Origin of the sequence: Paenibacillus sp. FSL R5-0744 (genome assembly GCF_037972555.1) — a bacterium.
Classification (GTDB): Bacteria; Bacillota; Bacilli; order Paenibacillales; family Paenibacillaceae; genus Paenibacillus_AQ.
In genome coordinates this window covers 288357-519042 of sequence record NZ_CP150228.1, presented here as the reverse complement: position 1 = coordinate 519042, position 230686 = coordinate 288357, and the positions used below count along the sequence as shown (strand labels likewise).

Annotated in this window: 200 protein-coding genes, 2 pseudogenes and 2 riboswitches (2 of these 204 only partly in view); of the genes and pseudogenes, 63 read left to right on the top strand and 139 right to left on the bottom strand. The window is 44.8% G+C overall.

What is annotated here, in order from left to right; all coding sequences use genetic code 11:
• Positions 1-321, top strand: the end of a protein-coding gene (locus MKY19_RS02340) for a 5'-nucleotidase C-terminal domain-containing protein (protein ID WP_339800003.1). The gene continues 7473 nt to the left of window position 1, outside the view; the window shows 321 of its 7794 coding nt (coding positions 7474-7794); its start codon lies beyond the left edge, outside the window; it ends in the stop codon at positions 319-321.
• Positions 322-405: 84 nt separating this feature from the next.
• Here the strand turns inward: MKY19_RS02340 and MKY19_RS02335 are convergent, their stop codons facing one another.
• From MKY19_RS02335 to MKY19_RS02285, 11 genes are all read right to left on the bottom strand, one after another.
• Positions 406-1044 (bottom strand): histidine phosphatase family protein, encoded by a 639-nt coding sequence (locus MKY19_RS02335; RefSeq protein WP_149646192.1) that lies wholly within the window; start codon positions 1042-1044, stop codon positions 406-408.
• Between the two features lie 38 nt (positions 1045-1082).
• Positions 1083-1886, bottom strand: coding sequence for an AAC(3) family N-acetyltransferase (locus tag MKY19_RS02330; protein WP_042184458.1), 804 nt, complete (start codon positions 1884-1886; stop codon positions 1083-1085).
• A 148-nt stretch (positions 1887-2034) separates the two neighbouring features.
• Positions 2035-3597, bottom strand: a complete 1563-nt coding sequence (locus MKY19_RS02325; RefSeq protein ID WP_339800000.1) for a response regulator — start codon at positions 3595-3597, stop codon at positions 2035-2037.
• Positions 3594-5552, bottom strand: coding sequence for a histidine kinase (locus tag MKY19_RS02320; protein WP_339799998.1), 1959 nt, complete (start codon positions 5550-5552; stop codon positions 3594-3596). Before MKY19_RS02320 ends, MKY19_RS02325 begins: the two co-directional genes overlap by 4 nt.
• Before the next feature lie 74 nt (positions 5553-5626).
• A complete protein-coding gene (locus tag MKY19_RS02315; protein ID WP_339244505.1) occupies positions 5627-7303 on the bottom strand; it encodes an extracellular solute-binding protein in 1677 nt (558 codons plus the stop codon).
• A gap of 91 nt (positions 7304-7394) precedes the next feature.
• On the bottom strand, positions 7395-8285 hold the full coding sequence (locus MKY19_RS02310; protein WP_339244503.1) for a carbohydrate ABC transporter permease: 891 nt from the start codon (positions 8283-8285) through the stop codon (positions 7395-7397).
• Positions 8286-8303: 18 nt separating this feature from the next.
• Positions 8304-9293, bottom strand: coding sequence for an ABC transporter permease subunit (locus MKY19_RS02305; RefSeq protein WP_081389681.1), 990 nt, complete (start codon positions 9291-9293; stop codon positions 8304-8306).
• A gap of 219 nt (positions 9294-9512) precedes the next feature.
• Positions 9513-12740 (bottom strand): cellobiose phosphorylase, encoded by a 3228-nt coding sequence (locus tag MKY19_RS02300; protein WP_339799995.1) that lies wholly within the window; start codon positions 12738-12740, stop codon positions 9513-9515.
• Between the two features lie 28 nt (positions 12741-12768).
• On the bottom strand, positions 12769-14106 hold the full coding sequence (locus MKY19_RS02295; RefSeq protein WP_339799993.1) for a glycoside hydrolase family 30 protein: 1338 nt from the start codon (positions 14104-14106) through the stop codon (positions 12769-12771).
• Between the two features lie 305 nt (positions 14107-14411).
• The gene (locus MKY19_RS02290; RefSeq protein ID WP_339799991.1) at positions 14412-15431 is read right to left on the bottom strand and encodes a LacI family DNA-binding transcriptional regulator; all 1020 of its coding nucleotides are present in this window, start codon (positions 15429-15431) and stop codon (positions 14412-14414) included.
• A 52-nt stretch (positions 15432-15483) separates the two neighbouring features.
• Positions 15484-15966 (bottom strand): hypothetical protein, encoded by a 483-nt coding sequence (locus MKY19_RS02285; RefSeq protein WP_339268436.1) that lies wholly within the window; start codon positions 15964-15966, stop codon positions 15484-15486.
• 362 nt (positions 15967-16328) lie between these two features.
• On the opposite strand from MKY19_RS02285, the gene MKY19_RS02280 reads away from it, so the two are divergent.
• Positions 16329-17054 (top strand): HNH endonuclease signature motif containing protein, encoded by a 726-nt coding sequence (locus tag MKY19_RS02280; RefSeq protein WP_339799988.1) that lies wholly within the window; start codon positions 16329-16331, stop codon positions 17052-17054.
• A 102-nt stretch (positions 17055-17156) separates the two neighbouring features.
• Here the strand turns inward: MKY19_RS02280 and MKY19_RS02275 are convergent, their stop codons facing one another.
• Entirely contained in the window at positions 17157-17354 is a 198-nt protein-coding gene (locus MKY19_RS02275) for a YwbE family protein (RefSeq protein ID WP_042184438.1), read from the bottom strand.
• A 61-nt stretch (positions 17355-17415) separates the two neighbouring features.
• Here MKY19_RS02275 and MKY19_RS02270 point away from each other — a divergent pair, with 61 nt between their 5' ends.
• On the top strand, positions 17416-17718 hold the full coding sequence (locus tag MKY19_RS02270; protein ID WP_042184436.1) for a hypothetical protein: 303 nt from the start codon (positions 17416-17418) through the stop codon (positions 17716-17718).
• A gap of 28 nt (positions 17719-17746) precedes the next feature.
• Here MKY19_RS02270 and sdaAA read toward each other — a convergent pair whose 3' ends face one another.
• From sdaAA to MKY19_RS02255, 3 genes are all read right to left on the bottom strand, one after another.
• Positions 17747-18625 carry an L-serine ammonia-lyase, iron-sulfur-dependent, subunit alpha gene (sdaAA, locus tag MKY19_RS02265; protein WP_042184434.1) on the bottom strand — a complete coding sequence of 293 codons (879 nt, stop codon included), beginning with the start codon at positions 18623-18625 and terminating at the stop codon, positions 17747-17749.
• The gene (gene sdaAB, locus MKY19_RS02260) at positions 18622-19332 is read right to left on the bottom strand and encodes an L-serine ammonia-lyase, iron-sulfur-dependent subunit beta (protein ID WP_042184432.1); all 711 of its coding nucleotides are present in this window, start codon (positions 19330-19332) and stop codon (positions 18622-18624) included. Before sdaAB ends, sdaAA begins: the two co-directional genes overlap by 4 nt.
• Positions 19333-19632: 300 nt before the next feature.
• On the bottom strand, positions 19633-20214 hold the full coding sequence (locus tag MKY19_RS02255) for a DUF4269 domain-containing protein (RefSeq protein ID WP_339799985.1): 582 nt from the start codon (positions 20212-20214) through the stop codon (positions 19633-19635).
• A 129-nt stretch (positions 20215-20343) separates the two neighbouring features.
• Here MKY19_RS02255 and MKY19_RS02250 point away from each other — a divergent pair, with 129 nt between their 5' ends.
• Complete coding sequence (locus MKY19_RS02250; protein WP_339799983.1) at positions 20344-21243, top strand: SDR family oxidoreductase; 900 nt, start codon at positions 20344-20346, stop codon at positions 21241-21243.
• Positions 21244-21275: 32 nt separating this feature from the next.
• Positions 21276-21731: a hypothetical protein gene (locus MKY19_RS02245; RefSeq protein WP_094874201.1), complete on the top strand. Its 456-nt coding sequence runs from the start codon at positions 21276-21278 to the stop codon at positions 21729-21731.
• 7 nt (positions 21732-21738) lie between these two features.
• Here MKY19_RS02245 and MKY19_RS02240 read toward each other — a convergent pair whose 3' ends face one another.
• The 9 genes from MKY19_RS02240 to MKY19_RS02200 form a co-directional block, all read right to left on the bottom strand.
• Positions 21739-23361: an NAD(P)H-hydrate dehydratase gene (locus MKY19_RS02240; RefSeq protein WP_339799981.1), complete on the bottom strand. Its 1623-nt coding sequence runs from the start codon at positions 23359-23361 to the stop codon at positions 21739-21741.
• Positions 23362-23407: 46 nt separating this feature from the next.
• Positions 23408-24040 (bottom strand): NAD(P)H-binding protein, encoded by a 633-nt coding sequence (locus MKY19_RS02235; RefSeq protein ID WP_339268425.1) that lies wholly within the window; start codon positions 24038-24040, stop codon positions 23408-23410.
• A gap of 217 nt (positions 24041-24257) precedes the next feature.
• On the bottom strand, positions 24258-24671 hold the full coding sequence (locus tag MKY19_RS02230; protein ID WP_339268423.1) for a GNAT family N-acetyltransferase: 414 nt from the start codon (positions 24669-24671) through the stop codon (positions 24258-24260).
• 263 nt (positions 24672-24934) lie between these two features.
• The gene (locus MKY19_RS02225) at positions 24935-26008 is read right to left on the bottom strand and encodes a glycoside hydrolase family 88 protein (RefSeq protein ID WP_339804124.1); all 1074 of its coding nucleotides are present in this window, start codon (positions 26006-26008) and stop codon (positions 24935-24937) included.
• 109 nt (positions 26009-26117) lie between these two features.
• The gene (locus MKY19_RS02220; protein WP_339799978.1) at positions 26118-28073 is read right to left on the bottom strand and encodes an alginate lyase family protein; all 1956 of its coding nucleotides are present in this window, start codon (positions 28071-28073) and stop codon (positions 26118-26120) included.
• Positions 28074-28152: 79 nt separating this feature from the next.
• Positions 28153-29772, bottom strand: coding sequence for an extracellular solute-binding protein (locus tag MKY19_RS02215; protein WP_339799976.1), 1620 nt, complete (start codon positions 29770-29772; stop codon positions 28153-28155).
• Positions 29773-29830: 58 nt separating this feature from the next.
• Positions 29831-30691, bottom strand: coding sequence for a carbohydrate ABC transporter permease (locus tag MKY19_RS02210; protein WP_339244483.1), 861 nt, complete (start codon positions 30689-30691; stop codon positions 29831-29833).
• Positions 30692-30701: 10 nt separating this feature from the next.
• A complete protein-coding gene (locus MKY19_RS02205) occupies positions 30702-31622 on the bottom strand; it encodes an ABC transporter permease subunit (protein ID WP_231573375.1) in 921 nt (306 codons plus the stop codon).
• Between the two features lie 281 nt (positions 31623-31903).
• Entirely contained in the window at positions 31904-34168 is a 2265-nt protein-coding gene (locus MKY19_RS02200) for a helix-turn-helix domain-containing protein (protein WP_339799973.1), read from the bottom strand.
• A 254-nt stretch (positions 34169-34422) separates the two neighbouring features.
• On the opposite strand from MKY19_RS02200, the gene MKY19_RS02195 reads away from it, so the two are divergent.
• Positions 34423-34731, top strand: a complete 309-nt coding sequence (locus MKY19_RS02195) for a hypothetical protein (RefSeq protein ID WP_042184408.1) — start codon at positions 34423-34425, stop codon at positions 34729-34731.
• Between the two features lie 107 nt (positions 34732-34838).
• Here the strand turns inward: MKY19_RS02195 and MKY19_RS02190 are convergent, their stop codons facing one another.
• The 5 genes from MKY19_RS02190 to MKY19_RS02170 form a co-directional block, all read right to left on the bottom strand.
• Complete coding sequence (locus MKY19_RS02190) at positions 34839-35063, bottom strand: YezD family protein (RefSeq protein WP_042184406.1); 225 nt, start codon at positions 35061-35063, stop codon at positions 34839-34841.
• A gap of 111 nt (positions 35064-35174) precedes the next feature.
• On the bottom strand, positions 35175-36038 hold the full coding sequence (gene cysW, locus MKY19_RS02185) for a sulfate ABC transporter permease subunit CysW (RefSeq protein ID WP_042184404.1): 864 nt from the start codon (positions 36036-36038) through the stop codon (positions 35175-35177).
• A gap of 124 nt (positions 36039-36162) precedes the next feature.
• Positions 36163-36339, bottom strand: coding sequence for a hypothetical protein (locus tag MKY19_RS02180; protein WP_339799970.1), 177 nt, complete (start codon positions 36337-36339; stop codon positions 36163-36165).
• A gap of 218 nt (positions 36340-36557) precedes the next feature.
• Positions 36558-37412 (bottom strand): sulfate ABC transporter permease subunit CysT, encoded by an 855-nt coding sequence (gene cysT / locus MKY19_RS02175; protein ID WP_076285184.1) that lies wholly within the window; start codon positions 37410-37412, stop codon positions 36558-36560.
• Between the two features lie 100 nt (positions 37413-37512).
• Complete coding sequence (locus MKY19_RS02170; RefSeq protein WP_339268411.1) at positions 37513-38640, bottom strand: sulfate ABC transporter substrate-binding protein; 1128 nt, start codon at positions 38638-38640, stop codon at positions 37513-37515.
• A 388-nt stretch (positions 38641-39028) separates the two neighbouring features.
• Between MKY19_RS02170 and MKY19_RS02165 the strand changes: the two genes are divergently transcribed.
• Complete coding sequence (locus MKY19_RS02165; RefSeq protein ID WP_339799968.1) at positions 39029-41296, top strand: alpha/beta hydrolase; 2268 nt, start codon at positions 39029-39031, stop codon at positions 41294-41296.
• 128 nt (positions 41297-41424) lie between these two features.
• Here the strand turns inward: MKY19_RS02165 and MKY19_RS02160 are convergent, their stop codons facing one another.
• Positions 41425-42474 carry a lactonase family protein gene (locus tag MKY19_RS02160; protein ID WP_076300104.1) on the bottom strand — a complete coding sequence of 350 codons (1050 nt, stop codon included), beginning with the start codon at positions 42472-42474 and terminating at the stop codon, positions 41425-41427.
• 249 nt (positions 42475-42723) lie between these two features.
• Between MKY19_RS02160 and MKY19_RS02155 the strand changes: the two genes are divergently transcribed.
• The 3 genes from MKY19_RS02155 to MKY19_RS02145 all read left to right on the top strand — a co-directional run bounded on the left by MKY19_RS02155 (position 42724) and on the right by MKY19_RS02145 (position 44855).
• A complete protein-coding gene (locus MKY19_RS02155; RefSeq protein ID WP_042184394.1) occupies positions 42724-42984 on the top strand; it encodes a GlsB/YeaQ/YmgE family stress response membrane protein in 261 nt (86 codons plus the stop codon).
• A 235-nt stretch (positions 42985-43219) separates the two neighbouring features.
• Positions 43220-43720, top strand: a complete 501-nt coding sequence (locus tag MKY19_RS02150) for a cytochrome c biogenesis protein CcdC (protein ID WP_042184392.1) — start codon at positions 43220-43222, stop codon at positions 43718-43720.
• Between the two features lie 172 nt (positions 43721-43892).
• A complete protein-coding gene (locus MKY19_RS02145) occupies positions 43893-44855 on the top strand; it encodes an L-lactate dehydrogenase (RefSeq protein WP_042184390.1) in 963 nt (320 codons plus the stop codon).
• Positions 44856-44926: 71 nt separating this feature from the next.
• Here the strand turns inward: MKY19_RS02145 and MKY19_RS02140 are convergent, their stop codons facing one another.
• Positions 44927-47173, bottom strand: a complete 2247-nt coding sequence (locus tag MKY19_RS02140) for a heavy metal translocating P-type ATPase (RefSeq protein WP_339799964.1) — start codon at positions 47171-47173, stop codon at positions 44927-44929.
• Between the two features lie 232 nt (positions 47174-47405).
• On the opposite strand from MKY19_RS02140, the gene MKY19_RS02135 reads away from it, so the two are divergent.
• Positions 47406-48167 carry a CPBP family intramembrane glutamic endopeptidase gene (locus tag MKY19_RS02135; RefSeq protein ID WP_076300102.1) on the top strand — a complete coding sequence of 254 codons (762 nt, stop codon included), beginning with the start codon at positions 47406-47408 and terminating at the stop codon, positions 48165-48167.
• Between the two features lie 55 nt (positions 48168-48222).
• Here MKY19_RS02135 and MKY19_RS02130 read toward each other — a convergent pair whose 3' ends face one another.
• The 4 genes from MKY19_RS02130 to MKY19_RS02115 all read right to left on the bottom strand — a co-directional run bounded on the left by MKY19_RS02130 (position 48223) and on the right by MKY19_RS02115 (position 51059).
• Complete coding sequence (locus tag MKY19_RS02130) at positions 48223-48588, bottom strand: metalloregulator ArsR/SmtB family transcription factor (protein ID WP_042184384.1); 366 nt, start codon at positions 48586-48588, stop codon at positions 48223-48225.
• Positions 48589-48697: 109 nt separating this feature from the next.
• A complete protein-coding gene (locus MKY19_RS02125; RefSeq protein ID WP_339268404.1) occupies positions 48698-49432 on the bottom strand; it encodes an ABC transporter permease in 735 nt (244 codons plus the stop codon).
• Positions 49433-49434: 2 nt separating this feature from the next.
• Entirely contained in the window at positions 49435-50151 is a 717-nt protein-coding gene (locus MKY19_RS02120) for an ABC transporter permease (RefSeq protein WP_076285176.1), read from the bottom strand.
• On the bottom strand, positions 50148-51059 hold the full coding sequence (locus MKY19_RS02115; protein WP_339799961.1) for an ABC transporter ATP-binding protein: 912 nt from the start codon (positions 51057-51059) through the stop codon (positions 50148-50150). Before MKY19_RS02115 ends, MKY19_RS02120 begins: the two co-directional genes overlap by 4 nt.
• A 114-nt stretch (positions 51060-51173) precedes the next feature.
• Between MKY19_RS02115 and MKY19_RS02110 the strand changes: the two are divergent.
• Positions 51174-51667, top strand: a pseudogene (locus MKY19_RS02110) (NAD-dependent dehydratase); the annotation flags it as partial.
• A 218-nt stretch (positions 51668-51885) separates the two neighbouring features.
• Here the strand turns inward: MKY19_RS02110 and MKY19_RS02105 are convergent.
• The 7 genes and pseudogenes from MKY19_RS02105 to MKY19_RS02075 all read right to left on the bottom strand — a co-directional run bounded on the left by MKY19_RS02105 (position 51886) and on the right by MKY19_RS02075 (position 57117).
• Positions 51886-52011 (bottom strand): hypothetical protein, encoded by a 126-nt coding sequence (locus MKY19_RS02105; protein ID WP_339799959.1) that lies wholly within the window; start codon positions 52009-52011, stop codon positions 51886-51888.
• 30 nt (positions 52012-52041) lie between these two features.
• Complete coding sequence (locus MKY19_RS02100; RefSeq protein WP_339799957.1) at positions 52042-53097, bottom strand: hypothetical protein; 1056 nt, start codon at positions 53095-53097, stop codon at positions 52042-52044.
• Positions 53087-53662, bottom strand: coding sequence for a sigma-70 family RNA polymerase sigma factor (locus MKY19_RS02095; RefSeq protein WP_339799955.1), 576 nt, complete (start codon positions 53660-53662; stop codon positions 53087-53089). Before MKY19_RS02095 ends, MKY19_RS02100 begins: the two co-directional genes overlap by 11 nt.
• Positions 53663-53989: 327 nt before the next feature.
• Positions 53990-54243 (bottom strand): annotated as a pseudogene (locus MKY19_RS02090) (hypothetical protein).
• 220 nt (positions 54244-54463) lie between these two features.
• Complete coding sequence (locus MKY19_RS02085; protein ID WP_339799953.1) at positions 54464-55879, bottom strand: HAMP domain-containing sensor histidine kinase; 1416 nt, start codon at positions 55877-55879, stop codon at positions 54464-54466.
• Complete coding sequence (locus tag MKY19_RS02080) at positions 55876-56550, bottom strand: response regulator transcription factor (protein WP_076285173.1); 675 nt, start codon at positions 56548-56550, stop codon at positions 55876-55878. The genes MKY19_RS02085 and MKY19_RS02080 overlap by 4 nt, the downstream gene beginning before the upstream one ends.
• Positions 56551-56697: 147 nt before the next feature.
• A complete protein-coding gene (locus MKY19_RS02075) occupies positions 56698-57117 on the bottom strand; it encodes a pyridoxamine 5'-phosphate oxidase family protein (RefSeq protein ID WP_339799951.1) in 420 nt (139 codons plus the stop codon).
• 161 nt (positions 57118-57278) lie between these two features.
• On the opposite strand from MKY19_RS02075, the gene MKY19_RS02070 reads away from it, so the two are divergent.
• The 7 genes from MKY19_RS02070 to MKY19_RS02040 all read left to right on the top strand — a co-directional run bounded on the left by MKY19_RS02070 (position 57279) and on the right by MKY19_RS02040 (position 63672).
• Positions 57279-58493, top strand: a complete 1215-nt coding sequence (locus MKY19_RS02070; protein ID WP_339799949.1) for an MFS transporter — start codon at positions 57279-57281, stop codon at positions 58491-58493.
• An 80-nt stretch (positions 58494-58573) separates the two neighbouring features.
• On the top strand, positions 58574-60025 hold the full coding sequence (locus tag MKY19_RS02065; RefSeq protein ID WP_042184368.1) for a hypothetical protein: 1452 nt from the start codon (positions 58574-58576) through the stop codon (positions 60023-60025).
• Positions 60026-60174: 149 nt separating this feature from the next.
• A riboswitch (TPP riboswitch) is annotated at positions 60175-60285 on the top strand.
• 160 nt (positions 60286-60445) lie between these two features.
• Positions 60446-61495 carry an ABC transporter substrate-binding protein gene (locus tag MKY19_RS02060; protein WP_339799947.1) on the top strand — a complete coding sequence of 350 codons (1050 nt, stop codon included), beginning with the start codon at positions 60446-60448 and terminating at the stop codon, positions 61493-61495.
• 61 nt (positions 61496-61556) lie between these two features.
• Positions 61557-61697 (top strand): hypothetical protein, encoded by a 141-nt coding sequence (locus MKY19_RS02055; RefSeq protein ID WP_339268391.1) that lies wholly within the window; start codon positions 61557-61559, stop codon positions 61695-61697.
• 64 nt (positions 61698-61761) lie between these two features.
• Positions 61762-62055, top strand: coding sequence for an MTH1187 family thiamine-binding protein (locus MKY19_RS02050; RefSeq protein ID WP_036682688.1), 294 nt, complete (start codon positions 61762-61764; stop codon positions 62053-62055).
• Positions 62052-62813 (top strand): ABC transporter permease, encoded by a 762-nt coding sequence (locus MKY19_RS02045; protein WP_076300092.1) that lies wholly within the window; start codon positions 62052-62054, stop codon positions 62811-62813. Before MKY19_RS02050 ends, MKY19_RS02045 begins: the two co-directional genes overlap by 4 nt.
• Before the next feature lie 16 nt (positions 62814-62829).
• A complete protein-coding gene (locus MKY19_RS02040) occupies positions 62830-63672 on the top strand; it encodes an ABC transporter ATP-binding protein (RefSeq protein ID WP_339799944.1) in 843 nt (280 codons plus the stop codon).
• A 114-nt stretch (positions 63673-63786) separates the two neighbouring features.
• Here the strand turns inward: MKY19_RS02040 and MKY19_RS02035 are convergent, their stop codons facing one another.
• The 7 genes from MKY19_RS02035 to MKY19_RS02005 form a co-directional block, all read right to left on the bottom strand.
• Positions 63787-65337, bottom strand: coding sequence for a flavocytochrome c (locus MKY19_RS02035; RefSeq protein ID WP_076285167.1), 1551 nt, complete (start codon positions 65335-65337; stop codon positions 63787-63789).
• 293 nt (positions 65338-65630) lie between these two features.
• Positions 65631-66011, bottom strand: coding sequence for a RidA family protein (locus tag MKY19_RS02030; protein WP_339271469.1), 381 nt, complete (start codon positions 66009-66011; stop codon positions 65631-65633).
• Between the two features lie 23 nt (positions 66012-66034).
• Positions 66035-67522: a Na+/H+ antiporter NhaC gene (nhaC, locus tag MKY19_RS02025; protein ID WP_339799941.1), complete on the bottom strand. Its 1488-nt coding sequence runs from the start codon at positions 67520-67522 to the stop codon at positions 66035-66037.
• Between the two features lie 78 nt (positions 67523-67600).
• Positions 67601-68776 carry a MalY/PatB family protein gene (locus MKY19_RS02020; protein WP_339799939.1) on the bottom strand — a complete coding sequence of 392 codons (1176 nt, stop codon included), beginning with the start codon at positions 68774-68776 and terminating at the stop codon, positions 67601-67603.
• 36 nt (positions 68777-68812) lie between these two features.
• Positions 68813-69487 carry a PAS domain-containing protein gene (locus MKY19_RS02015; protein ID WP_339799937.1) on the bottom strand — a complete coding sequence of 225 codons (675 nt, stop codon included), beginning with the start codon at positions 69485-69487 and terminating at the stop codon, positions 68813-68815.
• A gap of 237 nt (positions 69488-69724) precedes the next feature.
• Positions 69725-70474: a WecB/TagA/CpsF family glycosyltransferase gene (locus tag MKY19_RS02010; protein WP_339799935.1), complete on the bottom strand. Its 750-nt coding sequence runs from the start codon at positions 70472-70474 to the stop codon at positions 69725-69727.
• A 78-nt stretch (positions 70475-70552) separates the two neighbouring features.
• Entirely contained in the window at positions 70553-71434 is an 882-nt protein-coding gene (locus MKY19_RS02005; RefSeq protein ID WP_339799933.1) for a nucleotidyltransferase domain-containing protein, read from the bottom strand.
• 185 nt (positions 71435-71619) lie between these two features.
• On the opposite strand from MKY19_RS02005, the gene MKY19_RS02000 reads away from it, so the two are divergent.
• Positions 71620-72663 (top strand): YncE family protein, encoded by a 1044-nt coding sequence (locus MKY19_RS02000; protein ID WP_339268378.1) that lies wholly within the window; start codon positions 71620-71622, stop codon positions 72661-72663.
• Positions 72664-72731: 68 nt separating this feature from the next.
• Here the strand turns inward: MKY19_RS02000 and MKY19_RS01995 are convergent, their stop codons facing one another.
• Positions 72732-74255, bottom strand: coding sequence for a DHA2 family efflux MFS transporter permease subunit (locus MKY19_RS01995; protein WP_076285163.1), 1524 nt, complete (start codon positions 74253-74255; stop codon positions 72732-72734).
• A gap of 192 nt (positions 74256-74447) precedes the next feature.
• Between MKY19_RS01995 and MKY19_RS01990 the strand changes: the two genes are divergently transcribed.
• The 5 genes from MKY19_RS01990 to MKY19_RS01970 all read left to right on the top strand — a co-directional run bounded on the left by MKY19_RS01990 (position 74448) and on the right by MKY19_RS01970 (position 79867).
• Positions 74448-75338 carry a TetR/AcrR family transcriptional regulator gene (locus MKY19_RS01990; protein ID WP_339799930.1) on the top strand — a complete coding sequence of 297 codons (891 nt, stop codon included), beginning with the start codon at positions 74448-74450 and terminating at the stop codon, positions 75336-75338.
• A 26-nt stretch (positions 75339-75364) separates the two neighbouring features.
• Positions 75365-76054, top strand: a complete 690-nt coding sequence (locus MKY19_RS01985) for a response regulator transcription factor (protein ID WP_339804120.1) — start codon at positions 75365-75367, stop codon at positions 76052-76054.
• Positions 76051-77055 carry a sensor histidine kinase gene (locus tag MKY19_RS01980; protein WP_042184346.1) on the top strand — a complete coding sequence of 335 codons (1005 nt, stop codon included), beginning with the start codon at positions 76051-76053 and terminating at the stop codon, positions 77053-77055. The genes MKY19_RS01985 and MKY19_RS01980 overlap by 4 nt, the downstream gene beginning before the upstream one ends.
• Before the next feature lie 114 nt (positions 77056-77169).
• On the top strand, positions 77170-77931 hold the full coding sequence (locus MKY19_RS01975; RefSeq protein ID WP_149646232.1) for an ABC transporter ATP-binding protein: 762 nt from the start codon (positions 77170-77172) through the stop codon (positions 77929-77931).
• Positions 77921-79867, top strand: a complete 1947-nt coding sequence (locus tag MKY19_RS01970) for an ABC transporter permease (RefSeq protein ID WP_339799927.1) — start codon at positions 77921-77923, stop codon at positions 79865-79867. The genes MKY19_RS01975 and MKY19_RS01970 overlap by 11 nt, the downstream gene beginning before the upstream one ends.
• A gap of 58 nt (positions 79868-79925) precedes the next feature.
• On the opposite strand, the gene MKY19_RS01965 is transcribed toward MKY19_RS01970, so the two are convergent.
• Complete coding sequence (locus MKY19_RS01965) at positions 79926-80471, bottom strand: GNAT family N-acetyltransferase (RefSeq protein ID WP_339244462.1); 546 nt, start codon at positions 80469-80471, stop codon at positions 79926-79928.
• Between the two features lie 69 nt (positions 80472-80540).
• On the bottom strand, positions 80541-81212 hold the full coding sequence (locus tag MKY19_RS01960; RefSeq protein WP_339268374.1) for an O-methyltransferase: 672 nt from the start codon (positions 81210-81212) through the stop codon (positions 80541-80543).
• A gap of 383 nt (positions 81213-81595) precedes the next feature.
• On the opposite strand from MKY19_RS01960, the gene MKY19_RS01955 reads away from it, so the two are divergent.
• The gene (locus MKY19_RS01955; protein WP_339799925.1) at positions 81596-82492 is read left to right on the top strand and encodes a LysR family transcriptional regulator; all 897 of its coding nucleotides are present in this window, start codon (positions 81596-81598) and stop codon (positions 82490-82492) included.
• 439 nt (positions 82493-82931) lie between these two features.
• Here MKY19_RS01955 and MKY19_RS01950 read toward each other — a convergent pair whose 3' ends face one another.
• Positions 82932-84182 carry an MFS transporter gene (locus MKY19_RS01950; RefSeq protein ID WP_339799923.1) on the bottom strand — a complete coding sequence of 417 codons (1251 nt, stop codon included), beginning with the start codon at positions 84180-84182 and terminating at the stop codon, positions 82932-82934.
• Between the two features lie 186 nt (positions 84183-84368).
• Here MKY19_RS01950 and MKY19_RS01945 point away from each other — a divergent pair, with 186 nt between their 5' ends.
• Positions 84369-84944 carry a TetR/AcrR family transcriptional regulator gene (locus MKY19_RS01945; RefSeq protein WP_339799921.1) on the top strand — a complete coding sequence of 192 codons (576 nt, stop codon included), beginning with the start codon at positions 84369-84371 and terminating at the stop codon, positions 84942-84944.
• 82 nt (positions 84945-85026) lie between these two features.
• Here the strand turns inward: MKY19_RS01945 and MKY19_RS01940 are convergent, their stop codons facing one another.
• The 3 genes from MKY19_RS01940 to MKY19_RS01930 all read right to left on the bottom strand — a co-directional run bounded on the left by MKY19_RS01940 (position 85027) and on the right by MKY19_RS01930 (position 89821).
• Positions 85027-85509: an NUDIX hydrolase gene (locus MKY19_RS01940; protein WP_339799919.1), complete on the bottom strand. Its 483-nt coding sequence runs from the start codon at positions 85507-85509 to the stop codon at positions 85027-85029.
• Between the two features lie 33 nt (positions 85510-85542).
• Positions 85543-87258 (bottom strand): ABC transporter ATP-binding protein, encoded by a 1716-nt coding sequence (locus MKY19_RS01935; RefSeq protein WP_339799917.1) that lies wholly within the window; start codon positions 87256-87258, stop codon positions 85543-85545.
• 310 nt (positions 87259-87568) lie between these two features.
• The gene (locus MKY19_RS01930) at positions 87569-89821 is read right to left on the bottom strand and encodes a beta-L-arabinofuranosidase domain-containing protein (protein WP_339799915.1); all 2253 of its coding nucleotides are present in this window, start codon (positions 89819-89821) and stop codon (positions 87569-87571) included.
• 145 nt (positions 89822-89966) lie between these two features.
• Between MKY19_RS01930 and MKY19_RS01925 the strand changes: the two genes are divergently transcribed.
• Positions 89967-90860 (top strand): helix-turn-helix transcriptional regulator, encoded by an 894-nt coding sequence (locus MKY19_RS01925; RefSeq protein WP_339799913.1) that lies wholly within the window; start codon positions 89967-89969, stop codon positions 90858-90860.
• Between the two features lie 327 nt (positions 90861-91187).
• Here the strand turns inward: MKY19_RS01925 and MKY19_RS01920 are convergent, their stop codons facing one another.
• From MKY19_RS01920 to MKY19_RS01905, 4 genes are all read right to left on the bottom strand, one after another.
• Positions 91188-92744, bottom strand: a complete 1557-nt coding sequence (locus tag MKY19_RS01920; protein ID WP_339799911.1) for a sigma-70 family RNA polymerase sigma factor — start codon at positions 92742-92744, stop codon at positions 91188-91190.
• Positions 92745-92829: 85 nt separating this feature from the next.
• Positions 92830-93078: a carboxymuconolactone decarboxylase family protein gene (locus MKY19_RS01915; protein WP_339799909.1), complete on the bottom strand. Its 249-nt coding sequence runs from the start codon at positions 93076-93078 to the stop codon at positions 92830-92832.
• A complete protein-coding gene (locus MKY19_RS01910) occupies positions 93021-93158 on the bottom strand; it encodes a hypothetical protein (RefSeq protein ID WP_339804586.1) in 138 nt (45 codons plus the stop codon). Before MKY19_RS01910 ends, MKY19_RS01915 begins: the two co-directional genes overlap by 58 nt.
• A 1-nt stretch (position 93159) precedes the next feature.
• Positions 93160-93564, bottom strand: a complete 405-nt coding sequence (locus MKY19_RS01905) for a tautomerase family protein (RefSeq protein ID WP_076300080.1) — start codon at positions 93562-93564, stop codon at positions 93160-93162.
• A gap of 110 nt (positions 93565-93674) precedes the next feature.
• Here MKY19_RS01905 and MKY19_RS01900 point away from each other — a divergent pair, with 110 nt between their 5' ends.
• Positions 93675-94580, top strand: coding sequence for a LysR family transcriptional regulator (locus MKY19_RS01900; protein ID WP_339799907.1), 906 nt, complete (start codon positions 93675-93677; stop codon positions 94578-94580).
• A 60-nt stretch (positions 94581-94640) separates the two neighbouring features.
• Positions 94641-95159: a translation initiation factor IF-3 gene (gene infC, locus MKY19_RS01895; RefSeq protein WP_339268355.1), complete on the top strand. Its 519-nt coding sequence runs from the start codon at positions 94641-94643 to the stop codon at positions 95157-95159.
• A gap of 108 nt (positions 95160-95267) precedes the next feature.
• Here infC and MKY19_RS01890 read toward each other — a convergent pair whose 3' ends face one another.
• The 9 genes from MKY19_RS01890 to MKY19_RS01850 form a co-directional block, all read right to left on the bottom strand.
• Complete coding sequence (locus tag MKY19_RS01890) at positions 95268-95969, bottom strand: histidine phosphatase family protein (RefSeq protein WP_042184312.1); 702 nt, start codon at positions 95967-95969, stop codon at positions 95268-95270.
• 18 nt (positions 95970-95987) lie between these two features.
• Complete coding sequence (locus tag MKY19_RS01885) at positions 95988-96590, bottom strand: response regulator transcription factor (protein WP_042184310.1); 603 nt, start codon at positions 96588-96590, stop codon at positions 95988-95990.
• Positions 96587-97741: a sensor histidine kinase gene (locus tag MKY19_RS01880; RefSeq protein WP_339799904.1), complete on the bottom strand. Its 1155-nt coding sequence runs from the start codon at positions 97739-97741 to the stop codon at positions 96587-96589. Before MKY19_RS01880 ends, MKY19_RS01885 begins: the two co-directional genes overlap by 4 nt.
• A 4-nt stretch (positions 97742-97745) precedes the next feature.
• Positions 97746-98480: an ABC transporter permease gene (locus MKY19_RS01875; protein ID WP_042184306.1), complete on the bottom strand. Its 735-nt coding sequence runs from the start codon at positions 98478-98480 to the stop codon at positions 97746-97748.
• A gap of 2 nt (positions 98481-98482) precedes the next feature.
• Positions 98483-99391 (bottom strand): ABC transporter ATP-binding protein, encoded by a 909-nt coding sequence (locus MKY19_RS01870; protein WP_042184304.1) that lies wholly within the window; start codon positions 99389-99391, stop codon positions 98483-98485.
• A gap of 194 nt (positions 99392-99585) precedes the next feature.
• Positions 99586-100338 (bottom strand): oxygen-insensitive NADPH nitroreductase, encoded by a 753-nt coding sequence (nfsA, locus tag MKY19_RS01865; RefSeq protein WP_339799902.1) that lies wholly within the window; start codon positions 100336-100338, stop codon positions 99586-99588.
• Positions 100339-100369: 31 nt separating this feature from the next.
• Positions 100370-102832: a heavy metal translocating P-type ATPase gene (locus tag MKY19_RS01860; RefSeq protein WP_339799899.1), complete on the bottom strand. Its 2463-nt coding sequence runs from the start codon at positions 102830-102832 to the stop codon at positions 100370-100372.
• A gap of 113 nt (positions 102833-102945) precedes the next feature.
• The gene (copZ, locus tag MKY19_RS01855) at positions 102946-103146 is read right to left on the bottom strand and encodes a copper chaperone CopZ (protein ID WP_339268345.1); all 201 of its coding nucleotides are present in this window, start codon (positions 103144-103146) and stop codon (positions 102946-102948) included.
• Between the two features lie 53 nt (positions 103147-103199).
• Positions 103200-103472, bottom strand: coding sequence for a metal-sensitive transcriptional regulator (locus tag MKY19_RS01850; RefSeq protein ID WP_231573462.1), 273 nt, complete (start codon positions 103470-103472; stop codon positions 103200-103202).
• A gap of 376 nt (positions 103473-103848) precedes the next feature.
• On the opposite strand from MKY19_RS01850, the gene MKY19_RS01845 reads away from it, so the two are divergent.
• The 7 genes from MKY19_RS01845 (at position 103849) to MKY19_RS01815 (ending at position 110397) form a co-directional block, all read left to right on the top strand.
• Entirely contained in the window at positions 103849-105369 is a 1521-nt protein-coding gene (locus MKY19_RS01845; protein WP_042184296.1) for an MDR family MFS transporter, read from the top strand.
• 5 nt (positions 105370-105374) lie between these two features.
• Positions 105375-105938, top strand: coding sequence for a PadR family transcriptional regulator (locus tag MKY19_RS01840; protein WP_042184294.1), 564 nt, complete (start codon positions 105375-105377; stop codon positions 105936-105938).
• 119 nt (positions 105939-106057) lie between these two features.
• On the top strand, positions 106058-107035 hold the full coding sequence (locus tag MKY19_RS01835; protein WP_339799896.1) for an aldo/keto reductase: 978 nt from the start codon (positions 106058-106060) through the stop codon (positions 107033-107035).
• A 219-nt stretch (positions 107036-107254) separates the two neighbouring features.
• Positions 107255-108607 (top strand): hypothetical protein, encoded by a 1353-nt coding sequence (locus MKY19_RS01830; protein ID WP_339799894.1) that lies wholly within the window; start codon positions 107255-107257, stop codon positions 108605-108607.
• Between the two features lies 1 nt (position 108608).
• Positions 108609-109196, top strand: a complete 588-nt coding sequence (locus MKY19_RS01825) for a signal peptidase I (RefSeq protein WP_339799892.1) — start codon at positions 108609-108611, stop codon at positions 109194-109196.
• Between the two features lie 91 nt (positions 109197-109287).
• Positions 109288-109908, top strand: a complete 621-nt coding sequence (locus MKY19_RS01820) for a TasA family protein (protein ID WP_076285138.1) — start codon at positions 109288-109290, stop codon at positions 109906-109908.
• Between the two features lie 159 nt (positions 109909-110067).
• Positions 110068-110397 (top strand): helix-turn-helix domain-containing protein, encoded by a 330-nt coding sequence (locus MKY19_RS01815; RefSeq protein ID WP_042131791.1) that lies wholly within the window; start codon positions 110068-110070, stop codon positions 110395-110397.
• Positions 110398-110598: 201 nt separating this feature from the next.
• On the opposite strand, the gene MKY19_RS01810 is transcribed toward MKY19_RS01815, so the two are convergent.
• The gene (locus tag MKY19_RS01810) at positions 110599-110754 is read right to left on the bottom strand and encodes an anti-repressor SinI family protein (RefSeq protein WP_231573373.1); all 156 of its coding nucleotides are present in this window, start codon (positions 110752-110754) and stop codon (positions 110599-110601) included.
• A 26-nt stretch (positions 110755-110780) separates the two neighbouring features.
• Positions 110781-110865: riboswitch (cyclic di-GMP riboswitch) on the bottom strand.
• Between the two features lie 471 nt (positions 110866-111336).
• Between MKY19_RS01810 and MKY19_RS01805 the strand changes: the two genes are divergently transcribed.
• The gene (locus MKY19_RS01805; protein ID WP_042184285.1) at positions 111337-114204 is read left to right on the top strand and encodes a 2-oxoglutarate dehydrogenase E1 component; all 2868 of its coding nucleotides are present in this window, start codon (positions 111337-111339) and stop codon (positions 114202-114204) included.
• Positions 114205-114256: 52 nt separating this feature from the next.
• The gene (gene odhB, locus MKY19_RS01800; RefSeq protein WP_339268340.1) at positions 114257-115531 is read left to right on the top strand and encodes a 2-oxoglutarate dehydrogenase complex dihydrolipoyllysine-residue succinyltransferase; all 1275 of its coding nucleotides are present in this window, start codon (positions 114257-114259) and stop codon (positions 115529-115531) included.
• A 273-nt stretch (positions 115532-115804) separates the two neighbouring features.
• On the opposite strand, the gene MKY19_RS01795 is transcribed toward odhB, so the two are convergent.
• The 5 genes from MKY19_RS01795 to MKY19_RS01775 form a co-directional block, all read right to left on the bottom strand.
• Positions 115805-116761 carry a hypothetical protein gene (locus tag MKY19_RS01795; protein WP_339799889.1) on the bottom strand — a complete coding sequence of 319 codons (957 nt, stop codon included), beginning with the start codon at positions 116759-116761 and terminating at the stop codon, positions 115805-115807.
• Positions 116722-117330 carry an RNA polymerase sigma factor gene (locus MKY19_RS01790; RefSeq protein ID WP_339799887.1) on the bottom strand — a complete coding sequence of 203 codons (609 nt, stop codon included), beginning with the start codon at positions 117328-117330 and terminating at the stop codon, positions 116722-116724. The genes MKY19_RS01795 and MKY19_RS01790 overlap by 40 nt, the downstream gene beginning before the upstream one ends.
• 334 nt (positions 117331-117664) lie before the next feature.
• Positions 117665-118903, bottom strand: a complete 1239-nt coding sequence (locus tag MKY19_RS01785) for an OFA family MFS transporter (RefSeq protein WP_339799885.1) — start codon at positions 118901-118903, stop codon at positions 117665-117667.
• A gap of 138 nt (positions 118904-119041) precedes the next feature.
• Positions 119042-119770 (bottom strand): LytTR family DNA-binding domain-containing protein, encoded by a 729-nt coding sequence (locus tag MKY19_RS01780; protein WP_339799883.1) that lies wholly within the window; start codon positions 119768-119770, stop codon positions 119042-119044.
• A complete protein-coding gene (locus tag MKY19_RS01775) occupies positions 119767-121371 on the bottom strand; it encodes a sensor histidine kinase (RefSeq protein WP_339804116.1) in 1605 nt (534 codons plus the stop codon). Before MKY19_RS01775 ends, MKY19_RS01780 begins: the two co-directional genes overlap by 4 nt.
• 262 nt (positions 121372-121633) lie before the next feature.
• Between MKY19_RS01775 and MKY19_RS01770 the strand changes: the two genes are divergently transcribed.
• Positions 121634-122149, top strand: a complete 516-nt coding sequence (locus tag MKY19_RS01770) for a nucleotidyltransferase family protein (RefSeq protein ID WP_339804113.1) — start codon at positions 121634-121636, stop codon at positions 122147-122149.
• A gap of 51 nt (positions 122150-122200) precedes the next feature.
• Here MKY19_RS01770 and MKY19_RS01765 read toward each other — a convergent pair whose 3' ends face one another.
• Positions 122201-123718, bottom strand: coding sequence for a methyl-accepting chemotaxis protein (locus tag MKY19_RS01765; protein ID WP_339799881.1), 1518 nt, complete (start codon positions 123716-123718; stop codon positions 122201-122203).
• A gap of 244 nt (positions 123719-123962) precedes the next feature.
• On the opposite strand from MKY19_RS01765, the gene MKY19_RS01760 reads away from it, so the two are divergent.
• Positions 123963-125057, top strand: coding sequence for a GGDEF domain-containing protein (locus MKY19_RS01760; RefSeq protein ID WP_339799879.1), 1095 nt, complete (start codon positions 123963-123965; stop codon positions 125055-125057).
• Between the two features lie 171 nt (positions 125058-125228).
• Here MKY19_RS01760 and MKY19_RS01755 read toward each other — a convergent pair whose 3' ends face one another.
• Complete coding sequence (locus MKY19_RS01755; protein WP_339799877.1) at positions 125229-128351, bottom strand: EAL domain-containing protein; 3123 nt, start codon at positions 128349-128351, stop codon at positions 125229-125231.
• Between the two features lie 291 nt (positions 128352-128642).
• Here MKY19_RS01755 and MKY19_RS01750 point away from each other — a divergent pair, with 291 nt between their 5' ends.
• The gene (locus tag MKY19_RS01750; RefSeq protein WP_167348483.1) at positions 128643-128786 is read left to right on the top strand and encodes a hypothetical protein; all 144 of its coding nucleotides are present in this window, start codon (positions 128643-128645) and stop codon (positions 128784-128786) included.
• A 171-nt stretch (positions 128787-128957) separates the two neighbouring features.
• Complete coding sequence (locus MKY19_RS01745; protein ID WP_339799874.1) at positions 128958-131285, top strand: septation ring formation regulator EzrA; 2328 nt, start codon at positions 128958-128960, stop codon at positions 131283-131285.
• A gap of 100 nt (positions 131286-131385) precedes the next feature.
• Here the strand turns inward: MKY19_RS01745 and MKY19_RS01740 are convergent, their stop codons facing one another.
• The 22 genes from MKY19_RS01740 to MKY19_RS01635 form a co-directional block, all read right to left on the bottom strand.
• Entirely contained in the window at positions 131386-133017 is a 1632-nt protein-coding gene (locus tag MKY19_RS01740; RefSeq protein ID WP_339799872.1) for an ATP-binding protein, read from the bottom strand.
• Between the two features lie 149 nt (positions 133018-133166).
• On the bottom strand, positions 133167-133955 hold the full coding sequence (locus MKY19_RS01735; protein WP_042184273.1) for a formate/nitrite transporter family protein: 789 nt from the start codon (positions 133953-133955) through the stop codon (positions 133167-133169).
• A gap of 361 nt (positions 133956-134316) precedes the next feature.
• A complete protein-coding gene (locus MKY19_RS01730; protein WP_042184271.1) occupies positions 134317-135417 on the bottom strand; it encodes a toxic anion resistance protein in 1101 nt (366 codons plus the stop codon).
• An 11-nt stretch (positions 135418-135428) separates the two neighbouring features.
• Positions 135429-136133, bottom strand: a complete 705-nt coding sequence (locus MKY19_RS01725) for a hypothetical protein (RefSeq protein ID WP_076285216.1) — start codon at positions 136131-136133, stop codon at positions 135429-135431.
• A 34-nt stretch (positions 136134-136167) separates the two neighbouring features.
• Complete coding sequence (locus MKY19_RS01720) at positions 136168-137223, bottom strand: ATP-grasp domain-containing protein (RefSeq protein WP_339268325.1); 1056 nt, start codon at positions 137221-137223, stop codon at positions 136168-136170.
• Entirely contained in the window at positions 137220-138053 is an 834-nt protein-coding gene (locus tag MKY19_RS01715; RefSeq protein WP_042184268.1) for an HAD family hydrolase, read from the bottom strand. The genes MKY19_RS01720 and MKY19_RS01715 overlap by 4 nt, the downstream gene beginning before the upstream one ends.
• Complete coding sequence (locus tag MKY19_RS01710) at positions 138050-139201, bottom strand: cysteine protease StiP family protein (RefSeq protein ID WP_339799869.1); 1152 nt, start codon at positions 139199-139201, stop codon at positions 138050-138052. The genes MKY19_RS01715 and MKY19_RS01710 overlap by 4 nt, the downstream gene beginning before the upstream one ends.
• Position 139202: 1 nt before the next feature.
• On the bottom strand, positions 139203-140495 hold the full coding sequence (locus MKY19_RS01705; protein WP_339804110.1) for a phosphoribosyltransferase family protein: 1293 nt from the start codon (positions 140493-140495) through the stop codon (positions 139203-139205).
• Between the two features lie 76 nt (positions 140496-140571).
• Complete coding sequence (locus MKY19_RS01700; RefSeq protein WP_256716336.1) at positions 140572-141783, bottom strand: HpcH/HpaI aldolase/citrate lyase family protein; 1212 nt, start codon at positions 141781-141783, stop codon at positions 140572-140574.
• 171 nt (positions 141784-141954) lie between these two features.
• A complete protein-coding gene (locus MKY19_RS01695) occupies positions 141955-142695 on the bottom strand; it encodes a DUF475 domain-containing protein (RefSeq protein ID WP_339799867.1) in 741 nt (246 codons plus the stop codon).
• A gap of 26 nt (positions 142696-142721) precedes the next feature.
• Positions 142722-144029: a TerD family protein gene (locus tag MKY19_RS01690; RefSeq protein WP_339804107.1), complete on the bottom strand. Its 1308-nt coding sequence runs from the start codon at positions 144027-144029 to the stop codon at positions 142722-142724.
• Between the two features lie 242 nt (positions 144030-144271).
• On the bottom strand, positions 144272-144853 hold the full coding sequence (locus tag MKY19_RS01685; protein ID WP_076299900.1) for a TerD family protein: 582 nt from the start codon (positions 144851-144853) through the stop codon (positions 144272-144274).
• Between the two features lie 51 nt (positions 144854-144904).
• Positions 144905-145480: a TerD family protein gene (locus MKY19_RS01680; RefSeq protein ID WP_042184261.1), complete on the bottom strand. Its 576-nt coding sequence runs from the start codon at positions 145478-145480 to the stop codon at positions 144905-144907.
• 29 nt (positions 145481-145509) lie between these two features.
• Positions 145510-146106 (bottom strand): TerD family protein, encoded by a 597-nt coding sequence (locus MKY19_RS01675; RefSeq protein WP_076285126.1) that lies wholly within the window; start codon positions 146104-146106, stop codon positions 145510-145512.
• A gap of 126 nt (positions 146107-146232) precedes the next feature.
• The gene (locus MKY19_RS01670) at positions 146233-146679 is read right to left on the bottom strand and encodes a tellurite resistance TerB family protein (RefSeq protein ID WP_042184258.1); all 447 of its coding nucleotides are present in this window, start codon (positions 146677-146679) and stop codon (positions 146233-146235) included.
• Between the two features lie 327 nt (positions 146680-147006).
• On the bottom strand, positions 147007-147882 hold the full coding sequence (aguB, locus tag MKY19_RS01665) for an N-carbamoylputrescine amidase (RefSeq protein WP_076285125.1): 876 nt from the start codon (positions 147880-147882) through the stop codon (positions 147007-147009).
• 53 nt (positions 147883-147935) lie between these two features.
• Positions 147936-148964, bottom strand: a complete 1029-nt coding sequence (locus MKY19_RS01660) for an agmatine deiminase family protein (RefSeq protein ID WP_339799864.1) — start codon at positions 148962-148964, stop codon at positions 147936-147938.
• Between the two features lie 145 nt (positions 148965-149109).
• Positions 149110-149658: a phosphodiesterase gene (gene yfcE, locus MKY19_RS01655; RefSeq protein ID WP_339271460.1), complete on the bottom strand. Its 549-nt coding sequence runs from the start codon at positions 149656-149658 to the stop codon at positions 149110-149112.
• A gap of 126 nt (positions 149659-149784) precedes the next feature.
• Positions 149785-151269, bottom strand: a complete 1485-nt coding sequence (locus tag MKY19_RS01650) for a glutamate synthase subunit beta (RefSeq protein ID WP_339799862.1) — start codon at positions 151267-151269, stop codon at positions 149785-149787.
• A gap of 295 nt (positions 151270-151564) precedes the next feature.
• Positions 151565-153520 (bottom strand): type I pullulanase, encoded by a 1956-nt coding sequence (gene pulA / locus MKY19_RS01645; RefSeq protein WP_339799860.1) that lies wholly within the window; start codon positions 153518-153520, stop codon positions 151565-151567.
• A gap of 121 nt (positions 153521-153641) precedes the next feature.
• Complete coding sequence (locus MKY19_RS01640; RefSeq protein ID WP_149646271.1) at positions 153642-154265, bottom strand: C39 family peptidase; 624 nt, start codon at positions 154263-154265, stop codon at positions 153642-153644.
• Positions 154265-156466 carry a PAS domain S-box protein gene (locus MKY19_RS01635; protein WP_339799858.1) on the bottom strand — a complete coding sequence of 734 codons (2202 nt, stop codon included), beginning with the start codon at positions 156464-156466 and terminating at the stop codon, positions 154265-154267. The genes MKY19_RS01640 and MKY19_RS01635 overlap by 1 nt, the downstream gene beginning before the upstream one ends.
• Before the next feature lie 279 nt (positions 156467-156745).
• Here MKY19_RS01635 and MKY19_RS01630 point away from each other — a divergent pair, with 279 nt between their 5' ends.
• Entirely contained in the window at positions 156746-157561 is an 816-nt protein-coding gene (locus tag MKY19_RS01630) for a hypothetical protein (RefSeq protein ID WP_339268311.1), read from the top strand.
• Here the strand turns inward: MKY19_RS01630 and MKY19_RS01625 are convergent.
• Positions 157554-158330, bottom strand: a complete 777-nt coding sequence (locus MKY19_RS01625) for a YheC/YheD family protein (RefSeq protein WP_256716337.1) — start codon at positions 158328-158330, stop codon at positions 157554-157556. The genes MKY19_RS01630 and MKY19_RS01625 overlap by 8 nt on opposite strands.
• Positions 158331-158511: 181 nt before the next feature.
• Between MKY19_RS01625 and MKY19_RS01620 the strand changes: the two genes are divergently transcribed.
• Positions 158512-159615: a glycosyltransferase family 4 protein gene (locus tag MKY19_RS01620; protein WP_339799856.1), complete on the top strand. Its 1104-nt coding sequence runs from the start codon at positions 158512-158514 to the stop codon at positions 159613-159615.
• Between the two features lie 58 nt (positions 159616-159673).
• Here the strand turns inward: MKY19_RS01620 and MKY19_RS01615 are convergent, their stop codons facing one another.
• Positions 159674-160915 (bottom strand): DUF445 domain-containing protein, encoded by a 1242-nt coding sequence (locus MKY19_RS01615; RefSeq protein WP_339799854.1) that lies wholly within the window; start codon positions 160913-160915, stop codon positions 159674-159676.
• Positions 160916-161188: 273 nt separating this feature from the next.
• Here MKY19_RS01615 and MKY19_RS01610 point away from each other — a divergent pair, with 273 nt between their 5' ends.
• Positions 161189-162052, top strand: a complete 864-nt coding sequence (locus MKY19_RS01610; protein WP_042184240.1) for a Cof-type HAD-IIB family hydrolase — start codon at positions 161189-161191, stop codon at positions 162050-162052.
• A 100-nt stretch (positions 162053-162152) separates the two neighbouring features.
• Here MKY19_RS01610 and MKY19_RS01605 read toward each other — a convergent pair whose 3' ends face one another.
• From MKY19_RS01605 to MKY19_RS01590, 4 genes are all read right to left on the bottom strand, one after another.
• Positions 162153-164381 carry an amylo-alpha-1,6-glucosidase gene (locus tag MKY19_RS01605; protein WP_339244402.1) on the bottom strand — a complete coding sequence of 743 codons (2229 nt, stop codon included), beginning with the start codon at positions 164379-164381 and terminating at the stop codon, positions 162153-162155.
• Between the two features lie 64 nt (positions 164382-164445).
• Positions 164446-165324 carry a carbohydrate ABC transporter permease gene (locus MKY19_RS01600; RefSeq protein WP_042184238.1) on the bottom strand — a complete coding sequence of 293 codons (879 nt, stop codon included), beginning with the start codon at positions 165322-165324 and terminating at the stop codon, positions 164446-164448.
• A gap of 18 nt (positions 165325-165342) precedes the next feature.
• The gene (locus MKY19_RS01595) at positions 165343-166233 is read right to left on the bottom strand and encodes an ABC transporter permease subunit (protein WP_042184236.1); all 891 of its coding nucleotides are present in this window, start codon (positions 166231-166233) and stop codon (positions 165343-165345) included.
• A gap of 22 nt (positions 166234-166255) precedes the next feature.
• Positions 166256-167968, bottom strand: coding sequence for an ABC transporter substrate-binding protein (locus MKY19_RS01590; protein ID WP_339799851.1), 1713 nt, complete (start codon positions 167966-167968; stop codon positions 166256-166258).
• 252 nt (positions 167969-168220) lie between these two features.
• Between MKY19_RS01590 and MKY19_RS01585 the strand changes: the two genes are divergently transcribed.
• Together MKY19_RS01585 and MKY19_RS01580 are read left to right on the top strand one after the other, a co-directional pair.
• Positions 168221-169789, top strand: coding sequence for a response regulator (locus tag MKY19_RS01585; protein WP_339799849.1), 1569 nt, complete (start codon positions 168221-168223; stop codon positions 169787-169789).
• Complete coding sequence (locus MKY19_RS01580) at positions 169767-171488, top strand: histidine kinase (RefSeq protein ID WP_339799847.1); 1722 nt, start codon at positions 169767-169769, stop codon at positions 171486-171488. Before MKY19_RS01585 ends, MKY19_RS01580 begins: the two co-directional genes overlap by 23 nt.
• A gap of 106 nt (positions 171489-171594) precedes the next feature.
• On the opposite strand, the gene MKY19_RS01575 is transcribed toward MKY19_RS01580, so the two are convergent.
• The 3 genes from MKY19_RS01575 to MKY19_RS01565 form a co-directional block, all read right to left on the bottom strand.
• Complete coding sequence (locus tag MKY19_RS01575; protein ID WP_339804103.1) at positions 171595-172953, bottom strand: sugar phosphate nucleotidyltransferase; 1359 nt, start codon at positions 172951-172953, stop codon at positions 171595-171597.
• Positions 172954-172964: 11 nt separating this feature from the next.
• Entirely contained in the window at positions 172965-173801 is an 837-nt protein-coding gene (locus tag MKY19_RS01570; protein ID WP_339799845.1) for a DUF6492 family protein, read from the bottom strand.
• A gap of 134 nt (positions 173802-173935) precedes the next feature.
• Positions 173936-174220 (bottom strand): hypothetical protein, encoded by a 285-nt coding sequence (locus MKY19_RS01565; protein WP_339799843.1) that lies wholly within the window; start codon positions 174218-174220, stop codon positions 173936-173938.
• 215 nt (positions 174221-174435) lie between these two features.
• Here MKY19_RS01565 and MKY19_RS01560 point away from each other — a divergent pair, with 215 nt between their 5' ends.
• Positions 174436-176739, top strand: coding sequence for a UvrD-helicase domain-containing protein (locus MKY19_RS01560; RefSeq protein WP_339799841.1), 2304 nt, complete (start codon positions 174436-174438; stop codon positions 176737-176739).
• A gap of 66 nt (positions 176740-176805) precedes the next feature.
• Here the strand turns inward: MKY19_RS01560 and MKY19_RS01555 are convergent, their stop codons facing one another.
• The 14 genes from MKY19_RS01555 to MKY19_RS01490 all read right to left on the bottom strand — a co-directional run bounded on the left by MKY19_RS01555 (position 176806) and on the right by MKY19_RS01490 (position 188333).
• Positions 176806-177387: a 50S ribosomal protein L25 gene (locus MKY19_RS01555; RefSeq protein WP_042184221.1), complete on the bottom strand. Its 582-nt coding sequence runs from the start codon at positions 177385-177387 to the stop codon at positions 176806-176808.
• 171 nt (positions 177388-177558) lie between these two features.
• Positions 177559-177831 (bottom strand): helix-turn-helix transcriptional regulator, encoded by a 273-nt coding sequence (locus MKY19_RS01550; protein WP_262495646.1) that lies wholly within the window; start codon positions 177829-177831, stop codon positions 177559-177561.
• 15 nt (positions 177832-177846) lie between these two features.
• The gene (locus MKY19_RS01545; protein WP_339799838.1) at positions 177847-178083 is read right to left on the bottom strand and encodes a hypothetical protein; all 237 of its coding nucleotides are present in this window, start codon (positions 178081-178083) and stop codon (positions 177847-177849) included.
• Between the two features lie 109 nt (positions 178084-178192).
• The gene (locus MKY19_RS01540; RefSeq protein ID WP_042184217.1) at positions 178193-178510 is read right to left on the bottom strand and encodes a hypothetical protein; all 318 of its coding nucleotides are present in this window, start codon (positions 178508-178510) and stop codon (positions 178193-178195) included.
• Between the two features lie 93 nt (positions 178511-178603).
• Positions 178604-179479, bottom strand: coding sequence for an alkaline phosphatase family protein (locus tag MKY19_RS01535; RefSeq protein ID WP_339799836.1), 876 nt, complete (start codon positions 179477-179479; stop codon positions 178604-178606).
• Positions 179480-179484: 5 nt separating this feature from the next.
• Entirely contained in the window at positions 179485-180528 is a 1044-nt protein-coding gene (locus tag MKY19_RS01530) for an ABC transporter ATP-binding protein (protein WP_042184215.1), read from the bottom strand.
• Positions 180525-181328: an ABC transporter permease subunit gene (locus MKY19_RS01525; RefSeq protein WP_042184213.1), complete on the bottom strand. Its 804-nt coding sequence runs from the start codon at positions 181326-181328 to the stop codon at positions 180525-180527. Before MKY19_RS01525 ends, MKY19_RS01530 begins: the two co-directional genes overlap by 4 nt.
• Positions 181325-182248: an ABC transporter permease subunit gene (locus MKY19_RS01520; protein ID WP_042184211.1), complete on the bottom strand. Its 924-nt coding sequence runs from the start codon at positions 182246-182248 to the stop codon at positions 181325-181327. The genes MKY19_RS01525 and MKY19_RS01520 overlap by 4 nt, the downstream gene beginning before the upstream one ends.
• Before the next feature lie 92 nt (positions 182249-182340).
• Positions 182341-183453, bottom strand: a complete 1113-nt coding sequence (locus MKY19_RS01515) for an extracellular solute-binding protein (RefSeq protein WP_076285102.1) — start codon at positions 183451-183453, stop codon at positions 182341-182343.
• A 193-nt stretch (positions 183454-183646) separates the two neighbouring features.
• A complete protein-coding gene (locus MKY19_RS01510) occupies positions 183647-184426 on the bottom strand; it encodes an ABC transporter permease (protein WP_339799832.1) in 780 nt (259 codons plus the stop codon).
• Between the two features lie 15 nt (positions 184427-184441).
• Positions 184442-185218: an ABC transporter ATP-binding protein gene (locus tag MKY19_RS01505; protein WP_339799830.1), complete on the bottom strand. Its 777-nt coding sequence runs from the start codon at positions 185216-185218 to the stop codon at positions 184442-184444.
• Between the two features lie 11 nt (positions 185219-185229).
• Positions 185230-186261, bottom strand: a complete 1032-nt coding sequence (locus tag MKY19_RS01500) for an ABC transporter substrate-binding protein (RefSeq protein WP_339799828.1) — start codon at positions 186259-186261, stop codon at positions 185230-185232.
• A gap of 22 nt (positions 186262-186283) precedes the next feature.
• Complete coding sequence (locus MKY19_RS01495; RefSeq protein WP_339244383.1) at positions 186284-187738, bottom strand: aryl-sulfate sulfotransferase; 1455 nt, start codon at positions 187736-187738, stop codon at positions 186284-186286.
• A gap of 28 nt (positions 187739-187766) precedes the next feature.
• A complete protein-coding gene (locus MKY19_RS01490) occupies positions 187767-188333 on the bottom strand; it encodes a MarR family transcriptional regulator (RefSeq protein ID WP_231573460.1) in 567 nt (188 codons plus the stop codon).
• Between the two features lie 382 nt (positions 188334-188715).
• Here MKY19_RS01490 and MKY19_RS01485 point away from each other — a divergent pair, with 382 nt between their 5' ends.
• The 3 genes from MKY19_RS01485 to MKY19_RS01475 are packed head-to-tail and all read left to right on the top strand — an operon-like array spanning position 188716 to position 191214.
• Complete coding sequence (locus tag MKY19_RS01485) at positions 188716-189462, top strand: metal ABC transporter ATP-binding protein (RefSeq protein WP_042184202.1); 747 nt, start codon at positions 188716-188718, stop codon at positions 189460-189462.
• On the top strand, positions 189455-190297 hold the full coding sequence (locus tag MKY19_RS01480; protein ID WP_339799826.1) for a metal ABC transporter permease: 843 nt from the start codon (positions 189455-189457) through the stop codon (positions 190295-190297). Before MKY19_RS01485 ends, MKY19_RS01480 begins: the two co-directional genes overlap by 8 nt.
• Entirely contained in the window at positions 190294-191214 is a 921-nt protein-coding gene (locus MKY19_RS01475) for a metal ABC transporter substrate-binding protein (RefSeq protein ID WP_339799824.1), read from the top strand. Before MKY19_RS01480 ends, MKY19_RS01475 begins: the two co-directional genes overlap by 4 nt.
• Positions 191215-191268: 54 nt before the next feature.
• On the opposite strand, the gene MKY19_RS01470 is transcribed toward MKY19_RS01475, so the two are convergent.
• The 4 genes from MKY19_RS01470 to MKY19_RS01455 all read right to left on the bottom strand — a co-directional run bounded on the left by MKY19_RS01470 (position 191269) and on the right by MKY19_RS01455 (position 202545).
• A complete protein-coding gene (locus MKY19_RS01470; RefSeq protein ID WP_339799822.1) occupies positions 191269-192738 on the bottom strand; it encodes a stalk domain-containing protein in 1470 nt (489 codons plus the stop codon).
• Positions 192739-192772: 34 nt separating this feature from the next.
• Positions 192773-194500: a FecR domain-containing protein gene (locus MKY19_RS01465; RefSeq protein ID WP_339799820.1), complete on the bottom strand. Its 1728-nt coding sequence runs from the start codon at positions 194498-194500 to the stop codon at positions 192773-192775.
• Complete coding sequence (locus MKY19_RS01460) at positions 194497-196257, bottom strand: adenylate/guanylate cyclase domain-containing protein (RefSeq protein ID WP_339799818.1); 1761 nt, start codon at positions 196255-196257, stop codon at positions 194497-194499. Before MKY19_RS01460 ends, MKY19_RS01465 begins: the two co-directional genes overlap by 4 nt.
• A gap of 414 nt (positions 196258-196671) precedes the next feature.
• Entirely contained in the window at positions 196672-202545 is a 5874-nt protein-coding gene (locus tag MKY19_RS01455; RefSeq protein ID WP_339799816.1) for an S-layer homology domain-containing protein, read from the bottom strand.
• Positions 202546-202800: 255 nt separating this feature from the next.
• Here MKY19_RS01455 and MKY19_RS01450 point away from each other — a divergent pair, with 255 nt between their 5' ends.
• Entirely contained in the window at positions 202801-203190 is a 390-nt protein-coding gene (locus MKY19_RS01450) for a hypothetical protein (protein ID WP_339799814.1), read from the top strand.
• 219 nt (positions 203191-203409) lie between these two features.
• Here the strand turns inward: MKY19_RS01450 and MKY19_RS01445 are convergent, their stop codons facing one another.
• The 3 genes from MKY19_RS01445 to MKY19_RS01435 form a co-directional block, all read right to left on the bottom strand.
• Positions 203410-204426 carry an AI-2E family transporter gene (locus MKY19_RS01445; RefSeq protein ID WP_042184192.1) on the bottom strand — a complete coding sequence of 339 codons (1017 nt, stop codon included), beginning with the start codon at positions 204424-204426 and terminating at the stop codon, positions 203410-203412.
• Between the two features lie 168 nt (positions 204427-204594).
• A complete protein-coding gene (locus tag MKY19_RS01440; RefSeq protein ID WP_339799812.1) occupies positions 204595-205779 on the bottom strand; it encodes a polysaccharide deacetylase family protein in 1185 nt (394 codons plus the stop codon).
• 211 nt (positions 205780-205990) lie between these two features.
• Positions 205991-206548, bottom strand: a complete 558-nt coding sequence (locus tag MKY19_RS01435; protein ID WP_339799810.1) for a transcriptional regulator — start codon at positions 206546-206548, stop codon at positions 205991-205993.
• Between the two features lie 218 nt (positions 206549-206766).
• On the opposite strand from MKY19_RS01435, the gene MKY19_RS01430 reads away from it, so the two are divergent.
• The 6 genes from MKY19_RS01430 to MKY19_RS01405 are packed head-to-tail and all read left to right on the top strand — an operon-like array spanning position 206767 to position 211960.
• Positions 206767-207648, top strand: coding sequence for a sugar ABC transporter permease (locus MKY19_RS01430; protein ID WP_339799808.1), 882 nt, complete (start codon positions 206767-206769; stop codon positions 207646-207648).
• Between the two features lie 25 nt (positions 207649-207673).
• Entirely contained in the window at positions 207674-208519 is an 846-nt protein-coding gene (locus MKY19_RS01425) for a carbohydrate ABC transporter permease (RefSeq protein WP_149646299.1), read from the top strand.
• A 34-nt stretch (positions 208520-208553) separates the two neighbouring features.
• A complete protein-coding gene (locus tag MKY19_RS01420; RefSeq protein ID WP_339804100.1) occupies positions 208554-209900 on the top strand; it encodes an ABC transporter substrate-binding protein in 1347 nt (448 codons plus the stop codon).
• Positions 209901-209914: 14 nt separating this feature from the next.
• Positions 209915-210703 (top strand): HAD family hydrolase, encoded by a 789-nt coding sequence (locus tag MKY19_RS01415; RefSeq protein WP_339799806.1) that lies wholly within the window; start codon positions 209915-209917, stop codon positions 210701-210703.
• 23 nt (positions 210704-210726) lie between these two features.
• Positions 210727-211041: a multidrug efflux SMR transporter gene (locus MKY19_RS01410; RefSeq protein WP_339799804.1), complete on the top strand. Its 315-nt coding sequence runs from the start codon at positions 210727-210729 to the stop codon at positions 211039-211041.
• 52 nt (positions 211042-211093) lie between these two features.
• A complete protein-coding gene (locus MKY19_RS01405) occupies positions 211094-211960 on the top strand; it encodes a metallophosphoesterase (RefSeq protein WP_339799802.1) in 867 nt (288 codons plus the stop codon).
• Positions 211961-212042: 82 nt separating this feature from the next.
• On the opposite strand, the gene MKY19_RS01400 is transcribed toward MKY19_RS01405, so the two are convergent.
• Positions 212043-212639 carry a TetR/AcrR family transcriptional regulator gene (locus MKY19_RS01400; protein WP_076285089.1) on the bottom strand — a complete coding sequence of 199 codons (597 nt, stop codon included), beginning with the start codon at positions 212637-212639 and terminating at the stop codon, positions 212043-212045.
• A gap of 225 nt (positions 212640-212864) precedes the next feature.
• Here MKY19_RS01400 and MKY19_RS01395 point away from each other — a divergent pair, with 225 nt between their 5' ends.
• Positions 212865-213698, top strand: a complete 834-nt coding sequence (locus tag MKY19_RS01395; protein ID WP_042184178.1) for a hypothetical protein — start codon at positions 212865-212867, stop codon at positions 213696-213698.
• A gap of 75 nt (positions 213699-213773) precedes the next feature.
• On the opposite strand, the gene MKY19_RS01390 is transcribed toward MKY19_RS01395, so the two are convergent.
• The 6 genes from MKY19_RS01390 to MKY19_RS01365 all read right to left on the bottom strand — a co-directional run bounded on the left by MKY19_RS01390 (position 213774) and on the right by MKY19_RS01365 (position 219695).
• Positions 213774-214229: a hypothetical protein gene (locus MKY19_RS01390; RefSeq protein WP_076285088.1), complete on the bottom strand. Its 456-nt coding sequence runs from the start codon at positions 214227-214229 to the stop codon at positions 213774-213776.
• 34 nt (positions 214230-214263) lie between these two features.
• The gene (locus MKY19_RS01385; RefSeq protein ID WP_143759515.1) at positions 214264-215184 is read right to left on the bottom strand and encodes an ATP-binding cassette domain-containing protein; all 921 of its coding nucleotides are present in this window, start codon (positions 215182-215184) and stop codon (positions 214264-214266) included.
• Positions 215174-216193, bottom strand: a complete 1020-nt coding sequence (locus MKY19_RS01380) for an ABC transporter ATP-binding protein (protein WP_042184174.1) — start codon at positions 216191-216193, stop codon at positions 215174-215176. The genes MKY19_RS01385 and MKY19_RS01380 overlap by 11 nt, the downstream gene beginning before the upstream one ends.
• Positions 216194-216208: 15 nt before the next feature.
• Positions 216209-217054: an ABC transporter permease gene (locus MKY19_RS01375; RefSeq protein WP_042184173.1), complete on the bottom strand. Its 846-nt coding sequence runs from the start codon at positions 217052-217054 to the stop codon at positions 216209-216211.
• Positions 217055-217058: 4 nt separating this feature from the next.
• Positions 217059-218009 carry an ABC transporter permease gene (locus MKY19_RS01370; RefSeq protein ID WP_042123467.1) on the bottom strand — a complete coding sequence of 317 codons (951 nt, stop codon included), beginning with the start codon at positions 218007-218009 and terminating at the stop codon, positions 217059-217061.
• 69 nt (positions 218010-218078) lie between these two features.
• Positions 218079-219695 carry an ABC transporter substrate-binding protein gene (locus MKY19_RS01365; protein ID WP_076299927.1) on the bottom strand — a complete coding sequence of 539 codons (1617 nt, stop codon included), beginning with the start codon at positions 219693-219695 and terminating at the stop codon, positions 218079-218081.
• A 328-nt stretch (positions 219696-220023) separates the two neighbouring features.
• Between MKY19_RS01365 and MKY19_RS01360 the strand changes: the two genes are divergently transcribed.
• Positions 220024-221664 (top strand): glycosyltransferase, encoded by a 1641-nt coding sequence (locus tag MKY19_RS01360; RefSeq protein ID WP_339799797.1) that lies wholly within the window; start codon positions 220024-220026, stop codon positions 221662-221664.
• A 92-nt stretch (positions 221665-221756) separates the two neighbouring features.
• On the opposite strand, the gene clpB is transcribed toward MKY19_RS01360, so the two are convergent.
• The 3 genes from clpB to MKY19_RS01345 form a co-directional block, all read right to left on the bottom strand.
• Complete coding sequence (gene clpB / locus MKY19_RS01355; protein WP_339799795.1) at positions 221757-224399, bottom strand: ATP-dependent chaperone ClpB; 2643 nt, start codon at positions 224397-224399, stop codon at positions 221757-221759.
• Positions 224400-225378: 979 nt separating this feature from the next.
• Entirely contained in the window at positions 225379-226386 is a 1008-nt protein-coding gene (locus tag MKY19_RS01350) for a DnaJ C-terminal domain-containing protein (RefSeq protein WP_339799793.1), read from the bottom strand.
• Positions 226387-226561: 175 nt separating this feature from the next.
• Positions 226562-227029 carry an Hsp20/alpha crystallin family protein gene (locus tag MKY19_RS01345; protein WP_339799791.1) on the bottom strand — a complete coding sequence of 156 codons (468 nt, stop codon included), beginning with the start codon at positions 227027-227029 and terminating at the stop codon, positions 226562-226564.
• Between the two features lie 342 nt (positions 227030-227371).
• Here MKY19_RS01345 and MKY19_RS01340 point away from each other — a divergent pair, with 342 nt between their 5' ends.
• Positions 227372-229015: an SWIM zinc finger family protein gene (locus MKY19_RS01340; protein ID WP_339799789.1), complete on the top strand. Its 1644-nt coding sequence runs from the start codon at positions 227372-227374 to the stop codon at positions 229013-229015.
• Positions 229012-230686, top strand: partial view of a DEAD/DEAH box helicase gene (locus tag MKY19_RS01335; RefSeq protein WP_339799787.1) — the 5' portion only. The gene runs 1346 nt beyond the window's last position; 1675 of the gene's 3021 nt are visible here — the first part of the coding sequence; its start codon is at positions 229012-229014; its stop codon lies off the right edge, out of view. The genes MKY19_RS01340 and MKY19_RS01335 overlap by 4 nt, the downstream gene beginning before the upstream one ends.

Below are 230686 nucleotides of genomic sequence, written 5' to 3'. Positions count from 1 at the left end.
GAAGCCGAATTGATTTCTGGTTATACCGATGGCAGCTTTAAGCCAGGTAGCCCGATCACTCGGCAAGAAATGGCCTCTGTATTAGCTAAAGCCATCAAGTACACGGGCAAAACCTTAAATGCCGATCCTGCAGCACTAGCTAAATTCAGTGACGCAGCAAGCATTCCTGCTTGGTCCCAAGCAGCAGTAGCAGAAATCGCTGCTGAGGGCATCATTCAAGGAGCGAAAGACGGTTCCTTTGCTCCACAAAAGCTGGCAACTCGTGCTGAAGCCGTTACGATGCTGGAGAAGACCTTGAAATCTCTTCAGTTCATCAATTAATAAAGGCTCACAGCTCTGAGGACAAAAAGGCGGTTCCTAGGGTGCATAATGCACTCGAGGAACCGCCTCTTTTTCATATAACCTCTAGGATTCCATCCCAGCCTCATTCTCTTCATAATGACTTGTATCCCCGTGCAGCAGGATCTCCGGCACGCCATCCGTAAAATCAATCCTGGATAAGCAGGTTGGATATATGTAAGGCAGATCCCATAGCTTAGGCAACTCTCTGCCCTCAAAATAAGCCATCAAGAGCTTGATCACTACCGTATGCGTTACGATAAGAATCGTCTCACCCTGATGGGCAGTGAGAATTTCCTGAAGCTTCTCCAGTGCTCTTGTCTGCACCTCTGCGAAGGTCTCGCTGCCCTCCACTTTAAACCGGTCGGGTTCCTTCCAGAAATAACGATGCTGGTCTGAATACTGGGCTGCCAGTTCAGCAGAATCTCTACCTTCCCATACGCCCATGCCAATTTCTTTAAATGCATCGGAAATCTTCAGCGGAACATCCCGCTCTCCGCGTATAATTTCAGCTGTACGCAGCGCCCTTGGGCTAGAGCTTGCATAAATGACATCCAGATTTGTAGCCTGCATTCCCCGACTCAACCATTCCGCCTGTTGTACGCCAAGCGTCGTCAGCGCAGAATCCATATGACCTTGCATACGATTCTGCACATTCCATTCTGTCTGTCCATGACGCGTTAGATATATCGTTGTAGTACTCATCCGTTGCTTCTCCTCCTAATCCCAAATTCAGAGATAGTCTACTTCCTGTTTTGCTCCATCCAGTTCACCGCATAGTCTACAATTTCACGCTGTGGAATCAATTGAGCTGCAGCTGAGGCGATATGACCATTTGTAATGAGCCCTGTCTCTTGCCCGAATTGCTCAGCAAGATCAACGAAATCGTCAGAGTTCCAATCTAGCTCCTTGAATTCCACCCACTGTCTATGACCATCCACTAGTATAGGTGCTCCGCCAATGGCTTCCTTCTTTCCTTCATAGAAGGCCCGGCATTCAGCAAGATGTAATGAAGTATTATTCAGATTTCCAACGCCTAGCAGCAGCACACTTCCCCCCAGATCATAAATACGAGCTAATGGAGAGTCATCCCCCAAACCGTATTCAAGGGAGTGACCATATATAATCTCATCCCTATGCTTGCCCCAAGCCGCAAATGAATGAATGGGGTGATCGCTGCGCTTTACCTCTTTTTGTCTACGGAAGCAATCCGGAATAACCCCCATTCCTCTCAGTGGGGTCAGGTCTGGATCATAAGCCGGCATCTGCTCACGGATACTCTGCCACCAAGATTCGGGCACCGGTGGGTTACTCCAGCCAGCAGGGTCCGTCAGATCACTAGAATGCGTGGGCATCACAAGTGTACCTGACTCTCCAAGGACCTCCTCAAGCGCCAAAATAACGGCAACCGGGCCACCTGCCACCCATTGGCCTAGCGATTTGAAGGACGAATGCAGTATAATCGTCATCCCCGCCTGTACACCCAGTCTCCGAAAATCCTCTGCCAGCGTCTGAACTGTAATCAAATTGCCTTGAATTTCTTCCACCCTTCATTCCTCCAAACTCTCTTGCTGCTAATCCTAGCAAAGCTTCTCACTGCCATTATATAGGAGGATCACTTCTAACGACACCCTTAACGCCCATCAAGGTACAGTTCAGCAATGATATTTATACTAAAGCTACTTATCCTGCCTTTTACGACAGATCTTCAGACAGCATTTTGGCTCTATAATCCCCTGGAGAGATCCCTTCCAACTCTTTGAATACACGGGCAAATTGCTTACTGTTCTCAAAACCTACTTTCTCCGAAACCTCAGCAAGCTTGCCACAGTCTTTCGCTAGCAGTTCTTTAGCATGACGGATGCGTACCTTTTTTAAATAAATGACAAAATTCTCACCAGTATATGCTTTGAAGGCTTCGCTAAAATAAGAATAATTCAAAGAAACATGGTTACTAACCATAGCCATATTTAGTGGACGAGCATAGTTCGTTTCAATATAGTTCAACGCTTCCTCCATATCAGCATGTTCCGTATGAGCAGAGCGCACCCCTACAATGTAATCACTCACACTCAGGAGCAAATTCTCAAGCGCACGATAATAATCATGGAAATGGCGATAGTTATACATATTACCAACCGTACGATATAGCTTTAACACCTCAACCGAGGCTTCCCCATACAGCCGAAATACTTCATCCAGCACCTGCTCATTGATACTCTGCCCGACACTCTCGAGATAAGACAAGTCCAGTTCCTTCAAATGCTCTGTTTGAAAAATAACAGCCAGCAGGCATTTTATTTCCTTCTCACGTTCTGTCCCAAGCATATTGAGCAGTTTACGAAGCGCCTCCTTCGGCAAAGGAAAGTTACGACGCTCTTGACTGACATCCTCGTAATCCAAAAATCCTTCTTGCGGAAACAAAAAAGTATATTGTAGTGCCCGACAAGCTTCCTTGTAACAGGAACGAAGTTCTTCGAGACCTTTTCCCTCACGGCTGATTCCGATCGATAAACTAGTTATTTCTCTAGCTTCAGCTTGACGGGATAGTTCCATAAAGCTCTGTCTACTAGTCCCGATTAATACTAACTTACCGTCCCAGTCCGTTATAATTTCTGAAAAACACTTTTCGATTGGCCCCATCAAACGTCCGACCAGCCCTTGAACTTCTGTCGCCTTCATCCGAGTCCCATCATTAAAATAGTAATTCAGCACGCCAACTGTAAAAGGAACCTCCAAACCATTTAGCTCCTCTTGCTGCTCGGGCTCCAACTGAACCTCCTGCTGCTGCAGCAGTCCCCGTAAACGGCTGGAGCGTAGCTCTTTGCGAAACTGTTCTGCTTCCCGCTCTATTTTCTTGACGCTGAACTCCTGTTCTTCCTGTTCCTTATGGATATGCAGCAAGATTTCGAACAGCTCATCTCGGCGAATCGGCTTAAGTAGATAATCCTTCACACGATAACGTATGGCACATTTAGCATATTCGAAATCATCGTACCCACTTAGGATCACCACTGCTGGTTTTTTCTCGCCTCTTACCTCCACAGATAGCTGCTCCAAAAGCGTAATTCCATCCATTACCGGCATACGAATATCCGTAATAATAATATCTGCACCATCTGTCTTAAAGACCTCGAGCGCCTCTGCACCATTGCTCGCCATTATGATCGAATATGCGGACGGAAATTCCCTTTCAATCATGATCTTCAGACCTACACGAATATTTTTCTCATCATCAACGATCAGTAATTTCTTCATGGTTGTTTTTCTCCCGTCAAAAGAACTTTCGGCAAGCTTAGACGTACCATCGTCCAACTCCCTGCCTCGCTCTGTACTACAAGCCCGTATTCTTCGCCATAAAAGATTTGCAGACGCTGGTGTACATTTCGCAGTCCTATGCCCCCTGCTCTCTGGCTTACTTCCCGCTGTTCACAGGAGCTATCACTATCACAACATTCATCCTTGGCATATATCGCCTCGTTTAAAGCAACTAGACGTTCTGGGGTAAGACCGATACCATTATCACGAAGCTCTATGGAAATATCACCTTCCGTTTCCGAAATATGAATATGAATGTTCGGGTTCTCTAAATTCTCTTTTTCACCGTTCCAAGCATGCTTAACACTGTTCTCTACAATAGGCTGCAGTGACATTTTCAGCACCTCCAGCTCCAAATATCGAGGTTCAATATGAAGTACAAGCTTAACCGGGTACTCAAAACGAATATTCATTACTTCAATGTAATTCTCAATATGGCGGACTTCATCACGAAGCTTCACATACTCCCCAGACCATTTGAAATTATAACGCATCATTCCACCGAGCGAAGTTAGTGCGTCTGATATCGTTCGTTGATTTTCAATTTCAGCAAGCATTTTAATATTTTCAAGTGTGTTATATAAAAAATGTGCATCTATTTGATTATGCAACGTGCGCAGCTCAGCCTCTTTGGACAATGCCTGCTTACTCACAGCCTGAGCCACCAACTTATTAATTGTATTCATTAGCTTAGAGAAATGATGGGCAAGCTCACCGACTTCTCCTCCACCCCGAATCGTAATGCCACTATATGCTTCACCTCTGCGCACGCTTTTCATAGTTTCGGTCAATCTGCGCAGATTTTTTAGAATAAAGGTATTCATCACATAAGCGATCAACGTGAGTAAAATAATAAATCCAATGTTAGCTCCAATAATAAAGTTGCGTGTACGGGAGATATCCTTCAAAACACCCTCCGTTGAGACCACATTTAACAGATAAGCATCAATACGTTCCAGCGGTGTGTTAATAAGTAAATAAGATTTACCGTTGGCTGTATAACTACTATCCCATTCACCTGTAGCCTTGAAGGTCTTGTATCGTTCAGTAATAACACTAGCCATCTCCTCGTTATCCTGTAGAAAAGACTGATCAGGACGAGTAAATAGCTGCAGCTCACCATCTACAAGGAACATTTGTGTCTGGTTATCCCGTACATCGGTATATGTCTTTGGTGTAAAGCGGTTCAACATCATATCTACTTGAACCATCCCAATATGGTTGCCAGCAGGACGACTCATCTCACGTAGTAAAGAAACCTTCGGCAAACTCTCAGTCGGTGCACCCAAGTATCTCTGCATCAGATCCGGATCACTCCTTTGAAAAGACCAGTACTCCTGTTCCTCCAACTGCAGTGCTTTCTGGTACCAGGGCTCGGAAGAGACTCGTTCTTCGCGAAATAAAATCGGCCAAATTTCATGCATCGTTTTACTTTTGGAATACAGCCGTAAATGCTCGATATTCGGATTATTAAATTGAATACGTGTCATATTCACATAAACATTTGTATTAAAATCAACCAAATCTTCAAGCATCGGCTCAGTCTCATTCGCAAGAAAGTCTTTAACATCCGAGTCAGAATACGCCATCTGTGCTGCCCGCTCCATCGCTTCAATTTGATTGTGGATATGCAATTTTTCCATTTGCAGCAAATACTCATTTTTCTCAACAGCATCTCGGAAATAGGTACTATTGATAGACTCATAAAAATAGACGGACACCAGCAAGCACGGACCTATAATAATAAAAACATAGGCAGCAATCAAACGACTCTGCAGCGACCTTCGTCCCCACCAATATAAGAAGGAATTCCAAATTTCTTTGCTGCGCTCACGCATATTCTCCCTCTTCACTTCTTCAACGTTCACCTCGCTAATATCGTGAATACTTAACATACTTAACAACTATACCTTATTATTGTTTCAAAATAACCCAAAAACCCGCAATCAGCGGGCTTCTGGGTTATATTTTATTGGGCGAGCTTCACTTTGTTCTCTTCATACTTTTTCTGTTGATAGGCTTGGAATTTATCTACACCTATATCCTTTTGTTTCGCTAAATACTCACTCCATATTTTATCGAACTCAGCATCCGAAGAAGCCATAAGCAGCTTAGGAATCGTCTTCCCGCGCAGTTCTTTCAGCTTTGTAGCAATGATGCCTTCAGGGGAGTTGCCTGTAGGATCAATCTGTTGGAACGTTGAAGTACTAGTCGCTTTTCCTCTCGTCCAATCTTCCAATTGTTTAAAAGGTTCTACTGATTTAGGTGCCCATTGATCCGTGATATTCGTGTTCTGCATCATCCAGTAGGTGAACGAAGATCCGTATTGCTTATCAAACGCCGAACGATCCTTATTCATTAGATCAAACACTTCAGGCTTAAATTGGTCTTTGCCATCAATCGTTTCGTAGCTGACACCCTTTTCACCGAGGAACAAGTCTTTATTACCTTCTTCACTGTTCAAGTAGCTTAGGAAGCGGATAGCGCGAGCTTTATCCTTTACATCTTTGGAGATCAGCGTTACTGTCCAGCCTGCGATCGCAGGTCCATCTAGGGTCGGTTGATCCAAGTTCGTATTCGAAGGACCATCAATAGCAATATAAGTTTTGCTAGGATCTTGTTGGTAGATCGTACCCAGTTGCGCTGCAAAGTCTGTACGTTGGTAGAGCATCGCGAAATAACGACCTTGAGCGATCTTCTCTTCCATTTGTGGACGTTTATCAATAAAGATATCTTTAGCAAGCAGTCCATCCTGATTCGCTTGGCGAAGTGTCTTCATCCAGCGGATATATTCAGGATCAGTCTCACGGGCATATACCTGACCATCTTTTTCTCTAGGAATTGCCAGGAAGTTCTGAAGATAACCTTCCAGAGAATCATTGCCGTTTACACCAAATTCATGCAGACCAAGCGGGATTAGCGGCTGTCCATTTACGTCAGGGAATTTCTCTTTCGCTAACTTAAGCGCATTCAAGAAACCTTCTGGTGTGCGCATATCAGGACTGCCAATCGCTTCATACATATCCTTACGGACCGCGAATACTTGGTTGGATACGTAGTTCTCTCCATATTTCTCATAGTCAGCAGGAGAGGAAGAAGAGTTAGGATAGCCATACACATTGCCATCTTCCTGAGTGTACCAATTCAGCTTATCTTTATCAGAAACTTTGTAGAAATAAGGATCATATTCATCAGCAAGCTTGTTCAGAGGTAGCGCAAGATCACCTTCGATTATTTTCTTAATTGCATCTTCATAGAAGCCCAATGTGATAAAATCAGGCAATTTACCAGAAGCAATGAGTGTGTTCAGTTTCTCATTCTCGTTACCAGCCGGAACGATGAAATTAATATCAACGCCGGTCTTCTTAGTTACATATTGAGAAGTTGGGTCCACGCCCCATTTGTTAGGGAACCAAGAGAAGTTCAGGTACCAGTCAAACGTAATCGGTGAAGTGTCAATCTTCCAACCTGGTTCATCAGCAGACAATGTAGCAGCAGGTGCATCTGTCGCCCCCGTGTTCGTTTCTTTAGTGCCATCCGAATTTCCTTTAGCGTTATTTCCACTGGAACAGCCTGCGGCTGACAAGGCCATAACCGCTGCCAGAAGTAGAGCCATCGCTGTTCTCGGTTTGCGTTTCATACCCATATTCTTTACCCCTTTTCTATGATTGTTAATTATAAGCTCAACCCCAGAGCTCATAGAGATGAGCTGCTGGAGGAGTTACCTTTACTAAGGATCAGCCCTTAATCGAGCCGATCATCATGCCTTTAACAAAGTAGCGTTGTAAGAAAGGATATACGAACACGATAGGAAGTGTGGTGACCACCATCGTCGCCAGCTTAATAGACTGTGACGTTACGCTTCTTGTCATGCCGCTACCTTGTGCAGCAACCATCATTTGAGTCGAGCTAGATTGTGCTACAACGCGGAACAGGTACGTCTGAATCGGCTGTAGCTCTGTATTATTGATATAGATCATACCTGTAAAATAATCATTCCATTGGAACACGCCGTGGAACAGCGCAATGGTCGCAATAACAGGCATAGACACTGGAAGCACAATTCGTAGGAAGATGGACCAATCATTAGCCCCATCAATCCGGGCCGCTTCCTCCAATCCTTCAGGAATCTCTCGGAAGAAGGTCATGAAGATAATAAGATCGAAGAAGCTAAACATCGCAGGAATGATATACACTAAGAAATTATCTAGTAACTGAAGATCTTTGATAAGCAAGAAGCTCGGGATCAACCCTCCAGCGAAGAAGAGCGTAACTGTACCCATAAACATGTAAAACTTTCCACCGATCAAGCCCTTACGAGAAAAGGCATAGGCTACCATTGCTGTGAAAAATACATGCAGGACTGTGCCGATTGCTGTTTTGGCAACGGTGATCCACATCGCCTGCATAATACCAGGGCTGTCGAACACCGCCTTGAAGTTTCCTAGACTGAACACCCGCGGCCACCAGTATATACCACCTCGCATAGCATCCGTACCTTCATTAAAGGCATTAACGAGTACGTACCAGATCGGATAAAGCGTTATGAAGCAAATACACAGCATGATGATGTTGTTGATGATATCGAATAGGGCCTCGCCCTTCGTTTTGCGCTTGAGAGCAAACATGTGTAGGTCCTCCTTATCCTAGAACAATGATGTATCGTTGATTTTTTTAGACACTTGGTTAGCTATCAGCAGCAAGATTAGAGCAATAATCGATTTTAAGAGTCCAACTGCAGCCGAATATGAGAAGCGGCCTGAGAGAATCCCTGTGTAGTACACATAATAATCGATTACATTACTTGCACTATCATTCAACGAGTTACGTAGCACCAAGATCTGATCGAAGTTGGAGCTTAGTACACCACTGACTGCAAGAATGAAGAGAATACTGATCGTCGATTTGATGGCCGGCAGCGTAACGAACCACATTTTCTGGAATCTTCCAGCACCATCAATCGTAGCAGCCTCATACATTTCAGGAGATACACCAGAGATTGCTGCTAGATATATAATCGCTGACCATCCAAGTTCCTTCCAAATATCAGATGAAATAACAATCGTCCAGAAATAGCTAGGTTCGGCCAGATAGGTAATCGGCTGATCAATGATATTTAGCGCTAACAAGATGTTATTGATAATCCCTATATCCGCAAGCCAGGTCGCTAGAATCCCGCCGAGTACAACCCATGAGAGAAAGTGAGGCAAATACGAAATCGTCTGAATCCACTTTTTGAATCTCACCGAACGGACCTCGTTTAGGAATAGTGCAAATATAATCGGCAGCGGAAAACCGATGAAGAGCTTGATCAAGCTAATGCCTAACGTATTCCTAATAACGTCAACCAAGCTTTCATCTTGTAGGAATTCTTTGAAATGAGCTAGTCCTACCCATGGAGCTTCGGAAATTGATTTGACGATGTTGAACTCTTTGAAGGCAATAATAACTCCATACATTGGAATGTAGTTAAAGATGATCATCCAGGCTACGCCTAGTAGGGCCATGGTCTGTAAATGACGCTGGGCTACAAATCTCCTCCACAGCGAGTTTCTATTTACTTTACCGGTTTCGAAATTGCCAGGAATTAACGGATTCATCGCTGGGCTTACTTCCACGCTTTTTTTGTTCTCCATCCTTTGGACCTCCAGGCTATGTATCTTTTTCTTTTTCTGAAGCGCTTACAATATCTATGTATTTATTGTATTTGCTTTTGCCTGTCTCCGTAAGGCTTTGAATTTCGGGTTATAGGTTCCATTTTTCGGGTTCAAGCTAAAACGCCTTCGGTGTCCTTTAAGGACTTTCTTATATTTGGAGAAAAAAATAAAAGGAGGGCCTAGGCCCTCCCTTATTTTCTATGCCATTATTGCTCGAATTTGCTTGATCTCTCCACGCCGCAGAGCCTCTGCCTCATCGCCACGAACGAGTGCTCCTGAAATTTCGGTCACTGTTCCATCGTGATAGACGAGCGTCATGCTCTGAATAACAACCTTCTTCTCCCCAAACGTATTCTCACATTGTGGGTTCGAATAAGTTACTTCCGTGCCACCTAGAAATGTGAAAGAGAGATTGCCTTGTTCATCAAATAGCCAGCCTGGTAGAACCGGATCCAAAGATAACGTAAGCTGTCCATCTTCTACTCTGAAAACATGGCTTCCGGCCATCATCGTTCTCCACATACTCAGGAATTCAGCAGTCGATCCACTTAGTCTTGCTACGAACCCTCTACCGTGATTATTAGGATCAGGATTGCCTCCAGTCGCAATAAAGGATGAATTTTCAAGCGTGCTGCGTCCATAGACAGCCGGATCTAGGAACGGAACTAGCGAGGTCTTCAGTTCTCCGTAGAACTCCTCATAAAGCCCGCCCTTCAACAGCTCAAGCAAATATTTGTAGGACATATGCAGGAAGTTGGACTCCCGCTCTAGCCAGCCTGGCGTAAAGGCTCTCATTCGTCCGATCTCATGAGACTCACCCTCTAGACTAACCGAAGTTTGATACATAGACGTAGTCGGATCATATAGCTCTGTTTGCTTAATCAGATTATAGATTTCTTTGGCTCGCACCGGATCTTTCAGCGTCTTCAACAGGCGAGTAGGCCCCTCAAGGAAGTATGGCAATGCATAGACCTCAAACTCCTCTACCACAGCTTTTGGCAGGCCGTATCCGCTAAGTACTGGTTGACCTTCAGCATCTGTTACCTGCTGGAATTTCTTCGCCTCAAAGCGGAAATAGGTTGGGGTAAGTCCGTTACCAAGTTCTACTGCCTTGTTGATTCCCTCGTCGATTTTGACCAAGAACTTGGAGAGGGCCTCACGAATGTATTCTAAGGTTACTTCAGACTCAGTTCCAGTAATACCGAAACGGATACGTGCTCTATAAGCCTCACGCGCCGAAGCTACAGTATCCCAATAATTAAATTGTTCCAAGTCTCCCGACAGAACCGCCGTGACCGCATGATATACCTCTTCAAGCAACTGGGCAATTTCTTCTGGCAGGTCTACAGCTCCTTGGACGTTCTCTTTGCTGTTCAGAGCATCTAACAAAAAGACTACAGTACGTTTCAGCTCAAAAGTCTCACTCATTCCGGAGCCGAACAATCCAGGCAGTCCATTCATAGCATCGTTCCAGCCCGGCTTATTGCCTTCCATTTCTACACCCATACCATAAGGATCAAGCGTAGCAAATTTATTCAAGGCAAGAGACAACATCTTCACGAACAGATTGGTGTGGTAAATGGCGCCGAGACCGCCTTCAGTACGCAGCCAATGGGTATCTCCAGCTTTCCATTTCAGCTTGTGCAGCTTCTCCTCATCCTCAAGGAGTGCACCATATTGCCGGGCCTTTCCGTCACTGATTACATATTTCTCACTGCGTGGCAGCACATACGCTGGGCTGTCATAGAACGCATAGGTGTTATCCCCAAATAGAAGCTCCTGCTTTTTGTCAGGGAAGATATCCAAGTAACCTACTACCAGATCCATATTATATGTCCAGTGATCCGACCAGAAGCCTTCGCCAAAAGCTGCCTCAATGTTTTGCTGTGACAGGGCAAGTAATCCCGACAAAAATTGTTGTTCGCTTACCTTCAAGGCAACGTTATGATCCGCAATATAGTTCACTAAGCTACCTGGTGTGAACCGAGTGCTACACAGCTTTACAAGCTCAGCTTGATGATCTGCCGCAGCTTTTCCAATCCACTCCGCAGCTTGTGCCTTACTATCCGGTTTCACTTCAAAGGTTGTTCCTTGCACGCTCAGTGGATTGTAACCATCCGCCTGAATCAAGCTATAGAACATTTTGATGTTAAAGCTACCCACCTTCGGATTAAAAAACACATCATTCCGACGATTCTGATTCATATCACGGAAGTTTCCGTTCCCCTGTGAATAATATTCTGGGGCGAGTGAGAAGAAATTGTAGTCACGCTCCAAGTCACCGTGCTTACGCGAGTATAAGTGAACTACAAAGCCATCACCACCATTGTCAAAGACAAAAGGATAGCCTCCACGCAGGAAGTTATCGAGATAGGATTGACGGCAATACGCATCAAACACAGCCGATGAAGTGTGAGTAGCAATGTCTTCCGTTAATTCCTCCGTCAGACCTGCGGCCTCTTGAGATTTAGACAGGATATATTCATCGCGGCATAACTGCTCCGCCTTCTTATTGATTTTGTCGATGTCATTTACATGTCCAACCAGAGTGTTCAGGATCAGATTGCTACCTGGCGCTAAACGTCTTGCCACTCCGCTAAAACCGCACGGAACCTTGTTGACCGGGTATTGCGGAAGCTCGCCCAGTTCGGCAAGGGTTAATCCCGCAAAGCGGTCTGGATACGTAAGCGAGGTATTGCCACCAAAGACTAGCTCGAAATCGACGATTGGCGAGACTTTTTCTCCTTCTCCAGTGAACGACAGGTAGAAATGGCCATTGGTAATTTCGCTAACCTGTGCATCATCATTGGTGCTGGAACGCAGCTTGTAGAAAGGAATACCATTCTCTAAGTTGTATACGTCCATCCAGCTGCGCAGCAGATTCCCTATTTCCTTGTATCCACTGTTCTCTACGCCGTAAGGCAATATTTCAGGCAAACCGTCCATCAGCTCTAGCTCGATCTCTTTACCGCCGATGTTCTCAATCTCTACCCGACGTACCAATGCTGCATAATCGTCATTAGGCAAATTAAAATAGTGTACGGTCGTCTTCAGACCATGTGCGGCATGGCTTTCTTCAATAGTAAGCCCATTAGGCAAAATGGTCATGAGGCGCTTTGCAGCAGGATCTGGACGTGCAGATTGAAACGGTTCATAAATCTCTTGTTCGCCTTTAATTTTGATAAAGGTTCTGAAACCGGTCGTCCCTACGTTCTTATAAGAGATATTTGCAGGAGAGAATTCCATGATCGGCGAATTCTTATCGCGTACCCCGAAGCTGCAAATGGCCTGACCCCGGTTCACATAAAAAGTCCACATCGGAATTCCCTTCAGTCCGGCAAGACCCGGTAAGAAACTGGAAAAAGGCTTTCCTTCATCAAATTGCTCCATTACAAATGTACCTGATTCGAAATAATAATTGCTCATATTTATGTCCTCCTAGGTTGTAGATTATTTATGAAATCAAATGCGTTACGATGGAATGAGGCGATAGCTCGCAGCTTGCAACCTCTTCGCCTAGACCTAGCGTTACACTGTGCACTTCTTCACTTTCATTCATCAGTACGACAGCAATACTACCGTCAGGATTACGGAATGCTGTGGTTAAGATACCTTCCGCTTCAGATGTAAATCCGATCCGTACCGCACCTGGCGCAATGAATTTACTGAAATGCCCAATGTAATAATAGGAGCTGTTATAATGCACTTCATCTGTTGTCGTATCTGCAATAATCGGCGCATCGCAGAGATTGCCTACATGGTTAGGACCTCCAGTCTCATCCAGTACCAGGTTCCAATCCAGGTATCCTTCTGTCCACGCATTGAGATCTCCAATCATGTTTCTGCCGTAACGTTCGCCAGTAAACCATTCCCCCAGCTTAACGCCGCCCTCTTGGCAGCCCTCTGTGAACAACAGATGCTTGTCAGGAAATAAATCATGTACCTTTTCTACTTTGTCGAACTCCTCGCCTCCGTACCAGTGAATACCTGTACCCCACACATACTTCGCAGCCTCAGGATCAGATAATACTGCCGAAGCACGCTCGACCATAATATCGCGGTTATGATCCCAGATTACAATGTTCACATCTGAATGGCCGGTCTGATGCATCATCGGTCCAAGATGATTTTTAACAAAATCCCGTTCCTCTTCCGCACTATAAATACATGAATCCCAGACCTGAACGGCAGCCGGCTCATTTTGCACGGAAACTGCCCAAATCGGTACTCCCTCTTTTCCATAAGCTTCAATGAATTTCGTATAGTAGCGTGCCCAAACTTCTGCGTATTCCGGCTTCAGTGATCCACCGTTATTCATTTCTCCATTTGTTTTCATCCATGCCGGAGGGCTCCAAGGAGAAGCCAGCATCGTGAATGCACCGCCTCTTACTTCCATGGCGTCTTTTATCAGCGGAAGTACCCACTTATGGTCATGTGAGATATCAAAAGTAGCTAGCTCTGTGTCATGATCAGCAACATAAGTATAATTGCCGAGGGCAAAATCACAGCTGTGAATATGAACACGCCCCATGCTATAGCCTAATCCCTCTACTGGATGGAAGTACCGATGAATAACCTCTGCTCGTTTCTTGGAGCTCAGGCGTGACAACGTATAAGCAGCAGCTTCAGTGAAAGCGCCGCCAAATCCAATCATCTTTTGAAACTCCTGCTCTGGCTTAATCTCCACATCGGCAGACCCAGATCCTACTCTTGCGCTAAAAACAATTGCATCTTTTGGAGTTAAGCGTTCCCCTGTATCTTTTGCAGTTACCACAGTTTGAACTTTTGCCATTTCATCCAGCTCCTTTGAATTGTTTTCTTACCAAAGCACTAGTCTTTACTGGATCATCTTCCGATGTTATAGATTCGGAGCAATGAGCCATCAAATCGAAACAATCGAAACCGGTTTCGATTGTTTCGAAAAAAAATGATCTTCCAAATCAATTGAAAGAGCATTTATAACAATAGGTCTATTATAGCTCCATCTCACTACATAAGATGTGCCAAATACCACTATCTCATCTCATAAGAACAATTGAAAGCTATACTGTCTTTTACTTTAGCAGGACTCTTTTCAGTTCGTCAAGATTTATCAGACTACTTTCCGCTAATCGGAGGTGCACAGGATTCCCGTTCAACCACTTCCACCGGAACTAAAATCGCTTCCTTATCTAATACTTTACCTTCAATTGAGGTTAAAAGAATGTCCGCCGCTTGGCTTCCAAGAAGCTCCGTATCCTGACGCACCGTTGTCAATGCAGGTGTAACGTACTCGGCAAGATCGATGTCATCGTAACCCATAACTGAAATATCCATCGGTACGGAAAGTCCACTATCTTTAGCGGCCATAATAGCCCCTAAGGCTAGTAAGTCACCGGAAGCAAAGACGGCGGTTGGACGTTCAGGGAGCTTAAGAAGCTCCAGCATCGCGTTATAGCCGCTTTCTCGAGAATAAAAGGCTCCGTTTACAACATAGGACTTAGGTACTTTAAACCCTCGCTGCTTCATAGCGGTCTTGTAACCCAACTCCCGCATTTTACCTGGAAATGTATTCATGCCTCCGGAAATATGGGCAATCTTGCGATGCCCCAAAGAGGCTAGATACTCCACTGCCAGCTGGGCTCCAGAAGTATTATCTGAGCATACCGTATGCGTCTCAGAAGTCTCGAAATCCATAATAACGGTAGGAATATCACTCTCAAGCAGTTCACGGAAATACGGATCCTCATAATCGGACAAGAAGACAACAACGCCGTCTACGCCACGAATCCTGCAATTCTCTAAATAACCGCTTTGCTTACCACCGACATCTTTAGAGATAAACATAAGGGCATAACCCTTTTCAACAGCAACCTTCTTAAAGCTTTCGATCACAGCGCTGAAAAAAGGATGGCGAATACCAAATCCCGTATTCTCTACGAACAGCACGCCGATGGTCCACGATTTCTTAGTGGTCAATGTACGGGCATGTGAATTTGGAAAATACCCCATTTCTTGGGCAACCCGGAATATTTCCTGACGAGTTTTCTCACGTACATCGGAATAATTATTAAACGCCTTAGAAACCGTTGTTGGAGAGTAACCGGTTCTTTTGGCAATATCGTATATCGTTGTCAAATCGGCTCGCTCCTTGCCCTGACAAATGAAATGCCTTTTGTTCACTGCAATTTTAACGTCTTTCCGTACCGCCGTCCAGCGAAAAGTAACTTTGTACAGAGGGGAGTAGTGTAACGGTCTGAATCAACAGCCCTAGACTCATATAGATCAGATGTATCATTGCAACACTATTCAGCATGTACGTCTGCACCGTTATCCAAATGATTTGCCCAAACCCGATATACAGAGACAAAGCCCAGAAGCTATATAATTGCTTGAACGGATTTAATCGTTCCACCAAGTGCCACTGAGGTCTCTTGACCAGACCATAAACAACGAGGAGGGGCAGTAATCCAAATACGATAAATAGCAGAATACCCGGGAATAAAAAATCAGAGAATGGCGATCTTTCCAGCATAGAAGTCGGCATTTTCATTAGATCCCCGCTTGGATCTATTACAAGAGCACCGCCCCCTCCTAACGCTCCAACCCCCAAAAAAATAAGAAGAATATACAGCCATGTTACTGTACCCGGCCTTCCCTTCGTTAATTCCATTTCACTTCCCCATTTCCAAATAAGAATTAGAGCAACCCTATCTAGATAACGAATCTGCCCTTTTTTCTATTTTACAAGTTTCCCCTGTTTATCACCGAGATGCATATCACAAATTTGGCTGTGTTTATGGTTTTTTTACGTACGATGTGAACAGCAGCGCTTTACGTTATACTAAGTTTAGAAGCTAACATTTCAATTAACGGAACTCATAAATGAACATCATTGAATCCAAAGCATAAACAATTTCTACGTCCTTATAAGCGAGAAACCCAAGACATAAAGTATGGTGTGGAACTTATAGTTTATATTTCAAAAACAAGGAGACAGGACATGCGTACACATGCGCTGCACCTAACATACCTATGAATGATACCGACCTTCTATCTACCAAGCAGTGTGCTTATTGCCACAAGCTAAAGCCGCTCACGGAATTTCGCAGACGTACAGGAAAACGTTCCAAGGGGCAGTCACGCCGTGGTGCCTGCCGTGAATGTCGCAAACAACGGGAAACACTAAATATAAAACTCACAGCAAACCCCTTACTGGTGAAGCTTGATACGATTCAAACCCATCAGCACACTCTATTGGAGCGTCCCAAAGAGGGAAAGCCGTCTTCCGCTGCTGCTTCTTCAGGACAATCTAATCCGAACCGACGCGTACGAGGTTTGGAACAGCGAAGAAAAAGGCCGCATGCTCAAGGCACAAAGCTAAATCCCGAAGATCCAACCCAATTGATTCCTTCTACCAAAGGGATGATTCTAATGCGCGGTCATAGCGACAAGGGACGGCGTTGGCACCAGGAGATTGATCTAGCGCTTGCAATTACCCTGGTCAGGGAACATGCCGCTATCGTTGTAAACCGTCGAACGATTCGACGATTGTATAGTAATAAGGATTTTCGCGCTTATATACTAGCCAGAGACAATTACACCTGCTACTTCTGCGGCGCTTATGGGGACACCATTGATCATTTACTACCTCGTGCTAAAGGTGGTCATACAACCCCAGATAATTGCGTCTGCGCTTGCACGTTATGTAATCAGACTAAAGCTGATAAATCTGTTGAGGATTTTATGGGCCGAATATAACAACTTAAACCAAAAAGCCCTAATTCGTAGGTTGTTCTGTTTCCGTGAACAGAACAGCCTACGAGATTAGGGTGCTTTTTAATATGGAGAAGTGTAGTTTATTTAGTTGCCTGTAATATTCTTAACTCGTCCTACCTGTCCGCTAGTCAATCTGACCTTAATGCCATGCGGATGCCGAGGCGAGTTCGTGAGAATATCTTTCACCGTACCGTGTGTTAGCTTGCCTGTAGGCTGATCCTGCTTAAGTACAATATCCACTTCAAGCCCAGGACGAATATCCGCTCTTACTTGTCCGTTCATGATGTAATCCCCTTTCATGGGTTATAATGTTGTCAACTACAATAGATAAGGATGAGAAGTTATGGCCTTCGGCATCAATAGAGAAGAATTATCCCGGTGGAAAAAAGCGGTCTCCGCAGGAGAGATCGCCTTCTTGACTCATTATTGGCTGGATCCACGCTTTCCCGGCATCACTACCGTCACCAAGGTGGGCTGTAGTGATCTTACCACACTGAAACACTGGTGCGAGGAGAACGGATTGCCTGCCCAATATATTCATAATCGTTCATCGTTTCCCCACTTTGACCTCATTGGACCTAGGCAGGCAGAAATCCTTCGACAAGAAGGTCAATGGGATCAGCTGGAACGTTTCAAACTGCTCTAAATACAAATTGTGATTTGAGACGTATTAATTACTTCTTTTTGCGTAAATCCTGCATGATTTTACGGCCGGTAGGTGTCTGTGCTAAACCGCCCCCTGCAGTCTCGCGGTGTTTCTCTGGCATAGCTGAGCCTACCTCGAGCATGACCTTGATAACTTCATCTGAAGGAATCACACTACGAACACCAGCCAGTGCCATATCTGCGGCGGCAAGTGCAGTAACTGCACCGAATCCGTTTCTAACAATACAAGGAATCTCAACAAGTCCGCCAACCGGATCACAAATCAGGCCTAAAGTGTTCTTAAGTGCTAACCCGACAGCATGCACTGCTTGTGCAGGCGTTCCGCCGCGTAGCTCGGTTAACGCGCCTGCTGCCATCCCAATGGCAGAACCTACCTCAGCTTGACAGCCGCCTTCCGCACCCGATACAAAGGAGTTATTGGCGATGACATAACCGATGGCCCCGGCTGCGAACAATCCGGATACCATGTAGTCATCATCCCAGCCAAACCGTTCCTGACAGCTGAGAAATACACCCGGAATAATCCCGCATGAACCAGCAGTAGGCGTCGCAATGATCCGGCCCATAGAAGCATTCACTTCGGATACAGCCAGCGCGTAAGCCATAGCTTGACCTGCAGGTCCACCTAGGCATGGCTCATCAGCCGCGTTGTATGCTCCTACACGCTGGGCATCCATGCCTGTAAGGCCGCTGCGCGAAGTTGTATCTTCATGCATCCCGCGATGAACAGCCTCTTTCATCACGCCATAATATTCACGCATCGTGGAAAATTCATGATCACTGGAACGTCCAGATTCCGCACTTTGCTCTTCGAGCATAAGTGCTCCAATCGTGAGACCACGTTCCTCACACAATACAGCCAGCTCGCTAAGTGTTTGAAAATTCATGTTAAACTTTCCTTCCCCTTCTCATCTTGCTTACCTTCGTTTAAATTAACCAGCTTCACGGATTTCACAGCAGTGAGCGCTTTAAGCGCTTCAAGAAGCTCCGGTGTAGCCGCTTCATCCAGCTCCAGCACCGTTAAGGCTGCACCACTACGATTCTTACGATCGAGAGACATATGCCCTATATTAAACTGTCCGTTACGCATCACTTCCGTAACACTTGCCAGAACACCTAAATAATCCATATGATTAATCAGAACCGTCGGATAGATCCCCGTAAGCTTCACTCCAAAACCGTCGATATCAACAATCTCGATGTTTCCGCCACCAATAGATGTCCCTGTTAGCGTCAGTTCGCTTCCTGTTTCTTGTCCGATGAGATGCAGCTTAACGGTGTTTGGATGTGGGAACAGACCTGTTCCTTGCTTAAAAGAAACTTCCATCCCGGCTTCGACCGCCAGTTCTAGGGAATCTGGAAGCCGATGATCGTCGGTAGTGAAATCAAGTAGCCCTCCAACAATCGCTCGATCTGTGCCATGTCCCTGATATGTCGCTGCAAAAGAACCAAAAAACGTTACTTCGGCCACACGCGGAACTTCACCCAACACCTGCCTTGCAGCCCTCCCGATCCGTGCCGCCCCAGCGGTATGTGAGCTTGAAGGACCGACCATCGCCGGACCAATAATTGAAAATACATCCTTAAAACGCATAAAAGACCTCCTGCCTGCAAGAATAGGCAATTATCGTACTCCTATATAGTATACTGCACTAGCAGTCGGAGTTCACCGTGACATTTGCTGTGATATCCAAATGCCTGACTTTGCGTATTCAAAGGCTAGTATTTCTATTTCATGTCCTGAGTATCACAAGATATCCTGGGAGCACAGCATAATTCCACCTCTATACTGCCAGTCCATCCCTTCCCAGAACCCTCTTCCATGTTCATTGGTTTCAATAACCATCAGGTGGCACTTGGCAATACCGGCTGCGCGGAGATTCTCAAGACAAGATCATACTTGTTCCCTCGCTCGAACAGAATGACATAAAGCATGAAGAGCGCTCCGAGGAAGCTTTTCCAGCTCCAGCAGCGCTTCGTAAGGATCGCCCTCTAATCCCATAGCTTTCGCAAAGGCAGGCTCTGTCTTCCATCCGCTTGATTTTAAAAGAATGATCCGTTCGCGAAAATCATCATCCATCTGAGCTATAATTTCAGCTTCAACGATCATATGCAAATAACCATTCTGGAGCTCCGTTCGCCTCGGCTGTCCAAACAGTTCGATAGGCCAGCCCTTTACCATAAAGTTAATTTTCGTTCGAGGAATGCCTTGAACCACTCGTGATTCGCTAACAAACCCCTCCATGGCTCCAAAATATCGAACAACTTGCGCCTTAAACTTCACAGGATCATAAACCTCACAAATGATATCCAAATCGCTGCCCTCTACTTGAATTCCAAGCGGTATTGTCCCAACCAACAAAGGGGTGTAGTCTGTTAGCAAATTCATAATCTCCAGCTCTGTAAGAAGATTATAGACCTCTTTCTGAACCACGGTTCCATGAATCAAATAATCGACATTTCGCCAATCATTCATTTTGGACAAGCGCCTCCTCCGACTTGGGTTTATAAAAGCATATGTATGTATTGATGACAGCGCACGCTTTTCTGGGCGCATGCATAGAAATATACGGAAGGTAGAACGCAAGGAGGTTATTTCAAAAAAATGAATCCCATCTACCCCTATTATGGGGAGCGGACAGTATGTAAAGAGCAGCCTATTGCTTTTCCTCCACAGCATCAAGATCGTCAGCCGGGCCTGGAGAGTCTGATGAATCCTCGTCCCATCAGTGAAAACCCGGAAATTATCGGCAGTGGAAAACTGAAGGGAAAGGTTGCACTCATCACCGGAGGCGACAGCGGAATTGGTAAAGCCGCAGCCATTGCTTTTGCAAAAGAAGGTGCAGACATTGCTATAGCTTATTTATACGAAGCCTCAGATGCGGAAGTCACTCAAAAGCGGATCGAAGAATTAGGGCAACGTTGTCTAAGGATTGAAGTTGATTTACGCCGTAAGGAGAATTGCTTCAGGGCTGTGGAGCATACGATCCGCACCTTCGGCAAGCTGGACATTCTGGTCAATAATCACGGGGTCCAATATCCACAAAAAAGTATTTTGGATATAACAGAAGAGCAATTGTACCAGACGTTCCAGACGAATATCTTTTCATTCTTTTACCTCACTCAGGCCGCACTTCCACATCTTAAAAAAGGTGCATCCATCATTAATACCGCTTCCATTACTGCCTATCAAGGAAATAAAGAGCTCATAGATTATTCCTCCACCAAAGGGGCGGTGGTCTCTTTTACCCGCTCTTTAGCCTTATCTCTCGTAGACGCTGGCGTCCGAGTCAACAGTGTAGCTCCCGGTCCGGTATGGACCCCACTGATTCCCTCAAGCTACTCTGCAGAGGAAGTTAGTATCTTTGGTACAGATACACCCTTTAAACGTGCTGCACAGCCTTATGAGCTAGCAGGAGCATATCTATTTTTAGCGGGCCCTGATTCTTCATATGTTACCGGGACATGTATACATGTCAACGGTGGAGATATGGTCACCAGCTGATACACAACACACCACGAGAGGAATGTATACCTATGAATAAGATGCCCGATTATGATATTCCTTCAGTCCGTTTAACAAGCGGAATGTATGCCTTAACAAAATTAGCCTGCGCAGGGCTAACGTACGTCCTTATCTCTTTACTTATGCTTGGGTTTCCACAACATAACGGCATACCAGAGGGTTGGCCACTTTCGATCCCCTATGCGATTTACGCTTATGGACTACCAGCCGCACTAGTAGCCGATGTTCTGCTGCGCCTCCTGCGTTCCACTTCCCACATCGTTTCCCTTGTTGTATACGTAGCCGCAGGTTTCGGTGCAGGTCTATGGCTGGCAGCAGAACAAGGTGCAGAACTACTGCTGTGGGGCTTGGCTGGAATTTTGGGACTGTTGCTGCTACGAGTGACGCAACTGGGTGTAGAGCGTTCCCCTCTGTTACTGCCTGTGTTTGCACTATTTCTTCCGCTGCTCTGCTTGCTGCTGCTATAAGCTACACTCAGAGTGCTTCTATGATATCACCGGCAATGATAGCCGCTGGATTATTCCGCTGACGGGCGGCTCTCTCCCCTGCTAATCCGTGTAGATATACACCAAAAGCTGTTGCCTGCGCCTCATTCAGTCCCTGAGCCAGCAGGCTGGAAATGATGCCCGTTAGCACATCACCGGCTCCACCAGTACCCATGCCGGGATGGCCTGTGGTGTTTACATAAGCTTGCCCTTCAGGCGTTGCTATAACCGTATGTGCTCCTTTTAATACAAGGGTAACCCCATGCTCTTTCGCATATCCCATAGCCAGACTGATGCGGTCCCGTTGCACCTCAGCTGTTGTTATACTAGCAAGACGGGCCATCTCACCTGGATGAGGCGTCAGAATCACCGGATGGCGTCTACTTGCCCAGCTCTTGTAATCAGCTTCAGCTAATATATTTAAAGCATCCGCATCGATCACCAGAGGACAATCCGTCTCTTCCCAGAGATTGCGAAGCCATTCTGTATCAGCCTCGAACCGACCAAGACCGGGACCAATGGCAAGAACATCTCGCTCTTTACTTAGCCTCAGCAGCTCTGAAACGCTCCCTGCTTGCCAGGTTCCATCTTCATTGCCCCCAACATCGGCTAACATGAGCTCAGGGGCAGAACCGATGATACAGGGCAGCAGCTTCTGAGGAAGCGCCCATGTCACTAATCCGCAGCCTGCCCGGAGCGCAGCACGGGCAGAGAGCAGTCCGGCGCCGCTCATTCTTAAGGTGCCGGCTGCAAGAAGGACATGCCCATAAGTACCCTTATGGCCTTCAGGCGAACGCCGGCGGGCCAGATCTACGCCCAGATGGGCATGCAGCACTTCCGGTGTCAGCAGGTGAACCTGCACACCGCTTTCAGGGGCCAAAGAAGACGGAATGCCGATGGCCCGGACCTTCACATGCCCCGCTGCGCCTGCACCGGGGTATTGCAGGAGACCTCGCTTGAGAAACGCGAGGCAAACCGTCACCGACGCATGAATGCAAGGCTCATGCGTTTCACCGGTGTCCGCGTTCAGACCACTCGGGATGTCCGCGGACACGATCACTTTGCCGCTGCTATTCGCTGCGGCAATCAGCTCCGCATAGGCACCGCGAGGGGCTCCCGCGGCGCCGGTGCCGAGCAGCGCATCCAAGATGCCGCTGCACTCGGCAAAGTCCAGCCGATCCCTGCCGTATACCACGGCAGGAAGGCCCATAGCTGCAGCCGCATCGCGCTGCAGGGCGGCCTCGCCGGAGAGCGACTCCGGCGGCACCGCATAAACGAGCGTGACGGCGATGCCGGTCTCGCGAAGATACCGTGCGGCGGCGAGGCCATCGCCGCCGTTGTTGCCTTTGCCGACGAGGATGAACCATCGCTCGGTGGCGGCATTGTCCAAGGTCAGCGCATGATCTGCGCTGACCTGAAATGCATCCTTCCCAGCGTCTTCCCATCCGGCTGCATTTCTGCAGCCCTCTCCACCTCTCCGCCGGCACAGCGCAACGATCTCCTCTGCGATCACTCTTCCCGCATTCTCCATCAGCGCAATAGCTGGAATCCCCAGCCGCTGGATTGTTTCTCCGTCCAGCCGCCGCATTTGCTCAGCAGTTACCAGATACATGGTTCGGCCCCTTTCCGCTACACTTCAATCCACAACTAGCTTGATATCAATAAGCTACAGTAAATCTCGTCCGGCTAAAATTCCCTTCCTCCAGCTCGTCCACCATAGCTACAGCAAAATCCTCAACACTGATAATACTTTCGCCGTTCTCATCAAAAACGAGACGGTCGAGTCCAATGCGAAATTGACCTGTACGTCGACCGGAATGAACTACCGCAGCAGGACTGGCATACGTATAATCCAGTTCTGTGTTTTTGTAAATTTCATAAGCTTCCGCATGTGCCTCTGCCAGTGGTCTAATCTGAGCAGGAAAATCTGCCGTATCCATCAACAGCTCTCCTGATTCAGTCTTCAAACTCCCTGCACCACCCACAACTAACAGTCGATTTAGCCCAGCTTCTTGTATTCCCTCTACAATTGCCTTAGCTGCTGTTATCAAATCCTTCTCTTGGCCGAGTGCTGGACCGTATGCACTGATTACCTCTTCATGTCCACGGACTGCAGCTGCGACTGAAGCAGGATCTAGAACATCTACAGTCGTGATGTGCAGACGTTCATGTTCAAGGGTTACTGATTCTGGAGTCCGTACCGCAGCTGTTACCTCATGTTTTCTTTTTAAAGCCTCCTGTACAATCGCCTTTCCAATCGTTCCTGATGCACCCAATACTACAACATCCATCTGTTTTTTCCTCACTTTTTCCGGGTAAGACCAGCGTGCGGCCTTCCTGCTTATTTATATTTTTCAATACTCGTCTCAATAGCCTTTCCCTTACAACCTTTAATCATTATTTATCCCCTGCGGTCCATTTGAAATCAAATCGCATCCGTTAACTTCCAAACGAAAAACCCCTTCACCAATACAAGGGGCACTCTCTACTAAGTAGCATGTCCTCACATTAAGGACGTAAAAACATTCCCTGAGAACGTGGCATGACCGATTCAAAGCCATATTGTGCATACAATTTAGAGGCTTCCCCATCCGCGATTAGACTGACATAAGCCTTGTCCGGTACAGTATGAAGAAAATCCCTGATTTCCCCCATGATCAATTTTCCTAAACCGCGACCCTGATAAGAAGGCTTCACTGCGATATCCGTAACCTGAAAAAAGCATCCCCCATCGCCAATCACCCTGCCCATCCCGACCAAGGTATCTTCCTCATACAAGGTTACTGCAAAAATAGAACGAGGCAGCCCTATCGCAGCCCCTTCTTCGCTCATTGCACTCAGACCGGCCTCTTTTCTCAGTGCTAAATACTGTTCCACTGAAGGACATTCATGACGTATATCCAGCTTTCCTGTTGTCCCCATACCTTTCTCCTCCTAGCATCCTACAATAAAATAGAATTAGCGCCGTTCAGCATTGCTGTTCCAACTATATACGACTCAATGGTGCACAGGCAAGACTTGCCGTAGTTCGGGCAATGCATACCACTCTTTCCATATTGAACATACAACAGTTTCTCAGAAAAGAGGAACGTCTGGCGAACATAAAAAAGCCGCCTAACACATAGGGTAGGCAGCTTTTGATACTCACCGATTCTCATTATTATAAAGTCTTATTCCTTTCTCAATTACCACAAGAACAAGTCGTTCCCCTTTAACTTAAAAATAGCTTCCATAAAATAATAATCGCCATAAATGATTGAAACATAAATGTCTTTATGATGATACGCTGCTGAACCGCCCATTAAAAGATGATCGGAATCGGTCGTCCAGTCGCAGCGAGTAGCGTCCACTGTTTTCAGGAGCTTCAGCGCGGCGTTCAGGTAGACCTCCTTTTCGTGCTCGCCAACAACTTGGGCGATCTCGATCAGTCCGCAAGCTGCAATCACCGCTGCCGTAGTATCTTCGTAAGCGGGCTCCTTCGGTTGCCGGAAATCGATCGGAATTACCCCGTTATCCGGAATATTAGCCATAAAATAATGCGCCACCCGTTTGGCCGCCTGCAAATACTCCGGCTTTCCCGTATGCGTATAACTGATCATAAAGCCGTATAAAGCCCAGGTCTGCCCACGTGTCCAGGACGAGCCATCCTCGTAGCCTTGGCCGCCGTAAGTTCGGACCACGCCTCCATGGAACGGATCAAACTCCACGATATGATTCACGGACCCGTCCGGCCTGATAAAAGCTTCTAGAGCGGTGTCCGCATGCCTCATTGCGATATGCGCATATCGCGGATCTTTAGTCTCTTCGCTCGCCCAATAGAGAAGCGGTAGATTCATCATGCAGTCCACGATCGCCCACCCTCTTGTATCTTCGCTGGCCGTATCATCGTTCCAAGCGCGGATAAATCCGCCTGACAGATTAAATCGTCCAGCAAGTAAGTTGGCGGCGTGCATTGCCCTCTTACGAGATTCCGGATTTCCGGTAACTTTATAATTGGCCAAGCTCGTAGGCAACCACATAAATCCGACATCATGATGCAGACCGTAGAATTGATGGAAGCAGGCATCCAATGCATCCTCCGTAAAATTGGCGATTTCCTTGTACTTTTGAGCGCCGGTTTCATGGTACATGAGCCACATCATACCGCCCCAAAATCCATTCGTCCACCAGTTGATATCTTTTTCGATCTGATTATCGTGCGTGCCATTTCTTGTCGTGTATGGAATTTTGTTTCTTGATCGTTCACATACGACGTCCATTTTGTCCGTTAGTTTAGCTATGACATTATCTACCCAAATTTGATCATCAGCCTGAAGGTTCAACAATCTGCTCACTCCTATTTTTTAACTTTCTAAGGGTCACCCCTTTTCAAGCCCGTTTGCTTATGTGCATATCTCTTTCGTTTATCGAAACCAAGTACTGATCTCCAATCTCGAAGCTAAATACACCTTCCTCTTCTTCAATAATCTGAACGGCAGGCTGTTGCCCCCCTTGAAAAGGAATAAGCACGGTCAAGAAAGTCATAGTACCGCTGTACCTATCCTGAAAGCGGACCCTTGTCGAAGGCCTTGAGATATCGGTCTCATCGGACAGCCTTCCCTCCAGAAGATCCAATTTCCCCGTATGGCTTGTCGCTATCGCCAGATTCGCAATATCACTTGTCGCGACCACACCGTTCTTGTTCTCCTCCACCTCGACAAAATCTAGATGGAAATAGCGCTGGACGCTATGGGCATTCAGCCCTTCTACCCGATCGGCAATAAGCACGAATCGATTATCCACTAGCGAAATATGCCGGTAATGGACAACCGGATCATAGTTTGTATGGCTGGCGCTAGCGAGCTGGTAGAAGCCTCTATCCTCTACATTGTAGATTCCACCAGGCTTTTGTGGCCCAAATGTAAAGGAATTAATATACTCGAAATGATCTCGCTCATCGATCAGCAGCGTAGAGTGATAATTCGAGCTCTTAAACTGCTTACGGTCCTCATCATTCCGATAACAAAAAAATCCGGGATCGCAAATCATGTCTTTTCCGAGCGCCGTAAAATCAAAGCTCATCAGATCGATATGGGCATGGGCATTCTGAATCGGGCTTTTACATGTAAACAAAAAACTGAGAGCCTTCGAATCCCAGCCACTGCGGATAATTGCTTGATCCAATGTACGATTCCAGAATGTCGTGGGCTTATCCAATACAAACTCTCTATCCTGCAAGGAATACAGCTCCTCCACAAATTGGCGGACATCGAGCGCTCTCCATACATGCTTACTAGCTTCCCTTACAACTTCGTGTACATCAATCAAATTCGTTGCAAGCCCTAGCCAGGAGCTATCATTCAAGGCATAATACCCATAAACACCAGACATTACCGCAAGCGGATTTGCAAAAGAGTCTCCAACAGGTACACATTTCCCGGTTGGTCTTAACGAGTAGATTGAGTAATCCAAATTCTTTCTGAACCGTCCCATGTACTCCGCAGAGAACTCAAAATCGAAACGTTTAGCCAGAACGACAGCCAGCCCGAACCAGAACATGCAGCCATTATGATACGATGGACAGCCTTCAATTTGACCGCCATCCTCTGTCAGTTGCGCCATGCTGCACTTTTCGATGCCCTCTATCGCAAAAGCCTTCCATTCCTCGGCTTCTTTCAGCTCGGGAAAGTAAAGAGCAGTCGTCAGAAGGCCCAAACATTCCATTAAATAATGGTTATGATCCGCTTTAGGCCACAGCTGAGGCGACACGTTACGCAAAGCTTTTACTTGCTTGTAAATGACTGTTAAATACTTCTCCAAAATTTCTTCCGTGAACAACTCCGAAGGGCCTAGATGCTCCAGAACAAGCGGCCAAATTTTGTAGCCCCGGATACCAATCTCCAAAACCCTCAGCGGATGGCATTCCGTAAAATAGCCAATCGGCTTAGCCAGTAAGTCCTCAGGAATAGTGACCGTTTCGATCCAGTCCAGCATTTCATCGATGACCTTGAGTCCGTATTTCGCGTCCTTGGTGAGCGAGTAGGCTTCCAGTAAATCCTGCCAATGCGTCATGCGATTCAGCTGCCATAAATATTCATTGTCATTATGTCTGCGCTCTAGCCAGCTAGGCGGATTCCCGACAAACTCTCTGACTCCCCCTGTACCAGGAAGCATGATCATTCCTTGATAGGCGAATTCGGCATTCGCAATCGTCTCGCGCACGTGATCAGGCATATGTGCTGCGATATAGGCGGCTTTCTCGTCCATCGGCTCAAGCCGTGAGCGCAAGTTAGCTAACAGCTCCGTCGTAGTCATCGGCTCTTTCAGCAATGATTGCAGATTCATTTATTCATCTCCATTATGTTATTTTGAATTCGAAATGCCCCCTCCGAAATCATCAAGACTCCGGAAGGAGCGATTCCAGCTATTTCATGTAACGGTCGTATGCACCTTGCTCCAGAGCAAGCAAATCCTTGATGCCCAAGCTTTCCAGCTCTTTAATATACTTGCTAAATGTCTCATCGTTTACTGGTTCCACGCCGAGCACCCAACGCTGCAGCTTTTCCTCCACATAAGTCAGTACGCCCGCATTTAACTCCTCAAATTTGGTCCGTTCATCATCTGTATAAGAAATCGGCGGATAAGCCTTCATAATATAGCCATTGTCAATGTATTCCTTGATGCCTTTCAACGCAGTTACGTTTGTCCATTGTTCTTCGTAAGCGTAGTCTTGATGGAAGGCGAGCTCGATCTGGGCTCCCTCTTCCTGAAGCTGTTGAATGACTGTCTTTTCTTTATTTTTCAATAATGAATCTTTAAACTTCGGTTTGCCGTCCACGAGGTCGTAGTCCTTACCTTCGATGCCAAAGTTCATCAGTCTCCGACCCTCTTCGGAAAACCAGAAATCCATATATTTGATCGCTTCTACGGGATGCTTGGTAGTCGCCGAGATTCCCCATCCGCTTGCATGCGTCCCCTTGCGAGAACTTTCTTCGATTACTTTGCCTTCAGTGTTCGCTGGAGGCGTCATCGGAACAAAAGAGAAGCCTGGAATCTCAGTCGCAAGAATGTCATTGAAGTTAGCAGTGCTGGCGAACCAGTCGTGCGTCATGCCGCCGACATTGTCTCCGAGCAAAATGTTACGCGCCTTCTCTCCGCGGGTGAAAATTTCTTTATCGATCAAGCCTTCCTTATACCACTTCGCAATATTTTCGATGGCAGTCTTATAACCCGGCTCATACATGCCGTATTTGACGACACCGTTATCCGCGTAAAATCCGCGTTTGGCCGCATCGGCCCCGCCTTGCACGCCCCACTGAATCAGTAGATCGTAAATTCCATCCAGCTTGGACCGGCTGAAGTATGGGATTTCATCGTTTACTCCATTACCGTTCGGATCTTTTTCTTTGAAGGCTTTCAAGAGCGCATACAGCTCATCTACAGTTTTCGGCTGCTCTAGTCCCAATTTATCCAGCCAATCCTGACGTACAAACCAGCCTCTTGCAGCCGGTCCATCTGGCGTAAAGTTAAGGAAATACGTTTTGCCGTTATAGGCTTTCATATATTTAGCTGAATCTGGATGTTCGGAAAAGAACTTTTTAATGTTCGGGGCATATTTTTCAATCAGGTCATCTAGCTCAAGAAAGGCCCCTTCAATCCCAAGGCTGTCGTACTGCTCCTTAATTTGATGATGGACCAGATCCGGAATTTTTCCGGAAGCCATCATTGTATTGAACAGTTCTTTACTATTCGTCGAGGCCTTAGATGCAGTACCCTTTAGCTTAATATTGGTCATGGCTTCCGCTTCTTTGAAGACAGGCCAGTTATCGTCGAATATAAACTTATCTGAGTAGTGCATATGGAGCGTCAGTTCAACCGGCTCTTTAGAGATCAAGTTCCCGGATAGTTGTTCTGTATCCGACCCTTTTGAATCATTCGCTGAACTTCTATTTTGCGGAGCGTTATTGTTACTACAGCCTGCCAGCAGCATACCGACTGACATCATGATTATTGCAGATGATTTCATCCATTTTTTGTTACCCATATTCATGACCTCCCAATATTGGTTTCTTGATTTCATAGTAAAAGGATTGAAGTAGCCATTAGCCTTTGACGGAACCGATCATGGCGCCTTTGACGAAATATTTCTGAATGAAGGGATAAGCTGCAACAATCGGTATAATGGAGACGATAATAGTTGCATAAATGATCGTTTCCTTAGAATATACCGCCATATTCCCCATTTCGTCGCTCACGTTCATTTCTACGATGAGTTTCTTTAGCAAGACTTGTAGCGGTACCTTACTCTCGTCGCTCAGTAGGATCATCGTCCAGAAATAGCCGTTCCAGCGGTGCACCGCATAGAATAATCCGATCGTTACAAGAGAGGCTTTGGACAGCGGCAGATACACCTTCCATAAAATCGTCAGATCATTTGCTCCGTCAACCTTTGCCGCTTCCTCGAGTTCCTCCGGAATACTCTGGAAGAACGTTCTCATGAGGAAGACATAGAAGGTCGTAATCGCGAAACCGATAATGATCGTAAACCTGTTGTCAAGCATGTTCAAATCTCTGAAATTGAGATACATCGGAATCATGCCCGGTTGGAACCACATTGTCAGCGCGATAAAGAAGCTGATGGCCGTACGCCCCATAACCCGTTTCTTGGACAGGGCATAGGCGCCGCAAATGGTGAGAATTAAATTGACGATTACGCCGAATATCGTGTAATAAAACGTGTTAAAATAGGCAATCCAAATCCCCTTTTCCGATAATACCTTTGCATAGGAGTCAAAGTTAATATCGCGCGGCAGCAAGATCACCTTGCCGGTAACGACCGCATCAGAGGAGCTGATGGATGCGGATAAGACATAGACAAACGGATATAATGCAAGCAAAGCGATTATTCCAAGAAATACACAGTTAAAGATATAGAACAGCTTTTCGCCTCTGGTTTTTTTCATCTTCCATCACCTACCATAATCCAGTCTCTGTTAACTTCTTGCTCATCTTGTTGGCAAATACGACTAGAATAAATCCAACGACGGCATTGAACAGTCCCACCGCTGTCGCCAGGTCGTAACGTGCATCCTGTAAACCGGACCGGTACACGTAGGTGTTAATAACGTCGGCCGTCTCATAGGTGGCTGGCTGATACAGAAGAATGATCGCCTCATAGCCTACTTCCAACATGGAGCCCACCTTCATGACAAGCATGATTGCGATCGTCGGAATGATGGCGGGAAGCGTGATATGCCACATTTGCTTCCATTTATTAGCTCCATCGATAACCGCTGCCTCATACAAAGCCGGATTGACACCGGACAATGCAGCTATATAGATGATGGTACCAAATCCCGCTTCCTTCCAAATATCCATGGACCCGATAAAAATCGTACGGAAATAATCGGGATTGGTCAGAAAGTATTGCTTTTCTCCACCCATCATTTCGATCAGGATATTGATAATGCCGTTGCTAGGAGCCAAAAAGTTAGTAACGATCCCAGCTACGACAACGACCGAAATAAAATGGGGCAAATACGTGAAGGTCTGCACCGTTGCTTTGAATACCCCATTCTTCAATTCGTTAAATAACAAAGCGAGGATAATCGGCACAGGGAACGCAAACAGCAATTGATACAAACTGAGCAATACTGTGTTTTTTAATAGCCGCCAGAAATATGGACTTTTAAAAAAGGTCTCGAAGTGTTCAAATCCAACCCAGGGACTCGCTTCAATTCCTTTATATACACTGAAATCCTTAAAGGCGATTTGCAGGCCGTACATCGGCTTATACGCAAAGATGATATACCAAGCCAGAAACGGTATCAGGAGTAGATAAAGATAACGGTCCCTGATCAGGTTGGTTTTTATTTCTTTAAAGTTAAGCAGCACTCTCTTCTCCTCTCGCAACGATGTTTAGCTGATCCCCTCAGGAGCGCTCCCAATTGAAAGGTCAGCGTTGCAATTTAAACTATAGGAATGAATGTAAGCGCTGTCTATCGCCATTATTTCATCTAGCGGCAACTCTTTATGTCTGGGTTCATAATGTGCATTATTTTATGTATCAACAATTTCTCGTTATATAGAGAAACGCCTGTCGAACATACAATAGCCGCCTGGCAATTAAGCTAGGCGGCTTTGTTTTGAATCAACGGTTCTCATTACTTGAAGCCTCATTCCTTCTCGTTAAGCTTCTTTGCGTATTGGCCAGGAGCTAACCCTTCATACTTGCGGAACATGCGAATAAACGTGTTTGCATTGTTGCACCCGACCATTAGTGCTAAATCTCCAATTTTGATATCTTTCTGCTGACGCATAATCTCTTTAGCTTGCTGCACACGATAAAAATTCAAGTAATCTTTAAAATTTTCTCCGGAATGATTTTTGAAAGCGATACTGACATAACCAGGAGAGAAGTTAAACTCCTCCGCTATCATGCTAAGCGATAAATCCCTATTGTAGTTGTCATGAATATATTCAATCATCCGCTTTACCGTACTGTTATCCATCATTTCATTCTGCTGATCAATTGTATCCATCATGGCGCCAAACAAGGAAGTAATGGCGGAAACCATAAGCTCCTTCGATTCGCCGTGCTGTACGATGTCCAGAGATTCCTTATGAGCTTGAACGAACTCTTCGAAAGGCATATTCAACTGCTGGATAATTCGGCTCAGCGTAGCCAACACAAGCAAGCTGAACTGGTCGAGCTGCTGCCTGGTTAACTGCCTTTGCTCCAGATTTTCCGATAGCAGACGGTTTAGCGTATTTAAAGCATTCTCCCGCTTGCCGCGAATCACATAGCTGATCAGCTCGCGTTCCGTATCGATAGGATAATAATAGCTGACCATCTGCACTTGACTGAGTTGTTTATAAGTAATGACGGAAGTCTTGTCCACAGCCGATCTTCTCTTCAGAATATCAAGTGCCTGGATAAAGGAGCGGTCAATTTCCCCAGCAGAAATTACAGGCTGGCCTACAGCTGCAGTCAATCCGTATGCATGCGCGTCCTCGATTTGAGCCATCGCTTTCATGAGCTTCTTCTGAATGGATTCCGTATCGGATTCACTGATTATGAAGACAAATTTGGTGAAATCATGATCAAGCAGTTCACAAGGGAAATGAACCTTCAACTGCTCATGAATAATCAAGGAAGTCTTTGATTTTATCGTAAGAATCGCATCTTTCGAATATTGCTCCTCCAATTCCTTAGCGTTCGAGAATGAAATCACACAAACGCTCAAGTTGCTAGAAAGGCTTTGCAGTTGATGTGCATTTAGCAGGTCATCCACCTTGTCAGGTGGAACGAGTCCATGGAGCAAATCCCGCAGGAACTTGTCTCTCATCGAGAGCTTGTGCTCATGTAGCGCGGATTTCATCTGTTCATTGGCTTTACTTATACTCGTCGCTGTCTCGTTCAAGAAAGCGAATTCGTCTGCTCCCGCAGGCTCACCGTAGCTCTTGAACAATCCGACGAGATGACCCACAGGCCGGTACATACGCCTGGAAACTGCATAGGCGAACGCAAGTCCCACAAAGATAAGAATGGCTAATAGAAGTACAGCCCCTTTTAAATTAGGGGAAAAGGAGTCTACCAAAGAGTAGTTCTGTGTAACATACATATACGACCATTGCGGCATCGTATTCGAGCGGATTAAATGGAAATCGAATTCATCATTGGATAGCTTCTTATAATCCACGGTTGCCTGTTCATCCAGTTGTGCCAGTGGATAGGCAAGCAATTGCTTTTTCCGTTTATCGTCAAAGCTTGATTTAAGCGTTACGTATCGGCCATTCTCGATAATGGCAAAAGCTTCTTGCGCATCAGGCGATAGGGGTGGCAGCAGCAATTGTTCAAAGAATGAGACAACAAAAAATAATGAATTCCCTATTCCTACCCGTTCCGGATTAACGATTCGTATGGATGCGCTTTCATTGTTCGTCGACGTTATATTTTGGCTGCTCGATATCGTTATGTTTGGACTCGTGCTGTCTGTACCTAATTGTGCCAAATCCTCATTAGTGATTCCCATATCTTCCATATAGCGTCTTCTATCCGACGAAATTTGCGGCGTAATAACCAAATCGTCGTTAGTCTTCATTAAATCGATGCTATAGCCGAATTCAGAGAATGCATCTATATGATTTTTCAGTGCATAAGAGGCTTGCGTGATCTCATAGTAATCGCGATCTTTTTCAGCGAATTTAACAACATGATCATCTAATCTCAATTGTGTAATTAAATTGAAAGAAACACCGAGTTTCGTGTCAATTTTGTCGCGCGATTGCATGAGAAAATTCTGCTGCTTCTGGCTTAATTCCGATCGCACGTTTTGGCTGTCCTTAAAAAAAGAAAGGCAGACAGCAATCATAGTGTAAGCGAATATAATAACCAGATAAGCGATAAGTAGTTTTGTGAAAAAGGATTTTCTAAGCAATGTGATCTCCCCTTGATGATTCCTTTATAAATTGAAAATCACCCAATGGTAAAATTCGTATCCTTATTGGGTGATCATATATCTTTACACTCTTTTGGAAATATCTAACTCACACTATATATGAATATGAAAATGCCGTCCATTCCCAAAATTCATACACATCCGCCAAAGTGGTAAGTATTATATTCTTGAATCCTATTACTCACTGTGTGGAATAGTATTTATAACAATATTCTAAAAAGGTTGGTGGCATAATGTCTCCTGTAGCAAAGCTGTTTAAATGGGGAACGTGTGTGTATGAGGCTTTTCTGGCTCTGCCTGTCCTCGGCGGTCTCTTTATTATAGCGAATGGTTGGGTCCCACTTGCCGTTGCCTTTTTACTCCACGCTGTAGCCATTGTAATCCTGCAAAGAGAGCGGAAACCCATCGTAGGGAATGTTCTAGGCATTATCACCTCGATTTTAGCGTTTATTCCACTCTTAGGTTGGATCATGCATGGCATCACTGCGCTCGTACTGCTCGTTGAAGGGATTTCCTCTTCACGTCAGGCAAATCGTTCTTAATAAGAGCACCTAAATCGTCAGAAAAATAACCCGCCCCTATTCAGGAGTGGGTTATTAGCGTTTATTCTTAAATATGATATATACCTTTATGATTGCCCGAGATTGTATCAACGTCCTGCCGATTGGGAATCGGCCCGCCGGGTTCCACTCTCATTAATGTAACGCCCGTTTGCGTTGCCATTGCCATTCTCAAAACGTTTGCGTTCCGTACGCTCCATCTGAACAATCTGACCTTCATGCACTACGATGTGCAAGGAGCCAAATTCCATATCATCCAGAAGCCCTGCAATCCGCGTAAGCCATAAATCATCCACTTTCAGCGGTTTAGCCATTCTCTAGCCTCCCTTTCCCCATCCAAAGGATTATATCCGCCTAAATTCCATAATTCCGTTATTACCAACCCGTATACTATGAATTAACTTAGCACGGAACCAAAAGTACTGTCAATGGGCATTTTTTCGTGATAACCAGCTTTTAATAATCATCGTCACCAAAGCCAACAACAGGAGCAGTGAAGCTACTGCAAAAGAGGCTGAAAATTGATATTCATTGTACAAAATCTCAACATGCAGCGGCAGTGTATTCGTCTCCCCACGTATATGCCCGGACACCACAGAAACTGCGCCGAACTCGCCCATGGCCCGCGCATTACACAAAATAATACCGTACAATAAACCCCATTTAATATTAGGAAGCGTGACTCTGAAAAAGATTTGCCACCCATGTGCTCCGAGGGTAATCGCTGCCTCTTCCTCCTGTGTCCCTTGATCCTCCATCAGTGGAATCAACTCACGCGCCACAAAGGGAAAGGTCACAAACAGCGTGGCCAACACGATGCCTGGAAGCGCAAATACGATCTTGATATCATGGGCGCTCAGCCAAGGGCCAAACCAACCGTTGGCGCCGAAGACGAGCACAAAGATCAGACCGCCGATGACAGGCGATACTGCAAAGGGGAGATCAATCAAGGTAATGAGAAACCCTTTGCCGCGAAAACGAAACTTGGTTACTGCCCATGCAGCCGCTACGCCAAAAAAGGTATTCAGTGGTACAGTGATCGCTGCAACAAGCAACGTCAGCCGCAAAGCGGAACGGGCATCTGGATCGGTCAGAGCAGCTATATATACGTCCCAGCCCTTTTTCAGCGCCTCTGTCAGCACAACAATCAAAGGCAAGGCAATCAGCCAAAAAAGGACTAGTCCAGCAGCTCCGATCAACACCCATTTTACAGCCTTGGTTTCCGTTGTCGCTGGCGAGGACGTATTCTTCTGTAGCCGGGGGGCTTGGAGTGGGATGGTGCCTGCCACAAGTTATTCCTCCTTTAAAGGGTTTTACGAAAGCATGATTAACTTCTGAAAAATGCCGTATTTCGGTAGATATGAAGTGTCTTCGAGAAATCTTGGTTTTCATATCGGTTGCTGTCTCGGAAATTTAATGAAACAAGATTACTGGTAATGGGTCACTCCAAGGAATATTGGACTTCCGATCGCTGTTATCCTCAGATTTCCTGATTTGAACCGCTGTCCGCGGTAGAAATCCGAGGATAAAGGCGAACGCTAACGCTTCTACAGTTCCAATATTCCTCTCCGTTCCTTTCTTACCAGCCATCTGGCTTCAAAACTTCGAGATCGCTATCGCTCCTCCAAAACTGAGATTACTCTTCGAGTGCTTTATCTAACGGAGGATTCCGCATTTTACGGAAGCAAGTATGCTTCGTAAAATAAAGTCGTCATTTACCTGTTAGGGTATAGCTTCGCTAAGAATCGCTCAGCAAAACAAAACTTCCAAATTAAATACTTGCAATATAGAGAGTAAAACCGAAAGACTTACCGCGAAGTCTTACGCACCCAACGCTGGAGCGTATTAATGACTAACAGCATTAAAAAGGAAATGAGAAGCAGGAGCAACGCAACGGCGGTAGCACCAGCGTAATCATACTGCTCCAGTTTGGACATAATAAGCAAAGGAGCAATCTCCGTTCTCATCGGCATATTGCCGGAGATGAACACGACAGAGCCGAATTCACCAATACCACGGGCAAATGCCAAAGCAAAGCCTGTTAACAACGGCGGGAACAGCTCAGGCAGTACTACTGAACGAAAGGTTCTCCAGCGGCCTGCACCGAGGGTTGCCGAGGCTTCCTCCATATCTCGGTCCAAATCCTCCAGCACCGGCTGTACCGTTCGCACGACGAACGGTATCCCAATGAACATTAAGGCAAGGGTAATGCCAAGCGGAGTAAATGCCACCTTTAATCCTAGTGGCTCAAGCCACGCCCCGATCCAGCCATTTGTGGCATAAAGAGCCGTCAAGGAGACACCAGCTACAGCTGTCGGTAAAGCAAACGGAAGATCGATCAGCGCATCAAATATTCTTTTGCCCGGAAATTCGTAACGCACTAGTACCCACGCCAGCAAGAGACCTAGAATAGCATCCACAAAAGCAGCAGCCGCTGCCGTAGACAGGCTGACACGATACGAAGCCAATACACGCGGATCGGTAGCTACATCCCAGAATTTTGCCCAGCTCAGCCCAGTAGAATTGAACAACAATGCTGAAAGTGGCAAGAGTACCACGAGACTCAGGTAAAGTACGCTGTACCCCATCGTTATCCCAAAACCGGGTAGTATCTTTCGCCGCGTTGTCGCCGATACAGCTGTAGTCGTTGCGGTGACATTCATCCCCTATTCATCCTTTCTCGCCTTCGGCAGGTTAGCCGATCAGCCCCTTACTAGGGACAAATCTCTTAAAGAAAAATATAATTTTCGTTTTATTAATCTGTTATTTAGCACCCGGCACATAGATCTTGTCAAAGATCCCGCCATCGTTAAAATGCTTCTCTTGCGTTTCTTTCCAGGTTCCGAATTTATCAGCCAATGTGAAGAGCTTTATTTCCGGAAACTTATCTTTATATTGTTCTTTCACGCTTTCTAGCGTTGGACGGTAGTAGTTCTCAGCCGCGATTTTTTGTCCTTCCTCCGTATAGAGATACTTCAAGTAAGCCTCGGACACTTCACGCGTATTTCTTTTATCCACAACCTTATCTACTATTGCTACCGGCGGTTCAGCCAGAATGCTCTCAGATGGATTTACGATATCGAATTTATCTGGACCAAGCTCTTCTACAGAAAGGTAAGCTTCATTCTCCCATGCAATCAGCACATCGCCAATTCCACGCTCTACAAAAGTGGTTGTAGAACCGCGCGCACCCGTATCCAGCACCGGAACATGTTTGAACAATTCTTTTACAAATTCCTCAGCCTTAGCTTCGTCGTTATTGTTGTGGTCTAGCGCGTAACCCCACGCCGCCAAGTAGTTCCAACGTGCGCCACCTGATGTTTTCGGATTTGGTGTAATCACTTCTACGCCTTCCTTAAGCAAATCCGGCCAATCTTTGATTCCTTTTGGATTTCCTTTGCGTACTAAGAATACGATCGTCGAGGTGTACGGTGAACTGTTATGATCAAATTTACTTTGCCAGCCTTCATTAATAAGTCCCTTTTCCTGCAAGGCATCAATATCATAACCAAGTGCTAAGGTCACAACATCCGCTTCCAGACCATCAAGTACAGCACGGCTTTGTTTCCCCGATCCACCGTGGGATTGTTTAATGGTGACCTTCTGTCCTGTTTCTTTCTCCCAATAGGCAGCAAAAGCTTTATTATAATTCTCGTACAATTCGCGAGTAGGGTCATAAGATACGTTCAGTAGTTCTACTGGATCTTTAGATGGAGTTTTTGTTGCTTCAGCCGCATTTGTGGCCTCCGCTGAATTGGTTGTTGCTGGTGCATCTGTTGCCGAACTAGCACTATTGCCGTTGTTGTTATTGCTGCCGCAAGCAGTAGTAAGCCCTGCCGTCAGCAACAAGCTAAACCCTACAAGAAGCCCTTTATTCATCTTTTTCTTCATCTTTTCCACTCCCCCATGTTTTTCTTGCCATCATTTCTTTCCTGTGGATAACAAAAAGAACGGAGGAAAGCCCACGTATGGCAGGTCAAACCGGTCCTATGACACGTGTCTGCGAGCCTAATGCAGGCGTTCCTCCGTCTGTACGGTAAGAACTTTCTTCAATTATTCCTATCTACTTAGTTGGTTTATATGGATATAATACTGAAACCCTTTAACCGTGTCAAACCTTTTTTTCCAACCAATGACAAAGGAATCTTTCAAATCCCACGCTATACAGGCAATGGTGTGGGTTCCTGTAAGATCCACTTGTTATTGATGCTATAAAGTAATATTATTGCTACAGCTTATGGTCTAGAGAAATTACCGCTTAATGTCGGGAGTGAGAATCATGGGTATGGATTTAGAGTACGTCCCTGCGCCGATAAGACCACGGCTTCATAGGAGAATGTCTCAAGAAATTAGTCGAAGGATTAGGGGAACTTACCGTTATGATACAACGGTCTGGAGGACAGCAATCGCTGGTCTTTGGATCGTTTGCTTTTTAGCCTTCACCACTGCCGTATTAGGTATACCCACTGGATTAGGGGTGCCAACAGATATTGCACTTGCTGCAGGTACGAGTACCATTCTGCTGGCCATTGCCAGCAATATCATTGCTGTACTGATCGCGTTGACCGGACTGCGCATCCCACGACTATTCGCAGGCTGTGTATTGAGCGATGTTGGAGCGATTCTACTAATCTTATATTACGCAGACTTTGAGATTGAAGCTGCGGCTCTCATTGCTGTTCTACTATCCGTATTAGGTGCATTGGGCGGATTAGCCATCGGACTGCTGCGCAGCAAAAGAATAACCATGGGACTTCTGCTTACCATTACGGTAACTTTTTCCCAACTTGCTCTGGCAAACGGAGTGCAGGAAATACCTACTTTGGAACCCATTGATATCAGTGATTCTGATGTGATTCCATTGACAGCCGCAAGTCCGTCACAACCTGGCAATCAAGCCTATCAGACCTTCACTTATGCCAGCGGTAAGGATCTGCATCGGACCGAATACGGCAAGGATACCAATGTGATCTCTTCTACAGTAGATGCTTCTGCTTATATTAAGGATTGGTCAAAACTCCGCACTTTATTCTGGGGATTTGATTATAATGCACTTCCACTGAACGGCCGAGTATGGATGCCTGAGGGCGATGGTCCCTATCCGGTAGTTCTGATGGTGCACGGAAATCATATGATGGAAGATTACTCTGACGGAGGGTACGCTTATCTCGGTGAACTCTTGGCCAGCCGGGGGTTTATCGCAATTTCGCTGGATGAGAATTTCCTGAACTATTCTGCTTGGTCCGGTATTCCGGACAATGATTTCAAAGTACGGACCTGGATCATTCTGAAACACCTGGAACAGCTAGCAGCTTTCTCGGATGAACCAGACAATCCTTTTTATCAAAAAATAGATTTCACAAAAACCGCCCTGCTCGGCCATAGCCGTGGAGGACAAGCTGTTGCTATGGCAGCAGACGCCGAACGTTGGTTCAAAAATGATCCCGTTATGAAGGCAGTAGATCGTTTTAATATAGCCTCTGTGGTCGCCCTTGCCCCTACGGATAAAACGATAGACGATCAGCAAGCCCGTCTCAAGGATGTCAACTATTTGACTCTGCAAGGGGCTCGTGATGGGGATGTACATGATTTCTATGGTGACCGCCAGTATATACGTACTTCCTATTCTCCTGGATCCTCTGCTTTCAAAAGCTCGCTGTATATTGCGGACGCCAATCACAGTCAATTCAACAGTGATTGGGGCGCGTATGATCAGACATTACCTGCTGGCCTCTTTTTAAATCGAGCGCAAACTATGGATGCAGACAAGCAGCGGCAAATCGCTAAAGTGTATGTATCAGCTTTTCTAGAGACCACTTTGCATGGAAAAGACGAATACCAGAGCTTGTTCCGGGATTACCGCAGCGGACTGAAATGGCTACCGGAGACCACTTACTACAATCGATTCCAGGATGGGGGATATCGGCCTGTAGCCACATTTGACGAGGACCGCAACAAGAATACCGTTAATCTCGGAACAGCAGAAGCATCCGGATTATCCTGGTCGGAAGAGCTCGCGAAGGATCGTGAATCGAAGAGCAAAGCCACATATGGTGTCGTTCTTGAACGCACAGCCAAAAAAGACGAGGAAGCTTATTACAACATTAAGCTTAAAGACAGTGTTGTTACTGAAATGGCCCTTTCAGACGCAGATGGCCTTACATTTTCCTTAGCAAACCTCAATGGTGATATCAAAGATGAACTAAGTATTCCGCTACCTCCCAATGTAGAGGTTGAGTTAACCGACAAAAATGATACCTCGGCACGCTTGCCGTTAAGTGAGGTAATGGATATTCTTCCACTTCCGCAAACTCAGTTCACGTTATTCCCATGGCTTGAAGAACGGATTAATGATGGGAAGTACGGTGATCTGTCCGAAGCTGTATTTCAGACCTATGAGATGCCGTTCGAACAGTTTCAGGAGGAAGAACCTGAGCTAGAGCCTGAGAACCTGACGGAAATCACCTTCTACCTTGAAGCCGAGGGAGATAAAATCATGCTAGATGACATCGGCTTTTACGATCTAGGAATTCGAAATATGTTTTAAGGTAACTTGCCATTATACCATTTAAGGCCTTCCCTCAGCACATGTACAGCTGATTGGAAGGCCTTTTATTTTGATGAATTTGGGGGAATAGCCTCTAACATTGAAACATACAATAACCTATTCCCAGCCTACACGGCTTGAATACAGACCGGTGTCTTTATCTTCAGCTCGTTCCCTGTAGGAATTAATCTGCCACTGTCACTATCGATGGAGAACGAAGTAATAATATCACTATTTTGATTCGCAGCGAGCAGCTTGCCACCAATAATGGCGAAATTACGCGGAGTACGTCCGCCTGTAACCTGCCAATCTACCGCTTCAAGATGACCTGTTGAACCCTCAATATGGAACAAGGCGATACTATCTTGTCCCCGGTTTGAGACATACAAGAATTTACCACATGGCGATACATGAATATCGGAAGCTGTATCATCACTACCCGCATTATATTGCTCTGGAAGCGTGCTGACATGCTGTAAAATGCTGAGATTTCCATTCTGCTCATCATTAGCAAATACCGTTACGGTACAGTTTAGCTCATTCGCCAGATAAATCCATTGTCCTGAAGGGTGTACCGCCAAATGGCGTGGGCCTGAACCTGGTGGAAGATTAATCTCCCGATGCTTAGACAGCTTACCTTCTTCAAGGCGATAAATCAGGATTTGATCCAGTCCCAAGTCGCAAACCAGTATATGCTTGCCGCTTCCATCCGGAATGACGGAGTGTGGATGCGGAGCTTCCTGACGGTCTTCACGAATTCCTGAACCTACATGTTTCACTTGATCAGACATGACCTGAAGCGAACCATCCTCATTTACTGGAAATACGTTGGCATTGCCACCGGAATAATTAGAGACGAATATGTAATCTTGCTTAGGACTGATCGAGACATAACAAGGAGCGCCACCTTCCGTAGGACGACTTCCAAGTGGACTCAACGCTTTAGTAACAGGATCAATAGCAAAAGCATAGACCTCGCCCTCATCCTTCTCACTAACCGCATAGAGCACGCTGCCTGTGCTGTTTACTGCTAAAAACGATGGATTCTCAATGCCCTTAGTACCCTCAAGAATCTTCATTTCCCCTGATGACGGACTAAGTGAGCAGAGTAGAATAGCTTCCTCACCTTCAGGGTTGTACGTTCCCACATAAAACAATACCTCATTAAGCCGTTCCATAGTAGCGACTCCTTTGTTTGTATAAATTGTATTTACTTCTTAATTACCCTTTACTGATAGCAACTCACTCAGTATTTTATAATATTTTTTCACTATAGCATGTTTATAGTTGTAATACATTATCGAGTTCAATTTCGAAGCCATTTCCTAACTCTCCCGGCAGTAGTAAGTTTTTACAAGTGGTTTAAACATGATTGGCAAGGTTAATAGTAGACATCGAAAACAACAAAACGAAGGAGTTGAAGTAACATGAGTTTTTTATGGATGTTAATTGTTGGTGGGATCATTGGTTGGTTAGCGGGTCTGATTATGGGCAGAGATATTCCAGGCGGGGTAATTGGTAACATTATCGCAGGTATTATCGGTTCATGGCTCGGTGGCGTGCTTCTGGGAAGCTGGGGACCTAAAGTAAGTGATTTCTATTTCTTCCCTTCTTTGATCGGAGCCGTTGTTCTGATCTTTATCGTCAGCCTTATTCTTCGCTCAACAAATGGGCGTAGCCGTTCATAAGCTTAGGCTGAACCAATAATTGTTGGACTACTTATATTATTAAAAAAATAGCAGGTCAAGGTTAACTACCTTGACCTGCTATTTGGTGTTTTCGGCCTCTTTCTACTTAATGTAGTATGCAGTGCTTTTCACGGAGCTACTACCTCCATACAGCGGCTACACTTCAATGTTCTGCCATCGTTTTTCTGTTATAATGGAGATAAAAGTGACTCAAATCATAGAGAGGTCGTGAATCATGGGTAGCATTAACCCCTCACTCCTACATATCGGCTCCACTATAGGGACCTTGCTCATGGCGCTAATGGTTATTTTTATTCGTCTAAAAGCTAGCGCACGTCCGGTTACCATTCGAAAAATATGGATTCCACCTCTCGGGATGTCGACTGGCTTTGCCATGTTCGTTGTACCTGAAGTTAGGTTTCCTTTATGGTGGGCAGCACTCGCCTTTTTGATTGGCTGGTTCATCTTCGCGTATCCTCTAATACGCAGCACAAACTTCGAACAACGGGATGGACAAATTTATGCTCAGCGTTCTAAGAGCTTTGCTTTCATTCTGCTCGGACTCCTTTTAGTTCGCACCTTACTTCATGAATTTATTAATAGTTATGTCAGTATCCCTCAGTCCGGTGGATTATTCTTCATCTTAGCCTTCGGAATGATTCTTCATTGGAGATTCTTTATGTACAAACGTTATAAAGCTATGACCTCCTCGGAGGCACAGTCCTTACAGTCATAAGTATATGTTGTTATTCTAAGAAGCCATTTCAATTCATACGATTGAGATGGCTTCTTACGTGGATGAATACCATGTAGGAAAAAACATCTTTCTGTGTCCGATGTTAGGTAACTTGTGGAGGGATACGTTAAAATATATGCATACCTAACAATAGAAAGCGAGGTCAAGGCAATTGAAAAGTAAATCAAGAAAAGTTGCCATCGTCGGTGCCGGGATGGTCGGTTCCAGCTGCGCCTACTCCATGGTCAATCAGGCCATTTGCGACGAGATCATGATGATCGACCGCACCTATGACCGCGCTATGGCACAAGCACTTGATCTCTCACACTGCATGGATTTCACAAGCACACGCACCAAGGTGTATGCCGGAACCCATAGCGACTGCGCAGGAATGGATGTAGTTATCTTAACCGCCGGCGCTAATCCAAAGGCAGGGCAGACAAGACTTGACGTCCTGGAAGCTTCTGCAGTCATTACTAGAGAAATTATTACCAACATTATGGCTGGGGGATTCGATGGAATATTCGTAGTCGCCGCTAATCCAGTCGATATTGTCACTTATATGGTATGGAAAATATCAGGGCTGCCTCGCCACAGAATTATTGGTACAGGAACCTCCATTGACTCCTCGCGCCTAAAGACACTACTATCTGATGTTTTCTCCATCGATCCACGCAGCGTAAACGGCTACGCACTTGGAGAACATGGTGAATCCCAGTTTGTAGCTTGGTCACATGTGACGATTGGCGGTAAGCCCATCCTGCAAATTATGGATCAGCATCGTGAGCGGTTCCAGCATCTGGATCTGGAGGATATCTCCCGCAAGACCAAAGATGCGGGCTGGGAGATATTCACTAAAAAAGGCTCCACACATTTCGGTATTGGCAGCGCACTGGCTTACATTACTCGTTCCATTCTGAATGATGAGCATAAGATCATTGCCGTATCCGCAATTCTGGATGGAGAGTACGGGCAAAGTGGTATATGTACCGGCGTACCTGCCATTATTGGCAACACTGGAATTCAAGAACTACTGGAGCTTAACCTAAACACCGAAGAAGCGGAGAAATTCAACGCCTCCTGCAGCATTGTTCGCTCAGGCATTGAGAGCCTACACTTGGAAGACAGCATTTAATCTCCTGCAAACGGAAAAAATCGCTCTTTGGGGATCGGTAGATAACACCAATACCCTAAAGAGCGATTTTTTTATCCTTGATCTTTAACCTTTAATGCTCGGATACTGTTCAGTACAGCCAGCACGGTTACCCCAACATCTGAGAATACAGCCTCCCACATCGTGGCAATCCCAAATGCGCCGAGAATAAGAAATATAGCTTTAACACCTAAAGCGAAAATAATATTTTGCCATACGATCATCCGTGTACGCTTGGCAATGCCGATAGCAACAGGAATCTTCGAAGGTTCATCGGTCATAATTACAATATCTGCCGCTTCAATCGCAGCATCGGAGCCCAGTCCGCCCATTGCGATCCCAACATCTGCTCTAGCTAGTACTGGGGTATCGTTAATTCCATCACCGACAAAAATAATTTTCTCGCGATGTGACTTTTCACGATCCAGCTTCTCGATGGCCTCTACCTTATGCTGCGGCAAAAGCTCCGCGTGAACCTCATCTACACCTAACTGCTTCCCAACATCTTCAGCTACAGAAGAAGCATCGCCAGTTAACATCACCGTTTTACGGATGCCAAGCTTCTTGAGGCTCTGAATAGCCTGCTGCGAGTCTTCCTTCACTTCATCTGCAATCACCAGATAACCCCCATACTGATGATCCACCGCGATGTGAACAACCGTACCGCTCTGCGCTGGCACCTCATAAACTATGCCCTCTCGCTCCATCAGACGCGCGTTACCTGCAAGTACGGTCTTGCCTTCAATCGAAACCTCGATCCCATGACCGGAGATTTCGTTGTAATTCGAGATTGCTTCCTTAGAAATCTGTTCTCCATAAGCTGCCCTAATCGATTCGGCAATCGGATGATTCGAATGGCTCTCCGCATAAGCAGCTGTCTGCAGCAATTCATCCTTAGACTTGCCACCTGACGGATAAATTCCTGTAACCTTAAATTGCCCCTTAGTCAACGTTCCGGTCTTATCAAAGACAACTACTTTCACATCATTCAGCGCTTCAAGATAGTTACTTCCTTTAATCAGAATACCACTGCGTGAAGCTGCTCCAATCCCTCCGAAGAAACCAAGTGGAATCGAGACCACAAGCGCACATGGACAGGAGATTACGAGGAATACAAGCGCCCGGTAAATCCAATCTGAGAAGGTTGCCCCGCTAATTACTAGCGGAGGAACGACAGCTAGCAGGACAGCTGTGATCACTACTATAGGTGTGTAAGCCCGTGCAAACTTAGTAATAAAGTTTTCTGTTTTGGCTTTGTTGCTTGAAGCATTCTGTACCAACTCCAGAATTTTGGATACGGCTGATTCTCCAAAGGTCTGTGTAACTTGCATTGTAATAACGCCGTTCCGATTAATAAATCCACTTAATACTGTGCTTCCCGGTCCAGCCGAACGCGGTACAGACTCCCCGGTAAGTGCTGATGTATCCATCATGGCGCTTCCCTCAAGGATCGTTCCGTCCAGAGGTACCTTCTCACCCGGTTTCACAACAATCACATCACCGATCGCTACTTCCTCAGGGGAGACTCGTTTTAGATCATTTCCAAGCTTAAGGTAAGCAAATTCGGGACGGATATCCATAAGTGCCGTGATAGATCGACGTGAACGGTTTACTGCTAGACCTTGGAACAACTCTCCGATTTGGTAAAAGAGCATAACCGCTACGCCCTCTGGATACTCACCAATCGCAAAAGCACCGATGGTTGCAAGAGCCATCAAGAAATTCTCATCAAATACCTGACCCCGGATAATGTTCTTAACCGCCTGCCAGACAACTTCACTACCCACGATGAGATAGGCTGCTAAGAAAATCAGCAGTTCTACTACACCCTCCACCGGTAAGAATATTCCGGCAAGCGCGAGTATCCCACCGCCACCTAACCGCAGTAGAATCTTACGGGTATCGCCTTCTCCATGCTCGTGGCTGTGGCCATGGCTGTGACCATCCGCATCATCATGCTTATGTCCGTCTGCAGCCTGATGATCGTGTTCATGGCCATGTTTGTGATCCTCTCCATGCTTATGACTACCGTTATTCTGCAGCTTGCGACTGCCCTGAGTCTTCTCTCTTACATTTACATGGGGCTCAAGCGCCTTCACCGTTTTCTTTGCTTCAACAATCGCCGATTCCTCATAACCTGCGGCGGTTTCCATCGTCATTGTCTTCGTAACAAAATTAACGGAACAAGACGATACGCCCTCGATTTTCTTCACTTTATCTTCGATTTTCCTTGCGCAATTGGCGCAATCTAAGCCTTCTAATTCCCACTGACGTTTTACTTTTCCTTGCATCGTATCCATACGGCACATCTCCTCAAATAAAAACCATATATGAGCACTTGTTCATATGTTTTCTTATTGCTATTATATTCCCTTTATTTTTGAAGGTCAATACGTCATATACACCATTTTTATCCGCTCTCATAAAAATTAAATAAATTGATTTTTTCGTGAAAATATGGTAAATCATGTATGATTGCACCCGAGATGAATTGGCAACTAAATTACACAGAAGGAAGGATGAATGTAGACCATGTCAAAGCTAGCCAAGACGTCTTCTTTTTCACAGAAATACCCAGTTTGGACCGTTGTTATTATTGAGGTGCTGTTACTTTTAGCTGTATCTGCCGCCGGGACTTACGCTACAATTAAAGAGCTTTCGTATACCGCCCCTGTACTGATCTCCTTTATTCCAATCGCGCTTGTACTGATCATCTACTTCACGGTTAAGAACAAATGGAGTGATCTTGGCTTCCGTCCTCTGAATACCATTTCCTCTGGGAAGTGGATTTATTACGCACCTCTAGCTGTCGTCCTGATCACCATATCCTTTAAAGGTTTTCGTGAGATCAGTACGTCTGAGGTGTTGTTCTTTATCTTCTTCACCCTGCTTGTAGCCTTTGTGGAAGAAAGTATTTACCGCGGATTGATTTTCAAGACTTTACTCACTAAGGGCGCTAAAACGGCTGTGATTACTTCAAGCATACTCTTCTCTATTACCCACTTGCTTAATGCTTTATCCGGTACAGACATGACGCAAATCCTCCTACAGCTCGTATATTCTCTTCTGATCGGTTTTGTGCTTACCTTGTTGATGCTGAAAAATAATAATATTCTACCGCTGATATTGTTTCATTTTGTACATAATCTAATTCAGTTTGTTGGTAACGATAATACAAGCGAATATATGGGGATCGATCTATTCATCCTTCTCGTACTCGCTGTGCATTGTCTCTGGCTGGCTCTATCCTTTAGAAAACCAACCCTATCGAGCAACCTAAATCAATCTAGTTAACGCAAAAGAGCGGTTCTCCAATAATCGGAGAACCGCTCTTTTTTGAAAAGTACAGCTATTCATGACGGACATGTTCATGCGTCTGCAGAAAAATCTGCTCTACATGCGCATCGTTGAGCGAATAAAATACCGTCTTCCCTTCTTTACGACGCTTCACAATTCGTAAATTCCGTAAATAACGGAGCTGATGGGATATCGCAGATTGGCCCATATCAAGGATCACAGACAAATCGTGTACACATAGTTCTTTCTGGGACAAAGCGTAAATGAGCCGCACTCGTGTGGGATCACCCAACGCTTTGAACATCTCTGCCATTTTATCCGTTATTTCTCGGTCAGGAAGAATCAATGCAATGGATTCCGGTTCAAGCTCCGAACCCTTGCATGTGTTATCGCAATCTTCTAATGCCGTTGGCTCCATGCTATCGCCTCCTCCACCAGCTAGTCAGCTTTGCTGATTGTTTTCCTCAATTATATGAAAACCAGCTCTGGATGTCCATGGAGAAGGCGTTTATAAGAATCGCTGTAAATCAGACCGCTTTACGATAAAAGGAGAATAGTCCTGCCGCAAAAAATACAATAAAACTACCGCCCACTACCATCATCAGCGTTTCGAACGGTAAATTAAAAGCCCCAAACGTGTCATCACCATACGGCATCATAGCCAACATCGGTTGTACCCAAGGATAATAGGGGCCATAGGTTGAAGAATTGGCGATCAGCATATTAGGAATGGTCAGACTCACATTCAGCGCCAGCGGTGCGCCAAAACTGCTCCAGCCTTGAGAGATAGCCAGTTGCAGTGCAGCGAGTGGCAGACAGGCAATAAAGCCGCCAAATACCGAGCTAAGCAGCAGCGACCAAGGGATAGAATCCGGAATATTTCGGAATAAACCCATTCCCAGCACCATCACCAGGAACGTTAGTTGAACCGCAGCCAGCAATCCGATAATCATCACATATTTTGAGAGGTACACTGATAACCGAGTCACAGGCAGAGACAGCAACATCTTCCAGCCTCCGTCATGATGCTCATAACGACAGATCAGCGCTGCGAAAATACCCGAGAGCACAGGTAGAAACAGCAAGGCATGCATCATGGACATCACATTTAACAACAGTTCCCAACTCATCTTCTCCCCTTGATTATCTGCCAATGCCCCGGGAAGCAATGCTAAAATCGGACTGCCTATAACTAAAAGCCAGACATATGATTTAGACATTTTTAATCGTTCTGCCGACAACACTCTCCAAAATGAATTCATCGTTAATCCACATCCTTTCGTGCGAAGTGCAGTGCACCCGGCAAAAGAATCAGCAGCCCCAGCAGCAACCCTGCGCCGCTAAATAAGAGACGATGCGAAGATTCCCAAGCCATGTATGGCCATGTTAAAGGAACCCACTCCGAAAGTAACATGGAGAAGATAGACACCAGAGATAAGGTTATTCCAAGAGCAACTGGCAATGTCTGATTACGGTTAGCCAGAGAAAGCCACAGCTGCAAAGCGATAACCGGCAACGCTGCAATATAGGACATAAAGCCAATTCGTAACACATCCAAATACGGAATCAGTTCGACCTTGAAGCCCAAAACAAGCCCTAAACCAACTGTACCCACCGAGAGCAGCAAACAAGAAACCGCCACTAGCACCAAACATAACACCAGCTTAGCCATAAATACTGAAGTACGTGAGATAGGTAGTGCCAAGAGCTGCTTCCACGAGCTCATCTGATGTTCTACATTTGCAATCAACGAGCATACTAAGGTCCCTCCAAGAAAAAGAGCAATGGGCACAAATGCAGCTACATTGTTCAGAAGCCCACCCCATAAATCCGCACTATACTGCTCGCGAAGATAATCATAACGAAGGCCGAAGTTCAAGCCTTGCATGGCTACAAGTCCAAGCGGTCCAAGAAACACTAGAAACCAGAGTCCCTTGCCACGGATTTTGAGCCAATCCGCCGACAGTGCCCGCCACATCATGATTCCTCTCCTCCTACAACCTGCAGGAAGAAGTCCTCAAGTGATTGTCTCCGCTCCTCTACACGATAAATAGCATGCCCATTCTCTACCAACGCTTTGACTAGCAAGGCAACTCTTGCATCGATCATCCGGGAGAAGACTAGCTTTTGGTCTTGAAGTATCCCTGTGTACCCCCGTTCTTCAGCAAGACGCAGCGCGGCCTCCGGGTCCGAGACTGCTAACCGCATTTTTCCCCCGGCTTGCCGCTGCAGATTCGTTATACTATCTTGGTACACCATTTGCCCTTGACGAATAATCCCTACGGTATCCGCCATTTGCTCAATTTCACTAAGCAAGTGACTGGATACTACGACGGTAATCCCTTGTTCCTGCGGCAATCGTTTAATTAGTCCGCGAATTTCCTGAATCCCTGACGGGTCAAGTCCGTTCGTCGGCTCATCCAGAATAAGCAGCTCCGGTTCCCCGAGCAAGGCAGCAGCAATACCTAGTCTCTGCTTCATCCCAAGGGAGAACCCTTTAACTGGACGCTTCTCTTCCCCTGTTAAGGAAACAATATCTAGCACCTCAGCAATCCGTGACTTCGGAGCACCAAGGATACGCCGGATGGCTTCAAGATTATCCACAGCGCTTAAGTGCCCGTAATAGGATGGAGACTCGACAAGCGACCCTACCTTCCGCAAAATTTGCAGTTTATGCTTGCGAAGATCCTGGCCGAAGACTTCAATTCTTCCTGATGTTGGAGTGATCAGTCCAAGCAGCATACGAATTGTTGTTGTTTTCCCTGCCCCGTTCGGGCCAAGAAAGCCATAGATCTCTCCCTTGCGGATGTTTAAATTTAAATTTTCCACCGCAGCCCGGCCACGGTATTTTTTTAATAAATCCTTCGTTTCAATCACTGTTTCTTTCATGTTCCTCACCTCGGTAATTAGCATAACGTCCCAAGGTTAAGAACAAGGCGGCACGAAGTTTAAGTTTTGTTTAAATTTGACGATATGGATGTTCAATGAAAATAAGGTCCTAGACCGCCGCTGTTTAATCAGCAAGATTTCTTAGAACAACGGCATAAGGGTAAGGCTTGGACTTGGTAGCCACTCCGTCCTTCTGTAGTCTGCGGCTTCTCGCAAAGGCAACAGTATGGGCGGCGATCGACGAGCGCTGTGCGAATCAGGCATTCAACATTACGAACGGCGACCTGTTTCGTTGGAATGAGTTATAGCCGAAAGTCGCTCAATACTTTGGCATGGAAACAGCGCCTCCGTTGCAGATGTCTCTAGACGTTGTCATGGCGGACAAGGAGCAGATTTGGAACAAAATGATTGAGAAGCATGGGCTTGCTCGGCATTCCTATAAAGACGTATCCTCTTGGCTATTCGGCGATTTCGTGTTTGCATGGGACTACGATTTTTTTGCCGACGGAACTACGGCTCGACGTTTAGGCTTTCACGAATTCGTCGATACCGAAGAAATGTTTATGAACATCTTTGACGACTTCCCCAAGCATAAAGTCATCCCGTAAATTACCGTATAAATTAAGAATGCCTACCTTATACGTGCTCAACATTTGGTTTTGTTTTATGTGGTTTTAAGCTTTGCAGCGTTTCTAATTTTACGCCTAAGAATCTCCGTTCTGTCCATTCGTGCTTTTGATTAAACACAAATGACCCGCAGGAGGGGACACTTTTTAAAAGTGTTCCATCTTACGGGTCACCATTCAGAGTCGAGGTTTTTGTACTCCTATTCTCCGACCAACCCAACACTGATTGTATTGCCTTGAGCAAATACCTGGAAGAACAGTTTAGTTCTGTCCTTGTCCTTTTTAGTGTAATTCAACATGATCGTTTTTGGCTCTGGATTATCCATTGGGTTCTATACCTCATGCGCCTTGACTTGTTATTTCTTCGATGGTGTTTCATTTTTGTGTTCAATAATTTGTAATACTTTTGGTTCAATAGCTTTTAACTGTTGTTCATTTGAACGATTACCTTTAGGAACTTCACCATTAATTTCACCTTGAATTTGTCCATCAACCTGTGTTTTTGCAATGACATCAATTACTTGTTGTTTAGAGACATTTTTAGATGCTGCAATCTCCACAACAGATTTACCTTTTGCTAATTCTTGTTTTAATTCTTCTGGGCTAATTTTTAGTAAAGAAAACAGTTTTGCATCATTTAGATAGGCATCAGCAGAATAATCAGGCTTACCATTTCTAGAGAAAAAACCTTCTACTTTAATGTTTGAAGGTGTAGTCTCACCTCCGATCAGAGAAACACTGATTGTATTGCTCTGAACAAATACCTGATAGAACGGTGTTTTTGATCCCTTTTTGGTGTAATTCAACATAAACGTTTTTTGATCCGGGTTCTCCATTTTCTCCATAGCAAATTCGTACTCTTCGATGTTGCCATACATTTTATCAATTAGATAATCTACCTTCGACTTGATTTCCTGATCGGATAAAGTATTGATTGGCTTCTCTTTAGGCTCCCAGTTCTCTTGAATCACGTGTTCAATCGCACCCGTAATACTGTTTGTATGAAGGGTAATCTTTTTACCGGTTCCTTCTTTTTCCTGCAGTATGATGCTTGTTTGGACACCTTGAACGCTGCTTGCATCGATTATCTCAAAAGATTTTGTTTCGGGAAATGTGCTATACAGCTTCTCAAGTGTTGCTTTGCCAACCTCATCCACCTTGACTTGTTCAGCAGTCATTGGTGTTCTAGTAAACATTTCAATCAGGGTAGGGGCCGCATATGCTGCGGTTGGAATTAAAATCGCAGCAGCAACTATTCCACCAATCAATCGTTTTTTCATGGTTATTCCGCTCCTTTTTGGTTGTAAATATTGAAAATAAGACTGTTCTATACGTTTGGAAATAGCCGGAGGGCACTCCATAGTTTCTGCCTCTTTGTGCAGATGTTCACGGATTTTGCGTTCAGTTAGCATTGATCTTTTCCATCCTTTCTGGGGGGAGATTCCATAAGTTTTTTCGAAGCGCCTGAAGGCCAGCATGATATCTGGACTTGACTGTACCCAGCGGAATATCAAGCAATGTCGCGATTTCCTCAAGAGTATAGTCGTGAAAAAAGCGGAGGATAATCACCGTTCGCTGTTTGTCGGTCAGTTTTTGGATTGCCTTCGATATCATTTGATTCGTCCCATCCATCAACACAGCAGGTTGATCCCAATGAGACTCTTCCCGAGAGAAGGCACGAATGCGTTCAAAAATTCGGAATCTCCGCCAGCTCTTGACCCGAAATCTCTGCACTTGACGGATTACCAAGCCGTGTAGCCAGAAGTGGAAAGGTCGGTTCGTATCGTAGTTAGCAAGTGATGTCCACATTTGCATATAGATCTCATTCATGACATCTTCCCGATCCTGCTGATGATCCACCAGAAAGGAGACTGTCCGGTAGACGTCCTGATAGGTGGCATCATACATCGTATGAAACGCCTGTTGATCACCATCTTTCATTTTTATGAGTAACTGGTACATGTATTCACTTTGCATTCAGAGGGCCCTCCTAAGTAAGCTGCTTACACACTATATTGCCTCTCTATCAAAAAAAGGTTCGGTTTTCTTTGTTTTTTTTTGCAAAAGGCTGAGTGTCGACGACCATCGATCAGGAAGACTACCAGGAGTGCAACGACCCTTATGGCAGCCGTGGCCTGTCTAGTGCTTTATTTTTCAGTCTAATCACACTGATCACTGGCTGTCGTAAAGGGGTATCAAGTATTAAACATTACGTCCACTACGAGAATAAAACAAAAGCCGGATTCCTTAGAGTAGGAAAACCCGGCTTTTGTTTTATTGGATAGTCCTTAGCGTATATTTTCGTTAAAATGTTGGCGGGGCCCCTGTAAGCATTGAATTAGCCAAAACGGTAGCCTTTCCCTCGTACTTTCTCTCTATATGCGAATCCCCCCAACGGCACATCAGATGTAGGAGTTCCTTTAGACTCCAGCTCTTAAATTCATTATTACGTTTCTTACCGAATGTCAGATGAAAGAGAATAACAGGTTTCCATTTCCCACCATCACCTCTAAAGTTGCCTCTACTGTAGTGTTGTATATTTTTTCAGTCTTTTTCACACAACTTGCCCCTTTTCGAAATATTTCAACACAGGTCATTGGTAACTCCTAAGAATTGGAACCATTAAATGGCCCTATTAAACATTATAACTACAACCAAATATATTACGCTATTCTGCTCGTTAGTTGTTAAAACAGGTGCCGTTGAGCTCGTTTTTATTGACTATTTTTTCCCGTGAGAGCTTAATGACGATGGTAAGTCTAAGATTTTATTTTCTTTCTACAGCGGATTAAAGATTACTACGGAAGTTCCATCTCCTGTACTCTCCATATCCCACTCTAACTCCATATGCTTCATTAACAGATCCACGATGGACAGCCCTAATCCTGCCCCTTTGTAATCGGATGGACTCTGGATACCTCTGCCGTGATCCGTAATCAAAATAACACGTTGCCCATTACGGGACTCCGTAGAAATCCCTACATAAAGACCACTGCTGGCATGACGTACAATATTCTGAAACAGATTATCAAGAATACGGCGGAACCAGACCTCATCCACCATCCAGAACAGCGGATCAGCCTCCAGGTCAATATCGATCTCGAAGTTCTCTTTTTCCCATACGGGGTACCAAGCAGCAGCACTTTCCCGCAACAAGCGCAAGACATCTTTACGCTCCTTCTTCAAAGTGATCCGTCCGCTGTTGAGGAGATTGTAGGATAAAAGATTCTCGATTAAGACGCTAAGATCTGCTATACGCTTATCCATTAGCTCTAAGGACTGTTGTCCTTGCGGGGTTAAGCTCTCTTTAGTCATTACATGGATGTGACTGCGAATAACCGTTAGTGGTGTACGCAAATCATGAGATAGGTTAGATACTAGACGTTTACGCAGCTCTTCCTCTTCGATTTCCCTCTTTCGACTTTCGTCAAGCTTCGCCACCATCGTGTTAAAAGCTTCCTCCAGTCTGCCAATCTCATCCAGCTTGCCCGTCATAATAGACTTAGGCATTCTATCCGGTCCCGTAATCGTCATCGCGGTTTGCAGCTGTAGTAGCCGTTTGCGTATTTTTCTAAAGAACAGCAAAGAAACCAGTGCGAACCCTCCAAAAAGTACAAAGAGCACAAAGTAATACAAAGCCCAAGCCCCGACTCCCCCATAAGCCCCTTTGTTGAGCAGCTTGTTTGGAATTTGCATTACCATAAACCCTTTACCCGCATCCACTCGGTCTCCCATGAAGGCGACGATGGCTAAAGGATCACGTTTTGTACTTTCTTTCATAAAAAAAATAGCCTCAGCCGCCGTCCACTGCTCCGGAACTCCGCTGCCATGGTCCGGATTGCCTTCATCAGGTGTGAGAATCAACTGGGTCATTCCCTGCCCATCTACCCAAAACATAGTAGCCTCAGTGTATTTCCGGCTCATTTCATGTAGCCGCTCATTTATGCCTTCTGAAGAAGCATCTTCCAATTGAAGCGCCTCTTTATGCCACATGGTCTCCAGCGCTGCAACACTCGAATACAGAGAGGTGTCTACAGGTGGAGCCCCTTTAGTCACTTCATTAACCATATTGTAGAGAACAAAAGATAACGGCAGGACCACAGGGATAAAAAGCAGTGCAGAAACAATAATAAGCAAATATCCCGATAGCAAAGAGGAGTTACGCTGCTTGCGAATGCGCCCTAACCCCCTCATGCTCTTACCCGATATCCGATCCCCCGGACAGTTTCTATAATTTCGGGATTGCCCGGATCAAGTTCTAACTTTTCGCGCAAATATCGTATATGTACCATCAAAGTTTTATCCCCTTCGAGATAGGCTTCTCCCCAGACGGCTTCATAAATCTGCTCCTTCGTCATAATCTGGCCGAGATGACGCAGCAAATAAGAAAAAATCTGAAATTGCTTACCCGTAAGCATGACTTCTTCCTGTGTCTGAGCATTTATTACTCGGTTATCCCCTTCATATACGACTAGGTGTTTAAGCGTGAGCGAATCCTGAACAGATGCCCCATTCCGCCTGAGCAGCACTTCAATTCTGGCAGCCAATTCATCCGGATGAAAAGGCTTCGTCAAATAATCATCCGCGAATTCAAGCCCCTGCAGTTTATCATCAATAGAGGTTCGCGCAGAGAGCATCAAGATCGGAAGCTTAGGGTACGCCCGCTTCAATCGTTGTCCGACAGTAAAGCCATCCAGGCCAGGAAGCATTACATCCAGAATGGCCAATTGACAAGGCGCCGCTTCCTCCGTCGCTCCCTCCCCGCTCCGCAGCCAACGCACACTATAACCACGCTCACTTAAATCCGCAGACACGACGCTGCCGATTTCATGATCATCTTCAATATATAACAGAGTAACGGTCATGTATTTTAAGTCCTCCCCTGAGAAATTACGTAAAAAGTTGAAGTCATTATAACATGTTTTAACAGGTCACTCAGGGACTTATCTTTTAAAAAAGCCCTCCTAAACCCGTGGGGGATAGGAAGGCTTCCGGAATCGATTTAAATTGGTTTAGGGAGTCCACACGCCGTGCTCTTTATTACTGCCAACATACTCAATACGCGTTGGAGTAAGTTCAAGAATCACATAATTAGGGTCATCAGACCCTGTAAACCATGGCTCCAGCTCTTTGTTCCACACCTTTGTGCGCAGCCCTTCATCTTTAGAAACGGCAACGGTGGCTTCAATCTCCAGCACATCTTTGCTTCCGCCTGACTCATATCCAAGCAGCAAAAAAGCATTCGGATTATTCGATAATTCCTCCACCTTATGAGTTTTGCGATTCGTAGCTAAATAAATCTTCAAACCCTCATGGAAAATGGCCATGTAACGTACTTTCGGTTTATTTCCTTCTTCGATCGTACCAAAGGAACCAAACTTGTTGTCATCCAATGCTCTAATAATGAGTTGCTCCAGTTGTTTGTTATCCATTACGTAAATCTCTCCCTTCAAGCATGTAAACAAAAGTTTATATATCCAAGCTCACCGTTTGGATTTATCATAACAATGGTGCTTATTATAATGTACCCTTCCGGTTCACATTGAATCCGACCTTACTCCATAAACTACTTTCAATATAAGGAGCTTACTTCGTGAAAAAACTGATCTGGATCGGCTGTCTTTCCTACTTTGTCATTGGCCTTGCTCATGTAGTGCTGGGATCTATTCTTCCCGTTCTGCTACAGCATTATGACCAAAATTATAGTGCCGGCGGGCAATTAATCTTTAGTCAATTCGCTGGTTTTCTGGCTGGTGTGCTTGTCTCTCCCCTACTCAATCGCCGTTTTGGGAAACGAGGAGGCATCATTATCGCCACCGCCCTTCTCCTGACTGCTGAGATTGCGTATGCTTTTCTACCCCCTTGGGAGTGGATGTATGTCATTGCTGTTGCGGCTGGCTTTGGTTTCGGTATGATCGAAGCCGTCATCGGCACCATCATTATCGGAGCTGTGACAGAAGGAACCGCGATCGCGATGAGCCGACTTGAAGTCCTATTTGGGATAGGAGCACTTGTAATGCCTCTTATCGCCAGTCCGCTCATTGCTACCGGAGCATGGAGATTAGCATTCCTAATTGTCGCTGGCTTCTCATTACTTTCTCTCATCCTCTGGGGAAGAGGCCATTTTGGGAATCTGCAGCGCATACTGGACGAGCGAGCACCTCGCAAAGTCTCAGCATCCGCACATTCCTCGCAGTCCAGCAAACAGCTTCCGTATAAAGGGAAACAATGGATTCTGCTGGGCATCTTCATCCTTTTCTTCTTTCTTTATGTAGGTACGGAGATGAGTCTGGTCAACTTTATGCCCGCCATCTTTATCGCCAAGCTAGGGATGACAGAATCTGCGGCGGCGCTGACAGTCACTTTCTTTTGGCTAGCTATGTCTACGGGAAGATTGTTTGCTGGAGTGATTGCAGAAAAAATTTCTTACCGTGTATATATTTTAAGTAGCTGTTTACTGACCTTGTTACTGCTGGCTCTTTTTCCGTTCACAGATAATCTATTAGCTGCATTCATCGTAATTATGCTACTTGGGCTATTTATGTCCGGTATTTTCTCCATAGCTTTAGTCTTCTCCAGCAAGATGCTGCCAGGAGCCGAAGAATCAACACCCAGCATAATGATCGCTGCTGGAGGTGTCGGTGGAGCTCTGCTGCCCCTATTCATGGGCTGGTCTATGGACCATCTAAAGGTGGTACAAACTGCTGGATTACTTGCCGGTTTTGCCGCCTTCTTGTTCTTGCTGAGCATTGCCGCATGGAGGTTCCAATCCAGGCAAGCAGTCCAAAGAAAGAGTTCCAGTATTTAGAATGTTAAAATGGTATCAACCTAATCCTTTTAGGGTAATGTCATCTATAAGCATATTCTGAGCACAAGGATGGACGATGAATGGATAAGCTTTCAACTGAGCCTTTATTACATACTGCGCTTATGCAGTTTATTTTTCCCTTTTCAATAAAAAAGGGTGATTCTAAGAAGCTTATCCAACAATTGCAGGATGATGGCTTCACACGTTTTTTTCTGGATAATAAAGAGTTAGAAAATGCCTATTACGGAGAAGATCACTGTGTTTCCCATGAACGGATGGAGCGCACCTATTTACCGTTTGCTGCACACATTCTTTTTCCACGCAAGAAGGATGTAGACTCTTTCCGCCGCTTTTCCAGAGTCAATAATCTGGACTGTATTCTAGAGATTCCTCAGCAGTCTATATTTTTTAAAATTCTCTCGACGGATATATTCATATGTCCTTTTCAGCTTGGATTTGTGACGATACGTGTCCAGCTTGAGGGGGATTCGATTCCCTTTAGTATTGCACTGGAATTCGCGGACCGCTTCCGGACGCTTGAGAATACCTTCGTACAGGATGACTACACCTATATCCATTGCGGGGAACAGACCTATGAGATGGTAGAGGATTTTGTCTTCCGAAATCTGGTGGATGGACTGGAGCCTTTTCTGGATCACTCGGATATCAATGGGGCTTATTTCGAGACCCTTCCCTTTTTCGTAGATGAAAGAATGCAGGTGCAAGCCTTTTATGGCTTTCAGAGTGAAGGGGATTCTGATGAGATTAGTATAAATATACGCTATCGCGCCTCTCAGCTTGATGGAATTGATCTGAACGGGAAGCCCTATGCCAGTGCCAGCGATCCAGCGTATATTGCGAACTACTGTCATGAGCATTCCTATAATCGATGGGGCCCAGACTCGTATTATATGATGAATGAGCAGACCTTTTGCTGTCTAACCCGAGCTGAACCAAAGATCGCCGTTAGCCTCGCCAACCAGATGTACGGGCAATATTATTACGGATTTCTACTCAATATTTTCCACAAAATCGTTCTGCTAAAGCTGGCAAATATGCATTCCCGACTACGCATAAACCACGATTATGATGAGATCGATAATTTAATCTACTCGATTAATAAATTCTCGGCAAAGTTCTATTTCTTGGAGCTGATTTCACAGTCGCAAGGACGGGAGATTTTTCTTCAGCTGCGTAAAGTATACGGGAACGACGCTCTGTTCGAGGAAGTAAAAGAAACCTTGACTGACCTTTTTCAGTATCAAGATAAGTTCCAGTCGAAGCGCCGGGATAATCTGCTGATGATCCTCACTGTATTTACGGTGGTAAGTGGGATTTATGGCATGAATCAAGTCATTGACGATCTGGATGGAAAGATTCAATGGAGTAAGATGGTTAGCTATTCCCCCTTTGAGTTTCTTGCTCTTTTCGTGATTATGAGCGGGATAATGATCAGTGTTGTCCTTACGCTAGGTGCTCTGGTTACTGAGCTTAAGCGGCGTCATCGCAAGAAACATAAAGATCTGGATTAATGAAAACGGACGGAGAGATTTGAAAAATTTAGGAGCATGCTACTAGACATTCCGAGAACAGCCGTCTATAATACACCGTATGCAAGCATAAACGCCTTCAGCGTCCTTATAAAGACGATTAGCGTTTAAGCGAGAAATACCCGTTAACTTCATAGAACCAGGGGTGCTGGAATTGGCCGGCTGAGATTGTATCCCACAAGATACTGACCCTTATACCTGATCTGGATAATGCCAGCGTAGGAATCGCCAATTGGTTTTGGTCCCTGTGACCTTTACTAACCTTGCGCCAAGCCAGCGTCCCGATCACTCGGGGCGCTTTTTTTGTGTAGATCACAAAAGATGTAGAAGAAATGTACATACTACACTTTATGGTTCATGTTGGATGACGGGATCTGGCAACCTTAAAGGAGAGAAGAAGACATGCAAGTCAAAAAAGTACTTATGCTTAGCCTCACCTGTATGCTCATTCTTGCGATTGCCGGATGCGGCAGCAACAATGGGAGTACAGCCGGAAACAAAGGAAATGCTGCGGAATCGAATGCAGCGACCGGATCAAATGCTCCAAAAGAGCTTACCAAAGTTAAGGTTGCACTGGATTGGACACCGAATACGAACCACACCGGTCTATACGTAGCCAAGGATCTTGGTTATTACGCGGAAGAAGGTCTGGATGTAGAAATCGTTCAACCTGGCGCAGCGGGTTCTGATACGATGGTTACCTCTGGCGAAGCTGCTTTTGGAATCAGCGCTCAGGAAGGATTGACTCTAGCTCGTCTACAAGGCGTTCCCCTTGTCTCGATTGCAGCCATTATTCAGCATAATACTTCGGGATTCGCCGCTCCAGTGGATCGCAATATTAAATCACCAAAAGATTTTGAGGGTAAAACTTACGGAGGTTGGGGCTCTCCCGCTGAGGAAGCAGCCATGAAGGCGATCATGGACCCTGTTGGTGGCGATGTGAAAAAGGTGAAGCTAATCAGTATTGGTGAAGCTGACTATTTTACTGCAGTCAAACGTGACATTGATTTCGCTTGGATCTTCTACGCTTGGACCGGTATTGAAGCCGAACTGCGTGGTGAGCCTCTGGATATGCTCTACTTGAAGGATTATGCGCCTCAGCTCGATTATTACACCCCTGTGCTGACCACGAGTGAGAAGCAGATTTCTGAGAATCCAGATTTGGTGAAGGCTTTCCTGAAAGCCACATCGAAGGGTTATCAATATGCGATTGATCATCCAGAAGAGGCTGCCTCTACATTATCCAAGGCTGTGCCTGACCTTGATGCCGAGCTTGTCCTAGCTAGCCAAAAATGGCTTAGCCCGAAATATAAGGACGACGCCCCACGCTGGGGAGAGCAAAAAACCGAGGTCTGGCAGAATTACGGCGACTGGATGTATGATTTGAAGCTGCTGGACAAACCGCTGGATGCAGCTAGTGCATTCACGAATGATTTTTTACCGGCGGAGTAAATAACAATAATAAATGAAACACTTCGTTATCAAAGTTGGCTTTTTGAACTTACCTATTTCAATGAGAGTTCAAAAAGTCAGCTTTCAGAACCAAGAAGGTTGGACGTTACTTGAGGAAGGAGGAACGGAGCGTAGTGATGTGCTACGTGAGTACCGGACTTCCCAAGTTCGTTCAAGATTCGACGTCGAATCTGCTTCCTGAAAACACTTCGTTATCAAAGTTGGCTTTTTGAACTTACCTATACAATTTGAGAGGATTGATTATTGTGGCTAACACACTATTAAGCATTCAAGTAATTCCTAAGACTCCAAACAATGAGGACTCCATCCCATACGTAGATAAAGCGATTGAAGTTATTCAAAAATCCGGCGTTAAACATCAGGTGAATCCACTGGAAACTACTATGGAAGGTGAACTGAGCGAGCTCCTGGAGGTTGTACGTCAAATGCAGGAAGCACTGATCGAAGCAGGTAGTCCAAGCGTGATCTCCCAAATCAAAATCGCTCATAACCCTAACGGAATCAGCATGGATAAATTGACGGAGAAATATCGGCCGTGAGATCGACCTGGAAGCTAATATGGCCGCCCCTTGTGGCGGTCGTCTTCTTTTTAACCGTATGGCAGTTATCTGTTTCTCTATTCCATATCGAATCCTGGATTCTGCCGAGTCCTGCTGATATTGCACGCGAATCGACCAGTAATGCCTCAGGTCTCTGGGCTCATACGATGGCTACGCTCCGACTCACATTAATCGGTTTTCCTATTGGTACAGGTGTAGGCTTGATCGTCGCTCTACTTCTGCATCTTTTACCTTGGGCTAGACGGGCTTTTTATCCACTCATTATTCTGAGTCAAAATGTTCCCTCTATCGCACTCGGACCACTGCTTATCATCTGGTTTGGCTTCGGCCTTTTGCCCAAAATCGTGCTGATTACACTGGTATGCTTCTTCCCGGTAGCTGTCGCTGCAATGGGCGGCTTGTCTCAAAGTGATCAGGTCATGATGAATTATATGAAAATGGCGGGTGCAAGCAAGTGGCAAATCTTCACCAAGCTGGAGCTTCCGTCTTCTATCCCGGCACTATTTTCCGGTGTGAAAATATCAGCTACTTATGCGGTTATGGGAGCCGTGGTCGCTGAGTGGATTGGCGCGGATAAAGGGATTGGCTATTATATGCTCCTGCAAAAATCGGCTTACCGTACAGATCGGATGTTTGTCGCTATTGTTATTATTGTGCTCCTTAGTCTTGTGCTTTTTGCGATTATTGCCTTGCTCGAAAAATGGTTAGTTCGCTGGAAACCGCGCCGTAACTCATAGAAAGGAAGATGCCTGTATGTCTCAAGCGACGCAAATAGAGCAAAGAACAACTGAAATCATAAGCTCTCCTGAAGCTCATACTGCACCACCTGCTCTTGAAGTAAGCGGCATCTCCAAGTCCTTCACCCATCGTCGCCGCGAGACGAACGTGCTTAACAACGTCTCTCTTAAGGTAGAGCAGCAAGAGTTCGTTTCGATCGTCGGTCCTTCCGGCTGCGGAAAAAGCACCTTATTCCATATGATCGGCGGACTAGTGATGCCTGATGCAGGAACGATAAGCATGAACGGCAAGGTCGTTACAGGTCAACGTGGTGAAATCAGTTATATGCCGCAGCAGCCTGCGCTTTTTCCTTGGCGAACGATTGAAGATAATGTACTGCTAGCCGGAGAAATCAAAGGCGCTCTGCAGGATGGAGCTCGTGAAGAAGCGCGCCAGTGGCTCGCCAAGGTTGGCTTGAATGGATTCGAACAGGCTTATCCGCATATGCTGTCTGGTGGGATGCAGCAGCGTGCTGCTTTTCTCAGAGCATTGCTGGCTCCGCAGGAGTTGATGCTGCTCGATGAACCTTTCAGCGCATTGGATGCACTAACTCGCAGTGAAATGCAGCGCTGGCTGCTGGAGCTGTGGGAGGAGAATCGCCGCTCCGTGCTATTCATTACCCATAACATCGAAGAAGCGTTGCTGCTCTCGAATCGTATTTATGTATTCTCGGGTCGCCCCGGCTCCATCCTACATACTGTTGATGTGCCATTTCCACGGCCACGCCGCGATGAGATTACGGATTCCCCGGAATTCCTTAAACTCAAACGCCAGCTGTCACAGTGGATGCGAGAAGAACAAGCTAAAAGCGAGAAGTAGCTTTTTGAATAAAGGTCACTCCACTCACTTTAAACGAGAGATTAAACAAAGAACCGCCCGGGCTTCAATTAGCCCAAGCGGTTCTTTTGTTTTAACCAGAATAGCAGTTAAATCTTATTGTGCTTGTACAAACTCAGCAGATTTAATCCCTGCTTGACGGCCGAAAATAATGATTTCTGCTACAGAGTTACCGCCGATCCGGTTTTGACCGTGCAATCCACCTGTAACTTCACCAGCCGCATACAAGCCAGGAATAGCAGCGCCGTCTTTATTTAATACTTCTGTGTTCGTATTGATCTTCACGCCGCCCATGGTGTAATGAATCCCTGGAGCGATCTTAATAGCGTAGTAAGGACCCGCGGACAAATCGTTGTCCATCCCTGTTGTTCTGCCGAATTCAGCATCGTTCTTGTTCTTTACCGCGCTGTTCCAAGTATCAAGTGTCGCTTTTAGCTTATCGGCTGGAACACCGATTTCTTTCGCCAATGCTTCGATGGTATCCGCTTGGATCACGAAGCCCATTTTGTCATATTGTTCAATTGCTTTCACGCGTGATTTGACACCGGAATCAAAGACAAGCGTAGCCGCTTTTTCAGGAAGTGCATTGATCGCTTCGGTAACTTTATCACGTGTAGTCAATTCGTTTACGAACCGTGTGCCTTCGCTATTTACGAGGATAGAACCTTCGCCGCGTACAGCTTCCCCGATCAGATAAGATTTTTCTTGTTGAACTGTTGGGTGAACCTGGATTTGATCCATATCAACGGTCGTTCCGCCAAGTGCCTCAATCATCTTGATTCCGTCGCCGGTACTGCCGATTTGGTTAGTCGTTACGTATCCTTCCAGATCAGGTCTAACTTTTGATATCATATCCATGTTGGATCCAAAACCACCTGTTGTTACAACCACTGCCTTCGCTGTAATGGTTTTTTCATCAGCTTGGTTAAAGAGTACTTTGACGCCGTTAGCCTTACCGTCTTTTTGAGTAATTTCTTTAACATCCGCGTTCACAAACAGTGGAATTTCTTTTTCTTGTACGTTTCTAACCAATCCTTTGACAAGGTATTGGCCTACCGCAGAGCCGTCTTCTGGACGGTGGGTACGTTTTTCGCTCATGCCGCCTGTGATTGTAATATTGTTCAGCTTGATTCCGATCGAATCCAACCAATCGATTGCACTTGCGGAATTGTCAACGAAGAAACGAAGCATCTCTTTATCGTTCGTATCATGGCCGCCCTTTAGTGTCTCTTCATAAAACTTATCATTGCTATCTTCAATGCTTTGCTCTTTTTGAAATTTCGTTTGGGAAGCGTTCATTCCTGAGGAGGATTTACTTGTATTCCCACCTGCAACCGGCATTTTTTCTAAAATAACAGGGTTCAAGCCTTTGGCCTTAGCTTCCAGTGCAGCAGACATTCCTGCACCACCAGCACCAACAATAACGATATCATAATTATCTTTTAATTGATCCAGTGGTGTGTAACTAGCTTCTGATGCACCTGATACGGCTTCAGCTTTATCATTTTTGGCCGTCTCATTTACCTTACTTTTGTTCTCGTTGCCATTACTATTACCTGCGCTGTTGCTATTACTGTTACCGCAGCCTGCGATTACGAGCATGACAGAGAGAATGAGAATGAGAGCAGTACTTGTTGTCTTCTTCATCTTTATAACGCCCCTTTGTGAATGTTTTCACATTTATAATAACGCAAAGATGCTGTTTTGGGAAGTTTTTTATGTAATTAGTTATGGTTACTGTTACATTTCCATGAATATTTTCATTTAAATTTTCATAAAAATTCTTGCTTTCAATATTTCCGCAGCTTACTACTCAAAAAAAGCCACCCTTTTCAGGGCGGCCATCTGCCTTATTTTCTAATCCTTTTTCCATACAGGGTGTGCAGGCTTAACTATCTGAAATTCTAAAGTAACCCGTAATTTGAGCGCTACTGGATCACTTATGGTATATAAGCTATAACTTCAATTTCTACGAGCCCATCCTTAGGCAGACGTGCTACTTCAACAGCGCTGCGAGCAGGGTATGGCTGAGCAAAAAACCTTCCATAAATCTCATTCACCTTAAGAAAATCATTCATATCCTTTAGGAAAACGGTCGTCTTTATTACCTGATCCATGCTTGTACCCGCCGCTTCCAGTATGGCTTTGACATTCAGCAACGACCGTTCCGTCTGTTCCTCAACCGTAGCAGGAAAAGTCCCCTTAACCGGGTCTAGTCCGAGTTGTCCTGAAGTATATAGGACATTCCCAAGCTTTACAGCTTGAGAGTAGGGTCCAATTGCACCTGGTGCATCCGTTGTTATTACAGTTTCTTTATGCATATTTGTCATTTTAAAAGACTCCTTTATCCAGCTTGTTCATTAGTGTTACCGTCATATTCCTTTAGCATTTCTGCCTGTTGCTCTGGCGTTAGCTTTGCGATACCGAATCCCGTGAAGCCCCATATCGTCGCAAAGATTATTCCTGTCCAACAGAGAACAGCCCAAGGTAAATAATCTAGCGTTGCAACACCCAGCGTACCCGCCATATAAGCACCTGCAGCTGTCCAAGGCAGAATAGGCTCGGTAATCGCCGCTGAATCCTCGATGGTACGTCCCAAGTTCTTCGGATGCAAGCCCCGACGGATATATGCTTCACGCAGCATTTCACCTGGCATTAAGATGGATACCTGACCATTACTTGTAACTCCGATCATCGTAAGACCTGTAACAATTGTTGCTACGATCATTGAACCTGTGGAATGGACGAACTTCAAAAGCTTATTAACAATCAATTCCAAGGACTTCGTCAGAGATATGGTTCCAGCGAACGTGATTGCACAGAAGCAAATGAGAAGTGTACCCATCATGGAGTTCATTCCGCCACGATTTAGAAGACGGGGTACATCTTCAATAACGTTGGCAGAATCAAACCCAGCTACTTGAACCATAGAAATATTAAATCCATTAACAACAGAAGATACGACATCATTCAAAGTAAATCCCTGGAATACAAGTGCGTTAGCCATAGCGAACATAGAAGAAATCAGCATGACCGGTATTGTCGGTTTCTTCGTGATTGAACCATACAAGATGATTAAAACGGGTACTATAAGCAGCAGATTAAAGTCATAAATGGTATTCAACGATCCCATAATTGTTCCAACCTTCTCCGGAACAATAGCACCTGCGGCATCTGTGTTTAGGCCTGTGATAATAAAAACAACGCTTGCGACAATAAAGGAAGGAATTGTGGTATACAATAAATGTCCAATATGCTCATATAGATTGACACCTGTTGCTAACGCCGCAATATTAGTTGTGTCTGAAAGCGGTGACAATTTATCACCAAAATAAGCACCTGCAACTACAGCACCAGCCACTGCTGCCAGGTTTGAATCCATACCCGCGCCAACACCCATGAAAGCAACCCCGATCGTTCCCGCTGACCCCCAAGATGTGCCCGTACAAAGCGAAACGGCAGCTGTCGCAATAAATGCGGTAATAAGCAGAAATTGTGGACTAATAATTTTCAATCCATAGTAAATCATCATCGGAATCGTTCCACCAACCATCCATGCCCCAATCATAAAACCAACCATGATCAGAATAAGAATGGCAGGCATCGTCTTCGCGATCTTACCAGCGATAGATTCTAGTATGTCGTTATAGCTATAACCAAGAATAATCGCGATAATACCAGCAACAACCGCTGAGGTAATAATAAGTGGTTCTGGTGGTAATTCAAACAACACATACCCTAAACTAAGTAACACAATCATCGTAATAATCGGCAATAGCGCTAAGAACATCGTCGGCTGTTTCTTGACTCTTGGTGTTTCTGATTTGGACATGATTATTCTCCCCCTTGATACGGATCTGAGAAAGGCTACTAACGAGGTCTTTCAAGGTCATTGATAAAGAGTTTTTTATTATGAATTTTTTAATGGATAGGCTCGATACAGCCGATGAAAAGCTTCTTGCAACATGGGCAGTGGCGTTGCAATATTTAAGCGAATAAAGCCTTCTCCTGATGCCCCAAAACCTGTTCCAAAGCTCACACTAACCTTCGCATCGGACTCAATCCATTGCTTTAGCTCTGCTTCGTTGGTGCTAATTGCCCTACAATCCACCCATAACAGATAGGTTCCTTCTGATTCGATCACGCGAAGCTCAGGCATATGTTCAGTTATATAAGCATTCACCCAAGCGATATTGGCTGTGATATACCCTCGTAATTGTTCCAGCCATTCATCGCATTCCGTATAAGCCACTTCTAATGCAGGTACTGCAAAAAAGGTTGGGTTATGACAGCCTGCTTGCTGTAAGCAATGTCTGAATTTCTCACGCAGCTGATCATTCGGAATCACGATGTTAGCAATTTCAAGGCTTGCAAGATTGAAGGTCTTCCCTGGGGAAGTACAGATAAAGGATCGCTGCTCTGCCTCAGTCGATATCTTTCCGATTATCGTATGCTCATGGCCTTCATGGATAAAATCGGCATGAATATCATCCGATACAATATAAGCATCATACTTTGTACACAAGCTAACGATTCGTTCTAGTTCAGCTCGTGTCCATACTCGTCCAACCGGATTATGCGGTGAGATGAGCAGTACAATTTTAACCCCTGCTTGCATCTGCAACTCCATATCAGCAAAATCGATCTCATAACCCCCGTTCACTTCACGAAGTGGACTTTCCACTAATACGCGGTTATTTAGTTCTACCGATTTAGCAACCGGCTGATAGGCTGGAGTATGGATTAACACTTGATCACCTGGTTGAGTGAAGTTCTGAATGATCAGAGAAACCGCTTGCACAATACGAGGGCAAAACACGATCCATTCTTGCGGAACCTCCCAATCGTAAGCTTTTTTAATCCATCCCTGAACTGCCTCATAATAAGGTGGAAAAGGATCGGTATATCCATATATGCCATGCTTCGCCATCTCCGTTACTCGCTCAATCACCTGTGGAGGGGCTTGAAGATCCATATCCGCGACGGAAAGCGCTATCATTTCTCTGCCCAAAACTTGCGCCATGCCATCCCATTTAGCGCAATTGGTCCCATATCGGCTAACAACCTTATCAAATTCTATTGACATCTAGCCCACTTCCTCTCTTGAGAGTTCTGTTTATTCTCACTTAATTTTTTGCAAATAACGATAAACTGTTGGCTCAGATATCATCAAGGTCTTAGCGACTTGAGAAACTCCACCTTTAAGTAGAAACACGCCCTGCTCGTTAAGTACTTTCACAAGTTCAATCTTCTCTTTCGAGGACAATCGCTCTGCCGGGACATTAATTTTACCGAGCACCGAATCAATCATGTGCTGGAGTAGGTCATCTACGTTTCCTTGTAAATACTCTTCCGTCTGCTTCTCTACAACCTCTTGTTGTGGTATTAACGGTACTGGTGGAAGTGTTGATCCTCCTTGCAAAATGTTTTGTATCCACTCAGCTGCAACCTCCATATGCGTGACATCAATGTTAATACACATCATACCGACCAATTCGCTGCTGTTTTTAATATAATAAGTAGCGGAGCGAAACACCTGACCTTGCGAACCACGCGCTTTATAGTTAGCAATAAACGGTTGCTCACGGTAGGACTCATCTTTCAACAGCTTAAGCACGAGATCTGTTGAACTATCGCCTACTTTACGCCCACTAATGTATCCGTTCTCAATAAAAATAATTGAACGCTCTGGATTGCTTATATCATGAATAACAACCTCACATTTTGAACCAATAATTGAAGCAATAAAAGAAGCGATTGGAAAATAGGACTCCAGGCAGCTGCGATCTTCTAACATGTGAGCATCTCACTCCTTTCGTTTTACGTCTTTTCTATTTTGATAATAATTTATTATCTTGATAAGATTTTATTACAACATTCTTAAAAAAGCAATCAGTAATATATTGGAATTGTTCCAGCCAATATTCTCTCTTAAATACTTAGGGCATATTTCCTGTAAAGCGATAACAAAAAAAGTCTTTCACTATTTCTACAAATTGCAGAAATAGTGAAAGACGATATTTACTGCTGTATCTTATTTCCTAATCATAGCTTGATACACGAATTTAGGAAGAACTGCTTGCCTGCGCCAGCGCGACTTTTGTCCTTTGGCCACAGGTGCGAATAAGAGTCGATGCAGCCACTCCAAATTGAGTTTCTTCCATATCGCAGGGGCTGGAGTCACTTTTCCCGCTATAACATCCAAGCTTCCCCCCACGCCAAACACAACCTTAACCTGAGAAAGCTCCTGTTTATGCTTATAAACCCACTTGTCAGAGTATGGAGCCCCCATCGCGACAATCAGGAAATCTGGCTGTGCGTGCTGAATCTCTGCCACAATGGCCGGTTCCTCTTCTTTAGCAAGAAAACCATTATGTCTTCCGGCAATTTTCACATTCGGATATAGCTCTGTAATCTTTTCGACCGCTTTACAGCTGGTATGCTCATCCGTGCCTAAGAAATAAAAGCTCCAGCCCAGCTTATTTCCTTGTGCGAGCAGCTCAAGAAGTAGTTCATACCCCGTAACTCGTTCAGCTATAGGGTCACCTTTTCTTCTCGATGCCAGCACAATGCCAATCCCATCAGGAGTAATCAAATCTGCCTCATGGAGTATGGTTCGAAGCAGCTCATCCGATTGGCTTGTTATCGTAATCTCCGGGTTCGCCGTAATCAAATGAAATAGCCTCGGTTCTCCGGATTGAATATGTTTTGTTAGATGAAGTGTTGTCTCGTTTAGTGTTAGTTTTGAAAAAGGAACGCCTAATATAGAGACTGTCCCAGCCATTTAATCACCTCTTACTGAAAAGTTCATTCCAGTATACCTTACCGTAATCAAGAAGGATAGTCAGCGTCATTACTCCGTTTATTCCTTCAAAAACTTCCACCACTCTATTAACCAAGGTTCATCGATCCCTCGCAGGCGGAATTCCTCCAAAAGTATCTTTCGAAATTGTTTTTCCATTTTGACAAAATTATTGTCCTCCTGGTGCATGGGAGCAAAGGATTCATCCTCTCTAAGATAACTCCAAAAATCGCCTGCACACTCCAAAATCTTTCGACCTACGACCGTTTGCTGCGCTACGGGAACAAGCCATTTGTCATAGGGATACGGATAACCTTCAATAGTGATTGCACAGCGTAAAGCCTCTTTATAAAGGGAAACCGCTAAGAACAAGATTGGAAAGGCGTCGCCACGAACTACAGGATTATCTAGACTTCTGGCATAGCTTCTTAGCTGTATGTATGAATTCTTGCGAAATTTCATTAGTACTTCAGATTGGAGTGGAACATAGGAATGAAAAATTGACTTCAGATCCAGCTGATCGTAGTAAATATAGGACACCGATGCATTCCACAGCCATTCCATATCCCCGCTCATTAAAGCTTCTTTGATATCAGATATTTTATGGAGTGTATAATGCCCTGTCTTCCCACTCGGAAGCCTTAAATCCATAAAAAAACTACTGTGCTCCGGAATCAGCCCTGCTTCCTCGAACCGATGATTAATACTGTTGTAAGACTCATCCTCACAAATAATGATTATATCTACATCCGACTGCCCATCTACCACCCCGAGTGCGGTCGATCCATCTAGGATAATGCTTACCCTCTGACGATCTTCTTGCAATAACGGATGATTTAGGATCTCTTGCGTAATGAACTTTCCAATCTCCTCTAGTAATTCGCGATGAAGTAGCAACTTATCAGGTGTTAGTAAAATATCCGACAATACTGATTTCATCATCGTATCCATCAGCCTCCAATCGATCTCAATCCCCTTGTAAATATAGCGCTTACATTTAATCTGAAATGTGGATTTGGGAATATCATTCTATACTCTAGAGATACATCTTGCAACGATATATAGTACCCTTTTGCCCTTGCCCAAATATAATGAATCATCTAGTCATTTGAAGAGGGGGTTATATCATGGCGTTACCCACCATCATAACCACAGTTCCTACATCCGTACCTGTCGGAGATATTGAGGTAAATCCCATCACCAATCGGGTATACTTCGTAAATCCTAACACTACAGCCGGAACTGTTGGTGTATTAAGCACCCTGACCAATCGGATCATTGCAACCATACAAGTAGGTAGATTTCCGCTCAAGCTTGCCATCAACCCAAGAACAAACCGTGTGTACGTCACCAACTTCCGCGATGGAACGGTATCTGTAATTAGCGGACGGACAAACCGTGTAATCAAGACCCTCCAAGTGGGCAGGAACCCTGATAGTGTTAACGTTAATGTTCGAACGAACCTGATTTATGTGTCGAGTGCCTCTGGCATCGTAACCGTCATCGACGGCAGATCGAACTGCATTCGGACTACTATCCAGATCGGCGGCCGCCCTTCCGCTATCGTCATTAATAAACGTACCAATCGCATTTATGTAACGAATACGATAAACAATTCCGTATCTGTCATTAACGGTAGTACACAAACTGTAATAGCAACCATCAAGGTTGGCAACAACCCAGTAATCACACCTGCGCTAAATCCGATTACGAACCGTATTTATGTAGCGAACAACTTAAGCCGCTTTCTTTCCGTGATCAATGGCCGCACCAACAAGCTCCTCAAGAATGTACAGCTTGGACGGTTACAAAGCGAGGTCATCCTTAATCCGCTTACAAACCGTGTTTACGTGTCCAGTGCTCAACAGGTTAAACAAGGGAAGCTTTTTGTGCTTAATGGAAATACCAATAAAGTGATTGCAACTAGAGTGTTATCTTCCTCCTCCAGCACATTCATCAACCCGATTACAAATCATTTATTTGTCAGTAATTTCAATAAGAACAGAATGTCCGTGTATAACGCCAGTACGTTTAAAAGAATCGCGGTATTCCCCTCCGTAACAGGCGTAAACATCGCACTTAATCCACTAACGAACAGGTTATATGTCGCAAACGACAATTCCATCACAGTCATTCAGGATGGTCCAAGATTAACACATCATTATAAGTAATCTTTACTTTCTTATATTTGCAAAAAAAGGCGCTTCACCTATAAGGTGAGCGCCTTTTTGAATATAGACTAATGCGTTGTAACTTGCTTAGCAGCTACTTTCTTTGCAGTCACTTTCTCTTCTGCCGTTTCCTTAGGCTGTACACCTCTTTTAATAAAGAAGGCTAGAATAAATGCAATAATCGCTACGCCTACAGATACCAAGAATGCATCGTTAATTCCTTCAATAGTAGCTTTCGCAATGACTTGATTTTGTATACCAAGCAATTGGTCTGCCGAAGGTTTAGCCGTTAATTTACTTACAGCATCAGCGACCATATCTTTCACATGTGAAGTGGTACTGTTAGACATAATGGTTACGAGCAGTGCCCCACCTATCGCCCCTGATACTTGCTGAATCGTACTGTTCATAGCTGTACCATGCGGCGTATATTTGGCTGGGATAGAATTCAAACCATTGGTCATAACTGGCATCATCACCATAGAGATCCCGAACATTCTCACCGAATATAGAATCATGAGTGTCGAATATTTAGTAGTTTCAGTCAGATCACTAAAGAAATACGTACTAATCACTACAATCGCTAGACCAATTAGCGCTAATACCTTACCGCCGAATTTATCGAACAATTTACCTGTGATTGGTGACATAACGCCCATAATTAACGCACCAGGCAGCATTAGAAGTCCAGAATCCAGTGGTGAAATCCCTCTAATGTTTTGCAGGTAAATCGGCATCAGCATCATTGCTGAGAACATTGCCATATTCAGTGTAATCGAAATCGCTGAGGATAAAGCAAACATCGGATATTTGTACACTCTGAAGTTAAGCATAGGCTCCTTCATCTTCATTTGGCGCATAATGAATATTACTAATCCAATCGCCCCGATAATAAGCGCGGAGTAGACCATTGGATCATCCCATCCTTTATTCCCAGCGGAACTGAAGCCGTATAGCAGACCCCCGAAACCAATCGCTGAAAGAACTACAGATAAGAAATCGATCTTAATAGCCACATCTTTTTTAGGATCATGCAATTTGAAGAAGGCCAGAATGAACACCAATACAGCGATTGGGGCAATCATAAAGAATAGTACAGGCCATTCATAGTGCTGAATAATCCATCCAGATAATGTAGGTCCGATAGCTGGTGCAAAAATCATAACCAGCCCGAACATCCCCATAGCTGAACCACGTTTCTCAGGTGGAAAGGTAGTGAACAATACATTCATTAATAATGGCATCATGATCGCAGCCCCTGAAGCCTGAACCATTCTGGCGATCAGCAACACAGGGAAGCTTGGTGCTAATCCGCCGATAAAGGTTCCTATCGCAAATAATCCAATCGCGATTAAGAACAACCGTCTCGCGGTATACTTTTGAATCAAAAAAGCTGTTGAAGGAATCATGATCCCGTTCACCAGCATATAGCCCGTTGATAGCCACTGTACCGTTGAGGCACTGACATTAAAATCCTTCATAATCGATGGTAAAGCTATATTGAGTAGGGTATTACTCAGTAAAGCAACAAATGCACCAATCATGAGGATTGCCAATATCCCGTAAGATGCTTTACTTTCTTTTGCTTTCATTTTGGAATCCTCCATTCTATAATCATACTAACGGTTCAAAATTGAACTCGTGTTATAATCCGGTGTAGAATATATTACTCCCTTATTTCTCGCTTGGCAAGACAAAAATCACTTAAAATTGAAATTGTATTAAGTGGAAATATACGCTAGTCTATATTGGAACAAAGAGTTCAGCTTAAAGGGGCACCTCAGATGATAAATAAACGAAAAGAGCAAGTGGTTCATAAAGCGCATGAATTATTTATTGAAAAAGGCTACCACGCCACATCCATTCAGGATATTTTGAATCATAGCCGGATCTCCAAAGGATCTTTTTATAACTATTTCCCTTCAAAAGGGGATCTCTTTAAGGCTGTATTTACGTCCATTCACGATCGACTTGAAGAAGGGCGAAATTCCCTGCTCATAGGTCAAGATCCTTCTGACATTAAGATATTTGCCGAGCAGATTCAGCTGGTCATGAAAATCAATAAGAAAAATAAATTGTTACAGCTCGTAGAAGATGCTTTGGTCTCCAATGACCCAGACTTAATAACATTTATCAAAAAAACAAAGTTCAACCTCCTTACCTGGGTACATGAACGTTTCCTTCATATTTTCCCTGAGGATAAGAAACCCTATTTACTGGACGGAGCCATCATTTTTACAGGAATTCTACAAAATATGCTACAAATCAACAGTGCTATGAATGAAGTCATCACCTCTAAGCAGATCATTGATTATTGCACTACGCTTATCCAAACCATTGTTGAAGAAGTAAGTCAAATGGGCATTCAACTCATCTCACCAGAGCATGTGGGCAAATTATTACCCGCAGCGGAATACAGTGATTTTTTCAATAATGATTTGTCCTTTGCAACCATCAGCTTAAAAAAAGTAATAGAGAGATCATTTACAACTGGTGATGCGAACCTCACTAATTATCTTAAGCTGTTATACTTTATCCAGGAAGAAATCATGAACAACAAGGAACCGAGACAGTTCTTAATCGAAAGTGCTCTGCTATCCTTAAGAACATGTCCTAATCTAAATGAAGCCAAAGAGTTTAAGCATTATGAGGATGTATTATCTAAAATGCTGTAAGTCTAACTAAAAGTGTGGTGAAGCATTTGTTCAAGCTATTATTAATCGAAGACGATTCAACGCTGTTTAATGAGATCAAGGAGCGACTTACCCAGTGGTCTTATGATGTGTATGGCATTCAAGATTTCAGCAATGTCACGCAGGAATTTATAGCAATCAAACCTGATTTAGTCATCATCGACATCCAATTACCTAAATTCGATGGGTTTCATTGGTGCCGAATGATTCGTTCCCACTCTAACCTTCCGATTATCTTCTTATCATCCCGGGATCATCCTACGGATATGGTAATGTCGATGCAGCTTGGAGCCGATGACTATATTCAAAAGCCCTTCCATTTCGATGTACTCATTGCCAAAGTACAAGCGATTCTTCGGCGCGTCTACAATTACAACACGGATAACCTTGAGCTCAAGACATGGTGTGGAGCAACCGTGGATTATGAGAGAAATGTATTGACGCATGATATGGGATCGATTGAGCTTACGAAAAACGAGATCTTTATATTGAAATTGCTTATTGAGAAAAAAAATAAAATCGTCACCCGCGAGGAATTAATCAATAGCTTGTGGGATGATAAACGTTTTATAAGTGACAACACCCTTACCGTCAACGTAAACCGGCTGCGAAAAAAGCTGGATGAGATAGGCTTGGGTAGTTTCATTGAAACGAAAGTAGGACAAGGGTATATGGCCATCGAAGAGGAAGCGCTATGATTAAAAAGTATCTCTTGGAAAGAAGTAGCTGGATCCTACTAGTCCTCTTTACCAATCTTTTTATACTTTTTGTCACCTATATGGATTCATCAATCCCATTCTCTTCAGTTCTCTATCTGGTCTCCTTGTCGATGCTTTTTTTTGTGATGTTCTTAATCCTTCGCTATCCCAGAGAAACCAGGTTCTATAAAAGCTTGGTTGAGCGAGATGATGATCTGGATGTAACGAGTATCGCCACCCCCGAAAGCCCGTTTGAGCATATTATTGAAGAGAGCATTATGAATCAAGCTAAATGGTTAAAACAGGCTGCTTCGAACAATCAAATGACGTTAGAACAGGAAAAAGATGAACTATTATCGTGGATTCATGAAGTGAAGACCCCTCTGACAGCGATGCATTTAATGATTGAGCGAATCGAAGATGATGTAATGAGGAAACATCTGACCTATGAATGGCTGCGCATACATCTTCTGCTGGATCAACAGCTACATCAAAGGCGAATTCCCTTTATCGAAAATGATCTGTATATAGAACATATCGATTTAGAAACGCTTATTTTCGGGGAGATTAAGACGTTGCAATCCTGGTGTATTCAGAAGGGGATCGGCTTTGAGCTGAACTTGGAAGTAGCTGAAGTGCTTAGTGATGCCAAATGGCTGGCTTTTATTATCCGACAACTACTAACCAACGCCGTAAAATATAGTGAGGCTTCAGATATTGCAGTGAGTAGCTATCAGCAAGCTGAGCATATCGTTCTTAAGGTGAAGGATGGCGGGCGCGGGATAGATCCCAAGGATCTGCCTCGGATATTTGATAGAGGATTTACTTCCACCACCGTGCATCGCGACAATGCCGCCACAGGTATGGGATTATATTTAGCCAAAAAAGCGGCGCAATCCTTGTTGATCGTCATCGGAGTTGAGTCGAGGCTCGGATCAGGAACGACGTTCACTTTAACCTTTCCGCTTAAAAATGAATTTGTGAAGCTCTCAAGCGTGTGACAACAATGTCACATGCTTTTTTATTTTGTTCGGGCAATCGAAGGATAAGAACGGCAAAGCCTTTTATAATAAAGCTATACAAAAAGAACGAGTATAAAAAGGGAGTGAATCATTATGGTAATTCTTGAAGCCACTAAAATTCATAAAAGCTACGGAAATAAATTAAACAAACAATCCGTGTTGAGTGGACTGGATATTTCTATAGAAGAAGGCGAATTTGTTGGGATCATGGGCTCTTCCGGTTCAGGAAAGACCACCCTGCTTAACGTTCTCTCGTCAATTGATCAGATCAGCAACGGATCGATTACCATTGAGGGTACTGAAATTTCTAATATGAAAGAAAAGCAATTAGCTGAATTTCGGAAAAATCATTTAGGATTTATTTTTCAAGAATACAATCTCTTAGATACGCTGACGGTGAAGGAGAACATCCTGTTACCTCTATCCATTACCAACACCCCTAAGAAAATTGCCAATGAGAAATTCGAGAACGTCGCGAGGGAGCTGGGGATTTTAGAGTTGAAAAATAAGTACCCGAATGAAATCTCTGGGGGTCAAAAACAACGCACCTCTGCAGCTAGAGCCTTCATTCATGATCCAAGCATTATTTTTGCTGATGAGCCTACTGGTGCCTTGGATTCTAAATCTGCTTCTGATTTGTTAAACAAGCTGAGTGAACTAAATCAAAGACGAAAAGCAACGATCGTTATGGTTACACATGATCCAGTGGCAGCTAGCTATTGCAGTAGAGTTATTTTTATAAAGGATGGTACGATCTATACGCAATTAAATAAAGGAGAACAATCAAGACAAGTCTTCTTTAATGACATCATAAAAACACAAGGTGTACTGGGTGGTGTGCAGAATGAGCATTAATGTACTGATGCTTCGAAATCTGCGAAAAAACATCAGAAATTACTATCTGTATGTATTTGCTCTCGTTTTTAGCGTGGCCTTATATTTCGCCTTTGTTACGTTGCAATACGATCCTTCGATGGATGCGGTAGAAGGCTCGATCAAAGGTGGCGCAGCAATCAAGGCTGCCTCAGTCTTACTGGTCGCGATTGTATCCATTTTCCTGTTATATGCAAACACTATCTTCATCAAACGCCGGGGAAAAGAAATTGGCCTGTTCCAGTTAATCGGGATGACCAAAGGTAAAATATTTCGAATTCTTTCAGCAGAGAACTTCATTTTATATTTCGGCTCTTTAGTTTTAGGGATCGCCGTAGGCTTTTCTGTTTCAAAGTTAATTCTCATGATTCTTTTTAAAATAATGGGGATCGATGCGATAGCATCCCTTCGTTTTTCTACCCCTGCCCTGGTTCAAACGCTGATCGTATTCTTTGTAATCTATCTTTTGATCATGCTGATGAATTATGGATTTATTAAAAGACAAAGCATTCTGTCCTTATTCCGGGTGACCTCAACCACAGAAGGCAACGTGAAAAAGCTGTCCTTCTTTGAAATGATTATAGGGATCGCTGGGATTGGATTGATTCTGCTTGGCTATTCGATTTCATCCCGATTATTTAGCGGAGACTTAACATCAATGACTGAGCTATCTATATCCATGATCACTATTCTGGCTTCAGTTATCATCGGGACTTATCTTTTTTATAAAGGCTCGGTAAGCTTTATCTTTCATCTCATTCGTAAAAAGAAAAACGGGTATCTGAATATTAAAGAGGTGTTGTCTCTCTCCTCCATTATGTTCCGAATGAAATCAAATGCCGTACTGTTAACCATCATTACAACGGTATCAGCTCTAGCGCTGGGTTTATTATCCTTGAGTTATATTTCGTTCTACTCTGCTGAGAAAAGTGCGAAGCTCTATGTTCCGTCAGATTTTATTCTTACGGATATCCAGGATGCTAAACAATTTAAAGAGGTATTAACGACTGAAAATTTGCTGTTTACGGAAAAAATAACCGAAGTCATTCAAGTGGATGTAAATATAGAGAAGCTTCTGGCAGAAAATTCCAAGGCGCTCGGTATGATGTCGAATAATATGACTCTTCCCGTCATCAGTGAAAATTCGCTGGAGGGCATTGATCTATCCCCTGATGAGGCCTATTTTACGAAGACAAGTAGTGCAATGGAGAATCTGATTTCTATGAAGGACCAGGGTGGCATTGAATTCAAGGGACAACATGAAGTCATTCCGCAGTTTTATAAAAGAATTGATATGGAAGCCCCCGTTTTATACAATTTCACAGGTGGTGGCTTACCCCTTGCTATTGTAGACGACACGACCTTTGAACGCTTAAAGAAGGATCTAGATCCAGCCCTTCAAAGAAAGTCCTCTCTTAATATCGGCATCGATATGAAAGAACGGGCAAGCGTTGAGCAGGCTAATGAGCTTTTTCAGAACATGAAATTTGCAAAAGGCCACATAACCGACTCTCAACTGGAGACGATGAACAATCAAAAGCAAACTATGGGACTTATCATGTTTATCGTGGCCTTTCTGGGGTTAACGTTCCTGATTACCTCTGGATGCATTCTTTACTTTAAACAAATGGATGAAAGTGAGAATGAAAAGCCCAACTACACGATCCTCAGAAAGCTTGGTTTCACGCAAGGGGATCTGCTTAGAGGGATTCAGGCGAAACAATTATTTAATTTTGGGATTCCATTAGTCATTGGATTGCTTCACAGTTACTTCGCCGTAAAATCAGGATGGTTCTTCTTCGGTACAGAGCTCATGACACCGATGATTCTGGTGATGCTGCTATACACCGCTTTGTATTCGATTTTTGCAGTGCTATCCGTGTTCTATTATAAAAAGGTAATTAAAGAGTCACTTTAAAAAAAGAGGGGTTCCACAAGCCAGCATGGCTTAGGAACCCCTTGTTGTTATCATACCTCTATCTCCTATCTTCATATTCAATTCTAGTTAACCCGTAGAAGACTATATCCTCGAATTTATCCCATTTTAAAATATGCCGTTTAAATTCCCCTTCAAATCTCATTCCAGCTTTTTTCATAACGTTAGAGGAGGCAGGATTTCTAGTCATTGCCGCTGCCCATATTTTATTTAATGCGAGGTCTTCAAATCCAAAATCAATTAATCGCTTAGCTGCTTCAGTCGCATAGCCATCTCCCCAAAAAGATCTTCCTACCCAATAAGCAAGCTCACCTCTTTGATGCGATTTGTCTATATTTAGACTCATACAGCCTATTAAGGTATTACTCTCTTTACTAATTAAAGCAAAAGGAAATCCTTCCCCTTCGTCTGCGCTTTTCCTACAGGCACCAATCCAAGATTCAGCCGCTCCATCAGGGTATGGATGAGGAATAGACAGCGTTGTTCTAGCTACTTCTATATCCCCAGCAAGCTCTTGAACTTTACTTGCATCTGTGGATTGAAACGGTCTTAGTATTAACCTTTGTGTTTCAAATGTAGGTTGCATAGAAAGTACCTCTCACTATTGGATTTTCAATAGATTATATTACAATTGTTGGATATTGCAATACATATATCAGCTATTCACAATCCCCAATACGAAACCATCATATCCTTTACTTCCCACTGTCTGAATGGCAGTAGCCGAAATCTTAGGCTCTTCAGCCAACAGATCATAAAATTCCCGTACGCCTATTACACGAGGATCTTTGCTATTCTTGTTAATGATCTCGCCTTCACGAATCACATTATCACCTATAATCACCGTACCAGGCCGGGAAAATTGAAGCGCCCACTGTAAATAGTTAGGGTTGTTGGGTTTATCGGCATCAATGAATATAAAGTCAAAGGGTTCCACACCCTCTTGTTTCATCTGAGACAACTGCCCCAAAGCATCGCCTATACGAAGTTCTATCAGATCATCTACCTGAGCAAGCGCGAAATTGGCCCCAGCCACCTGAGCATGCGATGGATCTAACTCCAAGGTAACGATATGTCCGTCAGACGGGAGCGCCCTTGCCATCCAAATTGTACTGTACCCACCCAAAGTGCCAATCTCCAGAATCCGGCGTGCACTTTTCATTTGAACCAATAGGTTAAGGAATTTTCCCTGACTAGGTGAGACATCAAAGGGCGGCAGCCCTGCCTGTTGATTCGCGGACAACACTTCCTCCAGCACGGAGTCCTGCGGAATTAAGCGCTCTGTAATGTACTGATCGACTTTATCCCATGTAGTCGTTTGATTCATATTTATCACTTCTCCTTTGGTTTTAATTACTTTACTGAAAAGAACACTCCAACCCACAATTAGGGATCGTTCGTACCTACGAGGAGTGTTTGGACTTCCGGCCGCTGTTGTCTTCAGATCTCTTTAATTTACTAATTGATAGTGGGTGAAATCCAAAGACAAAGGCGGTCGCTAACGCTCCTACAGTTCCAAACCTCCTCTTCGTTACTCCTTTCCCTAACTAAAGATTTAAGTCCAAAATATAAGTTCATATTCAACTTCAACTTCAACTTCAACTTCATACCTGTATTGTAAATCAGTTATAATCATAAATATAATATATCTTTAATACTAAACTATATATTAAATATATGAATTAAACGATAGCAGATAGGAGCTTAACCATGAATCTACACGCCTTGCGCTTATTCCATGTAATCGCATCGACAGGAAGTGTGACACGCGCCTCCGAAACTTTAAGTATCAGTCAGCCTGCGATTACGGCTCAGATCAAGAAATTCGAAAAGGAAATATCCTTCACCCTATTTAAGCCTCAAGGTAGAGGAATTGCTTTAACGGATGCAGGTGAAGAGCTTGCCCTACTCGCGAAAAGACTGTTCGCCGTTGAACAGCAGATCGAACAATTTGCTCAAGATTACGTAAACGGCACGAATGGAAGTATTCGTCTAGCCGCGACGTATTTGCCCGCTCATTTCCTTATCCCTACCTGGATCGCAAAGTTCAAGCAACAATATGAGCAAGTGGAAATGGTGATTACTACCACCAATTCAAGCGATGCACTGAAGCAGCTGTTAAATGTAGACGTGGATATGGCGATTTACGGAGGGATTACCGAGGCCTATCCAGATACGATCCGGACAGAAGAGTTATTTCAGGATGAGTTATGGTTTGTGGTCGCACCCTATCACCCCTATGCAAATCTGCACATTTCTTTATCCGAAATGATGAAGGAGCCCTTTGTCATGCGTGAGGAAGGGAGTTCGACGAGAGAGAGATTATTATCGTTATGCCGTACATATAATACGCCAGCTCCCACGATCTCTTTGCAATTTAACGGACTTCATGAAGCGATTCAAGCCGTTATCGCCGGGTATGGCGCCAACTTCGTCTCTTCACTCGTTGTTCGCGAATATGTTGAACGTGGAGAGTTATGCCAAGTTTATGTTGAAGGCATACATCTGAAGAACAGCATTGCGATCTGTACGCGAAAAAATGAACCGTTATCCGCCTCGGCGGCAAACCTTATTCAAATGATTCGCCAAAATCCTTATACGATGTAGCATTAATGTTTAGGGAGGCTTATCGGAATCGAGGCAGGAAAGCATCCTGGAGCCTACTTTTCGCTGCATACCTCTCGCTGGAATAGTGAAAACCTGCAATAGTGCAGCTTTTTGTACAGGCATCCTCATCATGCAGACCAAAAACTGCAAATGTACAGGAAATATCCTCACAAACGGCTTGAAAGCTTCTTCTAGCGCAAAAATAACTGCAGATTCGCAGGAATAAGTGCTTCAGCTCTCCACGTATTATAAAAAGATGTACTTTTGCAGGTTTATCCACCGGTTATAGTTAGTAATTAGTCAATCATCACATCTTGAGCACATTGTGCTGATTATATCCTTGAGCCATCCTATATTTACGTAAAAAAGACTGCTCTCTAGGCTGACTATATCCAGCCCGGAGAGCAGTCCTTGTAAGTACAGGCTTTATTGGAACGCCTTACGCTTGCTTCTTCTCCGTTAAATAGTATAGGAAGGCCAAGATCGGCAGCGCCAGACCGATCAAGCTGGTCAGACTCCAGCCCCCGTACGCATATGCCCAGCCGCCCAGTGAAGAGCCGATGGCTCCACCTACGAAAAATATCGCCATAAATAATCCGTTTAAACGTCCTCTCGCTTCGTTGCCAAGGGAATAAATTGCCCTTTGTCCAAGCACCAGATTACCCGATACCCCCATATCCAGCATAATAGCTGCTGCAACCAGCAATCCGAGCGTCACTCTTGAATCATTCTGAAACAAGTAAGCAAGAAGAAAAGCCACAGCTGCCAGCACAAACGCAAGTCCGGTCAAAGGGCGGGTCCAGCCCCGGTCAGCCAATCTCCCAGCGATGGGAGAAGCGATAGCCCCAGCCACTCCGGCTAGCGCAAACAAGGCAATGCCTTGCTGACTTAAATGATACGTATCGGCCAGATGCAAAGAGACCGTCGTCCAGAACAGGCTGAAAGCTCCAAACAGGCTAGCCTGATAAATCGCACGGCGGCGTAACACTGGCGTACTCTTCAGTAAAGTACCTAGAGAACGGATCAATCCGCCATAATTCATTGTAGGCACAGGTTGGCGCTGCGGCAGCACACGGGACAATAGAAGTGTTAATAAGGCAATCACTACGGCGGATATGGCATAAATCGCATGCCAACCCCACAATCCAGAGACAAAGCTGGCCAGTGGCCGGGCGAACATAATACCGAGCAGCAGCCCACTCATTACATTACCGACCACCCGGCCGCGCTGCTCTTCAGTAGCCAGAAAAGACGCATACGGCACAAGAATCTGGGCAGCTACGGAACCGAGACCAATGAACAGGGATGCTCCCAAAAAGATCGCTGCATTCGGAGCTAGTGTGGCTGCTACCAGTGATACCACCACCACAGCCAGCGACACCACTGTCAGGCGGCGATTCTCAATAATATCGCTAAGCGGTACTAAGAACAAAAGTCCAAGAACGTATCCTACCTGGGTCAAAGTTACAATCAGACCCGCTGCCCCAGAAGAAAGCTGCGTAGCTTGGGCGATCTGTCCGATCAGGGTTTGGGCGTAATACAGATTGGCCACAATTAGTCCGCAGGAGGCCGCTAATAGAAATGTAATCCATCCAGGGATCGTCTTTCCTTCCGCATGTTCCTTGACTGGATTCACTGAACTTACTGAACTTACTGAACTTACAGGATTCATTCGTCTTCCTTGATTCATAAGATCTCCACCCTTCGATTCTAAATACTGAACGCAACGTTCATTAATTGATTTAAATATATACTGAACGTTCAGTTTTGTAAATAGACGATTGGCTACTTCATATAACCTTTTGTATAATGAACGTATAGTTTCTTTTTAGATCGCAAGTTAAATAAAGGATAGATTAATCGGGAGGGATCTCTGATGGATAAAAAAAGAGGACGGCCGCGCAATAGCGAAGCCGAGGCTTCTATTCTGGCAGCATCGTATGATCTACTACTAGAGACTGGATTTGGTGCGGTGACCGTAGAGAAAATCGCGGAACGGGCCAAGGTAAGTAAAGCGACCATTTATAAATGGTGGCCTAACAAAGCAGCTGTGGTCATGGACGGCTACCTCTCTGCAGCATCCGCAAGATTGCCAGTGCCGGACACCGGTTCGGTCATGGACGATATTATGATGCATGCCACAAACCTGGCTAATTTTCTTCGCAGCCGAGAAGGAAAGATCATTACCGAGTTGATCGGCGAAGGTCAATTTGATGCTGGTCTTGCTGAGGCCTATCGTGCGAGGTTTTTCGCTCCCCGCCGCCAAGAGGCGCGACAGTTGTTGGAGCGTGGGGTGACCCGAGGCCAATTAAAAGCGGATCTGGATATTGGGATCATGATTGATCTGCTGTATGGACCGATATTTTATCGGCTTCTGATCACAGGGGATGAGCTAGACGAAGCTTTTGTGAAATATATGATCACCTCTGCCTTTGAGGGCATCAAAGCATAACAAGAATAAACGTCTTTGGCGAAACTTATACTTTCTTATATTTTAAAAAGCCATCCTTTGCAGGATGGCCTATCACTTATATTTACACCGTTCGATCTAAATTAACTTCAAACGTGTCTCCAGTTACATAATCCATATACCTCGTATTCCCATCGTAATCCAAATAAGCTTGATAGCGGGTACGAATAGCCGGTTGTGTAATCCAATCAAGCACTTTCTCTTTTGCCACCCACATCACTTCAGAGGTTTCCTCCGAGGTACATAATTCCCCACCCACGGGCTTGCAGATAAAATCAAACATGACCTTAGTAGGAACATCGGTTACACCGTCATACCATTTATGAATGCCTGTATTGGAATACACACCAATCAATAGAGATACCGTGACATCTATTCCACTTTCCTCTTTAATCTCTCGAATTAATGCATCCACCAGGTTCTCTCCGACCTCTACTTGTCCACCAGGAAATACCCATCCACCATCATGAGTCTTTACTAAAAGGATATCTCCTTGTTCATTTTCTGCGAATCCACCTGCCGCTACAATATGTGTTGGCCAAGCCATAGAATGCACCTCTTTTTAGAAGAGGTTAACAATTTAATCAGCATTTGTAAACGATATTTTTCTATTCCATAACGCTTTAAAAGCTTCGCAATGCTCTATTAAATCATCAAACTTTCCTTCACCCACGACCGAGCCTTGGTCCACTACCAGTATCTTATCAACGTCTTTTATAAAATTTAGTCGGTGGGCAACAATAATGATGGTTTTATCCTTAAATTCCTGCAAAATCGTCTCCATAAGGCTTTGCTCCGTAATATTATCAAGTGCAGAAACAGGTTCATCTAGAATTAGAATGTTTCTTTTCTGAGCAATGATTCTGGCAAAAGCTAATCGCTGTCTCTCCCCGCCTGATAATTTAACCCCTTTTTCACCTACCAAAGTGTCTAAACGATCCGGTAATTGGCTTACCTTTTCTTGCAGATGAACCTTTTCCAAAATCTCATACAACTCTTCATCGGACAAGGAATGCTCATCAAATACAATATTGTCCCTAATCGTAGCGTCAAAAATCGGCGTGTCTTGTGATAAGTAAGAGATATGATCATAGTAGCTATCCAGATGGATCTCATCGATATCCTTACCGTCCAATAAGAGTTCACCTTTGTCCTTTTTTAATAAGCCTACGATTAACTTAATCAGAGTTGATTTACCGCCCCCACTTAATCCGACAATAGCAACCGACGTTCCTCGTGCAATCGAAAAGGATAGATTATTCAAGATCTTCACTTGCCCATAATCAAAAGATACATCCCTAAATTCAATATTACCGTGGATCTCAGTGATAACTTCTCCTCGTTCTAGATTCTTATCTTCTGGGGCATGAATAAACTCTTCAAATCTCTTGTAGGTCACTCTATTCAGTCTGTAATCTACAAAGAGGACATTGAAGATAGCAATCGGCGAATAAATCTTATCTATAAACATAAACAGTGCGACCACAACACCAAGTGACGTCTCACCTGCGACAATGCTTTTCACACCGTAAATTAAGACAACGACTTTAATAATCGTGACAAACAACTCGAATATCGCGAAAAAAGCTTCATGGATCATTTGTAACTGAGCATTTTTTTGAATGATAGTGCGTGCAGTCTGGCTTAATTTATCGATCTCTTTCTCATATCTTTTGTTCGTTCGGAAGACGACTAATTCCATAAATCCACGGATAGAGAATCTGGACATCTTTTCTTGTTCCTCTAGAATGGCCGCCTTCATCGCATACAGAAATTTCAACAGCAGATTCGTTATCAAAAAGACGACCACGTAGCCAACAGCAATCACTACCATGATCCTTAAATCATAGAAACTGATAAAGATAAGACTGAACAGAAGAGTGGGCAATAACTCATGTAATGTTTTGAGGAAAAAGGAGAAAATTATGCTGTTTCCAGCCGCTGCTCCATTCTCGATCACTTTAATCATCTGACCTGTGCCCATATCCTGATAGGCTTGATAGTCGATTTTGGATATTTTAGATAGTGCAAGTATCTTTAACCTCTCCGTTATACTGTTCGATAAATACACACTAGGGTATTCATCCACATAATTTAGGATCACCACCCCAGCCAGCAAAAGGCCGTACACCAAGATTAAATTAAATATCTCACCAAAGCTGTTGATCACCGTGACCTTGTCTAATATTTTTTGAAACACTACAATGCCTAAACTACTCAGCAGTTGAATAGTAAAACCCAATAAAATATAACCGCATATCCACCATTTCAGGTGAGCTAGACTCTTTTTCAACATATCGTTAATCCCCTATCTTTTAATTGAATGCAAAAAAGCCAGGCAACCCCACCATCCAACTGTAAAAAACCATCCACAATTAAACGGTTCTCAAAGTTAAATAGGTTAAGTGCCTGGCTCTATACAAAAAGCTGCCTATGGCACCGTTCAAAGCTCTAGTTAATGTAATCAAAAGGGTAGACTCCCCCCTTGATAGCTGGTACGCGTTTGACCCAGCCCGATAACTAGTTACTTCGAACGATACGGAAAGACATCCATTTCACCCCAATTAAAAGAATTGTTCCTATTATAATTCTCTAATCCATATATTTCAAGAATTACGTTTGACGATACGTAGTCCTGCCACTTGGCCCACCTTATATCCTTCTTGCGAAGCGAACTTGATCGTAACCGCTGATTTGCTGCTCGTGATCGTCTGCGGAAGCTCGTAACGAATGGTCTCCAGCTTGTTCATCTCTTCAGACTCAAGGACGCCTAGCCCAAGTTGCTCCCCATCTGCTGTAATATCGAAGGCCACCGAAGTATCATTGGACTTCAAATACGTTACCACCAGATCCACTTGCTCCTCTGGCAAGACTTCCATCGTGAAGGAGAACCAGCCATTGATCCAGCTATCGCGATACTTGCGGTTATAGATTTTGCCTAAGCCTACATACTCTCCTTCGAAGTTATGGTCACGTTCAGGTTGCATTTCAGCAGGTTGTACCGAATCGACGGTTAGCTGTTCAAGCAGCAAGTTATTCTCCATGGCTTCGCGATATTCAACTTCTATCAGCTTCCATTCCTCCGGCGTGAACAAATCCCAATAAACGGAATAACGATGATCATGCATAGGGTAGAATGGACGAAGCTCATGGTCTCCTGCATATCCTAAACCTTTCATCCGGAACACATTTTTGCTAACGTTAGACTGAATCAGGCTGTACGTTAGTGTCTCGCGATCTCCGATTAATACAGAAGCAAGGGCGCGATCACTGCCTAGCTCAGCATTTATAGGTCCAAAATCACCTGCAAGCACAAGCGGTCCATAGAGGAATGCAATTCGGTTTGGATTATCCGGCATGGACTCGATTCTTACCGACATCGGAATATCATATTCGACAACGTCCCCATCCTGCCATACTCTATCCAAAGCTAGGTAGCTGGATTTGCCCACATTCACTTGAATGTCTTCACCATTTACTTTAACGCTCATGCCTTGCTCAGCCCAGTAGGGGTATCTTAGCTTCAATGTGAATTTAGTTGGTTTCTCCGTGCTGATACGCAGGGTGCCTAGTCCCTCTTCAGGGAACTTGGTCTCTTGCTTCAAACTAATGCCTTGCTCTTTCCAAGTCACTGTTGAAGGTGCGTACTGATTCACATACAGCTCATCTTCACTATGGAAGTAAATCGCCGAGCCATACATAGAATGGCTTTCCATTCCTGAGCCTACACAGCATGTAAAGCTCTCAAACTGGGAGTTGAACGACTTATGTCCACCCATTTCGAGGGATACAAAATAACACACACGTCCATCAACCGGCTCCTGAGAAGCTAGGATATGGTTATACATTGCACGTTCGTAGTAATCCGCATATGCGGGATAAGCATCCCACTGGAACATATGCTTGGTCAGCTTCAGCATGTTGTAGGTATTACACGTCTCACATGAACCCTCTCCCAATCGATCGTTCAGCTTATCCGGTTCACCAAAATGCTCATTATAGCTGTTGCCGCCGATCACGTAAGAATGATGATTCACAACACGATCCCAGAAGAAGCGAGAGATACCTGCATAATGCTCCTGTCCCGTTACCTCATACTGTCTTGCCGCTCCAATAATCTTCGGAATCTGAGTATTGGCGTGTCTTCCTGCTAATGTGTCTTTTTCTTCGGCAAGATCATTAAGGACTTCTCCATGGTAAAAGCTTTCGGCTAAGGTGAGGAAACGGTCATCGCCAGAATCCTCTGCCAAATCTGTGAGGACTTCATTCATGCCGCCGAATTCACAACGCAGCACCTCTTGGATCTGATCTTTATTCAGTCCTGCAAAAATATCTTCAAGCCACAGCCCAAGCTTCGTTTCAATAACGAGCGCCTTCTGATTTCCGGCCAATCGATAAGCATCACGAAGTCCCGCAAACAGCTTATGCATCGTGTACAGCGGTACCCAGCCACCGTTGAGGTCAAAGCCCTGTGAGCGAATGTCGCCTACCTTCACTTCCTCAAACAGCTCTTTGCCACGAGGAATCCCGGAAATGAAGCCATTACCATGCGCATCCTGACAATGCTCCAATTCGTCTACTACATAATTCACGCGGGTGAGCAGCTCTTCATTCCCTGTAGAGGCATACATTAACGCACATCCAGAGATATAATGGCCTAGCGTATGGCCGCTAATGCCTTGAGATTCCCAGCCTTCATAATGAGCAGCCTTAGGCTCTAAGCCAGCATATTGGCGAAAACGCGACAGAAGCCGATCTGCCTCAAGCTTGAGTAAATAATCCGTATTTAACTCCATCGCATGGAGAAGTGGACCTGAATCAATCCGTACATTCTGCAAATCAAAAGCTTGCGTCTTCAATGAAATCGCTCCCTCGCAATCTTGTCAGGGTGATATGACAAGTGTATATTTGTATCCATAAGATAACATCGGAACGTTGATTTGTCGGTAGATCAGCCATACAAATGGTGGACAAATCCGACTTATTAATTGCTAGGAGGACCGCATGACCTATTTGAGAATAAATGCAGATATACCTGTTCATTTTACTGCGGCAGGTGAATTCATCTCAGAAACGCCATGGAAGCATGTGGAGCGTGTTATGGGGAACTACGAACTAATCATTGGCGTGAACAAAACGGTATATTTGAGTGAGGAAAACAAACAATTTGAAGTAGGTCCTGACGAAGCTCTTCTGCTTATGCCTAATCGCACGCACGTCGGCTATAGAGAGTCACGACCCGGGGTTAAGTTTTATTGGTTTCATTTCGAACTGACAACCGAGGGGTTATTACTGAGTGAGGAGGGAATGAAGCCTGAGGCAGAAGAAATCTTTTCGCGCACACAGCGCTTATGGTCCGTACATGATCTATATCTACCACAGTTCATAAAGATCGAGCACAGTGACCGGATTCATATCCTGGCGAATCAAATCCTCCATGTGGCTAACTCAGGATATTTGACCTATTCCAGCGTTAATTATTTGTTGACCTCACTCTTAATTGAGTTATCTGAGCATGCACTTCAGCCGTTCGCCAGTAAGCTAATCCGTGCGCAGCAAGATGTCACCTTTGTAAAAATAGCCGAGTGGACAAGAATACATGCAAGTGAACCTCTTACGGTGGCAATCATCGCGGAGAAATTCAATTACAACAAGGATTATTTAGCCCGGCTATTTAAACAACATACCTCGATGGGGCCTTTGGAGTATATTCATTCCGTACGTGTGACTAAAGCGAAGGAGCTGCTAACCAGAACCGCCCTCAGCGTGAGGGAAATCGCGACAGAGACGGGGTTCACCGACGATAAATATTTCATGCGACTCTTCCGAAAATACGAGAACATGACACCGACCCAATATCGTAACGCCTATCATAAGACGTTTATGAATAATGATTGAAGTAAAAAACTGCGGTAGGCTTCAACGTTTTGAAAAGAGTTTGAAACAACACTCCGTTCGCGGAGCCCCCTCGCCATGGGTTGAAGAAGGGGGAAGCGGATCCTCCGATAGATAATCAGGGAATTTCTCCCTAAAAAATCTGATATTCTGTTCATTTGTCTAGTGATTAGGGAATATCTCCCTAAAATTCGACCAATTTGTTAAAAAGTATAGATATTACCCCGATTTTAGGGGAAAATTCCCTAATTGCTCTCAAGAAAAGAAGCTACCTCTAAGCAGCATACACTACTTTTGAGACAACCCCTTCTCTAACTTACAATCTTTAAATTATTGAATCGTTTGCGAAGAAGAATTCCATCGCCAGCGCGGAGTCGATCCTTGCAGATGCACCCCTCCATACCATTCATCGATTCCTTTTTTCTGAACCCAGTCTTCATTTCCAGCCAATACACTTTTGCCTAGCTCGGTTAATGCAAGCTCGCAGTCTTTGAATGGCATTACTGGATCGTTATAACCAGGAAAATCATTGAACCCATAGGTTTGCAGCAAAGGGTACGGGCGTTGTGCCATCTGTCTTAGAATATGCCAATATTGCAAATCGCCCATGCCTAGTATATGAAGCTTATCTCCCACATTTTTGAACAACCCGTAAGGGGAATTCATTCCAGCATGAATCATCTCCAGAGTCATCTGTTCAACAATACCAAGTCCATTAGAGGTCGATGGGAACCGAGATAAATGCGCTATGAAGGCGTCATGTGCAAATGGCAATGCGGACGTATCCTTAGTTAGTAGCTGTTGTAATGATTCTGGATTCGGTGATACATAGGCTTCCCAGAATTCTTGGCCTACTTTTAACTCCTTGTCGCCGATTAACTTCCAATTTCCTGATAAAGTCCCCATTTGCTCTACAGATAGTTGTCCAAGTCCTCGAAACAGCTCAATGCCGGGATATTCTCCAATGCACAATAAACTCAGCTTCGTGGATCCCTTCTTCTGCTTCGAGAACCAATGGAGCAAATAGCACAGCATCGTCTGATCGAATAGATCATGCTCGAACCATAATACAACTTCATCATATTTATGAAAATCAGCTAAGATCTTTTCCTGTTCCTTACTGATCTGTATAAATTCCTTCTGCGGAATCCCCATCGTTTGTTCTAAATAATGCGCTCTTACTAAGCGGTTATTCTGTTCCGCAGGGTCTAAAAAGACCGGCCCATGAGAGTAGACCTCTCTCCATACTAATACATCACCTTGCACAATTCCCTGACGCAGCTTATCTCCCACTACATCTCCGTTTACAATATGAAGCACATCTTTTCCTCCTTCGTACAAATGATTGAACACGGAGAGGACATCCGCTACAGGTAGCGCACCCTTAAGCTTGCGGCGAGCATCAAAGAGTCGTTTCTTCAAAACCGGGACTGAAGTCCCCAGAAAGTCAGCAATCTCTTGAAGGGAATATCCCTGAAAATAATATAATTGAACGGCGATCCGCATATTGGATGTCAATGCAGCTATAGACTCGTGAAGCAGTCGTCGCGCTTCTTTTTTCTCAATAATGTCCGCCACACTAAATGAAGATTCTGTCGATTCCACAGCTTCATCGTAGGGTAATGCAGGATGCTGCTTTCTTCGCAAGATGCGATAACATTGCCGCACCACAATCGCTTTAAACCAGCCCGGGAATGCCTCTACTGCTCGTAATTTATTCAAATGCAAAAAGGCTTCTGTGAAAGCTTCCTGCACAGCATCTTCCGCTAATTGATAGTCACGCAGCTTTTCGAACGCAACTGCATTGGCCATCGGTGTAAAGTGCCTAACAATCTGTTCAAAAGCTTGTCGGTCTCCTTGTTTAGCCTCTTCGATATACTGAAGCATTTTCTCCCCCGCTCCCTTCTTCCGTATTATATACAAGTGCCAATGAAGTTTCTAAAGGTTACGGATGGGATTGAAAAGTCAGACGTTATTTATTTTTTCCTATTACATCCTTTGCAACCTCTAGAGCTGAAGAGGCTCGCGGCCAACCTACATAAAAAGAAAGGTGGGTGATGGCCTCCACGATTTCTTCAAGTTGTAAGCCGTTCTCTAAAGCCAAGCGCAAATGATAGGGCAGTTGTTCCGTCATACCCCCCATCACTAAAGCAGAAATCGTAATCATGCTACGATCCCGAAGTGATAATTGCTCCCGTCTCCATAAGTCCCCAAATAACACATTTTCCGAGTAGTCGACGAATACTGGAGCGAACTCCCTAACGATTCCCGTACATTTGTGACGATTTTCCGATGTGCCATATTACACCTCCCTAACCGGAGGTTGTAGCATTTGAGCAACACCGTTACCAAACGACCAATCTTCGAATTCCGTGTCGACGAGCACAATGAATATATCTTCTTTTCTGATGTTTAGCGTCATCGATAATTCCTCGGCTAACATCGCGTAAAAGCTTGTTTTCTGCTCCGTCGATCTTCCGGATTTTAGCGTAACTTGGATATATATCAGTCCGTCGCTTCGTTCAATATTTAAATAATCTTTACTATAAAAAAATTCCCCCGCTTTATGCGCATGAAAAACCTGAAACATATCATCCTCCGGTACATGGAAATGCTGAATTAACGCGCTCATAATCGCTCTACATATTCCTTCTAGCTGATGAATGTCGTATTGTTGCTCCAAATAACTGACTCTAATGAATGGCATTTTAATTCACTCCTTCTTTGGAATTCTTTTATTGTACTCTCAGTGTTTTGATTTATATAATTGAATAAGATAATAATCTTAATCAATTATACCGATAGAGGTGACAATCGATGGATCTAAAAGAACTGATGGCTTTTAAGACCATCCTTCAAGAAGGCACTTTCTCACGTGCTGCCGAAAAGTTGAATTATGCGCAGTCTACCATTACCAACCAAATTCAACGACTTGAAAAAGAACTGGGCATACAACTCTTTCACAGAGGCTGGGAAGTAGAACTGACAAGTGCTGGGCAAGTTTTTGCAGCGGAAATCGATAACCTTATTCAACATTGGAACTATGTATCAGAACTCACCAAGGCTTTACAGCATGACGAAATTGGCACACTCCATATCGGAGGCATTGAATCCATGATGGAATCCGTTCTACCGAACGCCTTGCGAAAATTTCATGAGCAAAAACCAAAGATGGCATGTAACTTCATTCAGGGTAACACTGATTCGCTCTCACAACTTGTTCTACAAAGTGAACTGGATTTCGCCATCTGCGGTGAGCCGTCCGACCTGTCTTTCTTTTATTTCGAACCGCTCTATCACGAGAAAATCGCTTTTATAGTAGATCACAATCATCCTTTAAGCGGACGAGACAATATTTCATTTCGAGAAATTCTTGAATATCCAATTATAGCTGGAGGACACACTTGCTTATATTATCTTCGGTTAGCTGAGCAATTTTCGAGATTCGAATCAAAGCCCACTCTATCCACCATAAGTCAAATTTCTGCTATTCCTCATTTTATAAGAAAGAACCCTGGGGTGGGGGTAGTGCTTGATTCGACAGCTTTAATGACAGATATCGTAAAAATCGATGTTGAACTAAGCGAGCCGTTCATTCAAGTTGGTATATTGCAGCGGCGCAACCGAGAATATCTAGCAACATCATCAAAAAAACTATTCATACAAATCATAAAAGAGGAAATTGAGAGGATTAGTAACGCTAATCCTACGCTCCATATTTGAACCTCAAGCTAGTTCCATATATGATAGCTATATCATTGTTCTCAGGGAGGATTCACCCAAGTGGCTGTATTAATTAACGAACAAATTAGAGCATCCGAAGTAGTACTTACTGGACTTAGAGGTGAGAAGCTGGGGATTGTGTCCAGAGAAGAGGCGCTGGCCATGGCTCGTTCAGCAGGTGCTGATTTGGTATGCACCTCACTAATGAGCAGCCCACCGCCCTGCAGCCTAGCTGCAAAGGGCAAAGCAAAAGCGGCCGCGCAGAAAGAAGCAGCCTCAGCACGCAAGGCTAGTGGTGGCTCAGCAGCAAAGGGCGGCAGCAAGGAGAAGGTCAAAGAGCTCCGCTTCACGGCTCATATTGAAGAGCATGACTACGATACGAAGCTCCGTCAGGCTGAGAAGCATCTCCGCTCCGGCAAGCCGGTGCAATTAGTCGTGAAGGCATCCGGCGCCAAAGAAGCGGCTGCCTCCAAGGCCGTATTGGAGCGACTAGTGACTGACTTGAAGGAAGTTGGAACGAAGGACACTGGCATCCAGACAGGTGGTAAAGGGTCACAGGTGAAATTAAATCCACGTTGAAGAGTGGCCTATTCGCTCCGATCATATAGAGCTAGTAAAAAGGCCATCCTCTGTGGGATGGCCTTTCACTTCATAGGCAATGTTCTTACTCACTCTTAAGCATTCACTTTAAACATGATTTCCCATTAATCCCCTCGGGCGATAGTTCATGCCGCCAGCATAAAGGTGGGAAACATCTCCTAGTCCAATACATCTAGGAACCGCAAAGTTCTCGCTGCGCTCTTCAAACAAGATCGTCGTTACCGAGCTTGGCGCTAACCAAAATACGGACCAAGCCAAAGCTAAAGGAATCTGTAATAAATGAGCTAGCCATGCGAGGCCAAAGCCACCATGGCATACTACTCCAATCTTCTTGGTAGAAGGCTCAAGGATCCGATACAGGCCATCTTCTCTTTTATAATGGTGTCGAAGTAAGAATTGATCTGACGCCGCTTGTAATTCGCTGAACCGCAATCTGTATTCCTCTTGCTTCAACCAATGATCTGTTTCATCAGACCATACTCTCTTTCCACTCGATAGTTCGCTAATATGTTCTCCGGGGCTATCCCAAATAGACGACAATTGTCCATCTAACATAATCTCTGTCCAATCCAGTTCACAAGTCCAAGGTTCTGTCTGAATTACAAGTCCCGTCTCTTTGGCCACATAACTGGCTGTTGTCTGCGCTCTACCCAGTGGTGAAGCATATAGTTCATCCAGACCGATAGATGCCATGCGTTTTCCTAGTGCTGCTGCTTCCTGATGCCCGAATTCTGTTAGACCATCTATGGAATAGTCCGGATCACCATGACGAATCAGAAATATTTGCATAATAATGCCCTGCTCCCCTCAAATCCAGCCTTTTTCCTCTGCCAGTCGTACCGCCTCAATTCGACTTTTCACTTCCAGCTTATTGAGTATTTCTGAAATATAATTGCGAACAGTTCCATAAGAAAGATGTAGTGAAAAAGCGATCTCCGCCGCCGTTTGCCCTTCACCAGCCAGCTTTAAAATCTCTCGTTCCCGTGCTGTTAGTGGATTTTCTTCCCGCAGGCTACCAAAAACTAACTCAGGGGATACCTCCCGATGTCCAGCCATTACACGGCGAATAGATTCAGCCAGCTTATCTACAGGCTCGTCCTTCAACAAATACCCTTGTATACCAGCCTTCACTCCACGCTCGAAATAGCCCGGACGGGCAAAGGTAGTCAAGATGATAATTCGAGTCGGACAACCTTTACTCCGCAATATTTCTGCAACCTCCAGCCCGCTCTTGAACGGCATTTCAATGTCCATGAGACATACATCCGGCTGAAGCCTGTCGATTAAAGCTAACGCCTCCGCTCCATCACAAGCCTCTCCGACGACTTCGATATCATCCTCAAGATCCAGCAGGGATGCCATCGCTCCCCGAAGCAGACGTTGATCCTCCGCTATAACGATGGTTATCATGCACTCTCACCTCCTGTTGCTTCCTTAACGATTAGAGGGATCATAACGATCAGCGTAGTTCCCTGACCTTCTTCTGAGCTTAACGACAGAGAGCCATCAATCAGGGATAGACGTTCCGCCATCCCCTTCATACCATTTCCATCACTAAGCCCACCATTACATCTCTCACCGTTCTGGAGGCCAATTCCGTTATCTTTAACGGTAACTCGAACTTCTCCGGCGGTCTTTACCACCCCGATGAAGCATTTATCCGCTCTACTATGCTTCACAATGTTAGTCACTGCTTCTTTGATACAGAGGCTGAGAATATTTTGCGTCAGATCGGATACTCCCTCTAGCGAGATATCCCCTTCCACTTCCAAGGCAATCTCCGCCGTGCGCAGCATCTCCCCAGTTTCTGCCAGTTCTTCTGCTACTGAGATCGCACGCATTTCCGACACTAGCTCGCGCACCTGACGGAGCGCAGCCCGCGAAGTACGCTGAATTTCCCGCGCTTCCTCTTGGGCTCGCTCCGTATTTTTGGTCACCAGCTTCTCTACGAGTTGGCTTTTTAATGTAATTAAGGACAGCGTATGCCCGAGGGTATCATGCAAATCACGAGCGATTCTCATGCGTTCCTCACGCTTCACCAACTCTTTAATCACCTCATTAGCTTGATCTAGCTCTTTCTCCAGCTTCTGATGTTGATGCATGGATCTTACGCCGAATGGCATAATCAGCATAATAACGATAAACGGGACTAAGAACATAATACTCACCCATTCCAACTCACGGCCTACTAAGACCAGCACCGAAAGTACCATGACCACAAAAGAAGTAAATGCAATTTTAAACCCTTTATTCTCCGTATAATAAGCTATAAAATTCACGGTGAAAAAGCCCATATACAGATTAAAAGGCGTATAAAACAAGCTAAGCACCACGATGATCACCATTTGAGTCGTTAACCAAACATTAAACACGCCACCCCGTACCCAATACAGCTGGCGATAGCTGATGGCAAACACCGCTATCATAATCCCACCTAGAATGAGCTTCACTCCAGTCTCCGCGCGCAAATTCAGGATGGGCAAAATCAGATATACAGCCCATACATAAGGGAAAAATCCCTGACTTCTCGGAAATAACTGGAACTGTCCACGCTCGGTCATTACTTTACACCGCTTCCTGTTTTTTTCGAATATAAACCGATAGTAACATAAAAACTACCAAATATCCGAGCAAAATCAAGACATTACTCCAATGCGGGGCTGAGCCACGTACAATCTCCCATGCCCCATTTCCATAGTTATAAGAAGGTAACCAATGACCAATCTTCTGCATTAAACGTGGTAAAATCTCAATTGGCATCCACATGCCCCCCGCTACAGCAAGCGCCATATAAATCACGTTACTGACTCCACTAGCCGTATCCACCCGTTTCATAGCACCCACAAGCGTACCAATCGCCAAAAATGGAAGGGAACCGATCAGAATCCATAGCCCACTAAGCACCCATTGACCCGCAGATAAGGAGACACCGTTGATTAAATATCCTGCGGCAAAAATACAAATGACCGAAAACAGATGCATCATCGTTTGCCCGAACATTTTTCCGAAGAAATAAACAGAACCCGGTAGCGGGGTAATCCGAATAAAGGTAGTCCAACCTTGTGTTCGTTCTTGCACTAAACGGATGCCAAGCGTCATGATCGCAGAGCCCATTACACTAAAGGTTGCCATCGACATTAAGTAGTGAGCGCGCCACGTCGGATCATCGTTACCTGTATTAACCACGCGGGTGAAGATGAAATAGAACATAATGGGCATGAGCAATGACCAGAATACGTAATAAGGATTACGGATGATCCTCAGCATCTCGGCTTTACACTGTACAGTAATTAATCTCATCTTTAGATAGCCTCCTCTTGGTTCATGGTCAATTGTTCAAAAGCGTCATCCAAACGTCCCTGATCTATACGAACATCCTTCACGGGAAGTCCAGTAACAAAAATCGCTCGCAGCGCTTCATCTGTATCGTCTGTCGTCACATGAATTCGGCCTTCTTTTTCATAACAACCCTCAATAGCGGTTAGTTCCAGCAGGCTCCTGCGTAATTTTGATCGATCACCTATTGGCAAAAAGGACAGCGAACGCTTCACAATCCGCGATTTAATCTCATCTGGACTTCCGTCTGCAACTAAATGGCCTTTGCTAAACAACAGAATACGATCCGCAATATCTTCAGCTTCCTGTAAGTAATGTGTCGTGAACACAATCGTCTTGCCCTGCTCCGCAAGTCCACGAACCGTATCCCAGAACCGCCGCCGGGAAGTAATATCAAGTCCAACCGTAGGTTCATCGAAAAAGATCAGCTCTGGATCACCAGCCAGGGCCAGCGCGAAGCCTAGACTACGCTTTTGACCGCCCGAGAGCTTCTCGGCGTATCTATTCAGATCCGCTGGCGCAAGCCCTGTAGCTTTAATTAGAAACTCCATATCCATCGGCTGTGGATAATAGCTACGGATCAGAGCAATGATCTCCCGAACCTTCAGCCGATCCATCACACTTACCTCTTGCAGCATCGCACCGGTCTTTTCACGTACCATTTTATCTTTTGGATGTTGTCCAAATATTTTCACTGTACCTTCAGTGGGTTCTAATAGCCCCAATAACATTCCCAATGCCGTTGTTTTGCCTGCTCCGTTTGGTCCAAGAATAGCTGTAATCGAACCTTTGGCAATGTTGAAGCTGATATTATCTACTGCTTTCTTATCCTTATATAATTTGCTAACTCCATTCATCTCAATAACACTGTCCATTTCGTAACCCCTCCGATTCCGAATGCGTTTGATCTATTTCAATCATATGGAAAAAGGAGACCTGACATTAGTATGGACTGTCATTTCTTTAAGATGACAACTGTCACCTTCATGCCTCAGGGTACGAAAAAAAGGTTGCCCTACCCGTAGTTTTAACTACGAATAGGGCAACCTCTTTAATCGAAAATACTAGATTACCTCTTAAAGAATCCTTTTTCGAGCAGGAATTCCTTCATATGCATTCGCGCTGGCTGTGCCAGCCGTTCTGCCATAATCACAGACCAAGGTGTATCCTTGGCACCATGAGTCCGCTCACGCATATAGTCTGAAGAGACTTTATCGTAAGTCTTGACCTGCTCCACTGTCGTTTCGGCATTGTAGCGATTGCGATGTAGAACAGCCTCTAATGGCAGACGCGGACGCAGGCTTGTGGCTCCATCAGGGTAGCCCACACACATTCCAAATATCGGGTAAACCAGCTCGGGCAGTCCAAGCAGCTCAGAAACCTCCGCAATCCGGTTACGGATTCCGCCGATATAAACAATTCCGAGCCCAAGCGATTCCGCAGCTACAGCAGCATTCTGAGCAGCAAGCGCAACATCAACGGTAGCTACAATAAGGTTCTCAGCAGAATCTTCATACGATGTCTCTCCCTGCAAATGAGGTTTTGTCACCTCACGCAACCGATACAGATCCGCGCACCAGACCAAGAAGACTGGGCATTGTTCTATATAAGCCTGATTACCCGATAATCCGGCAAGCTCTGCTTTTATAGCCGGATCAGTCACTGCAATAACACTATAGGCTTGTACACTGCTGGAAGTCGAAGCCATTTGGCCTGCTTCAATAATAGCTGCAAGCTGCTCTTCACTTACTGGCTTATCCTGATACTTGCGGACAGATGCATGGTTCATTAATAGAGATATTGTCTCGTTGTTTTCTTGCACAGCGGCCACTCCTTACATAGTTAGGTTTCTCTTAAAGCTTTACCCGCTGCAAACGAAGTGCATTCAAGACGACGGACACAGAACTGAATGCCATCGCAGCTCCAGCTAGCCATGGAGCTAGAAATCCGAGTGCAGCAATCGGTATACCTATTGTATTGTATGCAAGTGCCCAGAACAAATTCTGCTTAATATTACTCATCGTTTTACGGCTCATCATAATGGCATCGGGTATGCTCTTCAGATCTCCCCGCATCAGTGTAATATCTGCAGCCTCCATTGCTACATCCGTCCCTGTACCAATCGCCATGCCCGTATCTGCAGTAGCCAGTGCAGGAGCATCATTGATGCCATCCCCAACCATAGCTACCTTTGTCCCATTCCGCTGCAGCTTACGAACTTCCTCCGCTTTGCCTTCTGGCAGAACCTCTGCTAACACTTTTCGAATACCTGCTTGCTTCGCAATAGCTTCTGCGGTGATTTTATTGTCACCTGTAATCATAATGACCTCTATGCCCATCGCATGAAGCGCAGCTACAGCTGCTTTTGAGGTTGGTTTAATCGTATCCGCTACAGCGACAATCCCGGCAATCTCATCGCCCACCGCTACAAGCATAGCTGTCTTTCCTGCCTCTTCCAGTCTCTTCATGACTGAGGTCCACTCTGTGATGTCCAATTGATGATCTTCCATCATACGCCGTGTACCCACCCTAACTTGTTGATCGGAGACAACAGCCATAATTCCCCGTCCAGGTACATTATCAAACTGTTCAGCGGTGGGTAAGATCAAACCTCTGTCAGCGGCTCCTGCAACGATAGCTTCCGCAAGCGGATGTTCTGATAATTTCTCGGCTGCCGCAGTTAAAGCTAATAGACGATTCTCTGCACTTTCTTTACCATAAGCGGCAATTCCAGTGGTAGTCACGATATCAGTCAGCATGGGCTTACCATTTGTAACCGTACCTGTCTTATCCAAAACAACGATCTTAATCCCTTGTGCGCCTTCTAAATGCTCACCACCCTTGAACAGAATACCAAGCTCTGCAGCGCGGCCTGATCCCGCCATAATGGAGGTCGGTGTTGCAAGACCTAACGCACATGGACAGGCGATTACGAGCACCGCAATAGCTTTTTCAAGGGCATCGGCAAATTGACCAGGTGCTGCCCAGAAGTACCAGACCAAGAAAGTGATCATCGCAATGCCTACAACAATCGGTACAAAAATACCTGAGATGACATCCGCGATCCGCTGGATCGGCGCTTTGGAGCCTTGGGCCTCCTCCACTACTCTAATGATTTGAGCGAGTGCAGTGTCTCTTCCTACTTTGTTGGCTTTGATTCTTAAGATCCCATTCTTATTTAATGTAGCACCGATAACAGTATCTCCAGGTTTTTTCTCTACAGGAATACTTTCTCCGGTCAACATAGACTCGTCCACAGAAGAGGAACCCTCTACTACCTCACCATCCACCGGCACCTTTGTTCCGGGCTTCACCAATACAATATCACCAGGAATCACTTCATCTGTAGAGATATTCATTTCTTTGCCATCGCGGATCACGAGAGCCGTCTTTGCCTGAAGCCCCATTAAGCTCTTAATGGCGTCAGAGGAACGTCCTTTGGCTAGCGCCTCGAACCATTTACCGACGAGGATGAGTGTGATGAGTACAGCACTCGTCTCATAATACATTTCAATGTCATGATTCATTCCCTTCATACTTAATGAATCAATCGTCAGATAAAGACTGTAGAAATACGCTGCTGATGTCCCCAGTACGACCAACACATCCATATTGGCACTTCCGTTACGAAGTGCTTTATACGCGCCTACGTAGAACTGCCAACCGATGATAAACTGTACGGGGGTCGCCAGAACAAGCTGAAACCAAGGATTCATAAATAACTCCGGTGTTGGAATCCAGCTTGTGAATGAAAAATGACCTGCCATCGCCCATAACAATGGGAAAGAAAGAATAGCAGAAATGATCCACTTCCACTTCTTATGCTGAATTTCCTGTACACGACGATCCACATGATCCTTGCGGTCTTCTTTAAGAGTAGCTTTATATCCGATATTGCTTACCTTCTCCATGATCTCTCTTGGACTAATATTACCGGGAGTATATTCTACATGTGCCGTTTCCAGCGCTAAATTCACATTCACTGCTGCGATCCCCGGCGTACGACTCAACACTTTTTCGATCCGCGCCGAGCATGCAGCGCAGGTCATGCCTGATATATCAAAATCCGCGGTCTCTTTGACGGTATCATAACCAAGAGCGCGGATTTTATCTTCAATTTGTGGTAACCCTGATACAGAAGGATCAAATCCGACAGTGGCTTGTTCCAAGGCCAAATTTACATTTGCGCGAGAAACACCCTCCATCCGGGACAAACCTTTCTCAATTCGAGCTGCACAAGCAGAACAGGTCATGCCTGTAATCTGTACGGTCGCTTGCTGTTCATTGGGTGAAGCTGTTATTTTTAACTTATCCATGATTCCAAAGCCTCCTCATACCCCTATAGAGTATGATAATTTCTATAAAAAGAAAAGGCATTGGAGCTTATGGCATCCCCATACAGCTCCAAGCCTTATTACTGTGCTTCAAATTAAACTACATCATACCCTTGCTCTTCAATAGCTTCTTTAATAGTTCCAAGGCTCACCTTGTTCTCATCATACTCAACGGAAACTTTTTTAGCAGCAAGATCAACTTTAGCAGTAGCTCCAAGATTACCTACAGCCTTCTCTACAGAGTTGACACAGTGACCACAAGACATTCCTTCAACGTTTAATGTAGCGTTCGACATTATAATTACCTCCAGTAAATGTTATGAAGCCATGCTCAAGGAGCATTAGCTTATTATTTCATTAATTTGTTAACCGTAATTAGCAGCTCATCGATAACCTCATGTTCACCGGCTTCTATTCGTTCAATAATACAACTCTTCATATGCCCTTCCAGCAGCATCTTACCAACACCGTTTAGTGCCGCTTGAACCGCTGCGAGCTGATTGAGCACATCGTCACAATAAGTATCCCGCTCTATCATACCCTTTATCCCGCGGATCTGGCCTTCAATCCGGTTGAGGCGAGTATTCAAACCATTTTTGAAATCTGTCGAATGATGACTCATTCGTTCTCCAGATGCTGAAGAATGACAGTCAGCTTCACAGGATTTCTCAGTTTGTTCTTGCTTACTAGTAGACATAAGAATCAGCCTCCTTGCCAATAATATAATATACCCCCGTAGGGTATGTCAAGAGGCGTTCTTTATTTCCTATCCCCCTAATCCCATTTTTTCAAGCATAAACGCCTTCGGTGTCCTTATAAGGACGGCAAGCGTTTAAGCGAGAAATATAAGACATATAGTATTGTGTGAAACTTATACTTCTATATTTGAAAAAAACTATTGCTACCCTATTCAAATTTGAATATAATAAATTTTGCTTCTAACCTATGAACATTTTTTGAACGGATTTATCACTATTAGAAAAAGGAGCCTGCGAAGCATGCATACTAAAGAAAGTAATCTTAAACTCGTAGTTATCGGCCTGCTGCTCGGTATTCTGATGTCCGCGATGGACAATACCATTGTAGCTTCAGCTATGGGAACCATTGTTTCCGACCTTGGCGGTCTGGACAAAATCGTATGGGTCACTTCGGCCTATATGGTCATGGTAATGGCTGGGACCCCTATCTTCGGCAAGCTCTCGGATATGTATGGACGTAAACGTTTCTTCATGTTCGGACTGATTGTATTCCTGATTGGCTCAGCACTGTGTGGTACTGCAACCAGTATTACACAACTAAGTATTTACCGGGCAATTCAAGGAATCGGCGGCGGTGCACTAATGCCTATCGCCTTCACCATCGTTTTCGACATTTTCCCTCCTGAAAAAAGAGGAAAGCTGACCGGCCTTTTCGGTGCCGTCTTCGGAATCTCCAGTGTACTCGGACCATTATTGGGTGCATATATTACCGACTATGTAGGCTGGCAATGGGTATTCTACATTAACCTGCCGCTCGGAATTATTGCACTTTTTCTGATCGCAACTTCTTACAAAGAATCGATCTCTCACGCTAAACAGCGCATCGACTGGGGCGGAGCCTTCACTCTCGTCGGCGCCATTATCTGCCTAATGTTTGCGCTAGAACTGGGAGGCAATCAATACGCTTGGGATTCTAGTGTCATCCTTGGCTTATTCGCCGGCTTTGCTGTACTCTTGCTGGCATTCATCCTCATTGAGAGAGTGGCGGCTGAACCTGTTATCTCGTTCGCGATGTTCAGTAAACGGTTGTTTGCAACAAGTAGTGTGACAGCCTTGTTCTATGGCTCTGCCTTTATCGTAGCCACCATCTACATTCCTATCTTTGTACAGGGCGTATTTGGCGGCTCCGCTACGAACTCTGGACTGATCCTCATGCCGATGATGATCGGTACGGTCGTGGGCAGTCAGACCGGTGGGCTACTTACAACCAAAACCAGTTTCCGCAACATTATGATCCTATCGGCAGTCTGTTTTGTAGCAGGTGTCTACAGTCTAAGCACTTTATCACCAGATACCTCCCGTCTCATGCTTAATGTATTCATGGCCTTAACTGGATTCGGCGTGGGCTTCTCCTTCTCCGTGCTAAGCATGGCAGCTATCCATAATTTCGATATGCGCCAACGCGGTTCGGCAACTTCAACAAGTACCTTTATGCGCTCGCTTGGGATGACGCTGGGGATTACGATCTTCGGTATTATTCAGCGTAACAACTTCACTAGCAGCATTAGCGAAGCTTTTGGCGGAAGTGAGCAGTCAGCAGCCTTCGGCGATCCACGGGCAGCCCTGACACCTGAAGCAAGAGCCAAGATTCCACCTGAAATTTTAGAGAAAATATCTAGTGCACTGTCCTCTTCAATCGCACATACCTTTATGTGGGCCATGATTCCTGCCGTCCTTGGTTTAGTCTTTGTGCTGCTTATGCCAAAAGACCGCCTCACCATTCCGAGTAAAACTGCTCAGGCGTCCGAGGGTAAAAGGTAACGATTATGTCGATGAAATTGGCTATTCTCGGACTATTGCTTGAACGAAATATGCATCCCTATGAAATTACACTAGTCATGAAAGAGCGCTCCATGGACCGGATTACAAAGCTCCAGCTTGGTTCTCTCTACTATGCTGTCGATAAACTTGCACAAGATGGTTATATCGAAGCTTTAGAAGTGATTAGCAGCAGTGATCGCCCTGACAAAACCATTTACGGTATTACTGAGCAAGGTAAAAATTTATTCGAGCAGTTAATTCTACAGCAAATTAAAAAGAACGAGCCCTTCTATCATCCGATGTATATGGCTCTAGCCATGTCCCGTCATGTTGATCAAAACAAGGTGGAGAAGCTGCTCGAAGAACGTATTCGGGAAACCGAACATCAGGTGAATCTGGCTTATCAGGTATATGAAGAACATATTCCTATTGTTCCTCGTTCCGCCCTTCATCTCATGTACGGCACCTATGAACACACCCTTATTGAACTAAAATGGCTACAACGTCTCTATGATGATGTTGTAGCACGCAAGTTGAATGACATTGGAACACCACTTAATACAGAGTAGAGTCCTTAGGACCTCTACTCTTTTTTTTCGCTTTTGCAGAGACAATAAATACCACACTAGAATCTAAGCGTGTACAATATGTACGTGTACGCAATCATATTTTCCTAGGAGGAATCACAATGTTGAGAACGCTGCCTTTAAACAAGCGCGGTATACCAGCCAGCCGTATTGCTCTAGGTTGTATGGGATTTGGTGGAGGCTGGGATCATGAACCGATTACCGCCGAGAATGTTAAGCAAGGACATGCAGCCGTCGACGCAGCACTATCTATTGGTATCAATATGTTTGATCACGCAGATATTTATACCCGTGGTAAAGCCGAGAAGGTATTCGGTCAAATCTTTAAAGAACGCCCAGGACTCCGCGAAGAAATCATTATTCAATCGAAGTGCGGTATTAAGCTAATGGAGCCTGGAGACAGCTCTAATGTCTTTGACTTCTCAAGCCAGCATATTCTAAGCAGTGTAGAAGGAATATTGTCGCGACTAGGAACGGAGTATATTGATATTCTGCTGCTCCATCGGCCTGACCCCCTAATGGATCCAGAGGAAGTAGCTTCTGCTTTGCATCAATTAAAGGCAACAGGTAAAGTTCGTCATTTCGGCGTCTCCAATATGAGCGCAGCGCAGATCAAAATGCTGCAAGCCTATTGCGATGAACCTTTTATCGTAAACCAGCTACACATGAGCCTAGCCAAGCTCAGCTGGGTCGATGCTGGAATCAGTGTAAACCGTGAACCTTGGAAGGATATTACCTTTCCCGAAGGAACCCTTGAACATTGTCGAATGGAGAACATTCAGCTTCAAGCTTGGGGCCCACTCGCACAAGGCTTATTTAGCGGACGTTCATTAGAGGATCAACCAGAGAATATCATCCAGACAGCTGCCATGGTTAAACAACTTGCAGATGAAAAAGGAACAACACCCGAAGCCATAGTGCTATCCTGGCTAATGACACATCCGGCAGCTATTCAGCCTGTGATTGGGACTGTGAATCCGCAGCGCATCGTTGCCTGCGCCGATGCGGACAAGCTGGAGCTTACTCGTAAAGAATGGTATGACCTATATGTTAGTTCACGTGGTACTCGTCTTCCCTAACTGAGCCCACAATTAAACTCGCAAGAATTCTAATAGCCTAATCGTGCCTCTCGCATGATTAGGCTATTTTTAATACATTCCCCTCCTATGTATCGTTCTTTATTGCGAATAAAAATAGATATCAAGCGATAAACCGAGATAAATAGAGATAAATTAACATTTTTGTTCTTTATAGAGTACAAACGAGACTTATTGACAGTTTTCTTTTCAATTTATTCCATGTATTATTCATTACAGAAGTTGTTCTCAATAAAGAACAACAATAACGAACTAAAGAAACTAAAGAAACTCAAGACATTGAGGGGAGGTATTCCTCTGAGACCCAGATCAGCAAAAAGAAGACCTAAACGAAAGAAACAAATCGGATTACGTGTTCTGCAATCAGGAATGGCTGTCTCCGTCTTGTTTCTGACTACCTCGCAGCAAGTGGGTAGTACCTATGGTGGTTTTGGAGCTACTACGCAAACCACTAGCACAATTAGCTTTTGCGAAGTATTTCCAAACTCGATCAAGGGGCTTCTAACAGAACTCAAAGATCATATCGAAAGAGCTACTGCTTTAAAAGGATCGCTGCAAAGCTATACCCCTTCAGGCAGTCTCTCAGACGTTTCGGGAATAGAAGGCATGACGCTGGATGAGCTTGATGTCGCAGCGCAAGAGATTTCCACACAAATCTCCGCACTTCAATCTCAAATCGATGGCGTGAATGAGCAACTGGCCACCAACAGCCAAATTTGGAACGAAATCAATGGTGAGCTGAACGCAGCAGCAGCCGTCCTATTCCAGATTGGAGGATATATGACCTCTCTAGATTCAAACTGTCTAGAAATCAAGGATGAACAATTCTTCAGAGAGCTGCAAAGCAGCCTGAATCAAAGCGGTGTAATCTCTGAATCCCTGAATGCTTCCTTAAAGGGAGTCATCCAATATCTAAACTCCATACACGACATCGGGCTTCCATTTGCTTCGGTAGTGACCAGTGATGTATATGGACCACCCGAGTTACGCAACGAGGCGTTTCAGCAGCCGTTACCTTTCCTGATTCCTTTTAGTCAGCCGGCCGGCAATATCTCTAGCGAACTTACCTCCACTTATGAAAATCTCAATACTGAAATGAATGGTCTTAAAGAATCGGCTACTTCAGGAATCAGCAATCTTCAGAGTCAGCTCCAATTGATCAGTCAAACCCGTGAACAACAATTGGAAGCACTTGAGAAAGCCCGACTAGAGGCGCTGGAACAAACGAAGAAAGAAGAAGAACGCTTGGCACTGGAGAAAAAAGAAAAGCAAGAAGCTGAGGACAAAGCGAAAGCTGAAGCTGAGGAGAAAGCAAAAACGGAAGTGACTCCACCGAAAGGTGAAGCTACTCTAGAGAACATAAATAATGAACAGCCTGAAGCCCCAGCCACTAACCCGGTCGTTCCGGAAATTGGTGAAGAGCTAACGATTCCAAAAGATGTACCACAGCAAGCGGTTCCTCAGGAGGCGCCAAAAGCGGAAGATACAACCACTTCCCCACCGGTAGCAACACCAGCCCCTTCGGACCCTCAACAAGTTAAAGGTGGCGAATAATATGCGGATTAAAAAAATGATCAACAATACATTATCGAGCATCATGCTTGTGATATTCATTCTGCTGGTGGTAGCCGTAGTTTTATCAAAGGCCTCCGGCGGTGAACCTGCCTTCTTCGGATACCAGATCAAATCGGTACTCTCAGGTTCGATGGAACCAGGGATTCAAACCGGATCGATTGTCGCTTTAAAACCCGGAGGAGATATGAATCGCTTCAAAAAAGGCGATGTGATCACCTTTAGAAATGAAGAAAACCTGCTCATTACTCACCGTGTTGTAGAAGCAACAATGAATAACGCTACCGGTGAAGCCATGTATCGCACGAAAGGTGATAACAATGATGCACCTGATATGAACCCTACCAGTTCCACGAATGTTGTAGCTGAGTATACCGGGGTCACCGTACCTTATGTAGGTTACGCTATGAATTTCGCAGTTTCCAAAGCTGGAAGTGTTGTGCTCATGATCGTACCAGGCTTGATGCTCCTGCTCTATGCCCTGTATTCATCATGGAAGGCTGTAGCTGCACTCGAAAAGAAAAATGCTGCTATACTGCCCGCCTCTCCACCCCCAACTGAAATACAGTAATTCGTTGATTGTCCGCTTCCGCTTACGAACCGGAAGTTACAATATATAACTTTTATAAAAAAACCACAAAAACCGAGGAGGAATTTTAATTATGGGTATCAAAAAAACATTGGGTCTTGGCGTAGCATCTGCAGCACTGGGTTTATCATTGATTGGTGGAGGAACTTTCGCTTACTTTAGCGACACTGCACAAAGCACCGCTACATTCGCAGCAGGTACACTGGATTTGAACTCTGATCCTTCTGTTATCGTTGATTTGAAGGATCTGAAGCCAGGCGATACGATCAAAAGAGACTTCAAACTAAAAAATGACGGTACACTTGATATCGGTTCGATCCTCCTCAAAACAGCTACCTCTATTAATGATGTAGGTGGTAACAACGGCGCTAACGATTTGGCAAAATCCATCAAAGTTAAATTCCTGGTGAATAAAGATAAAAGCGGCATCTTACCTGGTAGTGAAGAGAAAGTAGTTTGGGAAACTACCCTAGCCGATTTGAAGACTCAGACACCGGATCTCGTAAAAAATACTGGACTTGATGCAATCTGGGGTACTAGCGAAGCATCTGGAATAAAGGCCGGCACAAATGATAGCTTCACCGTTCAATTCGAATTTGTTGATAACGGCCAAGAGCAAAACTACTTCCAAAAAGATTCATTAACTCTGACTTGGGATTTCGTAGGTAAGCAAACTGCTGGATCCGCTAAATAATCTAATAAGTCTTCCATTCGAAGAGCAGCAGATTCTTATTCCGGAAAACGGATAAGTAGATGCTGCTTTTCTCTTTACAATAAACTTTGTCGAATTTAATGATATTTGCTATACTAATAACAAAAATTACGGAGGGGCGTCAGCATAGTGCCACAAAATATGGGCCAACGTATCCAGCATCTCCGCCTAGAAAAGGGATTGTCCCTATCTGAGCTTGCGGACAGAGCGGATGTTGCTAAGTCGTATCTTAGCAATGTGGAGAGAAACATCCAATCCAATCCTTCAATTCAGTTTATCGAAAAGATCGCCGATGCGCTTCAGGTATCCATCCACGCTTTGCTCTATGGAGAACCTAATGATGCTGAGGAGTCACCTTTAGATTCGGAATGGTTCCGATTGGTGCAGGAAGCTATGGCCTCAGGCATAAGCAAACGTGAATTCAAGGAGTTTCTGGACTACCAGAAATGGCGCCTTGATCAGAAGGATTAATATTCCACCTGACCTGATAAGATCCTCTTCTACTCATACTATTAAACATAAGCGCCTTCACCCTCCTAACATGGACCGCGAAGGCGTTTGAATTCTAGCAGAATATAAGGACCAAGTCTGAATCTTATAGATTCTTATATAAAGAAAAAGAGCACAGCGAGTTATCGCTGTGCTCTTTTGATATCTAATGCTCTGAATGTATTACTGCACGGCTTGCACAGTCTTCTCATGAAAGAAGCGACGAATTTCATCTGCCTTTATGCCAGCCTTCTTAGCTGCTAATAATAAATGGACCCACTCTACGTCTAGATCAATGACCTGCTGTTCTCTGTTGCTTCCCTGGTTGGACTTGTCCAAAAAATCTCCTCCTAAGATTTTAGTCCCCAGGCAATCCGGCTGTCATAGTATTTCTACCTTAGACCCGCGACTTTGTGCCCCTGCCTTTCGGCAGGTTTACCTTTTACTGGACCCTTTACACGAAAGGATCTACTTTGAAATATATGAAAATCGCTAACTGCAATAACATTATACTATACTAAAGTGGAAAAGTGTGTCGATTTCTGATTAGTTTTTCCATTAAAAAACAAAAAATAGAAGCGCTTTTGTGCGATATCTTGTCCTATTAACACGATACTCGTCCCATTCATAAAATTAATTAAGCCAATATAATGATACTTCCTTCCCTATTAGTTAAAAATAAGGATATTAGAATCATTTTAGTGGGCCTTAGGAATGGGTAATGAGAAGAAACAGCGTTCTTTTCATTAGAACAAGCTAACCCATACCATTTTGCGAACGTATTGGACGAAAGAATGAATTGATTACACGTGTGGAAAGTAGCACAATAAGATGAGAAATGAAACCGCAATCATCACAGCTCCAGTAAGCGTTGACACAAAATGTCACGTATGGAGTTCATCCGTTAAGGAGGATGTATTCATGGCAGCCAAAGAGCCCTATAACGAATCCATTTGGAGTAAGTATTACGGACCCAATTTAGGCTACATTCAAGAAAGATATGAACAGTTTGTGAAAGATCCTTCCACCGTAGAGAATAATTATCGCGAGCTTTTTACAAATTCGGGTCCCCCGCCCCTAACACCGGATAGCGAACCGGCTCCACAGCCTCGCATTTCGGGAGACACCGAATGGCTTAGAAAGGCAGTAAGAGCTTCCAAGCTAATCGCTAATATTCGTATATATGGCCATATGGCCGCTGATATTGATCCGCTTGAGCGCGATCACAATCCCATGGCTAAATATCTTGAACTCGAAACCTATGAGCTGACTCGTGAGGATCTGCTCGCACTACCTGCCACGCTCATTTGGGAGAATGCGCCGAATGATGTGCATACCGGATGGGATGCAGTTCAGCGTATGCGTCAGGCTTACACCAAGACAATCGCCTATGAATTCGGGCATGTGCATGAAGAACAAGAACTGAAATGGTTGAACAGACAGGCAGAATCCACAAGCTCACCAGCGCCTTTAAATAATGCAGAACGTAAAGAGCTGCTAAACCGCCTGATCCAAGTAGAGCAATTCGAAACCTTCCTCCACAAAACCTTTGTGGGTCAGAAGCGGTTCAGCTTGGAAGGCAACGACGCTCTCGTACCGATGCTGGATGAAATCGTACGCGCTGCTGCGCATGACGGCGCAGAGCATATTCTGATGGGCATGGCGCATCGTGGTCGCCTCAACGTTCTTGCACATATTTTGGGCAAACCTTATGACATTATATTTTCAGAGTTTCATCATTCTCCGAACAAGGAGCTTTTCCCTTCCGAAGGCTCTACAGGCATTAACTATGGCTGGACGGGTGATGTGAAATACCATCTGGGTGCAGATCGCGCTGTCCGTGAAGGAGAAACCGTACGCACAAGAATAACACTAGCGAATAACCCAAGTCACTTGGAATTCGTCAATCCTGTCGTGGAAGGCTTCACTCGTGCTGCTCAAGAAGATCGGAGCACAGCCGGATTGCCGAAGATTGATACCAGTAAAGCTATGGCGGTACTGATGCATGGCGATGCTGCTTTTCCAGGTGAAGGGATTGTTGCAGAAACACTTAATATTGGCAAACTTCAAGGTTATCAGAATGGCGGGACGATCCATATCATTGTTAATAACCGGATCGGCTTTACGACAGAAAGCGAAGACTCCCGTTCAACGCATTATGCGAGTGACATCGCCAAAGGATATGAAATTCCAATTATCCATGTCAATGCTGATGATCCTGAGGCCTGTATATCAGCCGTTCGTTTAGCTAGTGCATATCGCAATCAATTCAAAAAGGATTTCGTTATTGATCTCATCGGCTATCGTCGTCATGGACATAACGAAATGGATGATCCTGAAACTACACAACCTATCGTGTACGGTAAGGTACGCAATCATCCAACCGTTTACAAGGTGTATGCGGAGCGGCTACAGCGTGAAAAAATTCTTACAGCTGAAGATGTACAAAAGATGCACGTTGAAACAGAAGGCGTATTGCAACGTGCGTACGATAGTATGAAGGAAGGCAATCACAAGAAAAAAGAACCAAAGGCCTTCATTCCTCTTCATACAGATCGCTCAGCGGCAGGCACTACAGCCGTACCGATCTCCAGTCTGCAAGAGATTAATCGTGAGCTACTGAGCGTACCTGATGGATTCCAAGTCTATCCGAAACTGGAGCGAATTCTGCAGCGTCGCAAGGACGCACTGAATGAGGGTGAAAAGGTCGACTGGGCACTCGCTGAGTCCCTCGCCTTCGCAACCATCCTGAAGGATGGAACGCCAATTCGACTTAGCGGTCAGGATGCACAGCGCGGGACCTTCGCACACCGCCATCTGGTGCTGCACGACAGTAAGACAGGAGAATTATTCTCTCCGCTTCATCAGCTAAGTAATTCTCGCGCTTCCTTTGGCGTATATAACAGTCCGCTATCTGAAGCTTCTGTGCTAGGCTTTGAGTATGGTTATAATGTGTTCGCACCAGAAACCTTCGTCATCTGGGAAGCACAATATGGCGACTTCGCCAATGCAGGTCAGGTTATATTTGATCAGTTCATTGCCGCTGGACGTGCGAAATGGACGCAGCGCAGCAATCTCGTCGTCATGTTACCGCATGGCTACGAGGGACAGGGACCCGAACATTCCAGTGGTAGATTGGAACGCTTCCTACAGTTATCCGCGGAAGAGAACTGGACCGTTGCTAACTTGACCACTGCTTCTCAATATTTCCATGTCTTGCGGCGCCAAGCTGCTTTATGTGGACAGGAAGACGCTAAACCACTGGTGATTATGACGCCGAAGAGTCTCATTCGTAATCCGCGCAGCACATCTGCCGGAACTGAGCTCGCTTCCGGACAATTCCAGCCTGTGTTAGCTGAGCCCCTGCTAGGCCAGAAGCCAGGTGAGGTCAAACGTCTAGTAGTCTGCAGCGGTAAAGTAGCTATCGACATCCAAACAGAGCTAGAAGCTGCTTCAGACAAAGATTGGTCATGGCTGCATGTACTGCGCTTAGAGCAACTCTATCCGTTCCCAGAACATGAACTGAGTGCTCACTTAAGCTCCTTCACATCCCTTCAGGAAATTGTCTGGGTGCAAGAAGAGCCGAAGAATATGGGCGGATGGAGTTATACCGAACCTCGGTTACGTGCCATCGCACCGCAAAACACTAGCGTGAGATATATCGGACGTCCTGAACGTTCCAGTCCTGCGAGTGGTTATGCAGATGTTCATAGCTTTGAACAGCGTAGAATTGTTTCAGAGGCCCTAAAAGCAAATTCACAAGTACAAACAGCTGTACCGTCCTCTTAAGAGGACGGTATCACAATAGCGTAAACCATTATGTTTGGGGAGGTAACGGCCTGTGTCAGAAATCTTAGTACCCGATCTGGGAGAATCTATATCCGAAGGAACCATCTACAAATGGCTGGTTAAAGAAGGCGACACGGTAGGTCAAGGTGATGTGCTTGCTGAGTTAGAGACGGATAAAGTGAATTTGGAAATTAGTGCGGAGGTGGAGGGTGTCATCTCCTCCATCCTACGTCAAGCGGGCGAGAACGTAGCAGTTGGCGAAGCCATCGGCATCATTGGAGCCGCTAGCGGTAGTACATCGCAGGCCGCTGAGAGCAAAGCGCCTGAAGCGGCACCGGCAAGCGGCAGCGCAGCAGCCGCACCTGTAGCAGCGCCCGAAGTCGCTGTAGCGGGTGGCGAAAGCCCCGCTGCATTGGCATCGCCGGGCGCACGCAAGCTGGCACGGGAGCGCGGCATCGACCTCGGCGATGTTAGCGCCCGTGATCCTATCGGCCGGATTGGTCAGGCCGATGTGTCGGGTCATGGTGCAGCAGCGTCACAGGCCGCTGCACCGGTAGCTCCGGCGGCACAAGCCAAGCCGGAGCCAGCGAAGCCGGCAGCGAGCAAAGCCGCGCCGGAGGATGGCAAGAACGTGGAGCGCAAGCGCATGTCGCGCAGACGGCTCACGATTGCCAGCCGCTTGGTAGAAGCGCAGCAGACCGCAGCCATGCTGACCACCTTCAACGAGGTGGACATGACAGCGATCCTCGACATCCGCAAGCGCCGCAAGGATGCTTTTAAAGAGAAGCATGAAGTAGGACTAGGCTTCATGTCCTTCTTCACCAAAGCCGTGATCGGTGCGCTGAAGACCTACCCTCTGCTGAACGCAGAAATTGACGGTGAAGATCTGGTCGTTAAGAAATTCTACGATATCGGTATTGCCGTTGCAGCTAAGGAAGGTCTGGTGGTTCCGGTTGTCCGTGACGCAGATCGCCTCAGTTTCCCGGAAATCGAACGTCAGATTGGCGAACTCGCTTCCAAGGCACGCGCTAATACACTTAGTCTCTCCGAGCTTCAAGGCGGTACGTTCACTATCACCAACGGCGGTGTATTCGGTTCCCTATTATCCACCCCGATTCTGAATACCCCTCAAGTAGGTATTCTAGGGATGCATAAGATTCAATTGCGTCCAATTGCGCTGGACGAAGAAAGAACCGTTAACCGTCCAATGATGTATATCGCCCTTTCCTACGATCACCGGATCGTTGACGGCTCTGAAGCGGTTAGCTTCCTTGTCAAAGTGAAGGAATTACTGGAAGATCCAGAAGCACTGCTGCTGGAAGGCTAACCCTGATCGATCTTTCGACTTAAGAATATAAAGAAGGTATCCCTAAAGCTTCGCATTAGGGGTACCTTCTTTTATATCTGAATCAACTCTCCCATATCCTCTTCCTTAATTGCATTCTCTACAACTAAAATCCGTAAAAACGTTTATTTCCACTAATCTAACCAGCAATAGCTGTATTAAATACAACTACAGGGCTTATATAAACGTATTAGTTAACTTTAATTGTATATAGTACAACTAACTTAGCGCATGCAACTACAAGACTATAAGAATCTACTTCAACAGCTCCCCAGCCAACTGTAAAAATTGCTCCTTACTCAAAATCTTATCTCCGTAGCTGCTGAGTGTATAATACGCATCCTGCTTCTCGTTATACCAATTCAGATAATCGTAGCTTACCTCTTCCTTCACTACTTTGTTATAGATCACTTCTGTGCCAGCCACTATAATCTTATCCGCTTGATTCTCAGGTTCTTGCTCCACGAACACTTTCCCGCCATGCATGATCGTGGCAGAGATACCTATAAAAGCATTATTCTTCGAATAAATTGCACTGATCCAGCCTGGTTCCGACCAAGGTATAGCCTTCATAAATAAATTACTACTTCCCTTATCTTTGTTTGCTTGGGCAGTAAGATCTTGTAACGTCTCCTGATATAGAGAACTGTTCTTCTCCGCATCCGTAGTCGGATGATTAGGGTTTATAACCCCATATTCAAAAGCATACCCTGCTGCCAATGCAGGAAGCATCGGCGCCCCTGTCCGCTTGATTTCCTTCAAGAAATCAGAATATCCGCCTATCCGCTGCTCTTTATACTTAAAAGACAATTCTGTTGCACCCGCATTATTGTTCACAAGATAGGCGATCAATTCTCCCGGTTTAGCGAAAGCATCTACTTTTTGTGCATACTTATCATAGGAAGCTACTCCTGCAGATTCATTCGGCGCAACATGCTGAACCTTTACTACGCCTTCACTATTGCGGATCTGTATATATTCCGATGCAGCATACGCTGTCACTGAGATCATCAGGAACAAAGCTAACATACTGGCCACTGCCGTTGTTTTATTCATCGTCTTCAGCGAGAGCGAGAATGATCGCTTTCGATCTGATATGCCACGGATATGTCCCATAACCCTCTCTTCTACATCGATCTCACCCAGAAGTTCATTCCCGGCTGAGGCATAAATTATATTTTGGTATTCATCGCTGATTGTGGTTCGTTCCATCTGATCTCCTCCTCCAATTTCATAGCTTCCTGCACCTTCCGCTTGATCCGGTTCATTCTCTTCGTCAGTGCATTGGGACTGACCCCAAGAATTCCGCTTATCTCCGCATAAGTTTTTTCCTCGAACACCCGCAGAATAAGCATATTCCTCTCTTCCAGCGACAACTGTGCTAAAGCGGCTGACAATGAGGGATTAAACAACCGATCATCCAGCTCTTGTTCAGGACTTGCAGACATAAAATCAGGCTTGAAGATACTCATGACTCGCTTTTGCAAACGCCGTCTGCGCAGCAGGTTTAAGCAATGATGATACGCGATTCGATAGAGCCATGCCGAGAAATGCATCTGCGGCTTGTATTGATGGATAGATTGATAGCCTTTTACCAAAACATCCTGAACTGCGTCCTCCGCATCCTGCTTGTTTTCTAACAAACGATAGCAATAGCGGTAGATTGGCGTTTGGAAAGCTCTAACAATAAAAGCATACCGTTCGATATTGCCCTTTTGAATACTAATGATTAACTCTTCCAGCTCCTTTGGGTCTAGCGAATCCTGTGGCGTTGTAAGCACCTCCTTAACCTTTATATCTTCTATAACACTTGGGCAGCGAAAAAAGTGTCTATGTAAACCGAACGATTCTCCCAAATTCACTCCAATTATACACATGTAGAGGCTAATAAGAGCTATACAGTCAGTAACCCTAGCAGAATGAGCCAAAAATCAATAATAGCTGCAATACGGACCGTGTTTCTGTAATATTCTCCAATGAGTAATTCATTCTGAATTCAGATCACCTTAGTTTTTTTGTTTCACATGCTCCACGGACTACTGCCCGCCAATAGAAAAAAGACGTACAACTGTTGTCAGTTTGTACGTCTTTGTTTAATTTATTGTCTTTTTACCTTTAAGCCGTCCGTTCTGTAGCTTTGAGCCGAAGCGCTTTCTTCTCTTTCGCTTTCTCCACCGGCGGTTTTAGCGAAATTGCGATGATACAGGCCAGCAGACACAGGAGACCAAAGATCACGAAAGTAGGTTTAAACCCGCCCAGGAAGACGGCGATGAACGAACCTGAAAGGGCTCCAATACCGAAACCTTGATATACGATTCCATAGTTCTTACTATGATTCTTAAGACCAAAGAAGTCACTGACAATCGCCGGGAACACTGTAATGTTACCCCCGAAGCAGAATGCAATGGCAGCTACACAAGTGAAGAACAGTCCGAAATTCAGCGTCGCATAGCTAAGGGTCAACATAGCGGCTGCCGTTACTGCAAGCGAAGCGCCTACCAGCTTCAAACGGCTCATTTTGTCAGACAAGGCACCCAAGATCAAACGTCCTGCTGTATTAAAAATTGCGATCATCGCTACCGCATTAGCTGCCGTCTGTACATCAAGTCCAGCCAGCTGCACACCGATGTCTTTTACAATACCGATCAAATACAGACCACACATACAAGCGGTAAAGAAAATAATGAATAACAGATAAGCTTCTTTCGTGCGTAGCATTTCTTTTACCGTGTAGTCTTTTGGTTTAGCGATAGTCGATGTTGCTGTTGCACCCAGTGATGCCGCTTGTACTGGAGCTTCTCTGACGAGTAAGGAACCGATTACAATCATCACCATAACAATCATGCCCCAATACATAAACGTATTAGACACACCCACCGAGTCGATCAAACTACCATTGATATATTTAAAAATCAAACTCCCCGTTCCGTAAGCACCCACGGACACACCGGAGATTAAGCCTTTATTATTCGGAAACCATTTAATTAAGTTAGATAATGAAGTGATATAAGCTGTTCCGTCTGCAAAACCAACGATTACACCAGCCAATATATAGAACATTAGAAGCGAATCCGCCTGAGAGCTAAGAATCAATCCTAGACCAAGCACAATCCCTGCGGCGGCAGTTAACCGGCGAAGACCAAAACGATCCTGCAATTTCCCTGCGAACAAAGTCGCAAAAGCGAGTGCAAAGCTCGTGATCGAAAACGTAATCGAAACAGAATTAAGCTCCCACCCGAATTTTGTTACCAGATGTGCATTGAACAAGCTCCATGTATAAATGGTACCTAGACCCATCTGCATAATTACTGTTCCTAATACGATAAGCCACCGTTTGGCGTTTTTGTTGTCCATCGTCGAAGTCATGGTCTATTCCTTCTTTCCCTCTCGTGATCTGCTACAAGAGCTTCTATTGCCTCTTTATTGTAGCTAAACCAACGGTTGTTGAGAGAAATCTGGCATGAGATGACGAAAATGAAGAATGAACTGCATTTATAGGCGCATGATCTGCCTGAATTCCTTTACCTTGCTTCGACTTACCGGCACCTCAAACTCCAAATCATGCAGGCGCAGCAAGTATGTATTGTTGAACCAAGGGATGATTTCCTTGATTTTGGACAGGTTAACGATATAGGAACGATGGCAGCGGAAAAAACGATCCTCCGGCAGTCGATTATAAAAATCGCTGATGCTGAGCGCCATACTATATTCCTCACCTTTAGTTACTACACTCGTACTTTTCTCTTGTGCGGAGGCGTAATAAATATCATCAGCATTCACTACGATAATCTTTTCATTTTTCCACAGATTCACCTTATCACTTACTGGATTACGTTCCTCTTCCCCCTGTCTTCCGCGAGCAGCGAACGCCCCCTCTAGCTTGTGCAGCATAGCCTTAATGCGAACCTCACTGTAGGGTTTAAGAATATAGTCAAATGCTTCAATCTCAAACGCCTCGGCGGCATGCTCCTTATACGCAGTAATAAACACTATATAAGGTTTTACCGAGAATCTGCTAATATTCTGAGCCAGCAGGACTCCGTCGATCGAGGGAATGTTAATGTCCAGGAAAATCACATCTACCGTCTCAACCTGTAAAAATTTGAGTGCATCCAGCCCATCTTCAAATTGTGCGGCAATGTCGATTCCGCTATGAGTCTCTATTAAATAAGCCAGTTCCTGTCTCGCTAGCTCTTCATCCTCCACGATAATTGCTCTCATAGGCCCTCCTTTTTGACATCAAAATAAATGTTCGTCCCTTTATCGAGCCTCTGAATCGTAAGACCAGTTCCATAGATGAGCTTGACCCGTTGATGTACATTAAACAGTCCGATCTTATTCTCCGGCATATCACCAGCATAGACCTTCTCTATGGTTTCTTCGCTGATGCCAGCTCCGGTATCCCGAATGCCAACTCGTACATTATCGCCTTGATCTTTTACTGAAATCGTTACGGTTCCCGTCCCTCGTACCTTCAGTATGCCATGTATGATCGCATTCTCTACAAGCGGCTGAATGATTAGACTCGGAATCCGAACCTGAACCTCATCAATATCATAGAGGACATTAAGCCGGCTTCCGAAGCGGGCTTTTTCAATCTCTACGTATTGTTGAACCTGTTGCAGCTCGCGCTTAATATCAATGAATTCATCCGTTAGCTCCAGATTGTATCTCATATAACCGGACAGATTCACGATCAGCTCGCGCGCCTTATCCGGGTTAATCCGAATCGAGGACGCAATCGCGTTCAGCGCATTGAACAGAAAGTGTGGGTTAATGCTTGTCTGCAGCGCCTTTAGCTCCGCTTTGTTCGCCATTTCTTTAATGCCCTCAACCCGCGATACTTCCATTAGCGTAGAGATCATTTGCGACAAACCTACAGCCATAGCTTGTAGAGAATAAGTGATCTTGTGGGCTCTGGTGTAATAGATTTTGAGCGCTCCCGTCACTTCGCCTTTTTCCTTCAATGGAATAATAATCAGCGATTTAATCTCCGGATTCACATAATCGCTATCGTCGTTACGGATCGTAATTTCACCACTGGACAACGTCACCTTAGTTTCTTCACTTATAATTTCATTGGTCGTAGTATAATCCTCTTCTCCCACACCAACGTAAGCGAGAATGAGTCTTGTATCCGAAATAGCTACAGCGTCTGCACCGATATCTTCTTTGATAATTTGGCAGATGGTACGAAGCGACTCGGGATTAATATTGCGAAAATAAGGCAAGGTCTTATTGGCAATATCCAGTGCCAGCTTGGACTGCTTCGCCGCAATCCGTTCCTTTTCACCTTCCACACTCTGCACTAGCATGACAATCAGACCCACACTAATCTGGCTCATAATCATCGGAAAAGCAATTTTGGACACGATATCCACACCCAGTGACGACGGCTGCGCCATCACTAGAATGAGCAGCATCGTCAGGGCTTCACAGGCCATCCCGGCCAAAATACCGGCCATCCAGCGACGTTCACCAGAAGTGCGGCGGTATATTACCCCTGACACAATCCCTGCGGTAATACTCGTAATCAGACAAGGAAGAGAGGTTACCCCTCCGATATCAATTAAAAAACGGTGAACCCCTGAGATGATGCCTGTTATGAGTCCTACCCATGGCCCGAACAAAATCCCACCAGACACGATGGCGATAATTCGCACATTCACAAGCGAGCCTTCCACATTAATGCCACTATAGGTACCGAAGATGGCAAATAAACTGAATATCGTCGTCGCTATGGCAAGCTCCTGCGGGGCGTAGGTTCCTTTTTGAAAAATCTCTTTAAACCGCGGCAGACGAGTCAGCACGAACAGACACATCAGCAGTAGTGCAGCTCTTTCGAATAATTGCAGTAAAATCGTAAACGTATATTGCACGGTCTCCGCCTCCAAAGGACTAGATGTCGACTTATTATAAAGATAGTTCATGCCTCTGTCCATTCAGCCTATCCTTTAATACCTCTATTGAAACTCTTGTTGTATGATATGAACAGAATAAAAACATACATATACGGAGGTGGGCGGTTTGCAAAAATTAGAACACGAGGCAGATATCATACAGCTTGTACAAAATGATCCCTGGATGATGGATATATTAGAAAATGCTAGATCGCTGCAGTTACCTGACTGGTGGGTTTGCGCTGGCTTTGTGCGTGCAAAAATTTGGGACACCCTTCACGGCTTTGAAGAACGGACACCTTTGCCAGATGTTGATGTTATTTATTATGACGACAGCAATCTTCAAGAGGAAGTGGAGAAGGATTGGGAGGCGAAGCTAAGAGATTTAAACCCCAATGTTCCCTGGTCTGTTAAAAATGAAGCAAGAATGCATACCGTCAATCAACTTCCACCTTATACATCAGCTGTTGATGCGATATCCAAGTTTCCGGAAACCGCCACAGCGCTTGGACTCTCCCTAAGTCCATCAGGTAAAATCATCCTAGTCGCTCCACACGGAATTTCCGATGTTATTCATGTAGTATTACGACCTACCCCACATTTTACTGAAAACCCGAGCTTACTCCCTATTTATGAACAACGAGTTATTAAAAAGAACTGGCAGGCGACGTGGAAACAATTGCAGATCAGCACTACCTAAAATAACAAAAAGCAAGCCCCCAATATAGCAGGGCTTGCTTTTCTGGTTTTATTACACCGCCAAATCGATACCTACTACACCAACGACATCTCCCTGACGATTCTTAATCGCTCTGGATAATGTAACACAAGAACGCTTCGTAATCGCTGATACATATGGCTTCGAGACATATTGACCTTCATTTATGGCCCCATTCCACCAATCACGTCGCTTGGCATTCAAGAGGCCAGCCGCTGGCTCGGAATAGATAAAGGTCCCATCCGTCCGATTGGACCAAATGGCTTGTACATCCGGAATTTTTTTAATGTAAGAGGTCAAAACACCTTGATGAACTTCAGTATCCGGGTCGTACAGTTCTTCCTTAGCTGAAATTGTCTCCAAGAGACTCTGCATTTCTTGAAGCCGGGCTGCATATTGGCTCATCTCGATTTCTTCTCGGGCTGCTATGCTGGTAACCGATTGCTGCAACGATTGCGACTCCGCTAACAGATTAGCGCTGACTTCGTTCAGCTGCCCGATCTGGCTCCGCTGCCGTGTCACTTGTTCCAGCGTAAGATCGACATTGGCAATCGTCTCATTCACGATAGCCACTGCCCCACTCAGCTCCGTCGTCACTTCAACAATCAGCTTGCTCTGCTTCGCGGCAGCATCGATGGTTTCTGTTACGGCGCTGCCTACCTCATCGACTCTCGACGCGATATCATCGAGTCGAAGCTTCACAGTGCCGACCTCGTTCACCCCACGTTCCACTGAAGCTTGCTCTTTCGTCACGGATTCCAGCACCTGCTGTACTCCGTTATTAATGTCGAGCAAGATGCCAGAGGAACGGTCTACCGAGCTCTTGCTTTGATCAGCCAGCTGCCGAATCCGGCTGGCCACCACCGCAAATCCGCGGCCCTGTTCCCCGGCCCGGGCCGCTTCTATGGAAGCATTAAGCGCTAACAGTGAGGTCTCATCCACAATCCCGTTAATAAGCGTATTAATCTCTTCTACCATCGCAATATGATTACTCAAGATAGTAAACTTAGCTAACATGTCCCCGCTCTGCATCTGTAAATCCTTCATCACAGTATCTGCGATGCTCAAGGAATCAACCATGGTTGTCATTCCTTGACGAGCATATTTCATATTTGACCCCAGTCTCTCCGTCAACTCTTCGATATGTGCGGTAACGGATGCTACTCCGCCCATTGTCTGATAAGCACCTTCAATATTAGCTTTAGCTTCGTTACTGCGAATCCGCAAATCCATCTCGTATTCATGTGAATAATCTGCTGTCCGCTGCAGCTCTTCTGTATGACGACTGATTTCTTCGAGTGCACCATGCAGTCGGTCCGAAGTAACTACAATCTCATTGCCAAGCAGCTCAACTTTATTCTGCGACTCCTTCAGCAGCGCTTCTTTGCGGTAACCGTAGCGGGACAAATTTAGTAGGACCCAGCCTAGAGAAGCCATAAGCAGGATGATTACCAGCTTATGAATCCAGAACATGTCTATCAACAAACTGTAAACACTGACAAGGAGCAACAGGACGACTACAAAAATCTGGCTAGGGCGAATCTGCATCATTATTCCCACTCCACTCGATTGATGTTATGTATTCTAACATTATATCAGCAGAGTTAATTAAAGGAAATACTTTCTATACTATTCCTTTTCGATCAGTCTTTTCACACGCAAATCCATATCCCTGGAGGACCTACACCAACGTTACCGTAATATACGAATATATTTGGAGATAATTGGTCGAGAGGGAATCCGTAATTATTGTCGAATATATAAGCAAATTGCCACTGGAAAAGAGGAACACATTATGCATACTACATCTCAAACTCCTCGTCAGACCCATTGGAATCGCGTGCTGCTTAATGCATTCTGGATCATCCTGATTGTGGATTTAAGTATTCATATGTTTGTTTCTCAATGCCTATGGGGCCAACATTCGGATACCCTAACCATGGGAGAGTTTATTAATCAGTCGCTGATTCCTGATTTCATCATATTGACTTTGATCATTATTCTGGAATTTATCTATAGATGGAAACCCTTATGGTCCGAGCTAGCTATTACAGTAGCGAGCCATTTATTTGCGCTTCTGATTATCATCAATCTCAATGATGAACTGTATGTAATGTCATTAATTATGCTGCTGCCGCTGCTTGTATCCATGATCTATATGAAGTCTAGTTATATGATAGCCTCTTCTGCTGTTTGTCTACTGTACACGATCATTTTATTCATCAAGGCATCTAATCACGGATACGTCCCCATCACCCAAACTATCATTATTGTTCTTATTTTTGCTGCTACTGCTTTAGCAGGCTTTGCAGTCATCGGTCGTGGGCGTGATTTGATGAGATCACTGGAGAACTCCGTAAAGTCAGAACAGGAATTACGCATTCAGAATATAATCATGGATCGGCTATCCAAGATCGATCCTCTGACAGACCTTTATAATCATAAGACGTTTCATGAATACTTAGGATGGCTGATCGATCATCAGCAGAGTAATCCATTTCCCATGCAACTAGCCGTTATGGACATCGACAACTTCAAAAAAGTAAATGATTCCTATGGGCATTCCGTTGGAGATATCGTATTACAAAAGGTTGCAGCGATCCTCCTCGAGCATGTCGGTCCTGATGATTTCGCGGCTCGCTTTGGCGGGGAAGAATTTGTCGTCATTCTGACTTCTAAAACCCTTGATCATTCTCATGAGATTATGAAGCATATTCTAACGTCCATCTCCGATACCCCTTTTGCGGAAATGAACGGCAAAAGCGTAACCGTCAGTATCGGTATGCACGATTTTATAGGTATAGATTCCAAAAATTCTACATTTCAGAAAGCAGACGATGCACTTTACGAGGCTAAGAATACCGGGAAGAACAAAATCGTAATCGGCTAAAGACCGAACACAAGCAAAAACGCCTTCGACGTCCCTAATGGACGGTAAGCGTTTATGCGAGAAATATAAGGATAATATATAGCGTGAGACTTATAAACTCTTATATTTGAACAAATAAGCCCACGGATCTTTTCACGGGCTTGTTTGTGTTCATCTGTTTGAATCTGACTGCTAAATCCCATAGCGCCTCTGTGTTTCCAAAAGCTCTTCGACTGCCTGCTTTGGCACAGGTCTGCTAATCAGGTAGCCTTGAACCTTGTCGCAGCCTAATTGCTGGAGCAAATCCATTTGAATAACCTCTTCTACACCCTCTGCTACAACTTTCAGTCCCATATTATGCCCCAACTGTATAATGGACTGCACAAAAGACTGGCTGTTAGCTTTTTCTGAGAGTGAATCAATAAAGGTTTTATCCATCTTGAGCGTTGAAATCGGCAATTGCTGCAAATAGCTAAGTGATGAGTAGCCCGTTCCGAAATCATCCAAGGCGATACTAATGCCCTTAGATTTAAGAAACTGCAGCTTACCCAGAATACTCTCAAATGATTTCATAAAAATAGACTCCGTGATTTCCAGCTCAAGACAGCTTGGATTTAGACCACTTACTGCCAGACTATCCTGTACCATCTCGATAAAATCGTTCTGGAATAGCTGAATAATCGAAATATTGACCGATATTTTATAAGGAACACCTGTACGATCTTGAATACCTTTCATAAAGATGCAAGATTCGCGAAGCACCCATTCACCAATATCGATGATCAGTCTGGAATCCTCAGCAATTTTTATAAACGAAAGTGGAGATACAGAACCAAGCGATGGGCTGTTCCAACGAATTAAAGCTTCAAAGCCTGAGATGAATCCGGATTCGATATCCATCTGGGGCTGATAGTTCAGTTCAAATTCATTATTGTTCATTGCACTGCGCAAATGTTTCTCTATATTCATTCGTTCATTAAACGCTGTATGCATCGATTTGTCATAGACTACATAAGTTCCCTTGCCATCCTCTTTAGCACGGTACATCGCCACATCCGCATTACTCAAAATTTGCTCGGCCGTCTCCCCATCCTCTGGATAAAAGGAAATTCCGATGCTTAGCGAGACGTACAGATTACTCTCTCCTATTAAAAAGGACTGCCTGAACGCTCTCATTATACGCTCTGCCAGATTCAATACAGCCTCACGGTCCTCTGTATCCTTAATAAAAATGACAAATTCATCTCCACCTAGCCGTGAGAGCATATCTCCTTCCCGCATCAGTGACTGCAATCTCTCACTTGCCTTCCGGATGAGTACATCCCCGGATTTATGACCTAAGGTATCGTTGATGTATTTGAAATTATCTGAATCTAGAAACAATAGTGCAAATTTCCCTTCCGGATGCTTTAGATACTTCTCCATGGTCTCCAGCAGACATAAACGGTTAGGTAAGTTACTAAGCGCATCCACATAAGCCAGACGATGCATATGTTTCTGATTGTCTAGAAGCATATTATATTGTACTAGAAGCTCCTGTTGAGTAGTCGCGAGCTGCTCATAGGTCGCCCCAAGTTCTTGGTAGCTGTTGCTCAGATTAAGCTCCGCTTGCTTCCGCTCGCTGATATCAATCAAGGAGCCCATGAATAACAGAACTTCATCCTTTGGATTAACGGTAGCCTTACCCCTAACTTCAAACCACACGATTTGATTGTCTTTGGTAATCATGCGGAACTCCGTTTCGAAAATAGGTGTAACACCCTCCAGGTGATCATGTTTAAGCTTACGGGTTGAAGCTAGGTCATCGGGATGAACAATACTAAAAGCTCCCTCTTCAAACGAGTTAATTTCATCCTTCGTGTAACCAATGAGGTCATACCATCGGTCTGATAAATGAAATCGTCTCGCCTCCAAATCAAACTCCCACATATATGCACCAGAACCTTCTGTGGTGAGCCGGAAACGTCGTTCACTGATTTGAAGCCTATTAAATTGTTCCTGTAGATCGACCTCTGTCGCTGAGAGCTCTTCGTATGTAGCTTCCAATTCCTTATAACTTAGCTGTAGCCTCAGCTCATTTTGTTTACGATTATCGATATCCACACCTACAAGTACAAAGATATCGGCTGCTTGCTTATCAAGTCCTTTTAATAAGGCTGTCCGGAATGAGAAATATCGCGCTTCAGATGACTGGTCTGGGAGCTTAATTTCTACGTTGTTAACATATTCATTCCGTATTGCCCGCATCAAAAGATCACGGATTGCAGCCGTACTACCTTTTAGACCATCGATATACTCAATATTTACTCCCAGCACCTCTTTTTCGCTTAAACCCGTCATCCGCTCAGCAAACTTGTTAAACCGCACTACCTTTTTATCTGCCTGCACCGCCCAAACTACCATACCACTATGCTCTATAACATCCTCAAAAAATTGATGCTCTGAATAAACAGCACGCCGTAAACGATTAATATTCATTTTAAGCAGGACTCCACCCAGCATAAGAAGACAGAATAGAAGGATTGCTCCGTAAACCCATCTTTTGTGGATCATGCCTTTATAATAATCAGAATGAACGAAGAAATAGTTCTGGTACAATTCTTCAAAAGCACCCGAATGCTGTAATTCCTCCAATCTCTCGTTAACATAAGAAACTAACTCCGGTGTAGACTTATTGATTGCAAAAGCCACATCCCTGGGATAAAGATCATTCATTTTCTTAATAATACTGTCCGTCTTCCCCTGTTCAACGAGCAGATAATCGACCACCTCCTGATTCTCAAATAGAAGGTCAATCTCCCCTTTTTCTAAAGCCTCCAAGGCTTCAGGAATCGTAGCAAATTCTACGTAATCGTTAATTCCCAGTTTCCCGTTCAGTACTGTTTCAGAATACTGCCCGTTTCCTAGACCTATCTTATAACCTCCAAGCTTATTTAAATCGATCTCACCCTTAAGCCCTCGCCTTGCGTAGATTGAAATATAGCTTTTGAAAACAGGTTCCGAAAATAACAACTCTTGTTTTCGGCCTTCCGTTACTGCCATTAGACCCGCTGTTTCGATATCTCCCTGAACGAGCCGATTATATACATCAGGCCACTTCCCTGTACTGTAGTGGACATCGTAATCCTGCTTCTCAAAGATCATATTACTCAATTCAATATCAAAACCAGTCATGTACCCATCTTTTATATATTTATAAGGTGGATATTCCAGCTCTACTTGATATTCGATCTCCTTTCTTTCGGCGTGAATGGCATTAGGAGGTAAGAGCATAAATAGAATGCTAATCAGAAGCAACAGTCTGCACTGCTTCATCGCTCATTCCCCCTTTTTACTGAATTTACAGTAATATCCTAAATGTTATTCGACAAAATATGGCAATACCCCTGCTTTTTCTTTCCTCGTCACATAATATACGCAAATCCCAGCAATGAACCCTTCCCTTTGTAAATTATATAAAATTACGGATGCTACATTTTTATATTGCTTTTTAGATGGAAAATGTGGATAATAGCAATAATGATACAAGTTGATAATGATTATCATTATTAAATAAGTTATTGATTTCACTTTACTATATTTAAGTTAAAAGGAGACTGATCACCCATGAACGTTACCTCTACCCGAACAACACTACAGGTTGACGATTATCTGGATCTGCTCAATCTTGCCGTTAAAGTTGGAGATTTAAAATGGCAAAAAGAAATTAAATCCAGATTGCAATACATTCTTTGTCTGCCGACAAGATAATCTTTCTGAATATTCGCCGCATTCCTTTAGGGAATGCGGCTTTTTTTGCTTGTATGATTGGCAGCCATGTAAGAATAGGAGTATCCCCGCGTCACGTGAGGGTTAATGATATAGTATAATTATCAGCATAATATATTGAATACAAAGTCCTTCAGATTGGAGCGTGTCAGCTTGAAAAAGTATTTAGCTATATTCTTATTGATCAGCGTGTTATGGATACCCGTTGCATACGCCGCCGAAATCCCTGCTCAACAGGGATTAGTAACCGATAAAGCTGGAATGTTTAGTTCCGCAGAAGCGAAGTCCATTTCTGCTGCTGCCACTGGAGATCTCGTTACTATGCATGTACTCACCGTAGATTCCTTAAACGGTACTGCGGTCGATAGATACGCCGAGGATACTTACGCCTCATGGGGACTGTCCACTCGCGATATTCTCTTGCTGATCTCTGCTGGCGATCAGTCCATTGAACTTAATTTTAACAATCCTGGCTTTCAAACCTCGTTAAATGCCTGGTCCCAAAATCAGGGAGGGAAATCAGGAAGTGCTGCCATTACAGCGCTGCTTGATACTTATTTCATCCCTTATGCCAGAGAAGGAGACTTCGCTGGAGGGACAAAGGCTTTAATTAAAGCGGTTCATTCCATCGGGGAGAGTACCGGAAATGCTGGAGGAAGTGCAGGAAGCGGTAGCGCAGTTGGCAGTACGAATAGCGGTTTAGGGAACGGAACCTCCGGTAAACCAGGGAACTCGGTCAGTACAGGAAACCGCTCCAGTAGCTCCATGTTTACGATTGCCGCCATTCTAATCGGAATCGTACTAATACTACTTGTGCTATTTTTAGTGATCACAGGTCTACGTCGACGCAAACAGCTAAACGTACAACAAGAGCAGTTATCCGATTTGCTAGTACGGGCGAATCGAGCATTGGAGTCATTAAAGCCATTTCAAGGGATTGTTCAGGGAAAAACCGAGGTACTGGTAGAAGGCATTTCAAAACGACTCTCTGCAAAGCTCGTTGAAATCTCTTCACTGCAAAATGATGGGCAAGGTGTACAGCCACCCTTTTATCGTTTGACTGCCCTTAAGGCAGCCGTGGAACAATTACAGCAGACAGAGGACTCCTTCCGCGCAGCGCTTGAGGAGGAAGAGAAGAACATTGCTGTCATCAGTGAAGCTGATCGCAATGTTAAACAGCGAATTACAGAGCTGAAAGAGGATGCACCAGAGCTTGAAGAGCAGCTACAAGGTGCGGTTAAAGAAACCGGCTATGCACTTCAAGAAATTGTAGAAGAGCTCAAGGAGCTTGCCGAGGAGACCTCTAAGGCAGATCAATTGGAGCTTTTTGACCCTATCGCCGCACAAGAAATTACCGAGGATGCACAAGATCGCCAAGAAAAGATTGAACAAGACCTGAAGGATGTCGATCTCTACGATGATAAGCTAAACCAGTTCCCTACGGTATTAGCTGCAGCCCGTACCAAAATCACAAACATCATCGAGCAGAATTCACTCCACAACATGAAGGTAAAACCATTTGACCGTCTGGAGCAGGCCCGCGCAGAATCGCTGACTCTTGAAGCGCCGCTGCGTGTTGGAGATATGGATGAGGTGCGCAAGATTGGCGCCACTCTTGACCTTCTCCTGGATGAGGCTGTTACTATGACAGAACAACAAGCACTCCTTCGGCAGAACAACCGCAGAGATTTAGAGACATTCCGCACCGAATGGAGCCAATTAAAACAGCGGCGAGACGGACTGCAAAGCCGAATTACCGAAGCACGTATGTATTTTGAAGAACAGCATGTGTCAACTGTGGAGAACATCCTTACAGAGTGGAGCACACGCCTTCGGGAAGGTGCTAGTGAAGTAGCGCAGATTGAGAATTGGACCAGTGATGAGCGCGGCGAATATGATAAGGCCCACAATGCGCTAGAACAGTTGCTATCCCTCCTAGATGAAGCTGCAAGGCAGTTCGATGGTGTCTCAGAAAGTCTAAATGCACTTCATGAAAGACTGGATAAGGTCACTCGCCTCTTTTCCGAAGGGCAAAGCCGGGTGGAAACGACCCAACGAATGCTGCATAGCAGAGGGTTATCTTCTAGAATTCACTTCGAGCTATCCTTACTGCCGGAATACAGTGCACTGGATCATCGCCTGACATCCCGGCCTTATAATCTTGAGGAACTGGAGTCCCTTGGCCGTTCTTATGATTCACAGATCACTTCCTTTGTGAATGAAGCGAACCGACTCGTTCGTCAGAAGGAAGAAGAAGAACGATTAGCTCAATTAGCTATGATGAGAGAACAGCAACGTCGCGCGCAGGCTCGCAAGCGAATGTCCTCTGGCCCACCTTCATCAGGTGGATTCGGTGGAGGACGCTCCTCCGGTGGCTCCTCCTGGGGTGGCGGCGGCAGCGGTGGCAGATCCTCCGGCGGATCTTCTTGGGGCGGCGGAGGGAAGTCCGGCCGAAATTCATCAGGCGGATCCAAGTGGTAGACTATCTCCAAACAAAAGACTCTTCCAGCCTGCTTGGGCGGAAGAGTCTTTTATTATGAATTACTGCTTGCATGACGAAGAAATAACCAAGACAAGCCCTTTATTTTATTGGCAGATAAATCGTAACGGCTGTACCTACGCCCACTTCACTCGCTATGGCCACTCGCCCTCTATGTGCAGATACTATCTTTTTAACAATCATGATTCCCAGTCCATTACCATCACCTCTGGTCGTATGAAAAGGCTGGCCTAATTTCTCCAGTACTTCCTGGTTCATACCCTCTCCGTTGTCTGTGAAGGTAATCTTCTGGAAGCCATTCTCCACATCTAGGGCAACTGTAATGCTTCCGCCAAAAGGTAAGGCTTCCATTGAGTTTCTTAGGATGTTTAGGAAGACCTGCTTGATATGATTGCGATCACACAAGATATTCGCATCAAAATGGAATTGCGTGTTCAGTGATATATTATTCATCTCCACTTGAATCGCAAAGATGCTGAGCACTTCCTGCAGAATCGTGCTACATTGTTCTACCCTATAATGCGCGGCCTGCGGTTTACCTAATATGAGGAACTCACTCACAATGAGGTTCATTCTTTCTACTTCTGACATAATAAGATCATAATGTAGCAGTTGCGAATCTTTATTGGCCAGTTGAAGCATTCCTTTGACTGTAGTTAGCGGATTGCGAATCTCATGTGCGATACTCATGGCTAGTTGTCCAGCAACCACTAGCTTCTCTGTATTGCGCAGCACTTCTTCCGTTTTTTTCATCTCTGTGATATTACGAAGACTCCCAATCACACGAGCTAAACATGCATTCGAATCATAAACCGGAAGCACATCCAGCATATAATGTTCAAACAAACCGTTGCTCTCCTGAATCACTTCCAGCCCAGCACATGCCTCTTGCTGAAGAATGACATGCTGAAAATAAGAGCCCACATTTCGAATTTCGAAGACACTGGCACCGATAACAGATTCTTGATGTTCACCATCCAAATGAAGCATGTTTAAGCAGTTCTCATTTATATTGACGATCGTTCCGAGTTCATCCGTTATAATAACACCCAAATAATTGGTATCCAATAGGATTCGATTTAAAAGCTGAAGCTCAGCATTCCCTCTACGCAGCAAAATCTCGCGTTCGATGGAGTCAGCCATGGTACAGAGCAATGGCAATAAGTGGGGATGTGCCACATCTATATCCGCCATAAATGATATCGTCCCCAATATTTCAAGCCCATCCTCTTTATAAAAAGGAGCCGTGCAGCACACTAAACGATGAAGAATTTGATGATAATGGTCTTGTCCCTTCAACTGAAAAGGCCGATGGTGTTCGAGACACAACGCAATTGAATTTGTACCCACTTCTTTATTTAGTTGCACACCTTCTTTGATGCCAACCTGCCCTACGAGATCAATAATCGTCGGATCCCCTTTGAACGCCAATAGATAACCTGCATCATCCGATATGGTAACAAGGATCGGATTGCCTTTTACTGAAGAAAGAAACTTGTTTACGAAAAAATCAATAACCTCAATCACTTCACTATATACACGGAGTTGCGACCCCAGTTCATCTGCAGCATAACATTTTGGAAAAATAGGAGGCTGCTCAGGGTCTATTCCTTGATCAATGCAATGCTGATTGGAAGCCTTAATGATAGTCTCATCCGTCAGTACCCCTGTTGTCTTTTCCAAAGCCTTACCCCATTCTGTATGAATCTTCAATTTTGTAATACTAATATGTATTCTACTTCTTTCCCCCTAATCCTTTTGAACCCTAAAAAATCAAAATATCCCAATGCGAATAAATTTCTTGCAGCACAAAAAAACTCCGCCCTTTAAAGAGCGAAGTTGCGGATTCACATTATTTCTTCTTAATGTTTCGGATCATCCAGAAAAGGTTTGTTCACATAATAATACATAACCCCCATCAGAACTCCACCACCAATTAGATTTCCGATTGTAACGGGCACAAGATTATGTACCACACCGCCCCACGAAACCGTTCCGGGATGATCAAGGACTAATGCAATTGCAAAGGTACACATATTGGCAATACTATGCTCATAACCAGAGATGAAAAAACAGAATACGAATAAGACCATTGCGAACATTTTGGCCCCATCGCCCTTTATATTCATCGGGATGAAAAAAGCCATACAAACGAGCCAGTTACAGAGGATAGCACGGAAAAAAAGCTGACCTGCCGGAGCCTCCATTTTATGCTCAACCACATATAGTAAAAAACCATTTACATCAGAACTGTAAAACAGGCCTGTTAAAAAAATCAACAGTGCAAATGCAGCAGCACCAAGAATGTTACCTATATAACTCATGATCCACATGCGTACAACCTCGGACCATTTCATTTTGCGTCTCAAAGCAGTGTACGTGTAGTAGAAAGTATCTCCGGTAAATAAGTCCCCTCCCCCGTATGAGATTAGGATGATCGCTGCTCCAAAAGTAATCGCAGCCATTGGATACGCAAATGGTGAATGCTCCATATAGAAGTAGTTGCCTGTCTTGAATGCTACAATTACGCCGAACCCGATAAACATACTGGCCAGCATGGCTCTGGCAATATAGCGCAATATACTTTGCCGATAGATCTTTTGTTTCTTAAGTGCTAATTGTTCAACCTGTAGCAGCGCCTCGTTCTCCATGTGACCTCCTTAGGAATTTGGGTTTTCCAGCTAGTTATGGGCTAATCGTGCAATCTTGCGTTATTATACCCAATAACCAGCTGGAAATTACTTGAACCAAATCATGGTAAAAATCCTAAGTGTCCTCATTCATTTTTGCAATCGCTTCTGCTCTTTCACTACTGGCTACGATGATAAGCACGAGTATCAAGCACCCTAAGATCATATGCCTATCCTCACTTCCTCCACATGTAGTCTTGTGACAACTTATGTGTGAAGATAGGGCTTTATGATTGAGTATTGGCGTTTAAAAAAGCCTGTTGAATGAATTCAACAGGCTTCTCAATCTATTCTCTGTATTTTTATTATTGTCAAAACAAATTTAGTTCAAGAAACTGCTCAGTTGACTCTCAGCCTCTCCTTGCTTCAGTGCCTGAGGCTTGTCCGCCTCATTTAGTCCTAAACGATTGCCTAGTTGAGTATTGATTGCCGTCATTTTAGACGTATAATCCTGGCAGCTCTCAATAATGCGACGGTTGGACTGTTCTGAAGTGTCTAATGCGCTAAGCAGATCACCGATCGCTTGATTCACAGCTTCCATAGACATAGAAGGCTTAGACAGCAACTCGGTTGTTTTCTCTGTAGTGGTACGCAGCAGACGTGCATTTTCTTTAAATTGATCTTCAATCGTCTTATTCGTCGCTTCTACAGCATTGATGACGTTCTCCTGATCCGCTAAAGACATCGCAATCATTGCCGACACCGTGATCAGATTAGAGGTCTTATCAATAGCGTTATTCACGGAATCAATCAGCTTGTCATTATTGTCATTAATAATATCTGTAGCAGCAATCGCTTGATTGTACAGCAGAATCATTTCTGTCATCGACTGAATTCGAACCATCACTTTACGCAAACCGCGCTCCAGATAAGCTTTACGGTACTCATTCTCAGGCTTCGCGATCTCTACCTCGAACAACTCTTTCAACTTAGTGCCGAAAGCAATTTTGGTCTGTAGGTTATAGATCTCTTCCATGGAAGTACGTTTCAGCTGACGCATATTCACAATGCTCTCTTCGAGGGTATCTCTACCATCGCGAAGCCCTGTAACAATGGCATCAATGTTCGTACGGACCGACTGATATTTGTACACATAGTTCTTCATCGGACTCTTGCGTAGCATCTTGCCAAAGAAGCTCACATTCTTACTTTGCTGCAGATTCTCACACTCATTCCGCAGCTTCATAATCATGTTAGGCACTTCAACGCGTTTACCAGACATCAGGTCATTCACCGGGCGATCCAGCAGCTTCAAGGTTTGTCCTGCTTTTTCCTGCGTCTTAACCCCAAGCTTACCGATATCATCCATCAAGGAATCCAGTGTAACAGTATCCGTTTGGGATACCTTCTCAATTAATTGTGCCGCTTCCTCGACTACCTTTTGTTCATCTTCTTTTTTTAATTGGATCAACTGCGTGGACATGGGATTCCCTCCTATAATTCGGAACTGCTGTACCGCTGATGAATCAGTTCCGCCTTCGTCTGAAGTTCCATCAGGTCTTTATGTTCGATCGTGGACGCAATATCCGATATTTTGGAATCGACATCTCTTAGACCGTTCAGCAGCATTCTCCGATTCTTCGTCTTTGCTTCACCGCCTAGGCGTAAGAACGGGTTGATTACACCATTCAAATCCTTCAGAATCAATCTGCGGACCGTATGATTAATCTCGCCGTTATTCAGCTCCTGCAGCAGTGGAATTACACGTTGAAGCCTCGCGAAGAGCGCCAATGATTTCTCGACAATTTCATTGTCCAGCGTATCCTTCTGCCCTTCTGAGATAATCATATCTTCCAGAATGCTAAGATACTCCACAACCGGAGCGAACTCCGGTCCAATCTTCACCGCGCTCTCAGTTCTACCGTCATAGCTGTGATTACCTGATGTAGTATCATTTGTCGTGTTGCTTAATTGAGGAGCACTCGCAGCGGGTGTAGGAGCAATAGGTGTCGTCACAGGGCCTGCTGGCAACACCTCCGCTGGGAGATTGGTTTTTGGACTTCTCGTTACCAGAGCACCTATCCCCGCACCCGCTAAAGGCAACAGCAGAGAGATGAATTCGGGAAGAAAAGAACTCGTTAATACAGCAACAACGTAGCCGATACCGGCGTAAAGCAATACTTTCGATTTAAACTGAATTGTTCTCACCTCTTGTGAGCGACTTTATGAACGCTCAATTCACGGCATCCGGAATGACAGATTGGCCGTTTATTTTCATAATCATCGGTTGCTCCAGATGGCTAGCCAATACATCACCTTCAAAATTCATAGGCTGAACCTCGCCACCGAGTGCGCTTTTAACGGCTAAATAAGGAAAGTTAATCCCTGACAGACATGACATATGCAGTCCACCGGACATTCGTGGGTTAATTTCCAACAGCTTTGGAGTATCTCCATTGTATTTCATTTGAATATTGAAATTGAAGGGGATCTTGTAAACTTCTGCAACTCTAGCTGCAATCTCCTCCAGTTCAGGAATATGCTCCATCAATCGCAGACGACCGCCCACTTTTCGACGTGGCACAGCTACTAACAGCTTACCGTTCTCATCTGCCAGACAATCTATACTATACTCGTAACCCTCCAGTAATTCCATCACCATCAAATCAGGGAAGGTCTCTTTGCTTGCAAGAATACGATAGGCATCATCAAACGTAATCAATGGAGTTACATACCCAAAAAGCTCTTGAAGAGGATCGCGGGTATTGTCGATAATACGGAAGCCTAACCCGCCTTCTGTTTCAGTAGGCTTAAAGCAAACACGATGTCCCTTGGCAACAAGGTCCTCGTAAGCGTCTTTAAACTGCTCCGCTGTACTAACTACATGATAATCCGGGATACTCATAATGCCCTGCTCACTAACATTCTCGTAAAATTTACCTTTGTCCATAATGGACTCCAGCAAATCAAGATCTCTACAGACCAGAACCTTTGTACCAATCGCATCAAACATTGCCGCATGGAGAGCAATATCAAGCATATGCAACCGTGGAATAAAAACATCGATCTCATTACGCCGACAGAAATCAACGCAAAACTGAACATATTCTATTCCCTTCAGCGCCGGCTCGGTTTCAGCAAAGTCAGCACCTTGTAGCGACATATGGCGGATATCCGGGTGTGTCGCAAAGATTTGAATCGGTATACCATCCTCGTTATTGCGGAGGAGATTCATATAATGGTAAGCCACGGAAAACCAACGATTGAAATAAATATTTACCTTTTTCATAGTGGCCCCACTCCCAATGCAGTTAGATTATTATAGATCATATTTACATACTGCAAAATCTCATCTCCAGCAAATACACCTGATTCTTTCGTAAATGGATATCTTGATTTTACAAGACCACTCTGTTGCTCTGCAAATATTTCACCATGGCAAGGGGCAATAGCATAGTCGGCACTCTCAAGCAGACTCTTATCTAGCAGTGAGTCCCCGGAGGCCACCATAGGTTCAGAGCGAACGGTGCGCCGCAAATGGAGTATAGCGTCGCTTTTGTTCACGGCAGCCGGCACAGCGTACAACTTGCGGCCTTGTAAAGAAACTCTCCAGCCGAGATTATAGAGCCGATCTGATAGATTAGTGATTTCATCTAAAGGCAACTGATCCCGATAAACCATGAAGGAATAGAATAGATCATCACAATAATTCTCACTAATGATCCAATCCTCACGCACGACCGCCTTGATATATGATCTAACCTCTTCAGCCCCAGCAGAGTGACGAGCTACCAATCTCCCGATTGATTCTCTCCATTCCTTATCGACAACTCCACCGATTAGGATATTCCCCCCATTGCTCGTAACCGCATAGTCAGGTATGACCGTTTCTTGAAACAGATTAATACGCTTATATTGTTGTATCGTACGCGTAGTAACCGGGATGAAAATAATCCGTGTGTTCAGATCCATCAGCTGATTTAATGCTTGCTGCGAAATATAGGATCTCGTCTTTCCCTCTATTATTTCCGCCGGAATTAAACCTGGAGTATTCTCCGGCACACCTATGGCACCTAAAGAATAGATCAAAGTACGATCTAGATCACTAGCATATATCATTCTGTCTCCCCCTTCAGCGGTTTAATTATTCCGCAGCAGGAGTACGTCATCCCAGGAAAGATCTCAACAGGAACACCCCGGTCCTTCGCTAAGAGAAGAATATGCTTTAGATTCGGATTATCCATAGTATTGACAAGAATTTTCCAAGGTACTCTGCGCAGTAATACGCGGGTTGTTTCGCCGACTCCCGGCTTTATCAGATTAATGTTATCTATACCGAAAGTCTCCTGAATACTCTGAATATCACGAAGACCCTGCCAAGTGATTTCTGGCGGATGCTCCAGCATCTGTCCAGCAATATTCTTCGCTTCTGCTACTATGGAAGGAAAATACGGGCAAATCGTATTAATAAATACATTAGACTCGTCCGCATCCAGCCACTCCTTATAAAACTTTGAACCATGAAATTCCTCAGGACCAATGAGATCAGCGTGTAACACCGTTCGGCTCATCAGCCCTGAAACGGTAGAGTTTAAGCAGGCGCTAGGAATGAGATAGTCTTCTCTAGTCCCAAACATGCCTGCGCAGTTTCCCGGGTCAGCCAATACGGCAAGATCATCATTTAAACGAATACCATACTTCTCATAGAGGGTGTTGCAAGAATCAATCAGCACCCCACGGATAGCCCCTTTTCCTGTCCACCCATCCACAAACTGCAAATCAGCATCAAGTCCATGCTTCTGCAGAATGTAGAGTATCGCATTCTCATCTATCCCTTTTCCTCGAATAATAGAAATACTATAATGCGGCAAATCTACCTTGTATCTCTCAGCTATATAACGCTTAATCAGTATACCAATGGGTGTTCCTGCTCTAGCTAAAGAGACAAGCACCGTACTTAGTCCTCTTCTTGAGACAATCATCTCAGAAACAATGGCAACAGCTAAAGCAACCTTCTTAGCTGATTGCTGCAGCGTCTCATGAAACAAGTCGATATACTGCTCGGTAGGCTGATATTCAACGGGCAACATCTCAGAATAATGGACACCGGATTGAATAGCTTCCTCCCTTTCCTCTGTCGCCAGCTCCAGCGAAACGTCACTAAGATCCTTGAGCAGAAACGTAACATCTGACGGTGGATAGCTACCTAGCGGAACCGGTTCTGCTATTTTTTTGTCCATGACTTTATGATTACTTGTTCCCTTCATACTAGAGGCCTCCACTTCTTCCTTTAGGAGTCAGTACAATAAGATGCACTTTATGGCGGGCCAGTGTCTTCAGTATATCAAGCATGGGTTTCATTCGTTCATGCGGTACATCACGCTCAATCAGCACGAATATATCATCATACTGATCAGAATCCACATTATAAATAAAGTTTGTAATTTCCGGATCGCTAGCTGAAGGATATGCGGCAGCACTATGCACTCCGTAATCTGGTCGACGTTCAGGGTGGATTGGACTGCGAGTAGAGGACTGATATGAAATGCCTTCCCCCATCTCAGCCGCTATCCGCATAGGAAGGTACATAAATTCCCCTACACCCATCACTAGAGTCTTAGAATCTCCCCCTCGTAGTTCTCTTAGCTGAGCGGCTATCCGGGTTACCCCTACATCAAGACCATCATTATTCAGCGACTCCAGTCCGAAACGTCCGCTGTACTTCAAATAAGGAGACGAGTTGGTGTCACCATATGAATCTACGGATGTTGCCTGCAGACGTTCTAAACCGTCCACTACATAAGTAGTCACTACTTCGGATTCCACTGAAGACGATAACAAATCTTTGTCATTCCTAGCATTTAGCAAAGGCGTGCCTTTTACTTCAATACTTCCTTGAAGCAAACATAAGGACTTAATCCGAATCCCCAGTTCCTGTTCTAATTCGCTATAGGTATGAAGATTATTACCGCTCCTCCAATCCAAAATAGAAACGACTACGTATTCCTCCCGAGGGAATTTGGACTGAATATCACGGATCGTATTAATTGCTGTATTCCCTGTTGTAATCTCATCATCCACCAAAATAATCGGCTCAGTCCCTGATAATAGCTTAGTATTCAAGGCGTAACATAGATGGTCAACCGCATGTGAATGCTCTTCTTCAAAGCTAACAATGGACTCCAAATCGATGATATGTTCACGGGTAGTATGAATATATGATGCTGCATCGGCAAACATGTTGTACACACTGTGACCCAGCGCAGTTGCAGTCTCAGCAAAACCAATAAAGACAACAGGCCTAGGAAGAACTAATCTTGCCGCTAATAAATGCTCATAGGCTTCCTTGGCAGACTCAGGGTGCATCAGTCCGTGTACAGCTTTATCTAATAAATCTTCCATCCTATCATTATCCGCAGAATTACCGTTCATCTCCTGATATAACAGCAGCGCTAATGCAGCACCACTTAGCAGAGAGGTGTACGGATTAACAGGGATATGTTTACCAAGTACCTTGCTGACGAACAAAAAGGAGCGTTTCTTATTAATCCGGGCTGCCATGGAGAATAAAGTATCCACAGGCAAATGAAAGGGATTAGATGTTTCGGTAACTGTAACCTGCAGGTTCTCGACTATGTTATACGTGTGTAAATTCGTTTTCGGGTAATAATCCGACAAAATGCTGTTGTTCATGTAACACCCCGTATATTTGTGATCGTAGTAAAATCCGTTTTGCCCAGTTCAAATGCGGCTTAATCTCGTTCATCTTATTAGAATATTGACTCTTGAAGACTCCTAGGCTGCCATCGTTACTCTCTACGATACTGCAGGCGTCAACATATTCCTCGTGCATTACCGTGTACATGGCCTGAACAGGTCTGAGGTGTGAGGGATGTATAATCGTCTTGCCCAAGATTCCATTTTCTTTATCTAAAATCACTTCACGAATAAGCCCATCCATGCTGCTAGAAATGTAACTATTTCGCATGTCGCGGCCGTTTTTACCATAGGTGTCCTCAAACGGAGTCTGCCGTAGCTGTGGTCTGAGCACCCGATGCCCTTTATTCGCAAAATATTCCCAGACTGGTCCGGAAATTACATACCCTTCTTCCACTCTGCCAAAAATATTAATAATATCCGATATGCAGTCTCGAATAGGGGTAAGATCATAAATACTAATATCAGGACTACGGCGCAGTCCGAATAAACTTGAGAAGTCTGTTGCTCCAATTCTAACGTTCAACACATATTCGCGGTAGTTGCCTAGCAAATTACGAATAGATAAAAGACTATCTACCCGGCTCTCCCGGTAAATAATAGGCGCACTTTCCAGGATTGGCATGCCATAAAGCACTGGGTCTGAGTAACTGCGCGTTCTATTGTAATCGGCTATCGCCTCGAAATATTGGATTCCGTTGTCGACCGAAAACTTAGGGAAAACAAACCCTGTTAACATCGTAACCAAAGATCCTAACCGAAAAATCAGCTGCTGTAACTGCTCCGGGTTACGAACTCGGATGAAGAGAAGCGGAAGACTATCACTCCCGCTTGGCTCGTTCTCCTCATATGCGGCGAGAAAAATAAGATGCTGAATGAGAGACTCCTCTGCATGGTCAACCTCGTTATCTCCGATCGCATCCTCCAGATCAATAATAACGGTTACAAGTCCTGCACTTTTAAGCTTCAAAATGTCTTCGGGAACACTAGCACGAGTTGCTGGCATATAAAGGGCAGCTCCAACAGCATGAGCCAGCAAATCTTTACTCGTAGTATTATGGTTAAATGAAATCGGTGGATTATAAAATAAGGCTATTTCTTGTTCTTTCGTCAGGTAATCGAAGTATCTCAAGATGGTTCCCCCTTATAGTTTTGCGAAGCCAAGCAAAACAAGCGCAGGCCTCTCCTATAGAGAGTGGCAGAACCAGCTATACCCTATCCGGTTCTCTCATATATAAGTGAAGGCCTACGCTATAAACATATACGATTACCTGAAAGCAGCAGTGTTCAACTAGCTTTGAAATCAAGCATTTCTATGGGCTTCTTTTTTCTTACGCAGTACGCTGTAAAGGATCGTACCACCGAATACAAGAATAATGATTGAAAAGAATAATACATGTGGCATTTCGTACCCAAAAGCGCCCGCGAGCATTTTACCAGCAATAATGGCAATAAGCGCAAAAGCGGCACGCTCGAGTTCCGGAATTTTATCAATAAGCTTTAAGAATAATTGCGCTACTCCCCGCATCATCAGAACGCCTATGATTCCGCCCATAAAGAGCACCCAAACCTGGTTACTAACACCAAATGCAGCAATAACACTATCAATACTAAAAGCAATATCCATTAATTCAACAAGGAGAACCGTCTTCCAAAAAGAGAACCCCTTATTCTCGATCTTCTCATCGCCACCGCCCTTAAATAACCCGCCATAAGCGATATAAAAGAGATAGGCTGCACCAAGAACCTTAACCAACATGAATTTAATAAGAAATGTCCCTAGACCGATAGCTAAAAATCTGAATACATAAGCTCCTATAATACCGTAAAAGAGCGCACTCTTCTGTTGTTCTTTAGGTAAATGCTTAACCATGACGGCGAGAACAAGCGCATTGTCTGCTGAGAGCAGTCCCTCTAGCAGAACTAAGCTACCAATAATGCCCCAGCTAACCGGGTCTGAGAGCGTACCTACCACATCGCTCCATGAGAAAAAATGACCGTAGTTCTCACTAATATTCCTAAAAAAATCAGCGAACCAATCCATTACACTTGCGCCTCCGAAAAAATCGTCTATTTACTGCCAGCAACCCAGCGCAGTCCCCAACCATATGCCTCATCAATCTCCCGATGACCACTGTAATATTGGACCAGCCGTTCAACACTGAATGTCTCGTTATTCACATTCCGAAATAACGCGATGGCACACATGCCTTTGCGGTTGTTATGCTCGTCCAAATTGACAATAATATCGGGGCCATCACTCTGGGTAATCGTGACAACACCGTCAGCTTCTGACCAATTGGTAACACCCTTATAAATAAAAGAAAAAATTAGAATCCGTTCAATATCAGCAATTTTGCTGCCATTAATCCGCAGATTCTCACCGGTTGTTACAGAGCCTGTCCGGTCATCTCCATCAAGCATGACATAAGGAGGTTGGTTCAATGAGCCAAAAGCATTGCCCAGCGCCTGAACTACTCCCTTACTGCCATTCTTCAACTCATATAGACAAGCAAGATCTAAATCCACACCATTTTTACGATTAAATAGCCCTCCACCCTGCTTCTGATTCCAGTTAAGGTTAATTAGCAATTCGCCCAAACCACCAGCTGATTTCTTCAGGTTGATCGAATCGCCTTTTTTCTTCAGTTCGATCTTCTTCAGGTTGAGATTGACCGGAGGGGGTGTTACAGGTGAAGGCGCAGCTGCAGGAGGAGGTGGAAACTGAATCTTATGCTCCGCTACCGGCGCTGATTGACGTTTAAGCTCTGGCTGCGGCGGAGCAGCAGGCTTAGGCACTGGTATTGGTATTGGTGTCGGTGCCGGTTCATCGTTCGCTTCTATCCCAAAGTTCCTACACAGTTCCTGTAGACCACCAGCAAAACCCGCGGCAATGGCGCTGAATTTCCATTCACCGTTATATCTATATAATTCTCCTACCACAACAGCCGTTTCCACGGAGAAATGATTTTCAAGATCACATCGGAGAAGCTCCGCACCTGTTACTTGATTCAGAATCCGAAAATAGGCCTGATTTACCTGCCTAAAACTTTGACCTCGCTTCTCGCCATCATAAATGGTAAGTGTAAACGCGAGTTTCATCATATCAGAAGGAACTTTGTTTAGTTCCACGTCAAATTGCTTGAGGCTGTTTGATGTAGGCATTTCCTTATATCTGATATAAGGTGTAGACGGATTATTATAAAATATCAAATCCTCATCTTTGCTTACTTTACCTTGCGCTCCAAGCAGAAAAGCAGAAGTATCAATCTCAAGTGAAGATGGCGATTGCCAGCCAATCTCTACGATAAGAGAATCAAGTCCAGGATTCCCTTTAGTTAAATCAACCTTTTGTCCTTTGACAACTGTAATACCCATTCTTACACCACCTTTATAAATGGAGCAAGCATAAACGCCTTCGGCGTCCTTATAAGGACGGCAAGCGTTTAAGCGAGAAATATAAGACATAATGTATCGTGTGAAACTTATATTTTCTTATATTTTTAAATAACTCCACAAAGTGGAGTTTATACTTCGAGACCCATTCCATTTCCTTTGTGAGGCAATCCATAAAGAATTAAAAAAAGGGCAGGATCGGTGATGACCCCGCCCGGAAGATGCTATTGCGCGTCCAGCCCATAATTTTTACACAATGCGCTAAGGCCGCCGCCAAAACCACTACCTACTGCCTGGAATTTCCAATCCGCACCATTGCGGTAGAATTCGCAGAATACAACTGCCGTCTCTGTTGAGAAATCTTCACCCAGGTCGAAACGGAGTACTTCACGATCTGTGGAAGCATCCACAACACGTACGAAAGCATTGGAGACTTGTCCAAAGTTCTGTGCACGAGTTTCGTAATCATAAATCGTTACGGTAATACCAATACGCTGAATATGGGCAGGGACTTTGCTAAAATCAACGATAATTTGCTCGTCATCTCCGTCGCCTTCTCCTGTACGGTTATCTCCCGTGTAGACTACAGAGCCTGCGCCACCATTTGGGTTGTTATAGAATACAAAATCATCTGTACCTTTAGCTTTGCCGTCTTCATGAAGCAGAAACGCTGAAGCATCGAGGTCAAAATCTTGACCTCCACTATACTTATTAGTGTCCCAGCCCAATCCAACTACTACCTTTGTCAGACCTGGATTAGTCTTGGTAAGATCAATCCGCTGTCCTTTGGAAAGACTGATCGTCACTGACATAACCTTCTTTCATGAGTGGATTCAGTTCACTGTGTACTACAAGATTTATTGCAAGCCGTAATCGCGAGTCAAACCGCTCAAGCCGTCTTTGTAGCCGCTACCGATTGCATTGAACTTCCACTCTGCACCATGACGGTACAATTCACCGACAACAACGCCAGTTTCAATAGAGAAGTCTTCACCCAAATCGAAACGGATTAGTTCTTCATTGTTCAAATCATTTACGATACGCACATAAGAACGAGAAACTTGACCAAAGTTTTGGCTTCTTGTTTCAGCTTCATAAATTGTAATAGTAAAAGCTACCTTTTCTACATCCGCTGGGATACTCAAAAGATCCACTTGAATCTGCTCATCATCACCATCGCCGTCACCTGTACGGTTATCACCTGTATGAACAACAGAAGCGTTCTCGTTCTGTTTATTATTGAAGTAAATGAAGTTGGTTTCTTTTTCAACTTTGCTGTTCGCATTAGTCAAGAAAACGGAAACGTCCAAGTCGAAATCTTTACCGCCGTCATATTTATTAGTGTCCCAACCAAGACCTACTGTGATTTTGGATAGACCTGGATTTGTTTTTGTTAAATCGATCTTTTGACCTTTAGATAGATTAATTGCCATGATAACATTCCTCTTTTCTTTTATTTGGATTATACGTAGCGTTCTGCCAGTTGATTGATATGTGCCGCGTGACTACCCTCACCAATTGCGGCGAACTTCCACTCTCCACCTTGACGGTAAAGTTCCCCACAAATAAGCGCTGTATAGCCATTGTAATTATCAGATAGGTTGAAACGGATTAGCTCATTGTTGCCTACAGCGTTCATCACACGGATATAAGCTGATTTAATCAATCCGAAATCCTGTTTACGGTTCGTGGCATCATAAATATTCACAACTACCAGAACCTTGTGTACATCGGAAGGAATGGCATTCAGGTTCACCATGATTTGCTCATCGTCTCCATCACCATCACCCGTGAGATTATCTCCGGAGTGAATGACAGAGTTACAAGGACTTTGCTTGTTATGGAAGCACACCAGGTTACCCTTCTTAACTAGCTTACCATTCTCGTTCAGCATCAGTGCTGAAGCGTCACAGTCCACGTTGGCCTGTTTCTTCACACCGAAGAATCCTCGAGCTGGCTCAGCCGGATCCCAACCTAAACCTACAATTACGTTAGATAAGCCTGCATTACCTTTTGTGAGATCAATCTTCTGACCTTTTACCAGATTAATTCCAGCCAACTTTACGTACCTCCATTCTCTAAAAAGAATCACCATCTATTAGTCTAGCTTTTGGATGTTATATGAGTGATACGCTAAAGAACTAAATACGTTTCATCCGAACTCATGTATATGGTATTACATCATTTATAAACTGAATTCACCAGGGTTTAATCCCAAGACACCGCAAATATGCCGCACAACTGCTTTTTCATTGTCATCAAAATCACCATCAGCTGATCCAATAGCTGAGCACACACCCACAATTACACGTCCCACATCTGGTTTACCGGTAAACTTACCGATTGCTTTCAGTGCTTCCTGCTTACCGATTTCTGGTGAGAACTCAAAGTTACTTACATAAAAGTTGAACTGGGTAATGACATCTCTCATGTCAAACACCTTAAGCTCATTACTCATATTCATGTAACCAGCCATTTTATTCTTTTCAGCTTCTTCTATTTTACCGTCGGCAGCAGCAACCAAGGCGCAGCCCGCAACTACCGCATTCATGAAATCTTTATTTTTGAATTTCTTTACTTGTTCTGTTAGTCCGTTTTTGGTTGTGTTCAACCAGTTTTTAAATGTGCTCATCGTTTTCTCCTTCTATCACTGCAAGATTATGATAACAAAAGATATCCCAGAGCCTCCTCTCCACGTATCCGACAGAATTTTCATAGTAGATCCCTGAATCACGGTTTACTCTTCTAATATACCTGATAAAATATCAATATTCTACTTTTCCAGACTTTTACAGCACTTTTGATAGAAAAGATTGTGTCCGATCTTGCACAGGAATTCCGAACAATTGCTCCTCTGTTCAAAGAACCCCCGTATTTCTCGTTGAAACACCAAAAAAGGCACTGCCAGAGATTCTAACCTCTCTAGCAATGCCTTTAGCACATTTAACTGTGAATTCTTTTAAAGAATGATGTCCCCATCATAAGAACCAATCATTTTGTACAGATCCGGCCGGCGATCACGGAAGACGCCCCACTCGATCCGTCCGACTTCCAAAGCATCCAGATCAAATTCGCTCACTATTACAGCTTGCTCGTCCCGGCCTGCTTCAACAATTTTATTGCCTTGCGGTCCCGCAATGAACGAAGAGCCGTAGAAATTAATACTAGAATCTTCATCAATTTCTTCACCGATACGGTTGGAGGCAACGACTGGAATAAGGTTAGCCGCTGCATGCCCAAGCATACAAGTCTGCCAATGATCTTTAGAGTCGATCGATCCATCCTGCGGTTCTGATCCGATAGCGGTTGGATAGAACAGAATTTCTGCTCCCATCAGGCTCATCACTCTAGCCGCTTCCGGGTACCACTGATCCCAGCAAATCCCTACACCAATCTTGGCATAGCGAGTGTTCCATACTTTAAAGCCAGTATCTCCCGGATTGAAGTAGAATTTCTCTTCATACCCTGGGCCATCTGGAATATGGCTCTTGCGGTATTTGCCCAGTATCGTTCCATCGGCATCGATTACAGCTAGTGAATTGTAACGTGCGTAGTTCTTTTTCTCATAAAAACTGATTGGCAGCACCACTTGCAGTTCCTTGGCTATTGCTGTGAAATGATTAATCGCTTTGTTATGCTCAAGCTCTGTTGCATATGCGTAATAATCAGCCTTCTCTTTCTGACAGAAATACGGAGTCTCGAACAGCTCCTGCAGCAAAATAATTTGTGCTCCCTGTGCCGCCGCTTCTCTGACCAATGTTTCAGCTTTGCTGATATTCTCATCAATATTGCTGGAACAGCTCATTTGCGTCGCAGCTACTTTTACATTTCTCAAGAATCTGTCCTCCTTATATATAAATGTCCCTTTGGACGTTTAGTTTCCTTCAATTATTGCTGAGCAGGCATTTGCTGCGTAGTGCAGTGAACGTTCCCGCCCTCGGTGATGACCGCCATACCGTTAACTGTACGAATCTTACGTTCCGGGAACATACCAGCCAGTACTTCCTCGGCAAGTTTATCTGTTTCCACCGCGGTACCGCCAAACACAGGCAATATAATTCCACCATTTACGAAATAGAAGTTCAAATAACTGAGCGTCAGACGGCTGCCGTCATGATCCACCCGTGGTGGTTGCTGAATTTTGATGATCTCCAGCTTACGCCCTTTGGCATCTTTGGCATTCTCCAGAATACGAAGATTCTCCTGTGTAATCTCAAAATTCTCGTCCTGCGGATCCTCACAGACCTGAATAATGACTTTACCTGGAGCAGCGAAGCAAGCGATATTATCCACATGACCATCGGTTTCATCACCACTTAGACCACGCTTAAGCCAGATAATAGTTTCTGTACCTGTATAATTGCGCACGTACTCTTCAATATTCTCGCGCTTCAAATCCGGGTTGCGGTTCGTATTGAGCAGACATTCTTCTGTAGTAATCAAGGTGCCTTCTCCATCCGTATGGATCGAGCCGCCTTCCATCACAAGCGGCGCATCAAAGCGTGTCACTTGTGTGTGTTCGAGAATCTGTGGAGCTACCTCATCATCCAAATCCCAAGGTGAATATTTACCGCCCCAGGCATTAAACTTCCAGTTCACGCCTGCTAGAACGCCGTTTTTATTAACAACAAAGGTAGGCCCGTTATCACGCAACCAAGCATCGCTATGCTTTATAGGTAGTAGCGTTACATTCGGTCCGCTGACCAGACGTTCTACCTTTTCCACGTCCTCCGGGTTAACGATAACCGTAATCGGTTCAAACTCGGCAATAGCTGTAATAATGTCAGCATAACCTTGGCATACCGACTCGTGGTTGTCCGGGAAACACATAGATTCCTGCACCGGCCAGGAGATAAAAGTACGTTCATGCTTGCCCCATTCCGGTGGCATTGTATAGTTCAAATCTTTAGGATTCATGTGTTAACTACCTTTACTATTATATTTGGAGCCAGCCCTGCCCTAAAACTCCTACCTCATCATACAATAATATGTTCTAGTGCTCAATTCCCTAGAACACTAATAATGTTGGAAGGAATTCGGGTCACATGTAATCTGACTGAGCTTATAGTGTAATCCTTTTTACCACATCGCCCTCAAAATCCTTAACGATGAATTCTCCACCCTCAAGGATACCATAGGAATTCGGATTATTCTCTTTAGGCAGCGATATCGAGCCGGGATTCAGCACGTATACGCCCTCTTTTACATCCGCAACCGGAAGATGGGTATGCCCCTGAATAAAGATATCATTCTCAGATAGTGCCGGTAAATTCTCAATACTAAAGCCATGACCGTGTGTAACATAGATTCGTCTGCCTTCATGCAGGAGCATCACATAATCGCCCATCATCGGAAACTGCAGCAGCATCTGGTCTACCTCAGCATCGCAGTTACCACGTACTGCCGTTATAGGCTTCTTTTTGTTATATTCATTCAGTTTATTAGCAACTCCCTGCGGGTCATAACCCTTCGGCAGTGGATTTCTGGGACCGTGATATAAAAAGTCTCCTACGATTACAAGACTGTCTGGCTGTTCTTCCTCCACCTTTTCCAAAGCCCGTTCTAACCAGAATAAAGAACCGTGAATATCGGAAATAAACATTAGCTTCATCATGTATTCTCCTTTTCGACTTAAATAGATCTTGTGCTTAGGTTTCAATTTTAACCTTGAATAGGCAAACAACGCAAAAGCGGACGTTCCTCCAAAAGGAACGCCCTGCCCTATATGCCTCTATTCTCACGGCAAATTCGATGATCCCATCAAGAATCGGTCCACTTCGCGGGCTGTCTGACGCCCCTCATCAATGGCCCAAACGACAAGGCTTTGGCCGCGGCGCATATCACCTGCTGTGAATACCGCCTCTACATTGGTCGCTTGTGCTCCGAACTCCGCCTTGGCATTTCCGCGCTCATCACGTGCCACCCCAAGCTCACCTAGCACAATCTCTTCGGGCCCTGTGAATCCTAATGCGAGTAGTACCAGCTGTGCCTTTAGAACTTCTTCACTGCCTGGTACTTCAACCGGAACTATCCGTCCCTGTTCATTGCGAGTCCACTCAATGCGCACGGTATGCAGCTCCTGCACATGTCCACCATCGTCACCAACAAAACGTTTCGTCGAAACGAGATAACGACGTGGATCTTCCTTATACAGTGAAGCCGCTTCTTTTTGGCCATAGTCCACCTTAAGAACCTTTGGCCATTCTGGCCACGGATTGCTAGGCTGACGGGTCAGTGGAGCTTGTGGCATAATCTCAAGCTGGATCACACTACGACAGCTGTGGCGGATCGACGTAGCTACACAGTCTGTGCCAGTATCCCCGCCACCGATTACAACTACATCCTTCTCTGCCGCAGACAAGTATTCACCATCAGCAAGCTCTGAGTCCAGTAAGCTCTTAGTATTCAGTGTCAGAAATTCCATCGCCTGATGAATGCCCCGCAGCTCACGACCCTCTATAGGAAGCTCCCGTGCCTGCGTAGACCCACCACACAAGACAACAGCATCGTGCTCCGCCTTGAGTTGTGACGCCGAGATATCTCTCCCAATCTCTGTACGAGTTACGAATGTAATGCCTTCAGCCGTCAGCAGGTCTACTCGGCGCTGAACTGTCTTCTTATCCAGCTTCATGTTCGGAATACCATACGTCAACAAACCACCAATCCGATCTGCCCGTTCATACACGGTCACCGTATGCCCCGCTTTGTTAAGCTGAGCTGCACAGGCAAGACCTGCTGGACCCGAGCCCACTACAGCTACCTTTTTACCTGTGCGAGTAAGCGGTGGCTCAGGAACAATCCAACCTTCTTCAAAACCTCTATCTACAATCGACTTTTCAATCGACTTTATCGTTACGGGCTTGCCGTTCATCCCTACTGTACAAGAACCTTCACAAGGTGCTGGACACACACGTCCAGTAAATTCAGGGAAGTTATTGGTCTTATGCAGACGTTTCAGTGCAACCTCCCAGTTCCCACGATAAACCATATCATTCCATTCAGGAATCAAGTTGTGCAGAGGGCAGCCGGAAGCCATACCAGACAACAGACGTCCTACATGACAAAATGGCGTACCACAGTCCATACAACGCGCGCCTTGCTCGCGCAGATTCTCTTCATCCATAGGAATCGAGAATTCATCCCAATTCTTAATCCGCTCAAGCGCCTCACACTCCGAAGGCGTCTGCCGTTCAAATTCCAAAAATCCGGTTGCTTTCCCCATCTCTCTCATCCTCTCTAAATATCCCCACAGATATATACTTCCTAAACCGTTAAAAAAGAAAAGTACGCGCTATGTTTGTCTGCTGCCAAGCCTATGCCACTCTAAAGCGCCAAAGTAAATGCCTTCATATTAACATCCAATATCATCATCGAAAATGAGTAATGTCACCTTTTTATGTAAAATGAAACAATCAAATTAAGAAAATGGAAAAACAAAAAAAGCACACAGAGTACTGTACCTTAATTAGGGTACGTTATTCCGCATGCTTTTTAATAATGATCTTGTAAAAGACTAATTATTTCGCCGTCAGGACTACTGTCCCAATCCCATTTACAGTTAGCTTATTTCCAGTCAGCTCCTGCGTAAGATCAGCCCCGAAGATGGTCTTCCATGCTCCAAGCTGCGGCAGAACCACAGTGGTCTGTTCAGCATTCGCATTAAAAAGAACATAAATATGCTTCGCTTCATCTCCTCCAGCATGGCCACGTAGCGTGTAAGCTACTGCACTTGCCGGTGCTTTTTCAAAAACCAAATGGTTCCGAATGTCCGTTGCTGTTCGCATACGGAAGGCCGGGTGAGCTTTACGCAATTCGATTAACTGTTTCATATACGCCACATCTTCCTGATGCGCGGCGCACAATTCCCAGTCCATACGATTGATCTCAACCGAAGACTTATAGCTGTTCTCCACCCCGTCCTTCGTACGCATAAACTCCTGCCCTGCATGGATAAAAGGAATCCCCTGACTCATGAACACTATCGCAGAAGCTAGTCTGTGCATGGAACGGCGCTGAGTAACCGTCTCACCCTCGGCGGACAATACGATTTTATCCCATAAGGTATGATTATCATGACACTCCACATAATTAACGTTTTGCTGAGGCTCCTCGGCAAATTGCTTAATTCCTGGGCTGAAGTCAATTCCTCCCGCAATCCCCGCCTTGATCGCAGGCTCCAGACCCATCATTCCACTGATGAAGCCCGGCTGATCGTACAAAAAGATATTTCCTTTAATAGCATCCCTGAAATCATCATTAAAATGTCCGATTCCCGGCATAAGGGAGGCATTCTTCTGATGAGCGAGCCGTTCCATCGGTAGCTCAGTCCCCATCATCCAGCCTTCACCGATCGTCATGATAGACGGATCTATTCCATCCAGACGCCGCCGGGTTTCCCGCATCGTATCGACATCCATCAAGCCCATCAAATCAAAGCGGAAGCCGTCGATATGGTACTCTTTAGCCCAATAGACCACGGACTCCACAATGAAGCGGGACATCATCAAGCGTTCTGTAGCCACGTCATTCCCACAACCCGACCCATTCGACAGGCTTCCGTCTTGTTTATAACGCAAATAATAGCCAGGAACCAGTTTAGTGAAATTCACGCGATATCCGTCGTACACATGGTTGTAAACAACATCCATAATGACGCGGAGTCCACGATCATGAAGCGCTTGAATCATTGTTTTTAGTTCTTGAATACGTAGTCCGGGCACATAAGGATCCGTAGCATAGGAGCCTTCAGGAGCATTGTAGTTCTTCGGATCATAACCCCAGTTAAAATGAGGCTCATCCAGCTTCGTCTCATCTACACTCTCTGTAGAATAATCATAAATAGGCAATAGCTGCACGTGGGTTACACCGAGATCTGCGATATGATCGAGTCCGGTGAGAATGCCCTCTGGTCCGCGGGTTCCTTCTTCCGCCAAAGCGAGATATTGACCCTTATGAGCCATACCGCTTGCTGGATGAATGGATAAGTCACGCAAATGAAGCTCATAAATAATAGCGTCTACAGGATCCTCAAACGACGGCTTATCTTCCGTCCACCGCTCAGGGTCCGTCTTGCGCAAATCTAGAATAGCACCTCTGTCCCCATTCACGCCGACAGCACGCGCGTAAGGATCAGCTGCTTCATTCCACTGTTCACCTAGACGCACTCGGTAGGTATAGAACTTGCCATCTAAATCACCGTCAACCGTAGCTCTCCACGTTCCCCGAATATCGCGAATCATAGCATATTTGGACCCCGCAGCTCCCTGCCATGAATCATAAATTACTAGCTCTGCCTCCTGAGCCGTAGGGGCCCACAAGCAAAATGATGAACAGGCCGATGAATATGTAAGTCCGAGATCATCCCCGTCATAACTAAACAACTGATCAAACTCCTGAGCGAATACGGAAATCCCTTTAGTAGTCGCAGGATCACCATAATAAATCGGTTCCTTCATTTCCTTTTGTACGGACAAAGCACCTATCCCCTTTTCCAGTTATTAACTGGATTATAGTATGATCCTCGAATTTGTGCAAACGTTTGGACTCAAAATAACCAGATCATTTTTCCAGGGTAATTGCATAGCTAAATCACGATTAACTAGGCGTTTCTAAGATATTCATTCCCACCATCGTAATGATGTCTTTATTTGCATAATATGGGATGCGGCGTTCTTTACAAAGAGCAATCCTTCCATCCTTATACCTCACACCATTATCCTGAACGATGAGGATTGGACGATCCCCGTTATCAGGTACTTCATATCCTATTCCTAATACCCAATGGTAATCGTAAGCAAAATTCCCTCTCCACCGAAAATTAAACCATTTATCAAATTTAACAGCTACTGGCCGACCTGCATCAATCTCCACTTTATACACATCGAAATCGTTAAAAGTAGAGACAGAAAGCTTATGTCCCCCTTTTGGCGATATTGAAGAGTGGATATAAGCTGTGATCCCCTTTACAAAACTACGTGTACTCATCCCCAAAGGGGTACCTCCGTGATGACTGTATATGTAATTAATATGAGCTGCTTTAGAGTGAAAATGACCTTTGCCACGAATAAAGTCCATTCCTAGCTGGGTATTCCAATACTCGGTTAAAGCTGCCAGCGTAGCTGGTCCACATGCAGAAGACGGGGATGAAACCCCAGCCTCCCACTGTGTGTATGGATCTACCGATAGTTTGTTACTAAGACTGGAGTTTCTATGTCTCATCAGGATGGTTCTCCCTTTGAAGAGTTCGGCTTAGAAGCTGAAAGGGCAGGGCCTTCCGGAAGTAAAATCACATTTTCACCAACATCCATAGATCCCTCTGAATTAGATCGTGATTCCATTTCCTGTGCAGGCTTCTGCTCTGCCTGAGCAATATCTTCCTCTTCGCCCTCATATTTGTTTTCAGGATTAATCTGTAGTGTGAAATAGAAATTAGAGCCGTTTCCTTCGCTACTCTCCACCGCAATGGCTCCGCCCATCAGCTCGACAAGCTTCTTGCAAATGGCTAGTCCTAACCCCGTCCCGGCATACTTACGATTAAACGAGGAGTGCAGCTGGTAGAATGATTGAAACAGCTGATGCTGCTTTTCTAAAGGAATACCTATCCCCGTGTCTCTGACATTAAACTTCAAAGTAGATTTCTTTGAAACCACGGACAATTTTTGCTCCACATAAATACAGACTTTACCTCGGTCAGTAAATTTAATCGCATTGCTGACCAGATTAACCAATACCTGACGTAATCGTCCTGCATCTCCCATAATGAACGTAGGAACTCCTGGTGCCATGCTGTAAGACAGCTCAAGATTTTTTTCCAAAGCCTTAGCCATAAACAGATCCGTTACACTGTCCAGTACCTCTCGAAGATGTACGGGCTCATGTACGATCATCATTTTTCCGGCCTCAATTTTACTGTAATCGAGAATTTCATTCAGAATATATAGAAGAGAGCTACTGCTCTCCTTAATAATATTTGTGTACTCACGTTGTTCTTCATCTAGTTCCGTCTCTGCAAGCAGATCAGTCATCCCCACAATGCCGTTCATAGGCGTGCGTATTTCATGGCTCATAATGGCTAGAAACTCTGATTTAGCCTGGTCTGCTTTTTCCGCAGATTCCTTCGCCCGAATGATCTCCTTCTCATCTGTAATATCCCTGAAGACGACTACAACCCCCTTAGGTTCACCTTTATCAAAAAGAGGGGTTACTTGGTACTCCGCAAGAAAGCTTGTACCATCTTTACGCCATAAGACTGCATCCTTGCTCTGGTAAGATCCCCCTGACCTAATGGCTTTGATAAGTGGCGACTCCTCTGGCCGGTAATGTATCCCATCAAGCGCTGTCTGCTGAATATGATCTAGATAGGAATGACCCATGATCTCATCATGTTCATAGCCGAGCATATGCAAACCAGCAGGGTTGATGAAGGTCACCTTCTCCTCCATATCCAGTCCAAAAATACCCTCAGATACTGCATTTAATATAAGGGTGTACTCATTGCTTAGCTTCTCAATTTGTTCTGTATATCTTATACGTTCCGTAATGTCACGGGAAATACCATATACACCAACCACTTGATCGTCTACAATGATCGGAATATTAGTGGTATTAATCTCTACAAGATGGCCTTCTTTATGAATAAGCGTCAGATCATAGCTTTGGGGATAGCCCTTAGCAGCTAAGTTAAAATGATACAGCGTCTTCTCCATGTCCTTCTCATGCACAACGGGACCAAAGTACATTCCGATCAGTTCTTCCAGCGAATACCCGGTCAGCTTCTCCAGATTCGCATTGGCTGTTAAATAATCCCCTTGTAAATTCATTGAGTACACAGCAGAGGGATTATATTCAAATAAGGATTTATAGCGCTGTTCATTCTCCTGAAGCTTGAATTCGAACTGTTTGCGCTCTTCAACTGCATGACGCGAGATTAAATCCAGCGAATTCTCGGACATCAATCTATAATTACGTTCACTTTGATAAATCTGTTCCTCTAGATCTCGTTGATCTGCCATTTGTTGATCTGCAATCTTTCGGTCCGTAATATCTTCGGCGTACACAATAATACATGAAGGGGCTTGTCCTGCTGTTACAAATCCTGAGAATGTCAGGGAAAGCCATACCGGTTGATCCCCTTTGTAAAAGCATTCTTCCTTCTTCCAGCTCCCTGCTGGAGAATTCTGAAGCTCGTCCATCACCAATCTATAGGAAAGCTCTTTCGAAGACGTCTGTCTATTTTCCATTTCTGCAAAAATAGCCCCAGCAAGAAACTCAGCTTCCGTAAAGCCAAGTAAATTGCAAAAAGCCGGATTGACCTTCAGCCAGTTGCCCTTACCATCGTTTAAAGACAGTACGGCTATTCCCTCTGGGGACCTCATAAATGCATGTTCCAACATTGTGCTATATTCTACCGCGTTATCCATCTACGCCAGACCTCCTTTGTTGCGAACGTTGCATCCTTTATTCCATCCTAAGTTCAGTATACGATAAGAGAAGTGAGTATAGAAATGCCCTGCGTATTATTTTGAATAGGGAATAGTTTAATTTTAAATATTGACTGGATGGACTGAGGCAAACTATTATTAAACATAATAATATCGTTCGTGACCTATTACGCTGGAAGCACCCGTAATAAAGGCTTTTGCCTTTACTACGGGTGCTTTTTTTGTTGCCATTAGGTAACGACAATAGGAGGAGAATAAATGAAAATATTTAAGTCAGTGCCCTTTCTACTGCTTACGATCCTGCTACTGCTAAGCACATCATCAGGAGCTATTGCTGCATCTACAACAGAAATAACCCCCTCTGTTAAAGCGGCTTTTGATCTGACGGCCGCAACGGCAGATGGTCCTGCCAGGGTTAAGCTGACTTCTCTTTACAATGATTTATCCACCTTAAAGCTGCAGTATGATCAGCGCGAGGAGCAAATCCGAATCCTTCACTACAATAATGAGCAATCGCTAGTTGTGGTTCGTCAACAAATTAAAGGGATTGATCTTGAAGCAGTGACCCGATTGGAGGCCTCCGTTAAGAGTAGCAAGCAGCGCTATCAGCCCTTATTTGACCAGTATAGTGCACTTAACAAGCGAATTAGTATCGCCAAGTCACTTAAGGACAAGACCTTGAATACCGTACTGCGTGCCCAAAGTGATGCTATGAAGATCTTGGTTCAGTTGGCACGCCAAGAGATCAGTGACAAGCAGAATCAGCTGAACGCCGCGAAAAAGAACCGTTCCCAAAAGATAGCCGAAGCGCGTAAAACCTTGTCTGGCATTGAAAGTCCTCAAATCACGATCAAATCTAACAAGAGCGTGATCACCTCGTTAAACAAACGTGTCTCAGCAGATTGGACTGACTTTAAAGCAGCGATTCGCAAACAAAACCTTACCCTAACCACCCAGTCCTTAGGTGCCCTGGTCTCCGGTTACCGTCAGATCGCAACCCATAAGCAAAAAATAATTGAGCTCGAACAAAAGGTTTCCCTTGTTATTGCGAATACGAAGAAGCAAATCAGTTAGCGGACTTCTTCTTCTCATTTGCTCTGCGGTAAGCCATCACTTTGCGGTACATGCTTTTATTAGAGAGATGTTTGAAAATATATGGATCTGGACTCGTATTCACTTCAATAATCCAAGGCGTCATGTGGTTATCTAATCCTACATCTACACCAATCTGTTTAAAGCCAGGATATTTCTTATGGTAGAAACGTCCGGTATCCTCACCTAGCTTTCGCAATATCTTAAGCATCTGAGCTTGCTGAGCATCGTTCAAATAAGGCGACAGCAGCTTCTCCATAGACATTAGCGTACCACCGTTATGATAATTGGTAACAATCTTGCCTTTCTCAGCTACTCGGCCAATCAATCCGGTAGTTTCCCATTTGCCACGCGGACTGAGCTGGACCATCACACGGATATCAAAACGATGCTTTCCATGCTTTAGCAAAACAATCCCTCTCTGAATCAAGTAACTGCGTCCGCGTGTCGCTTTCTTAAGGGATGAATAAAAGGTGTCATAGGCTCCAAAGGTTTTTATCTTTGTTCCACTTTGGTATTTGTATTCTGTTCCATGAGAATCCTTACTCTGTTCAACCTTCATTACACCATTACCATAGGTGCCATGTTCCGGCTTAACGTAAATCATCCCATATTTCAAGAGCATCGTTCTTAAGTTTGCTTTACTAAACTTCACTGTTTCTGGAATGAGCGGTGAAATCTCGGAACTTTGCATAAGCACCTTGGTTTTAATCCATTTGCTGGTCAACGCAGACTTTAACTTCGTTCCCAATTGCCCTCTCCCCTGTCACTAAATAATGATCACAGCCTTGCTTAACCTTAGTATTTTATGCTCCGACTATATGAATGGAATGGGTTGAACGCCCTCTCCGCTCTCAGATGTATCTCTAGATACTCAAGCTGCATATGGTGGGAAGAGGATAACCATTAGCGGATCAGAGGAGGCATGAACCATGCATATTTGTATTATTGCGCCGGAACGTCTCCCGGTTCCAGGAGACGGGTCAGTAGAAATCTGCATTTGGGCCATTGCCAGAAGGCTGGCTGAGAAACATAGGGTTACCATTGTGAGCCGCAGAGCGCCGGGACTGCCCGATGCTTCCATATTGGAGCAGGTCAGAATCATTCGGTTACCCGCAAGTACTCCCGTTCATTATCGTACTTCGGTGTTAGACTACATTCAGAATGAGTCATTTGATATAGTTCAGATCGATAATCGCCCCCATCTTATGTCTGCTGTAAAGAAACGGCTCCCTCATCTTCCGGTATTTCTATTTCTGCATTCTCTTACATTCACACCGGACACAGTTAAGACTGCTAGAGCCTTGGCTAGAGCAGATCTGATTATTGCGAACAGCCACTCTCTACAGCGAAGACTAACCCGTCGCTTCCCTCAATTAAACAATGAAATCCGTATTGTCCTGCTCGGAGCAGATCTTGATCGATTCATTCCTGTAGGGCTACAGGAAAAATACCATCTTCGGAAACTTTACAGACTCCCGAGGGTCTTTACCGTCTTATTCGTCGGTCGAGTCATTCCCCGCAAAGGGGTGCCCGTATTGATACGTGCTATGTACCATTTAAATAAGCACCTTCCTGCTCATCTTGTAATTGCAGGCAAAGGGAAACCGTCATATTTGCGACAGCTGAAGCTACTTGCACAGCGACTAGGCGTATCCGTTTCCTTCCTTGGAAATGTAGCTCATGAGGATATCCATACCCTTTATCAAGCAGCCGACTGCTTCGTATGTCCTTCTCAGAATCATGAATCCTTTGGGCTTGTTAATGTAGAGGCCATGGCCTCGGGACTACCGGTCATCGCTTCTAGCAATGGCGGTATCCGTGAGATTATCGACTCCGGCCATAACGGATACCTGGTGGAACGATATCGCGAGGCCTTGCCCTTTGCTAGAGATTTGCTGCGACTAGGCCGGAATCCGGAGGTAGCAGCAACCATTGGGAAACAAGGACGAGCGGATGCGCTTGAAGCCTTCAATTGGCAACGTACAGCAACTGATTTGGAACGGCTTTATCAAGCTGCCTTAGTACAGCAATAGATCCTATAAACATAAAAAAGTAGTCCGCCTCCATTCACTGGAGACGGACTACTTTGATTTAAATAAATTGAACAACTGTAAGTACAAGCCCTACAACAAAACCGCATAAGGCACCGTTCACACGAATCCACTGAAGATCTTTACCTACTTTATCCTCCAGCATATTCACTAGACTAGCATCGTCCATGCTATCCAGATTCTCCTTCACCAAAAGACCGATTCGGAAGTGGTTAGCCTCTACAAATGCAATCAATGAAGCGCGAATCCGCTCCTCCCAGCTACCGATCCACTCTTGTTCCTTACTAATACGGCGCATAAGAAGGGTGTATAGTGCAAATAGTTTTCGTCCGCCAGCTGCCCGGTCCTCTTCTAATAAGGAGAGTGCCTTACTACGTACGTTCTTTAATTGAGTATGCAGAAAAGCAGTTACCGCTTCTCCCTCAAGCTCTTGTAGTGCCCATTCTTTCACAGAAGTCATTCTAGCCTCATCATTAACAATCTGGAACAACGCCACCCGGATTTCCCGGATGATCTCTTCACGATAAGGGCTATCCTCTTCACGAAAATCGCGAATACCGGACTGCAGCATGCCTTGCAGCATTTCACCAAGCATATCCGCATCCATGAATCCAACGAAAGCCTGAAAAGCCATCCCTTTCAGTCCACCGAGCTTTACTTCAGCCAGTTTCTCGCTGGCGATCTTACCCAGCATAGCTTTCGTTTCAGGACGACCGCTCCAGTTAGATACCCCTTCCAGCGCATAATCCAGAGCCGCTACATCTTTTCCATCGTTCATTAATTTAGTGACAATCTTATCAGCCGCAACTCCAAGCTCCGCTTCACGAATATAGTCAGAGGCTGCCTTTTGAAGAAAAGGTACAGCTTTCTCTACCGGAAGACGTGACACGAATTCGCTAAGTTGCTCTAGGATCTGGGCTCTCGCCTTCTTCTTGCTAAAGAACTTCGTCAGCAGCTTGGAACTCATAGACATAATGCCAAACTTGCGCAGCTTGTTCTCAATGCTCTCTTTGTTCAGCAGCTCAGTCTCCATAGCGGTAATTAACGACTGAATAATCTTATCCCGATTCTTGAGCAGCAGTGAGGTATGTGGAATACGCAGCCCGAGCGGATGGCGGAATAACGCGGTTACCGCGAACCAGTCGGCAATCCCCCCAACCAGCCCAGCCTCAAAGCCACCTCTTAGTAGAATTACAGCGAGATTTTCAGGTAGAAATAGTGTAATCAGAAACCCACATGCCATAAAAGCTAGTGACATGGTGGCCAAGTTTTTGGATCTCACGATTAGTCCCCCTTACATACACAGCTGCCGATGTCCTTACGCAGGAAAAATACCGACGGATCACGTCCCACGAACATGAACTGACGATAGACTCGGCTAGTCGATTAGTTTAACAACTATTGTACCACGACTGAACTATATTCTAAAAATATACGATTAGACTAGGAATGAAAAGGTGTTTTTGGTTTTCAGAATATTAATGATAAGATACAATTAACGTTCTCACTAGCCCGCGAAGGGGACAACAATGACTGGATAAGGAGATCTTACAATATGCTGATTGCTTTAGATATGGATGGAACATTGCTGAACGAAGAAGGACAAATTAGCCCAAAGAACCGCGAGGCGATTATAAAGGCTCAAAATTTAGGTCATATCGTAATTATTGCTACGGGACGCTCTTTTATGGATGCGGAACGACAACTGCGGCTGGCAGATCTGGAATGCCCTGTAGTCAGTCTGAATGGCGCAGTGGTTACATTGTCTGACCACACGCTTGCAGCAAGTAAACCGCTGAAGAAGGAAGACATCATTCCTGCATTGCGCTGGATGAACGAAATTCCGGATTTGTATTACGAGGTATACACAGAGGACAACGTATATGTGGAGCTCAATAAACGGGTAAGATTAGAGAAACTATCTGCACTAAGTGAAGAAGAAGTACCTGAGGAAGTTAGCTGGCTGCTAAAAGCAATGATCGATCAGCAGTTTCAACAAGCGGCTGTAACTTACGTCGAAAGTATGGAAGAGATCTGGAGTAAAGAAGAAAACGTCATTTATAAAACATTAGCCTTTTCTCTAGACCGGGAACTGCTCAAAGAAGCCTCCACCCGCTTCGCCGCGATCCCTGGCCTTATTATTACAGCCTCCCATGTCAATAATATCGAAATTAACCATGAGGACGCCAACAAAGGCTCCGGTGTAGCTATGCTCGCCGCCCACTATGGCATCCCGCTAACAGATGTAGCCGTAATGGGTGACAGCTATAATGATCAACCGATGTTCGAGGTGGCAGGCTACCGGATTGCCATGGCTAACGCAGCACCGATTCTAAAGGAAATGGCTGAATTTGTTACAGTCAGTAATGCCGAAGATGGAGTGGCGACAGGACTTGAGCATCTTATGGCTAAATTCTGAACCAACATGCCTGGCTTAAATCATAAACTGCAAAAAAACCTCTAACATCATCCTGAGGATGGGTTAGAGGTTTTTTTTAGATTGTCTTAACTAGTTATAGCTACAGCTTTATACAAGGATGATTGTCCAAGCTCAATGGCTTGGCAAACTCAACGTCTTTTAATAACTCGTTATTCCGCTTATTGTGCATAACACGTGATTCGGATAGCCCTGACTGAATCTCCTTGAGCATTTGACGATTCTCATCATATAAGGTAACTGCCAGTGTATGATCATCTTGTCTTACAACCAGCTCCATATTGGGCTTAACTTCAAGCGATACCGTTTCGAAAGGAGACATATCGATGATAACTTCCAGTCCCACATTCTTAAATGTATAGGCGTAAGTGATTTCAAGTCCACGGTTATACGTGGCTTCGATCTGTCCCTTTCCTATGTTCACATTATAAGCCAAGGATTCAAGCTCTTGCGGAATTCTTGGAGCAATTGTCAGTGTATTGTTAATCAGGTCTGGACGGATACCTAAGAAATATTGGTACCACACACGCAGGTGCTCAGCATTGGACCAAGCTTGCAGGTATGCACCCGTCAACTTCGCCCATTTCTCATCTTCCTCAGGATAAGCATCCATATTCTCACAAAGTCCACCAACAACACCTAAATTCAAGGCCTGCCAGTTCATATTCTTGAATAGCTGATAGGCCGTTTCTTCCTGCCCTGCTTCAATCATACGCTGCATCGCAATACCATTAAGCCAAATCCAAACCGCACCGTTATGGTAAGCCTCGTCTTTCGGATAATGAGATGTTAAATGAAACGGACGAAACAATGGGTGATGTCTATCTAGCGAAGCAACACCCCATGGATAGACCAACTCTTCCCACGCGGTACGAATCGCTCTAGCCTTAAAATCGTTATCATCAAACATTTCAAAAGCAAATAACTGGTTTGGGCGCAGGGAGAATTCCGGCTTGTCTTCTGCATCCAGTCTGTCTGCTAAATAAGGATGCGCTTGATCAATGAAATCAACCTCAAAATGGCGCTTCAAGGTTTCAGCAATGCCCTTCCATTTATCAGCATTCACCTTGTCATTCATATATTCAGCAAAGTAAACACCAGCAAGCAATTGGTTATACCAGAGTGCTTGAATATCATTGGCACGGGTATCCCGAGGAGAATATGACTCCAAATTGCCATCCCGGGCATCCATCCAAGTTTCATTATCTGCGTGCTTTAAGTACCCTTTATCATCTACCCAATATTTTATGGAACCTTCAATACTATATTGTACATTGTGATACAGCTCTTTAATGATCGCTGTATCTCCTGAATACTTAACGTAATCCTGCAACTGGATAATGAATCGCGGCGTACCATCCGTTGTATGGTAATCCACTTTTCCAGGAGACAAGATATTTGGAATTCTACCAAAGTATTTAGAATCTTCGTCCGTATTCTGAAACTCTGCGAATGATAGCAAGATATTTCTAGCCGTTTCGAATTGCCCTGTAACGAGCACAGCGCCTGGAAGAGCTATGAATTGATCCCGTCCCCAATATTCGTTAAACCATGGCAGTCCTGCATAGATACCATCACCCTGCTGTCTAGTAACCAACTGATCCATTGTGATGTTCAACCAATTCATGGCTAAAGTAAATGTATCATCACTGCTGGTTAGATGGGCATTATGGTGTAAGAAATCTTCCATCCGCTTAACACGTTCATCTTTCAAAGTGCTAATATCTTGTCTAGCTTTAAGGATTAAGCTTGCTGCTTCTTCGGATGTCTTACCTGCAGCGATATAATAACCCCCAGCGTTTGCACCGGCAATTAGAACTTCATTATCCATATGCAAAGGTGAAAGGTTGATAGCACTAACTGCAATCACCCAATCTCCCTCGATAGCGCTAAAGAACGCGATATGATCCTGTTGGTTTATATAGCTAACATTCTCTCCCCTTAAAACGATGCCTATGTCTTCCTTAGCATTAGCGAGACTAATTTCCAATAGATTATGATAATCCAACAACCACAGCTCTTCTGTAAGATCGGCGTGCTTACGCACCATTCTATAAGGATAGGCCCAAACTTCAGATTGTCGATTGTCTAGCTTCTGTTCACCTACGAATAAGGTGTATCCACCGAAAATTCTATTCTTAGCAATATTAAGTCCCTCAAAAAATGCATGTTCCACATGATCCGTATGATGGGATTGCGTAAAATAAAATGCTGCCTCTTTATTCGTAAATGAAATACTCCGATTGGCTTCTTGAGAGACAAATGTCTTCATGTCATCCAGAATTGATGTATGAACTTGATTACTATTCATTGTAAGCCTCCTACTTGAAAATAGTAGGCCGCTATGAAGCTTCATAGCGGCTGTCTACTAATATTTATTCTTTAACCGAACCAACGACAATCCCTGATACGAAATACTTTTGCATAAACGGATAAATCAACAACAATGGTAGCGTAGAAACTACGATTTTAGCAGCGTTCAAAGTCTTATTCGAAACTTTTGCTAATTCCAATAGTTTTTCAGGATCTGTAATGTTCTGAACCTCAACGCTAAGCTGTTGGATATAGGTTTGCAATGGATAATTCGCCGTTTTATTAATATATACCAGGGCACCAAAGTAATCATTCCAATGGCCCACAATAGTAAAGAGCGTAACGGTGGCAAGTGTAGGCAATACTATCGGAAGATAGATTGTTCCTAATATTCTCCACTGTGAAGCTCCATCTATATTTGCAGCTTCCTCTAGAGATTTCGGTACAGCCCGGAATGCATTCATCAGCAAGATAACATTCCCTATCGGTACTGCACCCGGCAAGATCAATGACCAGATGGAGTCTAAAAGATTAAGCTCTTTGACTACCATAAAGGTTGGAATCAATCCACCTGAGAATAACATCGCGAAGATAACGAGATTCATATAAACCTTCTGACCCGTGAATACTCGTGAACTTTTAGACAATGGATAGGCTGTAAGAATCATCAATACCATATTCACAAGCAGACCTAACACTACCCGTTCTACAGAGATCATGAATGAACGCCAAAACTGGCTGTCAGACAATAATTTTTCATAGGAGCTAAACGTCGGATTAACCGGGAATATACTTACTAGATTTGCGGAAGCCGCCGCATTATCACTGAAAGAGATGGCTACTAAATTGACTAACGGTATGAGACAGGACAAGGCGAACGCTAGAACAAATACCCAGATAATAACATCTGCAATACGACCCTTGATGTTAGATGCGTAAATGGGAGAACCCCCCTTTCTTTAGAAAATACGATAATCCGTAAGTTTTTGGGCCAATTTATTCGCAGAAAGAATCAGTACGATACCAACGACCGACCGTAATAGGCCAACTGCTGTACCTAAGCTGTATTGTCTTTCTACCAGACCCACCCGATAAACGTAGGTATCAATAATATCCGAAGATTCATACACCAAAGGATTATACAGATTGAAGATCTGATCAAAACCAGCATTCAATACATTCGGCAAGTTCAAGGTTGTAACCAGCAAAATAGTTGGCATTAAGCCTGGCAACGTGATGTGCCACAGTTTCTTAAACCGGTTGGCTCCATCAATGGAGCCCGCCTCATAAAGTCCGGGATCAATGGATGTCAGGGAAGCTAGGTAGATGATTGAACCGTACCCAAAACCCTTCCAGACATCTGTTAATACTAGCATCGGTCTAAACCAAGTATTGCTGGCCATAAACAAGACCGGGTCAATCCCAAACCAACTTAACATGGCATTAACAGGACCTTCATAAGAGAAGATATTCATGACTACAGTAGCTAAGATCGCCCATGACAAGAAGTTCGGCAGATAAACAACCGTCTGTATGAATCGCTTAGCAAACTTTACCCGAATTTCATTTAATAACAGGGCAAACACGATGGATGTAAAAGTACCCACGATAATTTTCCATAACGCGATAACGATCGTATTACTGAAAATCTGTTTGCTGTCAGGAATTTGGAGCATAAATTTGAAATTATCAAGACCTACCCAGGATGAACCACTCATTCCCTTAGCCGGAACATAATTTTGAAAAGCCATTATAATACCGAACATTGGAATAAACGAAAAGATAATTAGGAAAATCATTCCTGGCGCCATCATTAGATGGAATGCTGTCTGATCTTTTTTATTTTTCATTTACGGATCATCTCTTTCAACATCATTTGGTTGCTATCGCTTCGTTAACTTCCTTAGTAATTACTTCGCCGCCAGTTTTATTCCAGCTATCTACAAACTTATCAAACGCATCAGGTGTTTGCTCACCTGTAATGATCTTCAAGTACATTTCAAGTTCCATTTTAGTAAGTGTCGGCCATTTCAACGTCATGGATGATGTACTTCCAAAGAATAATGGATTCACTTCTTTAATATTAGAGGCTTTCACCAAACTAGCTGTCGTAATACTGGAAGTATATCCAGCCCATGCATTGGAGTCTGGTGTTTCTCCATTCTTCTTACTATCAAGAAATTTCTTATAGGAGTTATAAGCCGTTAAATCCTCATTGCTAGTTAATTTACTTGTATCGCCTGTTTCTAATGCTTCTTTCATGATGTCAACGTTACGATAGAAAGCGTCATAATAATCGATATTAATGGCGAGCGGAGATCCGCCAACATTCATGCTCTTATAATCTTCAAATTCTTTCAAAGCTTTTTCATCTTTTTCTTGGTAACGCTGATAGTCATATTGAACACTCACAAGCTTGGCTGCAAGTTCAGGATGTTCAAAGCCTTTGCGAACAACCAAATAACTGCTGGAAGGATTTCCAGTGAACATTGTAAGCGAGCCATCTTCTGATTGTGGGGCAACATAAGATACCCATTCCGCTTCTGGATTCAGCTTAAGCGTGTCAGCCACAGTCCAGCTTCCCCACCAGTTATCCATGAACGACCCACTTTTTCCGCTTGTAAGTAGCGCCTTGCGGTCATCACCAGTACGTACTGCAAACTGGCGATCAATCAAGTTATTTTTGTACATTTCAGACAACTTGGTCAGTGCTGGCTTCATTTCTGGTTGAACAGATCCGTATACAGCCTTTCCACTTCCATCATCAATCCACTGTTTTGGATACGCACCATATAGTGAAAAAATATTATTAAATGAGAATTGTCCACCAGAGACACCGGCAACGTTTTCATTATCGACAACAAGACCTAGCGTCTTACCCGCTCCGTTACCACCTGGATCTTTTTCTACAAATTGCTTAATAATGTTCTCGACATCAGCCATTGATTTCGGCTCAGCAAGTCCCAATTTGTCCATCCAGTCTTTGCGAAGCCAGAGGATACCAGGACCATGTGAGATTTCAGTAGTTGGTATGGCCATCAGCTTGCCATCGAACTTTGCGCTATCCAGAACACGACCACCGTAGGAATCATAAATTTCCTTAATTCGATCGCTGGCAGTATTTTCATAAACCTCGGTCAGATCTGCAATCAGATCGTTCTCATAAAGCTGTTGTAATGTCGCGTAGTCAGGAACCACCATTAGATCAGGGATTTCACCGCTTACAATCGCCATCGAAACTTTCTGACTATAGTCTGTACCATCATTGGACTCAAACGAGGTCGTATTTTGAATGTTCAGCTTATCCTTGAAATATCTTGTCCACACATTGTTTGTGGCATTATCTTTCTCATAAGGCGTTCCTGCAAGTGCTGAATAGCTCGTTGCCACTTGTCCAACAGAATAAGTAACTGTTTCAGGATAGGCGCCAAATGGAGTCGTCTGTGCTTCTTTCCATGCAGGATCACTCGCATCTGTCTTTGGGGTAGATGCTGAAGAATTATTAGAACTTGAACAACCTACCATAGCAACAGCTAATAGTGATGCTAATACTATGGAGCTTGATTTTCTCAATTTATGTTTCATTATAAGAGCCTCCCTTTTTCTATAAAAAAACTCGTATTAGAAAACGATTTCAAAGCGCCGGCCAGCTTCAAAAAAAATTATATTGTTACTTCCTTAAGTTTATAGATTATTGCTATCCATCGTAAACGCAAAAAAATTATGTTTTACACAAATAAATACTCATCATTAACGATAATATCGAGGAATAATTGCTACGGTCGAAGATGTTATACTACAATATCAATGTCACTACATGTCGAAAGGTGGTAAATAATGTTATCCATATTGGTGGTAGATGATCATAAGGAGGAGCGAGAGGGGATTGCTTTCCTCATTAAGGAGCTTGGCTTCCCCCTCCAATTGCATGTTGCAGAAAACGGTCGTAAAGCACTTGAATATGTAAGCGCACACTCTGTCGATATTCTATTTACCGATGTGCGGATGCCTATAATGGATGGATTACAGCTAACAAAGGAAGCATTAAAGTTGCACCCCAAATTAAAGGTGATTTTGTTCAGTGGATTCGCTGAATTTGAGTATGCCAAAACAGCCCTCTCCCTGGGCGTATCCGAGTATCTTTTGAAACCGGTTAACATTGAAGCATTCCAAACTACTTTAGAAAAAGTTATTCAGGAATTAAAGAGCCAGCAACAAAAAGAAGAAGCGTCACAAAGAAAGCTAAGCTATGTGAGAAAACATCTACTCTTCTCTCTAGTCAATGGCATCGGAAGCCCACCTCCTCTTCAAGAGCTGTCTATTGAATTACCCAGCCATTACAATAAAATGCTTTTGTTAGAATTCGATAAGCCATTTTTTGAATCTGTGGATTCGGAGTTCGAAGAGTTTGTTCTTGGTTTAGTAGACACATCTGCTGATTACTTAAATCTAAACGGATGTCAAAGTCTACTACTGTTTCCCGAGCAAGAGTCCCCTTCTTCCCAGTTTGATAATAATTCAGCGATGCACCTGCATCATTGTATCCTTGATAAATATAAAGTGAATTGTTATCTCGCTATGAAAGAGGAACTAACCTCAATACTAGATTTAGGTTCACTTTTGACTTCATTAGAAGAATTGATGGAATATCGTTTTTTTCTCCCAGATACCTTTGTGTTTAATACACAAAATGACTTACATTTCTCTGAGGCCTTGTATCCAGACCTTACAGATAGCCACCTACTAGATCAGATTCGAAATAATCTGAAGGATCAAGATATTTTTAGCTTACGAGCAAATACTGAGATTTTATATCAAAAATACGTACATCAAGTACAGTATTCACATTTATATGTAAAGTATATGTTTTCCACAATCTATCAAGAGATCATGACACAAGCTGCACCTATATCAGAAATGGAGCTGCAGACTGCCGTCGAGACCATATATGGATCTGAAGATTTGCGGGATATCAAAGATATCATATTTGAAGGTATCGCTCGGATTGATCAGAACTCCACCAACCATGAGCCTACTCAGAACCGTGATGTCGACGCCGTCAAACAATATATTGAACAATATTATGCAGATGATCTCAGTCTGGAAATGCTTGCTGCTAAAGTGTATTTGTCTCCACATTATCTTAGCTCCATATTCAAGAAGCAGACAGGCTGTGGGCTTAATAAATATATTAAGAATGTCCGCATGCAAAACGCAAAAGAGTTGTTAACAAATACGCATCAAAAAATATCAAATATTTGCACCGCAGTGGGCTATCGCAATATTTCATACTTCTGCCAAAATTTCAGGGATTTCTATGGGTACACACCAGAAAAATATAGACAGTATAATCAGAAGTCCTCTGTATATCGGGAGGAGCATCATGCAACTTTGGCGGACACTTAAGCAAAATATTCGCGACTTGAAGTTTCAAACCAAGATCATGCTTTCATTTATGTTAATCAGTATGATTCCTGTGATTGTATTGGGCAGCTTCTGCTATCAAGAAGCCAAATCATCCCTCATTAAGCAATCCAAATCTGATTTGAATGCAGCCTTAAATCAAGGGGCTTTAGCTTTAAATAGTCATCTGGATGTCTACAATAAACTCATGAATTTCTTGAGTTTTAATCAGGAAATTATTAATTCAGCTAATCATACCTATACAAGTATGTATGAAATGTATGATCAGTTAACCCATGTGATTGACCAAAATTTCAATACGGCACGGTATCTAAATACAGGTGTAGAACAAATCACTCTGTATACAGGAACCAATCTTTTGGCACATGGCAATACCGTCCGAGCCCTAAATGATATTAAACAGGAACATTGGTACCCGCCGTTGATGAAGTCAGTCGATGTCCTGTGGTTTACAGATAATAAGGAGATTTTTGCTGTTCGACGAATTATTAATACGAAACAGAAAGATCCAAAAGAAAATGTGCTGTATGCACGTGTGAATTACGATTCGTTATTCACACCTTTTGACTCCCTACTCTCTCAAGGTTCAGAGATTCTCGTCAAAGATGCTTATGGAAAGTCGATCTATGCCTCGCCTGGTATAGAAGGATATATTCCTTCCAATAGCACAAACAACTTAGATACGCTGCAATGGAAAAATACAAAGTACACTGTATTGCAATCTGAAGTTCCTATATCAGGATGGACAGTGATGTTATGCAAACCTACGAAGATGATTACGAATTCTGCTTGGAAAATCCTTTCGACAGTAGGGCTTGTTATTGTTGCTTGTATTGCTGCCGTTGCTATAACCGCCAATCTATTTTCTCGAAAGTTCAATTCACAAATTAAGCGTCTGCGCAATAATATGCGCACCGTAGAAGAGGGATCCCTGGAAGTCACCGTCACCAGCACATCCAAAGATGAAATTGGGGATCTAATTAGAGGCTTTGGCAATATGGTTGACAAAACAAAAGTGTTAATCGATAAAGTCTACATTGAGGAAATTTCACGAAAAGAATATGAAATGAAAGCCCTACAGGCTCAGATCAATCCTCATTTTCTATATAATGCTCTTTCCCTCATCAATTGGAGAGCCATTCGAATCCACGCAACAGATATAAGTGAAATGGCTCAGCTTCTATCCACGTTCTATCGGACTACGCTGAATAAAGGGAATAATATAATTTCGGTTTCGGATGAACTATTGAATGTACAATCTTATATCCAGATTCAGCTTAACATGCATAGCAACAGCTTTGAGATAGAATATCAGATCGACGAGGCTATTCTCTCTTATTACATGCCTAACCTGATGCTTCAGCCTCTAATTGAGAATGCTATTATTCATGGTATTGAGAATAGAGAAGAAGAAGGAAGCAAAATTATTCTATCCGGAGAAATGGTAGAGGAGTGTATCATCTTCAAAGTAAAGGATAATGGCGTTGGCATCCCACAAGAACGACTCAATCTTCTGCTTAAATCCCCGTCTATAGGCTATGGGCTCAAAAATGTAAATGACCGGGCTATGCTAATGTACGGACCAGAGTACGGCCTGTCCATTACCAGTATTCTAGGACTGGGAACGGAGGTCACATTTCGATTTCCATCCAAAAGATACGAAGGTGGCTCAGATCTATAACTCTTTTAAATGCAGTGATGTTAATTAGCTACATTCTAAAATTAAATTCAACCGGGACATGTACGCTGGATTAAACCCGGTTGATTTTTTTCAATCTATTGAATTACTAATGATCAGGAGCGCTTTCCTCCCCCACCCATTCAGCAGAAACACGTACATAATCCCCCACATCAGAAGATGTCACCAGTTCAATAATGATCAATTCGAGCGGCGTAATCGCCCGCAAACCATGTCTCGCACCGGCAGGTACTATAACTGTGTCTCCGGCTGCAACTGCATGAAGAACGCCGTTCATATGGTACTCTCCATTGCCCGAAAGAAAAGACCATATTTCTTTGGTATGCCTGTGAAAATGATAGCTGGTGTGCTTCCCTGCCAACATCGTGATTTTGGAAGTCGTAACCTCAACTCCTGCTGCTGTTCGTGAGAAATCCAGAATGCGTGAGCTCCCCCACCGCTTTTCTTCAATCATCGGCTTCGCGGCATGACCCTCCAGCTTCTGCTTAATCCGTTTCGCCTGCTCGATCCCAGCAACTAAAATACCATCCGCACCCGCCGCCACAATCAAGCCTGGGGCACCGATGACATGTACGGGACAAGAGAGTTCGTTCACTAAATAGGTTCCTTTTGAATCCTCAGAAATGCTCCCCCTGCCAATTACCTTTTCCTGCAAATGAGGGGTAAGCGCATCCCAACTACCAATATCCGCCCAAACTCCGGTGTAAGGAATAACTACCGCTCGCTGCGTATGCTCAAGCACTTCATAGTCAAAACTTCGTTCTGGCAATTCGTCATAACGCTCCACTAGCTCCATGTAATCTGCTGAAAGATTCCGTTCCACCATAGTTGAGAGCAAGTATCCTAATGTGCAGGAAAACACCCCACAGTTCCATAGTCCTCCACAGGAGATGAACTCGGCTGCCGCCATTTCGTCTGGTTTCTCTGCAAATTGCTTCACATTTAAAAAAGACATCCCCTCTGAACCTTCACTCGGTAATATATACCCGAACTGTGTGGATGGGAATTCAGGCGTAACACCGATCAGGGCAATATCCGCTTGTGATTCGGACAGCACGCTGGGAAACTGCCGAAGCTGACTGAAAAAAGAAGCCTCCACATAAGAATCCACCGGAATGACCACAACGATCTCTTCTAAGTCTATTTTCTTCACGGAATGCAAATAGCTCGCCGCCAATGCAACCGCAGTAAAAGTTCCCCGCTTCTGTGGCTCCGCCAGTAAAGCAACCTGATTGCCAACAGATTTGCGGGTAATTTCCACCTGACTGCGATGGGTTACAATGCAGCTTGAATCTAACAATCCTGCCTCATCCAGCCCTCTGCATACTCGCTCGATCATCGACTCCATGCCGCCATTTTCTGTTGGGAGAAGTCTTAAAAATGCCTTTGACCTGATCTCATTCGACAGCGGCCACAGCCTCTTCCCCGATCCCCCTGAAAGGAGCACGATCTGCAACGCTATCGCCCCCCTGCGCTGGACTTACTACTCGGTGTTCTCACATACCCCTTCCGTTTATGAAAAGACAATGATCTATACTTTTCCGCCAGCCCATTCAGCTTCTGCTTGGAAAGCTGCCCTGCATTCATATGAAGGCCTTTATTACGCGCTTTTTGAATCTTCATGCCTCCACGATCCTTCGAATACAGGTAATTCCCATAAGTTTCGAATTCAGAAAAAGCAAATTGCTTAGTTCGGTTCATACTGTGTATAATCGCCGAATACCAAGGCTTCTGATGCTTTGCTTCAATTTCTCTTTTCATCTGAGTCAATTCGCTGCGTTCAAACAGCATATAATGCGTCACAAAAGAAGAAGCAGATGCCGCCTTCTTACCCATTAGCTTCCTATAGGTTGTAAAGTACTGAGGCTGACTCCAATTGCGACTGTAAAAAATCGTCTTTCCCTTCTCACGGAATCGATGTGGAGCGATTAAGACCGTATCTGCATCGATGACTAAAAAATAGTCAGCCGTACATAGCTTGTCACCATTCAGCTTCAACAATTGCTGGAACAACCAACCGGATCTTTCCCATTTCCGTGAACGGTAATGGATATCTTTTTTTGTAATCGGAAGGACTGTATTCTCATCGACAAAGGTACAGCCCTTTTTTCGGCAGAAATCCAGTATTCGTGTCTTTTTTGGAGCAACAATCAATATACGACCTATCGGATGCTTAACATGTGTTCGGACAGCGTCAATAACATAGGGGAGTGTAGCCAAATCTTTCTCGATAGCCGGAATCAGTACATCTATGGTAACGGCATGTCTTATGCGGACCTTATTGGGCGAGGGCATACGGTCATCTCCATATCATGATTTTGCTTTAGGATATGAGGATAATAAGGAAAGGGAATGGGCTTTAATGTAAACTTAAGAGAGGACAAGGGAGGGATTTATACCCTTCTTTTCTCCCGCAGGGCCAAATCCGCTCACTTCTGGGGTATTTTTACCCTTCTTTTCGCCCGCAGAGCCCAATTCCGCTCACTTCTGGGGGATTTATACCCTTCTTTTCGCTCGCAGGGCCCATTCCCGCTCACTTCTGGGGGATTTATACCCCTCTTTTCGCCCATAAAGCCAAATCCGCTCACTTCTGGGGTATTTATACCCTTCTTTTCGCCCATAAAGCCAATTCCGCTCACTTCTGGGGTATTTATACCCCTCTTTTCGCTCACAGAGCCCAATTCCCACTTTTCTACGGTATTTATCCCGTACATCCCGCCCACCAATCCCCATTCACACAACCAAGCTCCACAGTCCCCCATACTATATCCAGCATTTTTTTCTGTGCAGCAAAAAGGCTGGGATGGTATATTGTAGATTGGCTAAATTTTCGGCGTATTTTAATCGGCACATTTTAAGATGAACTCAACCATTCTCCAACTAGTTTTGTTGAGCTCACTCTATACAGAAATATATGAAGGTGAATCTATTGAATAAGCTCTTATTTCATAATATCCCGCTGGGAGCAACCGGCGAACGCATCCCGCAAGCGGCAGTAGCTTCAGCGCAGACCAGCAAGGAGCTAGTGAAGCGGGAGGAGGGGGACTCCGCTTATTTCCGCAGGCTGGAGGAAGGCGGCATCCTGCTCAACCGCCCGCAGATTGCTGCGGTGCGGCATCATAAAGGGCCGCTACTGACACTGGCCGGTGCAGGCTCCGGCAAAACCTCGGTTCTGATCTGCAGAACCGGTTATTTGTTGTCGGTGCGCGGCGTCTCGCCGAGTCAGCTGCTATTGCTGACTTTTTCGAGTAAAGCCGCGGCAGAAATGCGCGAACGAATCGCCCTGCTCCCGGGAGTCAGCACAGCGGACGTTGCAAGGCTTCAGGCCCGTACGTTCCATTCTTTTTTCTTATTTTTCTTGCGCAGACAAGGATTGCAACAGGAAATTTTCAGTGAGACACGGCGCCAGCACATCCTATTGAAGCAGATCATGCGTGAGCTCGGACTGCCGAAGGATGCTTATCCACCGGAAACCCTACTCTCTCTGCTCTCTTCCTGCAAAATGAACATGGGCACTGTGGAAGATCTACCAGAAGGCACCACCGCCGAAAAAGAAATGAAATCCATTCTGGAAATATACGAACAATGGAAACTAGACAATTTCAAAATCGATTTCGATGATGTCCTCTTAATTGCCTATCGGATGCTGAAGGAGCGTCCGGAGCTTTTGCAAGAGTTGCAGATGAGATATCTGTACGTGATGGTGGATGAGTTCCAGGATACAAACGCCTTACAGTACGAACTTGTCAAAATGGTCGCTCACCCACAGCATAATCTAATGGTGGTTGGTGATGATGACCAAACGATTTATTCCTTCAACGGAGCGCGCAGTGAGTTCATTCTAGAGTTCGAGAAGCTCTATCCGGGAGCAAGGGTTATTACGCTCGATATTAATTACCGCTCAGGCCCAGCTATCGTTGGACTTGGTAACGGCATTATCAAGCACAATACACGTCGGCGTTCCAAAACCCTGCAAGCCGCAAAAGGTAGTGGAAGTCAGCCACGATATATGCGTCCGCAAACTGCAGATGAAGAAGCCGAGCAGATGATCGAGCATATTTTAAACGAGGTCTCTAGCGGCAAAAGAGAATATAGCGACTTCGCCATGTTGTACCGGGCCTCGAGCAGCAATCGGGCCGTTCTCGAACTGCTCCTTTTACGCGATATTCCCTATATTGATTACGGAGAAGGGCAATTATTGTACGAGCACTGGCTGATCTCTCCGGTAGTGGATCATTTGCGACTCTCCTTGAATCGGCGAAATTTTGCAGCGATGGAAAATATCCTGCCGACACTATATATGAACCGTGAAAAAGGTATGAATCATATCCGCCAGATGGAAGCTAGACAGCCCAAGCAAGGACCGTTAATCCACCTATTGTCTATGCCTGGCATGGAAGACTTCAAAGGGACTAAACTAAGAGATCGGCTCGATCTAATCCGTAATATACGCGAACTGACCCCAATACAAGCAATCCGGCAGATTCGTACCCAATTCTATGATTATTTCATCGAAGCGAATGAACGGCATCAAGCGACGCTTCATAGAGAGACGTTAAAAGAAATGCTAGATGAGCTAGAATCCTCCGCGGCGCGTTTCGACAGCATCCCTGCCTTTCTTGATTTCATAGATAATGTCACGGAGCGTAACGAGCATAATCGCCAACCAGGTACTAAAGAGCAAGGCAATCGGATTGCATTAATGACCATTCATAAATCAAAGGGGCTAGAGTTTCCTGTAGTCTTTTTAATTGGAGCGTCTGAGGGAATTCTTCCGCATAGCTCTGCACTGGAGGGCGACCGGTTAAAAGACCGCAAGCTTGCTGCCGGAAGCAGCGGAGCCTCAAGCTTAGCAGCACTAGAGGAGGAACGGAGACTGGCGTACGTGGCCGTTACGAGAGCCCGAGAGGAGCTATTCATCAGCTCACCTGCACAGCATCGGGGTAAAAAAGCGGAGGTCTCCCGCTTCATGTTATCCGCCTTCCGTTCAGCGGTTTCTTCCACAGCAGCAACTACGGTGAGTAGAACCGTGACAACAAGATCCTTACCGACCAGCCGAGCGACCACGACAAAAACAAAAACCCATGTCGTTCCGGTATGGAACTGCACGGGCAACAGTTGTCCTGGTTGGACACGCATGAAAGCTGGCGGAGCTGAGGATCATCTAACCTCAAAGCCCTGTCCCTTATGTAGCTCACCAATGGCAAAGGATCAGCGAGAAGTTCCCGTATGATTTACACGCAAAAAAAGCAAGTTTCCTCTTCCCTGGAAACTTGCTTTTTTTAATATAAATATATATTTAAGCTGTAGTTACTACTGCTTCTTCAACTTCTTCATGTACAGTCTTAATCTGAATCATTACTGCATTCGGATCGGTCAGCACTTCGATTCCATCTTGGAAAATCAGGTCAGAAACTAGCAGCTGATCGCCAATATCAAGTTTACTAATATCTACTTCCATAGAAGTAGGCAAAACGCCCGGCATACAACGAACTTCTACTTCATACAATTCCACTTGCAATACGCCACCGGCTTTCACGCCGATTGCTTCCCCTGCAAAATGAATCGTAACTTTACTATCCATATTTACAGACATGTTCACATGCTGGAAATCAATATGCAAGATCTTACCTGACAGAGAATCCTTTTGAATATGCTGAACAATGATCGGCATTGCTTCATCGTCCGTTGTTTTTGCTTGCAGAATAGCCCGTGGATTTTTTTTCAAAGTACCCAACAGCTCTTTTTCATCCACTTCTACGTTCAGAGTATCTTTACCCACTCCATACAATACAGCCGGGATACGTCCCTGTTTTCTCGCTAATTTCTTTTGGGACTTTGTTTCGCCAGTACGCTTGTTTAATTGAATAAATTTACTCATTTTTTATTTCCTGCTCTCTTTGACCATAAATTCTTGTCAATCTAAGTATAACATGACCATATAATCTAGTCAAATTTAGCAGAAATCTCCCTTTTCCATACAAAAAAGAAGACTTGAGTGAATTCAACTTCCCATTCCTCAACTCTTCCCAACTGCACTTTTTCAATTTATTTAACGCTTACTTAAACCATGTTCACCTATCACTTCTTCTATTGTACAATCACTTTCATTTAACTCTTCGATTCCGATGAGTTCCCCAGGCTGTACATTAAAATATAAACAAAGCTTTAAGAGCAAGTCTCTGGGATACTGTACCATCTCATCCTTATACATACGGCGAACCGAATCAAAGTGATAATTAATATCCTTAGCAAGCTTTCGTATAGAGAGTTTGGGATCATGATTCTCCATGACCACACTTAATTTACTACGGATAACCGGCATATATTCACCTCCAGCTTAAGTCCACGCCCACAAAAATCCATCGCGATCCCACGCGATTTTGCCGCCGTGCAGCTTCCGGAAAGCTTTCTTTACTTCCTTGGACAGTGAGGCATTGCCATTCTCATTCACAAATACAAATTGTTCCCCAAAATTCTCTTTCACATATTCAATCGCCGCGGTCTGATACAAGGTACCCGTAAACCGAATTTCCTTAACCATCCATTCTGCTACCTCTTGTGCTGTTACTTCCATATGGATGTGCCTCCTTTCATGTACTTCATGCTAAAATGTGCCCTCATTATAACATGAATACAGCCCGACCGGACAAACGTCCGAATCGGGCTGTATTAGGATGTCTGAATTAATGTGGATATGTATGATTCGAAGAATGACGAGTCTTCTGCCCGCCACTTACCATCAACAAAATCCCTGTGATCAAGTGTAGTACCCATCCCACGAATGGAATCCAAGCGAGTAAAGAAGTTACAATTCCGAGTACTGAACCATAAATAGATTCTTGGTTCTTTGAAGATAAAATCAAAGTAACCAGGTGAAGAATAAACATCAATCCCAGTGCGGAGTACCCAGTGCCAATTACAATAGCAGCACCCAGAATTGGAATTGCTAAAATAATTTCAAATGAGCCTGTAATCCATTTCAAAGCTCTAGAAGCGCTCAAAAGACAACCTCCTAATAGGTAAAATATACTATTTAGTATACAAAAACCCAGCGTTCCCGTATATGATTTTTATCGTGCTTTACTATTTTATTTTCATCCTAAAATCACAGGTTCATTCACCTCATGAAGTGGTTGCTTTTGCACAAAAGGGGGCAAGCCTTCCTTGCTCATTGCAGCTGAGGGAGCAAGCCCTAAGCAGTGGCACATTAACGGAGCCAGCCTTAATTGGGGGATTGCTTGATCTTCTTTTGCCAGAGGCAATGCATCTACTCCAAACGTATATAACGGCACATCCCGCTCGGAAGAGGTGACCCCTCCATGGTACCCATTTGCGTTCATTCCATGATCTGCCGTAATCAGAATCTTATACCCCTGCTCCATCCAAATAGGCAAAACAGTGGCTAGCAGTCCATCGGCGTTACGCACGGAAAGCTCATATTCCTTACTCTCCCCCCCATAATGATGCCCGGCGTCATCTATATTCATGGAGTGAATGTATAAAAAATGCGGATCATAGGCACTTCGTAAATACACGGCATCGGCAAATACATGGCTGTCAGGATAGTGATCCTCGAAATAAAAGCTTCCATGTTGAATTGGCTTCATCACATTATGCTGATGGCGATCAGCCAGTGGATCAAAGGGTGCAGAATTATAAAGCTCACTGACCCAATGATAGGCGACAGCAGCTGTACGCAAATTAGCGGCTACTACCAAATGAAATACACTTTCTTCATGGCTAGGTCTCACAATATGGTTAGCCGTAATTCCATTTTTGGACACGGGTGTACCCGTCAAAAGTACTTCATAAAGCGGGCGCGACAGACTGGGTAATTCCGACTGTACTCGATAACAAGATAAGGATCCTTGCTCCACAAGATGCTCCAGATAGCCCATGTATTTGCGAGCAGCATCATATCTAAGTCCGTCCAAGACAACCACAATGAGTTTATTGGTCATTTCCGTCATTCTACTCACGCTCCTTCTCGCTCTAAATGTAAAAGCTCGGAAGGGTTCAGCGCCAATGTGACTTTGTCCCCTTCTCCAACCCGCAGCCAGCGTCCATCATTTAAAAGATCAACCGTTAAGCGGATTCCTTCAGCCTCAACCGTACATCGAATAATATTGCCTAGCACAGACACCGATTTAATCACTCCATTCACCAGTTGTGCTCCGGCTGCAGCCTCCTGCTGACCCGCCCCATCATGCAGTAACGTTACGGCTTCGGGGCGAATAGCAAAGCTGTCCATCCCACTATCTATTCCGTGGAACAGCGCCATCACCTCTGGCCGAGTCAATACGTTATAACTGCCCATGAACCGAGCAACGAACTCTGTGCGCGGCGCGGTGTACAGTCCTTCCGGTGTTCCATCTTGGACGATGCGCCCACCGTTCATAATGCAGATGCGGTCGGATAGAATCAGCGCTTCTTCCTGATCATGCGTAACGAATAAGGTCGTCATGTTAAAGCGCTTCTGAATATCACGAATTTCGGCACGTAGATTCTTACGAATCTTGGCATCAAGTGCACTCAGGGGCTCATCCAGCAGTAATACTTTGGGCTGCACGGCTAGAGAACGGGCCAGCGCTACCCGCTGCTGCTGTCCACCGGAGAGTGACTGCGGGTAGACATCCCGCTTCTCCTCTAGATCGACTAAAACCAGCAGTTCCTCGCAGCGGCTACGTCGGGCGGCTTTGGACAAACCACGCATCTTCATTCCATACTCAATATTTTGGCTCACCGTCAGATTAGGGAATAGAGCATAAGACTGGAACACCATTCCCACCTCGCGTTTACGGGGCGGCAGATTTGCCAGATCTTTATTCTCTAGAAGGATTCTGCCGCCATCCAGCTCCGAAAGGCCAGCTATGCAGCGAAGTAACGTACTTTTCCCGCAACCGGAAGGTCCTAGCAGCGTCACAAGCTCCCCTTCACGAATCTCCAAATCTATATTGTCTAGCACACAGGTCTCACCAAACATTTTGAGTATTCCCTGCAGCTTCAGATAATCGTTCATCCCTTAACGCCTCCTCCCATCTTTTTGCCAAGCTTCATTAGTACCATCGAAAGGACTAGAATAAACAGAAAATACGAGATGGCAATCGCACTGGCTAAATGTCCGCTTTCACCCATTCTTTGATATAGATACACCTGAATCGTCTGAATATGCCCGCCAACTAGCATGTTTGTAAGGACAAATTCACCGAACAGAACGGAAAATGATAATAAGGTAGAGACGATAACGCCAGGCCAGATATTTGGCAAAATCACATTCATAAAAGCCGTTCTGCGGCGGGCTCCAAGCAATTCTGCGGCATGCAGCAGTTCTACGGCGTTAACGGTCAACAGACTATTGCGAATGCCCTGATACATATAGGGAAGAATGACCACAAAATAAGCCCCCACCAATAAATAAGCTGTTCCAGCGATATCAAAGAGGCCAGAGGAATAGGTACGAATAAGTCCCACCGCAGCCACTACACCAGGCACCGCATAAGGCAGAACAACAATCACTTTCATAAAGCTCTCCCAGCGCGGAAAATAAATGGTGATGACAAAAACAGCTGGCAGCATCACGGCCAGACTCAGCACCACGCTAATCAGGCATAAATACAGCGAGGTCCAAAGCGCCTCCAAAAAACGAATGTCCTTAAACATTTCTCCAAACCAATTCAGTGTCCAAGCTTGAGGCAATAAGGTATTTTGCCAGTCCTGCGCGAAGGCATAAATACCGGTTGCTAACAGTGGAAGTAATAAATACACCATGAGCATTAGCATGAAAGTGCGCGGAGCGAAGCCTGCTTTACGTATATTCATTGCCCCACCTCCTCACTAGCTGCCGTCCACAAGCGCCGAGAAGATTTGGTTTTCACATCCGGTTTACTGAGAGCTTTAGCTCCAAATCTCTCCGTTCGCCGAACCATCAGATGATTCAAATAGACGGCCAAAATCGTAGTCAGACCCAGCAGAACAGCAAGCGTACTCCCCATTTCTGGCTGAGTAACCACATCTCCAGCAACCAGTGAACCGATACGTACCGCCAGCAGATTATAATTCCCGCCAACCAAAGCATATGCCGTTGCATAAGCACCCATCGCATTGGCAAACAGTATTCCCAGTGTGCCGAAGATCGCCGGAGTTAGAATTGGCAGCCCAATCGTCTTCCAGAACTGCCACGGTCCTGCTCCCAGCAAGGACGCCGCCTCTCTCCACTGCTCACGAATTCCGTAAAAGGATGGATACAAGAGCAGTAAGGCTAATGGAACCTGAAAATATACATACACCAGAATCAGACCAGACCAGCTATATAAATCAAAATCGGTAAAAACACTCCAGCCCCATTGTTTGAATAAGAGCGTAAACACTCCATTGTTACCAAGCAAAATAATATACGCAAAAGCCAGCGGAACTCCTGCGAAGTTAGAGGTCATATTCGACAGCATTAAGAGTCTGTCTCTTACCCTCGGAGTGAACCGAGTAATACAATATGCACAAAAAAGTCCGACAATGATCCCTATCAGACTTGAGGTTAAAGAGATCAGCAAGCTGTTCTTGATTGCCTGCATGTAATAGGCACTTTGCAGTGCATGCAGGTAATTGCCTAGCGTAAGTCCAGTTCCATCTGCCTTTTGGAAACTTCCCGTCAGCATGGACAATACAGGCACCAGCTGAAATGCCAACACCATCAGTGCAAACGGAATGAGTGCCAGGATCACACCGCGGCTTTTCTGTTTCAACTTCCTCACTCCTTGTCGCGGGAATAGAACAAGGGCACCTTACGGCATCGTAACGAAGGCGCCCTGTTTCTTTTTTTGGGGGAAGAACAATTCTAGTTCAAATGCACAAGCACACGTTCCTGCCATAACTGTGGAATGGTCTTCGCTGTTTCTTCCCATACCTTGTAATCGCCAACAGGCTTAGCGTTAACATACTCCTCTTTTGGCAGCAGCTTAGCCGCAACATCATCCGGCAGTGTTACACTGTCACGGATCGGACGAGCGTACCCTTTGGCAAGATTAATCTGTCCTTCATCACTAAGGATGTATTGACGTGTCAGCTTCGCAGCGTTAGGATGCGGCGCATATTTGTTGATGATCGTTGCATAACCGCTCACCACACTGCCTTCCTTCGGAATGGCTACCGCGAAGCCATCTTTGTTGATCTGATCTCTATAGTTCAAAGCGTTGAAATCCCACAGCAGGGTAACTTCTACTTCCCCTTTTTCAATGTTGGCAAGAGAAGCTTCTGCATTGGAGAGACGTCCTTTTTTAGCTAAATCTTCGAAAAAAGCAATCCCCGGTTCAATGTTCGACTCATCGCCACCAAAAGCAATCGCTGCGGCCAATACAGCCATCTGCGCTTGAGCAGCTTTGGTTACATCACCTACGATGATTTTGTAATTTCCGTTCTTCAGATCTTCCCAGCTCTTCGGTGGATTAGCCACGAGCTTGGTGTTTGTCAGAAACGAAATCGTCCCTTGATAGCCGACAATCCAATTCCCGTCCTTATCCTTAGCCCAATTAGGGATCTCATCCCAGTAGGTCGTTTTATAAGGTTGTGTTACTCCTTTATCCACGGCAACCGATCCAAAAGCGATACCTACATCTCCGATGTCAGCCGTTGGTTTATCTTTTTCCGCATCAAACTTGGCAATTTCCTCCGCGCTCGACATATCCGTATCTGAATGTGTAAGACCATACTTACTACTCATATCACTCCATGTATCCTTCCAGTTCGCCCAGGAATCCGGCATTCCCACGCTGATAACACTGCCCTCTTCTTTAGCTTTACTCTCGATCTCGGTCAGACTTAATTCTTTGGTGCCAGCATTTCCATTCGTTGATTCGTCAGCCTTAGCCGAATTTCCACAAGCAGCAAGCAACAGGACGAGCAAGGATAACATTAGACCCATCGATAATTGATTTTTGATCCCTTTTTTCATGATTTCCCCTTCACTCCTATTTCTTATTTGCGGGCTTCTCTATGCTCCAACTGTTAGGCACCCAATTGCAGTATAGGCGTGTACTATTTTCGCGGCATTAAGGAGGATAGGAATATTTGTAAATAAAAAGTAAACATACCAAAAAACCACCTGATCCACTCAGGCGGTTCTCGTGTTTATGCTTAAAGCTATACTACCTTCTACGCGCCGCCACACTTACCACGCCGTATCTATAGAGCACTTTCTTGCCGAACCAGCCAAATAACCGATCCGTGAAAAAGCCCATAAAGCCAAGACAGAATAACCCTACAAAGATCCAATCTGTCCGGAAAAACAATCTGGAATTCCAAATCAGATAACCTACACCTTCGTTCGAAGCAATCATTTCCGCACCGATAATCGCCATATACGAGGTTCCCATCGCTAACCGGATGCCTGTAAAAATATACGGTATCGTCGCCGGGACGATCACATGAATCAGAATTTGCCACTCACTGGCGCCCATACTACGGGCTGAGCGGATTTTATCCTCCTCTACGGACATCACACCGGTCAAGGTATTCAGCACCACAATAAAAAAGGTAGCGTACATAATCAACGCAATCTTCGACTGCTCCCCAATGCCAAACCACACTAGAAACAATGTAATGAATGCAATCGGCGGGATAAAACGAATAAAGTTCAGAAAAGGCTCTGCAAAGATACGAATCACATTCACCTTTCCAATAACCAGACCTACGGGAATCGCCATTAAACTGCCGAGTACCCAGCCAATTAGCACCCTGTAAAAGCTAATCCCGATATATTGCATCAAAGTTCCGTCTTCCAGAAGTTCCCGACCACCCTTAAGCGTACTCCACGGTCCAGGGATCACATCAGGACCGTAGATCACTGCCCCAAGCTGCCAGACGCAGAGTGCGGCAATCCATAGTATGGATACAGAAACCCATTTCTTTTCCACCCATTCCATCATCTGTCCCACCCTATCCTATTCTTTGAAATGGCTCTGAATCTGGTTGTATAGCGAGTAAAATTCCGCTGAGGCTATGTCCCGTGGATAAGGCAGCGTATTGTCATAAATGTCCGTGATGTTAGAGGAAGGGCCTACAGACATAATGCCGATCCGTTCCCCCAACAGCAAGGCTTCCTGAATATCATGGGTTACAAAAATTACCGTCTTATGCGTCTGTTGCCAGATGTTGACCAGTTCTTTCTGCATCGTCCTCCGGGTCATCGCATCAAGCGCACCAAAGGGTTCATCCATCAGCAGGATCGCTGGATCATTGGCAAGCACCCGTGCCAGCTGAACACGCTGCTTCATGCCTCCCGATAACTCCTTCGGGAACTTCTCCTCATGCCCGTTCAGTCCTACAAGTCCGATGAACCTATCCGATATCGTGCGCCGTTCAGCCTTTGCGATTTTCTTCATTCGCAGTCCAAACTCCACATTCTCTCGAACCGTTAGCCAAGGGAATAAAGAGGAATCCGCTTGCTGAAATACAACTGCCCGATCTCTGCCAGGCTTATTCACCTCTTCGTTATCCACCCGAAGGTTACCGCCAGATTTGGAAACAAATCCGGCGATCATATTCAGCAGCGTCGACTTTCCGCAGCCACTTGGACCGAGTAGAACGAAGAACTCTCCGCCTTTGATTACGAGATCCACATCTTTAATAATATAATGAACATCTCCAGCGGCTGACTCACTGTAGCTCTTGCGAAGCTGCTCAATATGAATGGTGTGCTGCTTAGCAGGTAATGACATGCTGAACCCTCCTATTTCTTATACGTGACTTCTTCCGGCAAAGCTTTGGTTAGCGGTTCAAGATTCAGCTTGCTATCCAGATCGAAATCCTTCTCAATGATTCCATTGTCGACCATATATTTCTTCTGCTTCGTCAGACTGTCATAAGCCGCCTGTGTGAATCCGAGCGCCCATGGATTGTTCGGAAGATCTTTAATCGTCGATTCCTTAGGCTGCTTCACTTCCTCGTACATCAAATCAGCAACCTCATCTGGATGAGCCTGGGCATAGCCCCCTGCTTCATCCACTGCTGCGAGAAAGTTCGCGATCCCCTCTGGATTTTTCGTTACAAAATCATTCCCTGCTACAATGCCCATCCCTAACCGCACGGTTGTTTTGGACATATCCGTCAGCTCATGTACGCCTGCAAGGGCACCCAGCTTATCATTAAGAACTGAACCATAGAACCATGCACCATCCACAGCCCCTTGCTTCAAAGCGATATAAGATTCGTCAAAGGCTCCCTGCCCTATCAATTCCACATCACTGAGCGCGATGTTATGCTCTTTTAAATATTCATCCCAAAGGTACGGAATGAAGGTTCCACGAATAAAGCTCAGCTTCTTGCTTTTCAATTCCTCAGCTGTCTTGATATCATCCTGTACGAACAGCTTCCATTCTGTAGAAGCTTCATCTGTCGCCAGACCCGCAGAGGCGATGATAGCGTAATCTCCTTTCGACACTGCGTTCAACAATGGAAAATCGGCCCCGAAAGCAACATCTACCTGTTTAATGAAGAGTGCATTTACACCTTCTGCCGGGGAACCAAAGTTGACTAGTTCGGCGTCTATCCCGTGTTTGGCGAAGATACCTTTATCTAATGCCACACGAAAGGTTGGATTCGTATTGATGTCAGCGATTTTAATCTTCAATGTCTCTTTTTTGCCGTTCAATGCTCCATCTTTAGAGGACGACGCATCACCTTTGGAGCTGCAACCTGATAATAGGATAACAACGGATAAGGATAAGAGCAGAAAGCTTGAGCTGATCCATGACTTTTTCACAACGACATCCCCCTCAAATGTATTAGTTGGCTTTGCGGCTACTACCTTCATCAGTCGTCGCCACACAAGCAGCCCCCTCAACAAACGGCAGGGTTGTTGCCACGTTCACTACCGAATCCGATCCCTTAGGTGCAGCTCCTGGTACTCTGAACTGCGTGACATCTATCGGCTCAATCGCTTGTTCTTCCGGCTTCTCCAGCTGTGGTACCCACGCATAAGGCACACGATAGGAACGGTAAACCATGTTTGTATTTCTGGAATCGTTATACGGTGAGATATATTCCCAGACCAGTTCATGCTCTGGCGTAACCTCGAAAAGTCTACCGTTAGATCCTTCCGTTATTAAGGTGTTGCCATTCGGAAGCCGCTGGGCTGAGCTGATATAAGGACTGTAGAATTTGTAGGAATCCGTCGGAACGGAGAAGCCTGCTTCTGCCGCGGTATACTGCCATTCAATTTCGAGTGTCACTGGATTAATCTCTAGAATTCGAGAGTAGTCGCGAAGTGCATTTTTTTGCCCAAAGGGTGAAGATGGATTGGGAAGACCATAACCGCCCCAACCTCCGTTATCAAATACGAGTAGGTTTCCTTCTCCCGGCAAGCCCTTCGGAATGATGTGCGCATGATGCTGGCCAATGATCCAATCGATATGCTTCAATTCTGGCAGTGAGTAGTCTGGACCAATTCTCCACACGATGGCCCCGGTACGCTTATCTGTAATTGCGATAATATTCGCTTCCCTTGCATCCCAGATCACGTTATCTGGATGGAAACGCTCATCGCCTGCATCGTAAAACTTATTAGGTCCTACATACGAAGCTGAATTGATATGCAACCAGTCACCGACACCGCCCCCCAGATTCCCGAAGGAGCGTGAGTTAGGATCACGGAATAAGACGTTTTTCGCCGCTTCATCAAAACCTAGCTCTGCAAAATGTTCATTTGGGGCCCACTCCCAAACGATATTCCCTTCCCAATCCACTTCGATAATCGTGTCATCCAGCAGCTGCTTGTCGGAGATTTGGTGGTTGTAAATATTTTTGTGAGCGAGGATTAGGGTTTTGCCACCATCTACCTTAGGCTCTAGCCCTGGTGCAAAATAACCCACCGGATTGCCTTCGCGCTGATAGTCATGATGCTGGCGGGCATACCAGAGCGGTTCATAACCCGGATCTTCTATATGTTCATAGCTGTTATACTTCCATACGATGTTACCGTCCCAATCGACCTGCACCAGATCTACATTATCCTGAATGCCAAATTTGGGATCTCTCCTTCCTGTACTGCCTAGCACATAACCACCAGGGAAGATTTTAGCCGGAAACCCGAGCAGTCCCTTCCACAGATGCACTTCTTTACCGTTCATATCAATCAGTACAACACCTTCTTCACCCGCTTGAAATACGGTATAGCCACTCCACGCTTTGCTCGGATTAAATACGGTTGCTCCAGTTGGAAATATGGTTGAATGTCCCATCGTTCATCTCTCCTACATTTAATTTATTTTAATAGCTAAGATAATTACTTTTCTTTGTGACTGCTCGTGGCTTCTGTTCAAGGTTTGGAGAAGCTTCAGCCTCAGCATTCTCCTTCACCAGCTTCAGCAAGATGTCTGAGAATCCTTCGAGATTACTAATGATCCGCTGATAAAAGTGACTTTGCTGCACCAATTCCTCTTCCGTGAACCCCTCAAACAGAAGCGAAATACATCGTTCCCCAATGTTGCTGTTAAGCTCTGCCATCTTCCGGCCTTTGTCTGTGATGTCCAGCATCACCGTCCTGCGGTCCCCTTCCTTACGTCTGCGTACAGTAAATCCGCCTGCCTCAAGCTTATCGCTCAAAGCTGTGATCGCACCTGACGTAAAGTCCAGTTCATCTGCTAAATCCCCAAGCCGCTGTTCACCCTCGCGAATGATTTTATGTAGAATCAGCATGCCGGGTAAAGAGATGCCTGCTACTGCAACCTTATCCCGTTCCTTTACAAATCTACGGACCATCTTGCGGAATACCCAGTCCGTCTCCTCCAGCTGTCTCCAATACGTATCGCTCATTCTTACCTCATCTCTCTCCATAGCCAACAAAAAAAAGACTCCCAGCACAACTCCCAGGCAAGGGAAAAGTGCGGGAGCCTTTGGCGGTCCAATCGGCTCAGATAAATTATTTCACTGTTCATTTAATTAGTGTTTAAGTATTGCTGATATCATATAACCCTTTATTCCTACCTGTCAAGTATGTATTTTTAATTCTAAAAAAATCACCCCAATACCGGTGCAGATCGCATGCTTGTACTAATTCAAAATCAAATAAGTTCAAGCTTTTTCATTGACATTTTGCCCATTGTTAAATATATTGTACCTAAGAATAAATGTTTACCTAGGGAAACAAATTAGATAATTAAAATAAATGTTTCCAATAGGAAACAAATCAATAAATTTCAAGACGAGGAGCTTTTTAATGATTGAAATTAGAAACCTAAACGTGGATTATTTCGGTAATTCAGCGCTAGAAAATGTAAATATCGACATTCCCTTTGGGTATACCATCGGAATTATCGGGCCAAATGGTGCAGGAAAATCGACATTCATTAAGTCATTGTTAGAAGTAATCAAGAAAAGAAGCGGAACGGTGAGGGTAGAGGGAAAAGACATTTCTGAGTATAAACGGAAGATCGCATATGTACCGCAAAAAAATGATATTGACCTTACTTTTCCAATCACAGTGAACGATACAGTGCTAACTGGAACCTATCCAAACTTAAGAATCTTCCAGCGCCCCGGAAAAAAAGAGCGGCAACGCGTCGAGGAATGTATGGCCATGGTAGATATAAGTGATCTTGCAAATAAACAAATTAGTAATTTGTCCGGAGGACAACTACAAAGAGTTTTTATTGCCAGAGCGCTTGCCCAAAAAGCGGATGTATTTTTTTTAGACGAACCTTTTGTCGGCATAGATCTAGTCAGTGAAAAAATCATTGTAAAACTGCTTAAACAGCTTCGCGAAGAAGGGAAAACCATATTGATCGTTCATCATGATTTACATGAAGTCGAAGAATACTTTGACAAAGTAATCATTCTCAATAAAAAGCTTATTGCTTTTGGCGATGTGAAAGACACCTTTACAGCCGACAATATCCTCAATGCTTACGGGGCTTCCTTAGGTAATCTTGTAATCAAAGGAATGGGGGGCGCCGAAAATGATTGATTATTTCTCATCATTATTAAACATTCCGATCTATGCGCTTAACGCCGGATTGTCTGCTATCATTCTTGGCATTGTTTCAGGGGTTTTAGGAAGTTTTATTGTACTCAGAAAAATGTCATTAATGGGCGATGCTTTGTCTCATGCTGTATTACCAGGTGTGGCGTTATCTTATATTTTAGGGATTAACATTCTTGTGGGAGCTTCATTGTTTGGACTTTTAGCGGCCATCCTCATTCAATTCATAACAAGTCGCAGCAATATCAAAAGTGATACCTCGATCGGAATTATTCTCAGCTCATTTTTCGCTCTAGGAATTGTCTTAATCACTTTCGCCAAGAGCGGGCTTGATCTAACCCATATTTTATTTGGTAACATTTTGGCCGTCCCGCAGTCTGAGTTAACGCAATCATTTATTATCATGCTTGTTGTTATTGCCATCATTTCATTGTTGTATAAAGAGCTGTTAATTAGCTCGTTTGATCCTGTCGTCTCTAAGGCATTTGGTTTAAAAACGGGATTCTATCATTATTTATTGATGATGCTGTTATCCGTGGTTACTGTGTCCTCATTATCTCAAGTTGGAATTGTGCTTGTTATTGCAATGCTAGTTATTCCAGCAGCTACATCATATCTTTGGACAAATAAGCTGATCCATATGATTATCCTGGCTTCCACCATCGGCGCTGTATCTGGAATTATAGGTGTGATCATTAGCTTCAGATTCAATTTACCTACAAGTGCCACCATTGTTCTAGTAGGGGTAAGTTTGTTTGCTATATCATTTATTATCTCGCCCAAAAATAATTTTCTAAGAAAAGGGGTTAAACAAGGATGAAAAAAACAATAAAGATGCTCTCTTTGACAATGTTCATCTTGCTATTTACCGCATGTTCAACCGTTAGTGAGGGAGAAGCAGACCATGACAAGTTGAAGATTGTTGCAACCTACTCCATTATCGCGGATATGACCGAAAACATTGTAGGGGAAAAAGCTGAGGTCTATAGCATGGTTCCCATCGGAACAGACCCGCATATGTACGATCCATTACCTAAGGATACAAGTAAAGTATCTAGTGCAGATTTAGTTTTTTATAACGGATTGAACCTGGAAACAGGTAAGGGGTGGTTCCAAGACCTTCTTGATGTCACTAATAAAAAGGATGTCGCTTTTGCCGTCTCAGATGAAGTAACTCCAATGTACCTAACAGAAAAAGGCAAAGAAACTCAAGAAGATCCTCATGCCTGGCTTGATGTTCAGAATGCTATTAAATATGTAGATATCATCACTAAACATGTAATCGAAAAAGATCCGGACAACAAAGAATTTTATCTGAATAACCAATCAGAATATGTTAAGAAACTTAATGAATTGGATCAATATGCAAAAGAATCGGTAGAAAAAGTCCCGCAGGAGAAACGCATTTTAGTTACAAGCGAAGGGGCATTTAAATATTTTTCAAAAGCCTACGGATTTGAATCCGCATTTATTTGGGAAATCAATACCGATAGTCAAGGAACTCCAGAACAAATGAAAAATATAATTAAAATCATTGATGAAAATCAAGTGCCGGCTTTATTTTTGGAAACGAGCGTTAATCCGAAAACAATGGAAACCATCTCCAATGAAACGGGTGTACCGATACATTCTAAGATTTTCACCGATTCTTTAGCTAAGAAAGGCGAAGAAGGCGACACATACATTAAGATGATTAAATGGAATATTGATAAAGTCGTTGAAGGATTGTCGTCATAAAAAAAGGCTGTCGAGATTTTTCTCGACAGCCTTAACTTTTATAATAACGAACCATTATTGGCCACTTTCCAGCACAATTGCGTGACTGTCCTCATCATAAACCTGCATAAAAGCTGAAACCGTCGGCAAATATTCAGCTGCCACATATAAAGTGCCCTTTATGTTTTGCACATTAAGGCTTGCATCTGGCTTTAGGGAAAGTGTCCACTCCCCTTTGCTAATCATCGTCTCTTTGCTTGCCGAATCCCAACGAATGTCCGCTCCCCATGCGCTAAATAGCGCTCTAACCGGTAAATAAATTTTACCGGATTGCTCAAGTGATAGATTGTTAGTATTCAATTTCACCTGTACTCCGTCCAACCATACTTGCATGTCCTTACCCGCTGGTAGTAACGAGACTGCATCGAGCAGATCACCCTCGCTACGCAGTGGCTTAAGGGCTTGCAAATCGAGACTCAATACCTTCAGCTTGTTATTCAGCGTATCCGTCACATACAATTTCCCGGAAGCAAACGCAACACCGGAAGGCTGATTAAACATCACTTTATCCAATGCTCCAACTTGATCTCCCAAGGTGCCCTGCCCTGCAACTGTGATGACTCTTCCATCTTTCTGAATGGCCCGAACCCTATGGTTCAGACTATCAGCAATCAGCAAGACTCCATCGGCATAGGCCAGTCCACGAGGACGATTGAACAGCGCAGACAGACGATCTCCATTGTGGAACCCTCCAGCCATATATCCAGTCACTGGATCAACTGTCGTTGCTTTGCCCGCAAAGGTCTCAACCATATTGCCTTTAATCAATCGAATCATCTGATTCCCACTGTCAGCCACATAGAGATTACCGGTTTCATCGAACACAAGACCCACGGGCTCATTAAATTTGGCCGAAGCTACCGAACCATCTAAATAAGCACCAATATTACCCTGCTGACCTGCAAAAGTTGTCACAATACCTTCCGGTGTAACTTTGCGAATCACATGATTCAGCGTATCGGCTACATATACATTGTCATTACTGTCTATTGCCAATCCACCCGGCGCGTTAAACTGCGCGGTATTGGGTTGTCCATCTTTATAGCCAGCCGCTCCCGTTCCTGCGAAGGTATATACTTCTCCATTCTTAATTTTACGGATGACATGATTGTCGGTATCACTGATATAGATAATGCCTTTACTGTCAGCAGCGGTATACGTCGGATGATTAAACAAGGCCTTTGCACTCTTCCCATCGATATGTCCTTCTGCACCTTGTCCAGCCACTGTCTGCAGCTTACCATTACTCCACTTGCTGATAGTACTGCTTCCGGACTGTACGATAATGAGGTCATTGCTGCCAGATACAGCAGTCAATCCCCATGGCTGTTTAAGAGAGAGTACAGCGTTAGAAGAGATATTCTGATTTATACTCCCTTGAACGTTGCCGCTTACGGGTTGTACTGCCTCTGCGGTAACGATGCTAGATTGTACTGCGCTTATGAGCATAAATCCACAAACGATGGAGATGAGTTCCTTTTTCATTATGTTTGTTCTCCTCTCGAAGGTTATTGCGCCTTTAAAATAACAAAGATAATCTAATCTGGAGGTTGTCTACTACTACCTCTACAGGGCCGTTTTCTGTATCTTCAATCCTCACGAGAGGAATGGTAACGATATAAGGTTCGGGAAATAATCCATTCAAGAACTCCGGAGTAAGTTTAAGCACAAAAGTATTCTCACCGTTCCGCTCCAGTACATAATCTGTATCTTCTAGTGGAGATGGATCTCCTAGATCATATTCATAACGATATCTAATCTCCCCTACATCATAACCCAGCGAATGGATGATAAATTCTGGTACTTCACCTTCACCTATAGGGCCAGTATGGTTAAAATAACTCGGAGTGATCATTCCCTTGTAGGTAAAACCGCCATCTGCTATCAGTTGATCCTCTTCCTGTACTTCACCCCCGGAAAGAGCATTCTTTAACAAACCGCCGTTTATCTTGATTTGAACGAAAGAGCTATAAGGAAGTGATTCACGCAGCTGAATGTGAAGCTTATTCTCTCGAATATATACCTCACCTAAATCGAGCTTGTCCTCACTTTGATTCAAAGTAACACTCACCCCATCCCTCGCAGCATTAGGATTAGAGTCATCTGCGATATTAAAGACTAACGGTGCTGTAAACGGCAAAACAATCTCATTATCACGGACGAGATAGTCATAGATATGTTCTCTAAATTCCTGCTGGTCTAGCTCAGGCGCACCTAGCGGATTAGGTGTTGGCTCCGGTGTTGGTACCGGCGATGGTGTTGGCGTTGGTGTTGGTGTTGGCTTTGGTGTTGGTGTTGGTGTTGGTGTTGGTTCCAGCGTCGGCGTTGCTGTTGGCTCCGGCGTCGGTGTTGACGTCGGTTCCGGTGTCGGCGTTGGTGTAGGTCTCGTCGGCGATGTTGGTCTCGTTATATCTAAGGGAGCTGAACTAGATAGATCATAGTGAATCTGAGGTGGAATTGTTGGAATAGGCGGACTTGAGTGAACGGGCATAGCGGCTTTTATTTGCTCGAGTAGTTGCTCGATTTTTTTCTTAGCCGATTCGAATTCTAATACCTCTTCTTCGTTCAGATATTTCAAATGCTGCTCTAGCGCAAATTGTGGTAATGCATTTAGGGACAACTGCGACTCTATCCATTGTTGATTCTCCATAATTAACTGCTGGGAGGCTGTTATCATACGCTCAATCAGCGTGGGATCAATAGTCGAAACTACATGAACCGTTCCTTCCAGAACTCCCAGATAATCGCCGTTATTCCCTACCCCATTATTAAGGACTACGTTACCTTGGCTATTAACGCTAACAAAAAACTCTGTACCCATAACGCCCATAATAGCCGTTGGTGTCTCAATCTCAAAGCGAGAATCGCCATCCAGTTTCTTTTTTACCTTGATCAAGACTTGTCCGTTTTGCAGCTTTAGACTTGTCTTACCGCCCAATGCCTTTGCGCTTTCTACTAATTGGCTAATGGTAAGCGTAGTACTAGCTCCGATCGTAACTTCTTTGTTAGCATCAAGATCGAGGCTAATTTGCCCATCATTGCCTGTTATAATCGTATCACCTTGGGTAATCGCCATTCCTTTAAAAGCGTTGAATTTCTTCGTTCCACCGCTCTTTTTCACTTCAGACTTGCCTGAGACCGCAGTTATTTTCCCAATTTTTACGCTATCCTTCGCCTCTGTGACAACTGCTGGCCAAAGAATACTGAACAATAGCATAAACGACAGTGTAAGCTTTAACGACCTCATCTCAATCCCTCCAGTTCATAGACACTGATTCCTTGTTCCTTGCCCTTTACCTTGATCTCTCCTAATGAAACGGCTGATACTCTATCTTTTACAAAAGCGTAGGTAGCCTCACTGATGAGGATTTGTCCAGGCTTCGCATTGCTTTCCAGACGGGCTGCCGTGTTGACGGTGTCGCCAATCGCTGTATAATCCATCCGGGTCTTGGAGCCGATATTCCCGAATACAGCTGGACCAGTATGCACCCCGATACCGAATTTCACTACAAGACCAAACCGTTCGAACAGCTTTTGTTCCACCGCAGCCGAGCCTTCCTTCATCGCCCACGCCGCCTTCACCGCTTGCATTGGATGATCCTCCAGCAGCAATGGAGCATTAAAGATCGCCATCGTGGCATCCCCGATAAACTTGTCCAGCGTGCCATCATACTTAAAAATACAACCCGCAGTCAGATCCAGATACTCATTCAGAATCTCAACAATCTCCTCTGGTTCAGCAGCCTCCGATAACGGAGTGAACCCGCGAATATCAACGAATAACAGGGTTAGCTCTCTGCGGCTTCCTCCCAGCTTCAGCCCTTCTTGACCGTTCTTGAGAATTTGATCGACAACCTGCGGGGCAACATATCGACCAAAAATATCCGTAACTCTACGTTTCTCCATCAGTTCTTCTAAATATTGAAAAGCTATTACGATAATACAACTAACGATTAGAAAGGGAATCACATAACCCAGTGAAATTACTATCCCTTGGTCATAGAAAAAACGACCTGCAAAGATAAGAAGGGCAATTATGACCACAATGACCGCGTAGGAATATAGCATCTTCACTTTACGGAATAGTAGATAGGCTAGGAGCGCAACAAAAAGTAACACTACCTCGTTCCACTTCCAATCCAGTACCCGCTTATAATTATCGTCCAGTAGAGATTGAATGATATTTGCATGAATTTCCACACCATATAACGTATTTTTTCCGCTAATTGGTGTTAGGAAGTCATCCTTAAACCCTGTAGCATAGGGCCCTATAAGCACAATTCTATTCTCAAAATAAGATGGTGGAACCTCTCCGCTAAGAACCGCCGAATAAGGAATCTCCTCAAAGTCGCCATTGCCACCTGAATAAGGGATATAAAAGCGCCCAAAGTCATCCAGTGGGAGTTTCTGCGGATCAGCAGTGCCCCCCATCGCCTCTCGATATTTCTGGTAGACCGTCCATGACAAGCTGTGAATAGACTCCCCTTCATAGTCAAAAGAATAAAGAGCCTTACGCACCACTCGATCAGTATCGGTAATAGTATTGATATGGGCGGTTGCAGCCGCAGCCTTCCGCAAAGCCTCAAACGGCTGGGATAGCTCCAGCGCTTCGATCTTTCCCTGCTCGGTATTTGGCGCAAATGTGCCATATACCGGCAAAACAACATTCTCCGCACGGGCCACAGCCGCAGCGAATTCTGTATCCGCCTCCGGGTCCTCCGAGCCTACAGGGAACGTAAGGTCAAAACCGATCACTGCTGGATGTCCCTCGGAGAGCGTATCTAACAGCTGTGCATGAACATTTCTGCTCCACGGCCAGCTGCCAAAGTCCTCCAAGCTCTGATCGTCTATCCCGATGATAGCAATCGTAGTATCCACAGACCGCTCGTGCTGCATCACGCGGTCTTGTAACAGATGATCAATGGAGTCAAGACTTCCTCTATACAGTAGAACCGCAAAAATCACCGTAAGTAGAAGCAAAATATGTGCTAACTTTACTCTCAAGGTTCGTTTCTCCAATCTATGTATTATGGAATGAGTCCGAGCCAGCGCTATAATAAGCGTTCAAATACGTTGGTAATTGATAAGCAAAGAAGAAGGGGGCAGTGGATAACAGAATAAGGAATATAAGCAATCGTGGATGAATATCCATTCCTGCGCCAATTGGAAGAAGTGCCGTAACAAGGAGAATAACTGCCGGATCATCGTGAATAACTAGTGTAACAACGAAAGATATTATTATGACTGCCAGCAGGAAGCTAGATTATGTCTATTAAAAATTTATTCAAAAATATTATATATGAAAAATCATATGAATAGTAAGAATTTCCTGCTTTGCTAGAAGAAAAGGAATATAGAGTGCAAAAAATGACAAAAAGCAGGCCAGAGTTACCTCTGCCTGCCTTTGCCATACTATTCTTATAAATTGATTATTCCATATAACAGTTTTGCAATTTCAGCACGGGTTACTTTGCCACGAGGATCGAAATGATTGTCGCCCTTACCGTCAAGGATTCCCTTAGCTTGCAATTCACTTACCGCTTGCTTCGCCCACTCTGATACGCTGTTTATATCCTTAAAGCTTGCAGTAGCAGCAATGGAAGACTGCACTCCAGCTTTGTATTGTATTAATTTCTGCAGGACAACAGCCGCTTCTTCACGTGTAATTGCATCTTTAGGACGGAACTTGCCATCACTGCCTTGGATGAGTCCAAGCTGGACAGCTTTGTCTATCGATGATGCATAATAAGCATCTTTTGATACATCTGCAAAAGCACCATTCCCCGTAGTTTCACTTGTCTCATTCAATCCGAGTGAACGAATGGCTAGTGTAACAAAATCTGCACGGGTTACATTCGCTTGTGGACCATAGTGCGTATCGTCGATACCCTTAATCACATGCTTAGCCGTCAGCTTGGAAATGTACAGTTCTGCCCAGTGACCAGCGGTATCACTAAATTGCTTATGGTATTCCAGTACCGCAAAGGAAGAGAAATGATCTGTTGTAAAGGTAACGGTATTGCCTTTAAACACTCCACCCAAATATTCCAAGGTACTGCCATTTACATAATAGACACCCGCAAAATCTGTATCAAGCTTAGCAAGCTGTTCCTTCGTCAGCGTCAGGGTAATCGTAACAGCACCTTTAAACTGATGAATAGCCGTTTCTTTGCCGCCTGCTGTGGTACTGAGGTTCAGCGTCACGGTTGCCTTGGATGGACTCATTCCAGCGACATTGCTTTGTACAGCTGTCGTAGTTGTATCAACGCTCAGCAGCAGCATTTCACTGCCGGCCGGGATCGCTGGTAAAGAGCTTGTTGGTACGCTAAATGTAACGCTGGAAGATACAATATTCAGATTCAGCTTCTTGTCGGCAGCCTGTTGGATGCTCGTTGCATCAAGTGCAATTCTAATCTGATCTTGAGCCGAGGTTGCCCCGCCTACGCTAATCTTTAGGCTTCCCCCTGTAGCAGCTTCCTCTATCAGCTTCTTCAAGGCTGACGGATCAGCTGTATACGTTCCATTACTTCCTAATGCCAGTTCAATGTTTCCTTTTCCCGCTCCAGGTGTGGCTGTAGGCGTTGGAGTCACTGTTGGCACTGGCAAAACTACTGGAGGTGCCGATGTCACCTCTGGTGCTGGTGTCGGCGTTACTTCTGGCGATGGCGATACCTCTGGTGTCGGCGTTACCTCTGGTGTTGGTGTTGGTGTTACATTCTCTTTCCCAGTGTAGAAGCCCCAAATGTCTGAAAGCACACTGCCAGAGTTATCATCCTCGACTTTTGTATACCACTGATAGTAGCTTTCTGGATTTAGCTTACTCCAAGTGACCTGAGTCTCCGTACCGCTCTCTACTTGCTGCTGGGTCGCGATTGTCTGATCACTGTAAACCTTAACTCCAATGTAATCGGTAGCTACACGTTTTGTTACAGGCTGCAGATCGAGATCTAGTACGAACTCATCTTTGCCCGGGAACTCATTTTCATCATAATAATTATAATCATCCAAGTAAGGCGAATAAGTCTTCACACGAAGCTTGTTGTTAGCTACATCGAACTGAAGCAGACGAATATAACCAAGTCCACCCTCTTCGGCACCTTGATAATCTGCCAGCATTTGATATACACTGCGGTCCGCAATGCCATCTCCATTATCATCCAACTCATCTACCTTAAGCTCCGCATCATGATAATGACCGGACAAAGCTGCGATTACGTTCTTGTTAGGTTTTACAACCTTTTCAAAGATCGTATCGGCAATCGGTGCGCGGTTATTAGATACGAGCAGGTATTCATGAAGACAAAGAATCGCTTTACGTTCTGGATAACGAGCAACGATCTCATTCATCCATTCAATTTCCTCTTCAGCCAGTCCCCAGCCCATATATACGATAATGAAGTCATTTCCGTTCGCAGATACTAAATCATAATGGCCCCGGTTGTTGTCATAGGATCCGCCAAAGGTTGGCATGTCCTTAAATCTCCATTCCCCAAAGTATTGCCAGAATTTCGTGTAATCTCCGGTTTGATGGCCTACATCATGATTACCCGCAAGAACACCATATGGAATACCTGCATCCTCGAGTACCTTCATATCCCGATCGGCTTCTTCCCATTCATATTCCTGATAGGATTTGTCCACTACATCTCCGGTATGAATTACATATTTCAAGTTCAAATTATCCTTATTGTCGGCAATCCACTTTACATTTTTCTGATAAATGTAAGGGTAGCTTTGAGAATAATATTGCGTATCAGACATCCATACAAAAGAAAAATCATAGGTATCCTGCGTAACTGTAGGTGCAGTCTTAGTCGCGGACGCAATCTCATCCTGAACCATGACAGCAATGCTACCTCCACTAGCGAATTCTCCAACAGTCACCGTAGATTTCAGTTCAAAATCCTCAGTACCAGCAATCAAAGTATCCAGCAGTATCCACTTCTCTTCAGCAGGACTCCACGCGTAGAGACTTACTTTACGACCTGGTAGTGAATTACCCTTCCATTCAATATCCACACGATCTGAAGCCTTCACCGATTCATCCAGCTTAATTTCATAGCGCTGATATGGGAATTGCAGGGCCGCATCGTTAATTAAGTACTGTCCGTCAACTGCACTTATTTTGCTGTATTCGTCACTGCTAAGCGCTTGTTCGCCCGCAGGAACGGATTGCTTCGGCGGTTCTGTATCCGATGCGTTCTTAAATCCAGTAAATCCTTGCTCTGGATGGTTACCATCGTACTTGAAGCCTCTATAGAAGGTAACATCCATCTTATCCTGATTAGGATCTTCAACCTTAACCTTCAAAGTTGGATTCGTACCCACACCAATCTCCCAGTTCTGAGGTGAGATCAGGAGTGGTGCAAATGGATTTTCATTCGGTACGTGGAATGTAATTACATTTTCCACCTGATTACCTATCTTATCCAATGCGGTGATAGAAAGCGTATGGTCTCCACCGGACAACTTTCCGGATGAAGTAGCATAAGGCAGTTCAATAACATTGCCGTCCAGCTTCACGCTAACTTTATCTACACCTGCGTAAGTATCCTTGATCTCAGCAGTAATTACGAAATTACCACGATAAGTTTTTCCATCTTCAATCGATGCTTTAATAGATGGTGGCGTGTTGTCTACAACTACGTTTGACGATACCTTGGATCCACCTTCGGTCACTGTTATTTTATGTTCTCCGTCCGTTACTTCTGTAGTATTCCAGTTATAAGCCTTCGAACGGAACAAATCAGATTTCAGATCGAACCGGAAGCCGATGGATTCATGCTTACCTGCGCTGTCCCCCATCTTAATTTCTTTATCACGTTCTGCATAAGCAGGGTCCCAAACTTCAGTACCGTCTGCAAGTAATAGGCGCACATTCTTTACTTCAAAATCATCTTTATTCTCCTCGGGACGAGGGTCAAAAGGCGATGATTTAGAGCCCGCCCGAATGTAGATCACATTATCCTTGCCCACTTGCAAAGCGGCAGAGGAGATCGGGAAGGTCAATGTCGTATACGTAGTAATCGGGTCCATAAAGGTGTATAGAATACTCGCATCCCCTAATTCTTCTGGTCCCATGGTGATACCGTTTTTGAAATAATAATCTACATTCTTCGCATCAAATACAAAGTAAGCATCATTCTCAAGCGCGGCATATACCTCGTTATTGCCAAGCACCTTATTGTCGATGCTCAGGCCCACTTCATCAGCCTTTGCGGTAGCAGAGGTTCCTTTTACCGTCATAGAGCCATTAATGAATTGCCCATCCTTCACATTCAAACGAAGTGATGATTGATCTGGACCACCTGTAATTTTCACTTTCATTACCGGAGATTCAGTCTCATTTGTGCCATCGGAAACGACGAAATAATACTGTATTTCATTTCTGCCGATCAAATCAGCAGACGACAATTTATAATGATATAAGCTATCGTTAAAGTCTTGGGATAGATTATGGCTGACAAAATCAGGCTGCTTATCCGAAGCTACCCTTACTTCTACAGACGTAACGGCTTTATTGTCATCCGCGAAAGCCTTCAAATCCAGACTCATCGACTGATCAATCTCCGTTACAGCAGTCAGATCATTTACCGTCGGATTTTCGGTATCCGGATCCACATGGATCGGTGTGTTAGGAAGCAGTGCAACATCTACCTGCCCTGGTGACGGAACCGCTGATCCTGTACTAATCTTGAGCATTTTACTTTGCCCATTCACAGGATACTTGTATAGAAGGGCTTTATTTTCTTTGGTGTCGTCACCTTTAGCCCCACCATCATAGGTAAGATCAGCATCATAATACGCAGAGGAAATTTCTTTCTCGGTATTACTTTTGATTACGACGGCCCGGCGGCCAGAGTTCGCCATACCATCGCTTTTGATTTGAAAGAGATTTGTGCCATCCATCAGATTAGTGTTGAATTCTGCATTAAAATCACTAGCGGTGTATGTACTGTTAGCACTATTAATAACCCAGAACACTACGGACTGCTGTGCAGGAATTACAAAACTCTCTTTCGTAGAGGGCCACTTCACATCGGAAGCATTGCCTTTATCAGGATAGCGATAATATATCTTGTAGTTTTTAAAATCAATCGGTGCATCAGTATTGTTATATACCTCAATGAATTCAAAAGCATCGCTGCTCGTTCCTTTTACATTCGTCGAATTGGGCAGCAGCTCTGTAATTAACAGCGGCGGCACATTATTCGAATCAAATGCAGGCAGGTTCACATGAACAGAATAGCTCTCTGTTACATTGTTTACACGAATGCTGTAGTGCAGTTCTGGTTCTTCCAGTGCAGCCGCAGGAATCACGGCCGTATATTCCCCCTCGCCTTTTGAGGTCATGGTGATTACCGTATCTTTCACCTGAGAAGGAGAGCCGTATTGCAACTTCACTACCGGTAGCGTTCCGTCTGGTCCAATCTCTAGGTTCGTAATCTTCGCGGTGACGGGAAGATCCGCTGGATCCACACTGCTCTGCGAGTGGTGTTCAATTACCGGTTGCTTGTCTCCAGGTACTAGCTCAGGCAGTTGCTCTGGATCTACGGTTCCTGGTGTAGCCGCAACCGTTCCCGAAATCGCCATGAGACTCATCATAGAGCTGTCGGATTGCGAATACTTATAGAAAATCCCGTTGTTTTCCTTCACCTGTTCTTTTCCATAAGAAGCAGAGACAATAAGAGCATCTCCTGCTTTACTTTTAATTTGTAAGTTGCGCGCAGAAGCGTTGGCCATACCACCGCCACCGTTAATACGGAACAGGTTTACACCTTCCTGAAGAGATGCAGAAGGATTAAAGTTTTTGATGAAATCCTCGGCAGGAACACTCAGATTATTGCCGTTCATAATCCAGAAGACGATATTTCCATGCGCTGGTATGACCGCATCGCCGTTTGGTGTCCAAGTATCTTTGTCATTATAAAAGAAATAATAATCCTTAAAGTTAACCGGCTCGTCCGTATTATTGTAAACCTCAACAAATTCGTAACCATCTACAGAGCTACCATCCGCGCCTTTTACATTTTTAGTATCCGGAACAACCTCTGTAATAAGTAAAGAGCCTGGATTGGTTGGTGTCGCGTATACATCTGTCATTACAGTCGGTTGACTTAAAAGCGTGTTGAGCTCAACCTGTTCATCAAAATGTGCTCCTAATTCGGAAGATGTCTGCTCCGTATCCGGCTGCTGTTCTTCCGCATATCCTGCTGGAACCATGATCCCCAACATCAAACTACTTGCAATTACGCTGGATAGAAAACGTTTAGCTTTTGCTGTTATTCTCAAAACTCCGAACACTCCCCGTAAGTTTGATTGTGACCCTTCTGCATAAATATGCAATTTAGATCATCTGGAAATTATACTAGGGGTATATTATCGCTATATCATTTCAATGTTAAATCTTTAGGTTATCTTAAATATTGTTTAAGCTTCAGCTCAGCTTTCCGGGTTATAATAGAAATAAGTTAAACCACAACCATCACAGACACTTTCAACAGAAACCATAGAACGTTATTCGTAAAATAAGAAAAGAGGACTCTAATGGATATAAAAAGAGTGATTATAGTAGGAACCGTAGTTATAGTAATGTCTTTCGGAAATGCTTGGAGTAGCCTTACTGCTAACGCAAGCTCGTCAACTCAATGGTCCACCACAAGTGTTGCGGATAAAGACGAATTATTATTGAAAGCCCTTAACCAACCCACAGATGATGATCTGTACGATGCCTTATATGACGGCAAATCACTTCAAGATATTGCAATAGAACAAAACACAGATATTGAAGATGTGATCGATCTACAGGTAACCCAGCTAACGGAACAGCTAGATTTACGACTAGCTTCCGGAAATATTACAGCCGAGCAGTATGCAGCACACAAAGCGGAGCTGAGGGACATCGTTACGGAGAGCGTTCTCACTTCTTTCGGCTAAGAAAGATACATATAGTGGCCGTATAACATTTCTCTGCGCCCAAGCTAAAACGCCTTGGGCGTCCCTAATGGACGGTAAGCGTTTATGCGAGAAATATAAGGATAATATATAGCGTGGAGATTATAAATTCTTATATTTAAATAAAGAGGGTGATCCAATAGCCATTGAATGGCTGTCAGATCACCCTCTTCGTATATTCAACGCTATTAAACTGAATTCCTAAGTCTCTATCTTGTTATCTCTATTGATCTCCAGTATATCCAGGAAGAATACAAAAATTGGAATTCCGAGAATTAGACCCCATACACCCATATAGTGCTCAGAGAAGAGAAGTACGATAAAGGTGTAGAACATAGGCAGGTTCATTTTGGATGACATCAGTTTTGGATTTAAGAAGTAACCCTCGACAAAATGTAGTATGGCGATCATAACCAATACATATATCGTCATTGCTATGCCACCAATGTTGTAACCAATAATACAAAGTGGTATTAAGGAGATCACAAAACCTACAACTGGAATCAAACTAAGCAGGAAGATCATAATCGATAAGGCGAATAAATACGGAAAACCTAAGATCCAGAGTCCGATTACCGTAAAGCATGTATTAAACAGCGCGATCAGAATTTGCGCTTCGATCACTTTACCAAACGATGAGATGAATTTTCTACCGAAATACTCAAGCTCAACATAGAACCAAGAAATCTTGCTCTCTTTAAGACGGGCAGTGAAACTGACAATTCTGTTCTTCTCAAGGATAAAGACAAAGCTCAGAATGGTGGATAATACGAAGCTTGTGCCCCAATTACTTATTTTCAGGACGTATTCAAGACCATCTTTCACATAAGACTGGTAGTTCAAATCCTTAAGCTGGGCAAATAAATACTGCACGATTTCGTTCTGCGGAATGTTTGCAGGGGTTAAACTGGTCAGAAAATTAGTTAACTGCTTTATCTGTGTGAAGACCTTCGGTAAATAATTCACTAAGGTCACTACGATCAGAGCAATCAGAGCTAAATACAAAATAACAATAATGACTTTACTGTTGACCGCAACATATTTATTGATTCGCTTCGTGAGCAGCACCTGAAAGCTGTTCATTACATAAGCAATCAGAAATGTTAACAGTACTAAATTGAGCATATCTCTAATACTGAATAGCAGCAGGGCAACCAGCCCCAAAATAAAAAAACGCCGGACCGTTAAATTCGCGTAATAACGCTTAAATACTTCCATCTGTTCTCTCCATTCGCCTACCAATTAGTACTCTAATTATAGTCTACAGTAAGGAATTCACTTATAGCAACTAGTGATTCGCCCAAATTGGCGAAATTTCTCACTTTTTGTAAACTCCTAATGAACATAGGGAAAGCTGATATCCATTCCATACATTTCCTTTGCCGTTTATAAGCCTCCCGTTGTGTTCATTAACTTAACGATTCGACTCTTCTGATCGTAGTTGAGATCAATATGTAGATCCTTGCATAATTGTATAAACGGAACCATCAGGGTCCCTTTCCTCATTTCGGGCGCACTTCCTATCAGAGCTACTCTTTGGTTATTCAGGGTTAATTCCATAGGTGAATCTATATGTTTAACCTGCTCAAGAGTTTGGACTGCAGTTAGACTCTGACTTCCCCCGTTGATCCGGGAGGCATTTCGGTCCGTTCTCGCATTGATCCCATCCTGGATTTTAAATGTTAGCGAAATTCCGAGTGAATCACATGCCGATAGCAATCGGTCATTGTATGATCCATAAGGAAAGGCAACCGCTGAATCGGTATTCCCCAGCTCTTCCTTCAGTCTTTGCTCCGCCTTGGCTAAATCACGAGTAACTCTGCTGTAGTACTCCGTATTCATTTCGTTTCTGTTCTCATCATCGATATATAACAAAGCACTGGCGGCTGGCCGCTCCCCACCCTCAGCATCCACGATACCATAATGGTGTAAATCGTACGTGTGACTATAGAATCCCATCCCGTCCCGCTTCATTTCCCGCATCTGCTCCCAATTAAGCTTCGGCACACTATTCGGATCTGGGTGATCAATCGTAGATACGATAACAAAATTCACTGCCGTATAGCCATATTTTTTGAGAATAGGAAAGGCCAATTCATAAAAGCTCTCATATCCATCATCAAACGTCAGCAGCACCGCATTATCTGGAACCGTGCCGCCATTCAGCATAAATTCACGGTATTGTTCCATCGTAATCACGTGAAACCCTTCTTGCTTCAGCAGGTTCATTTGATCATCAAACCGATCGGCAGATAAGATCCAAGGAAACTGCGGCATTGGCTTCTCTGAAAGATGATGGTACATCAGCACAGCTACATGGTCTCTATAGTAAATACCTTTCGGAAGCGCCCCCTGCTTCTGCCAGCCGATACGCATATTAAGGGCCTGTTCTGCTGCAGCCTTGGGAATCATTAGCTCATCAGGCGAGCCCGGATATGTAGCTACTGTCTTAATGATTTGACCGTTCACATCTATAGTAACAGCAGAAGACTCGTGTTGATTGTTGAAAATAGCAGCAAGACTTATTAGCAGAACAATGACTAAAAGTATCATATATTTTTTCGTATGCAATCTCTGAATCTCCTTAAAAAGATCTTTTATTCACTATGTAACTACATATTTGGTGACAGTTCCACCTACTTTTGGTTACATTTTCTTTTTTATTTTGTTTCTTATCATAAAAATAGGAGGCGAACCCTAAGCCTCAACTAGCTTAAGGAACACCTCCCTCACATGGAGATCTATATATAATTATGTACATCTATGTCTAATTGTAGACGGTCTAGGACCTTCTCTTGTCTACAAAGTAATTTTCTTCCCCTAGCTCGTCCACAAACTGCTGCAGCCAATCATAATATTGAATGGCATGCTCCAGCTTCTCCAGATCCTTCAGGCAGAATTGCCGCTCCTCCTCAGGCGTATCCACGGCATGAACCAATCCCTCCAGCTCAGGAATAACAACATCCAAGGCTTGCCTCATGACATCAATCTCCCGCTGCAGCTTCATTCCGAAAAAGTTCTTAAAGGTCTGAAAGAAATCTGTTTCCACTGCATACAGATCTTTTCGCTCCCGCTTCTCCTCCAGCTTGGTCACCATTTTGGAAGCCATTAAAGATCGGACTCCATAGCTCATATTACTCTTACTCATATTCATCACATTCTTCATCTCTTCAAGCGTCATCGGCCGGTCTTCAAAGAACATAATTCCATACAGCTGCCCGAATGAGTAATTGGCGCCATATAAGTCCATCGTCTGAGCAATTGCATCAATCATCGGACGCAGCAGCTGCTCGCGTGGAGATAAGTCTCTATTCTCTTCACCAAAGGCTACCTGTTTCATAGCTGCACCTTCATTCCACTTAGAATCTACCTTCTATTTTACACAAAATAGCAACTACTTTCGCTAATCTCTTAAATTTTTACATAATCTCGCATCGATCTTTACGCCCGCTTGACCACGCAGCTGCTCGATGAGTGTACAATTTTTTTTGAACGGAGGAGCTTTCCTCAGAATTATACCGCAAAAAACAGAAGACGGAATGGGGTATCGACAGAATAATGAAACGCACAAGATTTATAGGTGAGTTGAAACCGGTGCTCTTCACCTTGCCGGCAATGATTCCATTCGTGGTATTTTGGCTCGCGCCATTACTTTATGTATTTTATCTCAGCTTTACTGAATGGGACTTCATGAGCCCCGAGAAAACCTTTGTCGGACTAACCAACTATCTGGATCTGTTCAGCAATCCCGCCTTCTATAAAGCGCTAAGAGTAACCTTGTTATTCTGTGCGGGAAGTGTACTGCCCGTTATTCTGATCGGACTTGGACTAGCACTCCTGATGAATGGGAAGCTGAAAGGCTCCACTCTCTATCAGGTACTTCTTTTCTCCCCTTGGGTCACGCCAACCGTGGCGGTATCCATTGTCTGGTCCTGGATCTATGAACCTGAAATTGGCCTTGCTAATACTGTACTTGACCTCTTAGGTCTAGAAAAAATCGGTTGGCTTCAAGATCCTAAATGGGCACTGCTCGGCGTTCTGCTCGTGACGATATGGAAATCGGTAGGCTGGGCGATGATTTTTTACTTGGTGGCACTACGCAATGTCCCTACCGATCTGTTGGAAGCCGCTGAACTGGATGGAGCAAATGCTGTTCAAAAATTCAGCCGTATTACTTTACCGCTAATCTCGCCAACGACACTGTTTCTGTTCATCGTACAGATCATTGGTGCCTTACAGGCATACGACCAGATTAACGTACTCACACAAGGTGGACCGTCGGGATCAACACGTACCCTGCTCTATATGTATTATCAGTCTGCCTTTGAAGCCTTTCAGATTGGAGAAGCCTCTAGTGTCGCAATGATTCTGGTATTTATATGTATGCTGCTCTCCGTAATCTCACTAGATGTTAGTAAACGGACAACCCATTATCAATAACTACTGCTGTAAAGGAGAACGACTGATGAATGCCACGACCGTACGAGTGGGCAAACTGGCCCGCCATCTATTTTTTGCAGCTATTGCACTGATCATGGCCTTCCCCTTCTATTGGATGGTCACCAGCGCCTTAAAAACCAATGATGAAATCTGGCAGTCTCCGCCGACGATCTGGCCGAAAGAGCCGCTGTGGAGTAACTTTTCAGCCGCCTGGCACGAAGCCCCTTTCTTTAGATATATGGGCAATAGCGTATTTGTCGCCGTCTCTATTGTTATTTTGCAGGTGATAAATTCCGGGATGATGGCCTATGCGCTTACGCATATGAAATTCCGCTTCAGAGGGCTGTTCGCAGGTGTCATTCTTTTCGGCTATATGGTCCCTGCCACCGCCGTTTATCTTCCCGGATATCTGGTATTGTCCCAGCTTCATCTACTGGATTCATATGCCGGGTTGATTCTATCTAACTGTGTAAGTGTCTTCTCTATCTTTCTAATTCGGCAAGCCTTCCTTCAGGTTCCCCATGAGCTGGTAGAGGCTGGAGAAGTGGATGGTTCCTCGCATATGCGGATTCTCTGGACCATTCTTGTCCCCATTACACGGTCTTCCTTTGCTGTGCTAGCCCTGATCACCTTCATTGATCAGTACAATAACTATTTCTGGCCAATGCTCATCACCAAAGATCCTAATCTACAGCTGGTCTCGGCCGGTCTGCGTAGTTTCTTCACTCAAGGAGGTGCTTACGGATTGAAATGGCCGCTGATCATGGCCGCTAGCGCATTCACCATCGCCCCGTTGCTGCTAGTATTTCTACTAGCTCAGAAAACCATCATGCAAAGCGTCAACATGACCGCTGGTTCCAGCAAAGGATAAGCTAACTATTCTATTTAATAAGAGGAGAATGATGATGAACGTATTGAAGAGACTGTCCGCCCTATCTTTGGTTGCCGGATTTACAATGTTAACCGCTTGTGGAGGAAATGCGAGTACAGGTAATGTTACAGCGACAAATGGAGCTTCTTCCTCCCCCTCCGCAGAGGCTGCGCCTACACAAAATGCACCGGTAACGATTGAGTTCTGGTATGGTCTCGGCGGTAAGCTTGGTGAGAATATGGAGGCACTGATTCAGAAATTTAATGCCTCTCAGCAAGAGGTCATTGTCAAAGGTATCGTGCAGGCAGACTACACTGAAACCGAGCAGAAGCTGCAAGCGGCGATTGCTACAGGAAAAGTGCCTGCTGCTGCTCTCTCCTCAAACGTAGATTGGGCTCGCAAAGGATATTTCGCTCCGATAGATGAGCTTATGGCATTGCAGCCAGATTTTAATAAAGAGGATTTTGTCCAAACCTTTCTAAATCAGGGCCAGGTTGATGGCAAACAATACTTCCTGCCGATGTATGGAACAACACAGGTTATGTACTATCGCAAAGATGCTTTTGAGAAGAACGGAATTGATGCGAGCACATTGAAGACTTGGGAAGACCTAGCTGCCGCAGCTGCGAAAATGACCGTGAAAGACGGCGGCAAAACCACCTTCTTCGGTTGGGAGCCTATGTGGGGTTCAGGGAACATGATTGATGCCGCGCTCAGCAAAGGAGGCACTATTCTTAGCGAGGATGGGAAACAAGTCATGATCGACTCTAAAGAGTGGATCGAAACCTGGGATTTGTTCCGCAAATGGATCCACGAGGATAAGATCATGCGGATTCATTCAGGGGGTCAAGGCTGGGAATATTGGTACAAAACAATTGATGATGTAATGAAGAATCAATCCGCAGGCTACACCGGCTCCAGTGGCGATCAAGGTGACCTCGACTTTAGCATTGTTTCTGCTATGGAGCAGCCAGGCTGGGCAGGGATTGGCGAGGGCAAACCCGTAGCCCAAGCACTGATGGCCGGCATTCTATCTAAAGCAAGCGACAGTGAGAAACAAGCGGCTATGAAATGGCTAACCTACTTCACAAATGCCGAGAATACTGCCTCTTGGTCCATTAATACTGGATATATTTCGGTGCGCCAATCCGCATTGCAAGACCCGGCGTTTGTGTCATTCAGTGAAAGCAATCCACAGATTAAGGTTCCGTTGATGCAAGCTTCTCATGGCTCTGCACCATTCCAAGATCCTACTGGCGGCAAAATCAACGATGCGCTGAAAATCGCCGCTGATAAGGTGCAGATTGAGAATATTCCTGCAGCACAGGCACTTAAGGAAGCACAGGAAACAGCGCAAGCAGCGCTTGATAAACTAAAATAAAGGCGGTGGAGTTCATGTCTGAGCTCATCACGCCACAAGGCAGATACGCTGTAGCAGCTATTCTATTCGACAAGGATGGTACGCTGCTCCAGTTCGTATCCCTCTGGGGCAGCTGGGGCGAGTGTTTTTTAGAGCGATTCACGAAGGATATGAAGCAAAGAGGACTACAGATTCCAGAAGAACAGCTCCCTGCATTAATGGGAACTATACACAATGCCCAAGGAAGCATTACCGATTATGATCGGAACGGCCCCCTGGCTATGGGGACTATGAGTGACCTCTATGCCATCCTGTCATGGCAGGGTTATCTGCAAGGTTTATCGTGGGCGGAGTCCATGGTGCTTGTTCATCAGTGCCGTCTGGAAGCGGATGTTATGTTGGAAGAGAAACGCCCCGTTCACTCGCTGCCGGGTATTCATCGTTTTCTCGATGAGTGTGCGAGTGCTGGCATCCCTCTCGCCGTGGTGACCGCAGATGAAACAGATGCTGCAGAGAAACATCTCCAATGGCTCGGCATACGGCACTATTTCTCCAAGGTAATTGGAACAGACCTTGTGGATCAGGGTAAACCTTTCCCCGACATGGTGCAGCTTGCCTGCGAAAGGTTGGCCGTTGAACCCGCGCACACAGCAGTTATCGGTGATACTAATGGGGATATGCGAATGGCTAAAGCAGCGGGTGTACAGGTAGCTATAGGAATCACTGAAAATGAAGATATTAGTGCTTCGTCGCATATTCTCCCGGATGCAGATCTCATTGTGCGATCTTACGCTGAACTCAGCATCGAGGTTACTTCCCTGTGAAAATAGAAGGAATATGGGCATGGATGTTTCTGATGCTAGCTATTGTGTTCGAACTATCAGGGACCATCTCAATGAAAATATCTCAGGGGTTCACTCAGCTCTGGCCTTCCGTGCTCATGTTCCTGTTCTATGGAGCCAGCTTCACCTCCCTGAATTATGCCCTCACCTCTATTAAGGTAGGCGTTGCTTATGCGATATGGTCAGGGGCGGGAATCGTCCTTATTTCTTTCATAGGAGCCCTATTTTTCGAAGAAAAGCTAACCCTGTCCTCCCTACTATGGATAGCCGTTATCCTAACCGGGATTATAGGACTGAACATTAGCGGGAAGACGCATTAGTGAACAGCCACAGTATTTCATAGATTCATAAGATGAAGGGGGATGCCTAAACATGAGCGCGAACACATTACCTGAAGAGAAGCCTGTTATTACCTTTCAGATCATCACGGATACGCATGTCACCGCTGACAGAAATCATGAGTACAATCTTAACTTTGAGCTGGCGCTCCGTGATATAGCCGCACATGGAAAAGGTAGCAGTGGGATTATGCATATCGGTGATGTCACAAACCATGGTTTTTCTGCTGAATATAAAGAAATGCTTCGTATCATTAATCAACATAAGGCTGACTTGCCCGACATTACTTTCACTTTAGGTAATCATGATGTAGGCCTCGGGATTTGGAAGTCTCGCTTAGGGATGTATACGTCACAGACTGGAATGTCTGGACCCTATCATGATCACTGGATTAATGGCTATCATTTTATTTTTCTAGGTACAGAAAAAGGATTGCCTAAATTCTGTCATCTTTCCTCTAAGCAGCTTGATTGGCTGGAGCATAAGCTTGGGGAGCAAGCTTCACCGGATCAGCCTATCTTTCTTTTCCTGCATCAACCGCTTAAAGATACAGTAGCTGGATCGTTAGAATCACAAGATTGGTATGGTGTCACTCAAGATAAGGAATTAAAAGAGATTCTTTCGAGACACCCCCAGACCTTGTTATTCACTGGTCACACCCATTGGGAGTTAGAGGTAGACAACACTATGTACCCTGGCCATGGAGAGATGGCAACAATGTTTAATGCTGCTTCTGTCGCCTACCTTTGGACAAACGAAGATAAGCATAAGACAGGCAGCCAAGGCTTCTATGTGGAAGTATATAGAGATAAAGTGCTTGTCCGGGGCAGAGACTTTAAGACAGGAACCTGGATTGAAGCTGCACAATATGAGGTTGCTTATACAGCAGTAAACGTATAATGAAACTCCCCGCAGCAAGCTGCGGGGAGTTTCATTCTGTGAATTACACGCACAAGGATTAGCCGTACCGCCACGCTCTGCGTTATTCATCCCATGCTTCTAACAGCTTCGGAATGCCTTCTACAAGAAGCTTGTGGTATACCTCGGAAATATCTTCAATATCATCCGTATTCGCCACACCCAGCAGCGTCTGCATAACGATCCCGTCAATAGCTCCAATCAGCAATGAGGCAATGGCTTTATTGTATTTCCCGGGTTGTTTTTCGTACAAGCGTTGTAACAGCTCCTCGGTATGACCAATCCATTTCTTATACTTAACTTTCAATTGATTGGAGATTTCCTCGTTCCCGAGTATCGCTTCCTGGGCAAGATAGAACTGCATTCGATTGTCATCTATTTTGTTAAAACGATCTTTCACATTCTCGCTGATTTGCTCAATAACTTCCCCGCGGCTATACTTCCCTTGCTGTACCTCCTCGGCAATTCTCGTAGATACGGATAAACTGCGATCCATCGCATCATAAAGAATCTCTTCTTTACTATTGTAATGATGATACAACGCCCCCGTGCTAAGCCCGGCTTCATCGGCAATTCTCCGCATAGTCGTACCCGCAATACCCATTCGATAGATAACACGATTCGTCGCCTCAATAATATGTAATTTTCTATCCTCAGACATAAACTCCCCGCCCAACTGAATCGCTTATTGCGATTTATTTTTATATGAAAAGAGTACTGAATCTAATTTGTTTTTTGTGTGTTAATTAGCACAGACAGAACCAATTAATTCCTAATACAATAAAACCGAACAGTTGTTATGTTTATGAATTAACCAAGCATTGTAGGGTTGAAGCTCAGTATCGGCAACAATTGATTACGCTTTCACAAAAAAAGGAGGTTTATCATGGATATTCCTGCATGGCAGTACGGCGTTAGTATGATCGGCTACATAGTTCTGCTTCTTATTGTTGTCAGTATCATGCGCAAGCATTATAAGTTTGCCCACTGGTTCTGGATTGCTTCTTTACTAACTTTTCCCTTATGGCTTATGGGCGGTGTCGAAGGCTGGTTTCGGTGGGCCAAGATTTTAAGTGTAATTCTTCCTACAATATTTGTTGGATTCATTCGTATTGCTAACTACGAGAAACGAAAAGGACCGTTCTGGAATGGGTTACAGAAGGATTGGGTATTGTGGTTCGTATATGGCGTTCTATTCCTTAATATCATGGAAGCGACCATTAAAGACTTTACGATGGGGAATACATTCAATGCGCTTACCGGCCTCCTATTATGTATAACCATCCCTTTTGCGCCAAAATATTGGAAGATTTCTACTGAATCGCACGGCGATCTCATTGCATATACGACAATCGGCTGGAACTTCCTCTATACAACTTGGAATGCAGCCTTCGTCTATGCAGAGAGTCCGAAGTTCTTTGCAAGCTCGCTATGCATTCTTCTCGCAGCCGAGCTCTATCCCATCATCAAACGCCGCCCAGAACTCTACATCATTGCGCGGGTCTATACATTAGCGGCACATTTACTTCTACGCGCCTGCTTCGTTAGCCTGTTCCCGACACTAATGGATGCTTCATCGTGGTACAATGCAGACGTCATGAACTATTGGGGAATCATCAACTTTATTATGATTGTTCCATTTGTATTCTGGCATATGTGGCAGCTGCACACCGGCAAAGCAGAAATCAGCTTCCGGCGTGGCCGGATTGAAGTGAACTAACCAAGAACGCCCTTATCCTTTCCATGAGGAAAAGGTAAGGGCGTTCTTTCTTTATTTCTTCTCTGCTCGGAGAGGTTATCGTTGAATCGGCTCGATTCGGTAGCTTGCGTTAGCGCTGGCATCGTCTTCCACGCCGGCTCCACCGTGAATCTGCCAGCCGAATGACAGCACAGATTCCAGCCGGTTCTTCTCGGCTGTCGTCAATACTATTTCTATGGCTTCTTTACCCTCTTCAAGCTCCAACTCTGCCTCTTTACCAAGAACAACCCATATCCAGCTACGAATGCCACGAATCGTGTTGTACTTGATCTGATAGCCTGTCTTCACCGCTTGCTCGAACAATTCTGGCTGCTCCGCTTGTAAAGTGGTCAACTGCTTATAATCAAATTCGTATTCACTCTCGTCAACGGGCAAATCGCCCTCCGCCACTTTACGAAGAATATCCTCATTGGACCAGCCCAAAGCGCGAAGTGATTCTACCAGTAAAGCATCCCACTGGGATAACTTTACCCGGTTCAAATTGTCTGACATCCTGATTCCCCCCATACCTGTATATAGATTCTACTTATTCCGTGAAATCATAAGCAACATAATGACCCGGACTAACTTCCTGCAATGTAGAGGTCTCAGCCCTGCCGTACTCTGCCGAATATCCATCTAAAATAATTCTCTGATTAGCCCGCTTAGGGTCTGTCTCCAAAATCGAAGATAGCAGCGCCTTCGTATAAGGATGAATAGGATTCTCGTATAGTTCGTCACTTTCGGCTACCTCTACGAGACGACCGCCATACATCACGCCAATCCGGTCCGAAATATGCCGTACCATCGACAGATCGTGCGCAACAAAGAGGTAGGTCAACCCAAATTCCGACTGCAAATCCTCCAGCATATTCACTACCTGAGCCTGAACAGATACATCCAGCGCTGAGATTGGTTCATCGCACACTACGAATTCAGGTTTCACAGATAATGCTCGAGCAATCGAAATCCGTTGGCGCTGCCCACCACTGAATTCATGAGGAAAGCGATAAAGATGCTCTCTTTTTAAACCCACCTTATCCAGCAGTGCCGCAACAGCCTCTATACGCTCGTCGCCTTCGTGGATCCCGTGGATTTTCATAGGCTCACTGATCAGATCAAGCACATTCAGGCTTGGATTCAACGAGGAATATGGATCTTGAAAGATCGATTGAATCCGTCTGCGAAAAGGCTTAAGCTGCTTCTCTCCAAGCTTGCTCAGCGGCTGCCCGTCAAAAGACACTTCACCATCTGTATAGTCATACAATCGCAGCAAGCAGCGTCCAACCGTGGACTTGCCGCTCCCCGACTCTCCGACCAGTCCAAAGGTCTCCCCCTGACGAATCTGAAAGCTTACGCCATCTACCGCCTTAAGCACTGATGTATTACGTCCCCATATATCCTTGCCTTTGGAGAAATGTTTCTTCAGATTATTTACGTCCACTAGAATCTTATTATCACTCAACAGAACCGCTCCCTTCAACACCAGCTACGGCTGGAGTCTCCTGCACACCGTCTGCCAGCCAGCACATCGAACGATGGCCAGGCGATAATTCGATGACCGGAGGACGTTCGCTGCAACGGGCAAAAGCATTAGGGCAACGTTCCATAAATGGACAGCCCGAAGGAGGATCCAGCAAATCCGGAGGTGTGCCTTCGATAGGGACAAGGCGTTCCCGCGACTTGCCGTCACGTTTTGGAATCGAGCGAAGCAGACCTTTCGTGTAAGGATGCTGTGGGCGATAAAAGATATCCTCTACCGTGCCCTCCTCCATCACAAGTCCACCATACATTACGATAACCCGTGTACATACCTGTGCTACCACACCCAAGTCATGGGTAATGAGCGCTACAGCTGTACTGGTATTATTTTTCAACTCTTTAAAAAGATCGAGAATTTGCGCCTGTATTGTTACATCGAGCGCAGTTGTCGGCTCATCCGCAATCAATAGCTCTGGCTTACAGGAAAGAGCCATGGCGATCATGACCCGCTGGCGCATCCCGCCGCTGAATTCATGCGGATATTGCTGCAGCCGCTGTTCAGGATTATTAATACCTACCTGACGCAAGATGCTTGCTGCCTCTTTAAGCGCTTCTTGCTTATTTAAACCCCGATGCCGACGGATGACTTCCGTAAGCTGCTGGCCGATTTTTTTTACAGGATTAAGAGAGGTCATGGGGTCCTGAAACACCATTGCTATACGATTGCCGCGTAGCTTTCTCCACTCTTTTTCCGAAAGGTTCGATAAATTCTCACCACGAAAATTAATATTTCCACCGATAATTTTACCCGGAGGTGTAATTAACGACATAATCGCCTTGGCAGTTACACTCTTCCCACTACCAGATTCTCCGACGATTCCTACCGTCTCACCAGCATCTATATGAAAGCTAACGCCGCGAACTGCTTGATTCTCTCCGTCCCTTGTATGGAACGAAACCTTCAAATCCTCGACAGACAATAGCCGTTCCGTCATGATGTCTTCACACTCCTATCTTCGGATCAGCTTCGGTTCAAAGCCTACCCGCAAAATATCACCCAAAACATTAAAGCTCAGTACCGTTAATAGTATCAATAATCCAGGGAATAAAGCCAGATATGGCGCTTGAGCGATATATCCCTGCGCATTGTTAAGCATACTGCCCCAAGTCGCATTCGGAGGCTGTACCCCGAACCCGAGGAAACTTAGGGACGACTCCATCATTATCGCCGAAGCGATATTATTCGTCGCACCTACAATGACAACAGGCACTAGCCCCGGAAGAATATGACGCCAAATAATTCCGAAATTGCTCTGTCCGGAGGCTTTTGCATAGAGTACATATTCGCGTTCCTTAATCGTCATCGTCTCTGCCCGAATGACACGGGCGATATTCATCCACATTAATAGAGCAATAATAATGATGATATTCCCAACACTCGGCTTCAGAAATACGCTAAGCAGCAGCAGAACTAAGAAAGAAGGAATGGACAGCACTACATCAAGCATCCGCATGAGAAGATTATCAACCCATCCGCCAAAGAATCCACTGATTACGCCCACCGTCACACCTATGCCTGTAGCAATGATCATTGAAGCAAAGCCAACTAGCAGTGATACCCGGCCACCATATAATGCGCGGGCAAAATAATCCCGGCCATAGTCATCCGTCCCGAACCAGTGATCGGCTCCCGGCGATTTCAGACGTGCCAGAACATCCATCGCATTCGGATCATGTCCAGATAAAAAAGCAAATATAGAGCCCAGTGAGAAGATGATTAAAGTAATGAGGGCTGCGACGCCCAATTTATTCGTAAATAGCTCATCTCCAACACTTTTCCATTTACTGCGATTCATGAGGTCACCTCGTTAATTTAATTCGTGGGTCCACGAAGCTATATAGAATATCCGCGACCAGATTACCGATGATCAGCATTAAAGAGGAGAATAGAGTAATTCCCATAATCACGGGGTAATCCATCCCTTTAACTGCAGTCATCCCCAAAGAGCCAATACCTGGCCATGAAAATACTGTTTCTGTAACAATTGCGCCTGCCACCAGATCACCCATAGACATCCCGAGCAATGTAATTACAGGAAGCAACACATGCTTCATTACATGACGGAACAGAATCGTTGTCTTGTTAGATCCAAAAGCATATTGAATCTGCACGTACTCTTCTTTTAGCTGTCCAATGGTACTAGAGCGAATGTATCGCACATAACCAGCCAAGAATCCAAAAGCAAGCACGGTGCAAGGCAGGATACCATGCTTGAATACATCAAACGCCGATTCCACACCAATCGTTCGCATCCCCATAATAGGAAGCAGATGCAGCTTAATCGCGAATAAGTACATTAGTAAGATGGCAAGCCAAAACAAAGGCACGGATATTCCGACATAGGATAAGAAATTAATCAGCTTATCTACCCAGCGGTTCCGGTTTGCTCCAGCAATAAGACCGAGTGGAATCGCCAGCAAAACAGCGAGACCGATCGCAGAACCCATCAAACCTGCCGTTGCAGGCAGGCGTTCTAGAATTTGATCCAATACTGGCTGATGATTCACTAGGGAATAACCGAAATTCCCCTGTAATATTTCTTTAATCCAGATTAAATATTGAATGTAGGCTGGCTTATCCAGCCCAAGGTTATGCCGGATGCGCTCAATATCATCTGCGTGCATATTCGGCGTAACAAAGGATAATACCGGATCCCCCGGAGCCAGCTTAATCATCGCAAAGCACACAACCGAAACAAAAAACAACATCGGCAGGGTTTGCAGTAATCTTCGGACGATAAGTTGTCTCATACGTTTATTCTCCCAGTTCTGTATCGGTAAAAAAGTAAGCTGGATAACCCAGCTTACTTTTTCCCGTTTTTATTTAAGGTAGATTTTCGATAAATCTTCAAAAATAACGACAGGCTTCAAGACTGCTTCTTCTAGACCGCCGTAGTTCTTGGAGACAGCTACAATAGTCTTAGTATTAGCAATTGGATAAATCGGTGCATCGTCAGCAATGATCTCTTGGATCTTCTTATAGATCTCACCACGTTTAGTCACATCTGCTTCTCCTGCACCTTCATTGAACAACTTATCGACTTCAGCATTATTATAATGCGAGTAGTTAGAGTCAGCAGTAGAAGTATACAAAATTCTGTAAGCATCAGGATCGTAACCCATAATATAACCTGCAATCGCAAGTTCAAAATCTGTTGAATTCATATCGCTGAACTTCTGACCATATGCCGAGGCATCCATATTTTGCAGTTCAACTTCAGCGCCAATGGCCTTTAGCTTTTGCTGCACGTATAGTGAAATAGCTTCCTGAGCTTTATTACCGCTCGATACAATCAATCTCAATTTCAGATCGCTAACCCCTGCCGATTGCAGAAGCTCTTTCGCTTTTTCCACATCATTATCGAAAGAAGGTACGTCATTAGTATAGAACAATGCATCCGGAGTCAAGAATGACTTCGCCGGGTCAGCATACTCGCTAGAGGAATAAGCAGCCTGAATGATTTCATCACGGCTTAGTGCTAGAGACAAGGCTTGACGAACTTCTTTTTTAGCAAGAGCACCTCTATCGCTGTTCGCGTTGAACAACAGGTACGACAATCGGCCTTCACTATAAGGAAGAATTTCGAAATTGTTCGAAGCTTCAATCGTTCCAACATCCTGTGGATCTAGATATTTAATGTTGATCTCACCACTCTGAAGTGCGAGATTCGCAGCATTCGTATCTTTAGCAATCCGGTACGTAACAGAATCAAGATGTGGTTTGCCGCCAAAGTAGTTATCAAATCTTTCTAATGTAACATATTCGCCCGCTTTATATTCTTTAAATTTAAATGGTCCAGATCCAACAGGATTAGCATTCTTGGTGCTTTTCTCTAGATCCGTCTCATTTTCAAAAATATGCTTTGGAATCGGAAATACTTGCACTAGTGTAGCTTCAAAAGCTGGGCTGACCTGCGGAAGCTTGAACTCTACGGTCAGATCATCCACCTTAACGGCCTTAACGGGTTTATCACCGATGAATAAGTTCGCTCTCAACATGCTGTTTTGCTTCTCATCGAGGATGCTATCAATCGTGAACACGACATCGTCAGCAGTAAGCTTTTCTCCGTCATGCCATGTCAGTCCGCTTTTCAGCTTCAACGTATAAGTCAGGTTATCTTCTGAAAGGGTCAGGCTGTCTGCCAAGTAGAAGGTCTTCTTACCATCATTTACTTGGAACAGTGGAGCATAGAGCGCTTGGTCAATCGTAAGACTGACACGGTCACCCGCGTAGTTCGGATTTAGAATAACAGGATCAGCAGCGACTCCAATAATCAAGTTGCCCCCATCTTTTATCTCAGTGCTTGCTGTCGTTCCATCATTAGTAGCAGGTGTCTGATTTGTATTTGTAGAAGTGGCGGTGTTCCCTCCGGAGCACGCACTAATCAAAAATGTTAACAAAATCAAAGTAATAACTCCAGATAATCCTTTACGCATAAGTTTCTCCCCCGTATTCTATGTTCTGCGTTGCTTGTGTTTTTTATATTGTATATCGGAATACTAGGAATTACAATGGATAGCATTTCACATTAATGTAATATTGAGGGAATCGATTGATGGTTTATCCATAGCGCTCATCCTTTGCTGTTCATATTGTCATCTAATTATTCGGTTATTGTACAGCAGATCGTTACGAATTAATACATCTAATACTCATTTACTTTACAGAACTTTGAAAAATAAGGATTATTGCCGCTCTCCTGTAAATATATTGAGAACATAAGGATCATCCAAGGAAAGAGGGGCGTTCCCCAAGGAGGCGGCAATGACGGAAAACAAGATTCGCGTATTGATTGGCAGTCCAATCCACCAGAAGCCTATGGTTTTAAAAGAATTTCTGAATTCCCTGCTTCGTCTGAATATTGCCGATATTGAGCTGGATTTCCATCTAGTTGATGATAATGATGATGAGGAGTCAAGTCGGCTGCTCCAGGAATTCCAAAGCATGGGTGATCATATTTATCTTCAGAGCTCCGGCTTTCACGATGCGTATATTCGCAATGATACTACCCACTTTTGGAATACCAACTTAGTCTGGAAAGTAGCCAATTTTAAGAACCTCATGATCAACCGCGCCCAAACCTTGAACTATGATTATTTATTCCTTATTGACTCTGATCTCATTCTCCATCCTGATACCCTCAGACATCTAATAGGTACGAACAAGGATATTATTTCAGAGGTATTCTGGACGCAGTGGCAGCCAGAGACTATGTTTCAGCCGCAGGTATGGATGCACGACGAATACAATCAGTGGGAGCTACTGCCCGGTGAAAAACTGCAACCAGAGGAGATTAATCGCAGATTTCATGAATTCATAGCAAAGATGCGGATTCCCGGAATCTATGAGGTAGGCGGACTCGGGGCTTGTACATTGATTAGTCAGCATGCGATAAAAGCTGGAGTTAGCTATAATCAAATTCGCAACATTTCATACTGGGGAGAAGACCGTCATTTCTGCATTCGTGCCGCTGCCCTTGGCATCCCCTTGTTCGTCGATACCCATTATCCGGCGCTACACTTGTATAGAGACAGTGATTTGAGTAAAGTAGAGGATTTCATCAAAGAAACTACGGAGACCAAAGCTGAAACCACTGATACTGAGAACAGTTCATCTACGGACGAAGTACCTGCATCAGTAATGCCGACACCCACCACAGACAACCCAGACAACGAAAGCTCCAAGGAGACAGTCCCCCCAGCCAGAAAGCGGCCCAAGCTAACCCTCACCATGGTTGTGAAAAATGAAAGTGGACGCTTTCTGCGGCAGGTTCTGGAAGAGCATCGCAAATACATCGACGAGGCCGTCATTATCGATGATGGCAGCACCGATAATTCAGCAGCTATCTGCCTGGAGGTGCTTGAAGGCATTCCCGTCCATCTCGTGCACAATACCATATCCAAATTCAGCAATGAAATTGAGCTGCGAAAGCAGCAATGGGAAGAGGTTCTGAAGACGAAGCCCGAGTGGATTCTGAGTCTGGATGCAGACGAAATCTTTGAAGCGAGCTTCGCGGCAAATATCGAGCCCTTGCTGTACGCTGACGAGGTCGATCTATTCTGTTTCCGTCTCTACGATTTATGGAACGCCACTCATTACAGAGAAGATATTTACTGGCGCTCTCATATGAACTACCGTCCTTTTCTGCTTCGTTATAAAGAAGACTTCAACTATGTATGGAATGAATCTCCACAGCATTGTGGGAGATTCCCGGAGAATGTCTTCGAGCTTCCCCACCAGCTAAGCAACTTGCGACTCAAGCATCTAGGCTGGTCGAAGGCAGAATTCCGCTTAGAAAAATATCTGCGTTACATGCTCCTTGATCCCGATGGCCAATACGGCTGGAAGGAGCAATACCTGTCCATTCTGGATGAACACCCTCATTTAATACCTTGGGTGGAATGAGTGTAATCATAAAAAGGACGTCCACAAAACCTTAGTGGCTTTGTGGACGCCTTTTATTTTTACATAGTACGATCCGTTTTGCTAACTTCTTCTTATTCAGTACGCTGTGGTTCATCGAGATCTGGTTTCATAATGCTCACCGTCAGGCCGCCACCGGATTCGTCTACTTGAATCACCGTACCTTCTGCGGCTTCACCAGCAATGATCGCACGTGCCACACGTGTCTCCAGACTTCGCTGGATGAAGCGTTTCAGCGGTCTCGCCCCATACACTGGATCAAAACCTTCCTTAGCGATAAAGCGTACCGCGGGCTCAGTTAACTCAAGACCAATTTCCCGGTCAGCAAGACGCAAACGTAATCCGTCCACCAGTTTGTCCACGATTTTCTCGATCTCGCCCAGGGTCAACGGCTTGAACATCACAATATCGTCAACACGGTTCAGGAACTCTGGACGGAAATGACCAGTTAGTTCCTTCATTACGCTATCCTTGGCAGCCTCCGTAAGCTGACCCTTCTCATCGGTGCCTTGAATCAGATGTGGCGAACCGATATTTGAGGTCATGATAATGATCGTGTTCTTGAAGTCGACCATCCGGCCTTGTGAATCGGTCAGCCGTCCATCATCAAGCAGCTGCAGTAGAATATTAAATACATCGGGATGGGCCTTCTCCACTTCATCGAGCAGCACTACTGTATAAGGCTGACGCCGTACAGCTTCTGTAAGTTGGCCGCCCTCCTCATATCCAACATATCCCGGAGGTGCACCGACTAGGCGAGAAACACTATGCTTCTCCATATACTCCGACATATCGATACGGATCATGCCATCTTCGCGATCAAAGAGAGAAACCGCGAGTGATTTAGCCAACTCTGTCTTCCCTACCCCAGTCGGACCGAGGAACAGGAAGGAACCGATCGGCCGATTCGGATCTTTAATCCCGGCTCTTGCCCGAAGCACGGCATCGGCCACCAAGCTGACAGCTTCATCTTGGCCCACAACTCGTTCATGCAGCGTTTCTTCCAGACGCAGCAACTTATCCCGTTCGCCTTCAACCAGTCGGCTAACCGGCACACCCGTCCAGCGCGATACAATATCTGCGATTTCCTCCTCAGTTACAGCTTCACGCAATAATCTTGTATCCTGATCCTGCTGTGCCGCTTCTTCCGCTGCTTTCAATTGCCGCTCCAGATCAGGAATGATGCCGTAGCTCAATTCCGCCGATTTATTAAGATCGTATTCCTCCTGTGCATCGACCAGATCCTTACGGGCTTGCTCCAGCCGTTTTTTGAGGTCGCGGATGCCTTGAATCGCTGACTTTTCTTTCTCCCAACGCGCCGCCATCCCAAGCTGCTTCTCCTTGAGATCGGCGAGTTCACGTTGTAAGATTTCCAGACGGCGTTTGCTGGCGTCATCCGTTTCTTTTTTTAGCGCTGCTTCCTCAATCTCCATCTGCATCAGACGGCGGGTCACTTCATCCATCTCACCCGGCATGGAATCAATCTCTGTACGGATCATGGCACAAGCTTCATCCACTAAGTCGATCGCTTTATCCGGCAAAAAACGATCCGTAATGTAGCGGTTAGACAGAACACCTGCAGCGACGAGGGCGCTGTCATGGATTTTGACTCCATGATGGACTTCGAACCGTTCCTTCAGACCGCGTAGAATGGAGATCGTGTCCTCTACATCCGGTTCGCTGACTAGCACCTGTTGGAAACGACGCTCCAGCGCAGGGTCCTTCTCAATATACTTGCGATATTCATCGAGCGTTGTGGCACCAATACAGTGCAGTTCGCCGCGAGCCAGCATCGGCTTCAACATATTGCCCGCATCCATCGAGCCTTCGGTTTTACCTGCGCCTACAATCGTGTGCAGCTCATCAATAAAAAGAATAATACGGCCGTTACTTTCACGAACTTCCCTAAGTACCGCCTGCAAGCGTTCCTCGAATTCACCTCGGAACTTCGCGCCTGCTACAAGGGAACTCATATCCAGCGAGAAAATCGTCTTGTCCTTCAGCCCCTCCGGCACGTCTTTGCGTACAATCCGGTGAGCCAAGCCTTCCACAATCGCTGTTTTACCTACACCTGGTTCACCGATCAGCACAGGGTTATTCTTCGTTTTACGGGACAGAATTCGGATCACACGACGTATCTCAGCGTCACGTCCGATGACTGGATCGATCTTACCCGCGCGAACCTCTGCTACAAGATCACGTCCGTATTTCTCCAGCACCTCATAAGTAGCCTCCGGCTCCCGACTCGTTACACGCTGATGCCCACGAATCTCAGCAAGTATAGACATCAGCTTCTCGCGTGTTAATCCACGACTGACAAAAAGATCACGCAGCTCACGATTATCCCTGCTCGAATCCGACACCATGGCCAGCACGGCATGCTCCACCGAAACAAACTCGTCTTGCATCTTCGCTGCTTCTTTCTCCGCCTGTTCCAGCAGATGAATCAGCGATTGCGAGGCATAACGCCGTACTGTGCTTGCTCCTGATCCGCTTATGCTCGGCTTACGCTGAAGCAGTTCATCCGTGCTACGCAGCAGCTCAGCTACGGGGACGTTCATCTTTTGCAGCAATCTTGGTAGCAAGCCTTCTTGCTGCTGGAGTAACGCTTTTAACAGATGGAGATTATCGATCTCCTGATGTCCGCTTTCTGAAGCCAGCGACTGCGCCGCAGCCACTGCTTCCTGCAGCTTTTGAGTAAGTTTATTGAAATCCATAGCTCTCTCACCTTTCTATTTAAGAATGATATATGGGATCGGCCGTTTTGGCCGGGATAGATTAATTTAGCGGGATTAATACCGCTGAATTGGGGCGGATGGGCCGTATTTGGCGTTATCTGCGGGATTAATACCGTTCATTTCGGGTGATCAGCCACATTTGGCATAATCTACGGGATTAATACCGCACATTTGGACGGATGAGCCGCATTTGACGCTATCTGCGGGATTAATAGCGTTTATTTGGACGGATGGGCCGCATTTGGCGCTATCTGCGGGATTAATACCGTACATTTAGAGTGATCAGCCGAATTCGGCGCTATCTGCGGGATTAATACCGTACATTTGGACGGATGAGCCGCATTTGGTGCTATCTGCGGGATTAATACCGTACATTTGGACGGATGGGCCGCATTTGGCGCTATCTGCGGGATTAATACCGTTCATTTCGGGTGATCAGCCGAATTCGGCTCATTCTGGGGTATTTTTACCCCTCTTTTCGCTCATCGAGCCAAATCCGGCTCATTCTGGGGTATTTTTACCCCTCTTTTCGCTCACCGAGCCAAATTCGGCACGATCTGGGGTATTTTCACCCCTCTTTTCGCTCATCGAGCCGAAATCCACGCATTCTGGGGTATTTTTACCCCTCTTTTCGCTCATCGAGCCAAATACGGCTCATTCTGGGGTATTTTTACCCCTCTTTTCACTCATCGAGCCCAATACGACTCATTCTGGGGTATTTTTACCCCTCTTTTCGCTCATCGAGCCAAATCCGGCTCATTCTGGGGTATTTTTACCCCTCTTTTCACTCATCGAGCCGAAATCAGTACCTTTAGAACACTTTTACCCTTCCTTTTCCCGACACTTCTTACAGGTCTCTACTATAGTTAGTTTCTAATTAAGTTACTTTTCTACTACTAGCACTCTATTCACCAGCCACATTCGATCACGAACATACAAAGTTACCTCTACCTACCTATTAATTACCCACTTTTGCCTTCGGGCGCTGCGCACTAGCGCTTTGACGTTTAGCTCTAGCCTCGAAATTACTGGATTCAGCCAGTTTACGGTACAAATTCTTCTCCGCTTCGCTGGTTGACACAGGGACAACAATCTCAATACCAAATAAAATATCACCGTTCGCACCATTCTCACGCTTCAAACCTTTGCCTGGGATACGCAGCGTTTTACCACTTTGAATTCCTGCAGGAATCTTCAATTTCACGGCACCGCCACCCGGTAATGGAACCTTCACCTCACCACCCAATACCGCTTGCCATGGAGCAACTTCAACTACACCGTATAAATCGCCAGCTCGAAGCTCGTATATATCATGAGGAAGAATATGAAGTGCCAGCAGTATATCGCCACCTGGAGCTATGCCACTCTGAGTGGTTCCTGCGATTTTTAAAATCATACCTTCACTAGAACCCGGGGGAACTTGAACGTCCACAGTTTTATCACCGATCTGCACTCTTACAGTTGCTCCCTTATAGGCCTGCTCCAACGTAATATCCAGCTGCGCCTGCGTCGTACTGCGCGCCTCACCCCATGGATTGCCGTTCGCACGCCCACTACTACTACTAGAAAAGAAATCAAAGCCAGCGCGATCCGCCGATCCCCGATTCCCAAAAAACATTCCGAACAAATCTTCCTCCGAAATGCCAGAACCTCCTGCAGAATAAGTCCCACCGTTCCAGTTTCCACCAAAGTTTGAATCCCACGAAGAGGCCCCGCTCGACGCACCTCCACCAGCTCTACCACGCTGAGCCCCATAAAGCAGCTCCTCATCGTAAAGCTTGCGTTTCTCCTCATTGCCCAGCACTTCATAGGCTTCAGCCGCTTCTTTGAATTTCGCCTCTGCCTCAGAGGCTTTGTTCACATCGGGATGCCACTTCTTGGCTAGCTTTTGATAAGCCTTTTTAATTTCCTGTTTAGTTGCTGTTTTGCTCACACCCAAAGCATCATAATAGCTTTTGTTAGCCATTCGGATTCCTCCTTTCAACGCTTTATTAAATACAACTCATCGTACGATTCCGAGAAAAGACGCACCATAGCCGGAATCCTCCACTACAATGCGCCTTTTATTCATAACACTATATTAAAAGCTCGCTGCCTATCTCTAAGATGCTGAGCGGAAACTATTACCGCCTAAATTATGCTTATTCAGACTGCGATGCGCTAGAATCTCCGTCTTGAATCTCAATGCGTTTCCCTTGTGGTTTTTGCTGTTTTGGAACTTCCAGCTTCAGTAATCCGTCTTTCAAAGACGCGCGAATCTTTTCCACTGCAATATCCTGAACATAGAATCTGCGAACATATTCACCATATCGACGTTCTCTACGTACAATTTGATGATCCTTGTTCTCCTCCGCATTCTCTTCCTTCCGCACCGCTTTAATCGTCAAGTAAGGGCTGGCATAATCAATGTCGATTTCTTCTTTTTTAAAGCCAGGAAGTTCAGCTTCAATCAGGTAAGCCTGCTCACTCTCGCGAATATCCGTTCTGAAGGACATCGTGGAGCTCTTGATCGGTGCAAAAAAATCATCATTAAAAACATCATTCAAAGACTTAGCCAGCATACCAAAAGCATCATCTCTACGTTTACCAAAAGGAACCAAATCAAACATTATCCATTCTCCTCTCATTGACTTTGACTTTATTTGACCTATGACCTTATTATAGTCCCCTATCAGAGGAATAACAAAACCGATTTAAGCGAATTTCCGGTCAAATTCAGGCAAATCAGCTGATTTAATGCTACAAATTTTAATATTTTTAATGTTTTGACCTTTTTTGACCTTCGTTTGATCTATACTTCAAAATTCAGCACGATTAGTATATGTTTAGGCCCCACGTTCCATACAAGCCAGCAATTTCGCTTTCATTACAACGCCAAAACATCCTACTCAAAAAGAAATGATATAATGAAGGTCAAATAACGACCATTTTTCTTACGGGAGACCAATTGTATGCAACCAACCTATACTATGGATGATACGCAGTGGAGTAAGCTCATCCAGAATGTCGCCTATTATTTCGATGACCTCACCCTCAAACGAGGGTTCCAATATTATAAGCAAAGCCGTATTCGTTCGTTCACTATGACGGAGCCGTCTAAGATCAATGCCCTTGTTGAAGGTAGAGAGGATTACCGCGTTACTATTGATCTGGACAGCTTCACTCGGTGCCATTGCAACTGCCCTGTTTCAGGTCATTGCAAGCATATGGCCGCTGTGCTGCTCAGTTTTGCTGAACAACAGAATAGGTCTGTACAAGTTCTAGCTAACGCCAAAGCCGCATCTTTTCTCCCAAAAACATCAAGTAGTTCACCTGTCGGAACCGATGGAAAGCACCAGCAGCAGCTAAAAGAACATGCCAGCCGGATCGCTGACGGAGGCATCACGGAGTGGCGCGAGTATTTTGCGTTCTGCATCACGCCTCTGGCACATACCACTCGGAATCCTGAATATGTGGATCGAGCATTATCTTCCATTACTAAATTTAAGCCGAAGTTATCACCGGAAATGGACAAGCTATTTACCCTGCATGCCCATCTTTTTCTTCTAGAAAAGCTGGCTAAGCCTTCCGCCAATCTACCCGGTCAGGTCGCCTTCACCTCATCACTCGGCTATTACACGCAAGTAGCGGTCTCTGAGCTACAGGAAGCAATCACACGTCTGTTAAAAAGCACACTCCCGCTGTCTCCCGAGCAAGAGCAGGAATACGATCTGTGGCCGCATATCATCGAGACCCTCTCCTACTTGCGGCGTGAGATGTTGACGGAGTCGCGCGATCGCTTGCGTGATCAGCCCTCTTTTTCACTGTGCTATGACCTGCTGTGGAGAAACTGGATTTATCCGAATACCGGTGGAACTAAGCTTTATCTGGATGAAATCAAACAGCTTCAGCAGGCAGAAAGTGAATTAGGCGCTTCCCTGTCACGCCATGCGTGGCTGTTAGCCCAGAGCCGCATGTATTTTTATCTGAAGGATGACCCAAAGGCATGGGAATTACTGAATAAAGCTGCCGAGCGCCCAGGTCTCCATCCTGATGAGCTTATGAGCTTCACCTCCCCGCTTCTGGATGCAGGTGAATGGTCACGCTTGGTGGGCTGGCTTGCTCAGATCGGTCCACTGCTGAGCAGCAGACTCTATAATCTGAATAACTATTCGAACAGATGGGAAGAGGCCGTTCGCCATCTTCCTGAAGCTGAGCCGCAAATGTGGAATACATTAGCCACCATGTTACCTATCTCTGGAGAAGTATACGAAGAGAAGTTAATTACCTATGAAAAATGGCAGACATGGATGGATTATCAACTGTCCATCGGTAAGCTGCCTTCCGAATTTCGTGTTACAGACCTCCAGCCTATGGAGAAAAACGCACCTGAAGTTCTGCTCCCCTTCTACCATCAGGCCGTCGAAAGATTTGTGCTGGATAAGAATAGACATAGCTACAAGGCGGCTGTGAAACTATTGAAGCGATTATCCAAGCTGTATAAAAAAATGAAACAAGAAGAACGGTGGGAAGAGTTCCTCATTGCCTTCACCACAAAGCACAGCAGACTCCGTGCGCTGCAAGAGGAGCTTCGGAAAGGAAAGCTAATACCATGAACATGCATTTGCGCACGCTGACCATCCGGCTTGCATTAAGCCAGTATGGCGACGCTTTATTATACGGATTGAATGAAAGAGAAGATCTCGTGCCCGGTTTGCAGCTTAAACAGCGGTTATTCGCCTGGCATGAGGCGTCTTTTTATGGAACGGAGTTAACGGTTCAACCAGCTGGTGAAGGTGTAGAGCTAGTGATTCTACCTGCGGAGCAGGTCATCCCTTTCTTTGCAGAGCAGAAGCTGCTGGTGCACATCGAATGGAACTGGGAGGGCGATGCGGCTCACCTGACTGAACTGGCACCACTTCTGGCTATATGTCTGGAGCACAAACAGTATATTCCCGATATCTCCGCTTATCGTGCCGGGAGGTTGCAATGGACCTGGGATGAGGGCGCTTTGGCGCAGGTGGCAGTGGAGAATGACACTGCCAAAGGGGCTCTTGAGGCGCTAAATGGCGGCAGCGAATTTAGCCGTGGGTTACGCGCGGCGTTCTCCGCCGCCGTATCGCAGAGGTATTACAGCACGGAGGCCGAGGCAGGCGACCTCCGGAGCGAGTACCCGCTTCTATTCGATAGAAGCGGGGCCCTTGCAGCGGGCATGGATACCGCTGCATGGCTTATCGCCATTGGCTGGAAGGCGGATACCGCGCCTTTCCGGCCTGCACTTCAGCTGCTGGAGCCGGAAGGGGATGAATCCCCTTGGCGGCTCCAGCTGATCCTTCAGGACAAGCGCGATGAATCCGCGCTTGTTCCCATCAGGCTCGCCGATGATGGCGAGCCGCACGGCTTGTGGCCGACAGCATGGTCGGCCCACGTGCACGAACGCGCCGCGGGATGGCTGGAGCGCCTCCGCGGCAGTCTGCCGCCCGCGCGCTTCGCGGCGGGCGGCGACGTGCTGGCCGAACCGCTCAGCGATGCCATCGCTTGGCGGTTCTTAACCGCCGAGAGCCAGCGGCTGCTGGAAGCAGGCTGGCAAGTGCTGTTGCCGGCGTGGTGGGAAGCCGCCAGCCGAAAAAAACCGCGCCTCCGCGCCAAGATCAGCTCCGGCGAGGACAAACGCAGCGGCGGCGAGTCGCTGTTCGGCCTCGATTCGATCATCGATTTCGATTGGCGAATCTCCATCGGCGACGTCGACCTCACCGAAGCTGAATTTGCCGAGCTGGTCGCAAGAGGAGAACGACTCGTCCGCTTCAAAGGCAAATGGGTCTCGCTCGATCCCGCGCTGCTGGCGCAAATCCAAAGAGCCATGGCTGGTATGGACAAGTCGCAAGGCTTATCTTTCCAAGATGTGCTTCAGCTTCATTTGCTGCAAGCGAGTGAGGAAGCTGATGCTGAGGCTACAGAAGAGCAGCTTCAAGAGGATGCTGCGCGCCTGCGGCTCGAGGTAGAGCTAAACGAGCATTTGATCAGCCTCATTGGTCAGCTCGGCCAGCGCTCACAGTGGCCGAAGCCTCCAGTGCCCGCAGGACTCCAGGCAGAGCTACGCACCTATCAGCATGAAGGATATGCTTGGCTGACTTTCCTGCGTCAATTCGGTTTGGGGGCTTGTCTAGCCGATGATATGGGGCTTGGCAAGACCGTCCAACTCATCGCATATTTACTTCATATCAAAGAAAATACCGATCCTAGCTCATCCCGTCGCCAGACCGACCCTCCGGGGTGGCCTGCTCTGA

What these genes read in the sequence shown, in the direction of transcription:
- MKY19_RS01505 (WP_339799830.1), bottom strand. Translation starts at nt 185,218, where the DNA reads ATGTCATTACCTGCTAAGCAGCACACCATTCATATTGAGCAGCTTCGC.
- MKY19_RS01730 (WP_042184271.1), bottom strand. Translation starts at nt 135,417, where the DNA reads ATGTCCACGCAGTTGATCCAATTAAAAAAAGAAGATGAACAAAAGGTA.
- MKY19_RS02135 (WP_076300102.1), top strand. Translation starts at nt 47,406, where the DNA reads ATGTCAAAGCTAGCCAAGACGTCTTCTTTTTCACAGAAATACCCAGTT.
- MKY19_RS01795 (WP_339799889.1), bottom strand. Translation starts at nt 116,761, where the DNA reads ATGGAACGAACCACAATCAGCGATGAATACCAAAATATAATTTATGCC.
- MKY19_RS01775 (WP_339804116.1), bottom strand. Translation starts at nt 121,371, where the DNA reads ATGTGTCTGTTCGTGCTGACTCGTCTGCCGCGGTTTAAAGAGATTTTT.
- MKY19_RS01955 (WP_339799925.1), top strand. Translation starts at nt 81,596, where the DNA reads ATGAATCTACACGCCTTGCGCTTATTCCATGTAATCGCATCGACAGGA.
- MKY19_RS02305 (WP_081389681.1), bottom strand. Translation starts at nt 9,293, where the DNA reads ATGGAGAACAAAAAAAGCGTGGAAGTAAGCCCAGCGATGAATCCGTTA.
- MKY19_RS01820 (WP_076285138.1), top strand. Translation starts at nt 109,288, where the DNA reads ATGGGTATCAAAAAAACATTGGGTCTTGGCGTAGCATCTGCAGCACTG.
- MKY19_RS01925 (WP_339799913.1), top strand. Translation starts at nt 89,967, where the DNA reads ATGACCTATTTGAGAATAAATGCAGATATACCTGTTCATTTTACTGCG.
- MKY19_RS02325 (WP_339800000.1), bottom strand. Translation starts at nt 3,597, where the DNA reads ATGAAGAAATTACTGATCGTTGATGATGAGAAAAATATTCGTGTAGGT.
- MKY19_RS02155 (WP_042184394.1), top strand. Translation starts at nt 42,724, where the DNA reads ATGAGTTTTTTATGGATGTTAATTGTTGGTGGGATCATTGGTTGGTTA.
- MKY19_RS01835 (WP_339799896.1), top strand. Translation starts at nt 106,058, where the DNA reads ATGTTGAGAACGCTGCCTTTAAACAAGCGCGGTATACCAGCCAGCCGT.
- MKY19_RS01345 (WP_339799791.1), bottom strand. Translation starts at nt 227,029, where the DNA reads ATGTTTGATTTGGTTCCTTTTGGTAAACGTAGAGATGATGCTTTTGGT.
- MKY19_RS01415 (WP_339799806.1), top strand. Translation starts at nt 209,915, where the DNA reads ATGTCTGAGCTCATCACGCCACAAGGCAGATACGCTGTAGCAGCTATT.
- sdaAA (WP_042184434.1), bottom strand. Translation starts at nt 18,625, where the DNA reads ATGAATTTTCAAACACTTAGCGAGCTGGCTGTATTGTGTGAGGAACGT.
- MKY19_RS02035 (WP_076285167.1), bottom strand. Translation starts at nt 65,337, where the DNA reads ATGAAGAAGACAACAAGTACTGCTCTCATTCTCATTCTCTCTGTCATG.
- MKY19_RS02140 (WP_339799964.1), bottom strand. Translation starts at nt 47,173, where the DNA reads ATGGATACGATGCAAGGAAAAGTAAAACGTCAGTGGGAATTAGAAGGC.
- nhaC (WP_339799941.1), bottom strand. Translation starts at nt 67,522, where the DNA reads ATGTCCAAATCAGAAACACCAAGAGTCAAGAAACAGCCGACGATGTTC.
- MKY19_RS01510 (WP_339799832.1), bottom strand. Translation starts at nt 184,426, where the DNA reads ATGATGGAATGGGTGGAAAAGAAATGGGTTTCTGTATCCATACTATGG.
- MKY19_RS01990 (WP_339799930.1), top strand. Translation starts at nt 74,448, where the DNA reads ATGATAAATAAACGAAAAGAGCAAGTGGTTCATAAAGCGCATGAATTA.
- MKY19_RS01380 (WP_042184174.1), bottom strand. Translation starts at nt 216,193, where the DNA reads ATGACGGAACGGCTATTGTCTGTCGAGGATTTGAAGGTTTCGTTCCAT.
- MKY19_RS01360 (WP_339799797.1), top strand. Translation starts at nt 220,024, where the DNA reads ATGACGGAAAACAAGATTCGCGTATTGATTGGCAGTCCAATCCACCAG.
- MKY19_RS01635 (WP_339799858.1), bottom strand. Translation starts at nt 156,466, where the DNA reads ATGGATAACGCGGTAGAATATAGCACAATGTTGGAACATGCATTTATG.
- MKY19_RS01370 (WP_042123467.1), bottom strand. Translation starts at nt 218,009, where the DNA reads ATGAGACAACTTATCGTCCGAAGATTACTGCAAACCCTGCCGATGTTG.
- MKY19_RS01805 (WP_042184285.1), top strand. Translation starts at nt 111,337, where the DNA reads ATGGCAGCCAAAGAGCCCTATAACGAATCCATTTGGAGTAAGTATTAC.
- MKY19_RS01850 (WP_231573462.1), bottom strand. Translation starts at nt 103,472, where the DNA reads ATGAGTCATCATTCGACAGATTTCAAAAATGGTTTGAATACTCGCCTC.
- MKY19_RS02230 (WP_339268423.1), bottom strand. Translation starts at nt 24,671, where the DNA reads ATGGGGACAACAGGAAAGCTGGATATACGTCATGAATGTCCTTCAGTG.
- MKY19_RS02010 (WP_339799935.1), bottom strand. Translation starts at nt 70,474, where the DNA reads ATGGCTGGGACAGTCTCTATATTAGGCGTTCCTTTTTCAAAACTAACA.
- MKY19_RS01610 (WP_042184240.1), top strand. Translation starts at nt 161,189, where the DNA reads ATGCTGATTGCTTTAGATATGGATGGAACATTGCTGAACGAAGAAGGA.
- MKY19_RS02075 (WP_339799951.1), bottom strand. Translation starts at nt 57,117, where the DNA reads ATGGATAACAAACAACTGGAGCAACTCATTATTAGAGCATTGGATGAC.
- MKY19_RS01585 (WP_339799849.1), top strand. Translation starts at nt 168,221, where the DNA reads ATGTTATCCATATTGGTGGTAGATGATCATAAGGAGGAGCGAGAGGGG.
- MKY19_RS01555 (WP_042184221.1), bottom strand. Translation starts at nt 177,387, where the DNA reads ATGAGTAAATTTATTCAATTAAACAAGCGTACTGGCGAAACAAAGTCC.
- MKY19_RS01715 (WP_042184268.1), bottom strand. Translation starts at nt 138,053, where the DNA reads ATGATATATGCTAGTGATCTAGATCGTACTTTGATCTATTCTTTAGGT.
- MKY19_RS01690 (WP_339804107.1), bottom strand. Translation starts at nt 144,029, where the DNA reads ATGGGTATTACAGTTGTCAAAGGACAAAAGGTTGATTTAACTAAAGGG.
- MKY19_RS01475 (WP_339799824.1), top strand. Translation starts at nt 190,294, where the DNA reads ATGAAAAAAACAATAAAGATGCTCTCTTTGACAATGTTCATCTTGCTA.
- MKY19_RS01840 (WP_042184294.1), top strand. Translation starts at nt 105,375, where the DNA reads ATGTCGATGAAATTGGCTATTCTCGGACTATTGCTTGAACGAAATATG.
- MKY19_RS01785 (WP_339799885.1), bottom strand. Translation starts at nt 118,903, where the DNA reads ATGGACAACAAAAACGCCAAACGGTGGCTTATCGTATTAGGAACAGTA.
- MKY19_RS02315 (WP_339244505.1), bottom strand. Translation starts at nt 7,303, where the DNA reads ATGGGTATGAAACGCAAACCGAGAACAGCGATGGCTCTACTTCTGGCA.
- MKY19_RS02120 (WP_076285176.1), bottom strand. Translation starts at nt 50,151, where the DNA reads ATGATGTGGCGGGCACTGTCGGCGGATTGGCTCAAAATCCGTGGCAAG.
- MKY19_RS01535 (WP_339799836.1), bottom strand. Translation starts at nt 179,479, where the DNA reads ATGACGGAAATGACCAATAAACTCATTGTGGTTGTCTTGGACGGACTT.
- MKY19_RS02300 (WP_339799995.1), bottom strand. Translation starts at nt 12,740, where the DNA reads ATGAGCAATTATTATTTCGAATCAGGTACATTTGTAATGGAGCAATTT.
- MKY19_RS02065 (WP_042184368.1), top strand. Translation starts at nt 58,574, where the DNA reads ATGGATAAGCTTTCAACTGAGCCTTTATTACATACTGCGCTTATGCAG.
- MKY19_RS01905 (WP_076300080.1), bottom strand. Translation starts at nt 93,564, where the DNA reads ATGCCATTCATTAGAGTCAGTTATTTGGAGCAACAATACGACATTCAT.
- MKY19_RS01860 (WP_339799899.1), bottom strand. Translation starts at nt 102,832, where the DNA reads ATGGATAAGTTAAAAATAACAGCTTCACCCAATGAACAGCAAGCGACC.
- MKY19_RS01400 (WP_076285089.1), bottom strand. Translation starts at nt 212,639, where the DNA reads ATGTCTGAGGATAGAAAATTACATATTATTGAGGCGACGAATCGTGTT.
- MKY19_RS02320 (WP_339799998.1), bottom strand. Translation starts at nt 5,552, where the DNA reads ATGTTAAGTATTCACGATATTAGCGAGGTGAACGTTGAAGAAGTGAAG.
- MKY19_RS01435 (WP_339799810.1), bottom strand. Translation starts at nt 206,548, where the DNA reads ATGAAACAGGTAGCCTTTGGTGAAGAGAATAGAGACTTATCTCCACGC.
- MKY19_RS01445 (WP_042184192.1), bottom strand. Translation starts at nt 204,426, where the DNA reads ATGGAAGTATTTAAGCGTTATTACGCGAATTTAACGGTCCGGCGTTTT.
- MKY19_RS01640 (WP_149646271.1), bottom strand. Translation starts at nt 154,265, where the DNA reads ATGAGACATAGAAACTCCAGTCTTAGTAACAAACTATCGGTAGATCCA.
- MKY19_RS02270 (WP_042184436.1), top strand. Translation starts at nt 17,416, where the DNA reads ATGGCCTTCGGCATCAATAGAGAAGAATTATCCCGGTGGAAAAAAGCG.
- MKY19_RS01885 (WP_042184310.1), bottom strand. Translation starts at nt 96,590, where the DNA reads ATGATAACCATCGTTATAGCGGAGGATCAACGTCTGCTTCGGGGAGCG.
- MKY19_RS01870 (WP_042184304.1), bottom strand. Translation starts at nt 99,391, where the DNA reads ATGGACAGTGTTATTGAGATGAATGGAGTTAGCAAATTATATAAGGAT.
- MKY19_RS01780 (WP_339799883.1), bottom strand. Translation starts at nt 119,770, where the DNA reads ATGAGAGCAATTATCGTGGAGGATGAAGAGCTAGCGAGACAGGAACTG.
- MKY19_RS01350 (WP_339799793.1), bottom strand. Translation starts at nt 226,386, where the DNA reads ATGGCTAACAAAAGCTATTATGATGCTTTGGGTGTGAGCAAAACAGCA.
- MKY19_RS02100 (WP_339799957.1), bottom strand. Translation starts at nt 53,097, where the DNA reads ATGCTAACTGAACGCAAAATCCGTGAACATCTGCACAAAGAGGCAGAA.
- MKY19_RS01605 (WP_339244402.1), bottom strand. Translation starts at nt 164,381, where the DNA reads ATGAATAGTAATCAAGTTCATACATCAATTCTGGATGACATGAAGACA.
- MKY19_RS02040 (WP_339799944.1), top strand. Translation starts at nt 62,830, where the DNA reads ATGTCTCAAGCGACGCAAATAGAGCAAAGAACAACTGAAATCATAAGC.
- cysT (WP_076285184.1), bottom strand. Translation starts at nt 37,412, where the DNA reads ATGAATGTCACCGCAACGACTACAGCTGTATCGGCGACAACGCGGCGA.
- MKY19_RS01880 (WP_339799904.1), bottom strand. Translation starts at nt 97,741, where the DNA reads ATGACCGAGCGTGGACAGTTCCAGTTATTTCCGAGAAGTCAGGGATTT.
- MKY19_RS02190 (WP_042184406.1), bottom strand. Translation starts at nt 35,063, where the DNA reads ATGGCTAAACCGCTGAAAGTGGATGATTTATGGCTTACGCGGATTGCA.
- MKY19_RS01995 (WP_076285163.1), bottom strand. Translation starts at nt 74,255, where the DNA reads ATGAAAGCAAAAGAAAGTAAAGCATCTTACGGGATATTGGCAATCCTC.
- MKY19_RS02335 (WP_149646192.1), bottom strand. Translation starts at nt 1,044, where the DNA reads ATGAGTACTACAACGATATATCTAACGCGTCATGGACAGACAGAATGG.
- MKY19_RS01590 (WP_339799851.1), bottom strand. Translation starts at nt 167,968, where the DNA reads ATGAAACATAAATTGAGAAAATCAAGCTCCATAGTATTAGCATCACTA.
- sdaAB (WP_042184432.1), bottom strand. Translation starts at nt 19,332, where the DNA reads ATGCGTTTTAAGGATGTATTTTCAATTATTGGTCCGGCGATGGTCGGT.
- MKY19_RS01770 (WP_339804113.1), top strand. Translation starts at nt 121,634, where the DNA reads ATGATGGATATATTAGAAAATGCTAGATCGCTGCAGTTACCTGACTGG.
- MKY19_RS01365 (WP_076299927.1), bottom strand. Translation starts at nt 219,695, where the DNA reads ATGCGTAAAGGATTATCTGGAGTTATTACTTTGATTTTGTTAACATTT.
- MKY19_RS02195 (WP_042184408.1), top strand. Translation starts at nt 34,423, where the DNA reads ATGTCTCCTGTAGCAAAGCTGTTTAAATGGGGAACGTGTGTGTATGAG.
- MKY19_RS02150 (WP_042184392.1), top strand. Translation starts at nt 43,220, where the DNA reads ATGGGTAGCATTAACCCCTCACTCCTACATATCGGCTCCACTATAGGG.
- clpB (WP_339799795.1), bottom strand. Translation starts at nt 224,399, where the DNA reads ATGGATTTCAATAAACTTACTCAAAAGCTGCAGGAAGCAGTGGCTGCG.
- MKY19_RS01845 (WP_042184296.1), top strand. Translation starts at nt 103,849, where the DNA reads ATGCATACTAAAGAAAGTAATCTTAAACTCGTAGTTATCGGCCTGCTG.
- MKY19_RS01530 (WP_042184215.1), bottom strand. Translation starts at nt 180,528, where the DNA reads ATGAACGATTATCTGAAGCTGCAGGGAATACTCAAAATGTTTGGTGAG.
- MKY19_RS01550 (WP_262495646.1), bottom strand. Translation starts at nt 177,831, where the DNA reads ATGCCGGTTATCCGTAGTAAATTAAGTGTGGTCATGGAGAATCATGAT.
- MKY19_RS02005 (WP_339799933.1), bottom strand. Translation starts at nt 71,434, where the DNA reads ATGATGAAATCAGTATTGTCGGATATTTTACTAACACCTGATAAGTTG.
- MKY19_RS02240 (WP_339799981.1), bottom strand. Translation starts at nt 23,361, where the DNA reads ATGTATCTGGTAACTGCTGAGCAAATGCGGCGGCTGGACGGAGAAACA.
- MKY19_RS02225 (WP_339804124.1), bottom strand. Translation starts at nt 26,008, where the DNA reads ATGGACGTCGTATGTGAACGATCAAGAAACAAAATTCCATACACGACA.
- MKY19_RS02275 (WP_042184438.1), bottom strand. Translation starts at nt 17,354, where the DNA reads ATGAACGGACAAGTAAGAGCGGATATTCGTCCTGGGCTTGAAGTGGAT.
- MKY19_RS02115 (WP_339799961.1), bottom strand. Translation starts at nt 51,059, where the DNA reads ATGAAAGAAACAGTGATTGAAACGAAGGATTTATTAAAAAAATACCGT.
- MKY19_RS01945 (WP_339799921.1), top strand. Translation starts at nt 84,369, where the DNA reads ATGGATAAAAAAAGAGGACGGCCGCGCAATAGCGAAGCCGAGGCTTCT.
- MKY19_RS02055 (WP_339268391.1), top strand. Translation starts at nt 61,557, where the DNA reads ATGAGAGTTCAAAAAGTCAGCTTTCAGAACCAAGAAGGTTGGACGTTA.
- MKY19_RS02250 (WP_339799983.1), top strand. Translation starts at nt 20,344, where the DNA reads ATGAATCCCATCTACCCCTATTATGGGGAGCGGACAGTATGTAAAGAG.
- MKY19_RS02060 (WP_339799947.1), top strand. Translation starts at nt 60,446, where the DNA reads ATGCAAGTCAAAAAAGTACTTATGCTTAGCCTCACCTGTATGCTCATT.
- MKY19_RS02215 (WP_339799976.1), bottom strand. Translation starts at nt 29,772, where the DNA reads ATGGGTAACAAAAAATGGATGAAATCATCTGCAATAATCATGATGTCA.
- MKY19_RS01375 (WP_042184173.1), bottom strand. Translation starts at nt 217,054, where the DNA reads ATGAATCGCAGTAAATGGAAAAGTGTTGGAGATGAGCTATTTACGAAT.
- MKY19_RS01495 (WP_339244383.1), bottom strand. Translation starts at nt 187,738, where the DNA reads ATGGGACATTCAACCATATTTCCAACTGGAGCAACCGTATTTAATCCG.
- MKY19_RS01545 (WP_339799838.1), bottom strand. Translation starts at nt 178,083, where the DNA reads ATGGAAGTAACAGCACAAGAGGTAGCAGAATGGATGGTTAAGGAAATT.
- MKY19_RS01650 (WP_339799862.1), bottom strand. Translation starts at nt 151,269, where the DNA reads ATGGGGAAAGCAACCGGATTTTTGGAATTTGAACGGCAGACGCCTTCG.
- MKY19_RS01940 (WP_339799919.1), bottom strand. Translation starts at nt 85,509, where the DNA reads ATGGCTTGGCCAACACATATTGTAGCGGCAGGTGGATTCGCAGAAAAT.
- MKY19_RS01420 (WP_339804100.1), top strand. Translation starts at nt 208,554, where the DNA reads ATGAACGTATTGAAGAGACTGTCCGCCCTATCTTTGGTTGCCGGATTT.
- MKY19_RS02285 (WP_339268436.1), bottom strand. Translation starts at nt 15,966, where the DNA reads ATGGAATTAACGAAGGGAAGGCCGGGTACAGTAACATGGCTGTATATT.
- MKY19_RS01620 (WP_339799856.1), top strand. Translation starts at nt 158,512, where the DNA reads ATGCATATTTGTATTATTGCGCCGGAACGTCTCCCGGTTCCAGGAGAC.
- MKY19_RS02095 (WP_339799955.1), bottom strand. Translation starts at nt 53,662, where the DNA reads ATGCAAAGTGAATACATGTACCAGTTACTCATAAAAATGAAAGATGGT.
- MKY19_RS01465 (WP_339799820.1), bottom strand. Translation starts at nt 194,500, where the DNA reads ATGAGGTCGTTAAAGCTTACACTGTCGTTTATGCTATTGTTCAGTATT.
- MKY19_RS02130 (WP_042184384.1), bottom strand. Translation starts at nt 48,588, where the DNA reads ATGGAGCCAACGGCATTAGAAGATTGCGATAACACATGCAAGGGTTCG.
- MKY19_RS01960 (WP_339268374.1), bottom strand. Translation starts at nt 81,212, where the DNA reads ATGAATCAAACGACTACATGGGATAAAGTCGATCAGTACATTACAGAG.
- MKY19_RS02000 (WP_339268378.1), top strand. Translation starts at nt 71,620, where the DNA reads ATGGCGTTACCCACCATCATAACCACAGTTCCTACATCCGTACCTGTC.
- MKY19_RS02165 (WP_339799968.1), top strand. Translation starts at nt 39,029, where the DNA reads ATGGGTATGGATTTAGAGTACGTCCCTGCGCCGATAAGACCACGGCTT.
- MKY19_RS01980 (WP_042184346.1), top strand. Translation starts at nt 76,051, where the DNA reads ATGATTAAAAAGTATCTCTTGGAAAGAAGTAGCTGGATCCTACTAGTC.
- MKY19_RS02280 (WP_339799988.1), top strand. Translation starts at nt 16,329, where the DNA reads ATGAATGATACCGACCTTCTATCTACCAAGCAGTGTGCTTATTGCCAC.
- MKY19_RS02180 (WP_339799970.1), bottom strand. Translation starts at nt 36,339, where the DNA reads ATGGCTGGTAAGAAAGGAACGGAGAGGAATATTGGAACTGTAGAAGCG.
- MKY19_RS01480 (WP_339799826.1), top strand. Translation starts at nt 189,455, where the DNA reads ATGATTGATTATTTCTCATCATTATTAAACATTCCGATCTATGCGCTT.
- MKY19_RS02125 (WP_339268404.1), bottom strand. Translation starts at nt 49,432, where the DNA reads ATGAATTCATTTTGGAGAGTGTTGTCGGCAGAACGATTAAAAATGTCT.
- MKY19_RS02160 (WP_076300104.1), bottom strand. Translation starts at nt 42,474, where the DNA reads ATGGAACGGCTTAATGAGGTATTGTTTTATGTGGGAACGTACAACCCT.
- MKY19_RS01470 (WP_339799822.1), bottom strand. Translation starts at nt 192,738, where the DNA reads ATGAAAAAGGAACTCATCTCCATCGTTTGTGGATTTATGCTCATAAGC.
- MKY19_RS01970 (WP_339799927.1), top strand. Translation starts at nt 77,921, where the DNA reads ATGAGCATTAATGTACTGATGCTTCGAAATCTGCGAAAAAACATCAGA.
- MKY19_RS01815 (WP_042131791.1), top strand. Translation starts at nt 110,068, where the DNA reads ATGGGCCAACGTATCCAGCATCTCCGCCTAGAAAAGGGATTGTCCCTA.
- MKY19_RS02020 (WP_339799939.1), bottom strand. Translation starts at nt 68,776, where the DNA reads ATGTCAATAGAATTTGATAAGGTTGTTAGCCGATATGGGACCAATTGC.
- MKY19_RS02210 (WP_339244483.1), bottom strand. Translation starts at nt 30,691, where the DNA reads ATGAAAAAAACCAGAGGCGAAAAGCTGTTCTATATCTTTAACTGTGTA.
- MKY19_RS01425 (WP_149646299.1), top strand. Translation starts at nt 207,674, where the DNA reads ATGAATGCCACGACCGTACGAGTGGGCAAACTGGCCCGCCATCTATTT.
- MKY19_RS01490 (WP_231573460.1), bottom strand. Translation starts at nt 188,333, where the DNA reads ATGGAGAGAGATGAGGTAAGAATGAGCGATACGTATTGGAGACAGCTG.
- MKY19_RS02015 (WP_339799937.1), bottom strand. Translation starts at nt 69,487, where the DNA reads ATGTTAGAAGATCGCAGCTGCCTGGAGTCCTATTTTCCAATCGCTTCT.
- MKY19_RS01410 (WP_339799804.1), top strand. Translation starts at nt 210,727, where the DNA reads ATGTTTCTGATGCTAGCTATTGTGTTCGAACTATCAGGGACCATCTCA.
- MKY19_RS01735 (WP_042184273.1), bottom strand. Translation starts at nt 133,955, where the DNA reads ATGGAGAACGAGGCGCTGCTACAGGTTGAACAATTAGCACTTAAGAAA.
- MKY19_RS01975 (WP_149646232.1), top strand. Translation starts at nt 77,170, where the DNA reads ATGGTAATTCTTGAAGCCACTAAAATTCATAAAAGCTACGGAAATAAA.
- MKY19_RS01920 (WP_339799911.1), bottom strand. Translation starts at nt 92,744, where the DNA reads ATGCTTCAGTATATCGAAGAGGCTAAACAAGGAGACCGACAAGCTTTT.
- MKY19_RS02245 (WP_094874201.1), top strand. Translation starts at nt 21,276, where the DNA reads ATGAATAAGATGCCCGATTATGATATTCCTTCAGTCCGTTTAACAAGC.
- MKY19_RS02085 (WP_339799953.1), bottom strand. Translation starts at nt 55,879, where the DNA reads ATGAGGGGGTTAGGGCGCATTCGCAAGCAGCGTAACTCCTCTTTGCTA.
- MKY19_RS02080 (WP_076285173.1), bottom strand. Translation starts at nt 56,550, where the DNA reads ATGACCGTTACTCTGTTATATATTGAAGATGATCATGAAATCGGCAGC.
- MKY19_RS01580 (WP_339799847.1), top strand. Translation starts at nt 169,767, where the DNA reads ATGCAACTTTGGCGGACACTTAAGCAAAATATTCGCGACTTGAAGTTT.
- MKY19_RS01890 (WP_042184312.1), bottom strand. Translation starts at nt 95,969, where the DNA reads ATGCAAATATTTCTGATTCGTCATGGTGATCCGGACTATTCCATAGAT.
- MKY19_RS01405 (WP_339799802.1), top strand. Translation starts at nt 211,094, where the DNA reads ATGAGCGCGAACACATTACCTGAAGAGAAGCCTGTTATTACCTTTCAG.
- MKY19_RS01825 (WP_339799892.1), top strand. Translation starts at nt 108,609, where the DNA reads ATGCGGATTAAAAAAATGATCAACAATACATTATCGAGCATCATGCTT.
- MKY19_RS01340 (WP_339799789.1), top strand. Translation starts at nt 227,372, where the DNA reads ATGCAACCAACCTATACTATGGATGATACGCAGTGGAGTAAGCTCATC.
- MKY19_RS01515 (WP_076285102.1), bottom strand. Translation starts at nt 183,453, where the DNA reads ATGAAAAAAGGGATCAAAAATCAATTATCGATGGGTCTAATGTTATCC.
- MKY19_RS01875 (WP_042184306.1), bottom strand. Translation starts at nt 98,480, where the DNA reads ATGAGATTAATTACTGTACAGTGTAAAGCCGAGATGCTGAGGATCATC.
- MKY19_RS01390 (WP_076285088.1), bottom strand. Translation starts at nt 214,229, where the DNA reads ATGTCAGACAATTTGAACCGGGTAAAGTTATCCCAGTGGGATGCTTTA.
- MKY19_RS01830 (WP_339799894.1), top strand. Translation starts at nt 107,255, where the DNA reads ATGTATTATTCATTACAGAAGTTGTTCTCAATAAAGAACAACAATAAC.
- MKY19_RS02235 (WP_339268425.1), bottom strand. Translation starts at nt 24,040, where the DNA reads ATGGATGTTGTAGTATTGGGTGCATCAGGAACGATTGGAAAGGCGATT.
- MKY19_RS02255 (WP_339799985.1), bottom strand. Translation starts at nt 20,214, where the DNA reads ATGAATGATTGGCGAAATGTCGATTATTTGATTCATGGAACCGTGGTT.
- MKY19_RS02295 (WP_339799993.1), bottom strand. Translation starts at nt 14,106, where the DNA reads ATGGCAAAAGTTCAAACTGTGGTAACTGCAAAAGATACAGGGGAACGC.
- MKY19_RS02170 (WP_339268411.1), bottom strand. Translation starts at nt 38,640, where the DNA reads ATGAAGAAAAAGATGAATAAAGGGCTTCTTGTAGGGTTTAGCTTGTTG.
- copZ (WP_339268345.1), bottom strand. Translation starts at nt 103,146, where the DNA reads ATGTCGAACGCTACATTAAACGTTGAAGGAATGTCTTGTGGTCACTGT.
- MKY19_RS01660 (WP_339799864.1), bottom strand. Translation starts at nt 148,964, where the DNA reads ATGAATCCTAAAGATTTGAACTATACAATGCCACCGGAATGGGGCAAG.
- MKY19_RS01950 (WP_339799923.1), bottom strand. Translation starts at nt 84,182, where the DNA reads ATGAATCAAGGAAGACGAATGAATCCTGTAAGTTCAGTAAGTTCAGTA.
- MKY19_RS01525 (WP_042184213.1), bottom strand. Translation starts at nt 181,328, where the DNA reads ATGAATATACGTAAAGCAGGCTTCGCTCCGCGCACTTTCATGCTAATG.
- MKY19_RS01760 (WP_339799879.1), top strand. Translation starts at nt 123,963, where the DNA reads ATGCATACTACATCTCAAACTCCTCGTCAGACCCATTGGAATCGCGTG.
- MKY19_RS01750 (WP_167348483.1), top strand. Translation starts at nt 128,643, where the DNA reads ATGAACGTTACCTCTACCCGAACAACACTACAGGTTGACGATTATCTG.
- MKY19_RS01965 (WP_339244462.1), bottom strand. Translation starts at nt 80,471, where the DNA reads ATGCAACCTACATTTGAAACACAAAGGTTAATACTAAGACCGTTTCAA.
- MKY19_RS01395 (WP_042184178.1), top strand. Translation starts at nt 212,865, where the DNA reads ATGGATATTCCTGCATGGCAGTACGGCGTTAGTATGATCGGCTACATA.
- MKY19_RS01595 (WP_042184236.1), bottom strand. Translation starts at nt 166,233, where the DNA reads ATGAAAAATAAAAAAGATCAGACAGCATTCCATCTAATGATGGCGCCA.
- MKY19_RS01630 (WP_339268311.1), top strand. Translation starts at nt 156,746, where the DNA reads ATGAAAATATTTAAGTCAGTGCCCTTTCTACTGCTTACGATCCTGCTA.
- MKY19_RS01900 (WP_339799907.1), top strand. Translation starts at nt 93,675, where the DNA reads ATGGATCTAAAAGAACTGATGGCTTTTAAGACCATCCTTCAAGAAGGC.
- MKY19_RS01765 (WP_339799881.1), bottom strand. Translation starts at nt 123,718, where the DNA reads ATGATGCAGATTCGCCCTAGCCAGATTTTTGTAGTCGTCCTGTTGCTC.
- MKY19_RS01755 (WP_339799877.1), bottom strand. Translation starts at nt 128,351, where the DNA reads ATGAAGCAGTGCAGACTGTTGCTTCTGATTAGCATTCTATTTATGCTC.
- MKY19_RS01705 (WP_339804110.1), bottom strand. Translation starts at nt 140,495, where the DNA reads ATGGCAGCCCGGATTAATAAGAAACGCTCCTTTTTGTTCGTCAGCAAG.
- MKY19_RS01680 (WP_042184261.1), bottom strand. Translation starts at nt 145,480, where the DNA reads ATGGCAATTAATCTATCTAAAGGTCAAAAGATCGATTTAACAAAAACA.
- MKY19_RS02105 (WP_339799959.1), bottom strand. Translation starts at nt 52,011, where the DNA reads ATGGATAATCCAGAGCCAAAAACGATCATGTTGAATTACACTAAAAAG.
- yfcE (WP_339271460.1), bottom strand. Translation starts at nt 149,658, where the DNA reads ATGAAGCTAATGTTTATTTCCGATATTCACGGTTCTTTATTCTGGTTA.
- MKY19_RS01670 (WP_042184258.1), bottom strand. Translation starts at nt 146,679, where the DNA reads ATGAGCACATTTAAAAACTGGTTGAACACAACCAAAAACGGACTAACA.
- MKY19_RS01430 (WP_339799808.1), top strand. Translation starts at nt 206,767, where the DNA reads ATGAAACGCACAAGATTTATAGGTGAGTTGAAACCGGTGCTCTTCACC.
- MKY19_RS01720 (WP_339268325.1), bottom strand. Translation starts at nt 137,223, where the DNA reads ATGAAAAAGGTAAATATTTATTTCAATCGTTGGTTTTCCGTGGCTTAC.
- MKY19_RS01485 (WP_042184202.1), top strand. Translation starts at nt 188,716, where the DNA reads ATGATTGAAATTAGAAACCTAAACGTGGATTATTTCGGTAATTCAGCG.
- MKY19_RS01710 (WP_339799869.1), bottom strand. Translation starts at nt 139,201, where the DNA reads ATGAAGGGAACAAGTAATCATAAAGTCATGGACAAAAAAATAGCAGAA.
- MKY19_RS01450 (WP_339799814.1), top strand. Translation starts at nt 202,801, where the DNA reads ATGGATATAAAAAGAGTGATTATAGTAGGAACCGTAGTTATAGTAATG.
- MKY19_RS02310 (WP_339244503.1), bottom strand. Translation starts at nt 8,285, where the DNA reads ATGTTTGCTCTCAAGCGCAAAACGAAGGGCGAGGCCCTATTCGATATC.
- MKY19_RS01695 (WP_339799867.1), bottom strand. Translation starts at nt 142,695, where the DNA reads ATGGATTGGTTCGCTGATTTTTTTAGGAATATTAGTGAGAACTACGGT.
- MKY19_RS01565 (WP_339799843.1), bottom strand. Translation starts at nt 174,220, where the DNA reads ATGTACGGGATAAATACCGTAGAAAAGTGGGAATTGGGCTCTGTGAGC.
- MKY19_RS01910 (WP_339804586.1), bottom strand. Translation starts at nt 93,158, where the DNA reads ATGGCACATCGGAAAATCGTCACAAATGTACGGGAATCGTTAGGGAGT.
- MKY19_RS02220 (WP_339799978.1), bottom strand. Translation starts at nt 28,073, where the DNA reads ATGAATCTGCAATCATTGCTGAAAGAGCCGATGACTACGACGGAGCTG.
- MKY19_RS02030 (WP_339271469.1), bottom strand. Translation starts at nt 66,011, where the DNA reads ATGCATAAAGAAACTGTAATAACAACGGATGCACCAGGTGCAATTGGA.
- MKY19_RS01935 (WP_339799917.1), bottom strand. Translation starts at nt 87,258, where the DNA reads ATGTTGAAAAAGAGTCTAGCTCACCTGAAATGGTGGATATGCGGTTAT.
- MKY19_RS01570 (WP_339799845.1), bottom strand. Translation starts at nt 173,801, where the DNA reads ATGCCCTCGCCCAATAAGGTCCGCATAAGACATGCCGTTACCATAGAT.